Origin of the sequence: Streptococcus sp. FSL K6-1323 (assembly GCF_038630745.1) — a bacterium.
Taxonomy (GTDB): Bacteria; Bacillota; Bacilli; order Lactobacillales; family Streptococcaceae; genus Streptococcus; species Streptococcus salivarius_D.
Map to the genome: position 1 here is coordinate 531,371 of NZ_CP152039.1, position 230,686 is coordinate 762,056.

122 protein-coding genes, 2 tRNA genes and 4 pseudogenes (2 of these 128 cut by a window edge) are annotated in these 230,686 nt (G+C 40.4%); 104 read left to right on the forward strand and 24 right to left on the reverse strand.

The genetic code is table 11. The annotated features are described in order from the left end of the window. The 7 genes in view from NST80_RS02735 to radC are tightly spaced (at most 45 nt apart) and all read left to right on the forward strand, a layout consistent with a single transcriptional unit that may run on beyond the window. On the forward strand, positions 1 to 637 hold the 3' portion of the coding sequence (locus NST80_RS02735; RefSeq protein WP_061652275.1) for an ABC transporter ATP-binding protein. Its footprint begins 569 nt before the window's first position; 637 of the gene's 1,206 nt are visible here — the last part of the coding sequence; the start codon falls outside the window, past its left edge; it ends in the stop codon at positions 635 to 637. A 20-nt stretch (positions 638 to 657) separates the two neighbouring features. Then, on the forward strand, positions 658 to 1,692 hold the full coding sequence (locus NST80_RS02740; protein WP_045768505.1) for a glycosyltransferase: 1,035 nt from the start codon (positions 658 to 660) through the stop codon (positions 1,690 to 1,692). Continuing rightward, positions 1,689 to 3,470, forward strand: coding sequence for a rhamnan synthesis F family protein (locus tag NST80_RS02745; protein ID WP_183138122.1), 1,782 nt, complete (start codon positions 1,689 to 1,691; stop codon positions 3,468 to 3,470). The genes NST80_RS02740 and NST80_RS02745 overlap by 4 nt, the downstream gene beginning before the upstream one ends. Next, entirely contained in the window at positions 3,467 to 4,393 is a 927-nt protein-coding gene (locus NST80_RS02750; protein ID WP_045768507.1) for a glycosyltransferase, read from the forward strand. The genes NST80_RS02745 and NST80_RS02750 overlap by 4 nt, the downstream gene beginning before the upstream one ends. 10 nt (positions 4,394 to 4,403) lie before the next feature. After that, positions 4,404 to 5,831, forward strand: coding sequence for a DUF2142 domain-containing protein (locus NST80_RS02755; RefSeq protein WP_235289454.1), 1,428 nt, complete (start codon positions 4,404 to 4,406; stop codon positions 5,829 to 5,831). 17 nt (positions 5,832 to 5,848) lie between these two features. Next, positions 5,849 to 7,843, forward strand: coding sequence for a hypothetical protein (locus tag NST80_RS02760; protein WP_235289457.1), 1,995 nt, complete (start codon positions 5,849 to 5,851; stop codon positions 7,841 to 7,843). Positions 7,844 to 7,888: 45 nt separating this feature from the next. Beyond that, the gene (gene radC / locus NST80_RS02765; protein WP_045768510.1) at positions 7,889 to 8,575 is read left to right on the forward strand and encodes a DNA repair protein RadC; all 687 of its coding nucleotides are present in this window, start codon (positions 7,889 to 7,891) and stop codon (positions 8,573 to 8,575) included. A gap of 57 nt (positions 8,576 to 8,632) precedes the next feature. Here radC and NST80_RS02770 read toward each other — a convergent pair whose 3' ends face one another. The 6 genes from NST80_RS02770 to NST80_RS02795 form a co-directional block, all read right to left on the reverse strand. Beyond that, positions 8,633 to 9,328, reverse strand: coding sequence for a gamma-glutamyl-gamma-aminobutyrate hydrolase family protein (locus NST80_RS02770; RefSeq protein WP_070849842.1), 696 nt, complete (start codon positions 9,326 to 9,328; stop codon positions 8,633 to 8,635). Further along, positions 9,321 to 9,980, reverse strand: coding sequence for a redox-sensing transcriptional repressor Rex (locus NST80_RS02775; protein WP_045768511.1), 660 nt, complete (start codon positions 9,978 to 9,980; stop codon positions 9,321 to 9,323). Before NST80_RS02775 ends, NST80_RS02770 begins: the two co-directional genes overlap by 8 nt. Positions 9,981 to 10,122: 142 nt before the next feature. Further along, positions 10,123 to 10,470 (reverse strand): DUF1831 domain-containing protein, encoded by a 348-nt coding sequence (locus NST80_RS02780; RefSeq protein WP_045768512.1) that lies wholly within the window; start codon positions 10,468 to 10,470, stop codon positions 10,123 to 10,125. Next, positions 10,460 to 11,584 carry a cysteine desulfurase family protein gene (locus NST80_RS02785; RefSeq protein WP_183138124.1) on the reverse strand — a complete coding sequence of 375 codons (1,125 nt, stop codon included), beginning with the start codon at positions 11,582 to 11,584 and terminating at the stop codon, positions 10,460 to 10,462. The genes NST80_RS02780 and NST80_RS02785 overlap by 11 nt, the downstream gene beginning before the upstream one ends. Before the next feature lie 3 nt (positions 11,585 to 11,587). Beyond that, the gene (locus NST80_RS02790) at positions 11,588 to 12,559 is read right to left on the reverse strand and encodes a ribose-phosphate diphosphokinase (protein WP_013990217.1); all 972 of its coding nucleotides are present in this window, start codon (positions 12,557 to 12,559) and stop codon (positions 11,588 to 11,590) included. 273 nt (positions 12,560 to 12,832) lie between these two features. After that, positions 12,833 to 13,408, reverse strand: coding sequence for a CYTH domain-containing protein (locus tag NST80_RS02795; protein WP_045768514.1), 576 nt, complete (start codon positions 13,406 to 13,408; stop codon positions 12,833 to 12,835). A 95-nt stretch (positions 13,409 to 13,503) separates the two neighbouring features. Between NST80_RS02795 and NST80_RS02800 the strand changes: the two genes are divergently transcribed. From NST80_RS02800 to NST80_RS02845, 10 genes are all read left to right on the forward strand, one after another. Beyond that, positions 13,504 to 14,178 carry a GTP pyrophosphokinase family protein gene (locus tag NST80_RS02800; protein WP_045768515.1) on the forward strand — a complete coding sequence of 225 codons (675 nt, stop codon included), beginning with the start codon at positions 13,504 to 13,506 and terminating at the stop codon, positions 14,176 to 14,178. Further along, positions 14,150 to 14,986, forward strand: a complete 837-nt coding sequence (locus tag NST80_RS02805) for an NAD kinase (RefSeq protein WP_002884507.1) — start codon at positions 14,150 to 14,152, stop codon at positions 14,984 to 14,986. Before NST80_RS02800 ends, NST80_RS02805 begins: the two co-directional genes overlap by 29 nt. Continuing rightward, positions 14,983 to 15,879 (forward strand): RluA family pseudouridine synthase, encoded by an 897-nt coding sequence (locus tag NST80_RS02810; protein WP_002884380.1) that lies wholly within the window; start codon positions 14,983 to 14,985, stop codon positions 15,877 to 15,879. The genes NST80_RS02805 and NST80_RS02810 overlap by 4 nt, the downstream gene beginning before the upstream one ends. A gap of 13 nt (positions 15,880 to 15,892) precedes the next feature. After that, the gene (gene pta, locus NST80_RS02815) at positions 15,893 to 16,876 is read left to right on the forward strand and encodes a phosphate acetyltransferase (protein ID WP_183138125.1); all 984 of its coding nucleotides are present in this window, start codon (positions 15,893 to 15,895) and stop codon (positions 16,874 to 16,876) included. A gap of 236 nt (positions 16,877 to 17,112) precedes the next feature. Next, positions 17,113 to 19,083, forward strand: coding sequence for a peptide ABC transporter substrate-binding protein (locus NST80_RS02820; protein WP_149561436.1), 1,971 nt, complete (start codon positions 17,113 to 17,115; stop codon positions 19,081 to 19,083). A gap of 181 nt (positions 19,084 to 19,264) precedes the next feature. Beyond that, the gene (locus NST80_RS02825) at positions 19,265 to 21,235 is read left to right on the forward strand and encodes a peptide ABC transporter substrate-binding protein (RefSeq protein ID WP_183138126.1); all 1,971 of its coding nucleotides are present in this window, start codon (positions 19,265 to 19,267) and stop codon (positions 21,233 to 21,235) included. A gap of 60 nt (positions 21,236 to 21,295) precedes the next feature. Continuing rightward, a complete protein-coding gene (locus tag NST80_RS02830) occupies positions 21,296 to 22,789 on the forward strand; it encodes an ABC transporter permease (protein WP_014632819.1) in 1,494 nt (497 codons plus the stop codon). Next, the gene (gene oppC / locus NST80_RS02835; RefSeq protein WP_002886846.1) at positions 22,789 to 23,715 is read left to right on the forward strand and encodes an oligopeptide ABC transporter permease OppC; all 927 of its coding nucleotides are present in this window, start codon (positions 22,789 to 22,791) and stop codon (positions 23,713 to 23,715) included. Before NST80_RS02830 ends, oppC begins: the two co-directional genes overlap by 1 nt. Before the next feature lie 9 nt (positions 23,716 to 23,724). After that, a complete protein-coding gene (locus NST80_RS02840; RefSeq protein ID WP_013990226.1) occupies positions 23,725 to 24,810 on the forward strand; it encodes an ABC transporter ATP-binding protein in 1,086 nt (361 codons plus the stop codon). After that, complete coding sequence (locus NST80_RS02845) at positions 24,803 to 25,732, forward strand: ATP-binding cassette domain-containing protein (protein ID WP_014634820.1); 930 nt, start codon at positions 24,803 to 24,805, stop codon at positions 25,730 to 25,732. Before NST80_RS02840 ends, NST80_RS02845 begins: the two co-directional genes overlap by 8 nt. A 49-nt stretch (positions 25,733 to 25,781) precedes the next feature. Here the strand turns inward: NST80_RS02845 and NST80_RS02850 are convergent, their stop codons facing one another. Genes NST80_RS02850 through NST80_RS02860 form a run of 3 tightly spaced genes read right to left on the reverse strand, consistent with a single transcriptional unit; the run spans position 25,782 to position 27,659 of the window. After that, positions 25,782 to 26,567, reverse strand: a complete 786-nt coding sequence (locus NST80_RS02850) for an ABC transporter permease (RefSeq protein ID WP_183138127.1) — start codon at positions 26,565 to 26,567, stop codon at positions 25,782 to 25,784. 11 nt (positions 26,568 to 26,578) lie between these two features. Next, a complete protein-coding gene (locus NST80_RS02855) occupies positions 26,579 to 27,277 on the reverse strand; it encodes an ABC transporter ATP-binding protein (protein WP_002884466.1) in 699 nt (232 codons plus the stop codon). Between the two features lie 4 nt (positions 27,278 to 27,281). Continuing rightward, positions 27,282 to 27,659: a GntR family transcriptional regulator gene (locus NST80_RS02860; RefSeq protein ID WP_002884206.1), complete on the reverse strand. Its 378-nt coding sequence runs from the start codon at positions 27,657 to 27,659 to the stop codon at positions 27,282 to 27,284. A gap of 181 nt (positions 27,660 to 27,840) precedes the next feature. On the opposite strand from NST80_RS02860, the gene NST80_RS02865 reads away from it, so the two are divergent. The 29 genes from NST80_RS02865 to NST80_RS03005 all read left to right on the forward strand — a co-directional run bounded on the left by NST80_RS02865 (position 27,841) and on the right by NST80_RS03005 (position 62,414). Then, the gene (locus tag NST80_RS02865; RefSeq protein ID WP_013990229.1) at positions 27,841 to 28,635 is read left to right on the forward strand and encodes an HAD family hydrolase; all 795 of its coding nucleotides are present in this window, start codon (positions 27,841 to 27,843) and stop codon (positions 28,633 to 28,635) included. Further along, complete coding sequence (locus NST80_RS02870) at positions 28,628 to 29,446, forward strand: Cof-type HAD-IIB family hydrolase (protein ID WP_183138128.1); 819 nt, start codon at positions 28,628 to 28,630, stop codon at positions 29,444 to 29,446. Before NST80_RS02865 ends, NST80_RS02870 begins: the two co-directional genes overlap by 8 nt. 10 nt (positions 29,447 to 29,456) lie before the next feature. Beyond that, positions 29,457 to 30,854, forward strand: coding sequence for a signal recognition particle-docking protein FtsY (gene ftsY, locus NST80_RS02875; RefSeq protein WP_183138129.1), 1,398 nt, complete (start codon positions 29,457 to 29,459; stop codon positions 30,852 to 30,854). A gap of 233 nt (positions 30,855 to 31,087) precedes the next feature. Beyond that, the gene (gene gmk / locus NST80_RS02880; protein ID WP_002884259.1) at positions 31,088 to 31,717 is read left to right on the forward strand and encodes a guanylate kinase; all 630 of its coding nucleotides are present in this window, start codon (positions 31,088 to 31,090) and stop codon (positions 31,715 to 31,717) included. A gap of 20 nt (positions 31,718 to 31,737) precedes the next feature. Continuing rightward, positions 31,738 to 32,052, forward strand: coding sequence for a DNA-directed RNA polymerase subunit omega (rpoZ, locus tag NST80_RS02885; RefSeq protein ID WP_013990232.1), 315 nt, complete (start codon positions 31,738 to 31,740; stop codon positions 32,050 to 32,052). A gap of 143 nt (positions 32,053 to 32,195) precedes the next feature. Then, on the forward strand, positions 32,196 to 34,592 hold the full coding sequence (locus NST80_RS02890; protein WP_045772232.1) for a primosomal protein N': 2,397 nt from the start codon (positions 32,196 to 32,198) through the stop codon (positions 34,590 to 34,592). A gap of 17 nt (positions 34,593 to 34,609) precedes the next feature. Next, on the forward strand, positions 34,610 to 35,545 hold the full coding sequence (gene fmt / locus NST80_RS02895; protein WP_045772233.1) for a methionyl-tRNA formyltransferase: 936 nt from the start codon (positions 34,610 to 34,612) through the stop codon (positions 35,543 to 35,545). Further along, positions 35,535 to 36,857 (forward strand): 16S rRNA (cytosine(967)-C(5))-methyltransferase RsmB, encoded by a 1,323-nt coding sequence (gene rsmB / locus NST80_RS02900; RefSeq protein ID WP_002886858.1) that lies wholly within the window; start codon positions 35,535 to 35,537, stop codon positions 36,855 to 36,857. The genes fmt and rsmB overlap by 11 nt, the downstream gene beginning before the upstream one ends. A gap of 43 nt (positions 36,858 to 36,900) precedes the next feature. Further along, the gene (locus NST80_RS02905; protein ID WP_002886859.1) at positions 36,901 to 37,638 is read left to right on the forward strand and encodes a Stp1/IreP family PP2C-type Ser/Thr phosphatase; all 738 of its coding nucleotides are present in this window, start codon (positions 36,901 to 36,903) and stop codon (positions 37,636 to 37,638) included. Further along, entirely contained in the window at positions 37,638 to 39,518 is a 1,881-nt protein-coding gene (gene pknB / locus NST80_RS02910; protein WP_002886860.1) for a Stk1 family PASTA domain-containing Ser/Thr kinase, read from the forward strand. Before NST80_RS02905 ends, pknB begins: the two co-directional genes overlap by 1 nt. A gap of 145 nt (positions 39,519 to 39,663) precedes the next feature. Next, positions 39,664 to 40,422, forward strand: coding sequence for a potassium channel family protein (locus tag NST80_RS02915; protein ID WP_002886861.1), 759 nt, complete (start codon positions 39,664 to 39,666; stop codon positions 40,420 to 40,422). Positions 40,423 to 40,585: 163 nt separating this feature from the next. Beyond that, positions 40,586 to 41,284, forward strand: a complete 699-nt coding sequence (gene liaF, locus NST80_RS02920) for a cell wall-active antibiotics response protein LiaF (protein WP_002886862.1) — start codon at positions 40,586 to 40,588, stop codon at positions 41,282 to 41,284. Then, positions 41,281 to 42,291, forward strand: a complete 1,011-nt coding sequence (locus NST80_RS02925; RefSeq protein WP_013990239.1) for a sensor histidine kinase — start codon at positions 41,281 to 41,283, stop codon at positions 42,289 to 42,291. The genes liaF and NST80_RS02925 overlap by 4 nt, the downstream gene beginning before the upstream one ends. Then, the gene (locus tag NST80_RS02930; protein ID WP_002884791.1) at positions 42,281 to 42,925 is read left to right on the forward strand and encodes a response regulator transcription factor; all 645 of its coding nucleotides are present in this window, start codon (positions 42,281 to 42,283) and stop codon (positions 42,923 to 42,925) included. The genes NST80_RS02925 and NST80_RS02930 overlap by 11 nt, the downstream gene beginning before the upstream one ends. A gap of 301 nt (positions 42,926 to 43,226) precedes the next feature. Further along, positions 43,227 to 43,298 (forward strand) — tRNA-Gln (locus tag NST80_RS02935). Positions 43,299 to 43,327: 29 nt separating this feature from the next. Continuing rightward, positions 43,328 to 43,399: transfer RNA gene (locus NST80_RS02940), tRNA-Glu, on the forward strand. A gap of 220 nt (positions 43,400 to 43,619) precedes the next feature. Next, the gene (gene rimM, locus NST80_RS02945) at positions 43,620 to 44,138 is read left to right on the forward strand and encodes a ribosome maturation factor RimM (RefSeq protein WP_002884411.1); all 519 of its coding nucleotides are present in this window, start codon (positions 43,620 to 43,622) and stop codon (positions 44,136 to 44,138) included. Further along, positions 44,128 to 44,847, forward strand: a complete 720-nt coding sequence (gene trmD / locus NST80_RS02950) for a tRNA (guanosine(37)-N1)-methyltransferase TrmD (RefSeq protein ID WP_002886864.1) — start codon at positions 44,128 to 44,130, stop codon at positions 44,845 to 44,847. Before rimM ends, trmD begins: the two co-directional genes overlap by 11 nt. Position 44,848: 1 nt before the next feature. Beyond that, positions 44,849 to 45,847 (forward strand): NAD(P)/FAD-dependent oxidoreductase, encoded by a 999-nt coding sequence (locus NST80_RS02955; protein ID WP_002886866.1) that lies wholly within the window; start codon positions 44,849 to 44,851, stop codon positions 45,845 to 45,847. A gap of 82 nt (positions 45,848 to 45,929) precedes the next feature. Further along, on the forward strand, positions 45,930 to 48,344 hold the full coding sequence (locus tag NST80_RS02960) for a DNA translocase FtsK (protein ID WP_014632834.1): 2,415 nt from the start codon (positions 45,930 to 45,932) through the stop codon (positions 48,342 to 48,344). Between the two features lie 214 nt (positions 48,345 to 48,558). Beyond that, the gene (gene pulA / locus NST80_RS02965) at positions 48,559 to 50,754 is read left to right on the forward strand and encodes a type I pullulanase (protein WP_002886868.1); all 2,196 of its coding nucleotides are present in this window, start codon (positions 48,559 to 48,561) and stop codon (positions 50,752 to 50,754) included. A gap of 169 nt (positions 50,755 to 50,923) precedes the next feature. Then, positions 50,924 to 52,804 carry a 1,4-alpha-glucan branching protein GlgB gene (gene glgB, locus NST80_RS02970; RefSeq protein WP_118172123.1) on the forward strand — a complete coding sequence of 627 codons (1,881 nt, stop codon included), beginning with the start codon at positions 50,924 to 50,926 and terminating at the stop codon, positions 52,802 to 52,804. A gap of 190 nt (positions 52,805 to 52,994) precedes the next feature. Continuing rightward, positions 52,995 to 54,137 carry a glucose-1-phosphate adenylyltransferase gene (locus NST80_RS02975; RefSeq protein WP_002886870.1) on the forward strand — a complete coding sequence of 381 codons (1,143 nt, stop codon included), beginning with the start codon at positions 52,995 to 52,997 and terminating at the stop codon, positions 54,135 to 54,137. Next, the gene (gene glgD / locus NST80_RS02980; RefSeq protein WP_002886871.1) at positions 54,127 to 55,263 is read left to right on the forward strand and encodes a glucose-1-phosphate adenylyltransferase subunit GlgD; all 1,137 of its coding nucleotides are present in this window, start codon (positions 54,127 to 54,129) and stop codon (positions 55,261 to 55,263) included. The genes NST80_RS02975 and glgD overlap by 11 nt, the downstream gene beginning before the upstream one ends. Then, positions 55,260 to 56,690, forward strand: a complete 1,431-nt coding sequence (gene glgA, locus NST80_RS02985; RefSeq protein ID WP_002886872.1) for a glycogen synthase GlgA — start codon at positions 55,260 to 55,262, stop codon at positions 56,688 to 56,690. The genes glgD and glgA overlap by 4 nt, the downstream gene beginning before the upstream one ends. A gap of 325 nt (positions 56,691 to 57,015) precedes the next feature. After that, complete coding sequence (locus tag NST80_RS02990; RefSeq protein WP_002886873.1) at positions 57,016 to 59,421, forward strand: glycogen/starch/alpha-glucan phosphorylase; 2,406 nt, start codon at positions 57,016 to 57,018, stop codon at positions 59,419 to 59,421. 220 nt (positions 59,422 to 59,641) lie between these two features. Further along, complete coding sequence (locus NST80_RS02995) at positions 59,642 to 60,202, forward strand: GNAT family N-acetyltransferase (RefSeq protein ID WP_013990248.1); 561 nt, start codon at positions 59,642 to 59,644, stop codon at positions 60,200 to 60,202. Between the two features lie 105 nt (positions 60,203 to 60,307). Continuing rightward, positions 60,308 to 61,837, forward strand: a complete 1,530-nt coding sequence (locus NST80_RS03000) for a DUF1310 family protein (protein ID WP_045772235.1) — start codon at positions 60,308 to 60,310, stop codon at positions 61,835 to 61,837. After that, on the forward strand, positions 61,818 to 62,414 hold the full coding sequence (locus NST80_RS03005; RefSeq protein WP_045772236.1) for a hypothetical protein: 597 nt from the start codon (positions 61,818 to 61,820) through the stop codon (positions 62,412 to 62,414). Before NST80_RS03000 ends, NST80_RS03005 begins: the two co-directional genes overlap by 20 nt. 60 nt (positions 62,415 to 62,474) lie before the next feature. On the opposite strand, the gene gshAB is transcribed toward NST80_RS03005, so the two are convergent. After that, a complete protein-coding gene (gene gshAB, locus NST80_RS03010) occupies positions 62,475 to 64,739 on the reverse strand; it encodes a bifunctional glutamate--cysteine ligase GshA/glutathione synthetase GshB (RefSeq protein WP_045772237.1) in 2,265 nt (754 codons plus the stop codon). Between the two features lie 638 nt (positions 64,740 to 65,377). Between gshAB and NST80_RS03015 the strand changes: the two genes are divergently transcribed. Both NST80_RS03015 and NST80_RS03020 read left to right on the forward strand, forming a co-directional pair. After that, positions 65,378 to 67,123 (forward strand): ABC transporter ATP-binding protein, encoded by a 1,746-nt coding sequence (locus NST80_RS03015; protein WP_002886878.1) that lies wholly within the window; start codon positions 65,378 to 65,380, stop codon positions 67,121 to 67,123. After that, complete coding sequence (locus tag NST80_RS03020) at positions 67,113 to 68,981, forward strand: ABC transporter ATP-binding protein (protein WP_183138130.1); 1,869 nt, start codon at positions 67,113 to 67,115, stop codon at positions 68,979 to 68,981. Before NST80_RS03015 ends, NST80_RS03020 begins: the two co-directional genes overlap by 11 nt. Positions 68,982 to 69,075: 94 nt before the next feature. Here the strand turns inward: NST80_RS03020 and NST80_RS03025 are convergent, their stop codons facing one another. Next, on the reverse strand, positions 69,076 to 70,599 hold the full coding sequence (locus NST80_RS03025) for an ATP-binding cassette domain-containing protein (RefSeq protein ID WP_084871201.1): 1,524 nt from the start codon (positions 70,597 to 70,599) through the stop codon (positions 69,076 to 69,078). A gap of 1,186 nt (positions 70,600 to 71,785) precedes the next feature. Between NST80_RS03025 and NST80_RS03030 the strand changes: the two genes are divergently transcribed. The 29 genes and pseudogenes from NST80_RS03030 to NST80_RS03170 all read left to right on the forward strand — a co-directional run. Beyond that, on the forward strand, positions 71,786 to 82,090 hold the full coding sequence (locus tag NST80_RS03030) for an FctA domain-containing protein (protein WP_342504630.1): 10,305 nt from the start codon (positions 71,786 to 71,788) through the stop codon (positions 82,088 to 82,090). 1,615 nt (positions 82,091 to 83,705) lie between these two features. Then, the gene (locus NST80_RS03035; RefSeq protein ID WP_342504631.1) at positions 83,706 to 96,992 is read left to right on the forward strand and encodes an FctA domain-containing protein; all 13,287 of its coding nucleotides are present in this window, start codon (positions 83,706 to 83,708) and stop codon (positions 96,990 to 96,992) included. Positions 96,993 to 97,460: 468 nt separating this feature from the next. Then, complete coding sequence (locus NST80_RS03040) at positions 97,461 to 103,403, forward strand: ZmpA/ZmpB/ZmpC family metallo-endopeptidase (protein WP_183138131.1); 5,943 nt, start codon at positions 97,461 to 97,463, stop codon at positions 103,401 to 103,403. Positions 103,404 to 103,859: 456 nt separating this feature from the next. Further along, positions 103,860 to 107,042, forward strand: coding sequence for a YSIRK-type signal peptide-containing protein (locus NST80_RS03045; protein ID WP_183138132.1), 3,183 nt, complete (start codon positions 103,860 to 103,862; stop codon positions 107,040 to 107,042). Between the two features lie 187 nt (positions 107,043 to 107,229). After that, a complete protein-coding gene (locus tag NST80_RS03050) occupies positions 107,230 to 108,438 on the forward strand; it encodes an exonuclease SbcCD subunit D (RefSeq protein ID WP_265107560.1) in 1,209 nt (402 codons plus the stop codon). Next, the gene (locus NST80_RS03055) at positions 108,435 to 111,614 is read left to right on the forward strand and encodes an SMC family ATPase (protein WP_183138133.1); all 3,180 of its coding nucleotides are present in this window, start codon (positions 108,435 to 108,437) and stop codon (positions 111,612 to 111,614) included. The genes NST80_RS03050 and NST80_RS03055 overlap by 4 nt, the downstream gene beginning before the upstream one ends. A gap of 347 nt (positions 111,615 to 111,961) precedes the next feature. Continuing rightward, the gene (locus NST80_RS03060) at positions 111,962 to 112,198 is read left to right on the forward strand and encodes an FAD-binding protein (protein WP_175060530.1); all 237 of its coding nucleotides are present in this window, start codon (positions 111,962 to 111,964) and stop codon (positions 112,196 to 112,198) included. Positions 112,199 to 112,607: 409 nt separating this feature from the next. After that, the gene (locus NST80_RS03065; RefSeq protein ID WP_013990263.1) at positions 112,608 to 113,477 is read left to right on the forward strand and encodes a CatB-related O-acetyltransferase; all 870 of its coding nucleotides are present in this window, start codon (positions 112,608 to 112,610) and stop codon (positions 113,475 to 113,477) included. 124 nt (positions 113,478 to 113,601) lie between these two features. After that, entirely contained in the window at positions 113,602 to 115,695 is a 2,094-nt protein-coding gene (locus NST80_RS03070; protein WP_061652295.1) for a glycosyltransferase, read from the forward strand. Between the two features lies 1 nt (position 115,696). Continuing rightward, the gene (locus tag NST80_RS03075) at positions 115,697 to 116,572 is read left to right on the forward strand and encodes an acyltransferase (RefSeq protein WP_013990266.1); all 876 of its coding nucleotides are present in this window, start codon (positions 115,697 to 115,699) and stop codon (positions 116,570 to 116,572) included. A gap of 139 nt (positions 116,573 to 116,711) precedes the next feature. Beyond that, positions 116,712 to 117,920 carry a glycosyltransferase family 8 protein gene (locus NST80_RS03080; RefSeq protein WP_013990267.1) on the forward strand — a complete coding sequence of 403 codons (1,209 nt, stop codon included), beginning with the start codon at positions 116,712 to 116,714 and terminating at the stop codon, positions 117,918 to 117,920. Between the two features lie 60 nt (positions 117,921 to 117,980). Next, complete coding sequence (locus NST80_RS03085; protein WP_183138134.1) at positions 117,981 to 119,483, forward strand: glycosyltransferase; 1,503 nt, start codon at positions 117,981 to 117,983, stop codon at positions 119,481 to 119,483. Then, entirely contained in the window at positions 119,464 to 120,687 is a 1,224-nt protein-coding gene (locus NST80_RS03090; protein ID WP_013990269.1) for a hypothetical protein, read from the forward strand. The genes NST80_RS03085 and NST80_RS03090 overlap by 20 nt, the downstream gene beginning before the upstream one ends. Positions 120,688 to 120,699: 12 nt before the next feature. Then, entirely contained in the window at positions 120,700 to 121,710 is a 1,011-nt protein-coding gene (locus tag NST80_RS03095; RefSeq protein ID WP_049553830.1) for a sugar transferase, read from the forward strand. Positions 121,711 to 121,745: 35 nt separating this feature from the next. Beyond that, positions 121,746 to 122,954, forward strand: coding sequence for a glycosyltransferase (locus NST80_RS03100; RefSeq protein ID WP_013990271.1), 1,209 nt, complete (start codon positions 121,746 to 121,748; stop codon positions 122,952 to 122,954). 38 nt (positions 122,955 to 122,992) lie between these two features. Beyond that, positions 122,993 to 123,877 carry a glycosyltransferase family 2 protein gene (locus NST80_RS03105; RefSeq protein WP_183138135.1) on the forward strand — a complete coding sequence of 295 codons (885 nt, stop codon included), beginning with the start codon at positions 122,993 to 122,995 and terminating at the stop codon, positions 123,875 to 123,877. Beyond that, positions 123,870 to 126,329, forward strand: a complete 2,460-nt coding sequence (locus tag NST80_RS03110) for an SP_1767 family glycosyltransferase (RefSeq protein WP_049553828.1) — start codon at positions 123,870 to 123,872, stop codon at positions 126,327 to 126,329. Before NST80_RS03105 ends, NST80_RS03110 begins: the two co-directional genes overlap by 8 nt. A 9-nt stretch (positions 126,330 to 126,338) precedes the next feature. After that, on the forward strand, positions 126,339 to 127,580 hold the full coding sequence (locus tag NST80_RS03115) for a glycosyltransferase family 8 protein (protein WP_045772252.1): 1,242 nt from the start codon (positions 126,339 to 126,341) through the stop codon (positions 127,578 to 127,580). Beyond that, complete coding sequence (gene secY2 / locus NST80_RS03120; protein WP_013990275.1) at positions 127,580 to 128,800, forward strand: accessory Sec system protein translocase subunit SecY2; 1,221 nt, start codon at positions 127,580 to 127,582, stop codon at positions 128,798 to 128,800. The genes NST80_RS03115 and secY2 overlap by 1 nt, the downstream gene beginning before the upstream one ends. 138 nt (positions 128,801 to 128,938) lie before the next feature. Further along, positions 128,939 to 130,504 carry an accessory Sec system protein Asp1 gene (gene asp1 / locus NST80_RS03125; protein ID WP_049553826.1) on the forward strand — a complete coding sequence of 522 codons (1,566 nt, stop codon included), beginning with the start codon at positions 128,939 to 128,941 and terminating at the stop codon, positions 130,502 to 130,504. Next, positions 130,497 to 132,059 (forward strand): accessory Sec system protein Asp2, encoded by a 1,563-nt coding sequence (asp2, locus tag NST80_RS03130; protein ID WP_342504632.1) that lies wholly within the window; start codon positions 130,497 to 130,499, stop codon positions 132,057 to 132,059. The genes asp1 and asp2 overlap by 8 nt, the downstream gene beginning before the upstream one ends. A gap of 40 nt (positions 132,060 to 132,099) precedes the next feature. Beyond that, a complete protein-coding gene (locus NST80_RS03135; protein WP_171021848.1) occupies positions 132,100 to 133,119 on the forward strand; it encodes an IS30-like element IS1139 family transposase in 1,020 nt (339 codons plus the stop codon). Positions 133,120 to 133,203: 84 nt separating this feature from the next. Continuing rightward, positions 133,204 to 133,650 carry an accessory Sec system protein Asp3 gene (asp3, locus tag NST80_RS03140; protein WP_013990277.1) on the forward strand — a complete coding sequence of 149 codons (447 nt, stop codon included), beginning with the start codon at positions 133,204 to 133,206 and terminating at the stop codon, positions 133,648 to 133,650. Further along, the gene (gene secA2 / locus NST80_RS03145; RefSeq protein WP_049553825.1) at positions 133,643 to 136,018 is read left to right on the forward strand and encodes an accessory Sec system translocase SecA2; all 2,376 of its coding nucleotides are present in this window, start codon (positions 133,643 to 133,645) and stop codon (positions 136,016 to 136,018) included. The genes asp3 and secA2 overlap by 8 nt, the downstream gene beginning before the upstream one ends. A gap of 13 nt (positions 136,019 to 136,031) precedes the next feature. Beyond that, the gene (gene asp4 / locus NST80_RS03150; protein ID WP_004182209.1) at positions 136,032 to 136,211 is read left to right on the forward strand and encodes an accessory secretory system protein Asp4; all 180 of its coding nucleotides are present in this window, start codon (positions 136,032 to 136,034) and stop codon (positions 136,209 to 136,211) included. A gap of 3 nt (positions 136,212 to 136,214) precedes the next feature. Continuing rightward, positions 136,215 to 136,439: a hypothetical protein gene (locus NST80_RS03155; protein WP_041817196.1), complete on the forward strand. Its 225-nt coding sequence runs from the start codon at positions 136,215 to 136,217 to the stop codon at positions 136,437 to 136,439. Between the two features lie 450 nt (positions 136,440 to 136,889). After that, entirely contained in the window at positions 136,890 to 137,876 is a 987-nt protein-coding gene (locus NST80_RS03160; protein WP_013990693.1) for an IS30 family transposase, read from the forward strand. 7 nt (positions 137,877 to 137,883) lie between these two features. Continuing rightward, positions 137,884 to 143,895: pseudogene (locus NST80_RS03165) on the forward strand (accessory Sec-dependent serine-rich glycoprotein adhesin); the annotation flags it as partial. Positions 143,896 to 144,296: 401 nt separating this feature from the next. Then, positions 144,297 to 146,753: pseudogene (locus tag NST80_RS03170) on the forward strand (accessory Sec-dependent serine-rich glycoprotein adhesin); the annotation flags it as partial. A 638-nt stretch (positions 146,754 to 147,391) separates the two neighbouring features. Here the strand turns inward: NST80_RS03170 and NST80_RS03175 are convergent. After that, positions 147,392 to 147,577, reverse strand: a complete 186-nt coding sequence (locus tag NST80_RS03175) for a hypothetical protein (RefSeq protein ID WP_041817198.1) — start codon at positions 147,575 to 147,577, stop codon at positions 147,392 to 147,394. 1,213 nt (positions 147,578 to 148,790) lie between these two features. On the opposite strand from NST80_RS03175, the gene NST80_RS03180 reads away from it, so the two are divergent. Both NST80_RS03180 and NST80_RS03185 read left to right on the forward strand, forming a co-directional pair. After that, the gene (locus NST80_RS03180; protein ID WP_342504655.1) at positions 148,791 to 155,639 is read left to right on the forward strand and encodes an accessory Sec-dependent LPXTG-anchored adhesin; all 6,849 of its coding nucleotides are present in this window, start codon (positions 148,791 to 148,793) and stop codon (positions 155,637 to 155,639) included. Between the two features lie 400 nt (positions 155,640 to 156,039). Continuing rightward, positions 156,040 to 160,500: an accessory Sec-dependent serine-rich glycoprotein adhesin gene (locus NST80_RS03185; RefSeq protein ID WP_342504634.1), complete on the forward strand. Its 4,461-nt coding sequence runs from the start codon at positions 156,040 to 156,042 to the stop codon at positions 160,498 to 160,500. A 263-nt stretch (positions 160,501 to 160,763) separates the two neighbouring features. On the opposite strand, the gene NST80_RS03190 is transcribed toward NST80_RS03185, so the two are convergent. Continuing rightward, positions 160,764 to 161,384: a MurR/RpiR family transcriptional regulator gene (locus NST80_RS03190; RefSeq protein WP_002886916.1), complete on the reverse strand. Its 621-nt coding sequence runs from the start codon at positions 161,382 to 161,384 to the stop codon at positions 160,764 to 160,766. Positions 161,385 to 161,824: 440 nt separating this feature from the next. Here NST80_RS03190 and NST80_RS03195 point away from each other — a divergent pair, with 440 nt between their 5' ends. The 7 genes from NST80_RS03195 to NST80_RS03225 all read left to right on the forward strand — a co-directional run bounded on the left by NST80_RS03195 (position 161,825) and on the right by NST80_RS03225 (position 175,713). Further along, positions 161,825 to 166,174, forward strand: coding sequence for a glycoside hydrolase family 70 protein (locus tag NST80_RS03195; RefSeq protein ID WP_183138145.1), 4,350 nt, complete (start codon positions 161,825 to 161,827; stop codon positions 166,172 to 166,174). 781 nt (positions 166,175 to 166,955) lie between these two features. Next, on the forward strand, positions 166,956 to 170,939 hold the full coding sequence (locus tag NST80_RS03200) for a hypothetical protein (RefSeq protein ID WP_183138146.1): 3,984 nt from the start codon (positions 166,956 to 166,958) through the stop codon (positions 170,937 to 170,939). 146 nt (positions 170,940 to 171,085) lie between these two features. Then, positions 171,086 to 171,649 (forward strand): sugar O-acetyltransferase, encoded by a 564-nt coding sequence (locus tag NST80_RS03205; RefSeq protein ID WP_164373249.1) that lies wholly within the window; start codon positions 171,086 to 171,088, stop codon positions 171,647 to 171,649. Positions 171,650 to 171,771: 122 nt separating this feature from the next. After that, positions 171,772 to 172,182 (forward strand): MarR family winged helix-turn-helix transcriptional regulator, encoded by a 411-nt coding sequence (locus NST80_RS03210; protein ID WP_183138147.1) that lies wholly within the window; start codon positions 171,772 to 171,774, stop codon positions 172,180 to 172,182. A 25-nt stretch (positions 172,183 to 172,207) separates the two neighbouring features. Beyond that, entirely contained in the window at positions 172,208 to 173,593 is a 1,386-nt protein-coding gene (locus NST80_RS03215; protein ID WP_164373251.1) for an MFS transporter, read from the forward strand. Between the two features lie 166 nt (positions 173,594 to 173,759). Further along, positions 173,760 to 174,518, forward strand: coding sequence for a CPBP family intramembrane glutamic endopeptidase (locus NST80_RS03220; RefSeq protein WP_183138148.1), 759 nt, complete (start codon positions 173,760 to 173,762; stop codon positions 174,516 to 174,518). Between the two features lie 181 nt (positions 174,519 to 174,699). Next, complete coding sequence (locus tag NST80_RS03225; protein ID WP_073688665.1) at positions 174,700 to 175,713, forward strand: hypothetical protein; 1,014 nt, start codon at positions 174,700 to 174,702, stop codon at positions 175,711 to 175,713. 109 nt (positions 175,714 to 175,822) lie between these two features. Here the strand turns inward: NST80_RS03225 and NST80_RS03230 are convergent, their stop codons facing one another. The 4 genes from NST80_RS03230 to NST80_RS03245 form a co-directional block, all read right to left on the reverse strand. After that, positions 175,823 to 178,702: a glucosyl transferase gene (locus tag NST80_RS03230; protein ID WP_070579141.1), complete on the reverse strand. Its 2,880-nt coding sequence runs from the start codon at positions 178,700 to 178,702 to the stop codon at positions 175,823 to 175,825. A gap of 263 nt (positions 178,703 to 178,965) precedes the next feature. After that, positions 178,966 to 181,206 carry a glucosyl transferase gene (locus NST80_RS03235; protein ID WP_164373255.1) on the reverse strand — a complete coding sequence of 747 codons (2,241 nt, stop codon included), beginning with the start codon at positions 181,204 to 181,206 and terminating at the stop codon, positions 178,966 to 178,968. Between the two features lie 283 nt (positions 181,207 to 181,489). Then, on the reverse strand, positions 181,490 to 183,448 hold the full coding sequence (locus NST80_RS03240; protein ID WP_265107436.1) for a KxYKxGKxW signal peptide domain-containing protein: 1,959 nt from the start codon (positions 183,446 to 183,448) through the stop codon (positions 181,490 to 181,492). Between the two features lie 314 nt (positions 183,449 to 183,762). After that, a complete protein-coding gene (locus NST80_RS03245) occupies positions 183,763 to 187,032 on the reverse strand; it encodes a KxYKxGKxW signal peptide domain-containing protein (RefSeq protein WP_183138150.1) in 3,270 nt (1,089 codons plus the stop codon). A gap of 330 nt (positions 187,033 to 187,362) precedes the next feature. Here NST80_RS03245 and pdxS point away from each other — a divergent pair, with 330 nt between their 5' ends. Together pdxS and pdxT are read left to right on the forward strand one after the other, a co-directional pair. Further along, positions 187,363 to 188,235, forward strand: coding sequence for a pyridoxal 5'-phosphate synthase lyase subunit PdxS (pdxS, locus tag NST80_RS03250; protein WP_002883851.1), 873 nt, complete (start codon positions 187,363 to 187,365; stop codon positions 188,233 to 188,235). Next, positions 188,236 to 188,829: a pyridoxal 5'-phosphate synthase glutaminase subunit PdxT gene (gene pdxT / locus NST80_RS03255; protein WP_183138151.1), complete on the forward strand. Its 594-nt coding sequence runs from the start codon at positions 188,236 to 188,238 to the stop codon at positions 188,827 to 188,829. It abuts the gene before it with no gap. A 258-nt stretch (positions 188,830 to 189,087) separates the two neighbouring features. Here the strand turns inward: pdxT and NST80_RS03260 are convergent, their stop codons facing one another. From NST80_RS03260 to NST80_RS03285, 6 genes are all read right to left on the reverse strand, one after another. Beyond that, positions 189,088 to 191,517, reverse strand: a complete 2,430-nt coding sequence (locus tag NST80_RS03260; protein WP_004182218.1) for a glucosyl transferase — start codon at positions 191,515 to 191,517, stop codon at positions 189,088 to 189,090. Positions 191,518 to 191,601: 84 nt separating this feature from the next. Then, positions 191,602 to 193,125, reverse strand: a complete 1,524-nt coding sequence (locus NST80_RS03265; RefSeq protein ID WP_045772265.1) for a glucosyl transferase — start codon at positions 193,123 to 193,125, stop codon at positions 191,602 to 191,604. 731 nt (positions 193,126 to 193,856) lie between these two features. Continuing rightward, complete coding sequence (locus NST80_RS03270; protein WP_004182220.1) at positions 193,857 to 197,552, reverse strand: KxYKxGKxW signal peptide domain-containing protein; 3,696 nt, start codon at positions 197,550 to 197,552, stop codon at positions 193,857 to 193,859. A gap of 54 nt (positions 197,553 to 197,606) precedes the next feature. Next, a complete protein-coding gene (locus NST80_RS03275; RefSeq protein ID WP_183138152.1) occupies positions 197,607 to 201,170 on the reverse strand; it encodes a KxYKxGKxW signal peptide domain-containing protein in 3,564 nt (1,187 codons plus the stop codon). A 58-nt stretch (positions 201,171 to 201,228) separates the two neighbouring features. Next, the gene (locus NST80_RS03280) at positions 201,229 to 203,700 is read right to left on the reverse strand and encodes a KxYKxGKxW signal peptide domain-containing protein (protein WP_183138153.1); all 2,472 of its coding nucleotides are present in this window, start codon (positions 203,698 to 203,700) and stop codon (positions 201,229 to 201,231) included. A 57-nt stretch (positions 203,701 to 203,757) separates the two neighbouring features. Continuing rightward, positions 203,758 to 206,607 (reverse strand): KxYKxGKxW signal peptide domain-containing protein, encoded by a 2,850-nt coding sequence (locus tag NST80_RS03285; protein WP_138261633.1) that lies wholly within the window; start codon positions 206,605 to 206,607, stop codon positions 203,758 to 203,760. A gap of 1,012 nt (positions 206,608 to 207,619) precedes the next feature. Here NST80_RS03285 and NST80_RS03290 point away from each other — a divergent pair. From NST80_RS03290 to NST80_RS03365, 16 genes and pseudogenes are all read left to right on the forward strand, one after another. Continuing rightward, positions 207,620 to 212,317 (forward strand): glycoside hydrolase family 70 protein, encoded by a 4,698-nt coding sequence (locus NST80_RS03290; RefSeq protein WP_183138154.1) that lies wholly within the window; start codon positions 207,620 to 207,622, stop codon positions 212,315 to 212,317. Positions 212,318 to 212,797: 480 nt separating this feature from the next. After that, positions 212,798 to 214,783 carry a KxYKxGKxW signal peptide domain-containing protein gene (locus NST80_RS03295; RefSeq protein ID WP_342504635.1) on the forward strand — a complete coding sequence of 662 codons (1,986 nt, stop codon included), beginning with the start codon at positions 212,798 to 212,800 and terminating at the stop codon, positions 214,781 to 214,783. Positions 214,784 to 215,431: 648 nt separating this feature from the next. Further along, entirely contained in the window at positions 215,432 to 216,292 is an 861-nt protein-coding gene (locus tag NST80_RS03300) for an Rgg/GadR/MutR family transcriptional regulator (RefSeq protein WP_096833008.1), read from the forward strand. 82 nt (positions 216,293 to 216,374) lie between these two features. Then, positions 216,375 to 216,467: a KxxxW-cyclized peptide pheromone gene (locus NST80_RS03305; protein WP_084871236.1), complete on the forward strand. Its 93-nt coding sequence runs from the start codon at positions 216,375 to 216,377 to the stop codon at positions 216,465 to 216,467. Between the two features lie 69 nt (positions 216,468 to 216,536). Then, positions 216,537 to 217,856: a KxxxW cyclic peptide radical SAM maturase gene (gene kwcM / locus NST80_RS03310; RefSeq protein ID WP_096833009.1), complete on the forward strand. Its 1,320-nt coding sequence runs from the start codon at positions 216,537 to 216,539 to the stop codon at positions 217,854 to 217,856. After that, on the forward strand, positions 217,853 to 218,944 hold the full coding sequence (locus NST80_RS03315; RefSeq protein ID WP_011681382.1) for an MFS transporter: 1,092 nt from the start codon (positions 217,853 to 217,855) through the stop codon (positions 218,942 to 218,944). Before kwcM ends, NST80_RS03315 begins: the two co-directional genes overlap by 4 nt. Positions 218,945 to 219,019: 75 nt before the next feature. Further along, positions 219,020 to 219,640: pseudogene (locus NST80_RS03320) on the forward strand (SPASM domain-containing protein); the annotation flags it as partial. Beyond that, complete coding sequence (locus tag NST80_RS03325) at positions 219,637 to 219,960, forward strand: PqqD family peptide modification chaperone (RefSeq protein ID WP_096833010.1); 324 nt, start codon at positions 219,637 to 219,639, stop codon at positions 219,958 to 219,960. The pseudogene NST80_RS03320 and the gene NST80_RS03325, both read left to right, overlap by 4 nt. Continuing rightward, positions 219,957 to 221,219: an MATE family efflux transporter gene (locus NST80_RS03330; protein ID WP_342504637.1), complete on the forward strand. Its 1,263-nt coding sequence runs from the start codon at positions 219,957 to 219,959 to the stop codon at positions 221,217 to 221,219. The genes NST80_RS03325 and NST80_RS03330 overlap by 4 nt, the downstream gene beginning before the upstream one ends. 14 nt (positions 221,220 to 221,233) lie before the next feature. Beyond that, positions 221,234 to 221,371, forward strand: a pseudogene (locus tag NST80_RS03335) (DUF6572 domain-containing protein); the annotation flags it as partial. A gap of 241 nt (positions 221,372 to 221,612) precedes the next feature. Next, positions 221,613 to 222,101 carry a hypothetical protein gene (locus tag NST80_RS03340; protein WP_229056973.1) on the forward strand — a complete coding sequence of 163 codons (489 nt, stop codon included), beginning with the start codon at positions 221,613 to 221,615 and terminating at the stop codon, positions 222,099 to 222,101. An 83-nt stretch (positions 222,102 to 222,184) separates the two neighbouring features. Further along, a complete protein-coding gene (locus NST80_RS03345) occupies positions 222,185 to 222,625 on the forward strand; it encodes an ASCH domain-containing protein (protein ID WP_096833012.1) in 441 nt (146 codons plus the stop codon). A 465-nt stretch (positions 222,626 to 223,090) separates the two neighbouring features. Further along, positions 223,091 to 227,842 (forward strand): glycoside hydrolase family 70 protein, encoded by a 4,752-nt coding sequence (locus NST80_RS03350; protein ID WP_183138156.1) that lies wholly within the window; start codon positions 223,091 to 223,093, stop codon positions 227,840 to 227,842. A gap of 248 nt (positions 227,843 to 228,090) precedes the next feature. Next, positions 228,091 to 228,810: a YhfC family glutamic-type intramembrane protease gene (locus NST80_RS03355; protein ID WP_229056974.1), complete on the forward strand. Its 720-nt coding sequence runs from the start codon at positions 228,091 to 228,093 to the stop codon at positions 228,808 to 228,810. Further along, the gene (locus tag NST80_RS03360; RefSeq protein ID WP_002891308.1) at positions 228,797 to 229,072 is read left to right on the forward strand and encodes an autorepressor SdpR family transcription factor; all 276 of its coding nucleotides are present in this window, start codon (positions 228,797 to 228,799) and stop codon (positions 229,070 to 229,072) included. The genes NST80_RS03355 and NST80_RS03360 overlap by 14 nt, the downstream gene beginning before the upstream one ends. Beyond that, positions 229,062 to 229,649: a DUF1648 domain-containing protein gene (locus NST80_RS03365; RefSeq protein ID WP_073688031.1), complete on the forward strand. Its 588-nt coding sequence runs from the start codon at positions 229,062 to 229,064 to the stop codon at positions 229,647 to 229,649. The genes NST80_RS03360 and NST80_RS03365 overlap by 11 nt, the downstream gene beginning before the upstream one ends. A 53-nt stretch (positions 229,650 to 229,702) precedes the next feature. On the opposite strand, the gene NST80_RS03370 is transcribed toward NST80_RS03365, so the two are convergent. Next, a protein-coding gene (locus tag NST80_RS03370; RefSeq protein WP_183138158.1) for a S66 peptidase family protein crosses the window boundary here: on the reverse strand, positions 229,703 to 230,686 show its 3' portion. Its footprint extends 48 nt past the window's final position; 984 of the gene's 1,032 nt are visible here — the last part of the coding sequence; the start codon falls outside the window, past its right edge; its stop codon occupies positions 229,703 to 229,705.

The following is a 230,686-nucleotide window of genomic DNA, read 5'->3' on the forward strand; positions in this document are numbered from 1 at the left end:
TAATGACTACTTTATGGAACGTAAGAAATCAGGGAAAACAACAATTCTTGTAACCCATGATATGGGGGCTGTTAAGAAGTACTGTAACAAGGCTATTTTGATTGAGGACGGGTACATTAAAGCCAAAGGCGAACCTAGAGACGTTGCCAATCAATATAGTTTTGACAATACAGAACAAGTGATCACTTCAGAACAATCTGGAATTGAAAGAAGTGGTTCGCTTGTGGAAAATCTGAAGTTATCACTATTGTCTTCTAAGAGAGCGACACCAAATGAACCAATTTCATTTGATTTGACGTATACTCTGCTAGAAGATGTGCCTACTTATATTGCTATCTCATTTACAGATATTGATCGTAATATTTGGATTTATAATGATAATACGATGGACAATTTAACAAGTGGCAAGGGTGATTTTAAAGTAAACTATCAGTGTTCACTAGCAGGGCTAAACGATATTAAGTTAAAACTCGAAATTACTGTAAGGGATGCGAATAACCAAGTTCTAGCCTTTCTTCCGGCTGATGAGATTCCAGTTATTGTTCTAAATAGGGATGATATTGATGATGATGATGAGTCAGCTAAAGATTCTGCAACTGGTATTATTCAAAGAAATGGGAAGTGGAGTTTTTCTTAAGAGAAAAAAGGGAAGTTTGAATGAAAGTATCGATTATTTGTACCAATTATAATAAGGGGGATTGGGTACGAGAAGCTATGGATAGCTTTCTCAATCAGAAAACAAATTTTGATTTCGAGATTATTATCATTGATGATGCTTCAACAGATCATTCGTATGAGATTATTCAAGAGTATCAAAATAAGTTTCCTGAAAAAGTTAGAACTTTTCGTAATGAAGTGAATCTTGGCATTGCTAGAACTTGGAAAAAAGTTTGCCAAGAAGCTAAGGGCCAATACATCGCGAGATGTGATAGTGATGATTTTTGGACGGACCCATTAAAACTTCAAAAGCAGGTTGATTTGCTAGATGCTTCAACAGATTCACTATGGTCAAATACCGAATTTGACATGGTAGATCTAGACGGAAATATTTTCCAAAAAGATGCCTTTGCTAATAAGGCACTTCCTTTGATTGATTCTTACGAAGAGATGCTTGTCATGAAAGGAATGACAATGGCTTCAACCTGGTTGGTTGATACCGCTCTTATGCAAGATGTATCTGCTCAAATTAGTGATACTGCCACAGATGATACATTTGAGTTACAACTTGAATTATTCAAACGCACTAAAATTTCTTTTTTGAGTGATTCCACTACTGTATATCGTATGAATTTAGGATCTGATTCAAAACCTATGACATTGGAGACTGCTGAAAGGCGGTTCACAGGTATCTTAGATTCTCAAATTAAATATCTCAACAAGTATCCAGATCAGGATATTCAAAGAATTTCACACTTGGCTCTTGTTAAGGATCGTGATTTGGATATCTTAGTTTTTAAAAAAGACCGTCAGATAGAAGATTTAGATTTAAGACTGAATCAGGTGTCACGAATTTCTCATGACCAAAATGAGTATATTGAAGTCTTGAAGAAAGAAAATCAAGATTTTCAAAGTGAGTTGAATCGTATACAGAGTTTATATGATGACTTACAAATCCAATATAACAGTGTTGTTACTTCGAGAAGATGGACAATACCAACTAAAATTATTAATTTCTTTAGGAGAAGTAAATGAAACGTCTATTGCTTTATGTTCATTTCAATAAGTATGATCATATTAGTCGACATGTATTTTATCAACTTGAACATATGAGACCCTTGTTTGATAAATTGGTTTTTATTTCAAATAGTCGTCTTAGTGAAAGTGAAGTACAAAAGCTTCGTGATAAACACTTGATTGATGATTTTATCCAACGTGAGAATAAAGGTTACGATTTTGCTGCTTGGCATGATGGTATGGAATTTGTTGGATTTGACAACTTGAAACAGTATGATTCTGTCACTGTTATGAATGATACCTGTTTTGGTCCTCTATGGGATATGGCACCAATCTATGATAAATATGAATCAAACCCAAATGTAGATTTTTGGGGTATGACTAATCATCAAGGAATCAAGGCTGGTGATATTTATATTCATGAACATTTGCAATCCTACTTTATTTCATTTAAAAAACGTTTAGTTGAATCTAGTGTTTTTCAAAAGTTCTGGAAATCAGTTGAGAGTTTCGAAGATGTTCAAAAGGTAATCGATAATTATGAAACTCTTTATACCAAGAAGTTTATGGATGCTGGATTTAAGTATGAATCGATTCTTAATACGATTCCACTAAATGATAAGTTTTTCCATAGTAATTTTACAATTCATTATCCTCATGTTTTGCTTGATGCAGGGGTTCCGTTCATTAAGGTTAAGACATTTGATTTAACCCAGCACCTCGCCCCTTATTTGCTTAAGGAAATCGAGAATAGAACAGACTATCCGGTAGAATTCATTTTGTCTCACATGTCAGATATGAGTTTACCGACTCCACCCTACTTGCTTGACCGTAAGGTTATTAAGGAAAGCTCAAAGCCATATTCAGACAATAAAAAGATTGCTGTACATCTTCATACCTACTATGTCGATTTACTAGAAGACTTTTTGAAGCAATTTGAGAATTTTCACTTTACTTATGATCTCTTCTTAACAACGGATTCAGAAGAGAAGAAGGAAGAGATTCTGTCTATCCTTGATAAGAATGGAAAAGTAGCTCGAATCTTTATTACTGGGAATCGTGGACGTGATGTTATACCAATGCTTAAGTTGAAAGATGAACTTTCTGCTTATGATTATATTGGACATTTCCATACGAAAAAATCACCAGAATACCCTTATTGGGTTGGAGATTCATGGCGAAATGAACTTTTCTCAATGTTAATTCAACCTGCTGATAATATTATTGCAAATCTAGAACGTGATAATAGGTTAGGGCTTGTAATTGCTGATATTCCAACTTTCTTCCGTTATACTAAAATTGTGGATCCTTGGAATGAGAATCGTTTTGCCGAAGGAATGAATAATTTATGGGAGCGTATGAATCTTGGTCGAGAAATTGACTTTGATAAGATGAATACTTTTATCATGAGTTATGGAACATTCATTTGGTTCAAGTACGATGCTTTGAAACCATTGTTTGACCTTGACTTACAAGATGAAGAGATTCCAGAAGAACCAATTCCTCAACATACCATTTTGCATTCAATTGAGCGTATTCTAGTCTACCTTGCTTGGGCAAGACGTTATGATTATGCCATTGCAAAAAACGATATCTATATTACGCCTTTTGTAGATAATGTTGTGTTAAATATCCGACCTGATACTTTACCAAATACCTATATTAATTTTGATAATATCGGTGGTATAAAAGGTGCTCTCAAATATATTATTGTGGGTCCAGGAACCGCTGTGAAGTATATTTTGAGAAGAATAAAGAGAAAATTTAAATCTAACAATATGAAGGAGAAATTATGACAGAAAAAATTGCGGTGCTTTTACCAGCTTATAATGAAGAAGTGACTATCCAAAAGGTTATTGCTGATTTTCAGAAAGCACTTCCAAATGCGGATATTTATGTTTATGATAATAACTCTAAAGATAAAACTAATGAATTAGCAAGAGAAGCCGGTGCTATTGTGCGTTTTGAGCCTAGACAGGGTAAGGGAAATGTAGTTCGATCTATGTTCCGTGAAATTGATGCTGATTACTATATTATGGTTGATGCTGATGATACTTATCCTGCAGATGAGGTAGAAAAACTTTTAGAGCCGTTACGTTCAGGAATGGCTGATATGACCATTGGTGATAGGTTGTCAAATGGTACTTATGCTGAAGAGAATAAACGAGGTTTTCATGGTTTCGGTAATAATTTAGTCAGACTTCTAGTGAATAAATTATATAAGGGTAATTATCAAGATATTATGACTGGTTACCGTGGCTTTAATCGACTTTTTGTTAAGACCTTTCCAGTTCTTTCACCTGGATTTGAAATTGAGACAGAGCTTTCTATTCACTCATTAGATAAACGTTTTAAATTGGTCGAGGTTCCGATTACCTATCAAGATAGACCAGAAGGTAGTGAATCTAAGTTGAATACTTTTTCAGATGGTTTTAAAGTTTTGAAAATGATTTTTAACCTTTTTAAAGATTATAAACCTCTATTGTTCTTTAGCTTAGTTAGTCTTGTATTATTCATTTTAGGTCTATGTGTAGGGATTCCTGTAGTAACTGAATTTGCTAAAACAGGATTAATTGATAAGATGCCATCAGCTATTTTAGCAACGGGGTTGATGATTCTTGCCGCTTTATCTTTTATTGCTGGTTTTATTCTAGATACACTAGTAAGACAAAATAGAATGCAGTATGAGTTGAAAATCTATGACTTTTATAAGGACTGATAAATCTATTATGGAAACAATAAAAGATAATTTTTTGAGTAGAAAAGGTTATAGTAATGTTGTGCTCACAATCATTCTGATGGTTACTCTACTTACGGGATTAGTGTCGATTACTTTGAGAAGCCCTATGGTGGGATTAGATGAAATGGGGCATTACGCAAGGAGTGTTGAACTTTCAAATGGTAATTTACTTAGTTTACAGGATGGAAATCCTGCACTTGCTGGAGGAAAAATTTCAAATACACAATATGAATTTATAGAAAAAGCTAAGCAAGTTCAATCGGGTAATTCTACTAAGTATAAAGCGACGGATAAAGATTGGTATCATAAATTTTCTTCACTTCCTTATACTAATCAGAAAAGGTTTTATGTGAATACAAATACTGTTCCCTATACACCTTTTTCTTACTTACCATATGTTTTTACAGCTTATTTGTCAAAAATTATTGGAATAAAGCCTGTTACAGAATATTTGTTAATGAGACTTATTGGTTTCTTAACCTATTTTCTTTTGTTTATATTAGCTATTAAAATTACACCAGTTGGGAAGTTTACTTTAGCATTTATTTCTACTATTCCGACTGTAATAGTTAGTTGGACGAATATTTCTGCCGATGGTTATATGGTTGCAATCTCAGCTTTATTCTTTGCTGTAATATTGAGAGTGGTTTATTCTTTAAAGCAAGGAAAAAACATTACTTTGAATGATGTACTAGCTGTCTCAATTGTAACGGTATTATTATCAATGGGGAAAATTCCAATATTCCTATATTTATTTTTGCTATTACCGCTTGCATTTTTACTGAGAAAAAGATCAAATTTTGAACATAAGGCATATTTTTATTTATTATTTCTTTTTGGTCTTAGTTTTTTGGTAACTGTATGGTGGGTATTGATTGTTAAGAACATTAATACAGGTGCCTATTTTGGTAGAAATGTAGATACGTTCAAGCAGTTGAGTTTTATCTTATCAGATATCCCAAGTTTTTTAACCTTACTTGCTCGTACATTATTGGGCTATAATTTTTTTGTATATACCATTGGGTATACGAATGATTTAGCTGTTTATGCAATTCCAAAGTTGTTTACATACTTAAGTGCTACAGCACTGGTGTTATCAGTATTTGCTAAATACAATAGTCAAAACTATCTGAAAGCACCAAGAAATATTTATTTTAAGTTGTTTGAGATTTCAAAATATTTAATTTCTTTTGCTTTTATTGTTTCGGTATTTATCATACTTTACTTACAGTTCTCAGAAATTGGTAGTCATACCATTGATGGAGTTCAAGAACGATATTTTATCCCAATTTACTTCATTTTATTAAGCATAATTCCTAAACGAAAAATATCATCTGGATTATATCTGACTATAATTTCGTTATTGGCAATTTTACCAGCGATTTCTTACTGGTTAATTCTTTTTAATCAACTCTAGAAATGGAAAATAATTTTATGAAAAAAGTTCGTAGTTTGGGGATATCTTTTATCAAGTGGCGTTACGTAATCGCTCTATTTGCTTTTTTTTGTTCAGTAAGTCTGAATCTTAATGGTAGTTCAATTGCTAATTGGAATAACTTTGGTGTTAGAGAAACCGTGTCAGGTGTTCAGTCTGAAACAAAGACAGTTGACGATTATCAAGGCTTTCAAAAATTAAAGTTATGGGTTCCATCACTGTATCGTACGGATGATACTATCATAGGTAGTCCTAGACCAATCAGATCTGATGAATGGTTAGTTCAAACACCTTTTTACTTATCTCAGGTAAAAACAGGAAATCATTTTACAAATAAATCCTATCAAGTTTCAGGTCAGAATATGATGCTTGCTTATAACGTTTCATCCTGGCATATTTCAACGATAGGGAAACCATTTAACTGGGGATTTCTTTTCTTAGGAGCTTCTAGAGGGTTATCTTGGTATTGGAGTTTTAAAATTATAGCAATGCTACTATTAGCTTATGAATTTGCTATGATTTTAACCTCTAAGCGTAAGCTATTATCAGCTGTATCAAGTTTTTGGATAACTTTCACACCAACAGTACAATGGTGGTTTATGCAACATCTTGGCGATGTGGTATTCTTTTCATTATTGATAATGGTGTCTATATATCATTATTTTAACTCTGAAAAGAAAGTGTTCAAAATATTAATGGCAATAAATTTGATAGTTGCTCTTATTGGGTTCCCGTTAATTATATATCCAGCATTCCAAGTCCCCTTTGCTTATATTATTCTATTATTTACAGTAATACAGTTTTTCAAGGCATTAAGAAATAAAAAAGTTAAACTATTTGACGTGATTGTTATTGCATTAACTTTATTTGTTTCACTTATGATAGATGCATTAACCATTTATCAAAGTTGGGATGCAATATCAGCAACTCTTCATACAGTATACCCAGGAAAAAGAATTTCCGTTGGTGGGGAATATACTTGGAAAAATTTAAGTGATTTCTTATATAATATTGTTCTGCCATTTAAGGCACCTCAAGTGAGTAACCAAGTTGAACTATCAAGTTCATTTAATTTCTTGCTTTATATACTTCTGATCTTGCCTTTTGTTATTAAGAGGAAAGATATAAATAAAAATATCTTTGGGATTGTCTTAGTAGTTTATTCACTAATGCTGATGCTTTATAGTATAGTTGGTATCCCAACGGTACTATCTAAATTGACATTGTTTAGCTATGTACCATTTTCGAGGTCGTGGCAATCGATGTCAGTAATTGCAGTTTTTGCTTCGATATGGTTTATATCCTTTATATGGGATAAATTAGAGAGAGTAAATTTAACTAAAATTTTACCATCTTTATTCACTGTCACGATACTCTACTTATACAGAGGACTAACAGATGATATCTATAAGAATTATTTAGGAAGGTTTACATCCGTTATTTTAATTGTGATTATGTTAATTGCTTTTATTTGTATTCTTTATAGAAAAAAACGAGTATTCTATCCTATTATGTTAGCCATTATAATTGTGGGTGGATTGACTATTAATCCGGTTACACATGGCATAGGTGCTATTGAAAATAAATTACTATCTCATGAAGTTGAAAGCATTGTAGGAAAAAATCCTAATGCGATTTGGATGTCTGATTCTACAAATCTCTATCACTTTGTTCAAATGTTTGGTGCTAAAAGTATAGATGGTGTTAGATTTTATCCCGATAGACAACTTATGACTAAAATTGATAAGCAAAATCAATATGAAGATGTATGGAATAGATATGCACACTTAAAATATTCATTAACGAACGAGAACACATCTATGACTACACCAGTTCCCGATAATGTAAATATTAACTTAAATATAAATGAGTTAAAAGACTTAAATGTAAAATATATTTTGACAACTAGAGACTTAAATAAAGAATTTGGTTCGTCATTTACAGAGATTTATCAGGATAATGATAATAATAGAATCTTTGAATATTTGAATTAACTTCCCCCTCCCACTTACGAATAGGTAAGTAGGAGGTTTTTTCTTATGTATAGTATTGTATCTGAGGAGGCGGGGCTTTTGCCTCGTGAGCGACTCTTACAGAAGGGAGCAGAGGTTTTATCGGATCAGGAGTTGTTGGCGATAGTACTACGAACAGGGACCAAATCTGAGTCGGTCTTATCTATGGCTAATCGTATTTTGAAAGGGATGACGAGTTTGGCGGATTTGTCTCGTTTGTCTTTGAATGAGCTTCAGAAGATTCCTGGTATTGGGCGTGTGAAGTCTATTGAGCTGAAGGCTATGGTGGAGTTGGCTAAGCGGATTGAGAAGGCCGAGTTGGCTCGTTCCGAGCAGATTATGTCCAGTCAGCAAGTAGCCCGTCGTATGATGTTGGATATTGGGGACAAGCCTCAGGAGCATCTGGTGGCTATCTACTTGGATACGCAGAATCGTGTTATTCAGCAGAAGACGGTCTTTATTGGTGGTGTTCGTCGTTCGATTGCTGAGCCACGTGAGATTTTGCATTATGCTTGTCATCTGATGGCAACGTCCCTGATTGTGGTTCACAATCATCCATCGGGTGAGGCCTATCCGAGTCGAAATGATATTGATTTTACACAAAAGATTAAGCGGTCTTGTGATGATTTAGGGATTTGTCTGCTTGATCATCTGATTGTTGGCAAATCGACCTATTATTCTTTTCGTGAGGAGAGGGAGGATTTTGAGCTTTAGATTGAGCTTATGTGATAAAGACAAGAGAAAAGCAACTGAGTGCAGTCTCAGTTGCTTTTAAAGTTCGTTAACGACGTATTCAAAGAGTTTGAGGTCTTCTTCACGTTTATCTAGCAGAAGCTCTGGGTGCCACTGTACACCAAGGAAGCGAAGGTCTGGTGTATTTGACTCAACGGCTTCGACAGTGTTGTCCTCAGGATCACGCGCAATGACACGGAGGTCAGAGGCCAAGTGTTTAATACTTTGATGGTGGAAGGAGTTGATAGAGGTTTCACGTCCGTAAATTTCTGCCAACTTACTGTCCTCTTCAACAATCATCTCATGGTAGAGGTAATCAGAAGGCTTGTCCTGCCAGTGATTCTCGATGTCTTGGTGGAGACTACCACCTAGTGCGACGTTCATGAGTTGAGTTCCACGACAGATTGAAAAAATGGGTTTCTTTTGCTTAGTGGCTTCTTCGATAAGTGCCATTTCAAAGATATCACGTTCGAGGAAGAAGTCATCTTCACTGGCATGGTTCTTTTCGTTGTAGAATTTAGGGTCAACGTTTTGCCCACCGATAAGGATGAGCTTGTCAATCATGGAGATATAGGTCTTGGCTTCCGATGGATCGGATACGGGTAGTAGGATTGCTAGGCCACCGGCTCTTTGAACTCCTTCTACAAAGCCAGATGGGGCATAGGACCAGTTGATGTCTTCATGGGCTGGATTAGGCCTTACATTGGCTGTGATTCCGATAATTGGTTTAGTCATTGTTCCTCCTTGATTTTTCTTCTTCTTTCATGAAATAGAGTAGGGTTTGTAATTCGCTAGTCAGGTCTACGTATTGGACCACCACGTGGCGTGGAAGATTGAGGTTGACTGGAGAGAAGCAGAGGATGCCTTTAATTCCAGCATCAACCAAAAGATCAGCCACCTCCTGAGCCTTAACTGATGGCACTGTCAGGATGGCTGTTTTGATATCTTCTTGAGCAATCTTGTCCTTAATTTGGGAAATCCCATAGATAGGAATATTGTCCTCAGTTTGAGTTCCAACCAGTTCGTTATCGTCTGTATCAAAAGCCATGACCAGCTGCATGCGATTACGTTCTTGAAAACGGTAGTGGAGAAGGGCACGTCCGACATTCCCCACACCTACGAGAAGTACCTTGGTAGTCGCATTGTCATTAAGGAGTTCAGCGAAAAATGTCATTAGTTTGTTCACGTCATAACCAAAGCCACGACGACCTAGCTCACCAAAGTAGGAGAAGTCTCGACGAACAGTGGCAGGGTCAATCCCAATCGCTTCAGCAATTTGTTTAGAGCTTGCTTTCTCGATATTTTCACGATGGAATCGCTTGAAAATACGATAGTAGAGAGAGAGACGTTTGGCAGTGGCGTTTGGGATGTTTTTCTCAAATGTCATTGATCGCTTTCCTTTCTTCAATTAGTATGATTCTCTTATATTTTAAGAAAAGTTTGTGAAGATTGCAACAAAATAGTGTAGAAGAGGCGATATAAAAAACCTATCACAAGGATAGGCTATTTCTATGTAGTAAGAAAGAAGTTTAGACTTCTTCTTGTTCGAAAACGTTACGGTCAACCAAACTCTGCATCAAGAAATAGAATTTCTCTTGCAAGATGTGATGATTTTCATTTTTAAAGATATTAACGTTACGAAGGCCAGATTTGTCTGTAATTGACAATTTGAAACCAGTCAAGTCTTTGTTAATAGTGATTTTAAGTGGGAAACCTTCACCTGAGTTAGGCACTTTTTCGAGAAGGCGGTGCAACTCGTAGTTTCCGATTTTATTTTGCACAAAAGTCGTATCACGTAGGGTGAATTTTTTGACATTAGGACTGATGGTGTAACGGTATTTACAGTCAGTCAAATGAATGCTTTTTTCAAATGCCATGTTGGTCTCCTATGATTTGATTAAGTTTTTCTGCTAGGGCTTGGAGTTCTTCAGCAGTATTTTCCTCTGATAAACTAATGCGGATAGCTGTTTTTAGTTTGTCAGAATCCTTGCCATAGAGGGCCTGGATGACGTGGCTAGGGTCAACAGTTCCAGCAGTACAAGCAGAACCCGTTGAGACGGCAAAGCCAGCTAGGTCTAACAAGGTTAAGAGAGGGCCATTTTCCTTACCAGGAAAACTGATGTTGATGACGTGAGGTAGACTAGATCCTCCACCATTAATTTCATAAGGAACGGTAAGGGTATCTAGAAAGGCCTGACGAATCTTTTCAACATGCTGGTAATTGGCTTGGTAATTCTCGCTAGCATTCTTATAAGCAGCGGTCATACCTGCAATACCGACCAGATTTTCAGTACTGGCACGACGTTTTTCCTCTTGCTCTCCACCATGGAGTAGGTTGTCAAAATGCAAATCGTTATGATAGAGCAAGCCGACACCTTTAGGTCCGTGGAATTTATGGGCACTAATAGAGAGAAAATCAGCTCCAAGTTGCTCTGGGTGAATAGGAAGTTTTCCTGCTACCTGCACGGCATCAACGTGGAAGGCAGCTTGGTGATTGGCAAGCAAGTCACCAAGTTCCTTGATAGGAAGCAATTGGCCGGTCTCATTATTGGCATACATAACAGAAACTAGAATAGTATCGTCACGTAAGGCATCAGCGATTTGTTGGGCAGTAATGACTTGATTTTCTGGTTGAATATAGGTTACTTCAAAACCAAAACGCTCTTCCAAGTAGGCCATGGTGTGAAGGACAGAGTGGTGTTCAATAGCAGTTGTAATCAGGTGTTTGCCTTTAGCTTGATTGGCTAGGGCATAACCTTTGATAGCTGTATTGTTTCCTTCAGTCCCACCAGAAGTGAAAATGAGCTTACGAGCAGGGACTTTAAATTGTTTGGCCATTTCTTCACGGGCTTCACGAAGTTCCTTGGAAGCTTGACGACCATAAGCATGGAGGCTGGATGGATTTCCAAAGGTTTCAGTCATAACATGTGTCATAGCTGAAATAGCAGCAGTATTTAAAGGAGTTGTTGCTGCATTGTCCAAATAAACCATAGCTTAGTCCTCGTGTGCTGTATATGCAAAGAGTGGACTAAGTGGTTGACGTTCGAAGATACGAGTAGTAGCGTTAGCGATTAGCTCACTTGCTGAAATGTATTTAACGTTTGTAGGCACTTTTTCTTTAGTCGCAACTGAATCTGTTACCAAGATTTCTTTGATTGGAGCAGCGTTGAGGACTTCGGCAGCACCTCCTGCAAAAAGCCCGTGACTAGCAACTGCATAGATGTCTTTAACGCCACCACGTTCAAGGATTTTAGCTGCTTCAGCAAATGTTTTACCAGTATTAAGGATATCATCAACCAAAATTGCTGTTTTTCCTTCAACCTCACCGATGATGTAGCCTTCTTCGCGTTCTGAATCATCTTGAGCGTAGTCAATGATAGCGATTGGTGCATCAAGGTATTCCGCCAAGCTACGAGCACGTTTAACACCTGAGTTTTTAGGGCTAACAACGACAACATCACTTCCTGTGAATCCTTTTTCGTTGTAGTATTCAGCAAACAATGGCATTGTGAAGAGGTTATCTACTGGGATATCGAAGAAACCTTGAACTTGGACAGCGTGAAGGTCAAGTGTCAAGACACGATTGACACCAGCTTTAACCAGCATATTGGCAATCAATTTAGCAGTGATTGGTTCACGTGACGCAGCGATACGGTCTTGACGTGCATAACCAAAGTAAGGCATAACCACGTTGACAGAGTTAGCACTGGCACGTTTGCAGGCATCAATCATGATGAGCAATTCCCAAAGGTGGTCGTTAACAGGGTTGCTTGTAGATTGGATGATATAAATATCGTCCCCACGAACAGACTCTTCAATGTTGATCATGATTTCACCGTCAGAAAATTGACGTGAAGATACTTTACCAAGTGGCAATCCAGTAGCCTCAGCAATTTTTTCAGCAATTTCTGGGTTTGAGCTGAGCGAGAACAATTTCAATTGTGGGTTTGCTTTTTGATGTACCATGACGATGGTGACTCCTTTAAAAAAATAAGATGCTAAGCCCAGTTAGGGCTATTGTAATAAAACTACAGATAGTTCTATTTTAGCAAAAAGAAGCAGAAATTTCAGCCATCAAAGTATGATATTGGTGAAAAATACCGAACCTTTGCTAGATAAAATTCCTTTGTATGCGTTTTTAGACCTCTGGAGGTCATTTATGAGATAAAATGCTTGTAGTATTTAACGCTGCATGTGTTTAAACATAAAAAGACAAGGAGCTAACTCCTTGTCTAACTTTTAGTCTTTGTCTCGTTTGAGGGTAGCTACAAAGCGTGCGACCTTACTCTTGGCATACTTAAAGTCAATATTATTTTCTTTAAGGAAAGCATCAAAGTCGTCTTTACCTTTTTCAGCATCTGAAACTTCTAGCTCAAGCTCGTAATCTTTCTTATCAGCATAGACATTGACATCGAGGGCCATGAGGCCGATATTGGTCTGGTACTCGCGACGGGTAGTGGTCAAATGTCCGAGGATGGTTAGGTCCTCGAGCTTAACCCCACGTTCTAGAAGAATGGATTTGATTTGACAATCAGGAAAGTCCAGCGACTTAGTCAAAGCCTTAGCATCCGAACAATCCATGGTAACGTTGTACTCCATGTTCCCGACTTTTTCAGGGATCTTCAAGGTCAGCTCACCATGAGTGGGAAGCGTCCTGATACGCAAGGAGAGTTTTTTACTTCTCATGTCACTCTGAGGAGTGTCGATGTAGTAGTTGGTTTGCGTAACAGGTGTCACATGGGAGAAAAGCATCGCTAAACGATTGTACTCGTCTTTGGTGAGTAGAGTCTTGAACTCTATCTCTAAATGGTTCATGTGTGTCCTCCCTTGTGCTTTCAAATGTGGTATAATATAACAGATTGTATTTATTTTATAAAAAACTAAAGCTTTTGACAAGGAGGAGTCCTATCTTGACCATGGATTGGGAACAATTTTTAGACCCCTATATTCAGGCCGTAGGTGAGCTCAAAATCAAGCTCCGAGGCATTCGTAAACAATTTCGTAAGCAAAATCGTCACTCGCCTATTGAATTTGTGACGGGACGTGTGAAGTCAGTGGCTTCCATTGAGGAGAAAATCGCCCTTCGTGGCCTTTCGGTTGAAAATTTGGCTCAAGATATGCAGGATATAGCTGGTCTCCGAGTCATGGTCCAATTTGTCGATGATGTGGATGAGGTTTTAGCTTTGCTGCGTCATCGTAGTGATATGACCATTGTTTCAGAGCGTGACTACATCAGAAACCGTAAACATTCGGGTTATCGCTCTTATCATGTTATTATCTCTTATCCCGTTGATACCATTGATGGTCGTAAGGAGATTCTTGCAGAGATTCAGATTAGGACTTTGGCCATGAACTTTTGGGCCACCATTGAACATTCCCTTAATTACAAGTATCAGGGGAACTTTCCAGAGGAAATTAAGCTTCGCTTGGAAAATACGGCCCGCATGGCCTATGAACTTGATGAAGAAATGCGTAAGATACGTGATGATATTAGAGATGCCCAGTTGCTCTTTGATCCAATTAACAGAACTTTGAAGGATAGTGTAGGAAATAGTGATGACACAGATGAAGACCTCTTCGGATGAGATGAAGGTAGCTATTATTGCCAATGGCAAACCCCAAAGTAGGCGTGTGGCCTCAAAACTTTTTAATGCCTTTCGAGATGATCCAGATTTTTATTTGACCAAGAAAAATCCAGATGTGGTCATCTCAATTGGTGGTGATGGCATGTTGCTATCGGCTTTTCATATGTATGAAAAAGAGCTTGCTCGTGTGCGTTTTGTAGGGATTCACACGGGTCACTTAGGTTTTTATACGGATTATTTGGACAGTGAAGTAGATCAATTAATCGAGACGCTGCGAAAAGACAGTGGTGCTAAGATTTCTTACCCTCTTTTGAATGTCAAATTGACCCTGGCTGATGGGCGTTCTTTTACGTCGATTGCCCTCAATGAAGCAGCCATCAAGCGTAATGAGAAAACCATGGCAGCAGATGTTTGCCTTAATGATGTCTTGTTTGAGAGTTTTCGTGGTGATGGGTTGTCGGTGTCAACGCCCACAGGATCAACGGCCTACAATAAATCTCTTGGTGGTGCGGTCCTTCATCCTACCATTGAAGCCTTGCAACTGACTGAGATTGCCAGTCTTAATAATCGTGTGTATCGTACCTTAGGTAGTCCTCTTATTGTGCCAAAGCATGAGAAGATTACGGTTTATCCTACCCGAATGGGAAGCTACACTCTATCTGTTGATAATAAAACCTATACCAACCGTAATGTGAAAAAGGTAGAATTCTCAATTGACCAACGTAAGATTTCCTTTGTGGCTAGTGCCAGTCATACCAGTTTCTGGGAACGGGTACGTGATTCCTTTATCGGAGACATGGAAGAATGAGATATGAGTTTACAGTAGGGCGTTCTTGTCGGGTCAAGACCTTTTTGAAGGAACATGATATTTCTAAAGGGCTACTGGCCAAGATTAAGTTTGAGGGCGGTCATATTTGGGTCAATGGTGAGGAACAGTTTGCGACTTATCCTGTCCATGAAGGAGACGTGGTTGCCATTGAAATCCCTGATGAGGCACCGCACGAGACCTTGAAACCTATTCCTTTTGACTTGGATATTGTCTATGAGGATGACAACTTCTTGGTGATTAATAAACCTTATGGCTATGCCAGTATTCCAAGTGTTAACCATGACAATACTATGGCTAATTTCGTCAAACATCACTTCGTTAGCAACAATTATCCCAATCAGCGTGTACATATCGTGACACGTCTGGATAAGGACACGTCTGGTCTTATGCTGTTTGCTAAGCATGGTTATGCCCACGCGCGAATGGATAAACAGTTGCAACAGAAGTCTATTAAGAAACATTACTATGCCTTGGTTGAAGGTGATACAAAACTTGAGGAGCAGGGTGAAATCATTGCACCGATTGCGCGTGATGTGGATTCTATTATTACACGTCGGGTTCATAAATCAGGGAAATATGCCCATACGAGCTATCGCTTGGTAGCTGATTATGGTCGAGTGAAGTTGGTTGATATCAATCTTCATACTGGACGTACGCATCAGATTCGTGTGCACTTTGCCCACTTAGGTTTGCCTCTTTTGGGAGACGACCTTTATGGCGGTTCCCTAGATTATGGTATTAAGCGCCAGGCCTTGCATTGTCATCGTCTTGCCTTTATCGATCCTTTCACCAAAAAAGAGATGGTCCATGCATCTTCCTTGACAGATGATTTTGAAACCGTTATCATGAACTTACAAACTAAAAAAGATTGATTGAGGATTTTTTATGCGTAGTCTATTTGGTGAACTTCGTGAACGTATTGCGGGGAAAGGTGTTAAGATTGTTTTTCCTGAGGGTAACGACGACCGTGTGGTTCGTGCTGCTGCCCGTTTGAAATTTGAAGGATTGGTGGATCCTATTATTTTGGGAGACCCAGCTGAGGTTCACAAAATCTTGAGCGATTTTGGCTTTGCAGACTTTAACTATACGATTATTGATCCTGAAGCCTATGAAGGTTTTGAGGAAATGAAGGAAAAATTTCTTGAAATCCGTAAAGGAAAAGCAACAGTCGAAGATGCAGAGAAATTGCTTCGTGATGTGAACTATTTCGGTGTTATGCTAGTTAAACTCGGTCTTGCTGATGGAATGGTTTCAGGTGCCATTCACTCAACAGCGGATACGGTACGTCCTGCCCTTCAAATTATCAAAACAAAACCAGGCATTTCACGTACATCAGGTGTTTTCCTTATGAACCGTGAAAATACCGATCATCGTTTGGTGTTTGCTGATTGTGCCATCAACATTGAACCAAATGCTCAAGAATTGGCAGAAATTGCAATTAATACTGCTGAAACAGCTAAAGTTTTTGGTATTGATCCTAAAGTGGCCATGCTTAGCTTCTCAACAAAAGGTTCTGCTAAATCGCCAAAAGTTGAAAGGGTAGTAGAGGCAACAAATATTGCTAAAGAAATGCGTCCTGACTTAGCTATTGATGGTGAGTTGCAGTTTGATGCAGCCTTTGTTCCAGCAACAGCTGCTATTAAGGCTCCAGATAGTAACGTAGCAGGACATGCTAATGTCTTTGTCTTCCCAGGTTTGCAAGCAGGTAACATTGGATATAAGATTGCCCAACGTTTGGGAATGTTCGAAGCCATCGGACCAATCTTGCAAGGTCTTAATAAACCTGTTAACGACCTTTCACGTGGGGCTAGTGCTGAAGATATTTACAATTTGGCGATTATCACAGCTGCTCAAGCTCTTAATGGCTAATTTTTACTTAAAAACAGAGGTCTGACCAAGGTGTTAGACCTTTTTGTTTTATGCATGACGAGTGATTAAAAATAAATTGAATGAAGTGGCTAGAAATCTAGGAAATACAAGGGGTTATTGAGTTTATCGTGTTTTATTATGTAAAATGCTTGTGCAAAATTGTCTGACAACGACTTTTTTTCTTGATTATTTATGCTATAATGAAAAGGTAAAATTTTATTTTTTGGAGAAATCTTATGAAAAAAAGCAAATGGTTAGCCCTTGCGGGTGTGGCACTCCTCAGTGTAGGTGCCTTAGCGGCTTGTTCTTCTAAGTCAAGTACTAGTGGAACGACTTATGGTTATATTTATAACTCAGATCCTGAAACTTTAGACTATATCACGTCAAATACTGGACCTACTAAGACTGCTGTAACTAACGGTGTAGATGGTCTTATGGAAGCAGATAAATATGGAAATCTTGTTCCTTCAGTAGCTGAAGATTGGTCTGTCTCTCAAGATGGTCTTACTTATACCTATAAAATCCGTAAGGGTGTTAAATGGTATACTTCTGATGGTGAAGAATATGCTGATGTGACTGCTAAGGACTTTGTGACTGGTCTTAAGCATGCGGCTGATGGCAAAGCTGGAGCTCTTTACTTGGTGCAAGATTCTATTGCTGGCTTGTCTGACTACCTCTCTGGTGCCAATAAAGATTTCTCAAATGTAGGCGTCAAAGCAATCGACGATTATACATTGCAATACACCCTTAAAAAACCAGAACCATACTGGAACTCTAAAACAACTTATGGCTTGCTCTTCCCAGTTAACGAAGACTTCCTTAAGAACAAAGGAAAAGATTTTGGTAAGTCAACAGACCCAACATCTATCCTCTATAATGGTCCTTTCCTTCTCAAATCTTTGACAGCTAAATCATCTATTGAGTTAACTAAGAATGAGAATTATTGGGATAAGAAAAATGTGCATTTCGACGCTATCAAATTGTCATATTATGACGGATCTGACCAGGAATCACAAGAACGTAGTTTCTCTGATGGCGGTCTCAGCATTGCACGTGTCTTCCCTATGAGCTCTAACTATGCGTCAGTAGAAAAGAAATATAAAGATAATATTTATTACACAGCGCCAGGTGCGTCTACAGCAGCTATTGGTGTGAATATTGACCGTCAAAACTATAAATTCTCAGCTAAGAAGACAGATGCTGAAAAGACATCAACTAAGAAGGCTCTTCTAAACAAAGACTTCCGTCAATCAATCAACTTCGCTATTGACCGTACAGCCTATCAATCACAAGTAAACGGTAAAGATGGGGCTGCTCTTGCTATACGTAACCTCTTTGTTCCTTCTGATTTTGTCAGTGCAGGTGATAAGACCTTTGGTGACCTTGTGACGGACAAGATGAGCACTTACGGTGATGAATGGTCTGGTGTCAATTTTGCGGATGGTCAAGATGGTCTCTACAATGCGGAAAAAGCTAAGACTGAGTTTGCCAAAGCCAAAGAAGCTCTTCAAGGTGAAGGTGTTCAATTCCCAATTCACTTGGACCTTCCAGTTGATCAAAGTTCTAAACTTAATGTTGCTCAAGCTCAATCATTGAAACAAACGATTGAAAAATCATTGGGTAGTGAAAATGTCGTTATCGATATCAACCAGTTGTCATCTGATGATATGCAAAATGCAACCCTTAATGCGGCTAATGCGGCAGCAGAAGACTGGGATATTTCAAACGGTGTGGTTTGGGGTCCAGACTATCAAGATCCATCAACTTACCTTGATATCTTTAAGACAACTTCAAGCGAAAATACCAAGACTTTCATGGGTTATGATGATCCAAACAATGCGGCCGCAGCTCAAGTAGGTCTTAAAGATTATGATGCCTTGCTTGATTCAGCAGCTTCAGAAACAACAGACCTCAACGCTCGTTACGACCGCTATGCCCAAGCTCAAGCATGGTTGGAAGATAGCTCGCTTGTCATTCCATTGACTGTTGGTAACGGTGCAGCACCAGTTATCTCACGCTTGACACCATTTACGGGTGCTAGCATGCAAGTGGGTGATAAGAACTCATCAGACTACTTCAAATACGTGAAACCACAAGAAAAAGTAGTTACTAAGAAAGAATATGAACAAAGTCGTGAAAAATGGCTTAAAGAAAAGAAAGCATCTAACGAAAAAGCTCAAAAAGATCTTGAGAAACACGTTAAATAATATTCTTGAGAAAAAGGCAGTAAGCCTTTTTCTTTTGTCCAAAAAGGGCTAATCCATAGTGCTCGTAAGGGGTATAATTGTGAGAAAGTCAGTATAAGACAAAATATTCTGAAAATTGTACTCATCTTATTTTTTATGGTATAATATAGGCATATAAAAAAAGATTTTTTGGAGAATGCTTATGAAAAAAAGTAAATGGTTGGCCCTTGCGGGTGTTTCCCTCCTAAGTGTTGGGGTTTTAGTGGCTTGTTCATCAAAATCAAACACTTCAAGCAATACATACAACTATATTTATACTGCTGACCCTGAGACATTGGATTACCTTATTTCCAATAAAGGTTCAACAACTGATGCTGTGACAAATGGTGTCGATGGCCTTTTGGAAAATGATAAATATGGTAACTTGGTGCCTGCTATTGCCAAGGATTGGACTGTTTCAGCTGATGGTTTGACTTATACTTACAAACTTCGTAAGGGAGTTAAATGGTATACTTCAGATGGTGAAGAGTATGCGGAAGTAACAGCTAAAGACTTCGTAACAGGTCTTAAGCATGCTGCTGACAAGAAGACAGAGTCAATTTATTTGGCAAAAGATTCTGTAGTAGGTCTTGCTGATTATTTCAACGGTACTGATAAAGACTTCTCTAAAGTTGGTGTTAAAGCACTTGATGACTACACTCTTCAGTACACTCTTAAACAACCAGAACCATACTGGAATTCTAAGATGACTTATTCTCTCTTCTGGCCTGTTAACGAAGAGTTCCTTAAGTCAAAAGGGGATAGCTTTGGTAAATCAACAGATCCATCATCTATCCTTTATAATGGTCCGTACATCCTTAAGTCATTGACAGCTAAATCATCTATTGAGTTGACTAAAAATGAAAACTATTGGGATAAGAAAAATGTTCACTTTGATGGCATCAAACTTTCTTTCTACGATGCATCTGACCAAGAATCGCTTGTTCGTAATTTCACTGATGGCGCTTATAGCCAAGCACGTCTATATCCAACAAGCTCAAACTTTAATTCTGTAGAAAAACAATATAAAGATAATATCTTCTATACACAACCATCTGCAGATATTGGTGGGGTTGGTGTTAATATTGACCGTCAGTCTTACAACCATACATCTAAGAAGACTGATGCTGAGAAAGATTCAACTAAGAAAGCTCTTCTTAACAAGGACTTCCGTCAATCAGTTAACTTTGCTATTGACCGTACAGCTTATTCAGCACAACTTAATGGTGAAAAAGGTGCAGCACTTGCTGTTCGTAACCTTCTTGTTAAACCTGATTTTGTTTATGCTGGTGACAAGTCATTCGGTGATTTGGTAACTGAAAAGATGCCTTCATATGGTGACGAGTGGTCAGGTGTTAACCTTAAAGACAGTCAAGATGGTCTCTTCAATGCTGATAAGGCTAAGACTGAATTTAATAAAGCTAAGGAAGCTCTCCAAGCACAAGGTGTTCAATTCCCAATTCACTTGGACCTTCCAGTTGACCAAGCTGCAAAACCAACTGTAGCACGTGCACAATCTTTGAAACAATCTGTTGAAAAGACACTCGGTAAAGAAAATGTGGTTGTAGACGTTCATCAAATGTCTCAAGATGATCTTCTTAACAGTACTTTGTATGCAGCTAATGCAGCAGCAGAAGACTGGGATATCAATATTTCAGTTGCTTGGGCACCTGACTACGAAGACCCATCAACATTCCTTGATATCTTCAAGACAACAGCTAGTGAGAACACAAAAACTTACATGGGATTCGACGATCCTAACAATGCAGCAGCAGCTCAAGTAGGTCTTAAAGACTTTGATGCTTTGGTTGATAATGCAGCTAAAGAAACAAGCGACCTCAACGTACGTTATGAACGTTATGCAGAGGCACAAGCTTGGTTGGAAGATAGCTCACTCTTCATGCCACTTATGGTTAACAAGGGTGCTGCTCCAATGGTAGCTCGTTTGACACCATTCTCAGGTGCTTACTCTCAAGTAGGACCTAAGGGTTCTGATAGATACTTCAAGTACCTTGAACCTCAAAAAGATGTTGTCACTAAGAAAAACTATGATAAAGCCCGTGAAAGCTGGCTTAAAGAAAAGTCTAAGTCCAACGAAAAAGCTCAAAAAGACCTTGAGAAACACGTTAAATAAAAGGACGATGGAACTTTCTCATTAGATTGGGAAAGTTCTTTTGGAATTAAAGGAAGAGACATGAAAAAATACATTTTATTGAGAACCCTCCGTTCTCTATTGTCAATATTTGTCGTGACGGCCTTGACCTACACGATTATCTATACCATGGTGCCGAGGCGTCTGATTTTCAGACAGGACCCTAACTACAACAAGATTGCTAAGACAGCCGATTCTAAGGCTAACTATGAAAATACAATCTATGAACGTATGGGTTACATTGATTACTATGACACCAAGGAGTTGCAGGAGAAAGCTAGCTCCCTTGATAAGTCAGTAACCACTAAGCCAACAAAAGAAAATAAAGCTATTTACCAAAAATATGTGGATAGTTTAGGACATGGCTGGCGTTTGCATCAATTCAAGGAAAGTAAGCAATTCTATGCGACACGTGATGTGCCTGTACTTGAACGTGTGTTTGGCTTCTATAAGCACCTCTTTGAATTTGACAATACGGGATGGGTGAAAGATAAAACAAATCCAAACTTGAAACGATACATTCGAATTGAAAATGATCCAGCTATTGGTTGGTCAGTGGTTGGTTCAGGGACTAAGCATAAATATCTGCTTTACTTTAACGGTCAGTTCCCATTTGTTCACCAAAACTTCGTGAAGATGAACCTTGGTACATCTTACCCAACTTATGCTGAGCAAGGTGTTCTTGATGTTATTACGCAAGGTCAAGGGCAAACACAAAGCTCTGAGGTCAACTTCCCTACTGGTAAGAAGATATCTTCAGTAGATATCTACTCTCGTACTTATAAATCACCAAGTCAGGCTGATGCGAGAGATCGTTCTTACTATGGAAATGACCCATACACAGCTACCAAGAGTCGCTACCAATACCCATCAATGGTGACAAGTTCTGCCATTGCAGGTTTGATTGGTTTGGTCTTGTCTTATGCTTTGGCAATTCCATTGGGATCATACATGGCACGCTTTAAAAACACGCTCTTTGATAGTGTATCAACAGGTGTCTTGACTTTCTTGCTTTCACTACCAACCATCGCCTTGGTTTATATCATTCGTTTGATTGGTTCTGAGATTGGTCTTCCAGATTCCTTCCCTATCTTGGGTGCAGGTGACTGGCGTTCATACGTCTTGCCATCTGTTATTCTCGGTCTCTTGTCAACACCAGGTCTTGCGATTTGGATTCGTCGTTACATGATTGACTTGCAATCACAAGACTTCGTTCGTTTTGCACGTGCCAAAGGGTTGTCAGAACAAGAAATTTCGAATAAACACATTTTCAAAAATGCTATGGTTTCCTTGGTTTCAGGAATCCCAGCATCTATCGTTAGTGTTATTACAGGGGCAACTTTGACAGAAACAATCTTCGCCTTCCCTGGTATGGGTAAAATGTTGATCGACTCTGTTCGTGCTTCAAATAACGCTATGGTTGTGGGTCTTGTATTTATTTTCACAGCTCTCACCATCTTCTCATTGCTTGTGGGTGATATCCTTATGACTATAATTGACCCACGTATCAAATTGACATCTAAAGGAGGTAAATAATGGCTTCAATTGATAAAAGTAAGTTCCAATTTGTAAAGCGCGATGATTTTGCCTCTGAAACAATTGATGCACCAGCTTATTCTTACTGGAAATCAGTGATGCGTCAATTCTTTAAAAAGAAATCAACAGTAGTAATGTTGGGGATCTTGATTGCCATCGTTTTGATGAGTTTCATCTATCCAATGTTCTCTAAATTTGACTTCAATGATGTCTCAAAAGTAAATGATTTCAGTTTGCGTTATGTACATCCAAATGCTCAATACTGGTTCGGTACTGACAGTAATGGTAAGTCCCTCTTTGATAGTGTTTGGTTTGGAGCTCGTAATTCTATCCTTATTGCTGTTATCGCTACCTTCCTTAACGTTGTTATTGGTTTGCTTGTAGGTGCTGTTTGGGGGATTTCTAAGACCTTCGATATGATTATGATGGAAATCTACAACATCATCTCAAATATTCCTGCCCTCCTTGTAGTTATCGTCTTGACTTACTCATTGGGTGCTGGTTTTTGGAATATGATCTTTGCCATGACTGTCACAGGTTGGATTGGTATTGCCTATACTATCCGTATTCAAATCATGCGTTACCGTGATTTGGAGTACAACTTGGCTTCTCGTACACTGGGAACGCCAACTGCTAAGATTGTGGTTAAAAACATCATGCCACAACTTGTGTCAGTTATCGTAACTATGGCTAGTCAACTCTTGCCAGGATTTATCTCTTACGAAGCCTTTCTTTCATACTTTGGTTTGGGGCTTCCAGTTACGACGCCTAGTCTTGGTCGTTTGATTTCAGACTATGCACAGAACGTTACAGTCAATGCTTATCTCTTCTGGATTCCATTGACTACCTTGATTCTCGTTTCCCTTGCTCTCTTTATTGTCGGTCAAAACTTGGCGGATGCCAGCGACCCACGTACGCATAGATAGGAGTCCAATATGACAGAAAATAAAAATGTAATATTATCGGCTCGCGATATCGTCGTGGAATTTGACGTTCGTGACCGTGTTTTGACAGCCATTCGAGGAGTTTCCCTTGATTTAGTTGAAGGTGAAGTTTTAGCCTTGGTTGGTGAGTCTGGTTCAGGTAAATCAGTTTTGACTAAGACTTTCACAGGGATGCTTGAAGAAAATGGTCGTGTAGCTAGCGGTTCTATTGATTATCGTGGCCAAGATTTGACCAAGCTTAAGAGTCACCAAGATTGGGCGCCTATTCGTGGAGCTAAGATTGCGACTATCTTCCAAGATCCTATGACCAGTCTTGACCCAATTAAGACTATCGGTAGCCAAATTGTTGAAGTCATTGTCAAGCACCAAGGAAAATCAGCTAAAGAAGCTAAAAAAATGGCCATTGATTACATGGACAAGGTTGGTATTCCTGATGCTGAAAAACGTTTCAACGAATATCCTTTCCAATACTCTGGTGGGATGCGTCAACGTATCGTCATTGCCATTGCCTTGGCTTGTCGTCCTGATGTCCTTATCTGTGACGAGCCAACAACTGCCCTTGATGTGACCATTCAAGCTCAAATCATTGACCTTTTGAAATCACTCAAAGAGGAGTATGGTTTCTCAGTGATTTTCATTACCCATGACCTTGGTGTGGTAGCAAGTATCGCTGACAAGGTTGCTGTTATGTATGCTGGTGAAATCATCGAGTACGCAACGGTTGAGGAAATTTTCTATGAGCCTTGTCACCCATACACTTGGAGCTTGCTTTCAAGCTTGCCACAGTTGGCTGACGATAAGGGTGAGCTTTTCTCTATTCCAGGGACACCACCATCACTTTATACACCAGTTGTTGGAGATGCCTTTGCCTTGCGTTCAGACTATGCCATGCAAATTGACTTCGAGGAAAAAGCACCACAATTCCAAGTTTCAGATACTCACTGGGCTAAGACCTGGCTCTTACATGAGGATGCACCAAAAGTTGAAAAACCTGAGGTTATCCAAAATCTACATGAAAAAATCCGTACTAATATGGGATTTGCACATTTAGGAGATGAGGAGGAAGGCAATGCCTGAGAAGTTAGTTGAAGTAAAAGATGTGGAGATTTCCTTCGGTGAAGGAAGCAAGAAATTCGTTGCTGTCCACAATGCTAATTTTTTCATCAACAAGGGTGAAACCTTTTCCCTCGTTGGTGAGTCTGGTAGTGGTAAAACTACTATCGGTCGTGCCATTATTGGTCTGAATGATACAAGTAATGGTGAGATTATTTTTGACGGTAAGAAAATCAATGGGCACTTATCTCACTCTGAGAAAAACGACCTTATCCGTCGTATTCAGATGATTTTCCAAGACCCTGCGGCTAGTTTGAATGAACGTGCAACAGTTGATTATATCTTGTCTGAGGGCTTGCATAACTTCCATCTCTATAAGGATGAGGAAGATCGTAAAGCTAAAATCAAGGAAATCATCAAAGAAGTGGGACTTCTTGAGGAGCACTTGACACGTTACCCTCACGAATTTTCTGGGGGACAACGTCAACGTATCGGTATTGCGCGTTCCTTGGTTATGCAACCTGACTTGGTCATCGCTGACGAACCAATCTCAGCCCTTGACGTGTCAGTTCGTGCCCAAATTTTGAACCTGCTTAAGAAATTCCAAAAAGAGTTGGGATTGACCTACCTCTTTATCGCTCACGACTTGTCAGTGGTCCGTTTCATTTCTGACCGTATCGCTGTTATCTACAAGGGGACAATCGTGGAAGTTGCTGAGACAGAAGAACTCTACAACAATCCTATCCACCCTTACACCAAGTCACTCTTGTCTGCTGTTCCTATTCCAGATCCGATCTTGGAACGTAAGAAAGTCTTGAAGGTTTATGATCCAAACCAACACGACTATTCTGTTGATAAACCAGAAATGGTTGAAGTACGTCCAGGACACTTCGTTTGGGGTAACAAAGCCGAAATTGAGACTTATCGTAAAGAACAAAGTAAATAAGTCTTTTAAATGCAAAAAAATCGTGTTCCAAAAGGAACACGGTTTTTCTTTAGTCCAGATTTAAGCGTTTGGTCATGATATAGTAGGTACCAAAGTAACTTGCTGCGATGAGAATGAGAGACTGAACTAGACTAATGATATATGACGAGTTATTAATTGCAGTATATGTTGCATCTCCAGTCAAGGCTGCACCGAGTCCAAAGAAGAAACCAATAAAGAATAGGATAGCCTGAATGGCGAAAAAGGCGACAAACCCCATAAGAACTTTGTTAGTATTGAAGAGGTTTCCGATACTAATACAGAGGTAATAGAAAAGGATACCAGCAATCATTGACAAGATTGTAGAAGGGATGAAGAGGTAGAAAGCGCCTATCTCTTTTAGGATCTGGCCAAAGTAGCTGGTAGCTAGGAGGATATCTTTCATATCAAGGCAGAAAGTAGCTATAATTCCAATCGAAAGGAGTATAACGAGTGATGAAATGATATCTAAAATAAAGGCTACCAAGAGTTTCGACAAGATTAATTGGTGAGCAGAAACTGGGAGTGTATTGGTTAGATAGCCTTCTCTCCCAAAGACAGTTTTTGCAAAGCGTCTGACAATGAGGACTATTGTTGCTATGTAAATGGCTCCCCATACAATAATGGTAGCAAAAACCATCAGTGTGAAGAAAGCAAAAAAGAGTAGACTAGGTTCTTGGTGGCTCTGTTCAGTTACAAAAATAAATTTTTGAAGCATTAAACCCAAGGGGATTGAGAGTAGGATGGCAATACCATAGATGCCGAGATACCATTTACGGATCGATTGTAATTCATACTTAACTAATTTCCAAAACATGCTCATACCTCCTAGTTGTGGAACATCTCTCTAAAGAGTTTGTCGATAGATTTGCCATGGGCTTGACGGATATTATCAGCATCACCCTGAAGTTCAATCTGACCGTATTTTAGGAAGACAACTTCATCTAGAACGGATTCAATGTCTGCAATCAAATGGGTTGAAATGATAACAGAAGCATCTTCAGAGTATTGGTTGATGATGGTTTTAAGGATGTAGTCACGTGACGCGGGATCGACCCCACCGATAGGTTCATCGAGGAGATAGAGTTTAGCTTCACGACTCATAACCAAAATCAACTGAACTTTTTCTTTGTTACCTTTTGAAAGGTCTTTAAGGCGCAAATCAGGCTGGAGCTTTAAATCTTGCAAGAGTTGTAAGGCAAGAGGATAGCGGAAGTCAGCATAGAAATCTTGGAAGAAGTCCAAGTAGTATTGGATAGTCTTACTTTCATCTAAATAAGTTGTGTCAGGCAAATAAGCCACTTGAGCTTTGGTGATAGGTGATGGCTGAAATCCATTAATAGTTACTAAACCAGAAGTTGGTTGAAGGAGGCCATTCAAAATCTTGATGAGAGTTGTTTTACCACTACCGTTTGGTCCTAAGAGACCAATGATTTTACCAGACGGGATGGACATGGTTACATCTCTAAGGGCTGGAATACCATTATAGGTCTTGGTGAGATTTGTTAGAGTTACAATATCAGTCATCGGTCTATAAGTCCTTTCCTGTTTGTTCGATGTAGTCAGTAATGATGGCTTTGATTTCAGGTGAGCTAAAACCAATGGCTGCCATCTCAGTGACAAAGTTTTTCATGAGACTTTGGGCAATCTCATGTCGTTTTTGATCAATAAGTTTTTCATCTTCAGTAACAAAGCGACCAGAGGTACGGGCAGAATAGACCAGCCCCTCTTTTTCAAGTTCTTGGAAGGCTCTTTGTACGGTGTTGGGATTAACCCCGGCTTCCTGAGCAAATTCCCTTACAGGTAGGAGTTGTTGTCCCATACTCAATTCCTTGGAAGCTATCTTCAGTTTGACGCGATAGGCGATTTGGAGATAGATTGGCGATTTTTCATCAAATGTCCAAGCCATAAGAGACTCCTTTCTAAAAGTATAATAGTATTATTTTTGTACTATCGTAATGATACAACTGAAATGATGAATTTGCAAGTGAAATGCCATATTTTCTCTAATTTCTTTGGCTTTTCCCAAACTTATATTTCTATTTTTGGTACAATAGGGGCAAGTATATTCGACCTGAAGGGAGATTATTTTGAAAATTTTAGCAACAGATATGGATGGTACCTTTCTAGACCATCTTGGTGCCTATGACAAAGCACGTTTGGATAACCTTTTGGATGCTTGTGAAGCTAAAGATTACGTTTTTACCGTAGCTTCTGGCCGAGCCCTCTTGGCTTTGGAAGAGCTTTTTGATGGGTTTGTGGACCGCATTGCGATTATTGCGGAAAATGGGGCCTTGGTTCAGTACAAGGGTGAAGTCTTGTTTGAGTCCAAGCTAGACCCTAAGGATTATTTGGAAATTGCAGATACAACCCTAGCTTTGCCAACTTGTGAGGGGATTCTCTTGTCAGGCCGTCGAGGTGCCTATGCACCAAACGATGCAGATCCAGCCTATCTTAAGGCCATGGAACGTTACTATGAAAATGTTATGGCAACGGACCTTGAAGCGGTGACAGATGATATTTTCAAGGTAACTGCTAAGTTCCAAGGAGATACCATCATGGAACGTGGTGACTACCTCAACACGATTTTTGAGGATATGACAGCTGTGACAACTGGCTTTGATTCTATGGATATCATCCTAAAAGGTGTGGACAAGGGCTTTGGTCTCTACCATCTTTGCCAAGAGTTGGGGCGCCAGGCTTCAGATGTTGTAGCCTTTGGTGATAATCTCAATGATATGGAGATGTTGACCTTCGCGGGGCGTGCGGTTGCTACGGAAAATGCGCGTGATGAGATAAAGGCAGTGGCAGATGAGGTGATTGGTCACCATAAAGACGGTGCAGTCTTTGACTACATGGAAGGATTGGTGGGCTCAGATGTCTGAGATTAAATTACTAGCCTTGGACCTAGATGGAACTCTCTTTACTAAGGATAAGCAAGTAACAGCTGAAAATAGAGCTGCTCTGAAGGCGGCAGAAGCTAAGGGAGTTCATGTGGTCATTACGACTGGTCGTCCTCTGCCAGCTATTACTCATATCTTGGAAGATTTGGGCTTGTTGGATGATAAGCACTATAGTGTGACCTTCAATGGTGGCTTGGTTCAGCGTAATAATGGGGATATCCTCATAAAGAAAGAGATGAGTCGAGAAGATTTAAAGCAGATTTATGCTGTCTTTGAACCTCTAGGGCTTCCTATGGATGTTATCAGTGATGGCATTGTCTATGGTGTGCCAAGTAAAGGCAATCATTCTCTCTATCGTCAGGCTAATCCTACCTTGACCTTCATTGATGTGGAGAGTATTGATGACATTCCTGAAAATATCGTCTATAATAAGGTAGTTACGGTCTGTGAGGAAGCATTTTTGGATGCCCAAATTCAAAAACTACCTAAACAGCTATACCAAGATTTTGAGGTTTTTAAGTCCCGTGAGATTATCCTTGAGGTCATGCCTAAGGGTGTTCATAAAGCTGTAGGTTTGAGACTCTTGACTGATTATCTTGCTCTTGATAGAAGTCAGGTCATGGCTATGGGAGACGAGGAAAATGACTTGACCATGTTGGAGTGGGCTGGTCTAGGTGTAGCTATGGCAAATGCTGTTCCTAAGGTTAAGGCTGTTGCCAAGGCGGTAACGACAAAAACTAATGAGGAATCTGGAGTGGCTGAGGCCATCCACAAGTATATTCTAGAGAAATAAGGAGAACCAAATGGGTCTATTTGATCGATTATTTGGACAAGAGGAAAACCAGTCACAGGAGACTGTAGCAAATCAGGAAATTTCAGAAACTGAGGCCCTTGATAATCAAGACTTGTCAACAAGTGAAGGGATAAGCGAAAGTCAAGCAGAACAGCTCAGTGAGTCAGAGACTCAAGTAGAAGAGTTTTCGTCTACAGAATCTGTTGAAGAAAGCGAATCTACAGTGACAGAAGAAAGTGAAGCAGGGTCTGATGAAGACCTTTCTGTTGATGATCAGGCGTCAAGCGAAGCAGAGGGCGTATCAGAGTCAGAAGAAAGCCAAGTCGCTGTGGATAACCACTTTGCGGATGTCATGGCTGATTACTATGCTAAAAAGGCTCAGGTAGCTGCTGCTGCAGAAAAAGGTGAAACGGTTACTTTTGAGGCTGTTCAAACCCGTAAAGTTGAGGAAAAACCTGAAGAAGTTCAGGCTTCAAAAACTGAAACAGAACAAGAAAAATATAATCGTACTCTTAAGAAGACGCGTACAGGTTTTGCTGCTCGCTTGAATGAATTCTTTGCGAATTTCCGTCGAGTTGATGAGGAGTTCTTCGAAGAATTGGAAGAAATGCTGATTCTTTCCGATGTTGGGGTTAATGTCGCAACGCAATTAACGGAAGACTTGCGCTACGAAGCTCGTCTTGAAAATGTCAAAAAAACAGAGGATTTGCAACGCTTGATTATCGAAAAACTTGTGGACATCTACGAGAAGGATGATGTCTACAAGGAGCAGATTAATTTCCAAGATGGTTTGACAGTCATGCTTTTCGTTGGTGTCAACGGGGTTGGTAAGACAACGTCTATCGGTAAGTTGGCGCATAAATACAAACAAGAAGGCAAAAAAGTCATGCTGGTAGCTGCCGATACTTTCCGTGCAGGAGCGGTTGCTCAGTTGGTTGAGTGGGGACGTCGTGTTGATGTGCCAGTAGTGACTGGTGCTGAGAAGGCTGACCCAGCTTCCGTGGTTTATGATGGTATGGAAAAGGCCCTTGCTGAGGGAGTTGACGTCCTTATGATTGATACGGCGGGTCGTCTGCAAAATAAAGACAATCTTATGGCAGAGCTTGAAAAGATTGGTCGTATTATCAAGCGTGTGGTTCCAGAAGCACCTCATGAAACCCTCTTGGCCTTGGATGCCTCAACTGGTCAAAATGCGCTTAGCCAGGCCAAGGAATTTTCAAAAATCACACCTCTTACAGGTCTTGTCTTGACTAAGTTGGATGGTAGTGCCAAGGGTGGTGTGGTTCTGGCCATTCGTCAAGAGTTGGATATTCCAGTTAAATTAATTGGTTTTGGTGAGAAAATTGATGATATTGGTGAGTTCCATTCAGAAGAATTCATGCAAGGTCTCCTGACTGGTTTGGTTTAAAAGAGTATTTAAAAAGAGTGAGTACTGGGAAAAGGAATTCACTCTTTTTAATGGTGTCCTCACCTTGAAAAAAGTCACTTTTATTGGTAAAATAGTAAGGAAAAACGCATGCTCTGAAAAGTGAGCTGTAACTTAATCACTGAACAACCCCTAAGCCGTAAAAAGAGATGATTGCTTTCTCTTTTTTAAGGTGAGTCATAAGAAGATTTTTAATCTTAGTTTAAGGAGAAGACATGTCTGAACGTGGACTTTTGATTGTTTTTTCAGGGCCTTCTGGTGTCGGAAAAGGAACTGTTCGTCAGGAGATTTTTTCAACACCTGACCACAAATTTGAATACTCAGTATCAATGACCACGCGTGCTCAACGTCCTGGTGAAGTTGATGGGAAGGATTATTTCTTCCGTTCGCGTGAGGAATTTGAAGAGCTTATTCGTAATGGTCAAATGTTGGAATATGCTGAATATGTGGGTAACTACTACGGAACACCTTTGACTTATGTTAATGAAACCTTGGATAAAGGTATTGATGTATTCCTTGAAATCGAGGTTCAAGGGGCCCTTCAGGTTAAGAAAAAGGTCCCAGATGCTGTCTTCATCTTTTTGACACCACCAGACTTAAACGAGCTTCAAGAGCGTTTGGTTGGTCGTGGGACAGATTCTGAGGAAGTTATTGCTCAACGAATCGAGCGTGCGCGTGAAGAAATTGCTCTCATGAGCGAATACGATTATGCCATTGTTAATGACGAAGTGCCTTTGGCTGCTGAACGTGTCAAACGTGTTATTGAAGCAGAACACTTCCGTGTTGACCGTGTGATTGGCCGCTATCGTAATATGATTTCAGAAAAGAAATTATCAGATAAATAAATTAGAAATAGGTATAGATTATGATGTTGAAACCCTCTATTGACAAACTTTTGGATAAAGTGCCTTCAAAATATTCATTGGTTATTTTGCAAGCAAAACGTGCCCATGAATTGGCTGCTGGTGCTGAACCAACTCAAGAGTTTACGTCAGTAAAACCAACCCTTCAAGCCCTTGAAGAAATTGAAACTGGTAATGTGACTATTCACCCAGATCCAGAATCTAAACGTGAATTGGCACGTTTGAAAGTTATCCAAGCACGTCTTGCTGCTGAGGAAGAAGAACGTAAAATCAAAGAACAAATCGCTAAAGAAAAAGAAGAAGGCGATAAAATCTAAAATCAAAGTCATGCTTTGGTTTATGAGGAGAGGGGGAGCTGAGGCATAGTGTCTCAGCTTCCTTCTTTATGATGATAATCAAGAGCTCAGCTTTTCTTGAGCTTGAAAGATACTGGTCTTAAGGAAGTGACAGGAGGAAATTTATGGTTTTAGTAGCACAAATTATTGTAGACGTTCCTCTGATGCAGACGGACAGACCTTATAGTTACCTTATCCCTGAAGCTATGCAAGGTCAAATTGCCATTGGTATGCGAGTGCATGTACCTTTCGGTAAAGGAAATCGTCTATTGCAAGGCTTTGTTATTGGTTTAGAAGAGCAGGAGAACTTGAGAGACTTTCCTGAATTAAAACCTATCGCTGAGCTTTTAGATTATGAGCCAGTCCTTAATCAGGATCAACTGGATTTGGCTGATCAGATGCGACATACGGTCTTTTCCTATAAGATTTCCATCTTGAAGTCAATGCTACCTGGTCTCCTTAATTCCCAGTACGATAAGGTTATCATGGCGACTGATAAACTGGATGAAGAGGATAAACAGACTTTTCTTCAGGGGCAGGATCATGTTCTTTTCTCGCAGTTGTCAGAGGAGCAGCGTCAAGCCATTCCTCGTCTGGTCCAGTCTGGGCGTGTAACGGTTGATTACCTTGCTAAGGATAAGCAGAACATTAAGACTGAGAAGCACTATAGTGTTCAAAAGGGCATTCTTGAGACTTTGGCTATTTCGCAACGGGCTAAGAGGCGTTTGGAGATGCAAGACTTCTTGCTCGAGAAGAGCGAGCCAGGGAAGGTGGCAGACCTCCACAAGCTTTTTTCACGAGATGTGGTTAAGTTTTTCATTGAAGCTGGTGCCTTGGTCATCACTGAAGTTGAGGTCAATCGTGCCGACAGCTACTTTGAAAAGGTAGAAAAGACGGATTTTCTTGAGCTTAATGCTCAACAGGCACATGCTGTTGAAGAAATGACGTGCCAAATCGGACAAGGTGGCAAACCTTTCTTATTGGAAGGGGTAACGGGATCAGGTAAGACAGAGGTCTATCTGCATCTTATCGAGAGGACCTTGGCTATGGGGAAAACGGCTATTGTCTTGGTACCAGAGATTTCCCTGACGCCCCAAATGACCAATCGTTTCATTTCACGGTTTGGTGACTTGGTGGCCATCATGCATTCAGGCTTGTCAGACGGTGAGAAATTTGACGAGTGGCGTAAGGTTAGATCTGGCCAGGCCAAGGTTGTGGTAGGAGCACGTTCGGCGATCTTCGCTCCCTTGGACAATATCGGAGCTATCATTATCGATGAGGAACATGAGGCTACTTATAAACAAGAATCCAATCCTCGCTACCATGCTAGAGATGTGGCCTTGCTTAGGGCTAAGAGTCATGGAGCCGTGCTTGTTCTTGGTTCAGCAACACCTTCTATTGAGACTCGGGCGAGAGCTCAGAAAGGGGTTTACCATTTTCTTGAGTTGACTCAGAGGGCTAATCCTAATGCCAAAATTCCTCAGGTGGAAGTGGTGGACTTTAAGGATTTTGTGGGCCGTCAAGAGGCTAGTGATTTTACGCCACCTCTCTTAGAGAAAATCCGAGAACGCTTGGCACGTAAGGAACAAGTCGTGCTAATGTTGAACCGTCGTGGCTATTCCTCTTTTGTCATGTGTCGTGACTGTGGCTATGTGGATGATTGTCCCAACTGTGATATTTCATTGACCTTGCACATGGATACTAAGACCATGAATTGCCACTATTGTGATTTTCAAAAAGCAATACCACATGTCTGTCCTAACTGTCAGAGCCGTCAGATTCGCTATTATGGGACTGGGACACAGAAGGCTTATGACCAATTGACGGAACTTTTGCCAGAAGCCAAAGTGATTCGTATGGATGTTGATACGACACGTAAGAAAGGGGCTCACGAGAAACTCTTGGAGGCCTTTGGAAGTGGTAAGGCCGACATTTTGCTCGGAACCCAGATGATTGCCAAGGGCTTGGATTTTCCAAATGTTACCTTGGTAGGGGTCTTGAATGCAGATACGTCGCTAAATTTACCAGATTTTCGTTCAGCTGAACGTACCTTCCAACTGTTGACTCAGGTGGCTGGTCGTGCTGGTCGTGCTGACAAGGAAGGGGAAGTTATTATTCAAACCTATAATCCTAGTCATTATGCCATTCGATTTGCGCAGCAACAGGATTATGAAGGTTTCTATGCCTATGAGATGGGGATTCGCCGTCAGTTGGCCTATCCGCCCTATTTCTATACGGTAGGAATTACGCTTTCTCACAAGGATGAAGAGTTTGTGGTTCGCAAGAGCTATGAGGTTATGGCTTATTTAAGAGAGCACCTGTCAGACAAGGTGACCTTCCTAGGGCCTACGCCTAAGCCGATTGCCCGAACACATAACCTTTATCATTATCAGATTATTATCAAATACCGTTTTGAGGATAACTTGGAAGAAACGCTTAATAGGGTCCTTGACATGACTCAGGAACCTGAAAACAAGGACCTGCGTTTGATTATTGATCACGAACCTCAGAATTTTACCTAATCTAGAAAAGGAAGAATATGACAAAATTAGTATTTATGGGAACGCCTGCCTTTTCAGCGACAGTGCTGGAAGGACTTTTGACCGATGAGCGTTATGATATTGTCGCTGTGGTGACGCAACCAGACCGTGCTGTCGGCCGTAAAAAAGAAATCCGCATGACACCGGTCAAGGAAGTAGCCTTGGCGCATGACTTGCCAATTTATCAACCTGAAAAATTGTCAGGTTCTGAAGAAATGGCGCAACTTATGTCACTTGGTGCTGATGGTATTGTTACTGCGGCTTATGGACAATTCTTGCCAAGTAAGTTGCTTGATAGCATGGATTTTGCAGTGAATGTCCACGCTTCACTCCTGCCCAAATACCGTGGTGGAGCACCTATTCATTATGCCATTATCAATGGTGATGCAGAAGCAGGTGTGACCATTATGGAAATGGTCAAGGAAATGGATGCTGGTGACATGGTTAGCCAAAAGGCCTTGCCAATTCTTGACGAGGATAATGTTGGTACTATGTTTGAAAAATTGGCAGTCTTGGGTCGTGACCTCTTGCTTGAAACCTTGCCTGCCTATATCGCTGGAAAAATCAAACCTGTTCCTCAAGATGCCAGTCAAGTAACGTTTTCGCCAAATATTAGCCCAGAAGAGGAGCGTCTTGATTGGAATAAGCCGGCTCGTGACATCTTCAATCAAATCCGTGGTATGTACCCATGGCCTGTGGCCCATACCTTGCTTGATGGCAAACGTTTCAAAATTTATGAGGCGGACTTGGCAGAAGGTCAAGGACAGGCTGGTCATATTATTGAAAAAACCAAGAAGAGTTTGGTAGTTGCGACTGGTCAAGGAGCCATTTCGCTTAAGACAGTTCAACCTGCAGGAAAACCTCGTATGGCTATTGCTGATTTCCTTAATGGGGTCGGACGCAATCTTGAAGTAGGTGATGCATTTGGCCAATGATTGGAAAAAAACAGCTCGTGGACAGGCACTTGAAGTCTTAGAAGAAGTCTTTCAGGAAGGGGCTTACTCAAATATTGCTCTCAATGCACATCTGAGCAAGTCACAGCTGACAGATAAGGACAAGGCCTTGGTGACGGAAATTGTCTATGGGACCGTGGCTCGTAAGATTACTTTGGAGTGGATTCTAGCCCATGTTATTGAGGACCGTGATAAGCTTGAACCTTGGGTTTATGACTTATTACTTTTGAGCCTTTATCAGTTGGTCTATTTAGATAAGATTCCAGCCCATGCGGTAGTTAATGATGCCGTTTCTATTGCTAAAAATCGTGGCAATAAAAAGGGTGCTGAGAAGCTGGTAAATGCGGTTCTTCGTAAACTATCTAGCCACCCTTTGCCAGATCCAAGCCAGATTAAACGTGTCAATAAACGCTATTCTGTTCAGTATTCTCTACCTGTATGGTTGGTTAAAAAACTTATCGACCAGTACGGGGAAGACCGTGCCCTTGCTATTTTCCAAAGCCTCTTTGTGAGAAACAAGGCTAGTGTGCGTGTAACGGATGCGTCACGTTTGAAAGAGATAGAGGAGGCTACTGGGGCTGAGCGTTCAGTCCTATCACCAGTCGGGCTTGTTAAGTCTTCAGGTTACTTTGCTGGGACAGATTATTTTAAAGAGGGATTATTGACCATTCAGGATGAGACCAGTCAACTGGTTGCACCAACTTTAGGGATTCTAGGTGAGGAAGAAATCCTGGATGCCTGTGCGGCACCTGGTGGTAAGACGGTACATATGGCCTCTTATTTGACGAGTGGACATGTGACGGCGCTTGACCTCTATGATCATAAGCTTGCCCTTATCGAAGAAAATGCCCAACGTCTTGGCCTAGCTGATAAGGTTAAGACACAGAAACTGGATGCTAGTCAGGTACATCAAGTCTTTCCGGCTGATAGTTTTGACAAGATTTTAGTGGATGCTCCTTGTTCAGGGATTGGACTCATTCGTCGGAAACCCGACATCAAATATAACAAGGACCTCCAAGACTTTGAGTCCCTTAAGGCTGTGCAGTTGGATATCCTATCCAGCGTTTGTCAAACCCTACGAAAAGGTGGTATAATAACATATAGTACTTGCACCATCATAGCAGAAGAAAATCAAGAGGTGATTCAAGCCTTTCTTGAGAGCCATCCTGATTTTGAGCAAGTTGCCTTAGACCATCCATGTAAAGACATCGTGGTCAATGGCTGTTTGGCAATTACCCCCGAACAGTATCTAACTGATGGTTTTTTCATCGCACAGTTGCGTAAAAAAGCTTAGGGTTACAGAGGAGGAAATGCTGACGCAAGTCAGAAAGAAAACTATGGAAATATCATTATTAACGGACATTGGCCAAAAACGGTCAAACAACCAAGATTTTGTTAATAAATTTGTCAACCAAGCTGGTGTTACCCTTGTCGTTGTTGCAGATGGAATGGGTGGACACCGTGCTGGAAATATTGCCAGTGAGATGTCAGTGACTGACCTTGGTCGTGACTGGATTAACACTGATTTTCGTGAGTTGAGTCAAATTCGTGATTGGATGATTGCTGCCATTGATGCAGAAAATCGTAAAATCTATGAACTTGGCCAAAACGAAGAATATAAGGGAATGGGAACAACTATTGAGGTTCTTGCCTTTGTTGATAACGCTGTGATTTTTGCTCATGTTGGGGATTCACGTATTGCCCTTATCCGTAATGGTGAGTATAAGCAATTGACGAATGACCACTCTTTGGTCAATGCTCTGATTAAGGCTGGTCAATTGACAAAAGAGGAAGCAGCTGTTCATCCACAACGTAATATTATTACACAATCTGTAGGGCAGGCCGCTCCAATTGAAGCTGATCTTGGTGTCCAACAATTGGAACCAGGAGACTATATTCTGGCTAATTCAGACGGCCTAACTAACATGATTTCAACCGAACAGATTGTTCATATTGTTAACAGTCCTGGTTTCCTTGAAGAAAAAACCAGTCGTCTAGTAGCCGCTGCTAATGAGGCAGGTGGTCTTGACAATATTACCGTTGCCCTCGTTAAAGTAGAAAGTGAGGAAGGATAATGATCCAAGTTGGCAAATTGTTTGCTGGACGTTATCGAATCCTTAAAGCTATCGGACGTGGTGGTATGGCGGATGTTTATCTGGCTAATGACCTGATCTTGGATAATGAGAAAGTGGCCATTAAGGTGCTTCGTACTAATTATCAAACCGATCAGGTAGCTGTGGCACGTTTCCAGCGTGAAGCACGTGCCATGGCAGAACTCAGTCATCCCAATATCGTTGCAATCCGAGACATTGGCGAAGAAGACGGCCAGCAGTTCTTGGTGATGGAGTACGTGGATGGTTCGGACTTGAAGAAATATATTCAAGACCATGCACCACTTTCTAACCAAGATGTTGTGCGTATTATGGGAGAGATTCTTTCTGCCATGACTCTTGCCCATCAAAAGGGTATTATCCACCGTGACCTTAAGCCACAAAACGTTCTTTTAACTAAGGACGGTAGGGCCAAAGTTACAGACTTCGGGATTGCGGTTGCCTTTGCAGAGACTAGTTTGACTCAAACCAATTCTATGTTGGGTTCTGTCCACTACCTCTCACCAGAGCAGGCGCGTGGATCTAAAGCAACTATCCAAAGTGATATCTATGCTATGGGTATCATGCTCTTTGAAATGTTGACAGGGCGTATTCCATATGATGGTGATAGTGCAGTTACCATCGCTCTTCAGCATTTCCAAAAACCATTACCATCAATCTTGGCTGAGAATCATAATGTTCCTCAGGCATTGGAAAATGTGGTTATTCGAGCGACAGCTAAAAAGCTTGAAAATCGTTATAACAGTACTTTGGAAATGAGCCGAGATTTAGTAACTAGCTTATATCCTAGCCATAGCCGTGATGCGAAGGTAGTCTTTGATGACATGACGGATACTAAGACTTTGCCTAAGGTTACTCCAGTTCCGTCAGTAAGCTCTGAGAAAAAGGCAACTGCCAAGTCATCAGAGTCAAAACAAGCTGTAAGTAAGCAACCAAGGAAAAATTCAACACTAGCTAAGAATAAAAAGAAGAAAAAAAAGAAAAGCTTTTTCTCGACATCACTCAAGGTATTCCTGGGGTTGGTCTTTATCGGGATTATCATTTTTGCCTATTTGGTATTTACCAACCCTGATAGTACTCAGGTGCCTAACGTGGTCGGTCAAGAGTTGTCCACAGCTCAGACTAAAATTGAGGGTGCTGGATTTAAGGTAGGTGAAGTTAAGGAAGTGGAAGATGACTCTGTCGATACAGGCAAGGTCGTAAAGACTGATCCTACAGCTGGAACCACACGAAAAGAAGGATCAAGCATTGATATCTATGTTTCTTCTGGTAGTAAAGGTTTCGCTTTGAAAGACTACAAAGGTAAAAATTATAAGGATGCCATTGAGGATTTAACTTCGAATTATGGCGTTTCTGAGGACCAAATTGATATTCAGCATGTCGAAGACGACAGTGCTGAAGAGGGAGAAATCCTATCTCAAAGTCCAGGTAAAAACAAGTCTTTCAATCCTAAGGATAGTAAGGCCAAGATTAAGTTCCGTGTGGCAACTCCTAAGACAGTTACCATGCCTGATGTGACTGGTTTGACGGTTTCAACAGCGGTTCAAACCTTGAATCGTAAGAGTATCTCAAGTAGTAGCATCGAGTATCATGACTATAATACTGGTGCTAAGTTAGACAAGGATAAGGTTCCTAGCAGTACAGAGGTCCTTTATCAAGATCCACAAGCTGGTACAAGTGTTGATGGTACAGTGATTCTCTATGTTTCGGTTGCAACAGCAAGTTCAAGCCTACAGTCAAGCTCAAGCAGTACGACACATTCGTCATCGACGAGCTCAAGTACTGAAAGCACAAGCTCTAGTACTGAAACACCGACAGAGGCTACTCACACAGACCAACAATAGTTTTTAATAATTGAGACATAATAAAGAGAGGTTCTTCAATCTCTCTTTTTTCTTATCTAGAGTTCTTGTCAATAGCTTAAAAGGCCTGCTTGCCAGGGGTCAGAGATTCTTTTATAATGAAGACATCACATATAGGAGAGACGCTATGAGAAACCGTAGAAAACTGAGAAGGTATATCATTACCTACGATATCGTCATGACGGTCCTGGCCCTGATTTCCATAGGTTTGGTTATCTTTGATTTAGTTGGCTTAATTTCAATTGGAAGGCGACCTTTCAGAGTGATAGATCAGTCTATAACGCTCATCTTTGCCATTGATTATGCGATTCGTTTCTCCCTGGCACCTCGTAAGCGAATTTTTGTTAAAACGCATGTATTAGACTTGTTGGCTATTATTCCCTACAATGAAGTCTTTACTTTCCTCCGTTTTTCAAGGGTGGGACGCTTTGCCAGATTGGCCAAACTCTCACGCTTAATTGGTTTGAGTAGCAAGCTCAAGCACATTTCCAATCGCATTAATCGCAGAAATGGCTTTTATTTTCTACTTTCGGTTAATAGTATTATCATCCTTATCAGTAGTGCCGTTATTGCCCGAGTAGAGCACCATAATTTTATTGATGCTATTTGGTGGTCTGTAGCAACGGTTACTACGGTAGGTTATGGCGATATCGTTCCTCGAACATTGGTAGGTAAGGCCGTTGCGGTCGTCCTTATGTTTAGTGGGATTGCCACTCTGGGGTTGTTAACAAGCTCTCTCAATAATATTTTTGTGCGGTCAGGTCGTCAGACTGAAAGAAAATTGGCTGAGATTGAGAAGGAGTTGGCAGAGCAGCGTGTCATACTGGAGGAAATCAGAAGTACGGTGCAACTCATAAATAGCAAAATGGACGAAACTGACGATTAAGATTTTTGAATGAAAGACGGTGTTTCCTTTAATGGAGGCACTTTTTTTGCTTTCTGCGGCTCCTTTTCTATCTTGCTTAGTCGGTGCTCAAACTGGGTCCTTTTGTCAATTGCCTTAAAATTTGATAGAATGAAGCCTGTATACTTTTATTTGAGAGGTCCTTATGACCAAATTTAATTTTTTCTTAGTGGTGGAAGCCCTGCTTTTGACTCTGGGTCTGATCACCATCTTTAATAATGATATTACCAGTTTTATTTTCATTCTGGTCTTGACCTTGTTGGCCGTTCGCTTTTTTAACAAGGAGTCCAAGAGTGACTTTGTCTTGACCATCAGTTTGATCTCACTTTTTCTGGTTTCCATGTGGAATATCTATGTGGTACTTGCTATCCTAGTGGGTGTGGCCTATGTCATGATAAACCATTTCTCACAGGTTAAGAAAAAGAATCGCTATGCCCTCATTCAATTCAAAGAAGATAATTTGAATCCTCGGGCTGTCCGAAATCAGTGGATTGGGACTCGTATGGAACCTGTCAGTGATCGTTATGACTTTGATGATATCAATATCATCCGTTTCTTTGGGACAGATGTGATTGATTTGACTCAGGTTATTGTTTCGGGGCGAGATAATGTCGTGATTTTGCAGAAACTGTATGGACCGACGACTATCTTGGTACCAATTGATGTTTCCGTTAAACTCAACATATCGGCAATCTATAGCTCTGTCACCTTCTTTAATGAAGATGAATACGACCTCCGTTATGAAAGCTTGACCTTGCAGGGGGCGGAGTATGAGCATGCTCATCGGACGGTTAAATTGATTCTCAATGTGGGAGCTGGACCAGTGGAGGTACGTCGCAAATGAAGAAACAGTACCTATTTTTAATCCTGATTTACTCGGTTGTTGTTTTGGTTGGAGTTACTCTTGTAGTGATGGATAGCTTTAACCTCAACTTTTCACTGGTTTTCGGCAATCTGTCTCAGGCCTTCCACTTCCTTTTTAACATGGTTTTTGTGGTTCTGAGTTTGCTCATTTTGCTTTATATTCTTTGGGCCATTGCCAATGATAACAGTATGCGTTCAGTCAATCAGGATTTGCGCCGCATTATCAATAATCAACCAGTCAAACGTCAGGGAGATATTGAGTTAGACAAGAATATGATGCGCTTGTCTCATAAGATGCGTAAATTGACTAAGGATTTGCAGAAAACTGAGAATGCCCAAGCTCTACAAAGTCGTGATATTATCAAGAAGGAGAGAGGTCGTATTGCTCGGGACCTTCACGATACCGTTAGTCAGGAACTTTTTGCGGCTAGTATGATCTTATCTGGTGTATCTCAGATGGCGGATCAGCTAAGTAAGGAAGATTTGCATAATCAAATCCAGGCGGTTGAGGCTATGCTGACGGACGCTCAAAATGATATGCGTGTCTTGCTTTTGCATCTTCGCCCGACAGAGCTTGAGAACAAGACCTTGCAAGAAGGCTTGCAGATGATCCTTAAGGAATTAACCGATAAATCCAATATCCATGTCGTCTACAAGGATATGGTTAAGAAAGTGCCCAAGCGTATTGAAAATAATCTCTTTAGGATTGCCCAAGAGTTTATCTCTAATACCCTTAAACACGCCAAGGCTAGCCAGATAGAGGTTTATCTCTATCAAAATAGTCAGGAAATTCAATTGAAAATGTTGGATAATGGTGTTGGTTATGATTTAAATGCGTCGACTGACGAGATGAGTTATGGCCTGAAAAATATCCAAGAGCGAGTCGATGAAATGGCAGGAACTGTGCAGTTCCTATCTGCTAAAGGTAAGGGGACGTCTATTGATGTCCGTGTGCCGATATTAAGAGGAGAAGACAATGTCGAATAAGATTAATGTGATTTTGGTCGATGACCATGAGATGGTCCGTTTGGGCCTTAAGAGTTTCTTGAATCTCCAAGGAGATGTAGAAGTAGTTGGGGAGGCAGGGAATGGTCGAGAGGGTGTCGATCTTGCCTTGGAACTGCGTCCGGATGTCGTCGTTATGGACCTTGTTATGCCTGAATTGGATGGTGTTCAAGCGACTTTGGAATTGCTCAAAGAATGGCCTGAAGCCAAGATTTTGGTTTTGACTAGCTATTTGGACAATGAAAAAATTTATCCAGTCATTGAAGCTGGTGCTAAAGGCTATATGCTTAAAACCAGCAGTGCGGCAGAGATTCTTAATAGTATCCGTAAGGTTTACCGTGGTGAAGAAGCTATCGAAACTGAGGTGGACAATAAGATTAAATACCATGATAGCCATCCGGACCTACACGATGACTTGACGGCACGTGAACGTGATATCTTGGCCCTTTTGGCTAAGGGGTATGACAATCAAACTATTGCTAATGAGCTATTTATTTCATTGAAAACCGTTAAAACTCACGTGTCTAATATCCTTGGAAAACTCAATGTTGATGACCGTACTCAGGCAGTCGTTTATGCCTTTAGACATCATTTGGTTTCGCAGGATGATGAATAAAGCTATCAACTAAGCTTGTTATCTAGGGGCTAGAGAGGGTTCTCATAACTCTTAACCTTAACTCGGATTTTGCGAGTCAAATTCTTTGACTTTATTTCTAGCAAAACATATAATTAAACCATCCTAAAACTTTTCTTTTTTCATATGAGGTTGAAGCGACCTCATATCATCTATCTAAGTTCGCTTAGATGATGAAATCTCCTAACTCCTAGCAATCGGTATTTCCGGTTGCTTTTTTTGAAAAAAGTTTAAAAAAGTGTTGACAGCCTACTAGTTTTTCTGTAGAATAATAAGAGTCTTTTGGGGTATAGCCAAGCGGTAAGGCAAGGGACTTTGACTCCCTCATGCGTTGGTTCGAATCCAGCTACCCCAGTTCTACCTGAGGGTAGAGACACAGATTATGGTCCGTTGGTCAAGGGGTTAAGACACCGCCTTTTCACGGCGGTAACACGGGTTCGAATCCCGTACGGACTATAAGTACCAGCTAGAGAAAGCTGGTTTTTTTGTGTCCTTTTTGATAAAATAGAGGGGTTGACTGGCCTAGGTCAGACATTTTATACCACTTTAAAATCATAAATAACGAGACCACGACCCGAAGAAAAACCTTTGTTTTGTGATGGTTATCAGATGATGATAAGCCCTTGGTCGAGTCGTGGTTTTATTTGAATAAGAAAACAGATAATAAGGAAATGCAATGACATACTATAACGTTGGAAAGATTGTAAATACACAGGGCTTGCAGGGCGAACTTCGTGTTTTGTCTGTAACAGATTTTGCGGATGAACGTTTTAAGAAGAAGAGTGTCCTAGCCCTTTTTGATGACAAAGATAATTACATCATGGATGTCGAGATTGCGAGTCACCGTAAGCATAAGAACTTTGATATCGTTAAGTTTAAAGGGCTTTACCATATCAATGATGTAGAGAAGTATAAAGGCTGCAGTCTTAAGATTGCTGAGGAAAATCTAACAGACCTTGATGACGGGGAATTTTACTATCATGAGATCATTGGCCTTGATGTTTATGAAGGTGATACTTTGATTGGTCAGGTCAAAGAGATTCTCCAACCGGGTGCTAATGATGTTTGGGTAGTAAAACGTAAAGGCAAGAAAGATTTGCTCTTGCCATATATCCCACCTGTAGTTCTTGATGTTGATGTTGCGGCTGGTCGTATTGAGGTTGAGCTCATGGAAGGATTAGACGATGAAGATTGATATCTTGACCCTATTTCCAGATATGTTTGCTCCCTTAGAGCATTCCATTGTTGGTAAGGCAAAGGATAAGGGGCTTCTAGAAATCAACTATCACAATTTTCGTGAAAATGCGGAAAAGGCTCGTCATGTAGATGACGAACCATACGGTGGCGGACAAGGCATGTTGCTTCGTGCCCAGCCAATTTTTGATACCTTTGACAAGCTAAACGTCACTAAGCCTCGTGTTATTCTCTTAGATCCTGCGGGGCGTACCTTTGATCAGGCCTATGCAGAAGAATTGGCGCAAGAAGAGGAACTGGTCTTTATCTGTGGCCATTATGAGGGCTATGATGAGCGCATCAAAACTTTGGTGACAGACGAGATTTCCTTGGGAGACTTTGTCCTGACTGGGGGAGAGCTGGCTGCTATGACTATTGTAGATGCCACTGTCCGTTTGATTCCTGAGGTTTTAGGTAAGGAAGCTAGTCATAAGGATGATAGTTTCTCATCAGGGCTTTTGGAATTTCCACAGTACACTCGCCCAGCTGAGTTTCGTGGCATGAAGGTGCCAGATGTGCTCTTGTCAGGTCACCATGTCAATATTCGACGTTGGCGTATGGAACAGAGTTTGCGTAAGACCTGGGAGCGTCGACCAGATCTTTTGGAAAACTATGATTTTACGGATGAAGAACGTCAGATTTTAGAAGAGATAAAAGCAGAAGGAAAATAAAATGTCAGAAGAAAAGATTTATGATATTACCATTATTGGTGGTGGACCAGTAGGACTTTGGGCTGCCTTTTATGCCGGTCTACGTGGCATGACTGTTAATATTATTGAGAGTCTGTCAGAACTTGGTGGACAGCCTGCCATTCTCTACCCTGAGAAGAAAATCTACGATATCCCAGCCTTTCCTCAAACAACAGGTGCGGAATTGACAGAAAACCTCTTGACTCAGCTTAAGCGTTTTGAAGATCGTGTCAGCATTCATTTGAAAGAGGAAGTTCAAACCTTTGAAAAGACCGATGGCATCTTCACAATTACTACTAGCAAGGGTCAACACTTGTCTAAGGCTATCGTCATTGCCTGTGGAAATGGTGCCTTCGCCCCACGTCCTTTAGGTGTGGACAATGAAGAAGATTATGCGGATAATAACTTGTTCTATAATGTGCATAGCCTGGACCAATTTGCTGGCAAGAAGGTTGTGATTGCTGGTGGTGGCGATTCAGCTGTTGACTGGGCCAATCACTTGGATGGTATTGCTGAGAGCGTGACCTTGATTCACCGCCGTGATGCCTTTCGTGCCCATGAGCATAGTGTAGAGCTTCTTCATCAATCATCAGTTAATGTGATGACGCCTTATGTACCCCTTGAAATCAAGGGTGAAAATGGTCTTGCCCAAAGTTTGACCGTTCAAAAAGTGAAGTCAGACGAGGTTGTGGAATTGCCACTTGATGCCCTTATTGTTAGCTTTGGCTTCTCAACCAACAATAAAAACCTTCGTAACTGGAATGTTGACTTCAAACGCTCTAGCGTTACGGTCAATGCTCAGTTTGAAACTTCACAAGAGGGTGTTTATGCTATTGGTGATGCAGCAGAATATGAAGGTAAGATTGACTTGATTGCTGTGGGAATGGGTGAAGCCCCTATCGCTATCAACCAAGCCATCCAATATATTGATCCAGACGGTAAGAATCGTCCGGTTCACTCAACATCATTAATTGAAGAATAATGTCAAAAGAAGACTTTGTCTTCAAACTAAGGAGAGACTTGTCTCTCTTTTTTCATGTCTAAAAACGTGGTATAATACACCTATGGCTACAACGAAAAAAACGAAAAAAGGGGCGGCTTCTAAGAATGGTAAGAAGCGTCTTACAAAAGCAGAATTAGACAGACAGAAGGCGATTAAGCGAATGCTATGGACCTTCTTTTTTGCCTTTGTCTTAATTTTCCCAGTCTTTCGATTGGGGTTCTTTGGGGTTACCCTCTATAATATCTTTCGAGTATTTGTGGGGAGTATGGCTTACCCTTTAATTTTTGCTATCTATGTTTATCTCTTTGGCTTTAAATGGTTACGTAAACACAGTAACTATGTCACAGGATTTTGGATGGTCTTTGCGGGGCTCTTGTTGGAGTTTCACGCCTATCTCTTTAGTCTAGATCGTATGAGCGGTCTGGATATTTTCCCTGGTACCAAGGACTTGCTTTTTGGGGAACTTGTGAGTGTGCAAGTCGCTCGTTTTGCGGGTGGTGGTATGTTGGGGGCTCTTCTGTACCAACCGATTTCCTTCCTCTTTTCAAATATCGGTAGCTTCATGATTGGGGTATTGATTATTCTCTTGGGTGCTTTCATTCTTAGCCCTTGGGATGTCTTGGATATCATGGAGTATGCTAAGGAAGCTTGGCAGAAAGGGGCTGAGAAGCGTTTGGAACGGACGGCTCAACGTCAGGAGAAGAAGGCAGAACGTCAGGCTCAGAAAGAACGTGAAGCAGAAGAACGTGCCGAGGCCGAGCGTCTGGCTGATTTAACTGTCGACGAGGAGACGGGAGAAATCTTAGATGATGCCGCAGAGGCCTTGCCACAAGAAGCTGAGATTTTTGCATCTGAACCTGAAATCAGTGATTATGCCTCTGAGGATTACTATGATAATCTGCCTCCAGAGGATTATGAGGATTTCCAAGAAGATTATGCACCTTATCCAGAGGATGTGCCAACCGAGGAGTTTCCGCCATCTATGGTGGTTGAGGGAGATGATGCTCCTGTCGAGGTTGATTTCACGCCTAAGGAACTCCTGCAGTATAAATTACCTCATATAGATCTCTTTGCACCTGATAAGCCTAAGAGTCAATCTAAAGAGAAGAACATCGTTCGTAAGAATATTCGAATCTTAGAAGATACCTTCAAGAGTTTCAATATTGATGTCAAGGTTGAGCGGGCTGAAATTGGACCGTCAGTGACCAAGTATGAGGTCAAGCCTGCTGTTGGGGTTCGTGTTAACCGCATTTCAAATCTAGCGGATGACTTGGCTCTAGCTCTAGCTGCGAAAGATGTCCGTATCGAGGCACCTATTCCTGGAAAATCTTTGGTTGGTATCGAAGTGCCTAACTCAGAGATTGCGACGGTTTCTTTCCGAGAACTTTGGGAACAGTCCAAGACGGACCCTAATAAGCTCTTGGAAGTTCCTCTCGGTAAGGCAGTTGACGGTTCGGCTCGTAGCTTTGATTTGGGTCGGATGCCTCACTTACTAGTCGCTGGATCTACGGGTTCTGGTAAATCGGTTGCGGTTAACGGTATTATCTCTAGTATTCTTATGAAGGCTCGTCCTGATCAGGTGAAGTTCCTCATGGTAGATCCTAAGATGGTTGAACTTTCGGTTTACAATGATATTCCTCATCTCCTTATCCCTGTGGTGACTAACCCACGTAAGGCCGCTAAGGCTCTTCAAAAAGTGGTAGATGAGATGGAAAATCGTTACGAACTCTTTAGTAAGTTTGGTGTGCGTAACATTGCTGGCTACAATGCCAAGGTGGAAGACTGGAACGCTCAGTCGCAAGAAAAACAGATTCCCTTGCCATTAATTGTGGTTATTGTTGATGAGTTGGCTGACTTGATGATGGTAGCCAGTAAGGAAGTGGAAGATGCCATCATTCGTTTGGGACAAAAAGCGCGTGCTGCGGGAATTCACATGATTCTCGCCACTCAACGTCCGTCGGTTGATGTTATCTCCGGTTTGATTAAGGCCAATGTGCCATCTCGTGTGGCCTTTGCGGTGTCTTCGGGAACAGATAGTCGTACCATTTTAGATGAAAATGGGGCAGAAAAGCTACTCGGACGTGGGGATATGCTTTTCAAACCGATTGATGAAAACCACCCTGTTCGTCTACAAGGTTCCTTCATCTCTGATGATGACGTGGAACGTATTGTGACCTTTATCAAGGATCAGGCTTCAGCTGACTATGATGAGAGCTTTGATCCTGGTGAAGTTTCTGAAAATGATTTTGGTGGAGCTTCCTCTGCCAATGGTGGTAGCTCAGAAGGTGACCCACTCTTTGAAGAGGCCAAGGCTTTGGTCCTTGAAACACAAAAAGCAAGTGCTTCCATGATTCAACGTCGTCTGTCGGTTGGTTTCAACCGTGCTACTCGTTTGATGGAAGAGTTGGAAGAAGCAGGTGTTATCGGACCAGCTGAAGGTACCAAACCACGTAAGGTTTTGATGACTCAAGAATAATAATCTGGAAAGAGTCTTAAGCCTGGTTTTTAAAGGAATTAAAATAGACAAAAGAAATGAGAAAAATGAGTGTTTTGCCATTTATTTTCTCATTCTTTTTTTATGTTCAAAATAGACCAAAAAACTGCAAAATATTCCATAAGAACGCTTACAAAACGAACGTTTTTTGCTATAATAAGAGAAAAAGTGAGTAATAAAAACTAAGGAGTAAAAAATGGACAATTTATTAACCGTTCATTTTCATAGTATGCATGGCGACTATTCCAGATACAGTATGTGGAAGTGGCTAGATGGTTATTGGGGCGAAGAAGCCCATTTTTCACGTGAAGATGATTTTGGTCTTGTTGGTCAGGTTACTTCTCCCTCCAATCGTTTTATTGAATCTGTCAATCTTTTGGTAAAAACGGAAGACTGGTCGAGGCAAACACATGATTATCGCGTTCGACGTTTCCTAGGGGATGCTCCAAATGCTATTTGGATAGTTGAAGGTGATCCAACGGTTTATTATTCTAAACAGGCAGCCTTGACTAGCCATAGTTTTGAAGGTCGCGACCAGCATGCCTTTGATGTGGCTCTTCGTAGACAGGAATTTGATCAGAAGTGGGGCTTTCAAGGTTGGTTAGGTCATAAGTATGAAAAAGGGGCTACAGAGTTTCGCCTTTGGTCACCTCTAGCTCGTCGTGTACAGCTCTTACTTTTTAAAAAGGGCAGTAAAAAACCTAAGATCATTAAGATGAGCCGAGGAACCAGTGTCAATAAGGACCGTCATGAGATGAATACTCACGGTGTTTGGAGTACCACTGTCAAAAAGGATTTGGATGGGGTAGCCTACCAGTTTCGTGTGTATCATGAGGAAAGCTTCTATCAGGATACGAGAGATCCTTATAGTATCGCCCTTAGCTTAGATAATAAAAAAAGTTTGGTGGTCAATCCACAGCGACTTGTCCCAAGAGGGTATGAAAAGGTTACCAAGCAAAAAGCGAGCTGGCGTAAGGCAAATGCTTGCTCATCCGTTATCTGTGAAATGCACCTACGTGACTTCTCGATTTTAGAGACGTCTGGGGTTAAGAAGTCCTATAGAGGAACCTATCTAGGTGCCTGTCAGAAAGGAACTAAAAATGCCCATGGAGATGTGACTGGTTTTGATTACCTCAAACGTATGGGTTACAACTATGTCCAACTGCAACCAGTCTTTGATCACCATAAAACCTATGATAAAGATGGTAAGCTTCTCTACAACTGGGGCTATGATCCTGAGAATTACAATGTTCCGGACCGTCAGTTTGCTGCTGATCAGAAGAATCCTGTGGCACCGATTTTAGAGCTTAAGAGAATGATTCAGGCCTACCATGAGGCAGGAATTGGGGTCATCATGGATGTGGTATATAACCATACTTACTCTTCTTATAGCTCTCCGTTCCAACTATCTGTGCCGGCTTATTACTACCGTATGCATGACAATGGGTCTTTCCAAGATGGATCAGGCTGTGGAAATGAAACAGCCAGTGAAAAGGAAATGTACCGTAAGTATATGATTGATTCTTTGACCTATTGGGCAGAAGAATTTGGAGTGGATGGTTTCCGCTTTGACCTCATGGGCTTACATGATGTCGAAACGATGAAAGCCGTTCGTTCGGCTATGGATGATATTGATCCTAGGATTCTTCTTTATGGTGAAGGATGGGATATGGGAATTGGACTTCCTGTAGACCAAAAGGCCAAGAAGGATAATGCAGCCTTGATGCCTAGAATCGGATTTTTCAATGACAATGCGCGTGATGCGGTCAAGGGAGCAGAGGTCTATGGGCACATCAGTAATGGCTATGTGTCTGGAGCTCCATTGGAAGATCAGATTGCCAAGAGTCTGCTTGGTAGCCGTGGTTTTGTAAACTACCTCATGCCTGGTCAGGTCCTCAACTATATCGAAGCGCATGACAACTACAATTTGAATGATTTGATGCACCATTTGCATCCACATGATTCGCCAGAGGATATTGAAAAACGTATCTACTTGGCTAATGCCCTCAATCTGACTATGCAGGGGATGTGTTTCATGCAATTGGGACAAGAATTCCAGCGTAGTAAGATGGTTGCAACAGGTGAAGATGGAAATTACACGGAAGCGGATGTTAAGCGTGCCATGAATAGCTACAATGCCCCTGATGCTGTTAATCAGGTGGATTGGAATCAAGTGACTCTTAAGAAAGACTTGGTTGCTAAAGTTGCCAAATTAATTGAGCGTAAGCAAACCGTACAAGAATTTTCATATCGTTCATATGCAGATATTTACGATAATCTCTATGTCGCAAAAGCTGAGTATGATTCAGGTATTGTTGAATTACATATTTCTGGAAAATTACGTAAGACTTTTGTGTTCGATAATATGAAAAAAGATTTGGAGATTTACTGACAAGAATGTCAAAAAATGTTATAATACAGTAAACGCTTACATAAGTGGTTTTGTTTACTTGTAAGCCCTATCGGTCTGAAGGGTTTTCTAGTGTATTTACATATATTTCAATGTTTTAATTTCTTGATAGTTAGAACTATCAAGGCTAGTTTAAGAAAGGAGTGATGGTATGAATCTCGATGAAGCCATGTACACATTTGGAACAGGTGAGAACTTCCACCTTCAGAATTATTTGGGTGTGCATGAATTAGAGGGAGAAGAAGGTTTTATCTTCCGTGTGTGGGCCCCTCATGCTGAGCAGATTCAGGTAATTGGAGATTTCACAGGTTGGTTTGATGAACCTCTGGATATGACCAAAAACCATATCGGTGTTTGGGAGGCAACTTCAGCTCTCCCAGAGGAAGGACAACTCTATAAGTTCTTGGTGAAACGTAAGGGAGGTCAAGTCGTCGAAAAGATGGATCCTTTTGCGACTTACTTAGAGCCTCGTCCTGGAACAGGAGCTGTGATTCGTAAGAAGAAAACTAAGAAGTGGAAGGATGGCCTTTGGATGGGTCGTCGTAAACGCTTTGGTTTCCAAAAACGTCCGGTTAATATCTATGAAGCTCATGCATCATCTTGGAAACTAAAAGAGGATGGTCAACCTTATACTTTCAAAGAATTGAAAGAAGAGTTGATTCCATATTTGGTTGAGATGAACTATACCCACGTGGAATTCATGCCACTCATGGCTCATCCTCTTGGGATGAGTTGGGGTTACCAGCTTATGGGTTACTTTGCTTTTGAGCATACCTATGGCACACCAGAAGAATTTCAAGATTTCGTAGAAGCATGTCACCAGAATAATATCGGTGTCTTGGTAGACTGGGTCCCAGGTCACTATACACAGAATGACGATGCTTTGGCCTACTTCGATGGTACACCAACTTTCGAATATCAGGATCATGATCGAGCTCATAACTATCGTTGGGGCGCACTTAACTTTGACTTAGGAAAAAATCAAGTTCAGTCTTTCCTTATTTCAAGTGCTCTTTACTGGATTGAAAATTATCATATCGATGGTATCCGAGTGGATGCAGTATCTAACATGCTCTATTTGGACTATGATGAAGGTCCATGGATGCCTAACAAGGACGGTGGAAATCGTAACTTGGAAGGCTACGGCTTCCTTCAAAAACTCAATCGTGAAATTAAAAAACGCTATCCAGATGTTATGATGGTTGCGGAAGAATCAACTGCAGCAACGCCAATCACCCAACCGATTGAAGAAGGTGGTCTAGGTTTCGACTTCAAATGGAATATGGGTTGGATGAACGATATCCTCAAATTCTACGCAGAAGATCCAGTTTACCGTCAGTATGACTTCAATCTGATGACCTTCAGTTTCATGTATTGCTTCAATGAAAACTATGTTCTACCTTTCTCACATGATGAAGTGGTTCATGGTAAGAAGAGCATGATGCATAAGATGTGGGGTGACCGCTATAATCAATTTGCTGGTCTTCGTAACCTCTATGCTTACCAACTCTGTCACCCAGGTAAGAAATTGCTCTTTATGGGTTCTGAGTTTGGTCAATTCTTGGAGTGGAAGTTTGATTATCAACTCGAATGGGGTAATCTTGAAGATGAGATGAACCAGAAGATGCAGGCCTTTACTAGCCATATGAATGTTTTCTACAAGGACCATAAATCTCTCTGGCAGATTGATGATTCTTACGATGGTATTGAGATTATCGATGCGGATAACCGTGCTGAAAGTGTTCTTTCCTTCATTCGTAAAGATGATAAAGGCGATAAGGGTGACTTCCTCGTCTGTGTCTTCAACCTAGCTCCAGTGGAACGTCAAAACTTCACTATTGGATTGCCAGTAGCTGGTATCTACCAAGAAGTGCTTAACACTGAGATGGAAGAATTCGGTGGCGTTTGGAAAGAAGGAAATCCTGAAACCCGTACCCAAAAAGCGAAGTGGAAGGACTATGAAAATACCCTTAGCTTCACCCTACCTGCTCTAGGAGCAAGTATCTGGCGTGTAAAACGTCGTTTGAAATAAAGGGTAGACTTAAACGTGTACACGATTTGTTTTTCGGGGTGATAGATAGAAAATCACAATTCTAAGATGCTTTTGATTTTCGAACTGTTACTATTAGTGAAAAACTTACTTTAATTGTCATAATCAGTTTCGACTGATTATCTCGTCATCCTTTTTGGGATGAAACTAAAAATCATGAGGGGGACTATTCATGAAAAATGAAATGTTGGCTTTGATCCTTGCTGGTGGGCAAGGAACTCGTCTTGGAAAATTGACCCAAAGTATTGCCAAACCAGCTGTTCAGTTTGGTGGACGCTACCGTATCATTGACTTTGGTTTGTCAAACTGTGCCAATTCAGGGATTAACAATGTTGGTGTCATTACACAGTATCAACCACTTGCTTTGAACAACCATATCGGAAATGGTTCAAGTTGGGGCTTGGATGGTGTTAACTCTGGTGTATCAATTCTTCAACCTTACTCAGCTAGTGAAGGTAATCGTTGGTTTGAAGGTACCAGCCACGCTATTTACCAAAACATTGACTATATCGACAGCATCAATCCTGAATACGTTTTAATCTTGTCTGGTGACCATATTTACAAGATGGACTATGATGATATGCTCCAAGCACACAAAGACAACAACGCGAGTCTTACTGTAGCAGTTCTTGATGTACCACTTAAGGAAGCTAGCCGTTTCGGTATCATGAACACTGACGCTAATAACCGTATCGTCGAATTTGAAGAAAAACCTGAAAATCCTAAATCAACTAAGGCATCAATGGGTATTTACATCTTTGACTGGAAACGTCTTCGCAACATGTTGGTTTCAGCTGAAAAGAGTGCCGTTGATATGTCAGACTTTGGTAAGAACGTTATCCCAGCTTATCTTGAAACAGGTGAAAGCGTCTTTGCTTATGAATTTGAAGGCTATTGGAAAGACGTAGGTACCATCGAATCCCTTTGGGAAGCAAACATGGAGTACATTTCTCCTGAAAATGCCTTGGATAGTCGTAACCGTCAATGGAAAATTTACTCACGTAACGTGATTGCTCCACCAAACTTCTTTGGTGAACATGCCCATGTTGAGGATTCCCTTGTAGTCGACGGTTCAATAGTTGATGGAACTGTTAAACATTCTGTGCTTTCAACAAGTGCGCAAATCCGTGAAGGAGCAGTTGTTGAGGATTCAGTAATCATGAGTGGTGCAGTCATTGGTAAAGGTGCAAAAATTAAACGTGCTATTATCGGTGAAGGTGCACACATTTCTGAGGGTGTGGAAATTGACGGTACAGAAGAAGTGCAAGTCGTAGGATACAATGAAGTAGTGGGGGTACCAAAAGATGAAGATTGATAAATATTCTGCAATTCTAGGAAATACCGTAGGATTCCATGACATGGATGGTTTGACTGAGCACCGTCCTATTGCCACCCTACCATTTGGTGGAAAATATCGCCTCATCGACTTCCCATTGTCTAACTTGGCTAACGCTGGTATCCGTAGCGTCTTTGGTATCTTCCAAAACGAAAACATCAGTTCTGTTTTCGACCACATTCGTTCAGGTCGTGAGTGGGGCTTGTCAACACTCCTCAGCCACTACTACCTTGGTATTTATAACACTCCAGTTGAAAGTTCAACTGTTGATGAAGAATACTATCGTCAAATTTTGACTTACCTTAAACGTTCAGGTTCAGACCAAACGGTAGCGCTTAACAGTGATGTTTTGGTCAACATTGATCTTAACCAAGTTTTCCACCTCCACAATACAACAGAACAAAAAGTTACTGTGGTCTACAAAAAACTTCCTAAAGAACTCATTTCAGATGTAAACAGCATTTTGGAAATTGATGAATCTGACAAAGTGCTTAGCCATGAGCTCTTCCAGGGTGGAGATAAAGAAGCTTACAATATGTCTACAGACATCTTTGTTGTGGATACACCATTCTTGATTGCAAAATTGGAAGAAGAAGCAGCTAAAGAAGAACCACGTAAGCTTCGTTATGTACTTCGTGATTTGGCAGTTGCTGAAAATGCTTTTGCTTACGAGTACACTGGTTACCTTTCAAATATCCACTCAGTGAAAGCATACTTTGATGCTAACTTGGATATGTTGGAATCACACAAATTCTATAAACTTTTTGCACCAAACCAAAAAGTTTATACAAAAGTTAAAAATGAAGAGCCAACATACTATTCAGACTCTTCAGAAGTTAAGCTTTCACAATTTGCATCTGGTTCGATTGTACGAGGAAAAGTTGAGAACTCAGTGATTTCACGTAATGTTGATTTGTCTGAAGGTTCTAGTGTGAGCCATTCAATTCTCTTCCCACGTGTTAAAGTTGCCAAGGGCGCGACAGTTGAATACGCTATTGTGGATAAAGGTGTTGAAATTGCTGAAGGTGTTACGATTCGAGGTACAGAAAACAACCCAGTTGTCATCAAAAAAGGTAGCGTTGTAACAGAGGATATTGTACGATGAAAATTTTATTTGTAGCAGCAGAGGGTGCTCCTTTCGCTAAAACTGGCGGTTTGGGTGACGTTATCGGTGCTCTTCCTAAATCTCTAGTCAAAAATGGTCACGAAGTTGCCGTAATTCTCCCATATTATGATGTGGTTTCGGCTAAATTTGGCGATCAGGTTGAAGACCTTGGCTTCTTCTATACAAATGTTGGTTGGCGTCGTCAATATGTCGGCATCAAGAAAATCGTTCGCGATGGTGTGACTTTCTACTTCATTGATAATGAGCAGTATTTCAACCGTGGTACGGTATACGGTGAGTGGGACGATGGTGAGCGTTTCGGCTTCTTCCAAATGGCTGCCCTTGAGTTGATGGAAAAAGTGGACTTTATTCCAGATATTCTCCATGCTCATGACTACCACACAGGCATGATTCCATTCCTTCTTAAGGAAAAATACCATTGGATTCAAGCTTACCAAGGTATTAAGACAGTCTTCACTATCCACAATATTGAGTTCCAAGGTCAATTTGACAGTGGTATGCTTTGGGAAATCTTTGGTGTTGGTTACGAGCGTTATGCTGATGGTACCCTCCGTTGGAATGATTGCCTCAACTGGATGAAAGCAGCTGTTCTTTACGCAGACCGTGTCACAACAGTTTCACCATCATATGCTGGTGAAATCCAAACACCTGAATTTGGTAAAGGCCTTGATCAAATCATGCGCATGGAATCTGGTAAGTTATCTGGTATTGTTAATGGTATCGATACGGACCTCCTTGATCCAGAAACAGATACTCACATTCCTTATCATTTCTCAGTGGATGATTTGTCAGGTAAAGCCAAAGACAAGGCAGCTCTTCAAGATCGTGTTGGACTTCCAGTTCGTGAAGACGTTCCATTGATTGGTATTGTCTCTCGTTTGACTGACCAAAAAGGTTTCGATTTGGTGGTAAATGAACTTCACAACATCTTGCAACATGATGTTCAGATTGTTCTTTTGGGTACTGGTTATAGCGACTATGAGAATTCTTTCTCTTGGTTCGCTCATGCTTACCCAGAAAAAATGTCTGCCAACATTACTTTCAACTTAGAGTTGGCTCAACAAATTTATGCTGGTTGTGACATTTTCCTTATGCCTTCAGCCTTTGAACCATGTGGCCTCTCTCAAATGATGTCTATGCGCTATGGTACCTTGCCAGTGGTTAGTGAGGTTGGTGGTCTTCGTGACACCGTTGAACCTTACAACCCTGTGACAGGCTCAGGTACAGGCTTCTCATTTGGTAACTTCTCAGGTTACTGGATGGTTCAAACCCTTGAAAAAGCTCTCGATGTTTACGAAAACAACGCTGATGCTTGGAAACAACTCCAGCACAATGCGATGACACGTGACTTCTCATGGGATACAGCAAGTTTGGCATATGTTGATTTGTACAAACAATTAGTATAATTCCAAAGATAACTTTTCTCGCAAGGGAAAAGTTATCTTCGTGTAAAGCGTTTGAAAACGCTTCTAAAATTATTTAGCCCCTAAGTTTTGCTTGGCAGAGATTATAGAGAAAGCGTCTAAAAGTCTGAATAGAAGAATAACTCTAATCGTGTTATAATATAATTGACTGTTTTGACAGTTTTGTAAATAAAGATTTTGAAATGTCTGTTTCGAATCTTGTCTGGCAAGGTTTGGAAGTTTGAGTAAAATTTCCAATTCCCTCTTATCTGAATAGATACCTGTAAGAAGTGTATTGAAGATAAGGAAGTAGTAAGAAAGGATTTCTATGCAACTCGAAAATTTAACAAAAGAACAATTCATCCGTGACTTTAAGGATACTCTCCATCAAGAGCAGTTGATTAAAGTTGCTAAGGCCACACCAACGGAGATTTTTACTGCCTTGGCTGGTTTGATCCGTAAATATTACACAAATACATGGATTGAACGTAACCATGCACTTTCAGACAATCAAGAAAAAATTGCTTACTACTTCTCGATTGAATTTCTTCCAGGTCGTATGTTGGAAACTAACCTTCTCAACCTTGGTATTCTTGACCTTGTTAAAGAGGGATTCGCAGAACTTGATATTGACTTCCGTGAAGTTGTAGAAGCTGAGCATGACATGGCACTTGGTAATGGTGGTCTTGGTCGTTTGGCTGCTGCCTTCATGGATTCACTTGCGACTACTGGTTATCCTGGTTTTGGTAACGGTCTTCGTTACCGCTATGGACTATTTAAACAACGTATTGTTGATGGTTACCAGGTGGAATTACCAGATGGTTGGTTTGGTTCTACAGGTAATGTTTGGGAAACACGTAAAGACCACGATATTGTCTATGTGAAACTCTTTGGTGATGTAGTTCTTGAAAGCAATGAAGATGGTCGCTTTGTCCCAACTTATAAGAATGCTCAAGTCCTTCGTGCCGTACCTTATGATGTGCCGCAAATTGGTTATAAAAATGGTGTGATTAACAATCTTCGCCTTTGGGATGTTGAAATTCCTGAAGAATATGAGTTGGATTACCCAACATTGGAAGCACGCCGTCGTGTGAAAGATATTACTGCCATTCTTTATCCAGATGATTCAACAATTGAAGGTAAAAAATTGCGTTTGGTTCAAGAGTACTTTATGACAAGTGCCGGTCTCCAAACAATCATCAAATCTTACCTCAAGATGGGCTTGCCATTGAAAGATATCCACGAAAAAGTATCTGTTCACATCAATGATACCCACCCTGCGGTTGCACCAGCTGAATTCATGCGTCTTCTCCTTGATGAATATGGTCTTTCATGGGAAGATGCTTGGAATGCGACTGTTAAGACTATGAGCTACACTAACCACACTATTCTTCAAGAAGCCCTTGAAAAATGGGATCAACAGCTCTTCAAACGTGTCCTTCCACGTGTTTACCAAATCATCTTGGAAATCGACAACCGTTACATTGCTGAAATGGCTGGACGTGGTATTGCTGCGGATGTTATCGAACGTACTCGTATCGTTAAGGATGGTCAAGTTCATATGGCTAACTTGGCTATCATCGGTGGTCACTCAGTTAACGGGGTTGCCAAACTTCATACCGAACTTCTTAAAGAAGATACACTTCACGATTTCTATACTATTTATCCTGAAAAATTCAATAACAAGACAAATGGTATCGTTCAACGTCGTTGGACACAAATTGCAGCTCCTGAACTTTCAGCAGCCATTGATGACGTGATTGGTGATGGTTGGCGTAACGACATCCATGAGCTTGAAAATCTTACAACTTACTTGGATGACAAGGAAGTCTTGAACCAGTTCTATCAAGTTAAGAAGACTGCTAAACAACGTTTGGCAGACTACATCAAAGAAACAACAGGCGTAGAAGTGTCTACAGATGCTATCTTTGATGTTCAAGTGAAACGTCTTCACGCTTACAAACGTCAATTGCTTAACCTTCTCCACATCATCAAACTTTATTGGGATCTGAAAGATAATCCAGATAAAGACATGGTACCTCGTGTATTCATCTTTGGTGCCAAAGCTGCCCCTGGTTATCACTTCGCTAAATCTGTTATCAAACTTATCAACGAAGTTGCCAATCTTGTTAACAATGATGAAAGCCTCCAAGGAAAACTTAAAGTGGTCTTCCTTGAAAACTACCGTGTCAGCCTTGCGGAACTTATCATTCCAGCAGCAGATGTCTCTGAACAAATCTCATTGGCTTCTAAAGAAGCATCTGGTACCTCAAACATGAAATTCATGATGACTGGTGCTATTACCTTGGCAACACTTGACGGTGCCAACATTGAAATCAAGGACGAAGTAAGCGATGAGAATGTTGTTATCTTCGGTATGGACAAGGACGAAGTTTATGAACACTATGCACGTCACGATTACTACTCTCGTGCAGTTTATGAAAATAACACAGTCATTCGTCGTGTCGTCGATACTTTTGTTAACGGTACGATTCCAAATGCTCAAGCTGAAGGTACTGAAATTTACGAAGCCCTCATCACCCACAACGATGAGTACTTCCTCTTGGAAGACTTCGCTGCTTATGTAGAAGCTCAAGAGAAAATCGATGCACTTTATCGTGATCATGACAAGTGGGCACGTATGAGCTTGGCTAATATTGCTAAATCTCATAAATTCACTTCGGATGATACGATTACAGAGTATGCTAAAGAAATTTGGGAATTGAAAAAATAGGCGATAGCTTATGAATCACAAAAAAGATAGCGACTAGAAATGGTCGTTGTCTTTTATTTTTTTAAGAAGAGAGATGACTGAGACAGATAAGCAGCATTTAGAGTGTCTGTTACAGTAGGAGTTTGTCCCTAGCTTAATCCAAGCCCTTAAAACTTGCACTTACTTATCAAGATGTTATAATGACCTATAGGTATAAGCATCAGAAAAAGGGGGAAAATTTATGGCTTTACGCAGCCAATTAATTACCAAAGAGTTTCCAGAATTAGATAGGGTAGAGCGCTTAAATAACGAGGCCTTTCCAGAAGAAGAACGTATTCCATTAAGTGAGTTTTTACAATTGGATGGTCATGATGATTATCATTTCTTTGCCTTTTATGACGAGGATGATTTTGTTGGATTTGCCTCAGTTCTCTACAATGCCAAAGTTTTTTATGTGAGCTTCTTCGCCATCGTACCTCAAATGAGGAGTCATGGCTACGGAAGTGAGATTATTGATAAACTGGTGGACTTTTATGGACCATCACGTTCTATGGTCTTGGAAGTAGAGCGCTTGGATGAACCTAATGACAATCCTGAGCAACGTGCGGCGCGTTGGGATTTCTATAAGCGTAATGGTTTTAAGACTTCCAATGCCTTCTTGGAATATGAGGGCTTGAGTTTTGAAATTCTCTATCGCGGCGATCACTTTGACGAAAAAGCCTACAGAGACATATTCCACAAACTTCAGGAAAATGCTTATTTTGATTTTAGTATTAAACATCGTCGCTTGAGCGATTTATAAACTATCCATTCAAACAGGTCTTAGTCGGCCTGTTTTTCATTTGTTTTTAACGTTTGCCAATCGTTTTCAGAATATTTTGCCCTCCTATGCTATAATGGAAGTACTATGAAGAAAGTAATTTTACAGTATCTGGCAAGTGCCCTGGCTGTAATCCTCATACTTGGTCTTGTGGTTTTCAATCGACAGCGAAATGACTCTTTGGTAAAGAAGGTCAAAGACCCTGAGATTTCCTATATCTATCAAGATTCTTTGGAAAATATAGATAGACTGGCACTTAGTCAGGCTGGGGTTATCCAATCCTATCAACTCGATGCTTTGTCTGTTAGGAAGGAAGATGGGAAGATTCACCTCGTTCTCCATATCAATCATTCCTATGATATGCAGGTAAATCTTGTCCTAAAGGCAGATATCTACGGTGATTTATCTGTGGTTGAAGCGACGCCATCGAAGGCTTTAAAGCTGGCCTTGGAGGACGCGTCTTATCAAAAACGATTGACCTTGATTTCACAAAAAGCAGACGCGATTATGACTCGTGACCACTGGGATCAGGGCATTAAGCCGGCCTATGTGGCTCAGGTCAGAAGTAAGATGAAAAAGACTTCCTTGACCCAGTTAGATAAGGTTTTACAGGACATTGACCAAGAAAGTAAGGAAGTGGGCTCAGATACCTATACGTCCTTTTTCCAAGCTTCTCAACTCCCTAATCATGACAAGCTCAATTTGGTTATGGAGCACATGCAGGTTTATGTGGACAAGTACCAGTTCCTCCAGTTAGGGAAGTCAGGTTATAAATTTTCTAAGAAGCTAGAGCCAACCAGTCCTTTTTATAGTTACTTCCGTGAGGCTATTATGGAGACCTATCAGACGGATCTAGGCCTAGGTGTGGATGACTTAGGTATCAAGCTCCACCTTTTTAGGTCATGGATTGATAAGCAGTCCATGGACTATATTAGGACCAACTACAAGGGCAAGACGGATTTAGATAAGCTTCTGGCCTACAGCAAGGACAAGAAGATTCATCTGGATTACACAACAGGTGCTTCCTATCATAATCGAAGCTTGGGAGACTTTACCTATCCGCAGAACATGAAAATTCAGCTACCTCAGACCAGTGTCATTGGCCCTTATGGAGTTAGCAATTCCCGTTTTATTGAGTTTATTGTCAATATGGATACGGGGAGATTTGTTTCTGAGTGGAATGTCTACAAGAAAAGGAAAGACGGTAGCATCGACTCTAATCCTAAGCATTATAAGATTGAAGCTGGCGCTGACATTGCCGATACGGATTCTGCTAACTATGGGCTGTCTAAGGGCTTGAATGCTGACCTACCAGCCTATCTCAATAATAGCCATACCTATCTCGACGTTCGTCATCCTGCTGACAATGCGATTAGACGCAAGATGGTTAGGAAGTGGAAAAATCCCAAGAATGTCTTAAATGGTGGGCGCTATGCTGATATTGTTAAAAAAGGAGGCTTGAAAGACCTTGAAACATGGAGACAAGTTAAAGCTGAAGACCGGCTCCAGGTCTACAATGCTTACCTTGATTATATTCGCTCTCATCTTGTGCTTAATGGGTTTGACAGCTTTTACCAAGAAACCTACAAGCCCCAAGGTGGAGACAAAAAAGACTGAAACCCTTGATAGTGTTCTTGTCGCTAAAAATTTCTATCGTGTAAGGGATGCCTATGCCATCAAGCTCTACGGGCAGGATGAGGGGATGTCCTTTGATGTGTCTGGCCAAAGACTTTTTGGATCAAACATTGCTATTAAGGATGGCCTATTATTTGGCTCAAGTCTTGGAGATTTGACCATTGAGGCTTATTTTCAAGGAGAGGTGTCCTACCTTTTAGAGGCGACCCAGAAGCTCCCAGTGGACAAAAATCGCATAAAAGCTAATCACTATAGTCAGGACATTGTTCTGAATAAGGTTTGGACTAGTTTGGAAGGCCAAGAAACCTCCAACAGTATCATAACTCAGTTTCAGGATAAGACCCTACTCAAGTTGCGGATTAGCTACAACAAAGAGTTTCTTCCCACAAAGATTCAAGGTTTCTACAATAGTCAAAACTTGAATGGCTGGCGGGACCTCTTTTACATAGATTATCCTTACAGTAATCAGGAAGCCTTCAATCAGGCTCAAGATGCCTATATACAACATATCCAGTACATGGAAACGCATCCTGAGGAAGAAGCAGGAGAGTTTGGTTAATAAAACAAATCACCTTTATCTCGAGATAAAGGTGATTTGTTTGCTCCTAAGATTTAAGTTTTAGTTTTGATTTGTGGCAACTTCTGGAAAAAGCTTGTCTAAGATTTTAGGAGTGATAGCTTGTCCAGGTCCTTCAGCACAGTAGGTGTGCATATACATAGAAGGGTTAAAGTTGAGCTCGATGCAGGTACAATGAGGGTTTTCTTTGCTAGCAGGTTGGGTTTTATCTGGAATAATGAGGTCAACCCCACAAGCCCAGGCTCCCATACTAGTTGCCATAGCTGCAGCTAGTTCTTGGTAAGAGGAATCCATGGTCTCAGTGACATCAATAGAGTCACCACCCGTAGAAATGTTTGAGTTACGACGTAGATTGACCTTTTTCCCTTCTGGGAGAATATCATCAGGGGTATAACCCTGTTGCGTTAACATCAGTTGTTCAATGTCTCCTAGCGCAATGATTTCAAGTGGTGAGCGGTGATCACGTCCTCGCAATGGATTGGCATTTTTCTGAGCGACCAATTCACGAATGGTGTGTTTGCCATCACCAACAACATTGGCAGCAACGCGAAGGAGGACAGCCTCACAACGCCCATCCAGAATGAAGAAACGGTATTCGGTTCCTGGGATAAATTCTTCAACAAGAACAGCTGTATCTTCTGCAAAGGCAATCTCGAGGGCTTTCTTATAGTTATCAAGGCTGGCAGGCTCTTGGAAAATGGAAATGCCCAGACCAAAGTTGGTTGATTTTGGTTTAACCACAATTTGCTTGTCCTTGATAAGAGGATAATAGGCTAGACCTTGTTCCAGACTGGTAAATTCGTCACCAGCAGGAACAGGGAAGCCGGCATTAGCCAGAATTTTTTTGGTCACGGTTTTATTAGCCATGGCAAGAGGTACTACATAGTTGTCTTTTGAGGTCATGTTACCATTTTTGACGTACTCAACATGATCTTTATGCCAGAGTTTAAGGAATTGATCCTGCTCATCTAGGATTTCAAAATGGATACCTTTTTGAATGGCATCAAAGAGTAGCATCTGAGTAGAAAGTTCCATCTCCTCATAACCCTTAAGAGCATAGTGGGCAGTCCAGTCGTAATCATGATAGGCAAGAGCCTTGTCAAGGGCAAAGTCAGCAAGGGACTTGTCTTTGATATGAGGTAAGAGTTGGGCTGCTAGTGTCTGACTAGGATCTGCAAAGGCATCTTTAACTTGTTTGACCAAACCTTGATGATAGTCACCTAGTCCAAAATGTTGCACCAGTTGGTCCAGAGCTGTCGTAATGTTCTGAGTTTCAGCTTCAGAAGGTAGAGGTTCTAAAGGATGAGAGAGGGCGATTTTTTCATTTAGCGCGTGACCTTGGGCCAGAGCCTGATCGACATTTTCAGGGGCATCCATCCAGAGGAAGGCCAGAAGGAGTAGGTGTACGGTATCCATGGTAGTTTGGCTAATACCGATACGCTCAAAGGGGTTGAGGTCGAAGTTACGGAATTCCAGATAGGTGATTCCCTTGTCAAGGAAGGAGCGATTAACTTTTTGTCCACGGAAACGAACAGCTGAGTAAAATTCTTTCTCCGCAATCAAATCTCCTTGTTCGATATAGCGTTCGATGGCAGAGACATAATCTTCTAGGCTTGCAAAGGATACTTGGATTTCTTCCTTATTGACATAACCATGGTCACTGTTACGGAAGGAACGAACGGGTTCTGGCACTTCTTGGTCGAAGAAACCTTGCTCAGCAACAGGTGCAGCACCAAAGAGATAGGTAATCCCCCAACGGTAGCGCAAATAGTTCTGAGCCAGCTTAAGATAGAGGGCGTTCTTGAAAGCAATCATATCAGTCTGGTCGCTTTCTTTGAATAGGGCCTCAACCAAATCTTTTCCTAGTTCCATATTATAGTGGATACCTGAGATAGCTTGTAGTTTAGTTCCGTATTTTTCGGCCAAGTAGTTGCGATAATGGCGTTCGAATTCATTTTCCAGTTGGGCAACTTGGATTTCTTGGGCCTTGATACGAGGTGGCATGGACAAGGGCCAGAGAAGTTCATCTTTACTGATGGAACGTCCAGCTACATCGGTAATGGCTCCAAGAAAACGACGAGCCTCAGTGGTAGATTTAGCAACTGGTGTGATGAGCTCCATTTGCAACTCACAAAAATCTGTTTGAATATAAGGGTGGAAACTTCGAGCTCCTAGGCAAGAAGGGTGAGGCGTATGTGCTAATTTTCCCTGTCTATCGACACGAAGACTTTCGCGTTCAATTCCAAAGTTAGCTTGAAGAATAGGGCTAGTAGGCTCTAGCTTTTGAAGCAGTTGGTTTATAGTCATAGAGTCACCTTTTCATCTAATGTTAGTGTTAGTCTATTATAAATAGGAACAGAAAACAAATTTCTGCTACGTTTGGCTTTAATTTACGAACATTTATGATAAGTTTGTGAAAAATAAGCAGGTTTTAGAGCGATATTTTTATCAAACATCATAAAATGCTTACAAATGTTAGTGAAATGACATTGTACTTGCAATTTTACTCAATTTAACCTATACTAATGACATATATATGAGAACGAAAAAATCCCTAGGGTCTGCCCTCAGGGGCTTTTGTATGCTCTCAAAAGGGTATGACCGTTCTTTTATAGATAAATGATAAGCATAAGACTCTTAGTTTTATGCTTTGCTCTGCCTAGAGTAGACGATATTTTTCGCCGTGGTCGAGACCATTCTGAACCTATTTGCACTTGTTCGAAGTTGCTCACAATTCGACGGTTCGCTCTGCTCAGGAACGATGCTTTCACCGTGATGATATTTCTATAACTGCAAAAGCAGTTATAGAAAGCGGAGTTATCGAGACTTTGGCTCGATAACTAGTCATGGAACGACTGAGTCGGTCGCTGACGTCCGCCATCACTTAAGAAAGCATCAAAAAAGAAAAATATCAAAAGAAAAAAGAATAAAAAACGGAGGTAATTATGTTTCAAACCCTGATCGCCCAGATAAAGGAATACAAGAAACCCTCAATCCTAGCGTCCCTCTTTATGACGCTAGAAGTCATGTTTGAGATTTCCATTCCCTTTGTCATGGCCAATCTTTTGGACAAAGGTGTCCAGCAATCTAACATGTCTAACATTTGGCTCTATGGTGGTCTCATGTTGGTCTGTGCCTTTCTGTCGCTTTTCTGTGGGATGCAGTCGGCACGCTATGCGGCCTTTGCCTCTGCTGGATTTGCCAAGAATCTACGTCAAGCCATTTTCAAAAAGGTTCAAACCTTCTCTTTTGAAAATATCGATAAGTTCTCAGCTGGTGGTTTGGTAACACGTATGATGACTGATGTTACCAACGTACAGAACTCTTACCAGATGATTATCCGCATCTGTGTACGTGCACCACTTAATCTGATCTTTGCCATTGCAGCAAGTTTCCTGATTAATGGCGAAATGGCTTGGATTTTCGTTGGTGTGACACTCTTCCTTGGTCTGGTTTTGGCTATTATTACCAAAATCGTATACCCTCTTTTTACTCAAGTGTTTGAGGCTTATGACAACCTCAATAACAGTATCAAGGAAAATATCACTAACATGCGTGTGGTGAAATCCTACGTTAAAGAGCAGGAAGAGACAGATAAGTTCAAGAAAGCTTCACGCCGCATTTACAAGATGTTCATGCGTGCTATTCGTGTGGTTATCATGTCTAACCCAGCCATGATGTTGTCTATGTATGCGTCCTTTCTCATGATTTCCTGGTTTGGTGCTCATCTTATCGTTATCGGCAAGCTATCTACAGGTGAATTGACTTCCATGTTCAGTTACACCATGACTATCCTAATCTCACTTATGATGTTCATGATGATCTTTGTCATGTTGTCTATCTCTATGGCTTCTGTAGAGCGTATCAATGAAGTGCTTAATACTGAATCAACCATTGTTTCACCTGAAAATGGCTTGACTGAAGTCACAGATGGTTCTATCAGCTTTGATCATGTAGATTTCTCATATACTGATGAAAATGGTGACAAGACCCATGTTCTCAAAGATATTTCGCTTGATATTAAGTCTGGTGAGGTTATCGGTATCCTTGGTGGAACAGGTTCTGGGAAATCAAGTTTGGTTCAGCTCATTCCTCGTCTTTATGATGTGGAGGCAGGTCAAGTTAAGGTTGCTGGCCACGATGTTAAGGATTATGATTTGGATAGCTTGCGTAAGCAAGTTGCCATGGTGCTTCAAACCAACGTCCTTTTCTCAGGAACCATTAAGGAAAATATGCGTTGGGGAAATAAACAGGCAACAGATGAGGAAATCATTGAAGCTTGTAAGATTGCCCAAGCTGATGAATTTATCCAAGAGTTTAAGGATGGCTATGACACCAAGATTGAACGTGGTGGTGCCAATGTCTCAGGGGGACAACGTCAACGTCTTTGTATCGCACGTGCCCTCCTCATGAATCCAAAAATCTTGATTCTGGATGATTCAACATCAGCGGTTGATACCAAGACAGATAGTTTGATTCGTCAAGGTTTGGCATCAAGTCTTAAGGATACAACCAAGATTATCATCGGTCAACGTATTTCATCCATCCAAGATGCAGACCGTATCGTTGTTATGGATGATGGCCGTATCGATGCTATTGGTACCCACGATGAATTGGTGGCTAACAATGCCATTTATCGTGACGTCTACAAGATGCAAACACAAGGGAAAGGAGTAGCAGATGCAGAATAAGAAAAAAGCTAATTGGGGCTCTCTAGCACGTCTTCTACGCTTTTTGTGGCAAGACTACAAACTTTCACTTTCTATCGCCTTTGTCCTTATTGTGGTTGCTTCCTTGGCAACGGTCAATTTGACGGCTTCTATTCAGTCCTTGGTTGACGTTTATGTTCAACCCATGCTCAAATCTGGTAGCCATGACTTTGGTCCGCTTTTACATTTCTTGACTTCAGTGGCTGTCTTCTGTCTTATCGGTGTGATTGCCAACTATGTGTCATCACTCCTCATGGCGACGATTTCGCAAGATTCTCTGCGTTCCCTTCGTAATCAGCTCTTTGCTCGCATGCAAAAGCTCCCTGTTCGCTACTTTGACACTCACCAACACGGTGACATCATGTCTATCTACACCAACGACATCGATGCCCTCCGTCAGGCTGTTGAGCAATCCATTCCACAGTTGCTACAAACGGCCATTACCTTGATTGGGGTGACTGTGACCATGCTTACGGTTAGTCCTCTTCTCTTTATCGTGGTCCTAGTCATGGTAGGCATCATGTTTATGGTCATCAAGAATGTATCAGCCAAATCAGGGCGTTACTTTGGTGAACAACAAAAGAATCTTGGGATTGAAAATGGCTTCATTGAAGAAATGATGTCAGGTCAAAAAGTGGTCAAGGCCTTTGTTCACGAAGAAGAAAGCATGGCTGATTTTGACAAGATTAACGAGCAACTCTTTGAATCTTCTTACTTGGCCAACCGCTATGCCAATGTTCTCATGCCAATTCTTGGGAACTTAGGAAATGTTTCCTTTGTTTTGACCGCCTTGGTTGGTGGACTCTTTGCCCTTAATGGTGTTGGTGGTTTGACTATCGGTGGTCTCATGGCCTTCCTACAATTGAACCGTTCCTTCAACGGTCCTATTACTCAGGTCTCTCAACAACTGAACTTTGTTCTTATGGCACTTGCAGGTGCTGACCGTATCTTTGACCTCTTGGATGAGCCAGAAGAAGTTGACCAAGGTAAGGTCACTTTGGTCAACTACGAATTGGTAGATGGTCAAATGGTTGTGACAGACAAGAAAACCAATCTCTGGGCTTGGAAACACCCACGTCCAAATGGCGACTACGAATTGGTCGAGTTGGTCGGAAATGTGGTCTTCCAAGACGTTGATTTCTCTTACGATGGTAAGAAACAAATCCTTCATGACGTTAATCTCTATGCAGACAAGGGGCAAAAGGTTGCCTTTGTCGGTGCGACAGGTGCTGGTAAGACGACGATTACCAACTTGATTAACCGTTTCTACGATATCCAATCTGGTGTGATTACTTATGATGGTATTGATGTCAAGCTGATTGAGAAAGATTCTCTTCGTCGCTCGCTTGGTATCGTGCTTCAAGATACCCATCTCTTCACAGGGACTATCGCTGAAAATATTGCCTATGGCCGTTCCGATGCGACACGCGAGGAAATTCTTGAAGCTGCCCGTATTGCTAACGTGGATTCCTTTGTGCAACACCTGGATAATGGGTATGACACTGTTCTGACAGATGACGGTGCAGGCTTGTCTAACGGGCAACGTCAGCTTATCGCCATTGCGCGTGCTGCCCTTGCCAATGCACCGGTTCTTATCCTTGACGAGGCGACATCCTCTATTGACTCTCGTACCGAAAAAATGGTGCAAGAGGGGATGGACCGTCTTATGGAAGGACGTACGGTTTTCGTTATTGCCCACCGTCTTTCAACCATCGTCAACTCTGACGTTATCATGGTTATGGACCACGGACGAATCATTGAACGTGGTGACCACGACAGCCTTATGGAACAAGGTGGTACCTACTACCGACTCTATACTGGTGGTCTTGAAATTGATTAACATTAAAAGAACTCAGGTTTTGCCTGAGTTTTTTTGCATATGAAGAAAATGATTCTTTTGAGACTTTTCTTGTTAAAACGATAGATTCGATATCTTAAATCTCAACTTCTTCTAAACCATGTGCGTCTAGTCGGTAGATCTTTTGGCAGACTTGTCTGAGGTAGTTGACATCATGTGATACTGTCAGAATTGCCCCTGGATAGTTCTCGAAGAGCTGTCGAACTTGGGGTTGTGAGGTGGGTGAAAAATTTCTGGTTGGTTCATCTAAGATAAGGAGCTGAGGGCTTTCTAAGACCAGGTGCAGTAGGAGAAGTTTTCCTTTCTGTCCTCCAGATAAATCAGAGATTGCATGGTTCATTTCATCATGACTAAAGTTGAGGTAAGCGAGATGGGAGCTTATAACTTCTCGTTCAGACTTGTCGCCAGTCTTACTCAAAAACGCTATTGGAGACAAATCCAGTGGCAAGATAGTGTCATAACGTTGAGGCATGTAGCCAATAGTCAGGTCTGTCTTCTGACTAAGTTTTTGGTAGAGATAGTGTAAGAGAGTGGATTTACCGCAGCCGTTATCACCAACAATACCAATTTTTTCCTGGCCTTTCAAAGAAAGTTTGAGATGGTCAATGGTTAGGTGGGGAGCTATGTTTATCTGCTTTTCATCCAGATTTAAGAGATATTTCCCCTGAGGTAGAGGGTCAATATGAGAAAAGAAAAGTTCAATACTGTCTTCTTTATCAGGCATCTGTGTCATGTCTTGGGCAAGGCGGTCGTAGCGTTTTTCTTGTGAGAGGACTGCTTTCATCTTTTTAGCAAGCAATCGTCCTTGCGTGCTGTCATGTGTATTGCGTAGGGTGGTTTGGACATTTTGTTTGATACGACGATGCTTGGCCATGGCTTTGTCATAGGCTTTTTTCTCGGTTTTGGCTTGCTGCATCTGTTGTTGATAGGAATCAGTGCGATGTTGGCTATAGTTATCATAATCGAGGTGCTCCACACTGGTCCTTGCCTGTCGACGACGTTTAAGGAGTTCCAGATGGATAATGGTATCTGCTGTCTGGCTTAGTAGGTCCTCGTCATGTGAGATGTAGACAATCGTTTTATCAGAGTGCTTGATAAAGTTTTTTAACCAAGTTATAGTAGTCAAGTCCATATCGTTTGAGGGCTCATCAAGAAAAATGATGTCGTGGGGACGAGCTAATTCTCGGATGAGTTGAATTTTGAGTTTCTCACCACCTGACAGAGAGGAGATAAGCTGACTGCTAGCAAAACGATCACTATCAAAATGAAGTTCATCAGCCAGACGATAGAGGGTAGCATAGTCTAGGTCATAAGTGTCCTCAAAGAAGTAGTCGTTAAGGGTTAGAGATTGCAAGCTATCCGAAATCTGTTGGGGAATATAGACCTGTGGGCTATCTGTTTTGTTAATAGTTCCCTCGTAAGATAGATGGTCAAAATGTGCTTTTGGATTGACCAGAAGGACAAGGAGACTAGATTTTCCATTGCCTTCCTCCCCAATGATGGCGACTTTTTCGCCTAGAGCTATCGTTAGATTTAGATCATGAACGAGTTCACGCAAATCCTTGGTATGTGTTATGGTTAGGTGTTGAATCTGTATCATAGGACCTCCTAGGTCAGAGTGTTTGTGGATATTGTTTCATGGGAAGTAGGCTTTTACTTCAAACAATATCAAAGGTCAAAAAACAGTCCTACCTTATAAGATAGAACTGTCTTGAATCTAGCTAAAAAGCTCTCTAGGAGATAGTGATGGTGTGGACGCAAAAAAGCGCAGATACCACCAATAAATTTTCTACAGAAAAAGAGCGCAAAAAAAGACATGAAAACAATCTATCAAATAAAGCAGGTTTATTGTGAATAGACTTAGTTGTTCATGTCTCCATTTACCTCCGAATGTTACTTGCCTTGATTGTACGCTGTCTAACGGATTTTGTCAAATGAAAATCTAGTCCTCTTAGACCGCTGATGTACCTTATCAACAGTCTCCACCTATGCTATGAGAGAAATAGGACAGTTCTACCTTATTATAGAAAATAAGTTTATATAAAGTTATAAAGAAGCTGAAGTCAATTTTACTCTTGAAATTAGCTGAAAAAGCAGATATTGAAGATTATTCAAACCAGTAAGGTCTAAGTCTTTCTATACTTAATGATTAAGGCTACTTACAAACGTTATTTGCTACAAATAAAAATATCTCAGTTTTAAAATCCAAACATTGAATAAATGAACATTCTAGCTGACTCGAACAATTTGGAACATGGCCAATCTTTTGAGTGTCTAATATTTGTGATGTACTTTTGGCTGTCTGATAGACTTCTTGGACTTCAATTAGCAAATGCGTCAAGATATGATTGTAGTGTTTGAAAAACAAAAAAATAAATTTACTTACTTTTTAACATGCGGATATAATAGGCTAATTTTTTTGCTTCAACGAGAAGAAATATTAAAGCGTAAATGAGAATATCAGCCATTTAAACTAGTTTTATTTTCTCATGAGTTTAGAATGATAACATGTTCAAGTCGATTAGGTTAAAAATGAAAGTGAATTTTATATTTTCATAGAAACTGGGAAATACGCCATAATAAAGAGTTTTGACATATTTTAGATAGAATTCAGGAAGTAAAAACAATAAAATTGTCAGACAACTAATATTTTTTTAAAAAAGTGAGATTAAAACCTTGACTGTAAATTGTCAGAATGTTAGAATATGGAGTGAATCATGACTATGAGAAAACTGACTTATAATCATGTGACCTATAACTAACTATCTTTTAGAGGGAGATTTTTAATGAAAGACTTTTTTAATAGACGCCAACGCTTTTCATTGCGTAAATATTCGTTTGGTGTCGCTTCAGTCTTGCTAGGAACAGCACTTTTTGCTGCTCATAGTGTACAGGCAGATGAAGTAGCGACTCCAACTGTATCGGCGGGTAATCCGGGCACATCCGTAGCAGGAGAAAGTTCAAGTAGTTTAGTCAATACTACGACAACAGCACCCCAATCAAATCCAGCAGCTAGCGTGACTTCCCCATCCGCTTCTGCAACATCTACGTCAACAGTTGCTTTGGTATCACCAGCTTCTGAAGTAGCAAGTGCTTCAACAACAGAAACAACGTCTACAGCTGCAGCACCAGCGACAACAGCAACGGCTGCAGCTACTGCTAGCTCAACTCCAACAGCTGCGGGTACTACATCTGTAGGTTCAGCACCTTCTTCTTCAACAGGTACAACTAGCACATCAGCTGTAACTCCAACAGCGGTACAACCTACAGTGGAACAGCCAGTCGCTTCAACAACACAACCGACGGCTACAACACAACCTGTATCAACGCCTACAGCTACTCAGCCAGTTGCTTCAACACAGCCTACATCGGCTTCAGTGGCACAACCTGCAACGACAACTTTGACAACGTCAACACCAAGTCCAACGTCCGTAGCGAATACAGCAGCTTTGACAACAATGTTGACGGCGAACCCAATGTCCGCTGCAGGAACTGCACCAGAAGTACGTAGTCGTAGCAGTCGTAGACGTCGTGATGCGGCAAATCCGGTAACAACTAACTATACAACCGGTCCAGCTACGGCAACTCCAGCTATGAGTGATCCTAACGGGGCAACAATTTCAAGCCGTCCCTTAGTTGTTCCAACACCTAAGGATTCTGGTCAACATGTAACTACAGGAATTGACTTTCAGTTAAATCCCAATCCGTCACAATACACCTTTGCTGTAACTGATCTAAATAGTTTTAATGCAACATACAATAAAAAATACTATTATCGTCTGTCTAAACCATACAATGCTTCAAATGATATTACAATTGAGTTAGTTGATGGTCAGAATAATAATGTGGTTGAAACTAAGTCAATTAATGGTTCCGGTACTGTAAGTTTGGGTCAATCAATCTTAGCTCCTCTGACTGGTAGTTCTCAGGCCTATATTGAATTCCGTTTTGAGAATATTCAGGATGCGGATAAATCAAGTCGACCAGCTCTACGTGCGACATGGAAAGTATCGGGACTAGTTCAGAACTTTGCAGGTCAACGTTCTGGTATTCAAATCTACGATGTTGCGAATAAAGCAAACGAAGGTACATCAATCACAGACCCACAGTACTATATTCCTCGCTTAACAGATAAAACAACTTATTATAAAGCTGTTGATAGAGGGACTAGGCAAGATGTCTCTAGAACCGAGGGTATTGCTACTATCACGACTGCTAAACGTTCGAATGACGTGAAGAATTCTGATATTGTTGCAAGATATGCAGACGGGACTGTAGATGTTAGAAACGAAAATGGTCAAATTGTTAACAAAACAACCTATGTTAATGTGGACCGTAATAATATCAATCCTCAGGAATATAAGGAAGACGGCGCTGAGATCAACCTTGGTACTTACACATCAACAGGTATGGAGGGGCAAAATCTTACTGCTTCAGGTCTTCGTGCATTTGAAGGCTATAAATTGTATCAGACAGCTGATTCAAGATCTCTTATTGATGTTTTGAAACAACCTTTCCATGTTGGGCAACGTTGGTTTGATGTGGCAAATGCTCAGGGGGTAGTTAAGCGTATCAAAGAGGTTGTCAGTGAAGATGGGACTGTACGCATTGAAATGTGGGCCATCAAGTCTGACAGTCTGAATAAAATCTCTAGTGACCTGAATACAGATGGTTACTTTAAAGTTTACGAAACTGTTATTCCACCAGGAAAAAACAACTACGATGTCCGTCCTCAAGATGCAGGTAAGGATATTGATGTTTCTGACCCAGGTTGGAATCAAGATAATAACACTCCACAAATTCCTAAACCAGGTTTTGAGTACATTGACTCACTTAAGAGTAAGCTGGTACAAGGTAAACCATTTACTATTTTTAGTGATAAACAAGTCACAAACTATAAGGGCGATCTTCAGTTCGAAAAGACAGAAAATAATGTGACAACTCTTCTTTTCAAGAGACCAAATGGAACGTTCTATAAGATGGATAAGGAGTACTTACAAGATGCATCAGGTAATCCAACTGGAAAAGTTAATATGAAGGAGACTGATGTCTCAGCAACTGATGCAAATGGGTATAAACCTACCTATGTTTCAAAAGGTGAGTTCTACGTAAACCGAGGTGATAAGGATAATGCGTATTCTATTAATGGCACACCTGTATCTTCTGGGAACGTCTTCCGTTTACAAAATGATTTGAACCCAGTTTATCGTACGGTTTATTACTATGCTAAGCCTGAGCCAGTAAAAGTTAAACTTCAGTTTACAAAAGCACTTGCAGGTCGTACCTTGCAAGATGGTGAGTTCGACTTTAAGATTCAAGATACAGCAAGTGGTTACAATGAAACAGTATCTAACCAAAATGGTAAGGTTACTTTTAGTGAGCTTACTTTCACAAAACCAGGAGTGTATACCTACAAAGTGAACGAAGTTCCAGGGACAGATACAGATGTAGACTATGATGGTATGGAATCAACTGTTACTATTACCGTAACAGAGAAAAATGCTATTGGTGATTTGGATGCAAAAGTCACTTACACCTCAATCAATGGTCAAGATGACTCTGGAAACACAACTGACACTAATGTTTCAGCAACAAATCCGACGGTTAGAACCGGTACTGATACAGAATTCAACAACTTTGTCGTAGCTCCAGTAAACGTTGAATTTGACTTTACGAAGAAATTATCTGGTCGTAATCTAAAAGCAAATGAGTTTACTTTTAATCTTTTGAATGAAGCAGGTGCAGTGGTTGGCACTGCAAAAAATGATTTGAACGGCAATATTAAATTCACGGGCATTAAATACAAAGTTAGTGATCTTGGAACAAATTCTGCAGGAAAGCGAAATGACAGCAAGACCTTTAACTACACTGTAAAAGAGGTTGTGCCAACGACAGCCGAAGCTGGTATGTCTTATGACCAAATGGAAGCGAAAGTAGCTGTTACTGTTACTAAGACAGGTCATACTTTGACAACTGCTACAACTTACTCATCAGTTAATGGTATTGATGCTAATGGTAACCCAACGACGGGTGTAGATAAAGAATTTAACAATACCTTCACACCGAATCCAGTAAAAGTAAACCTTGAGTTCGATAAGTCTCTTTCAAATGGTACGCTTAATGCTGGTGATTTCAGCTTTAAATTGACTGGTGACGGTAATGTTAATGAAACGGTAACAAATAAAGCTAATGGTAAGATTAACTTTAGTACGTTGTCATTCGATAAAGCTGGTGTCTATAACTACACTGTAAAAGAAGTAGCTGGAACAAACACAGATGTTGATTATGATGCGATGACAATCAACGTGAAGGTTACCGTAACAAAAGATGCCAATACGGGTCTATTGTCAGCAAGCACGGTGATGACTTCATCAGGTGGTGAAGCAACAGATGCCAATGACAGAGTCTTCAACAACTTTGTCGTTCCTCCAGTACCGGTAAATGTTAATTTCACAAAAGCTTTAGCAGGTCGTACACTTGTAGCAGGTGAATTTACATTTGAAATGAAGGATGAAAACGGAGTTGTTGTTGCTACTGGAACCAATGATGAACATGGTGTTGTTACCTTTAATCAACTCCCAGAAGTGAAAAATGCTCAAGTTGGTAAAGTCATCAAGTACAAGGTGACTGAGAAAGTTCCAGCTAACAAAGAATTCGGTGTCACTTACGATAACATGGTTGCTGAGGTTTCTGTGACTGTTTCTAAGAATGCAGACCACACTTTGAAAGCAACGGTAACTTATCCAGGAGGAGACACAGAGTTCAACAACGTTGTAACCCCACCAACAGAGCCTAAGTTCCAACCAGAGAAATTCATCGTTAACAAAAAGAAATTTGACATCACTGGTAACAAGTTGATGGATGACGACAATGAGTTGACAAATGAATACACTGAAACAAATGCGGATCCATACGTAGACAAGACAAACAACAATGAGCCTGAAAACTTGAATACCAAGACAGTTAAGAAGGGCGATGAGATTGTTTACCAAGTATGGTTGGATACAACAAACTTGAAAGCAAGTGACAATATTCAAGCTGTTGGTATTACAGATAAATATGAAGCTGACAAACTAAAGATTAATGTTGCAGATATCAAAGCTTACGATTCAGTAACGGGTGCAGATGTAACCTCTAAGTTTGTCATCACAGTAAACAACGGAGAAATCACTGCAACTTCTAAAAACGAATTTATCAAAGATAAAGTTATCGACACAACTAAGTTCGAGTTTGGCCGTTACTACAAATTTGATATTCCTGCTACAGTCAAGATGACGACTCCAAATGGTGTTGATATCGAAAATACGGCAAATCAAATTGTTCACCAGTACGATCCGACAAAAAGAGATATCACTAAGCCAGAAAAACCAACACAAAAACGTGTCGTAAATCTTCCAGTTCCACTCGAATTTGATTTTACGAAGAAATTAGATGGTCGAAATCTTGTGGAAAACGAATTTACATTCGTATTGAAAAAAGATGGCGTCGCAATTCAAACTGTGAAGAACAGTGCGCCAGACGCAACAACTGGAATCGCGAAGATTGCCTTCAAGCCACTTGAATTTACAAAAGCGGACGCTGGTAATACCTTCACTTACACTGTGGAAGAAGTTGCTGGAACGGATGCTACTGTGTCTTATGACAACATGGTTGCAACAATTAAAGTAGAAGTCAAACATGACGGAACGACTAAGACAACTGTTGTGAACATGCTTCAAGACGCACCGGACAAAGAGTTTAACAATACGGTGAAACCACCTGAAGAACCTAAGTTCAACCCAGAAAAATACGTTGTTTCTAAAGAAAAATTCGATATCACAGGCGACAAATTGCTTGATGATGATTCTGAATTGGCAGACAAGTATGGTGATACAAAAGTCAACCCATATGCGGATGGTACAGCTAACAATGAACCAGAAAACTTGAATACGAAGACAGTGAAACCAGGCTCTAAATTGGTTTACCAAGTATGGTTGGATACAACACAATTTAGCGCAACGAACACTGAGAATATTCAAACAGTCGGCATCACAGATAACTATGATGAAGATAAATTGGATGTGAACTCAATCAAGGTTTACGATAGCGTAACTGGTGCAGACGTTACTTCTAAGTTTGATATCGCAAACACTGGTGGCGTGATCACAGCGACCCTTAAAGCTGGCTTCACGAAATCACTAGGAGATGCCAACAACACTCAAATCATTGATACAACTAAGTTTGAGTTTGGCCGTTACTATAAAGTTGATATCGTAACAACTGTGAAAACAACTGTTGAGCCAGGTAAGGATATCGAAAATACAGCTGGTCAAATCGTACACTACTACAACCCAAGAACAAACAAGGTTGAGAAACCAGAAAAACCAACTCAAAAACGTGTAAACAGCGTTCCAGTTCCACTTGAGTTGAAATTCACGAAAGCTCTTGCTGGTCGTCAACTCAAAGCTAACGAATTTGAATTTGTTCTTGAAAAAGACGGCGTTGAAGTCGAACGTGTGAAGAACGACGCAGCTGGTAAAATCAACTTCAAGAAACTTGAGTTTGGTAACGATGATCTAGGTAAGACTTACAACTACACTGTACACGAAGTTACAGGTTCAGACGCAACGGTGACATACGATACCATGGTTGCGACTGTAAGGGTTTCAATCTCTCATGATGGTACAGCGAAAGCAATCGTGAAGAATGTTGTAGACGCACCAGATAAAGAGTTTAACAATAAGGTGAAACCACCTGAAGAACCTAAGTTCAATCCAGAAAAATACGTTGTTTCTACAGAAAAATTCGATATCACAGGCGACAAGTTGCTTGACGATGATTCTGAATTGACAGACAAGTATGGTGATACAAACGCCAACCCATATGTGGATGGTACAGCTAACAATGAACCAGAAAACTTGAATACGAAGACAGTGAAACCAGGCTCTAAATTGGTTTACCAAGTATGGTTGGATACAAAACAATTTAGCGCAACCAACACTGAAAATATTCAAACAGTCGGCATCACAGATAACTATGATGAAGCCAAGTTGGATGTGAACTCAATCAAGGTTTACGATAGTGTGACAGGTTCAGACGTTACTTCTAAGTTTGATATCGCAAACACTGGTGGCGTGATTACAGCGACCCTTAAAGCTGGCTTCACGAAATCACTTGGCGATGCCAACAACACTCAAATCATTGATACAACTAAGTTTGCATTTGGTCGTTACTATAAATTTGATATTGTGACAACCGTGAAAACGGATGCCCCAGCAGGAAAAGATATCGAAAATACAGCTGGTCAAATTGTTCACTACTACAACCCAAGAACCAACACAGTTGAAAAACCAGAAAAACCAACTGAAAAACGTGTAAATAGCGTTCCAGTTCCACTTGAGTTGAATTTCACTAAGAAACTTGATGGTCGTCAACTTAAAGCTAACGAATTTACATTTGTTCTTAAGAAAGATGGCGTTGAAGTAGAACGTGCGAAAAATGGTGCTCCTGATGCAACTACTGGTATCGCTAAGATTAACTTCACGAAACTTGAATTTGGTAAGGATGATATTGGCAAAACTTACAATTATACAGTGGAAGAAGTTAAAGGAACAGATTCAACAGTGTCTTACGATGGCATGGTTGCAACAGTAAGGGTTTCAATTTCTCATGATGGTACGGCAAAAGCAATCGTGAAGAATGTTGTAGACGCACCAGACAAAGAGTTCGATAACCGTGTGACACCACCAGAAGAACCTAAGTTTAACCCAGAGAAATATGTTGTTAGAGATGAAGACTTTGATTTAACTGGTAAGAAACTTTTGGATGATGATTCTGAGTTAGCTGATAAATACGGCGATACTAAGATTAATCCTTACGCAGATAAATCTAATAATAATGAAAAAGTTACTGTCCGTAATGATAAGGGCGAGTTGGAAGAAGTCTTTGAGAACCTCAATACTCAGCCTGTTAAACGTGGTCAGAAATTCTACTATCAAGTATGGCTTGATACAACTCAATTTAGTGCTAACAATAAGGAAAATATCCAAACTGTTGGTATCACAGACAATTATGATGAATCAAAATTGATTGTGACTAAAAACACTATTAAGGTTTATGATGGTGAGACTGGTGCAGATGTGACATCTAAGTTTGACGTTGCTGTTACTAACGGTATTATCACTGCAAACTTGAAATCAGGCTTTACGAAGTCACTAGGTGATGCAAATAATACTCAAGTTATTGATACAACTAAGTTTGAATTTGGTCGTTACTACAAAGTAGTTATACCTGCTACAGTTAGTCAAGATGCTTACGATGGTTCTGAAATCGAAAATACTGCGACACAAACGGTTCATTATTATAACCCAAGAACGCATAAAGTTGAGACTCCAGATAAGCCAACACAAAAACGTGTTAATAACATTCCAACAGCTATTCAGCTAATCTTTGGTAAGACACTCAATGGTCGCAAATTGCAAGCAGACGAATTTAGCTTTGTCTTGAAAGATAAAGAAACTAATAAGATTCTTGAGAAGGCTAAGAATGATGCAGATGGTAAAGTTACCTTCAAGACAATCAACTATTCAAAAGCTGATATTGGTCATACATTTAACTATATTGTTGAAGAAGAGAAAGGTGACAAACCAGGTATTACTTATGATGATATGAAGGTTAACGTGACTGTTCAAGTTATTCAGCCTTCTTCTGGTGATCAGTTGTCAACAGTTATCTCTTATGCTACTGAAGGTGGAGATGCCTTTACTGCGGATGATACAGTATTTGACAATAACGTAACACCAAACTTCAAACCAGAGAAGTATGTTGTTTCTAAAGAAAAATTTGATCTTAAGGGCACAAAACTTCTCGATGATGATGCGCCTAACGGTAAGGTTGAAGCTGAAAACTTGAATCACCATACACTTACTCGTGGTCAGAAATTCTACTACCAAGTATGGCTTGATACTCGTGAATTTACAGCTGAAAGCAATATCCAATCAGTAGGAATCACAGATGACTATGATGAAGCTAAACTTGATATTGATGAGTCAGCAATCAAGGTTTACGATGGTGAAACAGATGTTACTGATAAATTTGATATTTCAATCAAAAACGGTGTCATCTACGCAACTTCTAAACCAAGTTTGACTAAACCTATTAGTGCAACTGATGCGACTCCAGTTATTGATACGACTAAGTTTGCCTTTGGACGTTACTATAAATTTGATATCCCAGCAACTGTTAAAAATATTAAAGACAATGACGGTGTTGAGTTTAGTAATACGGCCAATGAAATTGTTCATCAATACAACCCTTACAATAAGCAAGTTACAACTCCTAAAAAACCAACTCAAACACGTGAAAATAACGTTCCAGTTCCACTTGAGTTTAACTATACTAAGAAACTTGAAGGACGTGAGTTGACTGCAGGTGAGTTCAGCTTCTTATTGAAAGACCAAGATGGAAAAGTCCTTCAAACTGTATCAAATGATAAAGACGGACATATCAAGTTTGAACAACTCTTGTTCAGCAAGGCTGATCTTGGTAAGACATTTACTTATACTGTAGAAGAAGTCAATGACAATAAACCTGGTATTTCTTACGATGCTATGAAAGCAACGGTGACAGTACAAGTAACTAAGGATGGTAAAATTCTTAAGACTGTCGTTAATCATGCTTCAGCAGGTGGAAATGCTACAGATGCTAACGACAAAGAGTTCAACAACAAGGTGGTTCCACCAGAAAAACCTAAGTTCCAACCAGAGAAATATGTTGTAAACCAAGAGAAATTTGACATTACTGGTGATAAACTCGTTGATGATGATAAAGAGTTGGCAGACAAGTATGCGGATACTAATGCGAACCCATACGTAGACAAGACAGACAACAACGAGAAAGAAAACTTGAATACTAAGACTGTGAAACGTGGCGATAAATTGGTTTACCAAGTATGGCTTGATACAACTAAATTTGACGCAAACAACAAGGATTATATTCAAACCGTTGGTATCACTGATAACTACGATGAGAAGAAACTTAATGTTAAGCAATCAGATATCAAAGCATACGATGGTAAAACTGGTAAAGATGTTACAGCAATGTTCGATATCAAGGTTGAAAACGGTGTGATTACAGCCAACCTTAAAGATGGCTTCACTAAGTCACTTGGTGATAAAGATAATACCCAAATTATCGATACAACTAAGTTTGCCTTTGGTCGTTACTATAAGTTTGACATTCCGGCAATTGTTAAAGACAGTAAGAATGAAAAAGGTGAGTTTGACGTACCTTCTGGTTCAGATATTGAAAACACAGCGGGACAAACAGTTCACTACTACGACCCAACAGTTAAGAAGGTCGTGAAAACACCTGAAAAACCAACTGAAAAACGTGTTGTTAACATTTCAGCTAGTGTTACGTTTGAATTCACTAAAAAACTAGAAGGTCGTGACCTTAAGGCTGGTGAGTTTAGCTTTGTACTTAAGGATAGAAAAGGTAAAGTGATTGAAACTGTAAGCAATGATGCTGACGGTAAGATTAAGTTCTCAGCACTTGAGTACAAACATGGTGAAGAAGGTATCCACTTCTACACGGTTGAAGAAGTGAAAGGTAATGATACTACAGTAACTTACGATAAGATGGTAGCTAAAGTTACTGTTTTGGTAGCTAAGGGTGGTAACGTTATGACAGTAACTTCTAAATTGCCAGAAGATACTGAGTTCAACAACATTGTAACGCCACCGACACCACCAACTCCAGTGGTGCCACCAGTTACACCACCGACACCACCAACTCCAGTGGTGCCACCAGTTACACCACCAACACCACCAACTCCAGTGGTGCCACCAGTTACACCGCCAACACCACCAACTCCAGTGGTACCACCGGTTACACCGCCAACACCACCAACTCCAGTGGTGCCACCGGTTACACCACCGACACCACCAACTCCAGTAGTACCACCAGTTACACCACCGACATCTCCAGAAGTATCTAGAGAACAGGGTCTTCCTAAGACTGGTGAGAACAAGTCTGTAGTAGCAATGGCATTCGGAGGACTCCTTGCGGCAGCTGGACTTGGTTTGGCAGGAAAACGAAAAAAAGAAGACTAAGATAATAATAGGCGTAAAAATAAGATAGTTAGTAAGATTATTTCAGTTTTCAAAAAGAGAGGCTTGACCGAATAAGGTCAGGCTTCTTTTTGTTCGGCACTTAAAAATATCGTAAGTGACCAATAATGAAGTCAATTAAGAAGTTCCAAAGTCTTTATGGGCTGTGGAACTTTTTTTATAATTAGCTAACTTATTACATGGACATGTGTGAGGAGGGTGATCTGATTGTTTCTCTCACAAGAGATGAGCAGATTCAAATTGATATTAACTTCTTCATGACAGTAGATTAGTACTTTCAAATAAAATATATTATGAATGATGTGGGTAATGGTAGAAGCTGATAAAAGACTTTGAGCTATTGTCTATTTAGTTATGGTGAATTTGATAATCTTGCAGTCACAATAGAAGCATCTTATCTAGGGGCTACACCATCATTTTTTGATTGAGAAATCAGAAAAAATCAAAGTTTAAGTTCTCTTATGAACTTTCAATAGACTATCATTACTCATTTTATGATTAAGATGATGGGAGGTAGAAGTTTCATAGAAGCAATAGGGAGCGACATTAAAGATAACATCTAGTAGTCCGATTAGTTAACAGTATTGGAAAGGGAGGAGACTTTCTGATAGTTGTTTTGTAATTGGGTACTCAAAGATCTCTTATAAGATAGAAATGTATTACTTGTACTATTTGAGTATTGAAATTATTTCGTAATATCGTTGGTTATTCTTTCATTTGTATTTGAATAAGATACTAGTAGGCATAATTTTTCTCACAGGTTTTGTTATCTTTTGATTTTTTGAAGTTAGAAAATACTAGGACTCACTCTCTATTAATCCTAACTTATGAGACTCTTTTTTAAGTTGAATATTAGTATGCTAAACAGGTGAGAGCAATTATGGATGTTGGATTGTTGCAAACTTTCTTTAAGATTTTACTAGTGTTAATGAAGAAATACTGTTAAACGAAGAAGATGTTAGTATTATTTTAGACGGATAAAGTTATTCTAAGGTTAGGACTAGATGTATATGCCATTTTCATTAAAGATAAAAATATCTATATGAGTGTAAAAGGGAAAGAAATGAGAGGTTGTGTGCGTATATTGCCATTATTATGGATCAAAGTGAGAATAATATAGTGTATATTATAAGATGTTAATTTATTTTTATAATATTATTTCTTTCGGATTATAGGTTTAAATTACTATTTTTAGAACTTACTTCTGTTTATATATGGTGATTCAAGTATTTATGGAACATGAGATGGGTTTGGAATCTTTGACGCTTTTATTAGAAAATAACAAATGTAATCCGAGTTAATTTATTTTAGAAAAGCGTAATTTATATAATGAAATATTAGAAAATAGTAGTTGTCGTCTTATTTTAGAAAACGCTTAACATATTATAAATAAAAGGTTTCTAACGTTTTTATGTTTTTTTGTAAATAACGTTACTCTTACAATTGTCAGACAACTAACTTTTTTTAAAAAACATTGTTTAATCACTTGACTCTAAATTGTCAGAATGTTAGAATGAAAAAGAATCATGGATATGAGGGGAATTAACTTATAATCATGTATCTATAACTAACTATTTTTTTAGAGGGAGACTTAAACATGAAAGACATTTTCAACAGGCGCCAGCGCTTTTCATTGCGTAAATATTCATTTGGTGTCGCTTCAGTCTTGTTGGGAACGGCACTCTTTGCTGCTCACACTGCACAGGCTGATGAAGTCGTAGCATCTGATGCTTCTTCATCAAACCCTGGTTCATCAGTTGAGGGCGAAAGTTCTTCAGAACTGGTTGAGACGAATACAGCATCAACAGCTCAAGCAGATCCTACTGCAGCTGTATCTTCAACTGAGGCAACTGCGTCAACATTTAACTTGACGCCAGAAGCTTCAACAACAGATAAGGTTGCCGCAGAGACAACTGACAAACAAGCTACAGAAACTGCGAAACCAGAAGCTTCTAAACCAGCTTCAGAGGCTGCAAAGCCAACAGAAAAAGCTACTTCAGAAGCAGCTAAGCCAGCTACAGTAGCATCAACAGCTACGGCCAGCAACAATGTTGAAACACCAGCTTCAACAAGAACAGCTTCAAACACTTCAGCTACAGCATCAACAACTGCTCCAGCAACTGAAAATACTGAATCAGCTGAAACCGCAGCAGAAGCTACAAGTGTTAGCCCACGTGTTACAGCAAATACTTACTCTGTAAGATCTGCTGCAGACCGTAGTGCAACACTTGACCGTGCTGCTAGTGATATCACAAATGCTGGTGCTTTGGCAACAGGTCGTAGCCGTCGTCGTAATACACGTGCTTTGACAGATCACAACTATGAGGCGGTCTCTGTAGAAACTCACCTTAAAGATGGTGAAAAAGCTACTCCAGACATGACGGATCCTAATGGTGCAACTGTTCGTTCTCAAACAGTGCCATCGGGCTACCAAGCTAAAGAAGGTGACTACTATACTTATAGTATCGTAGATCTTACTAATTTCAACAAACGTTACCATACAAATTACTATACACGTGCTTACAAGAGATTTGATGCTTCAACAGATACTACTGTTGAATTGGTTGACAAGAACACTGGTAATGTATTAGAAACAAGAACCGTATCAGCTTCTAGTGGTATTCAAAAATTTACGACTACAAAAGCAGCCTCTAATGGGGAGTTAACTTGGCAAGTAGATTACGATAAAGGTTTAGGTGCTGGACCAGGGAAGACAGATTCACCGTTTATCCAACTTGGATATGAAGTTGGTGCAAGTATCAAGGCTTTAGTTGCTCCAGGACACAATCTAACTCCTACAGAACAAGCTTTATATGATGCAGTTTATGCTGCGCGTAATTCAACGGATATCATCAACGTTGTAGAACCAGCATATAATGGTCGTACTATTACAGATACGAATGCTAAAATTCCATTATTTGTTCAAAAATCAACTTACTATAGAGTAGTCGATAGAAATAATGCTTCATTTAATGCGAATAAAACAGATAAAACTGTTCAAGATTATGTACCAAATGGTAATGAAGTAACATTAGCCAACTACACGCTGAAAGCGATGGAAGGACAACACTTTACAGCATCTGGTGAACGTCAATTTGATGGTTACAAACTTTATCAAACAGCTACTCCAGATTCAACAACTGGTTATGTTAGCCGTCCTTATACAGTTGGTACCAAGTTTATGGATGCTGATCGTGCTGGAATAAAACGTATCAAAGAAATTGTTGGAGAAGATGGATCTGTTGTCATTCGTGTTTACTTATTAGATCCAAGACAACAAAACAAACGTTCTGATGGTACATTGAACACTGATGGCTATATGTTGCTAGCAGAAACCAAGCCTATTAAACCAGGTGATTATAACAAAGAAGAGTTGGTTGTTAAGAAAACACCACTTAAAACGATTGCACACACTGTAACTGATCCAAGAACAGGGGCAAAAACGAACTATCCAAATGGTAAGGATGTTCCATTTGATTTCCAAAGAGATGCTTCTTACACTCCGTATAAGACAGTATTTGTACCATTCTTGGGAGATAATATCGGTCACCTTTCTCCAAACGCACAATTAGAGCGTGGAGTAGGAGGTATTGGTACTAACGTTGACTTGCTCAACTCTTTGACGCCATACAAGCCAACAGTCTACTACTATGTGAAGTCAGAACCTGTAACAGTGACTCCAGAAGTTGAAAAACAACTTGAAGGACGCACACTTGTTAATGGTGAATTTAGCTTTAAGATTAAAGAAGAGCAAGCTAACAAATCAGTTCCTTCATATGAAGAAACAGTAACTAACCAAAATGGTAAAGCTACATTTAGTAAATTAACATTTAACAAAGCTGGAGTATACACTTACACAATTACTGAGGTTAAAGGCTCAGATACAAACGTCGATTATGATGCAATGACTGTTACAATGACAGTTACTGTAACTGAGAAAAATGCTGCTGGTGATTTGCAAGCTTCAGTTAAATACAGTGCTGAAGGTGGATTCAAATCAAGTGCAGATGATAAAATTTTCAATAACTACGTTGTAGCTCCAGTTAAGACTAAGTTCGACTTTAGTAAGGCTCTTGCAGGTCGTACTCTTAAAGAAGGCGAATTTACATTTGCTCTTAAAGATTCAACTGGTAATGTTCTTCAGACCAAGAAAAACAGCGCTAATGGTGTTATTGCCTTTGATGACTTGACATTTGATAATACTCAAGTTGGTACTCACAAGTATACTGTAGAAGAAGTTATCCCAGATAATAAAGAAGCTGGTATGACTTACGATACAATGAAAGCTGAAGTAACAATCACTGTTACTAAGGAAGGCCACGTTCTTAAAGCAACTAACATTCTTCCAGCAGATACAGAATTCAATAACACATTCACACCAGGTGCGGTTAAAGTTAACCTTGACTTTGATAAATCACTTTCAAATGGTACTTTGAACGCAGGTGACTTTAGCTTCACGTTGACTGGTGATAACAATGTTAATGAAACTGTAACCAACAAAGCTAACGGTAAGATTAACTTTAGCGAATTGTCATTTGACCATGAAGGTGTCTACAACTACACTGTTAAAGAAGTGAAAGGCAACAATGCCGATGTAGACTACGATGAAATGACTATCGCAGTTAAAGTAACGGTTACTAAAGATGCTACTACAGGTCTTTTGGCTACTAAGACTGAAATGACTTCAACAGGTGGTGAAGCAACTGGTACTGATGACAAGATCTTCAACAACCACGTTGTAGCTCCTGTAACTGCTCAATTTGACTTCAGCAAAGCTCTTGCAGGTCGTAACTTGAAAGCTGGCGAATTTAGCTTCGTATTGAAAGACAAAGATGGTAAAGTCCTTCAAACAAAACAAAATGATGCCAACGGTAAAGTTAAATTTGATGCCTTGACATTTACAAATGCTCAAGTTGGTAACCATAAGTACACTGTAGAAGAAGTTCGAGGAACTGAAGCAGGTATGACTTATGACCCAATGAAAGCTAACGTAACAGTTACGGTTACTAAGTCAGGTCATGCGCTTACTGCTGTTGCAACTCTTCCAACTGATACAGAATTCAACAATACCTTCACATCAGCTCCTACTCAAGCTCAATTCAAGTTCACTAAACGTCTTGAAGGTAAAGCGCTTACAGCAGGTGCCTTCGAGTTTGAATTGCTTGAAAACGGCAACGTTATTCAAACTAAGAAAAATGCAGCAGATGGTTCAATCACATTTGATGCTATTGAATACAGTGCTGAAGGTGAACACACTTACACTGTGCGTGAAAAAGCTGGTAACGATACAAACATCGATTACGATACTATGAACGCAGAAGTGAAAGTTAAAGTTACTAAAGATGCTGCTACAGGTCTCTTGAGTACTGCTGTTACAATGCCTGAAGACACAGAGTTCAACAACTATGTAGTTTCTCCAGTTGTAACTAAGTTTGACTTCACTAAGAAATTGGCTGGTCGTGAACTTAAAGCTGGTGAATTTAGCTTCGTATTGAAAGATGCTGCTGGTAATGTCGTTGAAACAGTTAAAAATGATGCTGCTGGTAACGTAACCTTCTCAGAATTGTCATTCGACAATACTAAAGTTGGTACACACACTTACACTGTAGAAGAAGTGATTCCTGAAAACAAAGAATTCGGAATGACTTACGATAAGATGAAAGCTACAGTGACAGTTGAAGTTGCTAAGAACGGTCACACATTGACTACTGTTACAAACGTTACATCAACTGGTGGTGTAGACGCTAATGGTAACGCTACTGACGGTACTGCAGATAAAGAATTCAACAACAAAGTCACTCCTCCAGAAACTCCTGAATTCCAACCAGAAAAATTTGTCGTTTCTAAAGAGAAATTCGACATCACTGGTAACAAGTTGATGGATGACGACGATGATGTACCTGGTAACGAGTACACAGCAACAAATGCGAATCCATATGTTGATGGTGTTGCAAACAACGAACCAGAAAACTTGAATACTAAGACTGTTAAACGCGGTTCTAAATTGGTATACCAAGTATGGCTTGATACTACTAAATTCACAGAAGCTAACAACATCCAATACGTTGGTGTATCTGATACATACGACGCAGATAAATTGAACGTTAACGCATCTGATATCAAAGCCTACGATTCAGTAACTGGTGCAGATGTGACTGCTAAATTCGACATCAAAGTTGAAAACGGCACAATCACTGCAACTTCTAAAGAAGCATTTATCAAAGATAAAGTAAACAACCCTGTTATCGATACTACTAAGTTCGCTTTTGGACGTTATTATAAATTTGATATTCCAGCAACTGTTAAAGAATCTGTTAAAGCTGGTGCTGATATTGAAAATACAGCCAACCAAACAGTTCACGTTTACAACCCAGTGAGCAAGACAGTTGAAAAACCTGAAAAACCAACACAAAAACGTGTTAACAGCGTTCCAGTTCCAGTTGAAATGAACTTCACTAAACGTTTGGAAGGTCGTGAACTTCAAGCTAACGAATTCGAATTCGTATTGAAGAAAGACGGCGTTGAAGTTGAACGCGTGAAGAATGATGCTGCTGGTAAGATTGTCTTCAAGACTCTCGGGTTCGGTCGCGATGATCTTGGTAAGACTTACAACTACACAGTAGAAGAAACTCCTGGTACAGATGCAACTGTCAAATACGACACAATGGTTGCTACTGTTAAAGTTGTGGTTTCACATGACGGTACAGCTAAAGCAATCGTTGCCAACGTAACAGACGCTGCGGATAAAGAATTTAACAACCGTGTAACACCTCCTGAAGAACCTAAGTTCCAACCAGAGAAATACGTTGTTTCTAAAGCGAAATTCGATATCACTGGTACTAAGCTCGTTGATGATGATTCTGAATTGACAGATAAATATGGTGAAACAAATACAAACCCATATGTCGATAATACAAACAACAACGAAGAAGAAAACTTAAATACTAAATCAGTTGAACGTGGATCTAAACTTTACTACCAAGTTTGGTTGGATACAACTAAATTTGATGCAGCTAACAAAGACAATATCCAAACAGTAGGAATCACAGATAACTACGATAAGGATAAATTGATTGTTAATGCTTCAGAAATCAAGGTTTATGATTCAGTAACTGGTGCAGATGTTACTAACAAGTTCGAAATCACTGATAACAACGGTGTTCTTACAGCTAACCTTAAAGCTGGCTTCACTAAGTCACTTGGCGACGCTGAAAATACTCAAATCATTGATACAACTAAGTTCGAATTTGGACGCTACTATAAATTTGATATTCCAGCAACAGTGAAAGACGATGTCGTAGCTGGTGCAGATATCGAAAACAAAGCAGCTCAAGTTGTTAACTACTACAACCCAACAACTAAGAAAGTTGAAAAACCAGAAAAACCAACTGAAAAACGTGTTAACAGTGTTCCAATCTCAGTAGAATTTAACTTCACTAAGAAATTGGAAGGTCGTGACCTTAAAGCTGGCGAATTCACATTCGAGTTGAAAGATAGCGACAATGTTGTGATTGCAACTGCAACCAACGATGCAGCTGGTAAGATTAAATTCTCTCCAGTAGAGTACACAAATAAAGCTGGTGAAAAAGTTACAGCCCTTAAATACAAGAAGGGTCAAGAAGGTACTTACAAGTACACTGTAACAGAGGTTAAGGGTACAGACGCGACTGTCACTTACGATGAAATGGCTGCTGTTGTAACCGTTACTGTTTCTCATGATGGTACAGCTAAAGCATTGATCACAAACGTGACAGAACCTGCGGATAAAGAATTTAACAACCGTGTAACACCACCAGAAGAACCTAAGTTCCAACCAGAGAAATACGTTGTTTCTGAAGAGAAATACGATATCACAGGTGACAAGCTCGTTGATGATGATAAAGAGTTGGCAGACAAGTACGCAGATACCAATGCGAACCCATATGCGGACGATGCCTCAAACAACGAAGCAGAAAACTTGAATACTAAGACTGTTAAACGTGGTCAAAAATTGGTTTACCAAGTATGGTTGGATACAACTAAATTCGATGCAGCTAACAAGGACAACATCCAATCAGTAGGAATCTCAGATGACTACGATGAAACTAAATTGAATCTTGATGCTACTAAGATCAAAGCCTACGATTCAGTAACAGGTGCAGAAGTCACAGACAAATTTGATATCACAGTTAACAACGGTGTGATCACTGCAACCCTTAAAGCTGGCTTCACTAAGTCACTTGGCGACGCAGAAAACACTCAAGTTATCGATACAACTAAATTCGCCTTTGGACGTTACTACAAGTTCGACATCCCAACAACAGTGAAAGCTGATGTTGCAGGTGGTGTAGACATCGAAAACACTGCGGCTCAAGTAGTAAACTACTACAACCCAACTACTAAGAAAGTTGAAAAACCATCTAAACCAACTGAAAAACGTGTAAACAACGTTCCAGTTGAAGTGGAATTCAACTTCACTAAACGTTTGGAAGGTCGTGAGCTTAAAGCTAACGAATTCAGCTTCGTCCTTAAAGATTCAGAAGGTAAAACTCTTGAAACTGTGAAGAACGATGCTTCTGGTAACGTTAAGTTCAAAGCTCTTGAATTCAAGAAAGGCCAAGAAGGCGTTCATAACTACACAGTAGAAGAAGTTAAAGGAAGCGACGCAACCGTTACATACGACACAATGAAAGCGAATGTAACAGTCACAGTGAAACACGATGGTACAGCTAAAGTACTTATCGCGACTGTAGGCGACATTGCGGATAAAGAATTTAACAACCGTGTGACTCCTCCAGAAGAGCCTAAGTTCCAACCAGAGAAATACGTTGTTTCTGAAGAGAAATACGATATCACAGGTGACAAGCTCGTTGATGATGATAAAGAGTTGGCAGACAAGTACGCAGATACCAATGCGAACCCATATGCGGACGATGCCTCAAACAACGAAGCAGAAAACTTGAATACTAAGACTGTTAAACGTGGTCAAAAATTGGTTTACCAAGTATGGTTGGATACAACTAAATTCGATGCAGCTAACAAGGACAACATCCAATCAGTAGGAATCTCAGATGACTACGATGAAACTAACTTGAATCTTGATGCTACTAAGATCAAAGCCTACGATTCAGTAACAGGCGCAGAAGTCACAGATAAATTCAATATCACAGTTAACAACGGTGTGATCACTGCAACCCTTAAAGCTGGCTTCACTAAGTCACTTGGCGATGCAGAAAACACACAAGTTATCGACACAACTAAATTCGCCTTTGGACGTTACTACAAGTTCGACATCCCAACAACAGTGAAAGCTGATGTACCTGGTGGTGTAGACATCGAAAACACTGCGGCTCAAGTAGTAAACTACTACAACCCAACAACTAAGAAAGTTGAAAAACCAACTAAACCAACTGAAAAACGTGTAAACAACGTTCCAGTTGAAGTGGAATTCAACTTCACTAAACGTTTGGAAGGTCGTGAGCTTAAAGCTAACGAATTCAGCTTCGTCCTTAAAGATTCAGAAGGTAAAACTCTTGAAACTGTGAAGAACGATGCTTCTGGTAACGTTAAGTTCAAAGCTCTTGAATTCAAGAAAGGCCAAGAAGGCGTTCATAACTACACAGTAGAAGAAGTTAAAGGCACAGACGCAACCGTTACATACGACACAATGAAAGCGAATGTAACAGTTACAGTTAAACACGATGGAACAGCTAAAGTTCTTATCGCGACTGTAGGTGCAATTGCGGACAAAGAATTTAACAACCGTGTGACTCCTCCAGAAGAACCTAAGTTCCAACCAGAGAAATATGTTCTTAGCGATGGTAACGGTAAGTTTGATATCACTGGTACTAAGCTTCTTGATGATGATGCAGAGTTGACAGATAAGTACGCAGACACAAATGCGAACCCATACGCTGATAAAGCTGATAACAACGAAGCAGAAAACATCAATACGAAAGCCGTGAAACGTGGCGAAACTATTAACTACCAAGTATGGCTTGATACAACTAAATTTGATGCAAACAATAAGGATAACATCCAAACTGTTGGTATTACTGACAACTATGATGAAGCTAAATTGGATGTTAAGGTATCTGATATCAAGGCTTACGATGGTAAGACTGGTAAAGATGTTACTGATAAATTCAACATCTCAATTGCTAATGGTGTAATCACAGCTAACCTTAAAGATGGCTTCACTAAGTCACTTGGCGATGCAGAAAACACTCAAATCATCGATACTACTAAGTTCGAATTTGGACGTTACTACAAGTTTGTCATCCCAGCTAAAGTTTCTGACGGTGCTTACGATGGTGCTGAAATTGAAAATACAGCAGCTCAAGTAGTTAACTACTACAACCCAACTACTAAGAAGACCGAAAAACCAGAGAAACCAACTGAAAAGCGTGTCAACAATGTTCCAATGGCTATTCAGTTAATCTTCGGTAAGACACTTAATGGTCGTCAATTGAAAGATAAGGAATTTAACTTTGTCTTGAAAGACGAAGCAGGAAAAGTTCTTGAAACTGTTCAGAATGATGCTAAAGGCAAAGTAACTTTCTCTACTATTAATTATGGAAGAGACGATCTTGGTAAGACCTTTAACTACACTGTAGAAGAAGTTAAAGGAACTGATACAACAGTTACTTATGACAATATGAAAGTCAACGTTACTGTTAAAGTTATTCAACCTTCAGCAGGTAATCAATTATCAACAGTTATCTCTTATGCTACAGTTGGTGGAAATTCTTATGAATCAGACGACAGAATTTTCGATAACAACGTAACTCCTAACTTCAAACCAGAGAAATACGTTGTTTCAGAACCAAGCTTCGACATCATTGGCAACAAACTTGCTGATGACGACGATTCAGCTGATAAAGTTGAAATCCAAAACTTGAATGGTAAGACCCTCAAACGTGGTCAAAAGATCTACTATCAAGTATGGCTTGATACTCGTGACTTCACAGCAGAAAGCAATCTTCAAACAGTTGGTATCACAGATAACTACGAAGAAGATAAGCTTGACATCAACGCTGCTGATATCAAGGTTTACGATGGTATCACTGGTGCTGATGTTACTGATAAGTTCGACATCAAGGTTGAAAATGGTGTTCTCTACGGTACATCTAAAGCAAGCTTGACTAAAGCTATTAGTGCAACAGATGCTACTCCAGTCATCGATACAACTAAATTTGAGTTTGGTCGTTACTATAAATTTGATATCCCAGCTGTTGTTAAAGACATTGATGCTAACGACGGTGTAGATATTGAAAATACAGCCAACCAAACAATTCACCAATACAACCCATTCAATAAGAAAGTTACAACTCCTGAAAAGCCAACTCAAACACGTGAAAACAACGTTCCAGTTCCACTCGAGTTCAACTATACTAAACGACTTGAAGGACGTGAGTTGACTGCAGGTGAGTTCAGCTTCGTATTGAAAGACAAAGACAACAAAGTTCTTCAAACAGTAACCAACGATAAAGATGGTCACATCAAGTTTGAAAAACTCTTGTTCAATAAAGATGATCTTGGTAAGACATTCACTTACACAGTTGAAGAAGTAGCTGGTAAAGACGCTTCAATCACTTACGATGCTATGAAAGCGACTGTAACAGTGAAAGTTACTAAGGAAGGCAAAGTTCTTACAACTGTCGTTAACCACGCTTCAACAGGCGGATTTGCTTCAAGCGCTAACGATAAAGAGTTCAACAACAAAGTTCGTCCACCAGAAACACCAGAATTCAATCCAGAGAAATACATTCTTAATGAAACTAAGTTCGATTTGAAGGGAGTATCTCTTCTTGATGATGACAAAGAGTTGAAAGATAAGGTTGCAGAAACTAATGCAAATCCTTATGTTGATGATGCTTCTAATAATGAAAAAGCTAACATCAATACTAAGACCGTATATCCTGGACAAAAAGTTGTTTACCAAGTATGGTTGGATACTACTAAATTCACTGAAAAGAATAATATCCAAACTGTTGGTGTATCAGATGACTATGAAGAAGATAAAGTTGATATCAATGTAGCTGATATTAAAGCATATGATGGCATCACAGGTGATGATGTAACAGCTAAGTTCGATATCAAGGTTGAAAATGGTGTGATTACAGCCAACCTCAAAGATGGCTTCACTAAGTCACTTGGCGATGCAGAAAACACTCAAGTTATCGACACAACTAAATTTGCCTTTGGACGTTACTACAAGTTTGATATTGTTGGTAAAGTCAAAGACGACGTTAAGGGTGGTGTAGACATTGAAAACACAGCTTCTCAAATCGTTCATTACTACAACCCAACAACTAAGTCTGTTGAAAAACCAAATAAACCAACAGAAAAACGTGTTGTTAACGTTCCAGTTAAAGTAGAATTCAACTTCACTAAACGTTTGGAAGGTCGTGAGCTTAAAGCTAACGAATTCAGCTTCCAATTGAAGGATGAAGCAGGAAATGTCATCGAAACTGTTAAGAACGATGCCAAAGGTAACGTTAAGTTCAAAGCTATTGAGTACAAGAAAGGCCAAGAAGGCGTTCACAAGTTTACAGTAGAAGAAGTTAAAGGAACAGACGCAACTGTTACATACGATACAATGAAAGCGAATGTAACAATCACTGTTTCTCATGATGGTACTGCTAAAGCTCTTGTAGCAACTGTCGGTCAAATTGCGGATAAAGAATTCAACAATGCGGTTCGTCCACCAGAAAAACCTAAGTTCCAACCAGAAAAATATGTTGTTTCTGAAGCGAAATTCGATGTAACAGGTACTAAACTCGTTGATGATGATAAAGAATTGGCTAACAAGGTTTCAGACACCAATGCAAACCCTTATGCTGATGACGCATCAAACAACGAATTGGAAAACTTGAATACGAAGTCAGTTAAACCTGGTCAAACACTTTACTACCAAGTATGGCTTGATACAACTCAATTTGACGCTAACAACAAGGATCATATCCAAACTGTTGGTATCACAGATGACTTTGATGAAACTAAGTTGGATGTAGATGCATCAGCAATCAAGGTTTACGATTCAGTAACTGGTAAAGATGTTACAGATAAATTCGACATCTCACTTGCTAACGGTGTGATTACAGCTAACCTTAAAGATGGATTCACTAAGTCACTTGGCGATGCAGAAAACACTCAAGTCATTGACACTACTAAGTTCGAGTTTGGTCGTTACTATAAATTTGATATTCCTGCAACAGTTAAGAAGGATATTAAAGCTGGTGTAGATATCGAAAATACAGCTACTCAAGTTGTTAACTACTACAACCCAACAACTAAGAAAGTTGAAAAACCAAACGTACCAACTGAAAAACGTGTTAACAGTGTTCCAGTTTCAGTAGAGTTTAACTTCACTAAGCGTTTGGAAGGCCGTGAACTTAAAGCGAACGAATTCACATTCGTACTTAAGGATTCTACAGGGAAAGAAATCGAAACTGTTAAGAACGATGCCAAAGGTAACGTTAAGTTCAAAGCTATTGAGTACAAGAAAGGCCAAGAAGGTACTTACAAGTACACAGTAGAAGAAGTTAAAGGTACTGACAGCACAGTTCAATACGACGGTATGAAAGCTCTTGTCACTGTTGAAGTATCACACGATGGTAAAGCGAAAGCTCTTATCACTAAGGTTACTGACCCAGCTGATAAAGAATTCAACAATACTGTTCGTCCACCAGAAAAACCTAAGTTCCAACCAGAGAAATACGTTGTTTCTAAAGAGAAATTCGATATCACTGGTATGAAACTTGTTGACGATGATGCTGAGTTGAAAGATAAAGTAGGCGATACTAACAAGGATCCTTACGCTGACAGCACAGCTAACAACGAAGCTGAAAATATCAATACTAAGACACTCAAGAAAGGTGATAAGTTTGTCTACCAAGTATGGCTTGACACAAACAACTTCACTGACGCTCACAATATCCAATCTGTTGGTGTTACAGATAAATATGACAGCGAAAACTTGAACATCAATGTTGCAGATATTAAAGCATACGACTCTGTAACAGGGGAAGATGTGACAGCTAAGTTTGATATCAAGGTTGAAAACGGTGTAATCACTGCAACGTCTAAGTCTGACCTTACTAAGTCACTTGGTGATGCAGAAAATACACAAGTGATTGATACTGCCAAATTGGCATTCGGACGCTACTACAAGTTCGATATTCCTGCAACTATCAAAGGCACTGCCAAAGATGGTGTAGATATCGAAAATACTGCGTCACAAATCGTTCACCAATACGACCCAACTAAGAAATCTGTTGAAAAACCAGAAAAACCAACAGAAAAACGTGTAGTCAATATCCCAACTAAGGTTGAGTTTGAATTCACTAAGAAACTTGAAGGTCGTCAACTTAAAGCTGGTGAGTTTAGCTTTGTACTTAAGGATAGCAAGGGTAATGTTATCGAAACTGTAAGCAACGATGCTAACGGTAAGATCAAGTTCTCTGCCCTTGAGTACAAACGTGGTGAAGAAGGTAATCACGTCTATACAGTAGAAGAAGTAAAAGGTAACGATGCAACTGTTACTTATGATAAGATGGTAGCCACAGTTGTTGTTTCTGTAACTAAAGATGGTAAAGTCTTGACAGCGATTTCTCAATTGCCAGAAGATACTGAGTTCAACAACACTGTTATCCCACCATATACACCACCAACAACTCCACCAAACACACCTCCTACTACACCACCAACTACGCCTCCAACACCACCGACTCCTCCAACTCCAGTGGTTCCACCAGTGACACCACCAACTACACCAGAAGCTCCTAAAGGACCAGCACTTCCTGAAACAGGTGATGATGCGTCTATGGCAGCTATGGCTCTTGGAGGAATCCTTGCGGCAGCTGGACTAGGTTTGGCAGGAAAACGCAAAAAAGAAGACTAAGATAGTTCATAGGTTAAATCCCTCAATATAGTTAGTTAGACTATTTCAGTTTTCGAAAAAGAGACTCATCCCGATAGGGGTGGGTCTCTTTTGTATCTATCTTAAAGATGATTTGGTGTTTTATTAAAATATTAGATATAAGGTTAAGTAATAGAGATTTTAGGATTTATTTTATGCAAAACAGATCAGTGGTTTAAATTTCAGGAAAAGATTATTATAAATATTGATATGTACTAAAATACTTATGTGAAAAGGTTTATTGGTTGTCATGAAGTCCTAGCTGCAAATCACAACTCGTTTTTTATATTGATTAAAAATTAGAGAAAATACTTGCTTAATGATTAAAAAAAAGATACGATAGACTTTGGAAGAAGGTTAATAAATGTATAGAGTGCGTATTTTTTCAATAATGTCTTTGTTTTTGACGCCCATTTGGGGTACAAGGATTAACTTATAGGAAGATTTTGAATGAAACAAGCAAATCATGTTTTTGAAAAAGTGACAAAATACGGCATTCGTAAGTTGTCGGTAGGTGTAGGACCAGTTGCTATCGGGACATTCTTGTTAGCAGGTGGTTTTTTCGTGTCTAAACCAGTCTCTGCAGATCAGGTTACTAAGGATGCAACGGTACACATGGCCTATGTCGCTGAAAATGAATTAACAGCTGAAGAGCAACAGCAAGTGGTCCATGCTATTCCTGAGGACTACCAGAATGAAGATACTTTTTATTTGGTCTACAAACGTAAGGGTGCTACGCAAACTAGTCTTCCTCAGACAGGAAGTTCTGACTGGGTAGCGTCAGGTTTAGGACTAGCAACGGCGACCATGGCTGTGTTGCTGTTTTCAAAAAAACATCGTAAAAAAATTATTGGTTTGGTCTTGATTGGGGCCGCAGGGCAAAGTCTCCTTGTGCCAATAGAGGTTCTTGCCTTGCAAAACAAGGAGTTGCAGGCCTATAATCAGACCCTTGCTGTTGTAGACGAGGCGGACCTAGCTAAAGGTGTTATTGCAATTGATGGTTATGAGTATGTTGGTTATCTGCGTTACTCAGCTAAGCCAGAGCTTGAACAACCTTTGGAGAATACTTTGCAGGGGCTTGAGTCTTCAATAAAAGAAGAGACTACAGTAAATCAGGGTACAGCTGATAAGGATAGTGAGGGAATCAGTTGGAAAAAGGGAACTCAGGAGTCAGGTCATGAGGGCGAAGCTCTAGTTCAACCTGCTAATCCAGAGTATACCGAACCAATTAGTGCTAAAGGCACACAAGAAGTTGGTCACGAAGGCGAAGCCCTTGTTCAACCAGTGGCTCCAGAATATACCGGCCCAATCAGTGCTAACGGCACACAAGAAGTTGGCAATGAAGGAGAGGCTGTGGTTCAACCAGCCAATCCAGCATATACTGGTTCAATCAGTAGCGATACTACAAGTGCCAATGGTACGCAAGAAGTTGGTCACGAAGGTGAAGCTGTGGTTCAGCCTGTCAATCCAGCGTACACTGGTTCAATCAATAGCGACACTACCAGTGCCAAAGGCACACAAGAATCAGGCCACGAAGGTGAGGCCCTTGTTCAACCTGTCGCCCCAGAATATACCGGCCCAATCAGTGCCAATGGTACGCAAGAATCAGGTCACGAAGGTGAAGCTCTTGTTCAACCCGTAGCCCCAGAGTATACAGGTCCAATCAGTGCCAATGGCACCCAGGAAGCTGGTCACGAGGGTGAAGCTGTAGTTCAGCCTGTCAATCCAGCGTACACTGGTTCAATCAATAGCGACACTACCAGTGCCAAAGGCACACAAGAATCAGGCCACGAAGGTGAGGCCCTTGTTCAACCTGAGAATCCTGTTCATACCCCAGTTGTCGGTAGTATCACAGAGACTGAAACACAAGCCATCGATTATCCTATTGAAGTGATTACGGATGATAACAAATATGTGGATGAAGAAGTTGTCGAACAAGAGGGTAAAAAAGGTAGCCAAGAAATCCAGAAAATTTACCAAACCATTGATGGTGTCAAGGTTGGTGAGCCGACTATTGTGTCAGGTAAGGTTATTGAGGTGCCACAACCTAGAAAAATCCGTCGTGGAAGCAAGCCTCTAGATGGCACAACGACCGAAGAATCTATTGTAGAGCTTCCATTTAAAGAAATTGTCCAAGAAGATGACACACTTGAGAAAGGCACTTTACAGGTTGTCCAAGAAGGTCAAAAAGGCCAAAATAAAATCACCAAGGTTTATAAGACCTATAAGGGAAACAAGACTGCTGAAGAACCAACTGTTACTGAAACAGTGCTAGTGCCTGTCCAAGATCGTATCGTTCGCAAAGGAACTAAGGTATCTGAAAAACCAGTGCTTACGCTGACACAGATTGACAAGGATGACTTGGGTCGAAGTGCTAAACTTAGCTACAACTTGACTAATCCAGGTTCAGCAACTATCACGACTATTAAAGCGGTCCTTAAGCAAGATGGACAGGTTGTTCAAACGCTTGATATTCCTAGCACGACCTTGACTGCTGACCTAACCAACTTAGACTATTACAAGCCTTATACTCTTACAACAACCATGACCTTTGATCGTGGCAATGGTGAGGAGAGTCAGGTTTTGGCAGACCAAACTCTCCAACTGGATCTCAAGAAGGTTGAGCTTAAAGATTTTGCACGTACAGATTTGATCAAGTATGACAATCAAACAGAAGTGGATGAGACTCGTCTGACAGCTGTGCCTCAAGATCTCACGAATTACTACTTGAAACTGACTTCTGCGGATCAAAAGACGACTTACTTGGCAGTGAAAGCCATCGAAGAAACAACAGTTGATGGCAAGGCGGTTTATAAGGTAACTGCAGAAGCGGACAATTTGGTACAACGTGATGCCCAAAACCATTTTGCACAAACCTATAGCTATTACATTGAGAAACCTAAGGCTAGCCAAGCCAATGTCTACTATGATTTTGCTGACTTGGTCAATGCCATTCAAGCAAATCCATCTGGTGAATTTAGACTGGGCCAAAGCATGAGTGCTCGTCACGTCATTCCAAACGGCAAGTCATACATTACTTCAGAATTTACTGGTAAGTTGCTAAGTGATGGTGACAAACGCTATGCCATCTATGATTTAGAGCATCCATTGTTTAATGTTATCAATGGCGGAACTATCAAAAACATCAACTTTGAAAATGTAGATATCAATCGCCCTGGCCAAAATCAAATCGCGACGGTTGGATTTAACCTTAAAAATAAAGGTCTGATTGAAGATGTTAAGGTGACTGGTTCAGTTACTGGTAACAATGACGTGGCTGGTATCGTCAATAAGATTGATGAAGATGGCAAGATTGAGAATGTCGCCTTTGTCGGTAAGATTGACTCTGTCGGTAATAACTCGACAGTTGGTGGAATTGCTGGTTCAAACTACATGGGATTCGTTAACAGAGCCTATGTCGATGCGACTATTACAGCTCAAAATGCCAATGCAAGTATGTTAGTGCCATTTGTTACTTACATGCTTAACAGTTGGAAGTCAGGAACTAAGGCCAAGGTGACCAATTCAGTAGCCAAGGGTGTTCTTGATGTCAAAAACACACGAAATGTCGGTGGGATTGTTGCTAAGACATGGCCATACGGTGCTGTTCAAGACAACGTGACCTATGCCAAGGTTATTAAAGGTCAAGAAATCTTTGCTTCGAATGATGTCAATGATGAAGATGGTGGTCCTCATATCAAAGACCTCTTTGGTGTTGTTGGTTATAGCTCGGCCGAAGATGGCACGGGTAAAGATACCAAGAGTCCTAAAAAACTCAAACATTTGACTAAGGAAGAAGCCGACAAGCGTGTTGAAGGTTACAAGATCACAGCTGATACATTTGTCAGCGAGCCTTACGCGTTGAACACCCTTAACAACGTTTCTAGTCAAGCAGATTTTGCCAATATTCAAGACTATAATCCAGAATACAAACAGGCTTACAAGAATATTGAGAAATTCCAGCCATTCTATAACAAGGATTATATTGTCAACCAAGCCAACAAACTGGCTAAAGACCATAACTTGAATACCAAAGAGGTGCTCTCAGTGACACCAATGAAAGACAGTAATTTTGTTACTGACCTAAGCGCTGCTAACAAGATTATTGTTCACTACGCTGATGGTACCAAAGACTACTTCAAGCTTTCAGAGAGTTCAGAAGGGTTGAGCAATGTTAAGGAATATACTGTCACTGATTTGGGTATCAAGTATACTCCGAACATCGTTCAAAAAGACCATTCAAGCCTTATCAATGGAATCGTTGATATCTTGAAACCGATTGAGTTGCAGTCTGACCCAATTTACCAAAAACTTGGTCGTACAGGTCCAAATAAGGTCAATGCTATCAAGAACCTTTTCTTGGAAGAGAGCTTTGAGGCTGTTAAAACTAATTTGATCAACCTTGTGACTAAGCTGGTTCAAAATGAAGACCACCAGCTTAACCAATCACCAGCTGCTCAACAAATGATTCTTGACAAGGTTGAGAAGAATAAAGCAGCCCTCTTGCTAGGCTTGACCTACTTGAATCGTTATTACGGTGTGAAGTTTGATGATCTTAACATCAAAGAAATCATGCTCTTCAAACCAGATTTCTATGGTAAAAATGTGGATGTCCTTGACCGTTTGATTGAGATTGGCTCTAAGGAAAATAATATCAGTGGTTCAAGAACCTACGATGCTTTCGGTGAAGTTCTCGCTAAGAGTACCCTTTCTAGTGATCTTACCGACTTCCTCAACTACAACCGAAAACTCTTTACCACTATCGACAATATGAATGATTGGTTCATTGATGCCGCTAAGGATAAGGTCTACGTTGTAGAGAAAGCGTCTCAAAATGAAGGTGTTGGTGAGCACAAGTACCGTGTTTATGACAACCTCAGTCGTGGTCTCCACCGCAAGATGATTTTGCCATTGTTGAACCTTGATAAGACAGAAATGTTCCTGATTTCTACTTATGACACCATGTCTTATGGTACAGCTAACAAGTACAACACAACCCTAGAAAAGTTGAAACCTGAGATTGATCTAGCGGCTCAACGTCAAATCAACTACCTTGATTTCTGGCAAAGATTGGCCGCAGATAATGTCAAAAACAAATTGTTCAAAGACATTGTCAATCCAATCTGGGAAGGTTTCTATGTCTGGGGTCATGGTTGGCCAGGTTGGCCAGAGCGCTACGGCCAATTTAAGAACAGTACGGAAGTCTATGCGCCAATCCGTGAAATCTATGGACCAGTCGGTGAGTACTACGGTGATAACGGAGCTATGGCTGGTGCCTATGCTGCCATCTACGACAATCCATATGATAATCGTGCCAAGGTTACCTTCGTCATGTCTAACATGATTAGTGAGTACGGTGCATCAGCCTTCACTCATGAAACAACCCATATCAATGACCGTATTGCCTACTTTGGAGGTTTTGGTCGTCGTGAAGGAACAAATGTTGAAGCCTATGCCCAAGGAATGTTGCAATCACCAGCTACTCAAGGTCACCAAGGTGAATACGGTGCCTTAGGCCTTAACATGACCTTTGAAAGAGCCAACGATGGTAACCAGTGGTACAACACCGATCCAAACAAGTTGAACTCTCGTGAGGCCATCGACCGTTACATGAAGGGCTACAACGATACCCTTATGCTTCTAGATTCACTTGAAGGAGAAGCAGTCCTCAGTCAAGGCAAGCAAGAGCTCAATAACGCATGGTTCAAGAAGGTAGATAAACAGCTACGAGGCAATAGTAAAAACCAATACGACAAGGTGCGTGCTCTAAGTGATAGCGAAAAGGCTATTAGTTTGACCACTATTGATGACCTTGTGGATAATAACCTCATGACCAATCGTGGACCTGGAAATGGTGTTTATAAACCGGAGGACTTTTCTTCTGCCTATGTCAATGTGCCTATGATGTCTGCTATTTATGGTGGTAATACCAGTGAGGGCTCTCCAGGTGCTATGTCCTTCAAGCACAATACCTTCAGACTCTGGGGATACTACGGCTATGAAAAAGGTTTCCTAGGTTATGCGACCAACAAGTATAAACAAGAAGCAAAAGCGGCTGGTAAGGATACCCTTGGAGACGACTTTATCATTAGCAAGATTTCTGATGGTCAGTTCAACTCCCTAGAAGACTTCAAGAAAGCTTACTTCAAAGAAGTCAAAGAAAAAGCGTCACATGGTTTGACGACCGTTACGATTGATGGCGCATCAGTAAGCTCTTACGATGATTTGTTAGCCTTGTTTAAAGCGGCAGTCGCCAAAGACGCTGCAAGTCTTAAAACAGATAATAATGGCAATAAATCTGTGTCAACAAGCCATACGACAAAACTCAAAGAAGCTGTCTATAAGAAACTCCTACAAGAGACAGATAGTTTCACAAGTTCTATTTTCAAATAATAGATGAAAGAAACCCTTTTGGTAAATGCCAAAGGGGTTTTTGATACTGTCGAAAATGCGGGTGGTAGGAGCCTTTAGGTCAGTGTTGGCAAGGGATTGAGAAAGATGTGAGTTAAGTCATTAAAAAAATTCCTTTTGAAGGGAGAGAATTTTGAATTTTAATAAATATCACTATAACTAAAAAATAAGGTTAGAGTGACGAATGTTTTTAATAAAAGATGGTCTGATATAAAAGTATTTTGAAAATTATAGAACTGACAAAATAGGGGATTGTGCTAAACAAAAGTACGAACGATTTGATGTTTCAAAGGACTTAGATAAAAGTTTTAAATTAATATTTTTTAATAAAAGTTAAACTTTTACACGATTATTAGTATATATTTGACAATTTAATAATTATAGTATAAAATAGAAATCGTATATAAAGTAATTTGGATATTGAGGAAATTTATTATTATGAGAGATATGTTTAATAAACGCCAACGTTTTTCATTAAGAAAATATAGCTTTGGTGTGGCCTCTGTCCTTTTGGGAGTTTCAATCTTCTCAAATGCACAGGGTGCCCAAGCTGACGAAACGGTAGCACCAACTACCGCAGGTATGGAAACAACTGCTGAGCCAGATGTCGTCGTGGAGCAATCAACACCAACAACAGCATCAGTAGCGCCAGCAACAACAGAAAACACACCAAGTTCAGTCTCTACTGTGGCCTTGGCTAGTGAACAACCCCAATCAGTAGCTCAAAACAGCCAAGCAACTTCAACAACTAGTCAAACAGTAGCTAGTTCAGAAGTAGCTTCTCAGGCTGCATCGCAAGCGAGCTCTGAATCTGCAGCAGCGGCTGCTTCATCTGTAGTTACTAGTGCACAAGCTCTTAGCTCAGCAGCTGTAGCAGAAACTCCAGCTGCTGGTCAAGTATCAGCACAAACAAGTGCGGCTACTTCAGTTGCGACTGTAGCAGAAACTGCTAGTGCAGAGTCTACAACTAACGCTGTAAATAGCGTCCTTAAAGTAGCGACTAGCGAGTTGGCTGTGACAAGCAGTGAATTGAATGCTGCTGAAGCAAGCCTTAACTCTGAAAATCTCATCAACGCTATGGGTCTTGCAGTATCAAACCGTAGCCTTCGAACAGCTGATGCGGTCGCTGTTTTGACAAATGCTGGAGCAGGCTCAACAAACCCTGACTTGACAAACCTCGGCTACAAACTTGCCTATTTGCCAGAACGTCAACAATACTTTGTTAACATTGATTACATCAACCACCTCAAAGTCGGTCGTGATAACCGTGGGGGGGTGAGACCTTATGACTTTATTGAAAACGGTAATTTCTTTGTTAAAGTCAACTATGCTAACCTTGGTATTATTGACTATGTTGATGAAGCAGGAAACAAGATCCCTGGATCTTCAACCTACCGTATCAACAACTCAACTGAAACAATCACAGCAAACGGTAAGACATACAATAAAATCTACGATGCTGGTGTAACAGAACTTCCACCAGTACCAGCAGGATACCGCATCAAGTATGCCTCTGCTGACAAATCTAAAGCTAATGCTTATGTAGATGTTTTGAAGTCAGAACGTCAATACGACTATAACAACGGTATTGCAACGATCCGTTCAGAACGTGCTTGGGACCGTAACCAAAGCCGTGTGGTTGACCTTGTTCAATTTGCTAACGGTTCACAAGGTTTGGATGCTTCAATTGATGCCAATGGTGGTGGTCAATACCTAGCTCCAGGTTACCATTACCACATTATCGTTGAAAAAGACACTAGAGATGTCACTAAAGCCACTAGTCAAACAGTGACTTACAATGGTGCTGATACGAAGACACCAGCTGCCAACACTCAAAATGACTTTAGCTTCAACGGTAAAGAAGACCCTACAACTAACACAACAACTTGGACAGAAACTAGCCACACTTATGGAACAGTTAAGACTCCAGTTGTTACTGGTTACTATGCCGATAAAGCTGTAGCAGGTGGTAAGACAGTTACTCCAGATGCACCAAATGCAACAGACACAGTGACATACAAAGCCTTTGGTAAATTTATCGCTGTGGATGAAAATGGAAATCCAATTCCAGGTGTATCAACAACTGCCTACACAAACGATCCTAATGATGCGACTAAGATGATTGCCGTCGACAAGACGCTTCCAAGCATTCCTGGCTACACTGTTAAGGTTGTACCTGCCACACCAGGTGACTTGTCTAGCGATACTAAGGTTGTTTACGTTAAGAACGATCAAAAAGCAAGTGTTACTTACCGTGATGAAACAAGTGGTTCAATCCTTGAAACAGTTGCTTTGGCTGGTAAGTCTGGCGAAGCGATTAACTACTCAACAGCTGAACGTATCAAACACTATCAAGACCTTGGCTATGCCCTTGTGACAGATGGTTACCCAGCTGGTGCAACCTTTGACTTGGATAGCACAGTTGACCAAGCTTGGACAGTAAGCTTCAAACGTGTAGCACTTGACTTTAATCCAGACAATGCACACGAACCAGGAACTCCAATCTATCCTAACCAACCAAACGGTCCAAAATGGCCAGCTAAGGATGCTTACCTTAAAGATGTTACTTACACTGTTCACTATGCAAGCAAGAACAGCAATGCTAAATTGCCAGCAGACAGTGTTCAAAAGGCACAATGGAAACGTTCATTGACCCTTGATTCTGTAACAGGTGACATTCTTACTGCAGGTGAATGGAAGGCTGATAAGACTAAGTTCGACCTCGTCATCACACCATTGGTTAACGGTTATTTCGCCGATAAAGGCCGTGTGGCTTCTCAAGATGTCACTATGGACAACAGGGTTGAAACTGTTACTTACACTAAATTTGGTAAGATTATTGCCGTTGACGAAAAAGGTAATCCAATCCCAGGTGTTGAAGCAGTTACTTACACAAATGACCCTAACGATCCAACTAAGGCTACCATGACACTTGTTCCTGAAGTGAAAGGTTACAAGGCCGAGAAGACTGCTGTGACACCAAGCAACCCTGGTGATGATACAAAGGTTGTTTATAAGTTAACTAACGCAGAACCCGCTAAACCAACAACTAACAAAGACCTTGGTACTATCGTTGTCATCTACCGTGATGAATATGGCAACCAAATCAAGATGCCACTCGTTATCACTAACTCTGTTGGTTCTGAAGTTAACGTTCACGGTGACCGTTATATCTACCGTAATGGTGTGAAATACGAATTGATTCGTCAAGAAGGTAAATCTACAGACAAGATGACAAAAGGTCAAACAGTCGTGACCTATATCTATCGTAAGGTCGAAGATGGCTCAACACCTTCAAATGGTAATAATGGTCAATCTGGAAATGGTGGAAATTCAACTTCTAAAGCTGTAAAAGCGGCCTCAAACGGATCTAAAGGTTCTAAAGGATCTAAAGGTTCTGGATCAGCAGCCGATGGCGCTTCAGATGGTAAAGGTTCAGATAAGAAGAAATCTGGAAACAAAGATGGTAAGAAGGCAGATGGTTCTGATAAAGCTAAAGAAGGCGACGAACAATTGCCAGTAACAGGTGAGTCAGATAACAACCTCGCAGCAATGGGTCTTGTTGTTATGGGACTTATGTCAGGACTTGCGACTATGAATCGTCGTAAAAACCAAGACTAAGATTTCCACACCTTATCTCTCATAAATTCCAAAAATAAAATCTCTCTCGAGTGTTATTACTTGGGAGAGATTTTTTTGATCTTTGCAGATAAAACTCAGGAAAGCTCCGAAGGTTCGTGAATCTTTTAAGCAGTATTTAGCGTGATAAGGTACAATAGAGTAAGACAAAACGAATGAGGAGATTGTCATGAAGTTTTTACATACGTCAGATTGGCATGTGGGGCGAACCCTCAATGGCTGGTCTTTGCTGGAGGAGCAGGAGTGGGCCTTCCAACAGATAGTGGATTTGGCAATTCACGAACAGGTGGATGGGGTCATCATTGCTGGAGATCTCTATGACCGTGCGGTGCCGCCTGTGGATGCCATCAAGCTTTTTAATAAGACCTTGGCACGTTTGGTCTTGGAGGAGCAGATTCCTGTCTATGCTATCAGTGGTAATCACGATGGGGCTGAACGCTTGCATTTTGGCCGAGACTTTTTTCAACCTCAGGGGCTTCATTTAAGCACACGTTTGGAGGAGGCTTTTGAGCCTATTGAGTTGGAGGGTTGCCAGATTTTTCTTCTTCCCTTTATCGATCCTATTGATGCTAGGATTTATTATAAGGATGATGAGGATAAGGAAATTCAGGGGATTGGTGATGCTTTATCCTACATTCTTGAGGATATGGAGAAAGCTTTTGATCCCGACAAATCACATATTTTGGTGACGCATTTTGCGGTTTCTAAGAAAGATGACCAAGATGGTCAAAGTCTTCGGGAACTGATGCTGTCTGAAACCAGCAATACGGTAGGTGGCCTTACCAATGTGACCAGTGACCTTTTCAAGGTCTTTGATTATGTGGCCTTGGGGCATATCCATACGCGCTTTGCCAGTCCGACCCAGCGCGTGCAATATTCGGGCAGTCCGGTCGCCTTTAATGTCAAAGAAGCCAAACGTAAGGAAGAGAAGGGTGTCTATATTCTTGAATTGGATGCGACTGGTAACTTGTCTCAGACCTTCCATCCTCTAGAGGTCAGACGGCCAATCGTGACCCTTCAGGAACCTTTTGAAACCTTGGTATCACCTGAATTTTATAAGGAACAGCCTTGTCAAAAGGCTTGGTTTGCCTTTGATATTCAACTGTCCAGCCGTAAGGAATTAGAGGGTATCAATGTGCGTGCCCGTCTGGAAGAAATTTATGGGACAGATATTGTAGAAATCACCTTCAGTCGTCTGGGTGATGTTAGGGAAGAAAACGTGACTGTTGATCAGCACTTAAAAGAGTTGGAAATGCAGTCGCCGCAGGAAATTGTCTCTGATTTTTACCAGACAGTGACTGGGGGCGATGTCTTGTCAGAAAGACAGACTGCCCTTGTGGAAAGTATTTTTGAGGAGATTGGAAGGAGCCGACAATGAGACCAGTTCAGTTAGAATTGACCAATTTTGGACCTTATCGTAAGGAAGTCATCAATTTCACCCAGTTTGACCATGCTCCCCTCTTTTTGATTGGTGGTGACACAGGGGCTGGTAAGAGTACTCTCTTTGACGCTATGACAGTGGCTTTATTTGCGACGACCAGTGGTGATCGTAATGTTGAGGAGATGCGGTCGACCTTTGCTGGTCCAGAGGATGATTTGACCAAGGTGACTTTTTACTTCCAACAAGGCAACCACCTTTACCGCATTGAGCGAATTCTCCAGCAGGAAAGGGCCAAGCGAGGTGGTGGTACGACCATGCAAAAAGCAACGGCTTCTCTAGTCATTGTGGATAAGATTGGTGGTCAGGAAATTGAAAAGCTTGGGGATAAAATCAAGGAAGTGAGTGACCAGATTGAGCAGATTTTGGGTCTCAATGCCGAGCAGTTCAAACAGATTATCCTCCTTCCGCAAAATGATTTCAGTCGTTTCTTGAAAGAAGATTCCAAGACCAAGACTCAAATTTTGAAGAAAATCTTTGGAACAGGTATTTTTGACCGTTTTCAAAAGAGTTTGGAAGAGCGTCTTCGTCAGAGCAACAAGGATATGGAAAAGCGCCAGGCTCAGCTAGATGGCCATTTTACCAGTCAGGTTTGGTCTGAGGAGGAAATAGCTGTCTTAGCCCAAACACCAGCCTCTGAAAAATTGGCACGTCTTGAAGAGCTTTTGGCGCAACGTCAAGAAAATCTTGAAGAGCAAAAAAGCATCTTGAAGGATGCCCATGAGGATTTGGCAAGACTGCAGAAGAGTTTGCAAAGTGCTCAAGATTTGGCAAATATTTTTCAAGAATTGGAGCAAGCCAAGGAGCGTTACCGTCTGGAAATTGAGGAGGGTGCTCAGGAACAGGCAGAGGCTAAAGCGCATCTGGAGGAATTGCAGTTTGCCCAAGGTTTGCAGGAAACTATTAGCAGCTTGAAGCAGTATCAGAAGCAACTGTTACAAGTAGAACAGGACCTTGGGATTGCTCAGGAAGCACTAAGTGCTAAGGAGCAGGCTTTTGAGAAAGTCAAGGCTCAAAAAGAGGCACTTGCAGCCCAATCTGAGGATTTTCTTCAAAAAGAAGAGGGACTGGGAGCGTGGAAAGAGGCTATTATCTATGCCCAGAGTCTTGCCCAAGAGCAGGAAAAAATCAAACGGTCGAGTGGAAACTACAAGCAGTTGGAAGAAACTTATCAACAGGCTTCGAAAGAGATTGAGACTCTTAACAAGTCCTTGTCAGATTTGGAGGCCAATCGTCTTGGTTTAGAGAGTTTGCTTGAGGCTGAAAAACTCCTCCAGTCTGTGGGCTACAGTGTGGATAAGCAACTGGCTCAGGATCTTAAAGAAATAGAGGGCTTGAATCAGGAGTTGGCAAAGACCGAAAAGCGTCATCAAACCTTATCTTTAGATATTGACCAAGCTCAAGAAATTGTCAAAGAATTGGAAGAGAAGTTAAGTAGGACTCTAGCCTCACGACGTCAGCTCATGATTGCCCAGTTACAGGCAGAATTAGAGGATGGACAGCCCTGTATGGTCTGTGGTTCCTTGGATCATCCTAAGGTCGATGGGACACAGGCTGATGAAGTGGCCTTGAAGGATCTCATGGACCAGGTGGAGGAACTTCAAGCTCAAAAAGAAAAGCAAGTCGCTGCCTTGTCAAACCGTCAGGCTAGATTGAGTGAAGTTGAGTCTAAACGTCAGGATTTGCTTGACCAAGTGGCTAAAGTTAAGTTATCTCTTCAAAAACACTATCAAGAACTCGAAGAGCAAGTTAAGGGACAGTTTGATTTTGATTTTTCAGAAGACTATGAAGCTGTCCGTGGGCAAGCCTTGTTGAGTGCTGTTGAGAAGCATTATCAAGAACTCCAAAAACGCTATGATAAGGAAGAGGCAGACCGTGTCCATTATCAAGAGGAGTTAGCTAAGGCTCGAGAAAAAACGATAGATTTGGCTAAGGACTATCAAGAGGCCAAGGCAACTCTCTATCAAGCTAAGGAGCGCCTAAAAGACTTGAAGGAAGCTCATCCAGAACTGGAGTCTGTAGAGGTCTATCAAGAACGAATTTCCCTTGCGAAGCAGGAGTTGGACCTCTACAATAGGCAAGTCAAGGAAAATGGTGAAGCCTACAACCAACTTCATGCCGACATTCAAGGCATCAAGGGGCAGCTTGAGAGCTTGACCAAGTCTAAAGAAAAGACCAGCCAAGAAATGAAACGTTTATCAGCTGAGTTGGACCAAAGTCTTAAGGTCGAAGGTGCCCTCACCAATGACCTAGAGCAAATCCAGCTTTGGCTGCTTGAGGTGAACAAGCAAGCTATTCCTAAGCTTCAGGCCCAATTGACAAGTTACCAAACCCTTAAACAAGAATTGCAGACCCAGATTAGTAAGAGCCAAGAGCTTCTCCAAAATCAAGAAAAACCAGATTTGGTCGCTTTAACACAAGAGGTCCAAACCGGTCAGGAAAGTTACGATACGCAATTGGCTCAGGTCTCTGTCATGGAGAAGGGGCTTAAGGATGCGAATGCTACCTACCAGGCAGCCAAAACCCTTCAAGACAGCAATCAAGAGGCCTTTAAGGCCCACCAAGAACTCAGTGATTTGGTGAAGGTGGTTAAGGGAGAAAATACTGCTCTGACTGGTCGTCTCAATCTTGAGGTCTACGTTATCCGTCAGTATTTCCAACAAATCTTGGACTATGCCAATGCCAACTACATCGGTCTCTTAACGGATAATCGCTATTCCTTTGTCTTGAGCGAGGAAGGACGCAGGGCGCGTGATCACTTTGGTTTGGATATTAACGTCTATGACCAGTTGACAGGTAGTGAACGCTCCGTTAAATCCTTGTCTGGTGGTGAAACCTTTATCGCCGCGCTGGCCATTGCCCTATCCCTCTCAGAAGTTGTGCAAAATACCAGCAAGGGTGCCGTCGTTGAAGCCCTCTTCATTGACGAAGGTTTCGGTTCACTAGATAAAGAGGCTCTCACCAAGGCTATCGCGGTCCTAGAACAAATTGGCGAAAACCGTATGGTCGGTGTCATCAGTCACGTGGACGACATGAAAGAAGGCATCGCCCAGCAACTAGCCATCATCAAGTCACATGATGGTAGTAGCCGCATTAAAATTGTGGATAAGGGGTAAAATATAAAAACTATATTGCTGTCAATTAACGAGAACCAAAAGATATATCCTATAACAGGAGTCCATTTGAATTACTAACATTCATCCAATTTTACTATTAGGGTGAGGATAAGATGATAGTTAATAACCCTATTAGATTGTACTTGGATGTAGGTTTTATGTGATATTGTGTTAAGCTTATCAATATAAAATCAGAAAGATTAATCGTAGGTAACGAAAGTCAATAGCTAAAGACCGCTTTCACTGGGAGTTATGGCTGAACTTGAAATGTGATAATATTATAGAAAAGTACTGAGATGTTAAGAATTGTACTGACCCCAAAAGTTAGACAGAAAAAACCTAACTCTTTGGGTGTAGTTCAAATTGAAGTAGCAACATTTTATGTGACTCTTCGTAAACCAGCAGTCCATCACACTATGGGAAGTCTTAAGATTGATACTCAAACACATGTTATTAATGAAGATGGGGATATTATAAAGGGATTTTATGCAGCAGGAGAAGTAGCTGGAGGTCTTCACGCTGGGAATCGCCTTGGTGGAAATTCCTTGACGGATATCTTTACTTTTGGACGTATCGCTGGGTAAACATCTATAAACGAGAATTGTTAGTACAATAGGTATGTCGTAAGTAGAAAGAAGAATTTTACAGTTTTATAGCCAATAAATATTTTTAGACTGGAGATAATTTGTTCCAGTCTTTTTATTTTCTCAAAAAGATGAAATAAAAGGTTTTAAAAATTAAAATGAGATAATGGCTCTTTGACTAAAAATAAGTTATAATTAAAATAAGTGTAATATGTAATTTTTATGGTATTTTTTCTAAAAAGAGATAGCGTCTTTACAAGGTTTTTTTAATAAAGAAAGTAAGACTAGGGATAATTTTTGGAAAAAGACAAAAATATCATAATAATATCCGATAATGAATTGTGTTGACTAGTGAATGGTTGGGTGTACTTAGGTTATCATCACCTAGGTCATGGAGGAGAAGATAGAAGTGATGAATGTTTCAGGCCGATTTTGTGTTTTTTCGCATAAGGATAGACAGCATCAACGTTTTTTTCAATTATTACCTGATGGTAGCATTAGAGATATTGACAGTCCTGGTCATGATAATGAACGCTTTTGGGATTTTCAAAATAATCAGATCTGCTTATATTCTAATCAAAGGCAGTTAACTGCTACTTTTGATTGTTGCTATGAGGAAGAGGGACATTCATACTGGGAAGGTTGGCATCAACACTCTATTCCTTTGGAACTTCGTCTCTATGATATGAAATCTGATCTTTTTGATTTTAAGACGAAGTTTACCAGTAGGTTTTTGATTGATTATGGAGCATTGTCAGTTGGTCCACATACCTATGGTATCCCCTTTTTAGTTGACTATGATCATGGTGGAAAGGTAATTATAGGGGATTACTGTTCTATTGGTCAGAATGTTTATTTTGTGACGGCAAATCACAATTTGGAATTGGTGACTACCTATCCATTTAAAAGTTTAGAGCGATTTTATTCAGATAAGACCTTAGATATAGAAGATGATCACACCCTTCAATCTCCTACTAGGGTTGGTAATGATGTCTGGATTGGGAATAATGTCCAGATTATGGCTGGTGTAACTATAGGTGACGGTGCGGTTATAGCTGCAGGATCTGTGGTTACTAAGGATGTATCCCCCTATGCTATTGTTGGAGGGAACCCAGCCAAGTTGATTCGCTACCGTATTGCAGATGCTAATGACCGATTCAACATGCAAAAGATTTCTTGGTGGGATTGGCCAGAGCATGTAATTTCAGAACGGCTTGATAAAATTATGAGTAAGGATATTTCTGCCTTTATTGCAGAATATTTACCCGAAGATGACTAGGCTCAATATTGTATCCATTTATTTGGTTGCTGATTCACTCATAGAAGTTCTTGTTAGAGTTCTTCGTATGTGTAAAAGCTTGGACAACTATAATGTGCTATAAATAATAAAAGAAGAAATAAATATGACAGAAAAAGTTAGTGTAATTGTACCCGTATTTAATGTTGAAAAATACCTTAGACAGTGTCTAGATAGTATCCTTCAACAAACCTATCAGAATCTCGAAATTATTATTATAAATGATGGCTCAACAGATGGAAGTGACGCCATATGCCGTGAGTATGCTGGTAAGGATTCACGAATATCTTACTTTGCAAAAGAAAATACTGGGATTTCTGATACAAGAAATGTCGGTATTCGTCAAGCAACGGGTGAGTATGTGACCTTTGTAGATTCGGATGATTGGGTAGAACATACTTATGTTGAAGAGCTTCATGATAAGCTTAAGGCTTATGATGCTGACATTGCTATTACCAATTATTATCTCTTTAATGAGGCCGATAGTCTTTTTTATTTTTATATTACTGATGAGGATTATTATGAACAAGTGTATTCTCCTGCTCAGTTGATTGAGGGTCTATATGAAACCAAGTTCAATAAAAGCTTTGCTCTGATTTCAGCTTGGGGGAAACTTTATAAACGCACTCTTTTTGAAGATCTACTTTTTCCAAAAGGACAGATTGGAGAGGATGGCTTTTTTAATCTTAAGGCCTATTTAATGAGCGAGCGCGTAATCTACCTCAACAAGGGGTTGTATGCTTACCGAGAAAGACCAGGAAGTTTATCTAGAACTTGGACTGAAGATTGGATGTCAGCATTGGTATATGCTATGGAAGAGCGTCTTGCCTTGTTAGCTAGCAGGGGTTATCCACTTGAGAAGCATATGACTGTTTATCGTATGATGTTAGAGTCTTGCTTGACAAATGGAGCATCTCAGGGCTTAGAAGGAACAGAAGCTTATCGTCGAATCAAGGAAAAATATCAGGTATTAAGTTTAGCACCACAGCACTATAATGAGAAAAAACGATCAATTGTACTTGCTGCAAACTATCCTTATGTTGAGCAGGTGGTAACTACAATCAAATCTATTCTCTATCACCATCGCAATATTCGTTTTTATATAATTAACAGTGATTTTCCACAAGAATGGTTTAAGGGACTAAACCGTCACCTTGCACGATTTGGTAGTGAGATTGTTAATTGTCGAGTAAGTAGTGCACAGATTTCCCAATATCGCACGGATATTTCCTACACTGTTTTTTTACGCTATTTTATTTCTGATTTTGTCAAAGAGGACCGTGTAATTTATATGGATTGTGATATGGTAGTGACGGGGTCACTTGATGATCTATTTACAATGGATCTAAAGGGATATCCTGTTGCAGCAGTCCGAGATTATGGGGGACGTGTCTTTTACCACCGAGAAATCTTCAATGCAGGCTTTTTAGTTATTGATAATGCATACTGGAGACAGGAACAGATGAGTAGGCACCTTATCGAAATGACTAATGAGTGGCATGATAAGGTTGATCAAGCCGATCAGTCTATCTTGAATATGGTCTTTGAAAATAATTGGTATGAACTTCCATTTGACTTTAACCATGTTGTTTTGCATAGTCATTTTACAGATTATCAATTACCAGAAGGACAAGAATATCCCAAAGTTATTCATTATCTGTCCCATAGAAAACCATGGTTTCCTCTGGCAGCGCAAACTTATCGCGATGTGTGGTGGTTCTATGCACAGTTGGATTGGTCTGATGTAGCTGAGAATGTTAGCTTGGCTCCATTGCAGAGTAGGGCGCTTTATCCTAAAGGTAGACCATTTACCTGTCTAGTTTATACTAGCATTGCTGAGATTCCTCACTTGGAGGATTTGATTCAAGCTCTTCCTCAAGTTCACTTTAATATTGCTGCCCGTGTCATTGTATCAGATAGCTTAGCGAGATTGATTACTTATCCTAATGTAACAGTCTATTCTGGTATTAATAATATGCGTAGCCTAGATTTGGAATTGGTATCAACAAGTGATTTGTTACTTGATATCAATCCAGGAGAGAAGACTTTAGAAATACTTGATGGTTTCAGATTTGAGGATAAACCTATTTTTGCTTTTGATGATTTAAAATCTCGGAAACACCACCAACGTACATTTCCAAGAGAGCATTGGCAAGAAATGGCGGAAGCAATCAGGAAAATGAGAAAGGCGCAAGATTAAGATGGCAGACTTTCATTTGAACGGTAATTTTCAACAGATTACCATTGACCCTACGGCTCACGTTGAATTGGGGCAGGATATCACCTTGCGTTCCTTTGTTTGTCTAGAGGTGGGAAATGGTGCAACCCTAAAGCTCGGGAATCGTGTTTTCTTCAATAATCACTGTTCTATTCGTTGTGAACATCATATTGAAATTGGTAAGGATACCATGTTCGGAGATGGGGTTCGTATTTTTGATCATAATCATCAATATTCTAACTATCACGTAGAAAAAATCGCCTTTAATTATGGAAAGATATCGATCGGAAAAAATTGTTGGATTGGTGCCAATGTTGTGATTCTTAAGGGAGTCACGATCGGTGACAACGTCATTATTGGTGCAGGAGCAGTCATTCATAAGGATATTCCAAGTAACTCCATTGTTGTAAGTAAAGAGGAACTCATCATAAAAGAGCGGCCACAATTACAGCACCATGTGTTTACACTGACAGCCTCGGACACTCTGGAAAACCTCACTTATTTGGTAGAAAATCTTCCAGAAGTTTCGTTTCATATTGCAGCCAAGACCAATGTTTCAGATCGCTTAGAAGCCTTTAAAAAGTATGACAATGTAACGTTATACACAAACGTCCATCATGACGATATTATAGAGGATTTATTGGATCAATCAGAAATCTATCTGGATATTAATCATTGGGATCAGGTGGATTCTATTGTCGACCGGGCAGTTGAAAAGGGAAAACCGGTCTTCGCTTTTGATAATGTCGTTCACAGAGCAGAGTTGGGTGCTAGTGTATTTTCTCATCAGGACCCTGAAATGATGGTGAAAGAAATTCAGAGACAATTATTTGGAATTGCTGTGGATACAGTAAACTGAAAAAGAAAATCTGGTTTATGTTTTTGATATTACAAATCATGATAATTGTGGACGAAGTAGGGGGGGTTCCACGTTTGAGGCAGATTTGAAGATAAATGAGATTAAGTTGGAGTTAGATTGAAAAAGAAAGGTAAGCTAGATGAATAAAGTTATAGCGTTAGGTGCCGACAATGGCTACATGGACAAGGTAGAAACAACGATTAAGTCAGTTTGTGTGCATAATGATAACATTAAATTTTACGTTTTTAATGATGACCTTCCTTCGGAATGGTTTCGTGTGATGAACAAACGTTTGGAGAAAATCAACTCACAAATTGTCAATGCGAAGATTTCAGATAACCACTTACGAAAGTATCATCTTCCAAGGCCTCATTTATCTTATGCAGCTTATTTCCGTTTTTTTATTCCTGAGGTAGTAGAGGAGGAAAGGGTTTTATACCTTGATTCAGATATTGTTGTAGATGGAAACTTGACGGATTTGTTTGAGACGGACCTTGGAGATTGTCCTTTAGCTGCTGTTCGAGACGATTTACAACAGACAAATTTTAATTCAGGAGTCATGTTGATTAATAATAAGTATTGGAGAGAACATGACATTTCCACTCAACTGTTTGAAGTAGCAGATCAATACCATGAATATGAATATGGTGATCAAGGTCTTTTAAACCGTTATTTTATTGGCCAGTGGAAAGAATTAGATATGAACTATAATTTCATGGTTGGTATGGATAGTGTGGCTACTTCTTCTCCTCAAAGTGATGAATGGTATATCAAAGCAAAACAGCATAAAAAGGTTTCTATTATCCATTATACGGCTGGTAAGCCCTGGCAGGCGGTGTTTAATAACCGTTTAGGTGATCGTTGGTGGTTCTATTATGCTCTGGATTGGTCAGATGTATTATTGCGTACAGAAATCATAAATCGTGATTTAGGAGCTTTAACCGTACAGGAACCCTACCATACAGCTATTTTCACAAATGCGTGTGAAATGGAACATTTGGAATACCTGATTCAAGCCCTGCCCAATGTGCATTTCCATATTCTAGCTCATACGGTCTTTGCGTCACAGGTGGTTGATTTGCAACGTTATCTAAATGTGACAATCTATCCTTGTTTTAATCAGTATAATTTTGAAACCGTTTTGGAGAAAATAGATTTTTATCTTGATATCAATCATTTTAATGAAATTATGTCGATTACACAGGAAGTTCATAAACTTGGAAAACCAATCTACGCCTTTGACAATACCAGCAAGCACCAGTCTGGAGAAAGTCATGTTTATCCGGTTCAGAACCCTGAAATGATGGTGGAAGAAATTAAATCTTATCTGGCCACATTGGCTGATTAGACTTGTGGAGAGAGACAAAAATCGTTATCAGAGTACAACTGGAACTTGCTTGGAGGAGAGATGATTTACACTTTTAATCTGATGGTGGAATTAGAGCCTAACGGTGTCGATGTTGCCCAGGCTTACCGGGGACAAATCTTTAGGAAACTGGGGTGCCCAGCACGCTTTGTCTTTACGCAAGTTCCTCCTAGATATAAATGGGATTACTATTTGTCTTTGGGATATGCTGAAGATGAAATCATTTTAGCACATATGATACTAACAGATCAGCGTGATATGACCTTGACAATGAGTGTGGAGAAAATGAAGCAATGTTTGAATCTCCATTCCACTCCAATTGAACGAGATCAAGAGTTAATATTTCCGGAAGAGAATGGGATTTCTCTTGTCTTTCATCGAAATACTCTTAAGTTAAATTATGTTGATTATGTCGATTATTATGTAGCTGGTCATCTTCTTCGTAGGGAACATTACGGGAGTGTAAAGCTTTATACAGAATATTTTACAGCTGTTCCCACTGATGCGGGCTTAGAAGCAAGAGTCTTTCAGCGTCTTTTTTATAATTTAGATGGTTCCGTAGCTTTGGAGGAAATCAAAAAGACACCAGGTGATTTGACGAAATCGGTCTATCGGCAGGGGACTCATTGGTTTTACAGTGAGTCGGAGCTTTTGAGCCAAGCGATCGGCACTTTACAATTTTCTGCAAAAGACCATATCATTGTTGATCGTTTAGAGCGTCTTACCTTTACGCAGACTCTTTTAAAAATGAAGGGTGAAGCAACCTTATCGTGTGTCCTTCATTCGATACACCATTGGGGCGACTGTATCAATTCAGAATATTTCCTTCTTTTTCAGTATGCTAACTATTTCGACCATATCATTGTATCTACAGAAGCGCAAAAGAAAGAATTAGAACGCGATCTGTCGACTGTTAAGCCTATATCGGTCTTGCCAGTCGGAGGGCTTGAAAGGTTGCAATATTCTGATAATCGCAAGCCCTATAGCCTGATGATTGCAGCAAGGTTTGAAAGGAGAAAGAGATTAGACCTAGCAATTGATGCTGTAGTGGCCTTGCATGAAAAAATCCCAGAGGTTACATTGGACATTTATGGTCAAGGTATGCTTTGGCAAGAAATAGAAGAAAAAATTAAGCAGTTAAATGCTCAAAGTTATATTCATCTCAAGGGGCACCAAGACCTTCAAACTCGTTTTAAGGCATATGAACTTTATTTGGCTACTTCCGAGTGGGAAACGTTTGGGTTAACTTTACTAGAGGCGATAGGGTCTGGCCTTGTTATGGTGGGAACAGACGTTCCCTATGGGAATCCCACTTTTATTAAAAATGATCGAAATGGTTTTCTCGTTCCCTTTGTAAATCAATCACATGAAGAAGTGGTTGCTGACTTGAAGAGAAGTATGCAGAAGGCTTTTGGAAACTTAAATTTTCTACGAGAAGGTTCTTATAAATTGGCTGAACGATATATGACAGATCAAATTATTGGACAATGGAGAGAGTTTTTGACGAATAGGGGAAAAAATAACGATGTATTATCTGGTAAATGAATGGACTTCAGATGATGAGAGGTTGAGAGATGACCTAGAACAAATTGGAATACCCATCCAGCCTCTACAGATAGAAAATATTCTGGATTTTATTTTTTCTAATCAAAAAGTAAATTCACCTCTGCATATGACTGGTCTTTCGTTACCCCCGTTTTGGGAAGTGTATGCGAATGGGGATATTGTTTCTGATGGAGTGAGGAGGGGGAGAATAGACTGTTATCAGGATTACCCTCAAAGGGTCAAAAAAGTAGAGTGGTATAATCCAGATGACAATTGTTCTACTTGTGATTACTATGATCTTTCTGGAAGACTTTTTCTGGAAGAAGTTTGGAGTGCAAATGAATGTCATCTATCTGTTTATATGAATGATAAAATGGGAAAACTACATTTATTCCATCAGCATGATCGTGCGCTCTATCAAACGACCGATGGTTTAGAACAGGGATTTTCCTCGATAGAAGAAGCGAAAAAAGCCCTTCTTCAAGAAGTTCTTTTGCAGGTTGAAACAGTATTTTTGTCTGATCCAGAATTGTTGAAGGCTTTACCCAAACTTGCGAAGGAGCAGATTATCTTCTATGATCGGTCAACTCTTCCTGAAGCAGAACTTGCTCCTCTATTGGACGAGGGTGTAAAAGTGTTAGTTCGTGATGCTAACGACAGAGCATCGCATGATCGTCTATTATTTTTCCCTACCTATTTGGGAGATTTGAGGGAATTTCAGCCACAGGTTCTCATTTTGACAAACACTCAAGAAATCGAACAGATTGAAGTTCTTGTGACTGCTCTTCCTCATTTTCAGTTTCATATTGCAGCCTTGACAGAGATGGGGGAACGATTAGTACGTCTCAATGATTATCCGAATGTTCACCTTTATCCAGGAATTTCAGGTGAGAATTATGAGCGGTTATTAAATAAATGCCGTATTTACCTAGATATCGCATATGCGGATGAAATTTTAGACGGAAATCGAATGGCTCTTGAAAGAGGAATGATTTTATATGCTTTTGAGGAAACCTGTCACCGACCAGACCTCTATATAAAAGATCACCTGTTTCAAAAAGATGCAATTACAGACTTGCTCGATGAACTATCTCAGCTGGAAGATCCTAAAAGATATCAATCAGTCTATGATAAGCAAAAGATGCATCCAATGCTAGCAACAAAAGAAGAGTTGAAGATGATTTTTCGAATGTCAGAAAAATAAAGAAGGGAAACCATGACTAAAGTACATATTACAAATCTATATGGTATGGCAGGGGATAGCACTGTCATCTTAGCTCAGAATGCTGTGACGGATATTGCGCGTGCTTTGGGGTATCGAGAGATTGGAATCTATTTTTATAATATCTCTACAGATAGTCCGAGCGAGAGAAGCAAGCGTCTAGATGGGATCATGGCAAGTATCTCATTTGGTGATATTGTGATTTTTCAATCGCCAACTTGGAATGGTTGGGAGTTTGACGCGGAATTTGTAGCGAAGCTGAAAGATTTGAGAGTCAAACTAGTGATTTTTATCCATGACGTTATTCCACTAATGTTCCGTGATAATGCCTACCTAATGCCGACTTATATGGAGATGTTCAATCAAGCAGATGTCATTATTGCGCCTTCACAACAAATGGTTAACCGTCTGTGTGAAGCAGGTCTGACTGTGGAAAAAATCTTGATTCAAGAATTTTGGGATCATCCTCATAACCTCAGTTTGAACCAACCAGTATTTAAAAAAGAGATTTTCTTTGCAGGATCTTTGACACGCTTTCCAGAGTTGCAAAATTGGGTTTATGAAACCCCTTTGCGAGTTTTTACGAATGAGCCAAAGAGCAATCCAGAAGCCAATTTGGTGATTGAAGGATGGAAGCGCAATGAAGAACTCTTGATGGAACTCTCAAAGGGAGGCTTTGGTCTTGTCTGGAATACCCAGTATAACGATGGGGAGAATGTTGATTACTACGAAATGAATATTTCACATAAGCTCAGCACCTATCTTGCGGCAGGAATTCCTGTGATTGTGCCCAACACCTTATCAAATAGTCATCTGATTGAAGAGCGTGGTTTAGGATTTGCTGTGAACAGTTTGGAAGAAGCCAATCAATTGGTTCAAAATATGGCTCCAGAATCCTATCAAGAAATTAGTAGTAGGGCTCAAGGGTTTGCTTTCCTCCTAAAAGAGGGGTATATCACTAAGAAGCTTTTAATAGATGCTATTAATTTCTTATTTACTTTATAAAAGGATAATTGAGAAAAAAGAGGGGGAAAATTTCAGTGAAAAGGGCAATCGTTCTTGCTGGTGATAATGGTTACATGGAAAAGCTAGAGGTAACTATAAAATCTATTGTTGCGACAAACAGTCAAATTATTTTTTATGTGATCAATGACAATCTCCCTCAGGAGTGGTTCTGGTTGATGGGGAGAAGATTAGAGTCTGTTCAATCACAAATTCGGAATATTAAGATTTCTTCTGATCAGATAAAAGGGTATTCGCTACCCATGGATCATTTAAGTTATGCTACCTTTTATCGTTATTTTATTGCAGATGTTGTTACAGAAGACCGAGCACTTTATCTAGATTCTGATATTGTTGTCACTGGAGATTTGACACCTCTCTTCGAAGAAGATATAGAAAATCATGCTTTGGCCGCAGTTACGGATGGCATAGATGCTTCTAAGTTTAATGCAGGTGTGCTCCTTGTGAACACTGTGCTTTGGAGAGAAGAAAAAGCTAGCCACCAGTTGCTGGAATTGACGAATCGCTATCATCAAGAGGAGTTTGGAGATCAAGGAATCCTTAATCGTCATTTTAAAGGACGTTGGAAAAAACTACCAGAAGTCTACAATGTGATGGTTGGTATGGATACGTTTGCTCACACCTTTAACGTCCCTGAATGGTATGATAAGGCAGACCAGCTGGAGAAGGACGCAGTAATCATTCACTATGCGGGAGAGAAGCCTTGGTATCAGTGGAATTTGAATCGTTGTCGGGATATCTGGTGGTTTTATTATGGTCTGGAATGGTCTGAAATCTTGTTACGAAAGGATATTACCAAACGTCATTTCAAGGATTTGGTAGGAAGGCCCAAATTCCAAACAGCAGTATTTACGAATTCGGCAGCTATGGAACATATTGAAACATTGGTGGAAGCATTTCCAAATGTTCAATTTAATATCCTTGCACACACAAATTTTGCTCCTAGTGTAATTGCTTTAGAAGCCTACTCCAATGTTTCGCTTTATCCTCGTTTTACACGGTACAATGCTCAAGCTGTGTTGGATAAATTGGATTTTTATTTGGATATCAATTATCATGAAGAGATTTATGATATTATTCAAAAGGTTACTGTGTTGAAAAAACCTATCTTTTCTTTTGATGTTACCAATCATTGTGAGATTGAAGGGGATAGTTACTGTTTTCATGTAGAGGATATTGATGATATGATTGCTGTTATTCAAGAATATTTAGCTCAATTGAGTTAAATCAGGTATGAATTAGGTTGAAATAGGTGAAGGAAAAAATGGAAAAAATTAGTGTCATCGTCCCTGTATATAATTCAGAGGCCTATCTTGAAAATTGCTTAAATAGTATCATCCAACAGACCTATCAAAATTTAGAAATTATCTTAGTCAACGATGGTTCAACGGATGGTTCTGCCGCTATTTGCCAACGCTACAAGATTCAGGACCCTCGAGTGAAGGTTTATCATAAGCCTAATGGGGGAGTTGGATCTAGTCGGAATCGTGCTTTAGAAGCGGTGACGGGAGACTACATTCTCTTTGTGGATAATGATGATTGGTTGGAACTGGATCATATCGAGAGTTTATATCATTTGCTGAAAAAAGCAGATGCAGATATTGCAATTGGAAATTTCACTCAATTTATGGAAGAAGAGGGGAACTTTTTAATCCATGTTGGGGGAAATGATTATTTTGAGCGTGTCTATTCTCCTTTTGAGTGGTTCCAACATCAATATGATGGGCAGTATAATCTGAGCCAATGTTTCACGGTCCCTTGGGCAAAGCTTTATAAGGCGGAATTGTTTAAAGAGATTGTTTATCCAACAGATAAAACGGTAGAGGATGATTATACGACCTACAAGGTCTATCTACAAGCTGATAAAATTGTCTATATGAACCGGGCCATCTATCTGCATCGTAAACGTGAGACAAGTGTGACCAAAACGGTCAATCTTGCAGATGTTTATCCGTTACAAAGTATCGAAGAACGCATGATGATTCTTCAATTGATCGGAGCTCCAATGGGCTTAATAGATGCAGAAATTGCTGCTTACAAGTGGCGATTGGCCATTCATGAAGAAGAGACCTTAAAACATGGAGACATGGAAGCTTATCAGCAAGTACTGGTAAAAAAACGGATCAAGGAGAAGAGTTTTCATGCATGATACAAAAAGTCGGGCGATTGTTCTAGCAGGAAATCAGAACTTTACCGCTCAGTTATCGACGACCATAAAATCTATCTTTTACCACAATAAAGATGTGAAAATTTATGTTTTGAATCGAGACATCCTTCCAGACTGGTTTCGAAAACCACGGAGGATGGCTCAGCTCTTAGGGGGCGAGCTCATTGATGTCAAATTGAATCCGGATGATGTGAGGGATACCTGGTGGACTCAGGAACATATTAGTCTGGATGCTTATTCTCGCTACTTTATTCCGAAGTATATCTCAGAGGAAAAGGTGCTGTATCTCGATGCGGATTTGCTGGTTCTAAAGAACTTAGAGGATATCTTTGAAATAGATATGAAGGGTCACCCGATTGCAGCCGTGATGGACACAGATAACCAGAGTTTTAATTCCGGTGTCTTATTAATTGACAATGGTTTGTGGAAACGAGAAAATATGACAGAGCAGTTGGTGAATGAGACGAATGGCTCACTCCAGCAAGCTTTAGAAGGAAATATTCCTAAATTTAATGGGGACCAGACAATCTTTAATAAGGTCTTTCGTGATAGATGGTTAGCCTTGGATAAAAGGATGAACCTCCAAGTTGGTCATGACGTGACTGCTTTTATGAGTCATTGGCCAAATCACTTTAAAGATAGTGAAGATCCCTATGTTGTGCATTTTGTCTCACACCGAAAACCATGGGCGACACTAAGTGCCAATCGTTTCCGCCAATTATGGTGGGCTTTCCACGACATGGATTACAGTCAGGTCTTGTCTCACCATATGGGGGACTTCCAGATAGAGATGGATCCAGATTATGAGCTCCATCTGTTCAATTTGACCAATTCTCAATCCTTCAAAAACCTTGAGGAATTGATTCAGGGACATCCGAAGGCCTTGTTCCATATTGCTGCCTATACGGAAATGGGAGAGGAATTGATGCGTCTTGCAAAATATGAAAATGTGAGATTGTATCCAGAAGTCGTCCCTCCAGTATTGGAAGAACTTATCAATCGTTCTGCTGCCTATTTAGATATTAACTATGGTACTGCTGATCAAGCAACCTTGGCGGCTTATGCGAAAACAGGGAAACCGATCTTGTCCTTCCCAGAAACCAGACATAGTGAGCAAGCGCAGTTAGAGGTCAACACGATTGAACAAATGCATTCACTCATTAAAGAGCGTATAAAGACAGGTGAATGGGGAGAAGTTCACGAGCTTCCACGATTGCACTCCTTAACCATGACCCAAACGCAAGATCTCGAGTCGATCGAAGAACTGGTCTGTGCTCTTCCATTTGTGCAGTTTCATATCGGTGCTTGGACAGCTATGGGACCTAAGTTAGTCGAATTAAAGCAACATCCCAATGTTAGTTTGTATCCTGCGATCAATCAGGAGCAGTTGACCCAGTTGATCCATAGTGCAGATCTTTATTTGGATATTAATCGTGGCGATGAAGCTGGTGATATTCTATCACAGGTAGAATTGGCGGGGATTCCTAGTTTTGGTTTTTATAAAACCCAACACGGGAACCATAGGCAGTTTCTTTTTTCAAGTGAGCGACCACAGGAGCTGATCACTGCTATTGAACAGTTTGATAGTGAAGGAAGTTTGCCTCAAATTCTCCCTCTACCAACGGTTAAGTCCATTGATGAGAGTCTGGACTTCATTAGGGAAAATCATTCATCTGTCATTCGTTTTGGAGATGGTGAAATCAATCTAATAGCTGGCCATTCTATCGCCTACCAAGATTATCATCCTGAACTGGCACGAACTCTACGTGAGTTGGTTGGAATGAACAGTTCAGAAAAACTCTTAGTCTGTTTGCCAGATGCTTTCGAAGATCGCTTCAAATTTACGTGGTGGGCAGAAGATTTTTGGAAAAAGCATTTGGATCATTATGATGATTTTTATCGTCAAATTGCACCGGCACCATGGTATGGTTCAACCTTTATCTCACGTCCTTATATTGATTTTTTAGATAAAACAAACGCCGAGTCACAGTTTGAAAAGCTAAAAAGGTTATGGGAAAACAAAAATCTCTTAATAGTAGAAGGAGCTACATCTCGTTCTGGGGTTGGTAATGATTTATTCGATCAGGCCTTATCTATCAAACGTATTGTCTGCTCTTCTCATTGTGCTTATAAGGATGTGGATGCTATTGAGTCAACAATTCGTAAGTATGCGGATAATCATCTTATACTCATCATGTTGGGCCCAACGGCTAAAGTATTAGTTGCAAATCTAGCTAAAGATGGTTATCAAGCCTTGGATATTGGACATATTGACTCTGAATATGAATGGCTAAAAATGGGTGCGACAACAAAAGTTAAACTCAAACACAAACACACGGCGGAGTATAACTTTGACCAAGATATTGAATTCATCGAAGATGAAACCTACACCAAACAAATCGTGGCAGACTTATCTCGTTTGCCGGTAGAATAAGAAAGATATATGAATAATAAAAATACAGTAGTATTGGCAGGAGATTATGCTTATATTCGTCAAATAGAGACCGCTTTAAAATCTCTTTGTTATCACAATCGTCAGCTTAAAATATACCTTTTTAATCAAGATATTCCAGTCGAGTGGTTCCGTGCCACGAGAGAGCATGTGGAGAGACTCGGAGGAGAGCTTCTTGATATTAAGTTAATTGGTCCTCAATTTCAGATGAATTGGACTAATAGGTTGGGACATATCAACCATATGACCTTTGCGCGTTATTTTATACCTGATTTCGTACATGAAGATAAGGTACTTTATCTTGATAGTGATTTGATAGTCACAGGTAATCTAGATAGTCTTTTTGAACAGGAATTGGGAGACAATTATGTCGGAGCTGTTCGTTCATGTTTTGGTGCCGGTGTTGGTTTTAATGCAGGTGTATTGCTAATTAACAATCGTTTATGGAAAGAGGAACATATCCGTCAAAAACTAGTGGATATAACTGAACGGGAGCACGCAAATGTAGGAGAGGGTGATCAATCAATACTCAATATGGTATTTGAAGACCGCTACCTGAATTTACCTGATACTTATAATTTTCAAATTGGTTTTGATGCTGGTGCAGCCGAGGGAGGTCATCGTTTTGTTTTTGAAATTCCTCTTGAACCACTACCTTTGATTTTACATTATATTTCTCCGGATAAACCGTGGAATCAGTTTTCAGTAGTACGACTGCGTGAGGTTTGGTGGCGGTACTGTCTCATGGAATGGTCTCAAATTTTGAAAACATGGACAAATCGGGGCTTTGAGTTAGAATCTAACCGTGAATCTACCGTGTTGACGTGTTATACTTTGACGAACTCCTACTTATTGGAACAGATTGAATACTTAGTTCAGCATCTCCCTCAAGTTCATTTTATCATCGCTGCCTATACCTATATGGCTACAGAACTTTTAGTGCTATCTCGCCATCCAAATGTAACCCTTTATCAAAATACCTATCCTTTGCTTGTTGAATATGAGCTATCTAAAGTTGATTTCTATCTGGATATTAATCATTATGATAAATTACCAGAAATCTATGAGTACGTAACTCAAAATCAGCTTCCTTTACTAACTTTTGAGAATACACAAGCTCCAAATCAATCTTATCAAGCTATTTGTTCACATGAAAATCCTGAATTGATGGTGAATGCTATTAATCAATTGGTTGCTAAGCGTATTAGTGAGAAGGAGGAGAGTGGCTGCTAATGAAAAAAATATTACAATCTATTGTTTTTAAACGTTTATCTTGGACAGTTCTTTTCCTCTTTATTTATGTTTTGGGAAGCCATTTAGTCTTACCATTTATAGATTTGAAACACCCAAAACTCTTAGGAGGGTTATCCAATTCGATAGCCTTCACAAGTGCTATGATGGGTGGTAATTTAAGTTCATTTTCACTTTTTTCTGTGGGCTTGTCCCCTTGGATGTCAGCCATGATTCTTTGGCAGATGTTTTCGTTTTCAAAAAAGTCTGGTTTAAGTAAGCTACCAATAGAAATACAGGATCGACGCAAAATGTATTTGACCTTTGCCATCGCTCTCATCCAGTCTTTAGCGGTGTCTCTAAGCCTTCCGATTGAAGTAGGAATTCCTAAAGGATTGGCTATCCTAACGAACACTATCCTTCTAATTGCGGGAACCTTCTTTTTAGTCTGGCTATCGGATTTGAATTCTTTCTTTGGTATAGGAGGTTCTATTGTCATTTTGATGGCCAGTATGGTTGCTAATCTACCTAGGCAAATTGGAGAGAGTATTACACGACTACATATAGGATTACCGATTATTCTCTCTCTGATTATCATGGGTTTGCTCTTCTTATATATTGCAGTTATTGTCCAAAGAGCACGGTATCGCATTCCCATCAATAAGGTTAATATTCATAATCGTTTTAGCCAGTATTCCTATCTTGATGTTATGCTTACCCCAGCAGGTGGGATGCCCTTCATGTACGCAATTTCTCTAGTCTCTATTCCTCAATATCTTCTTATCTTGATTCAGATTTTATTTCCTAAAAACAGTTGGACAAATACTTGGATTGAAGCTCTGACAGTGGGACATCCGATTTGGCTTGTTCTCTATCAAGTGGTCTTATTTGTTTTGGGGATTGCTTTTGCTTTCGTAAACGTTAGTGGTGAACAAATTGCAGAACGCATGCGAAAATCAGGAGAGTACATTTACAATGTTTATCCTGGCCCTGATACAAGCCGTTATATCAATAAAGTTGTCATGAAATTTGCTGTTATTGGGGCAATTTATACAGTTATCATGGCAGGTGGCCCTATGATGATTGTGCTTATTAATCCGCAGTACTTACAACTCAGTATGATTCCTGGAATGTTTTTGATTTACAGTGGAATGGTATACAATGTACGCGAAGAAATTGCAGCTATGACCCTAAATGAATCCTATAAAGGTTTGTTTGACTAGATTAAAAGTTAAAATTATTTTATCACCTCAATTATTCATTTGAGAGTGATAGGTAGTCTGGTGATCTTTTTGACCTGCCTACCTATCATCCTTAATATATCGTTAATTATTTTGAATTCATAAAAAATGGGAGAACATATGTATTATTTAATTCCGGCTTGGTACGGTCAAGGGGCAGAGTTTTGGCAACCTGACTTAACACCGTGGTATTTTAGAACCTCGAAAATAGAATTTGATGATACTTTACACCAAGCACGTATTTTTCAAGGCCAAGCTATGTCGCCTAGATTATTACTTTTAGCTTATCAACCACATCTACGTTATTTTCTGCACCGCTTTGATCTCTTAGAAGTGTCGCATTTTTCAGTGTTTGATGCTATTCAAGGAATCAAAGAGCAGCCCATGCGTTGCCTACAAGTATCTGACTTGGATTGGGATGATGATTGTGACTTTATTTTTACCCCTTTCGTTATTGTTGTTGAGAAACATCATCAGCGTTTTGCCGAAATAGAGTTGGGACCAGAAGGATATTTGAGTCTTATTCGATATTATCAGGATGGCCTGATTTTAAGAGAAGAAATTTATGATGACAGAGGATTTGTTTCTAGTATCCTTCATTTTGAAAATGGTCAGGCGACACACCGAGATTATTTGAATGAAGATGGCATTTGGCAACTTTGTCATTTCTTTGATGGACGAGGGATTGTAAGTAATCCAAGAACAGATCATCGTTTTAAGAAAAATTATTATATCAGTATGGAAGAAGTCATTTGGGAGTTTTTTGATGCTTATATTGCTCAAGAATTGACGCCTTCGGATTGTTTTGTCGTTGCGTCGAAAAGTAATCTGAATCAAACTCTTTATAGTCATCTACCAGAGGCTAATCAGAAAATTTTGACTTACTTCAAAGAACGCAATCAAAATGATCCCTTAGAGGATTATGCTTCTTATTTGCAACTTGTTGATCTGATTATTAGTGATTCTCAGGACTTTTCTACAGAATTAAGAAAACTATTTCCAGAGCAAGCTGAGAAGATTCAGCATATGGCATCTTATGATACCCGTCTAGCACTTGGAAAGAGCCAACGTCTTAAGTCATCTAAACTCTATTATCAGGTAAATTTAGATGATATCAGTTGGGAAGCTATCTATCAGGTTTTAGATTTTGTAGCAAATCACCAGAATACTTATATTGTATTTGGAACTTTCAATGCGAATCCGCATGATTTTGATACATTTAAGGAAGACGTAGAGCACCTTATCTCTGAAAAACTGAATAAGAAAAAATTCAAACACATAAAAGATAATCAAAGTGCAGAAAACTACCTCGCTGAAAATGAGGAAGTTGAGTATCGTTATGATTTTGTTAATTTGATTGATGAGACAGCCTTGATTAAAGAATTTGAGTATACCCGTCTTATTGTTGATCTCAGCTTGGAACCACATCGTTATACTCAAATTGCAGGCATTAGTGCTGGGATTCCACAGATAAATAGGGTCACTTCGGACTATGTAACACATTTGAAAAATGGTTATATCCTAGAAGAAGTAACACAATTTGAGGAGGCGGCATCTTATTATCTTGATCAGTTAAAGTACTGGAATCAAGCTTTAATTGAAGCAATTGAGAAAATCAGAGAAAATACAGGAGAGCGTTTTATTGAAAAATGGGAGCACTATTTGAAGGAGGATAAGTATGTCTAAAATTAGCATTTTGCAGGTTGGACGAGATAATTGGTCAAATACTTATGAGCTCCCCGATAATGTTCGTTTTTTCTACCTTCGTGCAGGGCTTTCTAGTGATATTCTCCAATGTTTGAAACAAGCTAAACTAAGAAATTTTAATGCGGTCCTTGTTGATAGTCAGGAATCCTTACTCATGCTGATGGACTTGCGTAAGAGCTTAGTTCCTTATACCATCTTCTATGATGCTGACCTTTTGATAGAGGACCATCGAGTAGGCCGCTTTCTGAAAGAGATTTGTGCTATACCAGCAGATTTTTCAGATAAGCAAGATCTGCTAGATACCCTGTCTAAGGCACTTTTCGCTGGACAATATGGTGATAAATTGTTCCCTTATCAGATCCAGGTTCATCCTCGATTCAAAGGGAAAGTTATTTATAATGGTTTTGAAAGTATCTCTTTAGATGGGAATTACGGCGATTCCTTTAAGCCTATTCTTAACTGGAGTTTTAATATTCGAGTAGCTGAGGATTTCCCTGTTGAACTTTGGTTAGAATTTGAGAAGGCTCAGACCTGTCAATGCCAATTAGTGCTGCGCATTATTCCTGAAGGTTCAGTTTCAGAAATCGTGAGAACAATTGTAGTTAGCGAGGAAGAAATGCGTAAAGGTGCCATTGTTTTAGATCAGGGGAGAACTTATATTTTATCAGCAACTTTAGAAGCTAAAGGAAATGGTGCTCTAAGAGTTGGGAATTTCCATCAACGATGGACACGTTTTCAATTTGGAAAGTTTGTATTGGGTGGGGGGATTCTCCATGATAGTAAACGTCAGGAAATCAATTATTTCTTTTATCCTGGGGATTTCAAGCCACCGCTGTCCGTCTACTTTTCAGGTTTTCGTCCTGCCGAAGGTTTTGAAGGATTTGGTATGATGAGGGCTATGGAGACACCTTTCCTGCTATTTTCTGATCCTCGCCTAGAGGGGGGAGCTTTCTACATGGGAACTGAAGAGCTTGAAAATAGTATCAAGGATACTATCCAACATTATTTGGATTACCTAGGCTTTGACAGTGATCAACTTATTCTCTCTGGGATGTCCATGGGAACTTTCCCATCTATGTACTATGGCGCGGACTTTGAACCTCATGCCATTATCATGTCTAAACCTCTAGCCAATGTTGGTACCATCGGTAATCGTGCCAGACTTTTGGCACCAGAGGTTTTCCCGACAGGAATTGATGTCTTGCATTTGCAGACGGGACGTTTGGACAATGAAGGCGTCGAGGCCCTTAATCAGAAGTTCTGGGATAAGTTTGAAAAAGCAGACTTCTCAAACACGACCTTTGGGGTTTCTTACATGAAAGATGAGGATATGGACCCAACAGCCTTCGAGGATATTACTAAAGTCCTATATTCTTCGGGAGCACGAATTCTTAGCAAGGGAACTTCTGGACGACATAATGATGACCATTCAACTGCGACTGCTTGGTTTCTCAATTTTTATCGTATGATTTTAGAAAATGATTTTGGGCCCTATTGTAAAATGAAGTGCAACACAAAAGACATGTTCATCTGATATACTAGAGTTGCGAAAAACAGTATAAAGGAAGATGAACATGTCCACTAATTATTCTACCACAAATCAATCATACAAGCACTTATCTGAAGCTGAGCGAGGGGAAATTGAAGCTTATTTAAGCGTAGGACTCAAACCTGCTGAGATTGCTCGTAGACTAGGGAGAAATCGCTCTACTATTACTCGTGAAATTAATCGTGGTTCCATAACACAAGTGAAAAAAGTAAATGGGCAAAAGGTCTATTACCAACACTATTATGCAGATGCTGCTCATAACCGTTATCGTCATGCTAGAGAAGCCAGCTATTATTTGAAACTGGATTCCGTATCGGATGACTTTCTGAGAGCATTTACAGAAGCAATGAGAGAGAAACCAAGGGTGCATAGCGTGGATACCTTTGTTCATACCTATAGACTCCAACATGTAGATGCAGTTGTTCCTTCAACCAAGACGCTCTATAACTATATCCATCAAGGATTGTTAGAGATTAAGGTCATTGATTTGCCAAGAGCAGTGCGGATCCGTAAGAAATTTACCAAGCGCCCCTCTACCAAGAAACATCTAGGAAAGTCAATTGAAGAAAGGCCAGAAGAAATCAATAATCGTTCCCGTTTTGGAGATTGGGAAATCGATTCTGTTCTGGGTGGAAAGACAATAGGAGAACCTTCTATTCTAACCTTGGTAGAACGACAAACACGCTATGCTGTCACAAAGAAACTCGTGGAAAAGAAAGCAGAGTATGTCAATCAAGCAGTCTTAGAGTGTATGAAACTTTATCCCATTAAGTCCATAACTGCAGATAATGGAAACGAATTTTCATCATTGAGTAAGATAGAGGGATTAGATGTTTATTTTGCACATGCCTATTCATCTTATGAACGAGGTACAAATGAGAATTTCAATGGACTACTAAGAGAGTTCATTCCGAAGGGGTGTTCGTTAAAAGAACTAAATCAGAATCTTTTAGAGGACTATACAAAGGCTATCAATGAAAGACCTAGACGAATTCATGGCTATCAGTCCGCAAAAAAGCTGTTTGAGCTAACTCAAACAGCTTGAAAGATACTCACTTAATCAGAGGAACATCTTTGTTGCACTTGACTTGACAATTAGGGAAAATGATTTTGGAAGAAAGGGATGAACATGATTCATAAGAATAACTCTCAGATTCAATGGGGAACGAATGTGAGATCCTATATGTTTGGTTCCCAAATTGAACATCATCCAGATGGCTCAGTCAATTTCAGTAACCCCTTGATAGCATCAGGAACTGAGATTCATTCCTGGCTAGCTATTCAAAATTATCAGGCGAGTCGAAAGCAACCTAGCTTACCTTTGTTAAAAAAGGGATATATTTATCGTCTCGAATCACAATTTACAACAGTTCCTGAAGGTACGGTTTATCTTAAATTAAGCTTCTTAAATCGTTATGGTGAGGAAGTTAAGCAGATGATTGAAAAAAAACAATCTTTCACTTTCGTCTATCCTCATGAAGCCTACAATTATTCCATCTCCCTCTTGAGTGCTGGAATGGTAGAATTGGATTTTAAGGGAATGACAATCACTGAAGTAGGAGAAGAAAATGTTTAATTCTTTAAATCCTTTAAAACCAGTAAAAAGTGTACTCAAGCAAGTTAATGGTTGGGCTGAGCAGATGGCACAACTGGATGACCAGTCATTAAAAGATAAAACTACTGAATTTAGAGAACGGCTAGACAAAGGCGAAAGTTTAGATGATTTATTACCAGAGGCTTACGCAGTAGTACGTGAAGCAGCTAAGCGTGTATTAGGTATGTTTCCCTATGATGTTCAGGTTATGGGAGCAATCGTTATGCATCAGGGAAATATTGCTGAGATGAGTACAGGAGAAGGTAAGACCTTAACAGCAACCATGCCAGTTTACTTAAATGCACTGACAGGACAAGGAGCAATACTTGTAACGACAAACGAATACTTAGCAAAACGTGATGCTGAAGAAATGGGACAGGTTTACGAGTTTCTAGGTCTAACCATTGGCGTTCCTTTTGCAGAGGATGGTGAAGAACTTGATACCTTTGAAAAAAGGGAGATTTACGCTTCTGATATTATCTATACGACAAATAGTGGTTTGGGCTTTGACTATCTTATTGACAATCTAGCTTCGAATAAAGACGGTAAATACATGCGTCCTTTTAACTTTGCTATTATTGATGAGGTTGATTCCGTCTTACTGGATAGTGCGCAAACTCCCTTGGTTATTTCAGGTTCTCCTCGTGTTCAATCCAACTATTATGCTATGATTAATACACTCATGACGACATTGGTTGAGGATCAGGACTATATTTTCAAGGAAGAAAAGGGTGAAGTTTGGCTGACAACTAAAGGTGCAAAGTTAGCTGAAAATTATCTAGGAATTAGTAATCTCTATGCCAAAGAGAATGCTACATTTGCGCGTCACCTTATTTATGCTCTCCGAGCTCATACCCTATTCAAAAAGGATAAAGATTATATTGTTCGTCAAGGAAAAGATGGACCAGAAGTTGTTCTTTTAGATAAAGCGACTGGACGCTTGATGGAATTGACCAAACTCCAAGGAGGCATGCATCAGGCAATTGAAGCCAAGGAGCTTGTAAAGTTATCTCCCGAAACACGTGCCATGGCTTCTGTCACCTATCAAAGCCTTTTTCGTAAGTTCAAAAAGATTTCAGGTATGACTGGGACTGGTAAGACGGCAGAAAAAGAATTTTTGGATACTTACGGAATGCAAGTTGTTCAAATTCCGACCAATCGTCCGAAACAAAGGATAGATTATCCAGACAATCTTTATGTAACTTTACCAGAAAAAATCTATGCTTCTCTAGAGTATGTTAAGCATTATCATCGAAAAGGGAATCCTCTCCTAATATTCGTTGGTTCGGTTGAAATGTCTGAATTATATTCTAACCTTCTCCTAAGGGAAGGAATTGCCCACAATCTTTTAAATGCTAATAATGCTCCTAGAGAAGCTGAGATGATAGCTGAATCAGGTCAGATGGGTGCTGTCACGGTAGCTACTTCTATGGCGGGACGAGGGACCGATATTAAGTTGGGACCTGGAGTCGCCGAATTAGGTGGTCTTGTTGTCATTGGGACTGAACGTATGGAAAGTCAGCGTATTGATTTACAAATCAGAGGACGTTCAGGACGTCAGGGAGATCCTGGAATGTCTAAATTTTTTGTTTCACTTGAAGATGATGTTATCAAAAAGTATGGCCCTAACTGGGTACATAAATATTATAAAGACTACACTATTGATGAGAAAACTGAGAGTATAGAATTAGTAGGGCGACGCTACAGACGTTTGGTTGAGAAGGCGCAAAGAGCTAGTGACAGTGCGGCACGTTTTTCACGTAAGCAAACACTAGAATATGCTGAGAGTATGAACATTCAACGGGAACTCATTTATGCCCAACGAAATCACCTTATTAATCAAGATCAGGATTTAACAGATACCATTGAGCAGGTTCTTGATGACTATATTGATATTGCTCTGGTTGAAGAAGATCTTAGCGAGAAGGAGAAGTTGTATCACTTTATTCTCAAAAACATTAGTTTTCATATTGAGAAAATTCCAGATGATCTGGATATTGATGATGTCGAAGCTGTGGCTGAACTTATCTATCAGTTTGCTTATAAGGAAATAGATGATAAAAAGAAACAATTAGACACCATTGATCTTTTTGGATATTTCCAATGTCTATCACTTCTTAAGGCTATTGATGATAATTGGATTGAACAGGTTGACTATTTACAACAACTCCAACAAGCTATTGGGAGTCAAACGGCTAGTCAGAAGAATCCAATTGTTGAATATTATCAGGAAGCATTTGCAGGTTTTGAAACCATGAAGAAGCAGATCAAAAAAGACATGGTTCGCAATCTTTTACTCAGTCAAGTGCTTGTTAGTGAGGATGGTAATATCGTGACCTACTTCCCATAGGAAAGAGAGAAATATGACAAATAAAGACTTATTTCATAATGCGGTTGAAGGCCGTATGGAGGAGCTAAAACAAAAGCCCATAGTGGAGGAAAAAGAAACTAGGGGCGAGAAAATAAATAAGATTTTCTTTTTTATGTTAGGCTTTGTTATTATAATTAGTTTAATTTTTACTTTAATAGGTATGTTGAGGTAGTCTATGCAAATATTCTTTATGATTTTACTCATCATTTTAAGTGTGTCACTTATTATTACTGTAACACTGCAGCCTAGGCAAATTCAGATTTTTTCGAGTGATGCCACGAGTAATATTGGTAGGACCAGTTACTGGGCAAGCCAAACTCTTCTAAAGGGCCTGACCCTAGGTCTTAGTTCTGCATTATTTGTTGTTCTATTGGTCATGATGGTTATCTCTTATCATTAGTTATAGTTGATTATCATAGATTAATGGGGTTAAACTGACTATTTTTATAAAGTAATCTTCCCTCAAACATTAAGTTTCTGAGGGATTTTTTATGTTTCTTTGATTTACAAAAAAAGTTGAAAATAATAAAGTTTGAAAAATAAGTTATAGTACTAATTTTTTGACTATTTTTATGATAAAATGGGATAATATGCTTATGAAAAAGATATAGAAATAAAAAATAAATGAAAAGGTTTATATATGTTTTTTAGAAGAAATGAGGGTCAGTACCGAGAAACTGATCGTGTGACACGTTTTAAATTGGTAAAGTCAGGGAAACATTGGTTACGTGCCGCAACTTCTCACTTTGGGCTTTTTAAGACTTGAATATACAATATAAGTGCACAATAAAAACTCATAAGATTTTCTAGTAAAATAGAATTGAACGAACTAGTTACGAAAGGAAATCTTATGAGCTACCATCATTTTACCATAGACGAGCGTGAAAGTATTCTCATTTACCGTACGCAAGGCCTAAATTTTTCTCAAATTGCTAAGTTACTTCATCGTCATCCATCTAGTATTAGTCGTGAGTGGAAGCGCCATACAAAATCAGGAGCTTATTCTCCAAATCATGCACAGGAATCGTACCATAATGCCAAATCACACTGTGGGCGGAAACGGATGCTTGAAATAGATCACAATTTAAGCAATACCATCAAACATCTATTTCTCGATTACCAATGGTCTCCTGAAGAAATAGAAGGTCGGTTGCGCTTAGAGTATGGGAAAACTGTTGTTAGTTATCAAACAATCTATAGAGCCATTTATCGAGGACATTTTGAGGATAACTCATTATCTCATGGTGCTCGTGGTGTCATTCGTAAACTTCGTCATCGTGGGAAAACACGTCATACAAAAGGTCATGTTGAAAATAGAGGGAAAATATCCATTTCTCATACAATTCACGAAAGACCAGAAGAGGCTAATAATCGAACTAGAATAGGAGATTGGGAAGCCGATACTGTTGCAGGTAAAACTGGAAAAGCTTGTTTAGTGACTCTAACAGACCGTTATTCTCGTTTTCTAAAAATCAAAAAGGTAGCTGTTAAGAAAAGCAAGTTGGTAATAGAAGCTATGGTAAAACTGTTAGAACCCTTGACGAAGTATACAGTAACTCCTGATAGAGGGAAAGAATTCACGTATCATCAGAAATTGAGTGATCAATTGAACATTGAAGTCTATTTTCCTGACCCTCATGCTCCATGGCAACGAGGAACCAATGAGAACACGAATGGATTACTTAGAGAATATTTTCCAAAGGGTAGTGATCTAACATTGGTTGATGATCAGACTATTCAGCTATGGGAGAACAAACTTAATAATAGGCCACGAAAATGTCTTAACTGGAAAACACCTTATGAAGTATTCTATGGGGAAAGTATGCACTTAATTTGACAATTCAAGGATAATAAGTGGTCGAGTGGATGCGTCATCTGTATCAGTTCATCAAGTTGAGGAAGAAGTACCTTTAGTCACAAGTGACAGACTTTTAAAGGGAGTAGCCGCGACTGGAGCTCTACTAGGTGGAGGAGTAGCGACTTATGTGGTTCAAGCTGATGAAGTAACAAGTCCATCAGCGGTAGAGCATACGGTTAGTCCGACGACAGATGTTTTGGCAGCTTCTGATTCAGCGGTTTTGGGTCATTCTGGAGCTATTACAGAATCTGCAGTCAGAGGAGATGTAGTTAGTCAGTCAGCCTCAGCCACAGATTCAGTATCAAACTCAGTAGATTCAGTCTCACTATCGCTATCAGCAAGTCATCAGGCTTCTGCGTCAGTATCAGCGAGCCTTTCGACCTCAGTCTCAACCTCTGCTAGTACGTCAGCTTCGACAAGTGCGAGTGAGTCAGCCAGCACCAGTGCTTCGGCTTCACAGAAAGCTTCGGAGTCTACTTCAGTTTCAATGAGTAGTTCAAAGGCGACAGGGCATGCCAGTGAGACATCAAGTAGTCAAGTTACTGCTACGAGCCAGACGGGGTCTGAGAGTGGTGCAGTCTCAATGCGTTCAGAAGGCTTAGACACTAATGAGACATCACGTTTATCAGATTTAACAACAAGAGCGTCAGTACCGACAGTCTCAGCACAAGCAGCAGAAGTGGCCTCAGAAGCTACAGCAGTAGCTAATACTGCTGTGGTAGCGAGTATTGAGGCGGATAAGAAGCGTCAAGAGCAAGAAGCCAAGCTTACCTCACTGTCTACTGAAATTGGAACCTATCTTGGTCGATTAGCTCAGTTAGGTGATACGGAAAGTTATATTCTTTCGGTTAAGCCAAGTCTAGAAACTATGGAGTCTGCCTTATCTGCTTCAACATCAGATTTGACCAGTCTTGTTAGCCAAGCAAGTATTGTAAAAGATACCTTGTCTAATTTTGAATCTCAAGCGATTGGAAGTGCTTCGGAGTCTTTGAGTTTACATACATCAGAGATACTATCGCTTGCTTACAGTGAATCTACTAGTCTGTCTCTTGAAGACTTAGGATCAACTGAAGTAGCAAATAGGCTTTCAATGAGTAAGACTACTCTGGAACAAAATGCATCTGAAGCACAATTACTTGTCAGTTTGGCAGACCGTTATTTAAATAGTGTGACGGATGCCCAAGCTCGCGCAGATCTTAGTGAAGCCATCCAAACTGTTCGCACTGAGTTGACAAAAGCTAACACTTTGCTTTCTCAAAATGAGGGAGATTTTGAAGGGCAACGCAGTCGTTTAGGCTTGGCTGTTGAGCAAATGATGAGCACCATGCAACAGACTGGTTTCACAGGAAATGTGGTCAATTCAAATGGTTCTCAAAGCATCGCCATCAATTTAGCAGCAACAGCTAATGCTGTTCAAACTTATCTTGATTCAAATGGTCGTAGACAGTATATTTATTCAGGTACTTTGACAGGATCAGATGTTTCTGAGGGTGGGAAAAATACGATTATCCAATCGATGACCTATTCTTATGATACTGGAACCAACAAGACTACTTGGGTAGTAACGGTTAAGCCGTCCTTTAATACGAATAATGAATTTGGTATTTTAGTAACATCAGATGATACCATTAATTCTGTAACCATGACTTACCATGATAATGGGAATTTGATTACAACAGAAGATTGGACTTCAAAATTGACTAAAGCAAGTTCAATGCCCTATTCAAATTTGAAGGCAGTTCGTCAGCAGTGGAGAACCATTGGTGGTGGTGTTGCGGATAATATGAAATGGACAATTGTTACCGAAGGGTCAAATCGAAACCTTTATGTTCGAACTGCAACAGCAATCGTTGAATCAACACTGAGTGGAATTCTGACATCGGATGGGAATACGGCTTATCAACAACGTTATGATGAGTCGCCTCTAGCCGGTTTGGATATTGATGATAAAAATGATGCTATTCTGTCAGATTCCGCTAGCCAGTCTGCTTCGACAAGTGCGAGTATGTCAGCCAGTACGTCGGCCTTACAAAGTGCTTCAACAAGTGCTAGCGCATCAGCACGGACGTCTGCTTCGATGAGTGCCTCAATCAGTGCCTCACAAAGTGCTTTAACGAGTGCGAGTGAGTCGGCAAGTACGTCCGCGTCACAGAGTGCCTTAACTAGTGCCTCAGAATCAGCTAGCACCTCAGCGTCACAGAGTGCGTCAACCAGCGCAAGTGAATCTGCAAGTACGTCTGCATCCATGAGTGCATCGACAAGTGCATCAGAGTCTGCAAGTACGTCAGCTTCGATGAGTGCCTCAACAAGTGCTAGCGAGTCCGCCAGCACATCCGCATCGCAAAGTGCTTCAACCAGCGCCAGCGAATCAGCAAGTACGTCCGCGTCACAGAGCGCCTCAACAAGTGCATCTGAATCAGCAAGTACGTCCGCGTCAATGAGTGCTTCAACTAGCGCCAGTGAATCTGCAAGCACCAGTGCGTCGATGAGTGCCTCAACGAGTGCGTCTGAATCAGCAAGTACGTCCGCGTCAATGAGTGCCTCAACGAGTGCTTCAGAATCAGCAAGTACGTCGGCATCCATGAGTGCGTCAACCAGTGCCAGTGAGTCCGCAAGTACATCAGCGTCGCAAAGTGCGTCAACCAGCGCAAGTGAATCCGCAAGTACCAGTGCCTCACAGAGCGCTTCAACGAGTGCATCAGAGTCAGCAAGTACGTCAGCATCGATGAGTGCCTCAACCAGTGCTAGCGAATCTGCAAGTACATCTGCGTCAATGAGCGCCTCAACCAGTGCATCAGAATCAGCAAGTACGAGTGCCTCAATGAGTGCCTCAACCAGCGCCAGCGAGTCAGCAAGTACGTCGGCTTCCATGAGCGCCTCAACAAGTGCCAGCGAATCCGCAAGTACAAGTGCTTCCATGAGTGCCTCAACCAGTGCGAGTGAGTCCGCAAGTACGTCAGCGTCACAGAGCGCTTCAACAAGTGCGAGCGAGTCAGCAAGTACGTCAGCATCCATGAGCGCCTCAACCAGTGCTAGCGAATCTGCAAGTACATCTGCGTCAATGAGCGCCTCAACCAGTGCATCAGAATCAGCAAGTACGAGTGCCTCAATGAGTGCATCAACCAGCGCCAGCGAGTCAGCAAGTACGTCGGCTTCCATGAGCGCTTCAACAAGTGCGAGCGAATCCGCAAGCACGTCCGCTTCAATGAGTGCATCAACGAGTGCGTCTGAATCAGCAAGTACGTCAGCATCCATGAGCGCCTCAACAAGTGCCAGCGAATCAGCAAGTACATCTGCCTCACAGAGTGCATCAACGAGTGCGTCTGAATCAGCAAGTACGTCAGCATCCATGAGTGCCTCAACAAGTGCATCTGAATCAGCCAGCACTTCAGCATCGCAAAGTGCATCAACGAGCGCATCAGAGTCAGCAAGTACATCAGCATCGATGAGCGCTTCAACAAGTGCTTCAGAGTCCGCAAGTACCAGTGCGTCGATGAGCGCCTCAACGAGTGCAAGTGAGTCCGCAAGTACGTCGGCTTCCATGAGCGCTTCAACGAGTGCTTCAGAGTCTGCAAGTACTTCAGCGTCACAGAGTGCCTCAACAAGTGCATCTGAATCAGCCAGCACTTCAGCATCGCAAAGTGCTTCAACAAGTGCTTCAGAGTCCGCAAGTACGTCGGCTTCCATGAGCGCCTCAACCAGTGCATCAGAATCAGCCAGCACTTCAGCATCGCAAAGTGCCTCAACGAGCGCATCAGAATCCGCAAGCACGTCCGCTTCAATGAGTGCATCAACGAGTGCGTCTGAATCTGCAAGTACGTCCGCGTCAATGAGTGCCTCAACGAGTGCTTCAGAATCAGCAAGTACGTCGGCATCCATGAGTGCGTCAACCAGTGCCAGTGAGTCCGCAAGTACATCAGCGTCGCAAAGTGCGTCAACCAGCGCAAGTGAATCCGCAAGTACCAGTGCCTCACAGAGCGCTTCAACGAGTGCATCAGAGTCAGCAAGTACGTCAGCATCCATGAGCGCCTCAACAAGTGCCAGCGAATCAGCAAGTACATCTGCCTCAATGAGTGCCTCAACCAGTGCGAGTGAGTCAGCAAGTACGTCAGCGTCACAGAGCGCTTCAACAAGTGCATCAGAATCAGCCAGCACTTCAGCATCGCAAAGTGCCTCAACGAGCGCATCAGAGTCAGCAAGTACATCAGCATCGATGAGCGCTTCAACAAGTGCTTCAGAGTCCGCAAGTACCAGTGCGTCGATGAGCGCATCAACGAGTGCAAGTGAGTCAGCAAGTACGTCGGCTTCCATGAGCGCTTTAACGAGTGCTTCAGAGTCTGCAAGTACTTCAGCGTCACAGAGTGCCTCAACAAGTGCGAGCGAATCCGCAAGTACATCTGCGTCCATGAGTGCCTCAACAAGTGCTAGTGAGTCAGCAAGTACGTCAGCGTCCATGAGCGCCTCAACAAGTGCGAGTGAATCTGCAAGTACTTCAGCGTCCATGAGTGCGTCAACTAGCGCATCAGAATCGGCAAGTACGTCGGCTTCCATGAGTGCCTCAACAAGTGCGAGCGAATCCGCAAGTACATCGGCCTCAATGAGCGCCTCAACAAGTGCATCAGAGTCCGCAAGTACTTCAGCATCCATGAGTGCATCGACCAGTGCGAGCGAGTCAGCAAGTACGTCAGCGTCGATGAGCGCTTCAACAAGTGCGAGTGAATCAGCAAGTACGTCAGCATCCATGAGTGCTTCAACAAGTGCGAGCGAATCAGCAAGTACGTCAGCATCGATGAGTGCTTCAACGAGTGCGTCTGAATCGGCAAGTACGTCAGCGTCACAGAGTGCATCAACAAGTGCGAGCGAATCCGCAAGTACTTCAGCATCACAAAGTGCATCAACAAGTGCGAGCGAATCCGCAAGTACATCAGCGTCCATGAGTGCATCAACAAGTGCGAGCGAATCCGCAAGTACAAGCGCCTCACAGAGTGCATCAACAAGTGCATCTGAATCAGCCAGCACTTCAGCATCACAAAGTGCATCGATGAGCACCTCAACCAGTGCCAGTGAGTCCGCAAGTACGTCAGCATCGATGAGTGCGTCAACAAGTGCTAGCGAGTCCGCAAGTACCTCAGCGTCGATGAGTGCATCAACCAGCGCCAGTGAGTCAGCAAGCACAAGTGCATCGATGAGCACCTCAACCAGTGCCAGTGAGTCCGCAAGTACCTCAGCTTCAATGAGTGCGTCAACAAGTGCTAGCGAGTCCGCAAGTACCTCAGCGTCGATGAGTGCATCAACCAGCGCCAGTGAGTCAGCAAGCACAAGTGCATCGATGAGCACCTCAACCAGTGCCAGTGAGTCCGCAAGTACCTCAGCTTCAATGAGTGCGTCAACAAGTGCTAGCGAGTCCGCAAGTACCTCAGCGTCGATGAGCGCTTCAACAAGTGCTAGCGAATCCGCAAGTACCAGTGCTTCAATGAGTGCCTCAACCAGTGCGAGCGAATCGGCAAGTACTTCAGCGTCCATGAGTGCATCAACGAGTGTGTCAGAATCAGCAAGTACTTCAGCGTCAAGCTCAGTTATCACAAGCATGGGAGAACCTGCGATTCACTCCCTTGACAGTGTTGATATTAATAGTGTTATTGTTTCTGATTCGATTAGTATGTCAGTATCGGCCTCGATTTCTCTATCAGTAAGTGCTTCAACTTCAGCAAGTATCAGTGCGTCACAGAGTGCCTCATCCAGCGCTAGTGAATCCGCAAGTACGTCAGCGTCCATGAGCGCCTCAACCAGTGCTAGTGACTCATCACCTACGTCTGTAGCTAGTGCTTCAAGCTCTGAAAGTATGTCTCCTAAGGATCATACTGAAGCCAAACAACTTCCGAAGACTGGAGAAACTGAATCGTCGTTAGCTACACTCTTCGGTGCCTTAGCGACGGCAACTGGTCTCGCCTTTCTTGCCAAACGCAAGAAGGACGACCCAGAAGATGACAGTTTATAATTTTAGTGTTAGGTAGTCATTGTCAATTTTTTAATAAAATACCACTCTTATTAGTACATTGTTAAATAAGAGTGGTGTTTTTTGCTGTCTAGTGATATTAAGATGAAAACTTTAGAAAGAGGTACTCATCAGATATAATTAGAAAATTCGGAATTCTGATTAATCTTACTAAGAGGAATTTTCCTTAATCATTTTTTTCGAGAGATGTCATATTCTATTTCTACCTTTTCATTGTTATCATCCTGGGGAAATCACCCTTTTTTAGACTTGTAAAAGCAATGTAGGAAAGGGCGATAAAAAAATTCAAAAAATAAGATACTATATTAGATTTTTGGGTTAAGGATATGATAAAATAAATAGTAATATACTAATAAACTAGCTAAAAATGAAAAGGTGTATATATGTTTTTTAGAAGAAATGAGGGTCAGTACCGAGAAACTGATCGTGTGACACGTTTTAAATTGGTAAAGTCAGGGAAACACTGGTTACGTGCCGCAACTTCTCACTTCGGACTTTTTAAGATAATAAGTGGTCGAGTGGATGCGTCATCTGTATCAGTTCATCAAGTTGAGGAAGAAGTACCTTTAATCACAAGTGACAGACTTTTAAAGGGAGTAGCCGCGACTGGAGCTCTACTAGGTGGAGGAGTAGCGACTTATGTAGTTCAAGCTGATGAAGTAACAAGTCCATCAGCGGTAGAGCATACGGTTAGTCCGACGACAGATGTTTTGGCAGCTTCTGATTCAGCGGTTTTGGGTCATTCGGGAGCTATTACAGAATCTGTAGTCAGAGGGGATGTTGTTAGCCAGTCAGCCTCAGCCACAGATTCAGTATCAAACTCAGTAGACTCAGTCTCACTATCGCTATCGGCAAGTCATCAGGCTTCTGCGTCAGTATCAGCGAGCCTTTCGACCTCAGTCTCAACCTCTGCTAGTACGTCAGCTTCAACAAGTGCTTCGGCTTCGCAGAAAGCTTCGGAATCTACTTCAGTTTCAATGAGTAGTTCAAAGGCGACAGGGCATGCCAGTGAGACATCAAGTAGTCAAGTTACTGCTACGAGTCAGACGGGGCCTGAAAGTGGTACAGGCTCAATGCGTTCAGAAGGTTTAGACACCAATGAGACATCACATTCATCAGATTTAACAACAAGAGCGTCAGTACCGACAGTCTCAGCACAAGCAGCAGAGGTTACCTCAGAAGTTACAGCAGTAGCTAATACTGCTGTGGCGGTGAGTATTGAGGCGGATAAGAAGCGTCAAGAGCAGGAAGCCAAGCTTAACTCACTGTCTACTGAAATTGGAACTTATCTAGGAAGACTAGGCAATCGTGAAGGAGCGGAAAGTGCCCTTCTAAAAGGAAATGCTACGATTGAAGCGATTCAAAATGCTTTGAGAGATCCGAATGCTGACCTCAACGCCCTTATCTCTGAAGCTACTAGAACCCGTAATACTGTGGTCAATACGGTGTTACGTGCAAATTCTGGACTTCGAGACAGCCGTAATGGGAGAGCACTTCCGACAGGAACAGGTTTCAGAGCAGCAACAAATATTGGGAATGCTACTTACACGCCAAAAGCAGCACTTCATGTTACGCCGGAAGATCAAATGGATTACTTCCAGACTAACGGTTCGGCAACCTTTAATAATGGCACTGTGACCTTAACCACTGCGAGTGGTGGCCAAGCAGGTTCATATACATTAAAGAATAAGATTGATATGACCGAGAGTTTTGTGCTCAAAGGAAAAATCAATCTAGGTGATGCTTATGAAAGGTTTAGAAATAATGGTCATGACGGTGGTGACGGTGTTGCAGCTATTTTCTCTACGGGTAACGTTGGTGAAATAGGAAATGCTAATGGTAATGGATCAGGCGCCAGTCTTGGGATGGGGGGGACCAACCTTAAAGGATCCTTTGGTTTTAAACTTGATACATGGCATAATACGAGTGCTCCACTTCCCCAAAATATGGCTTCAGCAGATCCCTCACGTGTTGGTGGTGGCGGAGCATTCGGAGGATTTATTTATAGTTATAATGGGACGAAATATATTAATGCACAAGGACGAGTTTATCCTGTTATTTCGACTTTTTCTAAACTTCAAACGAATCCAACAAATAATTCTTTCCAAAATTACACTGTAAATTATGATGGTAAGACTAAAGTTATGACCGTAAATTATGCTGGACAGACTTGGTCTTATAATTTAGCAAATCAGAAAATTGGTCAACAAAGTGATTATCTGGTTGATGATAAAGTTAGAAATACAAATGTTCTTTGGAACGATACAAAGAATATGACACTGTTGTCAAATGCAGGAAATCCTAGTGAATTAGCTTTTGCATTATTTGCTTCAACTGGTTCAGGTGTTAACTTACAACAATTTCGACTTGAATCCTTCGATTACACCACAGGTGGATCTTACATTACGATCAAGTATGTAGATGATATTACAGGAGTGGAGCTCAAACCATCTAAAACCATTTCTGGTCTAGGAGGAAATATCCAAGATTTAACAAGTTACCTGGATATTCCTGGTTACAAAGTTCAACGAAATAATGCCAACACATATAATCTCTATAGAGGCGGAAACAAGATTGAATTTAAGAAAGGAAAGGTAACAGTTACCTATACCTACTCTCCTACAGTAGAGAAAAAGGTGGATCGTATCTATACCTATGTTGGTGAAAATGCTTCTGATTTAACTGTCGCTCAAAATTTTGTAAAGACTCAAACAGGTGTGACCCTAGCAAGTGATACCAAGTACGAATTTGCAACACCTTTTGATACGTCTGATCAAGGTGATAAACAGGCTACTGTAAAAGTCACCATGCCGAATGGCTATGTTCAAACAGTTGATATCCCCTACACTGTTTATCCATCTCTTAGCGCCAAAAGTCCAATCTACGACTTTAAAGGACAATCACTGACAAATGGTTCAGCTTCAGGTGGTGGTTATTACAGTTACCTTACGAAATTAGGTACGGGTGCTTGGTATCCTTCAGGAATGTCTTGGGGACTTTATGATGGAACCACGAAGATTGATGATATCAATACCGATACGGTAGGTTATAAAGACTATACGTTAAAAGCAGTTTTTCCAAAGGGTCGGTATGGTGAAACGGAATCTAGCAAGTTACTGACGGTTTCATCTACTTTCCGACACATTGTTTATGATCTTGTTGCCAACCCGACACCAAACCCTACGAGATCTTGGGTCTTTACTCAAGGTGACAATGTTACAATTAATGCAATCAGCGCAGTGCAGTATGCATCTGGTTCGAATGCAATCACTCCTGTGGCCAATGATACCTTCACCTGGAAAAACAATGATGCTCCGAGCATGGATCAAATCGGAAAATTCACGAAAACAGTTATTGTAAAAACTGGTGAGGATGGAGCAGGACATAGAGCCACTAAAGAGATTGATGTTGTCGTAACGGTCAATCCAAAAGTAGCAACGATTACGACTGATTTGACCGGTAAAGCTGGTATGAAGAATCAGCAGATTGCAGTAACAGCTTCACCAGGTGCAACCGTTACGTTGAGCAATTCAGCAGGGAGGGCTATTGGAACTGCAGTAGCTGATGCATCTGGGAATGCAACTGTCACAGTCACAACAGCTTTGCCATATGGAAATATCCAAGCAAGTACATCTAAGACAGGGCCGACAGAAACAGGTGGCACAGCGACTTACACAGCTTCTGGAAATTCAAAATTAGCGACTTATGCTGCACCTAAAGCGAAGGCGGATAGGCTCTATGCCCTTCATCATGAAGGTTCTCCAGAATTAAGTATTCCAAGTAATTTTGTAAAATTAGCCAATGATTTAGCTTTGCCTTCAGGAAGTTCAGTACGTTGGAAGACATCAAAAGATCTAATCAATACCAATACGGTAGGGGATCGAGTTGCGGAGGTTACTGTTCAACTTCCAGGGGATTCTCAAACTTACACGGTTTCAGTTCCTTACACCATTTTACCGACGATTGAAGCTAAGAGTCCTATTTATGATCTTAAAGGCCAAGGTCTTCATAATGGAAAAGATGAGAGTAATTATATTAAATCAGACACTACAGATGTTTCTTATACAACACAATGGACAGATGCGTCTGGAGTCAGCTTTACCACTATCCCATTAACAGTTGATAACACAGGAACATTTACCTATGCCATTAAGCGGATTTATGATGTGGGGCGTTATGGAGCAACGACAGATACTTCTAAATTGCTTACGACTTCAACGACACTCGAACACCGTGTTATTGAACTCACAACCAAACACAAAGTTTTCCATCAAAATGTAGAAGATGAAAATTATAGAACTAGTAAAGATCCGGCTAGTTGGGTGACTATTACGGGAAATCCTAATTTTATAGGGGAATTCAGAGATGGCTTAGGACCAGACATTACAACTGCTGGGAAAGCTACATTAGACATTGCTTATACGATCACAGATGATAAGTCAGATATCCCTCTGACGATTCCAATAACTGCCGAATATACGGTTATCCCTACTCCAGTGATCTCTGAGGACTCAGTGACAGAGACAGGTGGCTTACCAGGTAAATCTATTCAAGTCACGAACGTTCTACCTAGTTCCACGGTCACTTTGACTTTGAATGGGCATCAGTTTACCAAGGAGGCAGGAGCTAGTGATGAAAGTGTTACTTTTACGGCACAGGATCTGAAGCAAGCCTATGATGATAACAATGGCTTATTGCCTGTAGGTACTGTTACGGCTACAAGCACATTTGAAGGGGAAACTTCAGAAAAGGCTACAGCGACGATTACGGCAGAAACAGTGAAACCAACTGTTGAGTATAAGGTTAAGGTAAACGGCAAAGATCCTCAGATAGGAATAAATGGTGACTATGTTTTCTATGCTGGAGATGTCATCCAAGTGACCGTTACTGGTAAAGACAATAGCGGTAAGCTTGCTACCTTACGAGTAACTGGGAATGCGACTGTCCTTTCAGATTTCTTCCAGGGAAATACAAACTGGGGAACGGGTGCTATTCCAAATATTATCAATACCGTTATGAGCGATGACCAGACAACCTTTACCTTTACCGTTGTTCCAAAGAGTGACTTGATTTGGGGAGCAGGTAACCGTTGGGGACGTCGTGTAGAAGCAGTCGACCTAAGTGGAAATAAGACTTTATCTGATGAATTTGGTGTTAGACAAGGTCAATTAAAAGATCTATTTAACAAGCCTTCGATAACTGTTACACAAGTAAAGGATATCGGTCACTTAACAGAGACAGATAAAGCTAAAGTTCGTGAAGAAATCATGAAGGCGCATGATAGAGTGATTGCTAATGGCCGAGATCGTATTGCAAGTATTGAAATCAGTAACGATGGTGTTGCAACAGTCTATTACAAAGATTTCGATAAGAATCAAACAAATCAATCTCAATACCCACTAACAACATATACACAAAGTGAAACGGTATCAGATACTGTGTACAAGTCAGAATCAACAAGTACAAGTACATCTGCCAGTGAATCAGCAAGTACGTCCGCAAGAGAAAGCGAATCTGTAAGTACAAGCGCAAGTGAATCAGCAAGTACGTCCGCATCGCAAAGTGCTTTTACGAGTGCGAGTGAGTCGGCAAGTACATCGGCATCAATGAGTGCCTTAACTAGTGCATCAGAATCCGCAAGTACATCCGCGTCACAGAGTGCATCGACAAGTGCATCAGAGTCAGCAAGTACCTCGGCCTCAATGAGCGCCTCAACGAGTGCATCAGAATCGGCAAGTACGTCAGCCTCAATGAGTGCTTCAACGAGTGCGTCTGAATCCGCAAGTACAAGCGCATCGCAAAGTGCATCGACAAGTGCATCAGAGTCAGCAAGTACCTCGGCCTCCATGAGCGCCTCAACGAGTGCTTCAGAATCGGCAAGTACGTCAGCGTCCATGAGCGCTTCAACAAGTGCGAGCGAGTCAGCCAGTACTTCAGCATCGATGAGCGCCTCAACGAGTGCTTCAGAATCGGCAAGTACGTCAGCCTCAATGAGTGCTTCAACAAGTGCGAGCGAGTCAGCCAGTACTTCAGCGTCCATGAGCGCTTCAACGAGTGCCAGTGAGTCAGCCAGTACGTCAGCATCCATGAGCGCTTCAACGAGTGCCAGTGAATCAGCCAGTACGTCAGCATCCATGAGTGCCTCAACGAGTGCTTCAGAATCGGCAAGTACGTCGGCCTCAATGAGTGCTTCAACGAGTGCATCTGAATCAGCCAGCACTTCAGCATCGCAAAGTGCTTCAACCAGTGCGAGCGAGTCAGCAAGTACAAGTGCCTCACAGAGTGCTTCGACAAGTGTTTCAGAATCCGCAAGTACGTCGGCCTCAATGAGTGCTTCAACCAGCGCCAGTGAGTCCGCAAGTACCAGTGCATCGATGAGCGCTTCAACAAGTGCTTCAGAATCAGCCAGTACGTCTGCCTCAATGAGTGCCTCAACGAGTGCGTCAGAATCAGCCAGCACGTCCGCGTCAATGAGTGCCTCAACCAGCGCTAGCGAATCGGCAAGTACGTCCGCATCCATGAGCGCTTCAACGAGTGCCAGTGAATCAGCCAGTACGTCAGCATCAATGAGCGCTTCAACAAGTGCTTCAGAATCCGCAAGTACATCTGCCTCAATGAGTGCCTCAACAAGTGCATCTGAATCAGCCAGCACTTCAGCATCGATGAGTGCGTCAACGAGCGCATCAGAGTCAGCAAGTACCTCGGCATCAATGAGTGCATCAACAAGTGCATCAGAGTCCGCAAGTACCAGTGCCTCACAGAGTGCCTCAACAAGTGCAAGCGAATCCGCAAGTACAAGCGCTTCACAAAGTGCCTCAACCAGCGCCAGTGAGTCAGCAAGTACAAGTGCATCGATGAGTGCATCAACAAGTGCGAGCGAGTCAGCAAGCACAAGTGCTTCACAAAGCGCATCAACGAGCGCATCAGAGTCAGCAAGTACGTCAGCATCGATGAGTGCCTCAACAAGTGCCAGTGAGTCCGCAAGTACAAGTGCTTCCATGAGCGCTTCAACGAGTGCCAGTGAGTCAGCAAGTACAAGTGCTTCCATGAGCGCTTCAACAAGTGCGAGTGAATCCGCAAGTACAAGTGCATCGATGAGTGCATCAACAAGTGCGAGCGAGTCAGCAAGCACAAGTGCTTCACAAAGCGCATCAACGAGCGCATCAGAGTCAGCAAGTACCTCGGCATCAATGAGTGCATCGACAAGTGCGAGCGAGTCCGCAAGTACGTCAGCGTCGATGAGTGCCTCAACGAGCGCCAGTGAGTCAGCAAGTACAAGTGCATCCATGAGTGCATCGACAAGTGCGAGTGAATCGGCAAGTACGTCAGCATCGCAAAGTGCTTCAACAAGTGCTTCAGAATCTGCAAGTACGTCAGCGTCACAAAGTGCCTCAACAAGTGCGAGTGAATCCGCAAGTACTTCAGCATCGCAAAGTGCTTCAACCAGTGCATCAGAGTCAGCAAGTACCTCGGCATCAATGAGTGCCTCAACAAGTGCATCAGAGTCCGCAAGTACCAGTGCCTCACAGAGTGCCTCAACAAGTGCAAGCGAATCCGCAAGTACAAGCGCTTCACAAAGTGCCTCAACCAGCGCCAGTGAGTCAGCAAGTACAAGTGCATCGATGAGTGCATCAACAAGTGCGAGCGAGTCAGCAAGCACAAGTGCTTCACAAAGCGCATCAACGAGTGCCAGTGAGTCAGCCAGTACGTCAGCATCCATGAGCGCTTCAACGAGTGCCAGTGAATCAGCCAGTACGTCAGCATCCATGAGTGCCTCAACGAGTGCTTCAGAATCGGCAAGTACGTCGGCCTCAATGAGTGCTTCAACGAGTGCATCTGAATCAGCCAGCACTTCAGCATCGCAAAGTGCTTCAACCAGTGCGAGCGAGTCAGCAAGTACGTCGGCTTCCATGAGTGCCTCAACAAGTGCATCTGAATCAGCAAGTACGTCCGCGTCGATGAGTGCGTCAACTAGCGCCAGTGAGTCAGCAAGTACAAGTGCATCGATGAGCGCCTCAACGAGTGCGAGCGAGTCAGCAAGTACAAGTGCTTCCATGAGCGCTTCAACGAGTGCCAGTGAGTCAGCAAGTACAAGTGCTTCCATGAGCGCTTCAACAAGTGCGAGTGAATCCGCAAGTACAAGTGCATCGCAAAGTGCCTCAACAAGCGCTAGCGAATCCGCAAGTACGTCTGCATCAATGAGTGCGTCAACAAGTGCTAGCGAGTCAGCAAGTACTTCAGCGTCCATGAGCGCTTCAACCAGTGCGAGCGAGTCAGCAAGTACCTCAGCGTCACAGAGCGCTTCAACAAGTGCAAGTGAGTCAGCAAGTACGTCCGCGTCCATGAGTGCCTCAACAAGTGCGAGCGAGTCAGCAAGCACAAGTGCTTCACAAAGCGCATCAACGAGCGCATCAGAGTCAGCAAGTACGTCGGCGTCGATGAGCGCTTCAACAAGTGCTTCAGAATCGGCAAGTACTTCAGCGTCGATGAGTGCGTCAACAAGCGCTAGCGAATCAGCAAGTACGTCTGCCTCAATGAGTGCGTCAACTAGCGCCAGTGAATCAGCAAGTACGTCTGCATCGATGAGCGCTTCAACCAGTGCATCAGAATCGGCAAGTACTTCAGCGTCAATGAGTGCCTCAACAAGTGCGAGCGAGTCAGCAAGTACTTCAGCGTCACAGAGCGCTTCAACGAGTGCCAGCGAGTCAGCAAGTACGTCCGCATCGATGAGCGCTTCAACAAGTGCCAGTGAATCGGCAAGTACGTCCGCGTCCATGAGTGCCTCAACAAGTGCGAGCGAATCAGCAAGTACGTCAGCATCGATGAGCGCTTCAACAAGTGCTTCAGAATCCGCAAGTACATCTGCCTCAATGAGTGCCTCAACAAGTGCATCTGAATCAGCCAGCACTTCAGCATCGATGAGCGCTTCAACAAGTGCTAGCGAATCCGCAAGTACGTCGGCTTCCATGAGCGCTTCAACAAGTGCGAGTGAATCCGCAAGTACAAGTGCGAGTGAGTCAGCAAGTACGTCCGCGTCACAGAGCGCCTCAACCAGTGCATCAGAATCGGCAAGTACGTCGGCTTCCATGAGTGCATCAACCAGCGCCTCAGAATCGGCAAGTACGTCCGCGTCCATGAGCGCTTCAACAAGTGCGAGCGAATCAGCAAGTACGTCAGCATCAATGAGCGCTTCAACAAGTGCTTCAGAATCCGCAAGTACATCTGCCTCAATGAGTGCCTCAACAAGTGCATCTGAATCAGCCAGCACTTCAGCATCGATGAGTGCGTCAACGAGCGCATCAGAGTCAGCAAGTACCTCGGCATCAATGAGTGCATCAACAAGTGCATCAGAGTCCGCAAGTACCAGTGCCTCACAGAGTGCCTCAACAAGTGCAAGCGAATCCGCAAGTACAAGCGCTTCACAAAGTGCCTCAACCAGCGCCAGTGAGTCAGCAAGTACAAGTGCATCGATGAGTGCATCAACAAGTGCGAGCGAGTCAGCAAGCACAAGTGCTTCACAAAGCGCATCAACGAGCGCATCAGAGTCAGCAAGTACGTCAGCATCGATGAGTGCCTCAACAAGTGCCAGTGAGTCCGCAAGTACAAGTGCTTCCATGAGCGCTTCAACGAGTGCCAGTGAGTCAGCAAGTACAAGTGCTTCCATGAGCGCTTCAACAAGTGCGAGTGAATCCGCAAGTACAAGTGCATCGATGAGTGCATCAACAAGTGCGAGCGAGTCAGCAAGCACAAGTGCTTCACAAAGCGCATCAACGAGCGCATCAGAGTCAGCAAGTACGTCAGCATCGATGAGTGCCTCAACAAGTGCGAGCGAGTCAGCAAGCACAAGTGCTTCACAAAGCGCATCAACGAGCGCATCAGAGTCAGCAAGTACCTCGGCATCAATGAGTGCATCGACAAGTGCGAGCGAGTCCGCAAGTACGTCAGCGTCGATGAGTGCCTCAACGAGCGCCAGTGAGTCAGCAAGTACAAGTGCATCCATGAGTGCATCGACAAGTGCGAGTGAATCGGCAAGTACGTCAGCATCGCAAAGTGCTTCAACAAGTGCTTCAGAATCTGCAAGTACGTCAGCGTCACAAAGTGCCTCAACAAGTGCGAGTGAATCCGCAAGTACTTCAGCATCGCAAAGTGCTTCAACCAGTGCATCAGAGTCAGCAAGTACGTCAGCATCGATGAGTGCCTCAACGAGTGCGTCTGAATCTGCAAGTACAAGTGCTTCCATGAGTGCTTCAACTAGCGCATCAGAATCCGCAAGTACGTCAGCCTCAATGAGTGCGTCAACCAGCGCATCAGAATCGGCAAGTACTAGCGCATCAATGAGCGCCTCAACAAGTGCATCTGAATCAGCCAGCACCTCAGCGTCGATGAGCGCTTCAACCAGTGCGTCTGAATCTGCAAGTACGTCAGCATCCATGAGTGCCTCAACGAGCGCCAGCGAGTCAGCAAGTACAAGCGCCTCACAAAGTGCTTCAACCAGCGCAAGTGAATCCGCAAGTACGTCCGCGTCCATGAGTGCATCAACCAGCGCTAGCGAATCGGCAAGTACTTCAGCGTCACAGAGCGCTTCAACGAGTGCCAGTGAGTCAGCAAGTACGTCCGCGTCACAGAGTGCCTCAACGAGCGCCTCAGAGTCAGCAAGCACGAGTGCTTCCATGAGTGCATCAACAAGTGCGAGTGAATCCGCAAGTACCAGTGCATCGATGAGTGCCTCAACCAGTGCCAGTGAGTCCGCAAGTACCAGTGCATCCATGAGCGCCTCAACAAGTGCGAGTGAATCCGCAAGTACGTCAGCATCCATGAGTGCGTCAACTAGCGCATCACAAAGTGCATCAACCAGCGCATCAGAATCAGCAAGTACGTCCGCGTCCATGAGCGCTTCAACGAGTGCTAGTGAGTCAGCAAGTACGTCAGCGTCGATGAGTGCGTCAACCAGCGCTAGCGAATCAGCAAGTACGTCAGCGTCGATGAGCGCATCGACAAGTGCTTCAGAGTCAGCAAGTACGTCAGCGTCGATGAGCGCTTCAACGAGTGCTAGTGAGTCAGCAAGTACTAGCGCATCGCAAAGTGCTTCAACCAGCGCTAGCGAATCAGCAAGTACATCTGCCTCAATGAGCGCCTCTACAAGTGCTTCAGAGTCCGCAAGCACTTCAGCATCGCAAAGTGCTTCAACAAGTGCGTCTGAATCAGCAAGTACAAGTGCATCGCAAAGTGCGTCAACAAGCGCTAGCGAATCCGCAAGTACGTCTGCATCAATGAGCGCTTCAACAAGTGCTTCAGAATCAGCAAGTACTTCAGCGTCACAGAGTGCATCAACAAGCGCTAGCGAATCCGCAAGTACGTCTGCATCAATGAGCGCTTCAACGAGTGCGAGCGAGTCAGCAAGTACGTCTGCATCAATGAGCGCTTCAACAAGTGCTTCATCAAACTCACAGATATCTTCAATGAGTTCAGAGCAATTGACAAACACTTCACTGATAATTAACACATCAGAAAGAACTAGTCTTTCTGTTAATGATCGCAATTCTGACAGTTTCATTCTTAAGGCTAAGGCTGATAGACTTTTGGTACAACCAGAATCTAGGATGCTTCCTAAGTTTATTGAGAGAAGTAATCCACTTGCAGCGGTGTTAGGAGTTCTATCTACTGCAACTGGTCTTGCCTTTCTTGCTAAACGCAAGAAGGATGACCCAGAAGATGACAGTTTATAATTTTAGTGTTAGGTAGTCATCGTCAATTTTTTAATAAAACACCACCCTTATTAGTACATTGTTAAATAAGGGCGGTGTTTTTTGCTGTCTAGTGATATTAAGATGAAAACTTTAGAAAGAAGTATTTATCAGATATGATTGGAAAAATCAGAATTTTTATTAATCTTACCAAGAGGAATTTTCCTTAATCATTTTTTTCGAGAGATATCATATTCTATCGAAAACTTTTCATTGTTATCATTCTGGGAGATCGCCCTTTCTTAGGCTTGTAAAAGCAATGTAGGAAAGGGCGATAAAAAATTCAAAAAAATAAGATACTATATTAGATTTTTTGGTTAGGGATATGATAAAATAGACAGTAATGTGCTAATAAACTAGCTAAAAATGAAAAGGTGTATATATGTTTTTTAGAAGAAATGAGGGTCAGTACCGAGAAACTGATCGTGTGACACGTTTTAAATTGGTAAAGTCAGGGAAACATTGGTTACGTGCCGCAACCTCTCACTTTGGGCTTTTTAAGATAATAAGTGGTCGTGTGGATGCGTCATCTGTATCAGTTCATCAAGTTGAGGAAGAAGTACCTTTAGTCACAAGTGACAGACTTTTAAAGGGAGTAGCCGCAACAGGAGCTCTACTAGGTGGAGGAGTAGCGACTTATGTGGTTCAAGCTGATGAAGCAACAAGTCCATCAGCGGTAGAGCATACGGTTAGTCCTACGACAGATGTTTTGGCAGCTTCTGATTCAGCGGTTTTGGGTCATTCTGGAGCTATTACAGAATCTGCAGTCAGAGGAGATGTTGTTAGCCAGTCAGCCTCAGCCACAGATTCAGTATCAAACTCAGTAGACTCAGTCTCACTATCGCTATCGGCAAGTCATCAGGCTTCTGCGTCAGTATCAACAAGCCTTTCGACCTCAGTCTCAACCTCTGCTAGTACGTCAGCTTCGACAAGTGCGAGTGAGTCAGCCAGCACCAGTGCTTCGGCTTCACAGAAAGCTTCGGAATCTACTTCAGTTTCAATGAGTGGCTCAAAGGCGACAGGGCGAGCCAGTGAGACATCAAGTAGTCATGTTACTGCTACGAGCCAGACGGGGTCTGAGAGTGGTGCAGGCTCAATGCGTTCAGAAGGCTTAGATACCAATGAGGCATCACGTTTATCAGATTTAACACCAAGAGCGTCAGTACCGACAGTCTCAGCACAAGCAGCAGAAGTAGCTTCAGAAGCTACAGCAGTAGCTAATACTGCTGTGGCGGTGAGTATTGAGGCGGATAAGAAGCGTCAAGAGCAAGAGGCAAAGCTTACCTCACTGTCTACTGAAATTGGAACCTATCTAGGGAAACTAGGCAATCGTGAAGGAGCGGAAAGTGCCCTTCTAAAAGGAAATGCTACGATTGAAGCGATTCAAAATGCTTTGACAGATCCAAACGCTGACCTCAACGCCCTTATCTCTGAAGCTACTAGAACACGTAATACTGTGGTCAATACAGTGTTACGCGCAAGTTCTGGTGCTCGTGATTACCGGAATGGAGCACGGATTACTGCTGCCAATACCTTACGTGCATCCTACGATACAAACGCTTCACTGGGAAATGCAACCTATGATCCTAAGGCGCATTTGATTGTAACCAATAAGAATCAATCCACCTACTTTAAAACAACTGGAGATGCCTCTTTAAGTAATGGGATTTTGACCTTGACGCCTAGTGCGCCAAGTCAGGCAGGTGCCTATACCCTAAACACGAAGATTGATATGAACGAAAGTTTCACTCTCACAGGGAAAATTAACCTCGGAGAGGCTTACGAAGGTCGTAATAACAATGGTCATGCGGGTGGTGATGGAATTGCTGCGGTATTCTCAACAGGTGCTATCGGAGAAATTGGAAATGCCAACGGTAATGGATCAGGTGCCAGTCTTGGGATGGGAGGAGATAACCTCAAAGGTTCTTTCGGTTTCAAACTAGATACTTGGCACAATACTGGTGCGCCTAAACCTGAAAATAAGGCCTCTGCTGATCCTAAGTATTCGGGTTATCTAAAAGGAGCTTTTGGAGGCTTTACTTATAACTATAATGGATCAAATAGTACGGCACGTGGAAGTGTTTACCCTGTTATCCGCACCATTACGAAGTTAAATGGGGAAGGTCCTACAGATAATTCATTGAAGGACTATAAGGTTGTCTATGATGGGGATACCAAGGTGATGACAGTCACCTATAATGGACAAACCTGGTCTATGAATCTAAACAATGATCCCATAGCTGTTAATAGTGATATGCCTGTTGATGGTCATCCAAATGCAAGTGCCCTAAAATATGAGAATAAGAGCAGAAGCCTCTTGCAAAATGCGGGTTATCCTGATGAAATGGCCTTTGCCCTCTTTGGGTCGACGGGTTCCGGTTATAATTTACAGCAATTCCAGTTGGAGAAGTTTGATTATTCAGCTCAGGGTGCCTACATTACAGTGAAATTCATCGATGCAGACACTGGGGAAGAGATTCCTGGAAAAGATGAAGTGTTGATTCAGAAAACTCCTGGAACAAATGTAGATTTGGGAGAATACCTTGCTATTAGTGGTTATACTCTAAAAGCGACAAACGTTTCTACGGCTAAGGGCTATCTTTTTGGTAACACTGTGAAAGTTGTTACGGGTAACCAAGGAATTACCTATGCTTTCCATAAAATCAGACAAAACGAAATTTACACAGCCTCTGCCAAAGCAACAACTGTGTACACGTTGCAGGGTGAAACAGCTTCGGATCTTTCTGATGTAAGTAAATTTGTGACGGTTGCTTCAAATGAAAGTACAACACCTGCTGCCTCTGGTTATAGTCTGGTTTGGTCAACACCGATTTCAACGACTACTTCGGGGAATCAAACAGCTGTTGCAAAAGTAACCTATTCAGACGGTTCTGTGCAAACCGTTAATGTGAATTATAAGGTTTTACCTAAGATTGAGGCTAAAACACCTATTTATGATTTTAAAGGTCAAAATCTTCACAATGGTTCAAATGCAGATGCGTATCTCACATCTGATGTGACAGACCAATCTTACACAACCAAATGGACCAATAACTCTACATCTTCAACAACGACAACTCTGCCATTGTCAACGGCAACGGCAGGTGAATTTAACTATACGATTACCCGAACCTATGATGTTGGTCGTTATGGGACAACTTCAAATAGTTCAGAGTTGTTGGTGAGTACAACTACTCTTAAACATAAAGTTATTGAGGTGAAGGGTGTTTCTCATACATTTGAACAAGATGTTGATGATGAGGATTATTATAATAGCTATACGCCAAGTGAATGGTATAGTACAGATTCGGTTTCACAATCAGCCATCTTATCTGCAAATTTTGTCAGCTCAGACTTACCAGATATTAGTACTCCTGGACAACACTATTATTCTGTTAGATTTACAACCTTACCTGACGGGACAGGCCTAAGTAGCACTTATGAATTGGAGGTACCCTATACAGTTACCCCTAATAGGGATAGTATGTCAGCCTCAACCAGCGCCAGTGAATCCGCAAAAACATCAGCATCAATGAGTGCCTTAGCGAGTGCCTCGGAATCAGCAAGTACCAGTGCTTCGGAAAGTGTGTCCACAAGTGAATCGGAAAAAACCTCTGAAAGTGTTTCAGCTTCACACAGCGCATTAACGAGTGCAAGTGAGTCCGCCAGCACGTCGGCGTCACAAAGTGCCTCAACCAGCGCCAGCGAATCTGCAAGTACAAGTGCTTCCATGAGCGCTTCAACCAGTGCATCAGAATCAGCCAGCACTTCAGCATCGCAAAGTGCTTCAACGAGTGCCAGTGAATCCGCAAGTACTAGCGCCTCACAAAGTGCCTCAACAAGTGCGAGCGAATCCGCAAGTACATCGGCCTCAATGAGCGCATCGACAAGTGCCTCGATGAGTGCCTCAACGAGTGCGAGCGAATCCGCAAGTACCAGTGCCTCGATGAGTGCCTCAACAAGTGCAAGTGAGTTAGCAAGTACGTCAGCATCGATGAGTGCCTCAACCAGCGGCAGTGAGTCAGCAAGTACCGGTGCCTCAATGAGTGCTTCAACGAGCGCATCAGAGTCCGCAAGTACGTCGGCATCCATGAGCGCTTCAACAAGTGCGAGCGAATCCGCAAGTACGTCAGCATCCATGAGTGCCTCAACAAGTGCGAGTGAATCCGCAAGTACCAGTGCTTCCATGAGTGCATCAACAAGTGCGAGCGAGTCAGCAAGTACGTCAGCGTCCATGAGTGCGTCAACCAGCGCCAGTGAGTCAGCCAGCACGTCCGCATCGCAAAGCGCCTCAACCAGCGCCTCAGAGTCCGCAAGTACGTCTGCCTCCATGAGTGCGTCAACCAGCGCCAGCGAGTCAGCAAGTACGTCGGCATCAAGCTCAGTTATCACAAGTATGGGAGAACCTGCGATTCACTCCCTTGACAGTGTTGATATTAATAGTGTTATTGTTTCTGATTCGATTAGTGTGTCAGTATCGGCCTCGATTTCTCTATCAGTAAGTGCTTCAACTTCAGCAAGTACCAGTGCTTCCATGAGTGCATCAACCAGCGCCAGTGAGTCCGCAAGTACTTCAGCGTCACAGAGTGCCTCAACGAGTGCAAGTATCTCTGCATCTCAAAGTGTGTCAATCAGTGCTAGTGATTCATCACCTACGTCTGTAGCTAGTGCTTCAAGCTCTGAAAGTATGTCTCCTAAGGATCATACTGAAGCCAAACAACTTCCGAAGACTGGAGAAACTGAATCGTCGTTAGCTACACTCTTCAGTGCCTTAGCGACGGCAACTGGTCTTGTCTTTCTTGCCAAACGGAAGAAAGATGAAGAAGAGGACGAAGATTATTAGTATTTTAGGATTGTAATAGTCTTTACAATGCTCAGATAAGCACAGTAAAAAACACCTTCATGTTAGATATGCAGTCTAGCTAGGAGGTGTTTTTTGATTTGGAGATGTTGTGAAAGTTTCAAAAACAAACAGCAACAATAAAATAGAAAAAGGAGGTCAGCTTTAACTGACCTCCTAATTTAGTATTACATTTTACCTGGATGAGCGACGTTGTTGCTCTGTTAGAATGACTTCAAATAACAAGTTTCCAACCAAATTGAACATCAAATGCGAACGCAGATTTTCACGTTTTTTGGGGCATCATAGACAAAAATCATGTGATCACTGATTTTAGAAAGTAGGTGATTGCCTAAAGTAGTAATAGTTAAGACAGTTGCCCCATGTCTTTTGGCTTGTAAGATACTGTTATTGACATCCTTGCTTTTTCCACCGAGTGAGAAGACGATAATGACGTCCTGAGGTGTCACAATAACTTTAATACGTTCAATACTGAATTGTTCAAAATAATCGTTGGTCCAAATGTTGATCAGTTTCAATTTGCGGTTGAAGTCGGTCATAGGCATGTAACTAGATCCCACGCCGATACAGAAAATACGTCTAGCCTCAAGAATCTTATCTGCAAAGCTTTGGAAATCTTGCTCTGAGAGGATGGATAAGGTATGTTCGAACTCGACGTGGAGTTGTTCTTTGAGTTGTTCAAAGGAGTTATGTTCTAATTTGGCTTGATTCTTCTTAAGTTCTTTTGATAAACGCAGGTCATACCGTAGTTCATTATAGGTCTGGTAACCTAGTTTCTTGCAAGCACGGATAACAGTAGAAGAAGAAATAAAGAGTTCATTGGCAATAGCCTTGAGGGTAATATTTTCAACCTCTTCCTGACGCATGAGATAATCTATAACTTCCTCTTACAGCTCAGTAAGTAGTGAATGGCTTAGATAGTTAGAATTTATTTTCAGTATGAGAAATTATCCTAAAAAAGACATCATCTCTACAGCCTGATATATTGCTTAAGTTAGTGTTTTTAAGTGTTTCAAGAGGAGAAGTCTTAAGAATCTGGTCTTTTTCCATTAGATTCTCTTGGATTAAGGTTAAAAGCAAAAAAGCTTATCAAGAATAATTCTAAATAGCTATAGTTTCCCAATTCTCTTTCCCTCAACGATAAAAAATGAATATTTTATATTTCTAAATACTCATCAAAAACTAATATTATTAAAACAACAAAAGGACTTTTCTAAAAAATATGAAAATTTATCGAATCTTATTGAAAAAAAGCTTTCAATGATTTAGAATGAAGCTATAAATGGGAAAAAGGAGTCTTTTTATTATGGACAAAAAAGTACATTATAAAATGCACAAAGTTAAGAAACAATGGGTAACCATCGCAGTGACAGGTTTGTCTCTCGGTGCAGTCTCAGCGGTTTCTTTAGGAACTAACGACGGTGTCGTTCAGGCAGACGAACATACGGATGCTACTGTAGCCATCCCCGATATTACTGTTGATACGGGTACTGTATCTAACGATACAACGGCTGCTCAGGATCCAACTACAGCAGTTGCAGCGACAAACGATGTCGCAACTGACCAAGCAACTCCAACAGCAACTTTCGATTTGACAACTGATACAACAAATACAGTTGCAGCGAATGCTGTTGATACGGTAGCGACTGTCGGTACTGATCGTGCGGCAACTACAAACGATACAACAGCAACCAATGATACAGCTGTTGATACAACAAATAACAATACTACAACTGACACAACAACAGTTACTGATCGCGCAGCGACAACTGAACGTCGTGCGACTGGTGCTCGCCGTGGTCCTACAGGAGGCCGTCGTGCTACCCCAGTTAACGGCAATACAAATAATGCCAACAATACTGTCACAGTAGTAAATAACGACCTTCCAGCAACTAATAATGTCGTAACTGATGGTCCAAGCCACATCAAAACTATTAATGGAAAACAATACTACGTTGAAGATGATGGCACTATTCGTAAGAACTATGTTCTTGAACGTATCGGTGGAAGCCAATACTTTAACGCTGAAACTGGTGAATTGTCTAACCAAAAAGAATACCGTTTCGATAAGAACGGTGGAACAGGTTCATCAGCTGACAGCACAAACACAAACGTTACTGTAAATGGTGATAAAAATGCCTTTTACGGTACAACTGATAAAGATATCGAACTTGTTGATGGTTACTTCACTGCCAACACATGGTACCGTCCAAAAGAAATCTTGAAAGATGGTAAAGAGTGGACTGCCTCAACTGAAAATGACAAACGTCCATTGCTTACAGTTTGGTGGCCAAGCAAGGCTATCCAAGCGAGCTACCTCAACTACATGAAGGAGCAAGGTCTCGGTACCAATCAGACCTATACGTCATTCAGCTCACAAACCCAAATGGACCAAGCAGCACTTGAAGTTCAAAAGCGTATTGAAGAACGTATTGCGCGTGAAGGTAACACTGACTGGTTGCGTACAACTATCAAAAATTTCGTGAAGACCCAACCAGGTTGGAATTCAACTTCTGAAAACCTTGATAATAATGACCACTTGCAAGGTGGTGCCCTTCTCTATAACAACGATAGTCGTACAAGCCATGCTAACTCAGATTATCGTCTTTTGAACCGCACACCAACTAGTCAAACAGGTAAACACAATCCTAAGTATACTAAGGATACAAGTAACGGTGGTTTCGAGTTCTTGTTGGCAAATGATATTGACAACTCAAATCCAGCGGTTCAGGCTGAGCAGTTGAACTGGCTCCACTACATCATGAACATCGGTACTATTACTGGTGGTTCTGAAGATGAAAACTTCGATGGTGTTCGTGTCGATGCCGTGGATAATGTCAATGCTGACCTTCTCCAAATTGCTTCAGATTATTTCAAAGCTAAATATGGTGCTGATCAAAGTCAAGATCAAGCCATTAAACACTTGTCTATCTTGGAAGCATGGTCTCACAACGATGCCTATTACAATGAAGACACTAAAGGTGCCCAATTGCCAATGGATGACCCTATGCACTTAGCATTGGTATATTCACTCTTGCGTCCAATTGGTAACCGCTCAGGGGTTGAACCACTCATTTCAAATAGTTTGAATGACCGTTCTGAAAGTGGTAAAAACTCTAAACGCATGGCTAACTACGCCTTTGTTCGTGCTCACGATTCAGAGGTACAATCAATCATTGGTCAAATCATCAAAAATGAAATCAACCCTCAATCAACAGGGAATACCTTCACGCTTGATGAAATGAAGAAAGCCTTTGAAATCTACAACAAAGACATGCGTAGTGCTAACAAGCAATACACACAATATAACATCCCATCAGCATATGCCTTGATGCTTACGCATAAGGACACTGTGCCACGTGTTTACTATGGAGACATGTACACAGATGATGGTCAATATATGGCTCAAAAATCACCATATTATGATGCTATCGAAACCCTCTTGAAAGGCCGTATCCGCTATGCAGCCGGTGGTCAAGATATGAAGGTTAACTACATCGGTTATGGTAATACTAATGGTTGGGATGCTGCAGGTGTCTTGACATCTGTACGTTATGGTACAGGGGCTAACAGTGCTTCTGATACTGGTACGGCAGAGACACGTAACCAAGGTATGGCAGTTATCGTTTCAAACCAACCTGCCCTTCGTTTGACAAGCAACTTGACAATTAACATGGGTGCGGCTCACCGTAACCAAGCTTATCGTCCATTGCTTTTGACAACAAACGATGGTGTGGCTACTTACTTGAATGACAGCGATGCTAACGGTATTGTTAAATACACTGATGGCAACGGTAATTTGACATTTAGTGCAAATGAAATTCGTGGTATCCGTAACCCTCAAGTTGATGGTTACCTTGCCGTTTGGGTACCAGTAGGTGCTTCTGAAAATCAAGACGTGCGTGTAGCACCAAGTAAAGAAAAGAACAGCAGTGGTTTGGTTTACGAATCAAATGCTGCCCTTGATTCACAAGTTATCTACGAAGGTTTCTCTAACTTCCAAGACTTCGTTCAAAATCCATCACAATACACTAATAAGAAGATTGCTGAAAATGCAAACCTCTTCAAATCATGGGGTATCACATCATTCGAATTTGCACCACAGTACGTTTCAAGTGATGACGGTAGCTTCCTTGACTCAGTAATCCAAAATGGTTATGCCTTTACAGACCGTTATGATATTGGTATGAGTAAGGACAATAAGTACGGTTCATTGGCTGACTTGAAAGCAGCTCTTAAATCACTCCACGCTGTAGGTATCTCAGCGATTGCTGACTGGGTTCCAGACCAAATCTACAACCTTCCAGGTGATGAAGTGGTTACTGCAACTCGTGTTAATAACTATGGTGAAACTAAAGATGGTGCAATCATCGATCATAGCCTCTACGCTGCTAAAACACGTACCTTTGGTAATGACTACCAAGGTAAATATGGTGGTGCCTTCCTTGATGAATTGAAACGTCTCTACCCACAAATTTTTGACCGCGTTCAAATCTCTACTGGTAAACGCATGACAACTGATGAGAAGATTACAAAGTGGTCTGCTAAATACATGAATGGTACTAACATTCTTGACCGTGGCTCAGAGTACGTACTTAAGAATGGCCTCAACGGTTACTACGGTACAAATGGCGGTAAGGTTAGCCTTCCAAAAGTAGTAGGAAGCAACCAATCAACAAATGGAGATAATCAAAATGGTGACGGCAGTGGTAAGTTTGAAAAACGTCTCTTCTCTGTAAGATACCGTTATAACAATGGCCAATATGCTAAGAATGCCTTCATCAAAGATAACGACGGAAATGTTTACTACTTTGATAACTCAGGTCGTATGGCAGTCGGAGAAAAGACTATCGATGGTAAACAATATTTCTTCCTCGCTAATGGTGTGCAATTGCGTGATGGTTATCGTCAAAACCGTAGAGGTCAAGTATTCTACTACGACCAAAACGGTGTCTTGAGTGCAAATGGTAAACAAGATCCAAAACCAGATAACAATAACAATACATCAGGCCGTAACCAATTCGTACAAATTGGTAATAACGTTTGGGCATACTATGATGGTAATGGTAAACGTGTGACAGGTCACCAAAACATCAATGGTCAAGAACTCTTCTTCGACAACAATGGTGTCCAAGTTAAAGGGCGTACTGTTAACGAGAATGGTGCTATCCGTTACTATGATGCTAACTCAGGTGAGATGGCTCGTAACCGATTCGCAGAAATCGAACCAGGTGTTTGGGCTTACTTCAATAATGATGGTACGGCTGTAAAAGGTTCACAAAACATCAATGGTCAAGACCTCTACTTTGATCAAAATGGCCGTCAGGTCAAAGGTGCTTTGGCAAACGTAGATGGCAACCTTCGTTACTATGATGTAAACTCAGGTGAGCTTTACCGTAATCGATTCCACGAAATTGATGGTAGCTGGTATTACTTCGATGGTAATGGTAATGCTGTCAAAGGCATGGTTAATATCAATGGTCAAAACCTCCTCTTTGATAACAATGGTAAACAAATCAAAGGTCATTTGGTTCGCGTGAACGGTGTTGTTCGTTACTTTGATCCAAATTCAGGTGAAATGGCTGTCAACCGTTGGGTTGAAGTGAGTCCAGGATGGTGGGTTTACTTTGACGGTGAAGGCCGAGGTCAAATTTAATCGTTTCTAAACTGTATGAACCGAGACAGTAGTCTCGGTTTTTATGGCATGTTTGGATTTCGTTAAGGATTTGGTGATGACTGAAACTAGTGATTTTAAAACTATTTTGAGTTAGTCATAATAGTCTGACAGTGGTCGTTACATCTGCAATCCCTTGAATAAGTCATCATGCAAAAAAAGTTATTAATTATTTACAACTTAATACGTGAAAGTTGAGAAACTAGGGAGTCTCATTAAATGGTTCCAATCTATTGATGAAGCATCAAAGTCATTCTATACTAAAAGCAATACTAGTTAACTCTTAGCATTTCATAGTTGAGGGCCAGGTACAGACTTTTTCTGTGCCATTCTCTTAGGTTCTTTCCTTATAAACTAAGGTAAGGTTCTAGCCTTTCAAAGATGAGAAGTAGTTGTGATAGTTTATAGTGTATTTCTTAAGAGAGTGTCTTTAGGGAGAAAAAACTCCATTAAAGACTCGTCATTTATCATATCGGTGTAGTCTCATTTTGATGCCACTTTCGTAAATTATTTGATAGATATTACACATTAAAACGCTATTTTTTCACTTAGGGGTTAAAATGATTAAAGTTCTTACACCTTACTTGTAAAAATTCGATTCTCGTATTATAGTATATATAAGAGATATCAAAAAATTTAATTTTTTGATAAAAGCTTGTTAGCTTCTCTGAGGGAAAATGGAATCTTAATAGAAAAGATTTCCATGAGAACTTGGCAAGTATAGGATTTTATTTCTCATAAAAAGAAGAAAGGGGGAGTATTTTTGAGAGCCTATAGGGAAGATGCGACTGAAGCAGCAGCAAGAACTGCCGAAGAGCATGTCGCACACGGATCAGGGAACACTGATTTAGTTGATACTATAGATCTTTCTAAATTATTGACTAGCCCAAAACGTCACTCTGACCACCGTGCCCCCTCTCCATTAGATTTTGCTAGAGCTGACGAAGCTCTCTTTGATAGTCATGCCCAATCGGAAACCGTGAGGATTCCATCTAAGCAAGAGATTATTTTTCAAGGAGCGGATTCGCAAACTCCAGATTCTGAAGTCATGGAAAACCATGTCTTTACGGGAACTAGAGATAGGAAGACTGGTTTAATCGAATGGGACAAGGACAGTTATACCTATCCTAAGATACCGGTACCAGTTGTCCAGGGCTATTTCGCTGACCAAAAGGAAGCGGGTTTTAACGTTGTCACACCCTATGTGCCAACGGTAACGGAACATGTGACCTATAGGAAATTGGGACGCATTATCCCTGTGACAGAAGATGGGGAATATATTCCAGGTGCTTTGACTAAGCAGTATAACAATAACAAAAAAGATCCACGAAAGGCGGGTGAGACAGCAACACCAGCTGTTCAAGATTATATGACAGATATTAAAAGTGTAGTACCGAACAAACCAGGAGGGGATACTCCGGTTGTGTATCGTAAAATTTTCAAGAAAGCCAGCATCACTTATATTGATGAAACTACCGGAGCTTACTTGGTTAGTGACCAGTTGACCGGTGAATTGGGTGAAGCGATTGAATACGGAACAGCAACACGTATCAAGACTTTCAAGGACATGGGATATGACTTGATTCAGGACGAATTCCCTAAAGATGCCATTTTTGATGACAAGGATATTGATGATCAAGAGTGGTTTGTCTTCTTGCAACACGATGATGCCAAGATAGGGCCTGACCATGAACAAGTCCCAGATACTCCAATCAATCCTAATAATCCAGATGGACCAAAGTGGCCATCTAAGTATGCTTACGAGAAAGAAGTAAGCTTCACAGTCTTTTACAAGAGTACCGATGGCAATGCGGATTTGCCGGATGCCGATGTGCAAAAGGCTTATTGGGTCCGTACCCTTACCTTTGACAAGGTTACAGGTGAGCTTGTTGATGAGACAGAATGGTCACCAAACAAGACCAAGTATTATGACATCTATGCACCAGTTGTTTTAGGCTATTTTGCAGATAGAGTAGAAGTTAAAGGTAGAGAGGTTACTGAAGATAACATCGAAGAAACCATTACCTACGTTCCACTTGGTAAGATTATTCCTATTGATGCGAATGGACGCCTGATTCCAAACGTTCCAACGCCAACCTTCAACAACGATGCCAATAACCCAACTAAGGTTAGTGAGACACTTGTTCCTCACATTCCGGGTTACCGTCCAATGCAACAAAGTGTCATGCCTGAGAGCTTGACAGACGATATTCTTGTTGAGTACGCTCCAATCCTTGAAGATGTAACGCAACCAACCTTGCAAACTGTCTTCTTCAAAGGTGCTGGAGAAGCAACACCGTCTGTTAATATTCAGTCTGACTTTACCTTCACTGGTAAATACAACCAAGCAGAAGACACTTACACTTGGGATCAAGACAGCCATACCTATGCTAAGGTTAATGTCCCAGTTATCGAAGGTTACTATGCGGACAAGGCTGTGGCTGGTATGCAGGTTGTTACACCTGATAAACCAGAAGCCACAGACAGTGTTGTCTATAAAGAACTCGGTAAGATTATCCATGTTGATACCTTTGGTAATCCAATAGCGGATGCAGAGCCAGTTCATTATGCTAATGATCCTCAAGATGCTACGCAAGTTATTGAAACACCAGCACCACAAGTTGCTGGCTACCAAGCTGAAAGTGAATTGGTATTGCCAATTGACCTCAGCATGGACCAAACCTTGGTTTACGAACCAATCTTGGATGATATCACGCAAGATACGAAACAAACGGTTACCTTCCAAGGTGCAGGCTACAAAGATCCAGTTATCAACATTCAAGATAGCTTCAGCTTCCACGGTAAGTTTAACCAAGTGGAACAAACAAGCACTTGGGATCAAGACAGCTTCACTTATGATGTTGTAGAAGTTCCAGTAGTTGAAGGCTTCTATGCAGATAAACGTCAAGCTGGTGGACTTGAAGTTCGACCAGACCTTCCAGAAGTGGAAGATACAGTTACTTACACAGAACTTGGTAAGATTATTCCAGTAGATGAGTATGGTACACCAATCGAAAATGCACCTACTCCAAGCTACAACAACGATCCTGAAGATCCAACCATGGCTATGGAAACAGTCGTTCCAGATGTTCTTGGTTACATTTCTGAAAAGGCCTTTATTACTCCAGAACACCCAGGTCAAGATACCAATGTGGTTTATGCTAAGGATGAGCAAAAAGCTATTATCCTTTACATGAATGAGCTTGATAAGTCAGAATTGACTCGTGATGTTGTTGTCGGAAGCTCAGGTGAGAAGATTGACTACTCTACTGATGAACAAATCGCAAACTTGCTCAAACAAGGTTATGAACTTGTCAACGATGGTTATGCAGAAGCCTTTGACCACACTTACAACGGTGATTCTGACTTTGATCAAGTCTTCGAAGTGGTTCTTCGTGAACGTTTGGTTCTCATCGACCCAGATATGCCAGCACCAGTTGCAGGTGAAGTCGTAGATCCAAACGATGTGAATAGCCCAGTTTGGCCAAATAGCGTAGAGATGCTTGAAAACCGTGCCGATGTGACACGTACCATCCAGTATGTCTTCGAAGAAGGTGGTTTGGCTAGCGACGACTACGTTGAAGTTCTTGATTTCAAACGTTTGGCTAACGTTAACCTTGTGACAGGTGCTATCAATTATGAAGCATGGTCAAGTACTCAAGCTGGCTTCTCAGCTGTTCCTTCACCAGAGGTTGTCGGATTTACACCAGACCGTATGGAAGTCGCTGAAATGACAGATGTTTCTGTGGAAACACCTGAAATCATGGAAGTGGTTACTTACCTCAAGGATGCTCAGAAAGCTACAGTCACTTATGTTGACGGTACAACTCGTAAGAAACTTGAAGTGGTCGACTTGCTTGGTAAATCAGGTGAAGTGATTGACTACTCAACAATCGAACGTATCAAGTACTATAGCGACCGTGGTTATACCCTTCTTGCTGATGGCTTCACAAACGGTGTGATCTTTGATGGCGATTCACATGTTGACCAAAACTTCATGGTTACCCTTCGTCATGGTACCGTTCAAGTAGGTCCAGATAACATCCAAGAAGCTGGTACACCAATCAACCCAGCAAATCCTGATGGTGCCAAATGGCCAGAACGCGAAAGCTACATCAAAGATGTAACCTTCACAGTTCTTTACACATCTAGCGATGGACAAGCAGAACTTCCTGCCAATAACATCCAAACTGCTCAATGGACACGTAGCTTGACTATTGATAAGGTTACAGGTGAAGAGCTTGGCTCAAGCTACTGGACTTCAAATAAAGGTCAGTTTGAAACAGTCATCACTCCGGAAGTAGAAGGCTACAGTGCTGATAAGGATAAGGTTGAAGGTAAGACAGTAGGTCAACGTAACCTTGAGGAAACCGTTGTTTATATCCCATTAACAGGCGATATTAACGGTAAACCTAAGGAAGACAAGGCAGACGATATCGTTGTTGAAGAAATCCAAGACCTAGAAGTTCTCGACCAAGTCGAAGAGCAAGTCGAAGCTCATGATGGACCAGTCACTTATGGACCAGGCGATGACTTTGAAGCACCTGTTTCAAGTCAAGCTGAGGGTAAAGGCTCTAAACACAAGATGCCAATTAATCTCTCAAATGAGGAAGAAGCAAGCAAAGGTAAGATTGAAGAAACCATCAATATCGCAGGCTTCACCGTATCGGTAACAGGTCTAGGACTTGGCCGCAACGGACGTAAAAAGAAAAATAAAAAAGATCACAAAGATCAAAAGGACAAATAATATAAAGTCCTGAATGACTCAGGCATGCCCAGACAGAAAGAAAATCTCAAGTTGCTTAGTGCACTTGGGATTTTTTTGTGGTCTCACTTGTGGTAACATCACTTCTATACTACAATATAGGAAAACAATCATAAAAGGAGTATGCCATGCCAACTGAATATGAAAAGATGATTGCAGGTGACTTTTATAAACCTAGCGATCCTGAGTTACGTGCCCTAGCAGCCAGCTCAAGAGAAAAACAATGGGCCTTCAATGCTGAGCCTGACCGTCTCAAGAGGGCAGAGATTGTCAAATCTTGGTTTGGTTCGACTGGTGAAAATGTTGCCATGAATCCTCAGTTCGTTACGGATTACGGTGTTAATATCCATATCGGTGAAAATTTTTACTCTAACTGGAATTTGACCATGCTGGATATCTGTCCTATCACGATTGGTGACAATGCCATGATTGGCCCTAATTGTCAGTTTTTGACGCCCTTGCATCCGCTTGATCCAATCGAGCGTAATTCAGGCATTGAATATGGTGCTCCAATTACGATCGGTGATAATTTCTGGGCCGGTGGAGGCGTGACCATCCTTCCAGGAGTGACCTTAGGGGATAATGTAGTTGCTGGAGCAGGAGCCGTTGTGACTAAGTCCTTCGGTGACAATGTTGTTCTAGGTGGAAATCCGGCGCGTGTGATTAAGGAAATTCCTGTAAAGAAAGACTAAATATAGCAACTCAAGGATTCTAGGTCCTTGAGTTTTCTATTTTTTGAAAGAATCTATTGACTTGAGCTAATAATTCTTCTATACTGCTAGTTAGCTAACAATATAGTTAAGGAGTCATTTTTTTGGACCATTTTGGACGCTTGTTAAAACAAGCCAATAACAGTATGATGCGTCATTTTGACCAGTTTGCTAGGCAATATGATTTGACTGGAAATCAGATGGCTGTCATTGATTTTATAACCAATCATGCGGATCAAGAAGTCTTTCAACGGGACATTGAGCACGAATTTGAGATTCAGCGTTCGACAACGACAGTGCTCTTACAGCGAATGGAGAAGAAAGGCTTAATTGAACGCCACACATCTTCAAAAGATGCTAGGCAAAAGGCGGTCGTTTTAACGGATAAAGCCCTCAGTATCGCTTCTGCCTGTCAATCTTATCTTCGAAAAGAGGAAGAAGAGTTTGCCCAGCAATTTTCAGCTAAAGAGAGAGAAGTCTTTCTCAAGATTTTACAACACTACCGTAATATTTAAGTTTATTTAGGAGGAACAAATACTTATGTCAGACGAAAAAATCTCCACCAAGGTCCTGTGTGCCATCTTTGCGACAGGAATCCTTTCATTTTGTGGAGTAGCTGGTGAAACAGCTATGAACATCACCTTTCCTGTATTGATGAAGGCATTCTCAGTCAATACGTCAACCGTACAGTGGGTTACAACCATTTATCTCCTAGTGGTCGCTTGTGTGGTTCCCTTATCTGCCTATCTCAAGCGCTCGTTTAAGATGAAAACCATCTTTCTGGTCGCAAACCTTTTGTCTATTTTAGGTGTCCTCATCGACTTTATAGCGCCTAGTTTCGGCTTTGTTGTTTTGGGACGATTGGTTCAAGGGATGGGTGTTGGTTTTGCCCTACCTCTCATGTTTAACATCATTTTGGAGCAGGTACCAAGTCGTAAGATTGGTTTCATGATGGGAGTTGGGACACTGATTACAGCCGTTGCTCCAGCCATTGGACCGACTGTTGGTGGTCTCTTGACAGCGCACTTTGGTTGGCGTTCTATCTTCCTCGTCCAGTTTCCTATTCTCTTGGCTTCACTGATTGCAGGGATTCGCTCAATTGAGCAAAAGAGTGAGGTGCAACGTGAATCTTTAGATTTCCTCAGTCTACTAGCTACTATCTTTCTTTTCTTGGGTTTGATTTTAGGTCTTCATGGGGTTGCTGACCATGCTTTCGTTAGTTTCTCAGTTCTTGGTTGGCTTTTGATTGGTATCTTAGGTCTTGTCGTTTTGATTTGGCGTTCAACAACATTGGACAAGCCTATTATCAATCTCTCCATTTTGAAAAATCGTAAACTGACAGGTCATATCATCGCTTTCTTCTCTTTCCAATTGGGATCCCTTGCGATGAGTTTTCTCTTGCCAAACTATGTGCAATTGGTTAACCACTCGAATACAACTTCTGCAGCTTTAATGTTGCTTCCAGGTGCTATTATCGGTGCAGGATTCGCTCCATTCTCAGGTATCATTTTAGATAAGATGGGAGCACGTAAACCGATTCTTATTGGGGCTACCCTTATCGTACTCGCTCAGTTGTTATTTAGCTTGTTTGGTCTCTCTCTTTCCAATACGTTGATCCTCGTCTTTTACATGATTTTTATGACGGGGCTTGGCGTTTCCTTTGGTAATGTCATGACCAATGGACAGAAACAACTGTCGCTAGATCAACGTGCTGATGCCAATGCCATCTTTAACACGCTCCAACAATTTGCAGGAGCAGTGGGAACAACGTTAGCATCTCTAATTGTTGCCATGAGTCAAGCTAATCACAAGATTGGCTTTGCGCAAGCAACAGCTCAAGGTAGTCGAAATGGCTTTATGGTCTTATTTGCTTTAGCCATTTTCCAACTCCTTGTCTTAGTTAGCGTTGTCAAAAAGAATGATTAATAAGGTGTTTGAAGCAAAGGAAACATGCTTTCCCTTGCTTTTTCTTTCCTTAAATGAAATACTAATCTTACTGCAAATTTTAGTGTTACTTTAAGGTTTATGACTTATAATAACCTTAAAAAATAAACCAGTCTTCGATGAAGATACTAGAAAGAAGGGAAGGACCATGTCTTTACTTAAGAAAATTTATCCTGAGCAGCCGCTCAAGGAACTGAGATGGTTTGATATCGGTATTGTTACGCTGATTATGTTTGGTCAGTTTATTGTCCGTTCGACACAGATGTATTTGGCGAGTTTGTCTCCAAACCTTTCCACGGCAGTCAGTGAGACATCAACAAATACAGCCAGTGAAGGAGCAGCTTACTCTAGCAATTTCACCTTGCAGATTATCCTCCTAGCCTTAGCGATTATTTATCTCTGGATACGCCATTTTGACTTTAAACAACTGCCAATCCGTCTAAAGTGGTCTGTTCTCTTTTGGGTACCCTTTATTTTCGCTATCATGGGCTTATTTGCTGATATGGTAAGTACTTTATCAGGACAATATAATTATTTTAGTCCTCAAGTTCTAGCATTTATTAGCCCTATGGCTGTGATTGATAAGTTTATGGCTTTGTCACCTATGGCGATTGCTTATGGGTTGCTCAACGGTTTCTACGAGGAATTTTTCTTCCTAGGACTCTTGACCTCGGTTAAGGACAAGTATAAGTGGTTGGTCTTACTCTTTTCAACCATTGTTCGTGTGTCCTTCCATACCTATCAGGGCATGCTATGGGCTCTGGTTATCGGTGTGGCCTTTGGTCTCCTCTATTATTTCCTTTATAAATACAAGGTTAAAAACTTGCTTCCATTTTTCCTCGTTCATGCCTTAGCAGATATGTTTGGCTCGAGCTTAATTTATCTCTTGGTAAACTGGAATTATTAGTCAAACAACTCCCTTCGTTTAAGTACGAGGGGAATTTTTGTGCTCAATTAACCCAAGAAAAACTCTAAACGAATAGCTGATTGTAATGATTGTTGATTAGGAAATGATTTGATTTTTATTAAAAATATGAGATAATAGATTTGGACTAATTTTTAAACAGCAATTTTAGAGGGAGACAATGATGTCAAAACGACTATTTTCGGATGAGCCGAATGCCCCCAAACCCCTTAAGGAGCTTTTCTGGGAAAATGCAGAAAAAGCTCGTATGGGGGAATTTTGGAAAGATAAAAAGAGTTACAGAGAGCTCTCAGAAGCCACGGGGATTCCGTCAGGAAGCCTTCGGATGCTCTTTATGAACAAGCCTAAGGGAAATATCCCAAAGATTGTAACTATTACTAATGGTCTGGCCAAGGTGACTGGGAAAAACATTACACTTGGAAAGCTCTTAGCTCGAGACAATCAGTATGAAGTTTTTGAGTTTCCAAGAGATCCTGATCAAGTCACCCAAAACTTGTGGCACAATATTCGCAAGAAGCTGGAAATCACGGAAGATATGGATGAGGGAGAAGTCAGAGAACGTATGACAGCATTTGTAGTCTCATCTGGTATGGCTCAAACCAACTATAACCTAATCAATCAAAAAGGAACGGTTTCGCTTGATACTTTGGAAAAATTTTCAAAAAGACTTAGAGTTGAGCCTTATGAATTGTTGGCTACCATCAGACGAAGGGAGATTATTGATAGGGATGACTTCCCTATTCCTAAGGAAAATGTTAGCGACTACCACATCGATATTGGTAAGCTCAATACTTTCATTAAGCTCCAACCCTACTCGCCCAACGGTCAAGAGGTAGCCTCTGCAGACTTAAGCCCACAGAATCTTTATCATTATTATTCAAAGGGAACTATCGGAGATATGCCCATAAAAACGGCCTATAAGTTTAAAAGACTTGTGGATATCTATGAAGCAGAATATGGTCCCCTTGAACCTTCAAGTCGAGTTTTAGATGTCAAGGAACTAGAAAGATTCCTTTATAGTGGTATGATTACTGGTTATGCCATTGCTAAGACAGGGTTGATGAATGCGACCAATGGAAATCTCTATATCAAGGGCAAACGTCCTATCGAATCCATGCAACTGGATCGTGCCTTCGGTCTCTATAAACACCTAAAAAGACTGAAAAAGGACCAATAAATTCTTTACCTAACAAAAAGCCAAAATCAGAATGCTGATTTTGGCTTTTTGTTTGTTTTTTTATCTGTAAGACTAGTAAGAATAATTTTAGTCAATTTTCGGACTTATTTTACAATTGTTTCGCACGTCCATTTTCATCAAAGTGATAAGTCACACCATTGATGGTACGTGTTTGGTTGGTTACGAGCTCACCAGAGTTTTCATCGTAATAACGAGTACCCTTGTAGTCTGTAACGAAATTGCCTTTAATTTGCTTACCTTGATAATCAAAGTAGAGGTGTTGACCATTGATGACTTGGTCAAAGATAAGAGCCTTTCCATCGTTACCGAAGTAGTACCAATTGCCCTTCCAATTGAAGAATTGATTGGTTACAGCAGCCCCAGTCTCAGCGTCGAAGTAGTAGACAGGATTGTCATAGGGTGAACGGTTATAGTTGAAGAAACTATAAGGTTTCACCAGCTCTCCTTTAACTTGTTCGCCCATTCGGTATTTTGTTGCGACGGGATTACTGAAATAGTAGAGATTACCATCTATTTTGGCAAGTCCTAATACTTTATTTCCTTCATCATCTAGGTAGTACCAGTTACGTCCAGATTTAACAAAACCTCTTTGTCGTACAGCAGCCCCAGTCTCACTATCATAGTATGGTTCGTAACCGTAAGGTCCGAATTCTCCTCTTAAAACTTCCCCATATCCTGTAATAAAATAATCCTTACCGTCAATTTTTTTATAACCAGAACTTATCTTATTATCATCGTCAAGATAGTATAATTTACCACCAGCCTTTATAAATTGCTTACGAGGGGCTTCGTGACGAGCACCAGAGTCTTTATCGTAGTAGTAGCCTTCTGCGATTGCGTCTTTAGCTTGTACTCCATAAGAGTCAAAGTAAACGTGCACCCCATCAATGGTTTGTTCACCTTTAAGGATATTCCCCTCCGCATTAGCGTAGTACCAGTTTCCATTGTGGTTAAAGTATTGACCTTTTACAAGAGCTCCAGAATTTTTATCATAGTACTTAACTGGGCTAGTATAGGAGTTTGCTTTAACCGCATGCCCATTACTATCGGTAAATTCTCCTTTAATTTGATTGCCATAATATGGATCAAAGTGAACCTGTACCCCGTCGATGGTTTGATCGCCTTTAAGGATTTTTCCTTCTCCATTAAGATAGTACCAGTTATCGTTGATGTAAACGTAGCGATTGGTACCAAGGTCTATTTTAGCACCAGAATCTTTGTCGTAGAAGTAGCCGTCATTACCAAAGACACCTTTGGCTTGTTTACCATCATAAGGGTCAAAGTATACAGGAACATTGTTAATGGTTTGAGAACCTTTAAGCCGTTTACCGTCATTGCCTACGTAGTACCAGTCTTTGTCGACTTGGACATAACTATTGATTACGAGAGCACCAGTAGTACTGTTATAATATTTTTTGTTACTTGCGAAATTTCCCTTAACCTGAGCGCCAGTTTTTTCGTCAAAGAAGTATTCAATGTTGTCGATGACGGTCGCTCCTTTAATAGCCTTACTATCTGCTCCAATGAAGTAGGTCTTGTCATTAACGGTAACGAAACGATTAGTAACTAGATTTCCAGAGTCTTTATCGTGAAATTGATTTTTATAGTCAAAATCTCCTTTAACTTGTTTACCTCCATATTCAAAATAAACGTGAGCTCCATCAATAATGTGTTCACCGGTTAAAATTTTTCCATCGTTACCGACATAGTACCAATTGTCTCTGATTTGCACATAACGATTGGCACCAAGATCAACACGATTACCGTCCTGATCGTAAAAGTAACCATCATCGCCAAAATTGTCGAAAACTTGGCATCCCTCGTATTTATCAAAGTAGACTTGTTTACCATCAATTGTTTGAGGACCAGTTAACCGAACTCCTTGGTCGTTAACATAATAACGTTCATTTCTATGTCTGTAGGGGTTGTAGGCGATGATATATTGGTTAGTAGCTAGAGCACCAGTATCTTTATCATAATAGCGTTCATTATTGTCAGTACTATCTTTAACAAAATAGCCCTTAACTTGAACACCTCCTTGGTCGAAGTAAACCTTAACGCCATCGATGGTTTGTGGTCCCTTTAAAATAGCACCATCATTTCCAGCATAGTACCATTCCCCGTTTAATTCGAAATAGCAATTTGTTCCGAAATCCACTTGTTTTCCGTTTTCGTCGTAATAACGGTTATCAGAAGCAAATCTACCCTTAACTTGTTCACCATACTGATCAAAATAATACCACGCTCCATTAATTTCCTTGGGTCCGATTACTTTATTGCCATTTTCATCTAGGTAATAGGTGCTACTGTAACTATCAACGAATTTATTAGTAACAAGAGCACCAGAATCTTTGTCATAATAGTGACCGTCCCAGGTAAATTCCCCTTTAACCTGAACACCACCTTGATCGAAGTAAACCTTAACGCCATCAACAGTTTGTGGTCCAGTCAGGTCTTTACCGCTAGCATCCTTATAATGCCAGTATCCATACTTATCGCTGTAGTAATAACCACCAGTGACGTTTGTTTCCTTGTTCGAAGTTTCGTTAACTGAAGCTGTCTCACTGGCAGCTCGGTCTGTAGATACAGCTTCGCGTGTTTGGCCAGAGGCTGATTCTGAAGGAGCTTGGCTTTCACTTACAGTTGTTGAAGCTGTTTCACTGGTAGTTTCAGAGCTTGCAACAGAAGTTGTGGCTTGTTCTGAGTCATTTGTAGTGCTTTCAGTGCTAGCAACTTTTTCAGTAGTAGCAGGAGCTTCAACAACCTTAGTTTCTACGAGGTCTGCTGTGGTTTCTACATTGGCAGTGGTAGCAGCAGTCACATCAAGGTTTGATGCGTTGTCAGCTTTAGCTTCTTCAGCGAAGGCAGGCTTTGCGATGAAGGCAAAACCTGCAAGAGCAGTTGCACATGAGAATGCAATCAGACGTTTTTTGGACCTAGGTCCAGTAAAATTAGAATGTACTTTCATACTTTTTCCTCCTTTTTCCTAAGTCTTATTATAGCGCTATTTTAGAGACTTTCAAGGAAATATAAGAAATTTAGACAAAAATAAGAAAACGATTACATTATAAAGTGACTAACAAGGTAAATGTCACAATTTTAGTAGTCATAAGAGTTTAAAAAAATCCAGGACTTGAGTCCTGAATTTTAGGAGATTATGAAAAAGAAAAGTTTTAGAATGATTATAGTATATAGAGGAGATCCTAAAGTTTTCTTAAAGTAAGGGATACCTTAAACTTTAGTCGCATTACCATTTTCATCAAAATGATAAGTTACACCTTTGATAGTACGTGTTTGGTTGGTGACTAGTTCACCAGAGTTTTCATCGTAGTAGTGACCATCTGGTGCAAAAGCGCCTTTAACTTGTCTACCATGATTTGTATCGAAGTAAAGTTTTTGCCCATTAATTTGAACGGCACCGGTAGCTGCTGTACCATCACCGTAGAAATAGTGCCAAGCTCCTTCCGTAAAGACAAAGCGATTTTTGGCAGCCTTACCAAATTGATCGAAGTAGTAGATTTTACCATTGATGTAATTAATACTATCCTGCCACATGTCACCTAGTTGGGTGTATTTATAGGCACCTCCTTGACGGAAGTAATATAAATCACCATTGATTTCATGAAGTCCAAGGACTTTTTCACCTTTCTCGTCAAGATAGTAAGTTAAGCCTCTGTTATCTTTAACAAACCCAGCTTTGGTTACTTTGCGACCATTATCTTTATCGTAGTAGTACTCAGGCATATATACGCCATCTCGACCAAAATCACCTTTGGCTTGTACCCCTCGATAGTTGAAGAAGACATCTTGTCCATCGATATTTCGAGGTCCCTTGACTGGTTTACCATCTTTACCTACATAAAACCAATTACCCATGTATTCAACATAACGATTGGTTACAAGGTTTCCTGAATTAACATCGTAGAATGCGTATAAATCACCGTAAGAATTACCATAAGCCCCTTTGACCTGTTGACCGTTGTCACGGAAGAACACTTTTTGTCCATTGATAATTTGAGCTCCAGTAAGGTTGTCTCCATTTGCGTTTTTATAATACCAGTTTCCGTTATCATCACTATAATAACCATTTGGGTTAGGAGCATCCGTACCGACACCATTTTCATCAAATCGATAGGTCATACCATTAATTGTTAGAGTGGTGTTAGTGACGCGTGCTCCAGAATTAGGATCATAGTAGCGAAGAATACCATTGTCGAGAACAAGCTCTCCTTTAGCCTGACGACCATTGGCATAGAGGTAAACGATTTGACCATCTATATTGGCTTCACCATTCTGAGGACGAATAGCATTTCCATCTTCACCATAGTAGTACCAGCCATCATTTTCTTGGACATAGCGGTTTTTAACGGCTTGACCAGTAACTGAGTCAAAATAATAGCGACGTGTAATATTAATAGGAGTACCATAACCGTAAGAACGTGGTGAATTTTGACCTTCTTCTAGTAAAATACTGATTCCCTTTTGTAGGACGCCGGTATCAACAGGAGAGGCAGCTTCACGTGCTTTGAAATAGTAGATGTTACCATCAATTTCACGTATTCCTGTAAATTTAGAACCATCGTTCTTGATGTAGAAAGTTTGGCCTTTTTTATTCTGAACTAGACCTTCTTTTCGGACCCTTGCACCAGAGTTAGGGTCGTAATAGAAGGTTTGATCTGGATAACTATAAGATTCTCCACTAAAGTCACCTTTGATTTGAATACCATCATTATTAAAATAAACTTCTTGACCATTGATAGTTTGTTCGCCTGTTAGTGGTCGTCCAGTAGCATCTAAATAATACCAATTGCCCTTGTATTCTAGGTAACGATTGGTTTGAAGTTGACCAGAATTATCATCGAAATAACGACGTAGATCACCAGACCAATAGAAATCTGGCCCTTTAATTTGTTTACCATCTTCGCGGAAAGAGACACGTACACCATCAATGGTTTGGTCTCCAGTAAGGTTTTTACCGCTGGCATCTTTATAGTACCAGTTGCCTTGGTCATCACTATAGTACTGACCACCAGTGACGTTTGTTTCATTAGGTACTGAAGCAGTTTCACTGGCAGCTCGGTCTGTAGTTACAGCTTCTCGTGTTTGGCCTGTGGCCGATTTTGCAGGTGCTTGGCTTTCGCTTGCAGTTGTTAAAGCCATTTCACTTGCAGTTTCAGAGCTTGTAGCAGAAGTTGTAGCTTGTTCTGAAACATTTGTGGTACTTTCAGTGCTAGCTACATTTTCAGTAGTAGGAGGAGCTTCAACAACCTTTGTTTCTACGAGGTCTGCTGTAGTTTCCACATTGGCAGTGGTAGCAGCAGTCACATCAAGGTTTGATGAGTTTTCAGCTTTAGCTTCCTCAGCGAAGGCAGGTCTTGCTATGAGGGCAAAACCTGCAAGGGCAGTTGCACATGAGAATGCGATCAGACGTTTTTTGGACTTTTGTCCAGTAAAATTAGAATGTACTTTCATACTTTTTCCTCCATTTCCTAAGTTCTATTATAGCGCTATTTTAGAGAGTTTCAAGAAAAAATAAGAAATTTAGATAAAAATAAGAAAACGATTGCATAAAAAAGAGAGTGAATGGCAAATGTCACAATTTTAGCAGTCACAAGAGTTTAAAAAAACAAAAAAATCCAGAACCTATGCCCTGGATTTAGGAGATTATGAAAAAGAAAAGTTTTAGGATGGTTATAGTATATAAATTAAATCCTAAAGTTTTCTTAAAGTGGTAGAAATATTTTGTCTTTCCTTTTTAATTCACTTTCTCAGTAGCCACACCATTTTCATCGATGATATAAGTTTTGCCGTCTTTTTCGAGAGTGGTATTCGTCCACATAGCCCCACTGTCTTTGTCAAAGTAGTAAGTTTTACCATCAATCTCTACTAGGCTACCTTTGACTTGCTTACCATTTTTATCAAAGTAGAGTTGAACACCATCAATGGTTTGACGGCCTGTTAGGAGTTTGCCCTCTTTGTCGTAGTAGTACCAGTTCCAGAAATCATCGCGAACAAATTGGTTTTTAGCCGTAAATTCAGTCACTACTCCTTCATTATCAATTGTGTAGGTCTTATCATCGACTTTCAAAGTGTCGTTAGTAATGATAATAGTGGTGTACATACCAGCATATCTTTCTGTTCGATATGATTTTGTTAGACGATAGCGCTTGCCATCGATTTCTTTCCATGTAGGCTTATCAACACTTTTTACCTCAGGTTGGAAGTAGTGAAGGTGACCATCAGAGCCTCGTTGGATGCCCTCGAGGAGGACACCGTTTTTATCAGTTCCATAGATTCCAGAGAAACTAGGCCCGCCCCAAAATGTTTTTTTTGAAAAAAGGGCTCCAAAATAGTTTTTTTCTATTTTACTATCTGTGACTAGATAAAGTTTGCTGTCATAACCTATGATACCATCAACAACTTGACCCTTTGAAGCAAAGATATATTCTTTTCCATCGATAATTTGTTTACCAGTTAAGACTTCGCCGTTAGCATTGGTACGGTAGGTAGAAGTGTTTGCATGGAACATTGAAGGAGTTTCAACAATGCCATATTTGTTCTTGACCAATTGTCCTTGGTAATCAAAAAGATAAATCTTCCCATCAATTGTGACAGTATCATTTTTAGCCAAAAGTCCATCAGGTTTGAAATAATAACGTTTACTGTCAATGGTATGCCATCCAATAAATGCAGCACCATCTTCGCCTAAGTAATTAGTATAAGTTGTATATTGAGGTTCTGTCCTATAGCCATTGAAAATTGAAGTGTGATGCCACTGATTCGTTAATAGAGAACCATCATTTTCATCGAATCGATAGTATTTTCCACCAATCTCTCGTTCTTGTCCTTTGACTTGTTTGCCATCTTTATCAAAATAAAGGATGACACCATCAACATTTTGCCAACCAGTCAATTTTTCACCGTTGGCAGTGTAGTAATACCAATCTTTTTGGTTGTCAGATTGGAAATGACCACCCGTCACGACCTGAGTAGGTAGTTGTGTTTTTTCGGTAAGGATACCATCGGCATCTGCTAAATAGGTTTTACCGTCTACTTCAATACTTGTATCAGTTACTTTACGTCCATTATCTTTATCGTAGTAGTAATCCTTGCCATCAATGGTTACCTTTTCACCCTTTGCTTGGATGCCATTGTTATGGAAGTAGAGGTTAAAGCTATCGATGGTTTGTGGGCCAGTTAGTTTGTGGCCCTCGCTGTCTAGGTAATACCAGTTACCTTGCTCATCAGAAGTGAATCTGCCACCTTGTGAAGGTGTTTCCTGTGAAGTAGTTACGTTATCGCTTGTTTCAGATGAGGTTTCAACACTTCTATCGGTTGTAGCTGTCTCACCAGATTGAGCGGCTTCAACCTTTTTATCAGTCTCGTTAGCAGGCTGTGTAGTAGTCGTTTCTGTAGGCTGACTAGTCGCATTAGTATATGCAGTGTCAGAAGATACTGCTTCACTAGAAGCTTTCTCAACAGTAGTGCTTGCTGGAGCTACTTCGGTTCTTGTAATGAGGCTAGCACTTGTCTCAAGATTGCTGTCAGAGACGACATTTTCAGGACTGGTAACGGCAGTCGTTTCAGGCTTGACTTCATCAGCTCCGACCTGTCCTAGTCCAATTAGTGAAGCCCCGATAGCCAAACTTGAGGCAGCGATTGTGATCCAATGTTTCTTAACTTTATGAAGTTTGAAACGAACTTTGTTTTCCATAATTTTCCCCCTTGTATGGTGACTTGGTAAATTCATGCTGTGACATTTAAAACAACATGAACACCAAAAATTAATTTACGATTATATTTTAATCCTATTTTCTAATAACTTCAATAGAAAACTCATACATACTCATAGTTTAAATTAATAGTGCAATAGAGACGTTTGAGAGAAGTAGATGTTTGCACAAAAAAATCCAGGACCTGAGCCCTGGATTTAGGAGATTATGAAAAAGAAAAGTTTTAGGATGGTTGTAGTATACAAAGCGATTCCTAAAGTTTTCTTAAAGTGGAAGAAATTTTTTTCTTTCCCCATTAATTCACTTTCTCAGTTGCCACACCATTTTCATCAATGACATAGGTTTTGCCATCTTTTTCAAGGGTTGCATTGGTTGTGATTGGAGAACCGTAAAGATGTTTCCCTAATGAAGTTGATTTTTCGAAGTGATAGAGCTTACCGTCAATTTCCTTCCAAGTTGGTTGGTAGTCAGAAATTACTCTTGGCTCAAGATAGCATAGGTAGCCTTTATCAGTGCGGTAGAATCCTGTTCGAACGATTCCATTTTCGTCTGAAGCATATGCGTAATTAGTGTCATTACGCAATAATTCCGCGTAAGAACCGAAAAGATAGGTCTTACCGTCTATAGATGCTGTTCTATTATAGTAGTAGTGCTTTTCGCTTGGATCTAGGTAATAGGTCTTACCGTCAATTTCTCTCCACCCGGATAATAATTTTCCTTCTGAATCTGCAAGATATAAACTATTATATGATTTAGCGGAACCATTAACAAGAAGTTGGCCATCTTGATTGAAATAATAATAATTTCCGTCAATTAAAAGGACATTATCTTTAGCTTGTAGACCGTCTTCTTTAAAGTAAACACGGTGACCGTTTATTGTGTACCAGCCGAAAACTTGTGCTCCATCATTGCCAAAGTAGTGAATATATGAACTAAAGGAATGGAATGCATTACGAAGGAGTTCGCCACTGTTCTTATCGAAATAGTAGTATTTTCCATCTATAAGGATACGCTCACCTTTGATTTGTTTCCCAGTGCCATCAAAGTAGAGTTGAATACCATCAATAGTCTGCCATCCGGTAGCTACTTGTCCTTTATCTTTGAGGTAGGTCCAGTCACCATCTTTATCTTGAACAAAGGTATTTCGAAGTGACGATGTCACACGTCCTTGGTCATCAATTTCGTAGGTCATTCCATTGAGAGTTAGACTACTATTGGTCCACATAACCCCACTATCCTTGTCAAAGTAGTAAGTATCACCATCAATGTCTACTAGGCTACCTTTGACTTGCTTACCATTTTTATCAAAGTAGAGTTGAACACCATCAATGGTTTGACGACCAGTTAGGAGCTTGCCATCAGTATCGTAGTAGTACCAGTTCCAATTGTCATCACGAACAAATTGGTTTTTGGCCGTAAACTCAGTTGCAACTCCCTCATTATCAATCGTATAGGTCTTGTCATCGACTTTCAAAGTATCGTTAGTGAGGATAATAGTGGTGTACATACCAGCGTGGTGTTCAGGAAGATACCATTTTGTTAGACGATAGCGCTTGCCATCGATTTCTTTCCATGTAGGTTTATCAACACTTTTTACCTCAGGTTGGAAGTAGTGCAGTTGACCATCTAAGCTTCGTTGGACACCCTCTAGGAGGACACCGTTTTCATCAGTTCCATAGATTCCAGTGAAATTAATTCCACCCAAAATTTCGTTTTTAGAAAAGAAGGCTCCAAAATAGTTTTTTTCTATTTTACTATCTTTGACTAGATAAAGTTTCCCGTCATAACGTACAACACCATCGACGACTTGACCATCTGAAGCAAAGATATATTCTGTTCCATCGATAATTTGTTTACCAGTTAGGACTTCTCCATCTGCATTAGTTCGATAGGTATATTTTAATCTCACTTTAGCCCCTGGCTTATCAACAACGCCATAAGCATCTTTGACTAATTGTCCTTTTTCAAATAGATAGTTTTTACCATTGATTGAATAGATGCCATTAGAAGCATAGATACCGGTATCGGTGAAGTACAAGTGTTTTCCATCAATATCTTGCCAACCAGTCACAGCAGCGCCATCATTTCCGAGATAGTATGAACGGTAGTCCTTTGATGCAGGACTAATTCCACCAACATTGACTGAGGCCCATTGATTTTTAACCATACGTCCATTGTTTTTATCAAAGTAATAGGTTTTACCATCAATCTGAACAATTTTATCTTTTGCTTGACGACCGTCTTTATCGAAGTAAAGTTGGTAACCATCAATGGTTTGAAGTCCTTTAACAGCGTGGCCCTTTTCATCACCATAATAAAAATTAACATTTTCAGGGAAGGTGAAATCTACCTTATCCCAAATAAAGGAGTTTCGAGCTAGCCGTCCTCTCTCACCAAAGACATAGGTTGTGTCTCCTACATTAACCGCTACATTCTTAAGCAATTCACCATTTTCATCAAAATCGTGAATGAAACCAGATGCTGTTTTAACGAGACCTGTGGCACGTATGCCATCTCGGTTGAAGTAACTAGTATGGTAAATGTAGTTTGTTTTATACCGTGAGATAATCTGTTTTTCAGACCAATTACGGTAAGAATTTTTGAGAAGGGCACCGGTGTTTTGATCTAAGTAATATGTTTTACCATCAACTGTGATTTCTTGACCTTTGAGTTGTTTCCCATCTTTGTCAAAATAGAGTTCAACACCGTCCACATATTGGAAACCAGTCAATTTTTCACCTTGTTCAGTGATATAAGACCATTCCCCCTTATCATTGGCTTCAAAATGTCCACCAGTAATGTTTGTAGGCAGTTTAGTTCTCTCTGTCACAACCCCATTCTCATCTATTTGATAATGTTTTCCATCTTTATCGAGGTAGCAATTGACTAGGAGCATACCAGTATGGTCATCTAAATAATAGTTCTTTCCATTTACCTCAACAAATTGGCCTTTGACCTGTTTTCCATCTTCTTGGAAATAGTATTCGCGATCTTCTACATTATTCCATCCAGTGAGATTTTTTCCGTCCTTGGTATAGTACCAATTGCCTTGATCGTCGGATGTGAATTTACCTCGAGTGATAGAGATTTCTTGTCCTGATAATGGATGCTCACTGACCTCAGTAATCTCTGACTTATTTTCATTTGTATTTTGTTTGTCGGTGGCAGGTTCAGCACCCCTATCGGTTGTAGCTGTCTCACTAGATTGAGCGGTTTCAACCTTTTTATCGGCCTCGTTACTAGGCTGTGTAGCAGTTGTTTCTGTTGGCTGAGTAGCGACATTAGTAGGTGTAGTGTCAGTAGATACTGCTGCACTAGAAGTATTCTCGACAACTGTACTCGTTGGAGCTACTTCGGTTCTTGTAATGAGGCTAGCACTTGTCTCAAGATTGCTGTCAGAGACGACATTTTCAGGACTGATAACAGCAGTCGTTTCTGGTTTAACTTCATCGGCTCCGACTTGCCCTAGGCCAATCAGTGAAGCCCCGATAGCCAAACTTGAAGCAGCGATTGTAATCCAATGTTTCTTAACTTTATGAAGTTTGAAACGAACTTTGTTTTCCATAATCTTCCCCCTTGTATGGTGGCTTGGTAAATTCATGCTGTGACATTAAAAACATCATGAATACCAAAAATTAATTTACGATTATATTTTAATTCTATTTTCTAATAATTTCAATAGAAAACGGATACAAAAATGCCATGATTTTATAAAAAGATTCTTATATTCGTGATAGTTATAGCCTATAAAAGGGTTTTCCTAATTTATTTATTTTTTCGTCTATAGATATCATTGAAAGATATATTGTCCCCATACAGTTTGAGAAAAAGACTCTTTTTTTCAAAAATCATCCTGTGTAAAATAGAGGGCATAAAAACATGAGAGGTGATTGCAATGACAAATCGTTACGACTTAAATAAAAATTTGGCACAGATGCTTAAGGGGGGCGTCATCATGGACGTTCAAAATCCTGAGCAGGCACGTATCGCTGAGGCGGCAGGAGCGGCTGCAGTCATGGCCTTGGAACGCATTCCGGCCGATATCCGTGCAGTGGGTGGTGTGTCACGTATGAGTGATCCTAAGATGATTAAGGAAATTCAGGACGCTGTTAGTATTCCAGTGATGGCTAAGGTGCGTATTGGTCATTTCGTGGAAGCACAGATTTTGCAGGCGATTGAGATTGATTATATCGACGAGAGTGAGGTTTTGACACCGGCCGATGACCTTATTCATGTGGACAAAACCAAATTTGATGTGCCTTTCGTCTGTGGAGCCAAGGACCTTGGTGAGGCTCTTCGCCGTATCTCTGAAGGGGCATCAATGATTCGTACCAAGGGTGAACCTGGTACTGGTGATATTGTTCAGGCTGTTCACCACTTGCGACTCATGAATCAAGAGATTCGCCGTATTCAAAATCTTAGAGAAGATGAACTATATATTACTGCTAAAGATTTGCAGGTGCCAATTGATTTGGTCCGTTATGTCCACGAACATGGCAAGTTGCCGGTTGTCAATTTTGCGGCAGGTGGTGTAGCGACGCCAGCGGATGCGGCGCTTATGATGCAGTTGGGTGCTGAAGGTGTCTTTGTTGGTTCAGGTATTTTCAAATCAGGAGATCCGAAAAAACGTGCGGAAGCCATTGTCAAAGCAGTGACTAACTATAATCGTCCGGACATTTTGGCGCAAGTGTCAGAAGATTTGGGGGAAGCCATGGTTGGTATCAACAAGGATGAAATTGACATCTTAATGGCAGAGCGAGGAAAATAGATGACAAAAATTGGAATACTGGCTTTGCAAGGTGCTTTTGCAGAACATGAGCAGGTCTTGAACGGACTTGGAGTTGAAACAGTTCAAATCAGAAATCAACAGGATTGGGAAGCGCACGCTGATTTAGATGGGCTCATTCTACCAGGGGGAGAGTCGACAGTCATGGGAAAACTCTTGCATGATTTAGACTTGTTTGAGCCGATAAAGGCGAAAATTGATTCGGGCTTACCTGTATTTGGAACCTGTGCAGGTCTGATTTTGTTAGCCAAAACCATAGTAGGGGACCAAACAAAACATTTGGCAAGTATGGATATCAATGTAGCCAGAAATGCCTATGGTCGCCAATTGGGCAGTTTTGTCACAGATGCTGAATTTAAAGGAAAAGGGGAAATCCCAATGGTCTTTATTCGTGGGCCAATTATTGAAGCTGTTGGAGCAGAAGTGGAGATTTTAGCTCAAGTCAATGGGGCAATTGTGGCAGCTAGAGAAAAGCAGATGTTAGTGACCTCTTTTCATCCAGAATTAACGGGTGACGAAAGGGTACATGCTTATTTCCTAGATATGATTAATCCGGCAAAAGAAGAAAAGCTTTGATTCAAATTTCATAAATTCATTTACTTCTCCTTCACGCAAAAAAATCCAGAACCTAGGCCCTGGATTTAGGAGATTATGAAAAAGAAAAGTTTTAGGATGGTTATAGTATATAAAGCAAAGCCTAAAGTTTTCTTAAAGTGGAAAAAAAGTTTACTTGTGATATGAAAAAGGAAGTTGACAGTTGGTCGACTTCCTTTTTAGCGATTCCTAAATCAAAGTAATTATGTGATATCAATAGTTGTTATTTGAATTATTTTCTTATACTTCATCAGGTCCCATCAAATGTCCATTACCGTCAGCATCGAATTTGAAGGCACCAGTGTTTGTTCTAACAATGGTATTTTCAGCGCGTGCCCCATTCTTAGCATCGTAATAGTGGACAGTTCCGTCATCGTCAAATTTGAATTCACCTCTAAGTTGTTTACCGTTTTGGTCGAAGTAAACATGGATGCCGTTTAAGGTTTGAGGTCCTGTCAGTTTATCCCCTTTAGCATCAACATAGTAGTAGAAATCTTCACGATCTAAATCTTTGCTTTCTCTTGGGTACTGTCCATCCTGATCTACGAGATCATTTCCAGGAATGGTAATAGTGAAGTGGAAGATGCGATCACCATCGAGATTTCGGTAATTCCAGTTGTAGACATGAACAAAGCTATCAGTGACGAGAGCACCAGAGTCTTTATCATAATAGTGTCCATCAGGGGCGAAGCGTCCCTTGACTTGTGCGCCATTAGGAAGGAAGTAAAAGCGACTATTTCCAAAGGTTTGAGGTCCTGTTAATGGCTTACCATCAGCATCGAGATAGTACCAGGCAGTAGTATAGACATTTTGATTGTTGATGTCATCACGACCAATATAAGTTAAGATTTCTTTAAAAGCATTGGTTACGAGAGCACCAGAATCTTTATCATAGTATTTACCATTTGGTGCAAAATGTCCCTTGACTTGTATACCAGTGAAATCGTCAAAGTAGACTTTAACACCATTGATAGTTTGTTCTCCCTTGAGTTTATCACCTTTATCATTGACGTAAACCCAGTTGCCATCTTCAGTTTCAAGATAGCGTTTTGTTACAAGTGCACCAGAGTCTTTATCAAAATAGCGACCATCCTCTGCAAAACGTCCTTTGACTTGTTTGCCATCCTTGTCAAAGTAGACTGGAATGTTGTCAACGAAGTTGAGACCGATGAGGTTTTTACCGTTTGCATCCTTGTAGTACCAGTTGCCCTCGTTATCACTATAATAGTGACCACCAAAAACTCGTGGTGCCTTGTCTAGGGAGATTGTAGGAATGACGGGAGTGTCTGTTTCTTCACCAGGTCCCATCAAATGTCCATTACCATTTGCATCGAATTTGAAGGCACCAGTGTTGGTTCTGACAATGGTATTTTCAGCGCGTGCACCGTTTTTTGCATCGTAATAATGAACGGTACCATCTTCGTCAAATTTGAACTCACTTCTAAGTTGTCTACCATTTTGGTCGAAGTAGACATGGATGCCGTTTAGGGTTTGAGGTCCTGTCAGTTTGTTACCCTTAGCATCAACGTAGTAGTAATAGTCCTCACGATCCAAGTCATTGCTGGAAAGTGGATAGTGGCTCATATCAATAAAGTGTGATTTACCGTCAGATCCTATAGCAGAGTCGTTCGGAATAGTAAGCATAAATTTAAGAACACGATTTCCGTCTTGATTTTGGAAATTCCAGTTATAAATATGAACAAATCTATTAGTTACAAGCGCACCAGAATCTTTGTCATAGTAATGTCCATCAGGAGCAAAACGTCCCTTAACTTGTGCCCCATTAGGGAAGAAGTACATGTTTGTACCACCAAGATTTTGAGGACCTTTAAGTGGCCGTCCGTCGGCATCAAGGTAGTACCAATCAGTAGTATAAATGTTTTGACCGTTGATATCATCACGACCAATATAAGTTAAGAGTTCTTTAAAGGTCTTGGTTACAAGAGCACCAGAATCTTTGTCATAGTATCGGCCATCCTCTGCAAAACCACCTTTGATTTGAATACCGTCTTGGCTAAAGTAAACAGGAACATTATCCACATAGTTCAGACCGACAAGATTTTTGCCGTTTGCATCCTTGTAATACCAGTTACCATTATCATCACTATAATAATGTCCACCAGAAATATGAGGTGCATTTTCAAGTGTTACAGAAGGTGTGACTGGCTTTTCATTTTCATCGATTGGGGCAGGTTGTTCACTGTTTTTTGTAGGTGTTTTTGTTTCTTCGACAGGAATAGGTTCATTGACTTTTTCTACCGAAGTTTTTGTAGTAGATGCTTCTGAAGTTGCCGTTTTGATAGGTGTAGCTTTATTTACCTGATTATCTTGATTGCTAATTTCTTGCTCAGAAGTGATTTCTACTGGTGATTCGCTTGCTAATTCAGATGATGCGACTTCACTGCTAGGAGCTTCACTAAGAACTGTACTTGTACTAGTAGGTAGCTCAGTATTAGTTGAGATAGGATTTGTAGTAGTTGCTTTGACCTCAACATTAGTTACTGCAGTTTCTTGTGCAGGTGCAAGAATCTCAGTTGGTTGACTAGAAGTTTCAGGTGTTTTCGCTTCATCCGCAAATGCAGGTCGTGCGACTAAAGTAAAAGTAGCTAGAGCGGTTGCGCAAGAAAGTGCCACAAGGTGTTTCTTTGGGTTAGTCCTTTTCGTAATCATGATAAATTCCCCTTCATATTAAAATCTTTTCAGTTTAAAAACTGAAATAATGCAAAAATAACTTAATTACAATTGATTGATGACTTAAATCTCTGTAAGGTAGCCGTTTTCATCAATATGATAATTTTTTCCATCAATATTGGCATTACGATTACGCCACATTTGACCATTGTTTGGATCGAAGTAAAGCTTATGTCCCTTGTAGTCTACAATTTCTCCCTGAACTCTTATTGGGAGACCAGCTGCATCACGGAAGTAGTAGTATTCACCCCAAACTTGTTGAAGTCCAGTTACTGCAATACCGTCTTTATCGAAATAGAGCCATCCAGGAATATAACCATGTGAATATTCAAAAAGCATATTCTTGTCGTTATAAATCATACGATTTTTGACAAGTTCACCAGTATAAGGTTCAAAGTAACGGATACCTTCTGGGAACCTAATAAATTGCCCCATAACATTGGTTTGGCTGTCATTGTTGTTGAATCCGATTCCTCGAGCTTGCCGTCCGTATTCAAAATAATAATATTCTTTTTCGCCTTTCTTTTGCCAGCCTGTAACGTATTGTCCGTCATCGCCGAGGTAAAATGTTCCGAAATCCATGCTCTTATAGCCACCAGGAATTCCCCCTAGAGATCTGACATAGCGGTTTCGCCAAAGTTCACCATCATGTCCAAAGTAGTATGGCTTGCTATCAATGTAAACTTTATGGAAGTCATCCCAATCTCCTTGGTACCAAGGAATGGAGACTCTATACGCAGTGTCAGGATAGAAATAGTAACGGTTTCCATTAATATCTTGCCAGCCTGTTACAGCTACACCATATTTACCAAAGTAACGGTATTCATCGTGAGGAAAATCAGCTACCTTGACAAACTGTTCAGTTATCCTATGCCCTAGATTCTGGTCGTAGAAATAATAATGGTTATTACGTTGGACAGACTCACCTTTGGCTTGTTTACCATCTTCATGGAAATACACGTGCTGATTGTCAACAACGTGTGCACCTATAAGGTCTTTACCGTCTTTTTTGTAGTGCCAACTACCTTGTACGTCACTATACCATTGACCACCTGTAATATTTTCTTCAGGATCTTCGTCTTGAATTTCTGTGTTTTCATCGTTATTGAAGGAAGAAACATCAGTCTTAAGTCGATTTTCTGAGATGTCCTCATATCTAGCGTTTTCCATACTGGCAGTTTCACTTACTGTAGCTCCTGTTTTAGAAGTAGGTATTTCTGATCTTGTTGAATTTGTTTCAGAGATAACTGTACTTGAAGCGTCTGAAGCGGGTTTAGGTGTTTCAGGAATAGCTGTAGTATCAGTGGTAACACTTGTAGCTTCGCTGGTGATAATGCTTGTGCCTGTTGGTGCATCTGTTGTAGTTGCTGTTGGATTTTCATCAAGTGTCTTAGTCTCAACAGTAGCCACTACATTTTCTATAGCAGGTGCGACAACTTCGGTCTTAGCATTCGTATCAGATGCTTTTACTTCTTCCGCAAATGCAGGGCGAGCAACTAGGGAAAAAGCAGCTAGTGCGGTTACACAAGAAAGTGCCACAAGGTGCTTCTTGTACACGTGCCATGGATAATTCATTTCAGTATTCATGATAGACTCCTTTCATAAAATGAACACCGATGTTTGGGTGGTTATAAAGGAGCTCGCCGTTAAAATAGTGTTAAAAGTAGGCAAATCTGTTAAAACGACTGAGTCCCATATCTAAATCTCTCATGTCATGACCATAAGAAGATTTTATAGGGGAGCACGTCAAACGTGTGGCAAGGAGAATATGCTTATGCTGTGTAATTCATATCTAGAAACAAGTGTCTTCACTTATTTATCCTAATACTTTTATTTCTCTCCTTTCGTTTTATTATTGAATCCAGCCTATGGCATATGTCTTTAAATACAAAAAACTAGAACTTTTAGTTTGAAACATTCTCTCTAAAGCTCTAGTTTTGTATTATAGACAGATGTGTGTATGAAAAGAGCCTTAGATTATCATGCCAAAGTGCCTAAGGACCAGTTTTCATGCATAAAAAATTATTTTGACGTTAGAATTCTAAAGCCAAGTTCCTAATCCTAATCCCTCTGTAGTACACTTTCAACGTTTTGGTAAAACGCTTACATGCTCACCTATCTTTATTATAATACTTTTTTAATTACAAACAAGTTTTTTTACAAGATAATCGTAAATGTTAAAAAAATGTCATAATTGGGTTCTGTTTGAATGACAGTGATTGATTATATGAAAAAGGAAGTTGACCAACTGTCGACTTCCTTTTGTGTTTTTTTTAAAGAACATTTAGACAAACATACTTACTATAATAAGATAAATCTCACAATTGAGTAGGACGTCCGTTTTCATCAAAGAGATAGGTTACTCCGTTAATGGTACGTGTCTGATTAGTAACAAGTTCGCCAGAATTTTCATCATAATAGCGAGTTCCTTTATAATCTGAGATAAATTGTCCTTTGACTTGTTTACCATTATTTCTGAAGTAGAGATGTTGTCCGTTTATAACTTGATCGAAAATAAGCGCTTTTCCGTCAGGACCAAAGTAGTACCAATCTCCCTCCCAGTTAAAGAATTGGTTAGTTAAAGCAGCACCTGTCTCAGCATCAAAGAAGTATGTAGGTGCAGCTTTTGAAGTGCTATTATAGTAATTTTCATTATAAGGGTTAACTAATAAGCCACGGACCTGATCATAATAATGCCCATATCTTGATTCTGGTCCATCAGAGAAATAATAGATTTTACCATTAATCTCTCGTAGCCCTTTGACTTTTCGACCGTTTTCATCAAGGTAAAACCAATTATTGCCTGATTTTATGAGACCGGTTTTGTGGATAGCAGCACCTGTTTCTTCATCATAATATGGAAGAGTGTTGTAGGGTCCTAATCCACCTCGAATAACTTCACCCCAAGAATAAACACAATAGTCTTTTCCATCTATTGTCATTCTACCGAAATCCCCATTACTATCAAAGTAGTATAATTTGTTTCCGGCCTTGAAAAATGTATTTTTAGGGATTTCTTGCCGAGCACCAGTGTCTTTATCATAGTAATAGCCGTCCAAAACAAGGTCCTTAGCTTGACCACCGAAGTAGTAAGGGTGGAAGTAGACATTTACACCGTCGATGGTCTGAGACCCTTTTAGTAAGATTCCCTGATCATTAGCATAATACCACTTGCCTTTATGGGTAAAGTAACGACCTTTGACTAGGGCGCCAGAATCTTTATCGAAGAATTTTTCAGCCGGAGTATAGCTAGCATGATCCTTTTCAGTAATTAATCGTCCATCTTTAGTAATGAAGTTACCCTTAACTTGAACACCAGTAATAGTGTCGAAATGGACTTGTACACCATCAATAGTTTGCTCTCCTTTTAGGATTTTACCTTCAGAACCAATATAATACCAAGCATCGTTGATTTGCACATAGTGATTCTTTCCTAAATCAGTCTTGGCACCGGAGTCTTTGTCGTAGAAGTAACCGTCTTCGTCAAATCCACCTTTAAGTTGTTTACCATTTTGAGGGTTGAAGTAAACGGCTACATTATTAATGATTTGAGCTCCTTTGAGGCGTTTACCTTTACTATTTACATAGTACCAATCTGATCCGACTCGTACATAGCTATTGGTTACAAGAGCTCCAGTGATACCATCATAGTATTTGCCATTCACAGCGAAGTCACCTTTTATCTGAGCTCCCTTTTGTTTGTCAAAGAAGTACTCGGTATTTTTGATAACAGCTAACCCTTCAACGGGCCTACCCTCATCGTCGATATAGTACGTTTTATCTTTGACTGTAATGAATTGATTATAAATTAATCCTCCAGTATCTTTATCGTGGAACCTGCCATTAGAGTCAAATGTTCCTTTTGCTTGTACACCATTGTTATCAAAATAGACATCAACACCATCAATTGTATGGTATCCTGTTAAGATTTTTCCGTCATTACCAACATAGTACCAATTTTCTTTGATTTGGACGTAACGGTTTTTACCAAGGTCAACGAGATTACCATCTTGATCATAGTACCGTCCTTCAGCAAAATTATCGAATATTTGCCAACCACCGTAATTGTTAGAGTAATTTCCTAATTCGTGGAAGTACACTTGCTTTCCATCAATGGTTTGAGGTCCGGTTAATGGTTGTCCTTGATTATCCAGATAATATCTCTCGTTTTGACCAGTAGTACCATTATAGGCAATAACGTATTGATTTTTGACTAAGGCACCGGAATCCTTATCATAATAGCGGAAATTCTTACCTGAATAATCAGATATGAATCTGCCTTTGACTTGGACACCAGTGTTCTCGAAGTAAACATCCATACCATTAATCGTTTGTCTGCCTGTTAAAATTGTGCCGTCATCTCCAGCATAGTAACAATATCCATTTAAGTGGAAGAAGCGGTTTGTTCCGAAATCAACTTGTTTACCTTTATCATCATAATAACGACCATTTTCGGCAAATTTATTAAAAACTTGTTCAGGTTCAAAATAATACAATGCCCCATTGATTTCTTTGACACCAGTATACTTATAGCCGTTTTCATCAATGTAATAGGTTTTATCACCATACATATTCACAATACGATTGGTGACGAGCCAACCATTATTTTTGTCGTAAAAACGGTTATCAGCTGCAAAGTGCCCTTTAACTTGTTTGCCATCAGTGTCAAAATATACATTCACGCCATCAATGGTTTGAGGTCCTTTTAAAATCTTGCCATCTTTACCAATATAATACCAGTGTGTGTGAAGTTGGTAATAGCGATTGATACCTAAATCAGTTCGTTTACCTTCTTTATCATAATAATAGCCATCAGGACCAAATTCGTCTTTGATTTGTGCAGGTGCAAAGTAGTACCAAGTACCTCCAATGTTTTTTTGACCTGTAACTCTATTACCATTTTCATCTACATAGAAGTCGTATATTGAATGAACAAAGCGATTAGTCACCAAGGCACCAGAATCCTTGTCATAATAATGCTCATCACTAGCAAAGTCACCCTTTACTTGGATACCATCATAATTACCAAAATAGACTTTAACACCGTCGATAGTTTGAGGTCCTTTTAAAATCTTGCCATCATTTCCGATGTAGTACCACTTATTATGTAATTGAAAATAGTGATTAGTACCGAGGTCAGTCCGTCGACCATTTTCGTCATAATAACGACCTTCAGGGTCGAATGACTCTTTTAACTGGGCGCCAGAATCGTTAAAGTAAGTCCACTCTCCATTAATTTTTTGATGACCGATAAGCCTATACCCTTCTTTGTTTACATAGTAGGTGTTATAGCCATCATTGACATAACTGGACGTAACTAGAGCACCAGAATCTTTATCGTAAAAGTGTTGATCTAAGCCAAATCTTCCTTTTACTTGTCTACCTTTATAGTCAAAATAAACCTTAACACCATCGATAGTATGACCATCAATGTAGTCATCGCCATTTTCATTTCTATAATGCCAAAAACCATCATCGTCAGTGTAATACTCACCACCTGTAACATTTTCCACTCGAGAAGACCATGGTGGAGGTGGGTAAATACCTCTGTCGGTAACATCTATAGTACGGTCTTCATGGGATGCAGTTTCTTCCGCAGTTTTTTCTGTCACACTTGTTGCGACAGATGATTTAGATTCTGAATTTTGTGTTTCAGAGGCTGAAACAAATGTGCTTGAGACTTCAGAGCTTGTTTTTTCAGAAATAGTTTCTGTTGAAGTAACTTCAGAGGTGACTACTGGTGTTTCTGATACTGTGGCGGCTTCGCTCGAAGCGGTAGCAACTGTGTTTTCTGCAGGTTTAGCTGTGGCTTCATTACTTGCTGGAGCATCGACGTCAATAGCGCCTTCTTTGATGATGGCTTCAACAGTTGCTTCATTAACAGGGGTAGGTTGTTCTTCAGCTGAAGCATAGTTAAGGCCAGCAAAACTCAATCCCAAAGCAAGTCCTGTCACTGCAATAGTTACCCAATGTTTTTTAACTTTGTGAAGTTTAAAATGTACTTTCTTTTCCATGATAATTCTCCTTTCATTGAAAGATAAATTGGAATTATATGTGTGAAATAAATATTATTCGTAAATATATTTAATAACTCTTCCATCACCGTTTTCATCGAAATGAACAACCTCAGCTTTCACCTTGTAACGAATTGAGTGATTAAAAGTAATGTCAACATTTTTAGCACGTTTTCCAGTTTTTGGGTAATAATAATGGTAGAAGTAGTCATTTCCCGCCCAAATTGTTCGCAATTCATCGTAGCCTAGTCTACCATCATCGTGAAAATAGTAGTAATCATCTCCAATCTTTTGTTCACCCTTATAACATTTACCATCACTACCAACATAGTAACGATAACCGTCAATGTCAACGAATTTGTCACGTCCTAAGTCAACAAGTTCACCAGTATTCTTGTCATAGTAATAACCATCATCAGCAACAATACCTTTAGCTTGTTTACCATCTTTATCAAAGTAAACCTTCACATTATCGATAGTTTTGTGTCCAGTTACCTTTTGACTATTTTCATCGACGTAGTACCAACTATTAGAATATTTTTTACCAAAATATCTAGTAATTGCACCAGTTGAGGTGTCTGCTAGACTAGGGTATCTATCGAATTGAAATACTTGAACATAATTATGGTCGATAGGCTCATTACCTAGGTCGGTGATAAAATGCCAAGGTTTTATTTGAACATAACGTTTTGTGACTAAAGCTCCGGTGTCTTTATCGTGATATCTACCATCTGGTGCGAAATCCCCTTTTAATTGTGGTCCATCAGGGTAGAAGTAGTAGTCCTCACCGTTAATAGTCTGATAACCTGACACCTTGTAGCCACTATTATCTAGGTAGTAGCGGAATGTAGTTGAGATACCATTAGCACGCCATTCACGAGCGATTCTTACAGTACGCTCTCTGAAAGTATTTCTTGCTAAGTTACCTGTATGTTTATCGTAATATTTACCGTTTTTTGCGAAACCTCCTTTTACTTGCTCTCCATTTTCATCGAAGAATACTGTTTCACCATTAATAGTATGCTCCTCTTTTAAAGCGATTCCTTCGGAACCAAAATAGTAAAATGGTTTTGTATCATCGCTAAATCCATTGTGGTTAGAAGGAACGTATAAGTTCCTAGCTAGATGACCATTATCATTCATATAATGGATATTGTGGTAGTCATCATAGAACAGTCCATTTTTTTTGATATCATCTTTCTTTTCAGTAATGACACCTTCTTGATCTGAAATATAAAGTTTATCGTTCACTTCAAAAAGTGTTCCAATGACACGCTCACCATTAATTTTATCGTAGTAGTATTTGTTTCCTCCTTGTTTAATAAACTCTCCTTTAGATTGCTTTCCGTTTTGGTCAAGATAATACCATTTACCATTTATCATAACTGATCGGTTGACACCTAAATTAACACGAGCACCGGTATCTTTATCATAATAGTAACCATCGTCTGCGAACTGGTCTTTGATTTGTTCACCATAGGCATTAAAATAAACAGCAACACCATTTATTGTTTGGGGACCGTGAAGGAATTTTCCGTCATATCCTGCATAATAGGTGACTTTTCTAATTTTAGGGTTAAGATAGTCATTCTCTAGGTGATAGATAGTAACGTATTGATTTTTAACCATCATTCCTTGGTAGTCATAATAATAGCTGTTTTCAAATTCGTCGGTAACAATTTGGTTGCGATAGTTTAAAGCATATGGTACCTCAGAGAGTTTACCTTCATTATCAGCTTTATAGGTCTTTCCATCGATTTGAATAAGAGAGTTGATAACCATTTGTCCATTATGCAAATCATAGTAATGTTTTGGTAGACCTGAATTTGAGTAGCTAGCTTCACCTTTTAGTTGACGACCATTACCGTCAAAACAAACATGATAACTATCAACAATTTGGTTTCCAATGAGTTTTTGACCATTTTCATCGACATAGTACCAGTTTCCATTGTCTTCTACATAAGCATTAGTAACAAGTTCACCACTATCCTTGTCATAAAAGTGTCCATTCGGAGCGAAGTGTCCTTTAACTTGGACTCCACTGTCCTTAAAGTAAACTTTGACGTTATCAATGGTTTGTTCGCCAATGAGTTTATTGCCATTGGAGTTGTAGTAATACCAATTTCCTTTATCATCGCTGACATATTGGTTATGGAATCTAGAGTCACCTTGGATAGTTATGTTTCCTTCTTTATCTGCGATATAATGGGTACCGTTTAACTCAAAGGAAGTGTCCTTGACTTTACGACCATTGTCTTTGTCAAAGTAGTAGATTTTATTATCAATATTAATAAATTCACCTTTAGCTTGATGTCCTTCTGGACGAGATGATTCATGGAAGTAGAGTTCAAAGCCATCAATAGTTTTAGGTCCAGTGACAGGAAATCCGTCTTTGTTGAAGTAATACCAACGACCTTCGTAGTCCATCATAAATTGATTTTTTGGATATTCTCTATTATTTTCTGAAGGAAGAGTATAGTAAATTGGGAACGGATAAGTTACAATGTTTAGTTTTTTATTGAGATAATCTGCCACCCCATCGTGGTCTGAATAAAATACATATGGCATAGACTTCCATAGACCCTTTTCGATGATAGGAAATTGTTTATTTTTGACTAAGGCCCCTTTGTCGTCAAAGTAGTAGCGTTTGTGATCTAACTCCATTAGTCTATGAACAGCAACTTGGCCATCGTCATAGATGTAATAGTCGTCACCTAAAATTGTCTGACGACCTTTCTTAAGTGTGTTACCATTTTTATCGAAATAGTAACGTTCTAATCCAGGCATTACATAATAGTTTGGTTCGATATAAGCTGGTTCATTGAAGTATACAACTTTACTATAGTTTTCTTCTGGAATATAGTGGTTGTCTTTGAATGTAATAAAACGTTCTGTTACTAGCTTGCCATCGTTTTCATCGTAAAAGTGAAGTTTGTCGTCAACTTTCCTAAGCTGACCTTTTACCATAGTGCCGTCATCGTTAAAGTAATATTGGAAACCGTTGATTTCTTTTGGTCCAGTAACCAGTTGCCCTTTTGCATCTACATAATAGGTAACACCATTTGCATCTGAAACGAAACTCTCTCTTTTATCTGTCTTTTTTGTGATACCTTCCGCTTCAACAGTGATGGTGAAATCACCATCTTTTTGTGAGGTATCTAAAGTTGTTTTATCAGGAGAAGTGCTTATGATGAGGTTTTCGTTGTTTGTAGGTGTATTTGTTGCACTTACCTCAGAATGTATAATTTCAGAATTAGCTGCTTCCGAACTAGCTGTGCTTGTCACTTCAGAGCTTGGTTTTTCAGAAACGGTTTCTGTTGAAGCCACTTCAGAGCTAGCTACTGGTGCTTCTGATACTGTGGCAGCCTCGCTCGAAGCGGTAGTAGCTGTGTTTTCTGCAGGTTTAGCTGTGGCTTCATTACTTGCTGGAGCCTCAACGTCAATAGCGCCTTCTTTGATAATGGCTTCAACAGTTGCTTCATTAACAGGGGTAGGTTGTTCTTCAGCTGAAGCGTGGTTGAGGCCTGCAAAACTCAATCCCAAAGCCAGTCCTGTCACTGCAATAGTTACCCAATGTTTTTTAACTTTGTGAAGTTTAAAATGTACTTTCTTTTCCATGATAATTCTCCTTTCATTTTAAATCTGTCATTTTTAAGAAGGAGTATTTATAACTTCATTAACTAATTGGTGTTCCGTTTCCATCCGCATCAAAATGATAGGTTTGCCCTTTGATAGTAATGTCAATATTTGACAAACGGGCACCTGAGTTAGCATCGTAGTAGTGGATTTTACCATCGACGGTGACTAGTTCACCTTTGGCTTGTTTACCGTTACTGTGGAAGTAGACTGGAACATTGTCAATGGTTTGTTCACCGGTCAAGGCGTACCAGTTTGGACCAAAGTAATACCAACTACCTTCCCATTCATGGTATTGATTTTTAAGAGCAGCGCCTGTTGCTTCATCCAGATAGTAGATGTGGCTACTGTTAGGGATAGTATCACTGTAATACGCATAGATGAGCTCACCTCTACTTTGCATTCCGTAGTAGTATTTACGAGTAGGAAGTCCAAAGTAGTAGAGTTCGCCATCGATAACTTGAACGGAGACTAATTTGTTTCCCTTACCGTCTAAATAATACCAGTGATTATCTTTGGTTTTAACGAAACCAGCTTTTGTGACCTTTTTACCATCAAATCCGATATAGTCTCCACTATCTGCGTAGTATGTGAATTCTCCGAAGCCTTGATGACCATCTCCAACGATAAGATTCACTTCTTCACCATGAACAATATGTGTTCCTGAGTAAACTTTTCTACCATCTTGACCAACATAATAGCGTTTGCCATCGACTTCGACGATTTGGTCTTGGACAGCAGCACCTGTGTCTTTGTCATAAAAATGATCAGCATTGGCAAAAATACCTTTGGCTTGGACACCGTCTTTATCAAAATAGACTTCTACACCACCTATAGTTTGAGCACCAATTAATTTATCGCCCTTATCATTGACATAGTACCGTTTGCCATCTTTTTCGACATAACGGTTGGTAACGAGGGCTCCACTATCTTTATCATAATAATGGCCGTTTGGCGCAAAGTCACCTTTAACTTGAGAATAGTCATCACGGAAGTAGACATTGACATAATCTATCACTTGTTCGCCCTTTAAAGGATAACTAGATTTATCAACATAGTACCATTTACCTCCAGCAGTAACATAACTATTTTTGGCTGTAACTGGAGTCAATTTACCATTTTCATCTGCAATTGATGTTGGGTATCTATCATCTACAGCAATAAAAGTGAAAGCATTGGTGAGGATAGCACCTCTTACGCCGTTAATGTATTTAGAAAACTGAGCATAGTACCAGTTTCCATCAACTTGGAACAGTGGGTTTGGGCTGCCAGGGACATCATCTCTTAGTGAACCAGATTCATCAAAATAGTAGAGTTGTCCATTAATTCGCTTGAATCCATGAACAACATGTCCATTTTCATCAGCATAAACGGAAGGTGTCCAGAGGTATCCTCTCAGGTACATGTATCTGATTTTACCCCAGCCATTATAGACTTTTTGTCCCTGTTCATTGTAATAACTTTCAGTACCATCAGGATTCTTGAATTTAGAATAATAGACCATGTCTGGTTGGAAGTAGTACTCTTTACCGTCGATGGTTTTAGGGCCAGTGTAAATATTACCGTCATTGTCATAGTAGTAATAAATGTCGTCGCTGGTTCCGTTAATGTAGCGAGTACTATGATAGAGGGCAATCTTATTATTCCAAAGTTCGCCATTTTCAGGATGGAAATAATATCCTTTACCCTCAATAACTACTCTTTGTCCTTTTGTTTGAAGCCCCTTGTCATTAAAGTGGTAAGTTTTGTCTCCAATTTCTTGAAGGCCAGTCACTTTTTCACCTGTCTTATCTACATAATACCAGTGGTTATCGCCAGTAGTAACAAAAGATTCAGTTGTTAGATGTCCAAGTTCACCATCATAATAATGTCCATCTTGGGCAAAGTTTCCTTTGACTTGTTTACCATCCTTGTCAAAATAGACATGCTGTCCATCAATTAGGTTTGGACCTGTCAGATCCTTGCCATCTTTTTTGTAATGCCAATTGCCTTGTTCATCACTATACCATTGACCACCCGTGATATTCTTTTCAGCAGAGGGAACTTGAGAATTAGGGGTATCAGTATCACTAGTTGTTGGTGACGAATTCTCAGTTGTAACACTCTCACTAGTCGTTGCACTTACCTCAGAATGTGTAGTTTCAGAATTAGCTACTTCCGAACTAGCTGTACTTGTGACTTCAGAGCTTGGTTTTTCAGAAACTGTTTCTGTTGAGGCTACTTCAGAGCTGGCCACTGGTGTTTCTGACACTGTGGCAGCCTCGCTTGAAGCGGTAGCAGCTGTGTTTTCTGCAGGTTTAGCTGTGGCTTCATTACTTGCTGGCGCATCGACGTCAATAGCGCCTTCTTTGATGATGGCTTCAACAGTTGCTTCATTAACAGGGGTAGGTTGTTCTTCAGCTGAAGCGTAGCTGAGGCCTGTAAAGCTCAATCCCAAAGCTAGTCCTGTCACTGCAATAGTTATCCAATGTTTTTTAACTTTGTGAAGTTTAAAATGTACTTTCTTTTCCATGATAATTCTCCTTTCATTTTAAACTGTCGTTATTGAGAAGGAGTCTCTATAACTTCATTAACTAATGAGTGTTCCGTTTCCGTCCGCATCAAAATGATAGGTTTCCCCTTTAATAGTAATGTCAATATTTGACAAACGGGCACCTGAGTTGGCATCGTAGTAGTGGATTTTACCATCGACAGTGATTAGTTCCCCTTTAGCTTGTTTACCATTACTGTGGAAGTAGACAGGAACATTGTCAATGGTTTGCTCACCGGTAACTTTATCACCATTGACATCAACGTAGTAGAAATAGTCCTCACAATCGAAGTCTTTGCTTGAAAGTGGGTAGTGACTAATGTCTACTGGTATTTTTTTATCATTGGGATCAAGAATAAAATTATGTGGGTACTGGATAAAAAAGTTATCGACAGGATTACCGTATTTATCTTGAAATTTCCAGTTATAGATATGGACGTAACGGTTTGTTACAAGTGCACCAGTATCCTTATCATAGTAGTGTCCATCAGGAGCAAAACGTCCCTTAACCTGTGCTCCATTAGGGAAGAAGTACATTTTGACATAATCAAGTGTTTGAGGTCCTTTTAGTGGTCGGCCTTCCCTATCAAGGTAATACCAGTCCTTTGCATATATAGTTTCGCCATATATGGTACTACCAACGGAAGTCAATCCTTCTCTAAAAGTATTGGTCACTAGTTCACCAGAATCTTTGTCATAGAATTTACCGTTTTCAGCAACCCTTCCTTTGGTCTGAAAACCCCAAGGATTATCAAAGTATAGTTTTTGACCATTAATTTCAACTTCTCCTGTTGCAGCTGTACCATCTTTTGTAAAATAATACCATCTTCCATTACATTCGAAAAAGCGATTTTTCAAGACTTTACCACTATGATCAACATAATAGACCTTATTATTTTCATAGATAAAACGATCTCGTAACATTTCTCCAATGTCATATTGTTTATACGTATTTTCTGGACGGAAGTAATAGAAATCGCCATTAATTTCCTGAAGTCCAAGAACTATTTGTCCTTTATCATCAAGGTAGTAGGTTGAATCATTTTCATTAACAAAGCCTGCATGGGTTACTTTGCAACCATTGTCTTTATCATAGTAGTACTTAGGCATGTAATAATATTTGGAGATAAACTTCGGATCTCTTACAAATCCTCCTTTAATCTGTTTACCATCATGGGGATCGAACATAACATCTTGTCCATCAATAATGTAGGCCCCTTTTAGTGGGCTACCGTATTTATTAACATAGTACCAATTACCATTAACTTCAACGTAACGATTGGTTACGAGATTTCCTGTATTGATATCGTAGTAACCTTTAAGGTCATTATATATATCTAAATAGGCCCCTTTGACTTGTTGTCCATTATCCCGGAAGAATACTCTTTGTCCCTTAATGATTTGGGAACCGATAAGGTTTTCTCCGCTTGCATTCTTATAATACCAGTTACCCTGTTCATCGCTATAGTAGCCGTTAGGGTTTGGAGCATCTTTACCAATTCCATTTTCATCAAAGTTATAAGTCATCCCATTGATCGTTAGGCTTGTATTTACAACACGAGCTCCAGAATCAGGATCATAGTAACGGAGGACCCCATTATCAAGAACAAGTTCTCCTTTAGCTTGACGGCCGTTTGAGTAGAGATAGACGATTTGTCCATTAATAAGGGTTTCCCCATCTTTAGGACGAATAGCATTTCCATCATCACCGTAGTAGTACCATTTATCATGTTCTTTAATTGTTTGTTTTTTGACTAACTGACCGGTTTCTGAGTCAAAATAGTAACGACGGGTAATGTTTGTGGGCGTTCCATATTTATTAGAAGTTGGAAGAGTCTTTCCATCTTCTAGCTCTATGCTGATTCCTTTTTGCATGACACCAGAGTTGATTTCGAAATAATAAAGATTACCATCAATCATACGAGTTCCTGTATATTTAGAACCGTCATTATTGATAAAAAAGGTTCTTCCTTCTTTATCTTGAACGAGACCTTCTTTTCTAACTCTAGCTCCGGTGTTAGGGTCATAATAGTGCATCTTATCAAGATTACCAGAATACTTTTCACTAAAGTCTCCTTTGACTTGAGTTCCGTCATAATCAAAATAAACTTCTTGCCTATCAATGGTTTGTTCCCCCTTGAGAGGAATACCATCCTTGTCAACATAGTACCAGTTTCCCTTATATTCTAGATACCGTTTGGTTTGTAGTTGACCAGTATTATCATCAAAATAACGGTATAGTTTGTAATTTACGATTTGTGGTCCTTTAATTTGTTTTCCGTCCTCCCAGAAGGAGACTCTTACGTTATCAATCGTTTGATCTCCAGTAAGTTTTTTCCCATTAGCATCTTCATAGTACCAATTCCCCTGTTTATCACTGTAGTAGTGACCGCCAGTGATATTATTTTCAGCAGAGGGAACTTGAGAATTAGGGGTATCAGTATCACTAGTTGTTGGTGACACATTCTCAGCTGTAACACTCTCGCTAGTCGTTGCACCTACCTCAGAATGTGTAGTTTCCGGACTAGCTACTTCTGAACTAGCTGTGCTTGAGACTTCAGAGCTTGGTTTTTCAGAAACAATTTCTGTTGAAGCCACTTCAGAGGTGACTACAGGTGTTTCTGACACAGTTGCAACCTCGCTCGAAGCGGTAGCAGCTGTGTTTTCTACAGGTTTAGTTGTGGCTTCATTACTTGCTGGAGCCTCAACGTCAATAGCGTCTTCTTTGATGATGGCTTCAACAGTTGCTTCATTAACAGGTGTAGGTTGTTCTTCAGCCAAAGCGTAGCTGAATCCTGCAAAACTCAATCCCAAAGCAAGTCCTGTCACTGCAATAGTTACCCAATGTTTTTTAACTTTGTGAAGTTTAAAATGTACTTTCTTTTCCATGGTAATTCTCCTTTCATTTTAAACTTTTTACATACTGCAAAATAAGGGCTGTCATGAGAGTTTATGAAAAGTGAGCATTGGGTAGAGTCCCTAACGATGTAAGTTAATCTTTTTATGACAATCCTTATTTCTCCAAGTCTCCTCAATTTCGGTATTACGAGACTGTTCAAGGCAAACATGAGTTCTGACGAAATGATTCTAGAAAAACGAGAGCCGTTCGGAATTTTCCTCCTTTCTAAGCATGGAAGATCTCGTTTATTTTGGGCTTCTAAGACACAAAAAACTAGAGCTTACTAGTATGAGGCGTCCCCTCTAGAGCTCTAGTTTGAAATGATGCTGTATTCTTTTTATGAGCCCTAGTTTGATGGTTCAAAGTGACTCAGGAATGGTTATCCTACTATAATCCTTAGTTAGGCATTAGGTAACTAATGTCAATCTTTTAGATAATCCCCCAAGTGTCCTTTAAAGCAAAATTAAAACGCTTACATATTCACCTAGCTTCATTATAATCCTTTTTTAAGAATAAACAACAGAAACTAACGGAATTATCAAAAATGTTAAAGAACTGACATAAAAGATTCTATATTTAGTTTCGTTAGTCAAATAAGAATTCACCTGTGTAAATCATTTATATTTTTAATTTTTGTTCCTCATAGACAGGACCTGGTCTTAGCCAGATGAAAAACTAGAGTCTTTCTATCTAAAATTTTCTTTTCAGAATTGTCTTTTTTAGGGCTGCTTCTCTCATAGTTTTGCTATCTCTTAAGCTTAATTGAAGCTTGCTTTAATGTTGAAAAGCCTTTAAGGATAAGCTTTTGAAGGTATTTGAGAATCAGATACTCTCTATTTAAGACCTTACATATGGTGTAAGGTCTCATTTTTGCTAATCAAAGTTAATATAACTAAGCTTGTGGCAGAGATTTATGAAAAGAAGATGACTTTTTCCTATTTGTAATTTGTCTGAATATATCATAGAGTAAAGATAACAACAGAAAAAGGATGATTGCTATAGATGGAAAATAAGGTACGTTTTAAACTACATAAGGTTAAGAAAAACTGGGTAACTATCGGTGTGACCACCCTCTCAATGGTTGCCTTGGCAGGTGGAAGCCTCCTAGCTCAAGGAAAAGTAGAGGCCGATGAGACGAGCGCACCTAACGGTGACGGCTTGCAGCAACTGAGTGAGGATGGGACTGCCAGTCTAGTGATGACAACAACTGTTACTGAGCAAGCTAGTGCGCAAGCAAGTGTGTCAGCAATAGAAACAGTTGGAACAAACTCACAGGTGGTGACAAGTGTGGTCAGCCGAGAGACAACTGCTCAAGTACAAACTAGTCCAGTTGCCAGTCGGGAAGTGGCAGTTTCTTCGCAAACTCAAGCTAGTGCCCAAGAGACACAGACTACGGAACAGGCCTCACAAGGTCAGACATCAACTCAAGTAGCTGGGCAAACAAGTACTCAGTCCACTCCTAGAGTCTTGACCAATGCTGCACCAGCAATCGCCACACGCGCTGCTGACAGCACTATTCGTATCAATGCCAACCGCAACACTAACATCACGATTACGGCCAGCGGTACGACACCAAATGTAACCATTATCACAGGGCCAAACACTCCTAAGCCAAACGTGACGGTGACAAGTCCAAATGGCACAAGACCAAATGTGACCATTGTAACGCAGCCAAATCAACCAAACAAACCTGTTCAACCGAGTCAACCGTCTCAACCTAATAAGCCAGTCCAACCAAGTCAGCCAAGTCTTGACTATAAACCAGTAGCTTCCAACTTGAAGACTATTGATGGCAAGCAGTATTATGTTGAAAATGGCGTTGTGAAAAAGAACACAGCGATTGAACTTGATGGTCGTCTTTATTATTTCGATGAGACTGGGGCTATGGTGGATCAAAGTAAACCTTTGTATCGTGCCGATGCCATTCCAAATAACTCTATCTATGCGGTTTATAACCAGGCCTACGACACGTCAAGCAAGAGTTTTGAACACTTGGACAATTTCTTGACGGCTGATAGCTGGTATCGTCCAAAACAGATCTTGAAGGACGGGAAAAATTGGACAGCTTCAACTGAGAAAGATTATCGTCCCCTTTTGATGACTTGGTGGCCAGACAAGGTGACACAAGTCAACTACCTCAACTATATGAGTCAACAAGGCTTTAGTGATAAGACCTATACGACCGACATGATGAGCTATGACTTGGCAGCTGCTGCCGAAACGGTTCAACGAGGAATCGAGGAACGTATTGGTCGCGAGGGCAATACCACTTGGCTTCGCCAGTTGATGTCAGATTTCATCAAAACACAGCCTGGCTGGAACTCTGAGAGTGAGGACAATCTCTTAGTTGGTAAAGATCACTTGCAAGGAGGAGCACTGACTTTCCTCAATAATAGTACGACAAGTCATGCCAATTCAGACTTCCGCCTCATGAACCGCACACCGACTAACCAAACGGGGACACGCAAATATCATATTGACCGTTCAAATGGTGGTTACGAGTTGCTCTTGGCAAACGATATCGACAACTCTAACCCAGCTGTTCAGGCTGAACAACTAAACTGGCTCCACTACATCATGAACATTGGGTCTATCCTTGGCAATGATCCAAGTGCCAACTTTGACGGTGTTCGTATCGATGCGGTGGACAATGTGGATGCGGACCTCTTGCAGATTGCTTCTGATTACTTCAAGGAAAAATACCGTGTCGCAGATAATGAAGCAAATGCCATTGCTCATTTGTCAATCCTTGAAGCTTGGTCATACAACGACCACCAATACAACAAGGATACCAAGGGTGCTCAGTTGTCCATTGACAATCCCCTACGTGAAATGCTTTTGACAACTTTCTTGCGTAAGAGCAATTACCGTGGTAGCTTGGAGCGCGTGATTACTAACTCTCTTAACAACCGTTCAAGTGAGCAGAAACACACGCCACGTGATGCCAATTATATTTTCGTGCGTGCCCATGATAGTGAAGTGCAAGCTGTTTTGGCTAATATCATCAGCAAGCAGATTAATCCAAAAACAGATGGTTTCACCTTCACTATGGATGAGCTCAAACAGGCCTTCGAAATCTACAATGTGGACATGCGCAAGGCTGATAAAAAGTACACCCAGTACAATATTCCAGCTGCCTATGCCACAATGTTGACCAACAAGGACAGTATCACTCGTGTTTACTACGGTGACCTCTTTACCGATGATGGCCAATACATGGCTGAAAAATCACCGTACTATAATGCCATCGATGCCCTGCTCCGTGCTCGCATCAAATATGTAGCAGGTGGTCAAGACATGAAGGTCACTAAGCTTAATGGCTATGAAATCATGTCATCTGTGCGTTATGGTAAGGGGGCAGAAGAAGCTAACCAGCTTGGTACTGCTGAAACACGTAACCAAGGAATGCTCGTCCTTACAGCCAACCGTCCAGATATGAAGTTGGGAACAAATGACCGTTTGGTAGTCAATATGGGAGCTGCCCACAAAAATCAGGCTTACCGTCCATTGCTTCTCAGCAAATCTACAGGACTTGCGACCTACCTCAAGGATTCTGATGTGCCAGCTGGATTGGTTCGCTATACGGATAATCAAGGGAACTTGACCTTCACGGCAGACGATATTACTGGTCATTCAACCGTTGAAGTTTCGGGTTATTTGGCAGTTTGGGTGCCAGTGGGTGCTTCTGAAAACCAAGATGCTCGCACCAAGGCTTCGACAACCAAGAAGGGTGAGCAGGTCTTTGAATCATCAGCAGCTCTTGACTCACAAGTCATTTACGAAGGTTTCTCAAACTTCCAAGATTTTGTTAAGACACCAAGTCAGTACACCAACCGTGTCATTGCTCAAAATGCCAAACGCTTCAAAGAGTGGGGAATCACTTCCTTTGAATTTGCGCCACAATACGTGTCTAGCCAAGACGGCACTTTCTTGGATTCTATCATTGAAAATGGTTACGCCTTTGAGGACCGTTACGATATTGCCATGAGTAAGAACAACAAATACGGTTCACTCAAAGACCTCATGGATGCTCTTCGTGCCCTTCACGCTGAAGGTATCTCAGCCATTGCTGACTGGGTTCCAGATCAAATTTACAATCTCCCTGGAAAAGAAGTGGTAACAGCTTCACGTACCAACAGCTACGGCACACCACGTCCAAATGCTGAAATCTACAATAGTCTCTATGCAGCTAAAACACGTACCTTTGGAAATGACTTCCAAGGCAAGTACGGAGGTGCCTTCCTTGATGAATTGAAGGCAAAATACCCAGCTATCTTTGAGCGCGTGCAGATTTCAAACGGCCGTAAATTGACTACAAATGAGAAAATCACACAATGGTCAGCCAAGTATTTCAATGGAAGCAATATCCAAGGTACAGGGGCTCGCTATGTCTTGCAAGATAACGCAACAAACCAATACTTCAACCTGAAAGCAGGTCAAACCTTCCTTCCTAAACAAATGACAGAAATCACAGCAACTGGTTTCCGTAGGGTGGGAGATAAGGTCCAATACCTCTCAACGAGTGGCTACCTTGCCAAGAATACCTTCATTCAAATCGGTGCCAACCAGTGGTATTACTTTGATAAGAACGGTAACATGGTCACAGGTGAACAGGTCATTGATGGCAAGAAATACTTCTTCCTAGACAATGGGCTTCAGCTACGTCATGTTCTTCGCCAAGGCAGTGATGGTCACGTCTATTACTACGATCCTAAAGGGGTTCAGGCCTTTAACGGATTCTACGACTTTGCAGGTCCTCGCCAAGATGTTCGCTATTTTGATGGTAACGGTCAAATGTATCGTGGTCTCCACGACATGTATGGCACAACCTTCTATTTCGATGAAAAGACTGGTATTCAAGCTAAAGACAAGTTCATCCGCTTTGCGGACGGTCGCACACGTTACTTCATTCCAGATACAGGAAATCTCGCAGTTAACCGTTTTGCGCAAAATCCTGAGAACAAGGCTTGGTATTACCTCGATAGCAACGGTTATGCCGTGACAGGCCTTCAAACTATTAACGGTAAGCAATATTACTTTGACAATGAAGGCCGTCAGGTTAAAGGACACTTTGTCACTATCAATAACCAACGTTACTTCCTTGATGGCGATAGCGGTGAAATTGCCCGTTCACGCTTTGTGACAGAAAACAACAAGTGGTACTATGTCGATGGCAATGGTAAGTTGGTTAAAGGTGCTCAAGTCATCAATGGTAATCACTATTATTTCAACAATGATTATAGCCAAGTCAAGGGTGCCTGGGCCAACGGCCGTTACTATGATGGTGACTCAGGTCAGGCCGTAACCAACCGCTTTGTCCAAGTTGGTGCCAACCAATGGGCTTACCTCAACCAAAATGGTCAAAAGGTAGTTGGTCTCCAGCATATCAATGGTAAACTTTACTACTTTGAAGGCAATGGTGTCCAAGCCAAGGGTAAACTCCTTACCTATAAAGGCAAGAAATACTACTTTGATGCCAATAGTGGTGAAGCCGTAACCAATCGCTTTATCCAAATTTCTCGTGGTGTTTGGTATTACTTTAACGCCTCAGGCCAAGCCGTAACTGGTGAACAAGTCATCAATGGGCAACACCTCTACTTCGACGCTTCTGGCCGTCAAGTCAAAGGCCGTTACGTCTGGATTAAAGGCCAACGCCGTTACTATGATGCCAATACTGGAGCTTGGGTCAGAAATCGATAAGGGGCAGAAGAAAATGTGATTTTGGGACTATCCTAGATGCTTATAGATTGAAAATCAGTAGCTTTCCACATAATTTCAAAACTTTTAAGTACTTGAAGTATTTTCCTTCAAGTACTTTTCTTTTATCATTTTCCCTCGAAATGTCTAGTGGATTGTAAGTAAACAATGAGTTTGATTAATAGAATCGTCAATAAACTACTTACTTTCGTTTTAAACTATACTCAGTCTTTAATGAGGGAGGCGTTAAAATTGCTAAAAGTTGCGATTTCTGTGTGAATTTAAGAAAATCCGAACGTTCTTTTGGTAACGTTTTCTAACTTATAAAGGCTATAGGTATATATCTTAGACTTGTTTCTTCAAATGGATTATGGGCAGAAGGTTAGTCTTATGAGACTAGGGTTATGTATCTGTAATTGTATTCGTTTCCAAAATCCCTTAACATAGTATAGAGAAATAAAGTTATATTGAAAGGTGTATGTTATGGAAAAGAAAGTTGGATTTAAGTTGCACAAGGTCAAGAAAAACTGGGTGACTATTGGAGTTAGTACGCTGTCGATGGTTGCACTTGCGGGTGGAGCCCTTTTAGCGGACCAATCGGCACAAGCAGATGAAGTGTCACTTCCTAATGGTGACGGTTTTGAACAAACAGATGCAGGCATTGAGTCAAGTGCTTCATTGATTAATGAAAGCTATTCGCCAACCTTGACGGAAGATGCTGGCCATTTGTCAGCGGTGTCATCTAACTATGGCAGTCAAACAAGCTCAGGCTACGAGTCTTCATCATCTGTCTCAACAGGAGGCTCATCACAGACTGTGGTAGGTGGTGGATCTGGTCAAGTCAGCTCGTCACAATCTTCTCAAGTAGTAGGAACACAAACCTCTAATTCATCACAAACGGGTTCTGCTTACCAATCAAGTAGCAGTTCGGCATCAGTAAGTGCTAGTGCGTCAAGTTCTTCAAGCTCATCAAGTTCAGCTTGGTATTCTTACTCGTCTTCATCATCATGGTCATCATCATCGTCAGCTAGCGGTTTTGCGACAATTACGACAAGTTCGTCTGACTCAAACGGTATTCATTGGAATGGTGGTCGAAACACGACAATCACCATCACGGCTTCAGGAACAACGCCGAATGTGACTATCGTTTCGAACTCTAATAAACTGTTTCCAAATGTGACAGTAGGTCAATCAAGCGGTTCAAATGCTAATGTCACTATCATTTCACAAGGAAATCAACAAAATAACTCAGGTTACCAAATCATCACAGGCGAGACCAAGCTAAGTGTTGATTCAAACAATGCCAAGTCTTCATTTGTCCGTGTAGGCGAAAATCAATGGTATTATTACGACCAATATGGCCAAAAGGTCAAAGGTGAAAAGGTTATCGATGGTAAGGCTTATTACTTCCTTGAAAATGGTCTTCAAGCTCGTGACTCACTTGTTAAAGGTAGCGATGGCTACACTTATTATTACGATAAAAATGGTGTGAAAGCTATCAACGGTTTCTACGATTTTGCAGGTTATCGTAAGGATGTCCGCTATTTCGACTGTTATGGTCACATGGCTACTGGTCTCATTGAAATGGGTGGCACAACCTTCTACTTTGATACACAAACAGGTATCCAAGCTAAAGACAAGTTTATTCGCTTCTCAGATGGCCGTATCCGTTACTTCATCCCTGATACTGGTAACATGGCTGTAAATACTTTTGTTCAAAATAAAGAAAACCAAGCTTGGTACTACCTAGATGAACATGGTTACGCTGTGACAGGAAAACGTATCATCAATGGTAAAGAATACTGCTTTGACTCAGAAGGCCGTCAAATCAAAGGTCAGATGATGCAACAAGGCAACAAGCAATACTACATTTCAGCTCAAACAGGTGAAATGGCTGTTTCACGCTTTATCTTTGAAAACAACAACTGGTATTATGCGGATGCTTTTGGTTGCCTCGTTCAAGGTGCAAAAGTGATTGATGGTAAACTCTATTACTTCAATAAAGATCACAGCCAACTAAAAGGTGGCTGGGCTGAAGGACGCTATTATGATACCGTTACTGGCCAAGCAGTCATCAACCAATTCATTCAAATCGCGGCTAACCAATGGGCTTACCTTAACCAAGATGGTCACAAAGTAACAGGTCTTCAAAACATTAACAATAAAGTTTACTACTTTGGTAGCAACGGTGCTCAAGTCAAAGGTAAATTGCTCACTGTCCAAGGTAAGAAATGCTACTTTGATGCCCACACTGGCGAGCAAGTGGTGAACCGCTTTGTCGAAGCTGGCCGTGGTTGCTGGTATTACTTTAACGCAGCAGGTCAAGCAGTGACTGGAAAACAGGTCATCAATGGCAAACAACTTTACTTCGACGGTTCAGGTCGTCAAGTGAAAGGACGTTATGTCTATGTTGGTGGTAAACGCCTTTTCTGCGATGCCAAAACTGGTGAATTGCGACGTGGTCGTTAATATTAATATGATTTAAGAATCTAGAGAACTTTTTTCCCTTTCCAATTTCAATTATTAATTTTTCCTATTAAATCTCCAGGTTATTAAATCATTCAAGAGTCTGAGACAAAAAGTTCTCAGTCACAAAAAAGCTAGAGATTTCCAATTGTGGAACTCTAGCTTTTTAATTTTGAGTTGTTCTCTTATTGTATTTTAGGAGGTTATTGGCCATGAGAACCAATCCCATGTCAATTTTAACCTGCCGCTTGCCTCTTAGATTACACCGACAACCTTTTCGATGGTGAAAACGATGTGGTCTTGAGGTAAGACGCAAGCAAGTTCTAGTGGTAAAGTTGTTTGATTTGTGTTATAGCGAATGTGCATGGGATGGCCTTTCTAAATGGTTTTTTGGCCAATTCTATTTCACCAAGTCTATCACAATCATGCAAAAAGCATCGGCATAAAACCGTTGCTTTTTGGAGCTAAAGGACTTTTGTCCCAGACTCTTTATCCCACGACGATAACGATAATGCCTTCAAATACGACAAGAAGAAGTGTTAGTAAATTTTGTTTTTTCATGTGATAATCCTCACTTTTGTTTTTCTTTATTGTATGATATGATGCAAGTAAATGAAAAATATTCCCATATATGCGTGATGGAGGTGTAGTATGAAAAAATTTGGAGAAATTTTTAAAAAGTTTCGAGAATCGAGAGGATTACGATTAAAAGACGTCGCAAAGGCTGGTATATCAACGTCTCAGCTCTCTCGATTTGAGAAAGGAGAAACAGATTTAACGATTTCAAAGTTCATGTTTATTTTAGATGAAATCAATATGCCAATAGATGAATTTATGTATGCGGTCCATGATTTTCATAGAGATGAGTTAAACGAACTGTTATCGAAAGTACGTCATTTTGTGTCAACACGTGACGTAGAAGGTATGAAAAAATTACTTTATTCTCAGATGGAACTGGAAGATAGGCGAGAAAAATTTCATCAAATCAATATTATTTTATTGAAAATTCGTCTACAGGGTTTATCAGGAGAAACTTACTATACAAAGGATGATTTGACATATTTAACAGATTATCTCTTTAGTGTAGAATACTGGGGGTACTATGAGTTATTGATTTTCTCGAATACTTTAGATGTATTAAATCATGATGTTTTCATGGTCTTAGCAAGAGAAATGTATAGGCGTTCTGATTTTTACAAAGAAATTCCAAACAACAGACGATTAATTTCAACGATGCTTTTAAATGGATATATTACATGTGTTGAAAGAGAAAAATTTATGGATGCTTTATATTTTGAAAAGCAGCTAAATCAATGCTTTTTTATTGAGACAGAAGTATATGAACGTTTAGTCTTTAAGTATGCACAAAATCTTTATCAATATAAAGAGGATGGAAATGTGAAAGCAATTATTGAAATGAAGAAGTGTGTTGGAGCGATGAAATTAGCAGGAAGTCATCACTTAGCAAAGACTTATGAAGGACATTTAGAAAAAATTTTAGCTAGTAGTTAGAAAATGCAAATATGGGAATATTTTATTGTAAGTGTTGAAAAGGAATATAATCACAGTATCATATTCGAAAGGAGTACCAAATATGTCTAAAGAGCTTGAAAAAGTCCTTGAGTCTAGTTCAATGGCAAAAGGTGACGGCTGGAAGGTGATGGCAAAAGGTGACGGCTGGAAGTGATAAAGTAATTTATCCCATAAGTTAAGCAGAGGCTATATTTTCCTCTGCTTTTTTAGAAAGGTATTCAATATGATGACAATTTCAGAAGATTTTTTATTTAGACTAGAAAAGTTTGGTGGAATTTTGATAAATAAAGTAACTTTTGACCGAATTGAGTTAGATGAGAGTGAAGCTTATTTTCTTTATTTGGTTCAAAATCATGGTTTTGAAATTGCTACGTCCTTTTTTAAGAAAGAAATAAAAGCAGGGAAACTAGAGCGAGTACTCTTATTAAATATCTATTCTGATAATAATATTGAGGGATCATCGAAAAATCCTGACGAGACTCTTCAAAATGCGAGAAAGCATGTAGCAAAATTAAAAAAACATAACATATTGAGTTTTCCGCTTGAACTAGTAATATACCCCAGTATGTACTGTGATTTAAAATGTGGTTTTTGTTTTTTAGCAAATCGTGAAGATAGAAATGCCAAACCTGCTAAAGATTGGGAAAGAATTTTGCGCCAAGCAAAAGATAATGGAGTGTTAAGTGTTTCAATTTTAGGAGGGGAACCGACTAGATATTTTGATATTGATAATTTGTTGATAGCTTGTGAAGAACTGAAGATAAAGACTACTATAACAACTAATGCCCAATTAATAAAGAAAAGTACAGTGGAAATTCTAGCTAAATCTAAATATATTACACCGGTTTTATCTTTGCAGACTTTAGATCCTAAATTAAATTTTGAATTAATGGGGGTGAGACCTGATAGACAAATTAAATTAGCGAAGTACTTTAAAGAGGTTGGAAAAAAATGTAGAATTAATGCAGTGTATACAAAGCAAAGCTATGAGCAGATTATAGAATTGGTTGATTTTTGTATAGAGAATAAAATAGATAGATTTTCAGTAGCTAATTATTCTGAGGTAACAGGATATACGAAAATAAAGAAAAAATACGATTTATCTGATTTGAGAAGGTTGAATGAGTATGTTACAGATTATATAACTCAACGGGAAGCTAATTTAAATTTTGCTACTGAGGGATGTCATCTTTTCACCGCTTATCCGGAGTTGATAAATAATTCAATTGAATTTTCAGAGTTTGACGAAATGTATTATGGATGTCGTGCAAAATATACTAAGATGGAAATAATGTCTAATGGGGATATCTTGCCTTGCATTGCTTTTTTAGGAGTTAATCAAACTAAGCAGAATGCCTTTGAAAAAGATTTGTTAGATGTTTGGTATGATGATCCGTTGTATGGAGGGATTCGTTCTTTTAGAACGAAGAATTCTAGGTGTTTATCTTGTGGATTGTTAAAAATTTGCGAGGGTGGCTGCTATGTTAACTTGATTAAGGAGAAGAGTCCAAAATATTTTAGAGACCCAGTTTGTAACTTATGAGTAAGAAGATTTTTAATTTATACGGAATGAATATGTTTCTATCTGGATTACCGTACTACTTTGTAGGAATTTTACTATTAAAGCACTTAGGTTTTTCGTTCACAGAAATAGCTACTTTATCAGTTATTACTGAGCTATGTGGTTCAGTTTTTGATATTCCTTTAAGTTATATTTCAAGTAAGATTGGTTACAAGAAAATTTTGGCTATTTCAAATTTATTATTAATTTTAGCATTATGGGGCCTATTGTTTGGAAAATCAAATATAATATATATTTCAGCGATATTTTTTGGATTGTCAGAATCATTATCTTCAGGAGTTCTTATTTCTTATAATTTTGAAATAATTGATGACGAAGTTGTATATAAATCATTTTTGAAAAATCTCAACACATTAAAATATATTTTTATTGCTATTATTACGATTATATCTCCACCTTTATTGCATAGGAATTATATTTATCCTATTATTATATCCATTGTATTTGTAATTTTCAGTCTATTATATTTAATAGGATTACCCGAGATTAAAAAGGAACAAAATAATAAACAAAAATTTTTTAGCCTCGATAATATTCAAAATATTCCATGGTTATTAATAATATTAGGAGTAGCATTCTCAACTCTAATTATGATTAGCAATTCTTATGCAGGGATATTCTTAAATGAACAGGGACTTTCACTAGATATGCTGGGAATTATACTATTTATGTTTAATATATCTATGGCTTTGGGGAGTTATCTAAAAATTAAGTTTGAAGTAAGCTTGATGTTACCAGTATTAGCTATACTCATGTTTTTTCAAACTAATCTAATCATCCAAATTATAATCCTTTTATTAATGCGTGTTCTTAATTCCAACTACAATAATCATTTTTATTATAAATTTAATATGTCAATAGAAAAAAATAGAGCAGTATCATGGTCAGTATATAATTTGTTTATTTCGATTAGTTTTATGTTAGCTGATTTCCTAGCTGGTATTTTTGCTGATAACTTTAGTATTAGGAGCAATTATTTAATATTTGGTATAGTAGCTCTTTGTTGCTTAGTATCTTATTCATTTTCTAACAGAGAGAAAAGAACTTAAAAGTTATATTTCTAATTCATTTGCCAAATTATTGATAGCACAATTGTTTGCAAATTTAGCAGATATTTTCTTTAGAGTATAAGATTGAATGATATGCTTAGTATTGAGTATATGTCAGTTATGGTTATTTGTCCTACTGGTAGGGCTAATGACGGTAGTATTTTAGCAGATAAAAAACAATGGTATCCTGTTTTTCTTGACTTAACAGAGCGGATTTCTAAAGGAGAATTCAAAGTTAAATTTAAAATTGTTCCTCCTAATGAAAGTGATGTTTTTTGGGCACATTATTTTCCGCTTGCATTTTATAATAGATTAGATTTATTAGAAAGTGTTTGGCATCAAAAAGTAGATATAAATTTTGATAAGCCAAGGGAGATATCTTGTCAAGCTGGAGTTAGAGCATGTTCAATTAATCATAAAGGAGATGTATACGGGTGTGACTTGATGAATGGTATAGATGAATTAGTTGCTGGAAATGTTAAAGAACAAAAGTTTAGCGAAATTTGGCACCATTCTGCTGTATTTAATAAACTAAGATCAATTACATTTGATGATATTTCTGGGAAATGTTCAGAATGTCCCCTACCATGGTGTGGTGGGGGATGTCGATGCAGTGCCTTGGAATTAGATGGAACGTTACTGGGCTCTGATTTAGCCTGCTTTTATGAACAAAAAGGAGGTGGAGTAGTCGTATGAAAGAACATTTTGTGATAAGAGGCAAGAGAGATTTCATTGTAAATAAAGTAGCAGATGAATATATAGGATACGATCGACTTGATTTAGAGTACTATTCATTTGATGAAATAGGAGCAGAAATACTTTATTGCATTTCTAAAAATTTTTCTTTAGACAAGATTGTAGAACTATTACAGCAAGATTATGAGGTATCTGCTAATGATTGTAAGCAGGCAATTATTTCATTTTTAGAAGAAACTCCTATTTTGCATATTATTTATGCAAATTTAGTTAAATCTGATCTTTACTTACATTTGAAGCCTTTTAGAGAGGAAAAATGATAGATTCAAAAGAAATTAACAAATTTGCCTTTCCCTTAGTTTTAACAAATATTGGTCAAGTAATTATTGGGCAGATAGCATTGCATTTTGCTGTGAACAATTCCTCAATTGCTCTGTCAGGAATTTCCGTTATTCAGAATCTCTTATTTGCTTTTGGTGGACTTTTAGGAGCATTCAGTTTGTCATTTAATATTAAAAGCTCTAAGGCGTACTCTAATCGGCAAACTAACAGGTTTGATGATTTATTGAAATCAAATCTAACCTTAGATTTAATTATCGGAGTTGCCTTTGCGGTTTTTGTCATTATTTTTGGAAATGTAATCTTGAGGCAGCTCTATGGTTTTAAAGGGCATCTATTGTCCTTATCCACCATTTATTTAGTCTTCATGTCTCCATATATCGGATTGACATTATTAAACTTTTCGCTGACAAATTTATTAAGAGTTCAAAAGAAAACAAAACCAATTATGTGGGTTGGACTTATCAGTTCATTAATAGATGTTGTGTTAAATTATGTACTGGTACCACAAATCGGAATTAAGGGAGCAGCCATATCAACGATTGTATCCTTAGCTTTCATATCGCTTAGTTACTTGTTTATGGTTTATCCAATGATTTTGAAGGCTTTATCCATTACATCTACAACTAAATTTGAATTAATAACATTTGGTATTCCTTTGGTTGGTCAAGAAATTCTGGAGAGTGTTTTGTTTATTATGGTGTTTGATGCCTTGATGTCGAGATTAGGAGTAGAATTGTTGGCTATTTATGCGGTTATTAGTCAATTGCTTTCAATTGTGAGTGTACCTTCTTTTGTTTATTCGACAACCGTTTCTATCTATTTACCTGAAGCAGAGAAAATAGGAGAGGTTAACGTATTTTTAAAAAACATATTTAAAAATTCATATGGTGTTAGTCTGTTATTAGCTTGTCCTATTGTTTTATCATCAAATGTCTTAGCTCATTTTCTTTCAGATGAAATAACCTCAAATATTATTCCTTTAACTTTGTACACATTTATTATTATGGGAATATCTCCAATTTATGAAAGTTCTAAAATGTTATTACAAGTCACAGAAAATGAGAAATTTGTTTTGCAGGTATCGATTTGGATAAATCTTATTTGTGTTGCAATAATGATTTTATTTCAATTTTTAAGAGTACAGACATATTTTTCATTGTACTTTATCTATGGTTTAAGTCTGACCGTTTTATCTATAATATTTTTACAACATGCTTCTTCAGAAAAAATTATATAAATGATAATATAATAAGATTTAGTCTTGATAAAAAAGTCATTCATATCACATTCCAGTATTCCCCATCTGACAACAGTCTAGCCTTTCTCGCTACGGTTCAGAAGACATTACAGAATACAGATATGAGCCTGAAGGTAGAATTGCCGGAGTGATAAAGAGAGCGAAAGACGCTTTCTTTTTTTGTGGTATAATGGGACTAGATTATCAAAGCGTTTGTTAAACGGGTAAAAATAGGAGATGGTTAGGAATTCTAATGATAATAAATAATACAGTTATTAACAAACACTTAACAAAAGCACGATTTTATAAAAACTTTAATGGTTATCTTCAACAAGATGAAAGTTCCAATTTATTTATGTTAAAATCTCCCATCATGATTGAAGGATTAGAACTTTGTATCAAGAATTAAGTAATAAATTTCAAATACCTACTAGAAATAATCATTTGATAGAAGAGATTGAAGGACGAAAGATTCGACTTGCGGCCGACATTATTTGTGGTAGAAAGCAAACTACCGATTTTCATAACAATGATTATGAAAAGTGGAGAAAAGATTATGAGCTTGTTCGTTCTAATTTAAACCTTCATTTTTTGTGGCCTAAACACAAGGCGCCAACGATTAATACTTATCGCTACACTAAATATTTAGATAGGATTGATTATCTACTTTTTGACTTAAAATGTTATTTTAGAGGACAAGAGACCCCGATGATAGCTGCCTATCAAGGTGAAGAGACAGCGGTTTGGTTAAGGCAGTTTAATAGAGATTTCAATTACTTTATTGATAAGATGAAGTTACAAGCTTTTGTTAATGACAACTATGATGTTTTAGATATCAGTACAGGTCAAACTGAAATTATACAGGATTTCATTTCTAGATAAGAGATTTCAGAGACACTAAATTATTACATGGAAAATATGTTAAAGTTAAATTGTAAAGGCAAATTTAGCTGAAAGGAGCACTCATGACACCTCAAGAAATGTGGAATGCCTACAAGAAAATTAACCCCTCTATCGGAGATGAGATAGATGCCTGGGCTTTTGGAGTGGAAGCTGATCTCCTGGCAGACTTGGTTTTAAAAGGTGAAAAGACGGCAACTGCTTCAGCTTACGATCTTTACGCTCTAGCGGATGAAGCCCTGCCACAGGAAGGAATCTTTGATATCATTTTAGATAGCCAAGATCAGGCTGTCTGCATTGTCGAAATAACAAAGGTTTCTGTTCAGCCTTTTCATCAAGTGTCAGCTGACCATGCCTTCAAGGAAGGGGAAGGTGACAAATCCCTAGCCTATTGGCGTCAGGTTCATGAGGACTGTTTCGCTGAGTGGCTGAGAGAGGCAGGAATGACTTTTACACCTAACAGCAAGGTTGTTTTAGAAGAATTTCGCAAGGTTTATCCATTATAGAACATGAGAGTGGGACAGTTGAATAGGGCTGTAAAAGCTGATGAAATCAGCGTAGTAGAGCCCACTCAACCACTGCGTCTTGCTCGACAATCCAAAGACAATTGAGAGGCTAGGACTTTTGTCCCAGCCTCTTTGATTTTAGAGGAAGATTTGCCTTGGCTTATGAAATGATAGCAGTAACTCCTTATAGCGGTGTAACAGTTTTTAGCACTTGGACCAGTCGTTCAGGTGCTTTTTTTATTTAAATTTACATTAATTTTGTAGGCTTGGGAGGAGTTATTGAAAAGTCCCTAGCCTAATGATTATCGTTAGTTATGCCATCTCTAGTTTAGGAGCAACCTCATTTAGACCAACTTTCTGATAAAAGAAAGGCGTCTACATTAAGCTGATATTGCAGTTTTGTAATTGTATTCCCTTGTCAAATAGCTTATGATAGAAATAATATAAGGGAAAAAGGTATATAATATGGAACAAAAAGTACGCTTTAAAATGCATAAAGTGAAGAAGAATTGGGTGACAATTGGGGTAACAGCACTCTCAATGGTTACTGTTGCTGGTGGAACCTTGTTGGCGGATCAACAGGTTCAGGCCGATGAGCAAAATCCTGCGAATCAGTCGGGTGATAGCAGTCAGGATTTGCTTCAAGAAACACCTGCCACAACTAATGATGCAGCAACTACGGTAGCACCAACTATCGCGACAGATGCCAATACTGCTAGTGTCAACATACCTGTCGCAGACGCCACTAGCACGACAACAGCTGTCACAGATAGAGCAGCAGCACCTACCACAAACGCAGCAACAGTTGACACCAACTCAGGTCAAGCAGCACCAAGCACAAATGTGCAACCAGCTTCAGCTGATACGAGTGCTACAACTACAGATACAACTACAGATACAACTAACAATACTACAACAGCCACTACAGACCGTGCGGCAACAACTGATACGGCAAGTACAGAAGCTCGTACACGTAGTCGCCGTGACTTGGCAGAAACTCGAGAAGCTAACACCAACACAGCGACTGGTATCCAATGGATCAACGGCAAACAATACTATGTCAATAGTGACGGTAGTGTGCGTAAGAACTTCGTCTTTGAGCAAGACGGCAAGTCTTATTACTTTGATGCTGAAACTGGGGCTCTTGCGACCAAGTCACAGGATGAATTTTCAACAGAACCTATCAAGGCGACTGTGGATTTTTCATCTGGAAACCAGCTCTACAAAAACGATAACAAATCTTTGGACCAACTGGACACCTTCATCACAGCGGATGCTTGGTACCGTCCAAAGAGTATTCTCAAGGATGGTAAGACTTGGACGGCTTCAACTGAGGCTGACAAACGTCCACTCTTGATGGTTTGGTGGCCTGACAAATCGACTCAGGTTAACTACCTTAACTACATGCAAAATCAAGGTCTTGGTGCAGGATCATTTTCAACTAACTCTAGTCAGGAAAGTCTAGATCAAGCTGCCAAGATGGTTCAGACTAAGATTGAAGAACGTATCGCGCGTGAAGGCAATACCAACTGGTTGCGTACAAGTATCGACCAGTTCATCAAGACTCAACCAGGTTGGAATAGCAGTACTGAAAATAGTTCATATGACCACTTGCAACGTGGACAGTTGCTCTTTAACAACAGTAAGGGTGATACTGGCAACCGTACTAGCCACGCCAACTCTGATTATCGTTTGCTTAACCGCACACCTACAAACCAGACCGGTACACGTAAGTATTTCAAGGACAATTCTATCGGTGGTCTTGAGTTCTTGCTTGCCAACGATATTGACAACTCAAACCCAGCTGTTCAAGCGGAGCAACTTAACTGGCTCCACTTTATGATGAATATCGGAAGTATCATGGCCAATGACCCAACAGCCAACTTTGACGGTTTGCGTGTCGATGCCGTGGACGATGTGGATGCTGACCTTCTCCAGATCGCTTCAGATTACTTCAAAGCAGCCTATGGTGTTGACAAGTCTGAAGCCAATGCGATCAAACACTTGTCATACTTGGAAGCGTGGTCTTACAACGACCCATATTACAACAAGGACACTAAGGGGGCACAACTACCGATTGATAATGCCCTTCGTAATGCTCTTACCAACCTTTTGATGCGTGATAAAAATACACGTATGCAGCTTGGGGACATGACTGCTTTTATGAATAGTAGTTTGAATCCACGAGGTGCTAACGATAAGAACGGTGAACGTATGGCCAACTATATTTTCACCCGTGCCCACGATACTGAAGCGCAAACCATTATTCAACGTATCATTCACGCTCGTATCAATCCAAATGTGTTTGGCTACAATTTCACCCGTGATGAAATCAAGAAAGCCTTCGAGATTTACAATGAGGATATTGATAAGGCTCACAAGACTTATGCGTCATACAACTTGCCATCTGTCTATGCTCTCATGTTGACCAACAAGGACTCTGTAACACGTGTTTATTACGGAGACCTCTACCGTGAAAATGGTCACTACATGGCTAAGAAGACACCGTACTTTGATGCTATCGACACCCTCTTGCGTGCTCGTATCAAGTATGTAGCTGGTGGTCAAGACATGGAAGTGAAGAAAGTCGGAAATGACGGACTCTTGACATCTGTTCGTTATGGTAAAGGTGCCAATAACAGAACAGATTTGGGAACTTCAGAAACTCGTACGCAAGGTATGGGTGTCATCATGACCAACAACTATGATTTCCGATTAGGTAGCAATGAAACCGTAACGATGAACATGGGTAGAGCTCACCGTAATCAGCTTTATCGCCCATTGCTTTTGACAACAAAAGATGGTATAGCAACCTACCTCAACGATTCTGATGTGCCTAAAAACCTTCTGAAACGTACTGACTGGAATGGGAACTTGACCTTCAATGCCAACGATGTTTTCGGTGTAGAAAATGTCCAAGTCTCAGGTTACCTCGGTGTCTGGGTACCATACGGAGCTAAGGCTAATCAAGATGCACGTACACAGCCAAGTAATCGTGCCAATAGCGACGGTCAAGTTTACAAGTCTTCAGCAGCCCTTGATTCGCAAGTCATGTATGAAGCCTTCTCAAACTTCCAAGCCTTTGCGGACGATCAGCCAGAACTCTACATGAACCGTGTCTTGGCTAAGAACACTGACTTGCTCAAAGCTTGGGGGATCACGTCAGTCGGACTTCCACCACAGTACGTTTCAAGTAAGGATGGTACCTTCCTTGATTCAACGATTGATAATGGTTATGCCTTTGATGACCGTTATGATATGGCCTTGAGTCAAAATAACAAGTACGGATCACTTGAGGATCTCCTTAACGTCCTTCGAGCTCTTCACAAAGACGGTATTCAAGCCATTGCTGACTGGGTGCCAGACCAAATCTATAACCTTCCTGGTAAAGAAGTAGTTAACGCTACACGTGTAAATGGTTACGGTTATCATCAGGCGGGCTACCAAATTGTTGACCAAGCCTATGTGGCCAATACCCGCACAGATGGTACAGACTATCAAGGCAAGTACGGAGGTGCCTTCCTTGATGAGTTAAAAGCTAAGTACCCATCTATTTTCAATCGTGTACAAATCTCAAATGGTAAGCAGTTACCTACGAATGAAAAGATTACTAAATGGTCTGCTAAGTACTTCAACGGAACCAACATTCTTGGACGAGGCATCAACTTTGTCCTTCGTGATGATAAGACCAACCAGTACTTCAATACTTCAGCCAACAGCCAACTCTTGCCAACACCACTTCGTGACACAGGTGCCATCACAAGCACTCAAGTCTTCCAACGTCGTGGACAAGATGTTTACTTCCTTCGTGATAACCAAGCCGTTAAGAATGAATTTGTTCAAGACGGTAACGGCAACTGGTATTACTTCGGTGCTGACGGTAAGATGACCAAGGGTGCCCAAAACATCAATAACAAGGATTACTATTTCTTTGACAATGGTATCCAATTGCGTAATGCCCTTCGTCGTGCTAACAACGGTTATACTTACTACTACGGTTTAGACGGTGCTATGGTTAAGAATGCCTTTGTTGATTTTGACGACAAGCGTAAGCAGGTGCGTGCCTTTACGACTCAAGGAACCATGGTAGTGGGTAACCTTCATTGGAGTGGCCACCATTTCTACTTTGACCGTGAAACTGGCATTCAGGCCAAGGGTCGTATTGTCCGTACAGATGATGGCAAATTGCATTACTATGTTGCAGAAACTGGTGACATGGGACGCAATGTCTTTGCGACTGATAGCAGCACAGGTAAACGTTATTACTTTGACGCTGATGGTAACACTGTGACTGGTTCACGTGTCATTGATGGTAAGACTTATTACTTTAACCAAGATGGTAGCGTCGGTACGGCCTACAGCAATCGTGCAGATTCTATTATCTTTGAAAATGGTAAGGCTCGCTACATTACACCAGCAGGCGAAATCGGACGCAGCATCTTTGTCTATAATCCAGCAACTAAGGCATGGAACTACTTTGATAAAGAAGGTAACCGTGTCACAGGACGTCAATACATTGATGGTCACCTCTATTACTTCAAGGAAGATGGTAGCCAAGCTAAGGGTGAAATTATCGAGGAAAACGGCATTAAGTATTACTATGAGCCAGAATCAGGTATTCTTGCTAGCGGACGCTACCTCCAAGTTGGTGATGACCAGTGGATGTACTTCAAACAAGACGGTTCACTGGCTATCGGCCAAGTTCGTGCTGATCATGGATACCTTAAGTACTTTGATAAAAATGGTATCCAAGTTAAGGGGAAAACTGTTGTCGAAGATGGTAAGACTTATTACTATGATGCCAATAGTGGGGCTCTTGTCACAAGCAGCTTTGCTGAGATTGCACCAAATCAATGGGCTTACTTCAACACTGAAGGCCAAGCCCTTAAAGGCAAGTGGACTATCAATGGCAAGGAATACTACTTTGACGAAAATGGTATCCAATACAAAGGCAAGGCCATTAAGGTCGGCAGTCGTTACAAGTACTATGACGAAAACGACGGTCAACCTGTAACCAACCGCTTTGCTCAAATCGAGCCTAACGTCTGGGCTTACTTCGGAGCAGATGGTTATGCCGTAACAGGCGAACAAGTCATCAATGGCCAACACCTTTACTTTGACCAATCAGGTCGCCAAGTTAAGGGTGCCTACGTCACAGTTAACGGCCAACGCCGTTACTACGATGCCAACACTGGCGAATATGTCCCAGGAAGATAAGCAGTAGTAGCTCATGTGACTGACCAGAGAACACACAGCCGAGAATGAGGGAAAATTCTCAAGAAGAAAGATCGTGAAAACGGTCTTTTTTTGTATCCCTATTTCGATTTTTTCCGAAATAGCCTTGACAGTGCTTTCAGAAAAGCGTAGAATCTATTTCGAAAAGTATAGAAATAGGTATTCTGACCTAAGTCGTATTGATGCTCCGTTTCAATGAAAGGATAAATCAAATGGAAACATTCCTTTTTATGGCAATTCTTACCATGTTGGTTATCGCCATCATTAGTTTTATCGTTCTGAAGAAAAGATGGCAATTTTCAATCAAGCTATTTTTAGTCGGTCTGATTGGTTTTGTCTTACCTGTCATGATGATTGAAGGACCTATCAATGCCCTAGTTCTTTCAAGCTTTGGTCACTCTTCTAAGTGGTTTACCATTGTTTACGGAGGACTTATGGCTGGCATTGTCGAAGAAACAACACGCTATGTGGTTTTTAAGGTCCTTGCAAAGAAAAGAAGTTTGATGACGTCTGATATTGTAGCCTACGGTTTTGGACATGGTCTTAGTGAATTTATCTTACTTGGGGTGATGGGCTTACTCACTAACATCATTGTTTTACAGGCCATCCATTCAGGACAAGCCAGTGAGTTACCTTCACTTCTTGTGAGTCAGGTTAACCAATTAACGGGCTTTGCTGTAGTTATGTCTCTCTTTGAAAGACTAGTTGCCTTGGTGTTACAAGTCTTGCTTACAGCTTGGGATTTTCTAGCAGTCACTAAGCATAAGCTTTCATTCTATTTCTGGGCGATTATACTCCATGCTGCCATTGATTTTTTGGCAGGTGCTTATCAGCTAGGGATAGTCAGCAATCTCTTGCTAATCGAACTTATTTTAGCTATTTATGTGTTAGGTATTGGACTTCTGACACGTCGGATTTGGAGAAAGGAGGAAACTCATGGGCTTATCTGAAACCTTAAAAGCCATCTCTGCCCCTGTGAGGAGAGAAATTTTAGACTATCTAAAGTCTGGACCCAAGTCCGCTGGTGAAATCAGCCAGCAGTTTGACTTGGCTCCCGCAACAGTTTCCCATCATTTGTCTACCTTGAGAAAAGCGGGACTTATTGAAGAAGAAAAGCAGAAGAATTTTATCTACTATAGTTTGAACTTGACCGTTTTTGAAGAAATTTTAACTTGGATTCAATCACTTGGAGGAAAAGAAGATGAAAAATAATATGCAAAGAGTCATTGGTAATATAGTGATACTTACATCGGTTATTGTCGGACTAGTCTTTTACAAACAACTACCAAATCAGATTGCAATCCACTTTAATGTGGAAGAACAAGCCAATGGCTTTATGAACCGCAATCTAGCAATTGTTGCCCTACCTTTTCTTGCGTTAATCATATATAATCTCTGTTTTTCGTTCTTTAAACAAATAACGATTCCATTCTTAAAAGAGTTTATGCTATGGTTGGTCCCAATTTCTGCTGTGCTTATCCAAGGTCTTATATTGACTGTTGCCTTAGGAGGCCATGTTCAAGTTCGCTTGACTGTGATTTGGTTATTGGCACTCATTTTTCTAGTGATTGGAAATTATCTTCCTAAAAGTATTGGACTAGCTACAAAAAATCATAGTGAGAGCAGTAAGTCAGTAGTGAGAAAGTTGGGATACCTAATGATTGTAATAAGTCTTGCCTTGCTAATAAGTCTCTGCTTTAATCCCTATACTACAATTATGGTTTTGGGCATTTTTATAGTTCTTATTTTGAGTATCTTGTTACCCAATTTTCGCTGTTTAAGAAAATAAAAAGAAGTAATCGTCTGATTACTTCAATCTGAGCTGAGAAATTCTTCCCAGCTTTATTTGTGATTATCAAAGCGAATGACTTGCTCTGTTGCATCTACATACGCGTGGACTCCAAAGGGAACAATCGCTCTTGGTGTGGCATGGCCGACATTCAGATTATAGACAATCGGGATACTGCTATCAATGATGTCCATTAAAGTCTCCTTATAGTCGTCATAGAAGGTTTCATCCATAGGTTTCCCGACCAAGAGTCCACTGATGACCTCAAATATCCTAGTTTCTTTTATAGTTTGCAACATTTCTTTGAAATCATCAGGTTCAGGCTTTTCTTCACTTGTTTCTAGCAATAGAATCTTTCCTTCCCAGTCGGATAAGTCAGGGAAAAGTTTGTATTTTTGGCAGAGGTCTGTGCTATCTGCGTGTAGAGAGTTGTCAAAAATATCATAGAGAGACTCAAGACAACCACCGAGGATTTCTCCCTCAAACTGAGCATTGCCTTGTAACAAGTCAAAACCTGTATTTGCATGGCTGACACGAGGTGTTCCCAGAGCTTTGGGACTAAAATCAGTCCGTTCCTCGTACCAAACGTTACTAGGTCGAATTTCTGAGATTTTTCCAGTCTCAATCAATTCTTTAAAGTAGTGGCGGCTATATGGCAACATTTCTTTGTCTAACTCACAAATGTCTGCTAAAAAGGATTGCCCATAAAAAGTCTTGATTCCTAGTTTATGCAACATGAGATGGTTCATGGTCGTATCCGAGAAGCCAAGAAAAATCTTTTGTTTGATAACCTTTTGTAGTTGGTCATTTTCAAAAAGATAAGGTAGCAAGCGATAGGTATCGTCTCCACCGATGGCGCATAGGATCATGTCGATACTATCATCAGAAAAGGCCTGAATCAAATCCTCTGCACGAGCTTCAGGATGTTCTTTGATAAAGTCTAAGCCTTTTAGAGAATGAGGTAAAAAGATAGGATTGAGTCCGAGCTCCTTGAGTCGTTGGACCCCCAAGTCCACTTCGTGCTTGACAAAGTCTTC

What these genes read in the sequence shown, in the direction of transcription:
- NST80_RS02740 (WP_045768505.1), top strand. Translation starts at nt 658, where the DNA reads ATGAAAGTATCGATTATTTGTACCAATTATAATAAGGGGGATTGGGTA.
- NST80_RS02745 (WP_183138122.1), top strand. Translation starts at nt 1,689, where the DNA reads ATGAAACGTCTATTGCTTTATGTTCATTTCAATAAGTATGATCATATT.
- NST80_RS02750 (WP_045768507.1), top strand. Translation starts at nt 3,467, where the DNA reads ATGACAGAAAAAATTGCGGTGCTTTTACCAGCTTATAATGAAGAAGTG.
- NST80_RS02755 (WP_235289454.1), top strand. Translation starts at nt 4,404, where the DNA reads ATGGAAACAATAAAAGATAATTTTTTGAGTAGAAAAGGTTATAGTAAT.
- NST80_RS02760 (WP_235289457.1), top strand. Translation starts at nt 5,849, where the DNA reads ATGAAAAAAGTTCGTAGTTTGGGGATATCTTTTATCAAGTGGCGTTAC.
- radC (WP_045768510.1), top strand. Translation starts at nt 7,889, where the DNA reads ATGTATAGTATTGTATCTGAGGAGGCGGGGCTTTTGCCTCGTGAGCGA.
- NST80_RS02770 (WP_070849842.1), bottom strand. Translation starts at nt 9,328, where the DNA reads ATGACTAAACCAATTATCGGAATCACAGCCAATGTAAGGCCTAATCCA.
- NST80_RS02775 (WP_045768511.1), bottom strand. Translation starts at nt 9,980, where the DNA reads ATGACATTTGAGAAAAACATCCCAAACGCCACTGCCAAACGTCTCTCT.
- NST80_RS02780 (WP_045768512.1), bottom strand. Translation starts at nt 10,470, where the DNA reads ATGGCATTTGAAAAAAGCATTCATTTGACTGACTGTAAATACCGTTAC.
- NST80_RS02785 (WP_183138124.1), bottom strand. Translation starts at nt 11,584, where the DNA reads ATGGTTTATTTGGACAATGCAGCAACAACTCCTTTAAATACTGCTGCT.
- NST80_RS02790 (WP_013990217.1), bottom strand. Translation starts at nt 12,559, where the DNA reads ATGGTACATCAAAAAGCAAACCCACAATTGAAATTGTTCTCGCTCAGC.
- NST80_RS02795 (WP_045768514.1), bottom strand. Translation starts at nt 13,408, where the DNA reads ATGAACCATTTAGAGATAGAGTTCAAGACTCTACTCACCAAAGACGAG.
- NST80_RS02805 (WP_002884507.1), top strand. Translation starts at nt 14,150, where the DNA reads ATGACACAGATGAAGACCTCTTCGGATGAGATGAAGGTAGCTATTATT.
- NST80_RS02810 (WP_002884380.1), top strand. Translation starts at nt 14,983, where the DNA reads ATGAGATATGAGTTTACAGTAGGGCGTTCTTGTCGGGTCAAGACCTTT.
- pta (WP_183138125.1), top strand. Translation starts at nt 15,893, where the DNA reads ATGCGTAGTCTATTTGGTGAACTTCGTGAACGTATTGCGGGGAAAGGT.
- NST80_RS02820 (WP_149561436.1), top strand. Translation starts at nt 17,113, where the DNA reads ATGAAAAAAAGCAAATGGTTAGCCCTTGCGGGTGTGGCACTCCTCAGT.
- NST80_RS02825 (WP_183138126.1), top strand. Translation starts at nt 19,265, where the DNA reads ATGAAAAAAAGTAAATGGTTGGCCCTTGCGGGTGTTTCCCTCCTAAGT.
- NST80_RS02830 (WP_014632819.1), top strand. Translation starts at nt 21,296, where the DNA reads ATGAAAAAATACATTTTATTGAGAACCCTCCGTTCTCTATTGTCAATA.
- oppC (WP_002886846.1), top strand. Translation starts at nt 22,789, where the DNA reads ATGGCTTCAATTGATAAAAGTAAGTTCCAATTTGTAAAGCGCGATGAT.
- NST80_RS02840 (WP_013990226.1), top strand. Translation starts at nt 23,725, where the DNA reads ATGACAGAAAATAAAAATGTAATATTATCGGCTCGCGATATCGTCGTG.
- NST80_RS02845 (WP_014634820.1), top strand. Translation starts at nt 24,803, where the DNA reads ATGCCTGAGAAGTTAGTTGAAGTAAAAGATGTGGAGATTTCCTTCGGT.
- NST80_RS02850 (WP_183138127.1), bottom strand. Translation starts at nt 26,567, where the DNA reads ATGTTTTGGAAATTAGTTAAGTATGAATTACAATCGATCCGTAAATGG.
- NST80_RS02855 (WP_002884466.1), bottom strand. Translation starts at nt 27,277, where the DNA reads ATGACTGATATTGTAACTCTAACAAATCTCACCAAGACCTATAATGGT.
- NST80_RS02860 (WP_002884206.1), bottom strand. Translation starts at nt 27,659, where the DNA reads ATGGCTTGGACATTTGATGAAAAATCGCCAATCTATCTCCAAATCGCC.
- NST80_RS02870 (WP_183138128.1), top strand. Translation starts at nt 28,628, where the DNA reads ATGTCTGAGATTAAATTACTAGCCTTGGACCTAGATGGAACTCTCTTT.
- ftsY (WP_183138129.1), top strand. Translation starts at nt 29,457, where the DNA reads ATGGGTCTATTTGATCGATTATTTGGACAAGAGGAAAACCAGTCACAG.
- gmk (WP_002884259.1), top strand. Translation starts at nt 31,088, where the DNA reads ATGTCTGAACGTGGACTTTTGATTGTTTTTTCAGGGCCTTCTGGTGTC.
- rpoZ (WP_013990232.1), top strand. Translation starts at nt 31,738, where the DNA reads ATGATGTTGAAACCCTCTATTGACAAACTTTTGGATAAAGTGCCTTCA.
- NST80_RS02890 (WP_045772232.1), top strand. Translation starts at nt 32,196, where the DNA reads ATGGTTTTAGTAGCACAAATTATTGTAGACGTTCCTCTGATGCAGACG.
- fmt (WP_045772233.1), top strand. Translation starts at nt 34,610, where the DNA reads ATGACAAAATTAGTATTTATGGGAACGCCTGCCTTTTCAGCGACAGTG.
- NST80_RS02905 (WP_002886859.1), top strand. Translation starts at nt 36,901, where the DNA reads ATGGAAATATCATTATTAACGGACATTGGCCAAAAACGGTCAAACAAC.
- pknB (WP_002886860.1), top strand. Translation starts at nt 37,638, where the DNA reads ATGATCCAAGTTGGCAAATTGTTTGCTGGACGTTATCGAATCCTTAAA.
- NST80_RS02915 (WP_002886861.1), top strand. Translation starts at nt 39,664, where the DNA reads ATGAGAAACCGTAGAAAACTGAGAAGGTATATCATTACCTACGATATC.
- liaF (WP_002886862.1), top strand. Translation starts at nt 40,586, where the DNA reads ATGACCAAATTTAATTTTTTCTTAGTGGTGGAAGCCCTGCTTTTGACT.
- NST80_RS02925 (WP_013990239.1), top strand. Translation starts at nt 41,281, where the DNA reads ATGAAGAAACAGTACCTATTTTTAATCCTGATTTACTCGGTTGTTGTT.
- NST80_RS02930 (WP_002884791.1), top strand. Translation starts at nt 42,281, where the DNA reads ATGTCGAATAAGATTAATGTGATTTTGGTCGATGACCATGAGATGGTC.
- rimM (WP_002884411.1), top strand. Translation starts at nt 43,620, where the DNA reads ATGACATACTATAACGTTGGAAAGATTGTAAATACACAGGGCTTGCAG.
- trmD (WP_002886864.1), top strand. Translation starts at nt 44,128, where the DNA reads ATGAAGATTGATATCTTGACCCTATTTCCAGATATGTTTGCTCCCTTA.
- NST80_RS02955 (WP_002886866.1), top strand. Translation starts at nt 44,849, where the DNA reads ATGTCAGAAGAAAAGATTTATGATATTACCATTATTGGTGGTGGACCA.
- NST80_RS02960 (WP_014632834.1), top strand. Translation starts at nt 45,930, where the DNA reads ATGGCTACAACGAAAAAAACGAAAAAAGGGGCGGCTTCTAAGAATGGT.
- pulA (WP_002886868.1), top strand. Translation starts at nt 48,559, where the DNA reads ATGGACAATTTATTAACCGTTCATTTTCATAGTATGCATGGCGACTAT.
- glgB (WP_118172123.1), top strand. Translation starts at nt 50,924, where the DNA reads ATGAATCTCGATGAAGCCATGTACACATTTGGAACAGGTGAGAACTTC.
- NST80_RS02975 (WP_002886870.1), top strand. Translation starts at nt 52,995, where the DNA reads ATGAAAAATGAAATGTTGGCTTTGATCCTTGCTGGTGGGCAAGGAACT.
- glgD (WP_002886871.1), top strand. Translation starts at nt 54,127, where the DNA reads ATGAAGATTGATAAATATTCTGCAATTCTAGGAAATACCGTAGGATTC.
- glgA (WP_002886872.1), top strand. Translation starts at nt 55,260, where the DNA reads ATGAAAATTTTATTTGTAGCAGCAGAGGGTGCTCCTTTCGCTAAAACT.
- NST80_RS02990 (WP_002886873.1), top strand. Translation starts at nt 57,016, where the DNA reads ATGCAACTCGAAAATTTAACAAAAGAACAATTCATCCGTGACTTTAAG.
- NST80_RS02995 (WP_013990248.1), top strand. Translation starts at nt 59,642, where the DNA reads ATGGCTTTACGCAGCCAATTAATTACCAAAGAGTTTCCAGAATTAGAT.
- NST80_RS03000 (WP_045772235.1), top strand. Translation starts at nt 60,308, where the DNA reads ATGAAGAAAGTAATTTTACAGTATCTGGCAAGTGCCCTGGCTGTAATC.
- gshAB (WP_045772237.1), bottom strand. Translation starts at nt 64,739, where the DNA reads ATGACTATAAACCAACTGCTTCAAAAGCTAGAGCCTACTAGCCCTATT.
- NST80_RS03015 (WP_002886878.1), top strand. Translation starts at nt 65,378, where the DNA reads ATGTTTCAAACCCTGATCGCCCAGATAAAGGAATACAAGAAACCCTCA.
- NST80_RS03020 (WP_183138130.1), top strand. Translation starts at nt 67,113, where the DNA reads ATGCAGAATAAGAAAAAAGCTAATTGGGGCTCTCTAGCACGTCTTCTA.
- NST80_RS03025 (WP_084871201.1), bottom strand. Translation starts at nt 70,599, where the DNA reads ATGATACAGATTCAACACCTAACCATAACACATACCAAGGATTTGCGT.
- NST80_RS03030 (WP_342504630.1), top strand. Translation starts at nt 71,786, where the DNA reads ATGAAAGACTTTTTTAATAGACGCCAACGCTTTTCATTGCGTAAATAT.
- NST80_RS03035 (WP_342504631.1), top strand. Translation starts at nt 83,706, where the DNA reads ATGAAAGACATTTTCAACAGGCGCCAGCGCTTTTCATTGCGTAAATAT.
- NST80_RS03040 (WP_183138131.1), top strand. Translation starts at nt 97,461, where the DNA reads ATGAAACAAGCAAATCATGTTTTTGAAAAAGTGACAAAATACGGCATT.
- NST80_RS03045 (WP_183138132.1), top strand. Translation starts at nt 103,860, where the DNA reads ATGAGAGATATGTTTAATAAACGCCAACGTTTTTCATTAAGAAAATAT.
- NST80_RS03050 (WP_265107560.1), top strand. Translation starts at nt 107,230, where the DNA reads ATGAAGTTTTTACATACGTCAGATTGGCATGTGGGGCGAACCCTCAAT.
- NST80_RS03055 (WP_183138133.1), top strand. Translation starts at nt 108,435, where the DNA reads ATGAGACCAGTTCAGTTAGAATTGACCAATTTTGGACCTTATCGTAAG.
- NST80_RS03070 (WP_061652295.1), top strand. Translation starts at nt 113,602, where the DNA reads ATGACAGAAAAAGTTAGTGTAATTGTACCCGTATTTAATGTTGAAAAA.
- NST80_RS03075 (WP_013990266.1), top strand. Translation starts at nt 115,697, where the DNA reads ATGGCAGACTTTCATTTGAACGGTAATTTTCAACAGATTACCATTGAC.
- NST80_RS03080 (WP_013990267.1), top strand. Translation starts at nt 116,712, where the DNA reads ATGAATAAAGTTATAGCGTTAGGTGCCGACAATGGCTACATGGACAAG.
- NST80_RS03085 (WP_183138134.1), top strand. Translation starts at nt 117,981, where the DNA reads ATGATTTACACTTTTAATCTGATGGTGGAATTAGAGCCTAACGGTGTC.
- NST80_RS03090 (WP_013990269.1), top strand. Translation starts at nt 119,464, where the DNA reads ATGTATTATCTGGTAAATGAATGGACTTCAGATGATGAGAGGTTGAGA.
- NST80_RS03095 (WP_049553830.1), top strand. Translation starts at nt 120,700, where the DNA reads ATGACTAAAGTACATATTACAAATCTATATGGTATGGCAGGGGATAGC.
- NST80_RS03105 (WP_183138135.1), top strand. Translation starts at nt 122,993, where the DNA reads ATGGAAAAAATTAGTGTCATCGTCCCTGTATATAATTCAGAGGCCTAT.
- NST80_RS03110 (WP_049553828.1), top strand. Translation starts at nt 123,870, where the DNA reads ATGCATGATACAAAAAGTCGGGCGATTGTTCTAGCAGGAAATCAGAAC.
- NST80_RS03115 (WP_045772252.1), top strand. Translation starts at nt 126,339, where the DNA reads ATGAATAATAAAAATACAGTAGTATTGGCAGGAGATTATGCTTATATT.
- secY2 (WP_013990275.1), top strand. Translation starts at nt 127,580, where the DNA reads ATGAAAAAAATATTACAATCTATTGTTTTTAAACGTTTATCTTGGACA.
- asp1 (WP_049553826.1), top strand. Translation starts at nt 128,939, where the DNA reads ATGTATTATTTAATTCCGGCTTGGTACGGTCAAGGGGCAGAGTTTTGG.
- asp2 (WP_342504632.1), top strand. Translation starts at nt 130,497, where the DNA reads ATGTCTAAAATTAGCATTTTGCAGGTTGGACGAGATAATTGGTCAAAT.
- NST80_RS03135 (WP_171021848.1), top strand. Translation starts at nt 132,100, where the DNA reads ATGTCCACTAATTATTCTACCACAAATCAATCATACAAGCACTTATCT.
- asp3 (WP_013990277.1), top strand. Translation starts at nt 133,204, where the DNA reads ATGATTCATAAGAATAACTCTCAGATTCAATGGGGAACGAATGTGAGA.
- secA2 (WP_049553825.1), top strand. Translation starts at nt 133,643, where the DNA reads ATGTTTAATTCTTTAAATCCTTTAAAACCAGTAAAAAGTGTACTCAAG.
- asp4 (WP_004182209.1), top strand. Translation starts at nt 136,032, where the DNA reads ATGACAAATAAAGACTTATTTCATAATGCGGTTGAAGGCCGTATGGAG.
- NST80_RS03155 (WP_041817196.1), top strand. Translation starts at nt 136,215, where the DNA reads ATGCAAATATTCTTTATGATTTTACTCATCATTTTAAGTGTGTCACTT.
- NST80_RS03160 (WP_013990693.1), top strand. Translation starts at nt 136,890, where the DNA reads ATGAGCTACCATCATTTTACCATAGACGAGCGTGAAAGTATTCTCATT.
- NST80_RS03185 (WP_342504634.1), top strand. Translation starts at nt 156,040, where the DNA reads ATGTTTTTTAGAAGAAATGAGGGTCAGTACCGAGAAACTGATCGTGTG.
- NST80_RS03190 (WP_002886916.1), bottom strand. Translation starts at nt 161,384, where the DNA reads ATGCGTCAGGAAGAGGTTGAAAATATTACCCTCAAGGCTATTGCCAAT.
- NST80_RS03195 (WP_183138145.1), top strand. Translation starts at nt 161,825, where the DNA reads ATGGACAAAAAAGTACATTATAAAATGCACAAAGTTAAGAAACAATGG.
- NST80_RS03205 (WP_164373249.1), top strand. Translation starts at nt 171,086, where the DNA reads ATGCCAACTGAATATGAAAAGATGATTGCAGGTGACTTTTATAAACCT.
- NST80_RS03215 (WP_164373251.1), top strand. Translation starts at nt 172,208, where the DNA reads ATGTCAGACGAAAAAATCTCCACCAAGGTCCTGTGTGCCATCTTTGCG.
- NST80_RS03220 (WP_183138148.1), top strand. Translation starts at nt 173,760, where the DNA reads ATGTCTTTACTTAAGAAAATTTATCCTGAGCAGCCGCTCAAGGAACTG.
- NST80_RS03225 (WP_073688665.1), top strand. Translation starts at nt 174,700, where the DNA reads ATGTCAAAACGACTATTTTCGGATGAGCCGAATGCCCCCAAACCCCTT.
- NST80_RS03230 (WP_070579141.1), bottom strand. Translation starts at nt 178,702, where the DNA reads ATGAAAGTACATTCTAATTTTACTGGACCTAGGTCCAAAAAACGTCTG.
- NST80_RS03235 (WP_164373255.1), bottom strand. Translation starts at nt 181,206, where the DNA reads ATGAAAGTACATTCTAATTTTACTGGACAAAAGTCCAAAAAACGTCTG.
- NST80_RS03240 (WP_265107436.1), bottom strand. Translation starts at nt 183,448, where the DNA reads ATGGAAAACAAAGTTCGTTTCAAACTTCATAAAGTTAAGAAACATTGG.
- NST80_RS03245 (WP_183138150.1), bottom strand. Translation starts at nt 187,032, where the DNA reads ATGGAAAACAAAGTTCGTTTCAAACTTCATAAAGTTAAGAAACATTGG.
- pdxS (WP_002883851.1), top strand. Translation starts at nt 187,363, where the DNA reads ATGACAAATCGTTACGACTTAAATAAAAATTTGGCACAGATGCTTAAG.
- pdxT (WP_183138151.1), top strand. Translation starts at nt 188,236, where the DNA reads ATGACAAAAATTGGAATACTGGCTTTGCAAGGTGCTTTTGCAGAACAT.
- NST80_RS03260 (WP_004182218.1), bottom strand. Translation starts at nt 191,517, where the DNA reads ATGATTACGAAAAGGACTAACCCAAAGAAACACCTTGTGGCACTTTCT.
- NST80_RS03265 (WP_045772265.1), bottom strand. Translation starts at nt 193,125, where the DNA reads ATGAATACTGAAATGAATTATCCATGGCACGTGTACAAGAAGCACCTT.
- NST80_RS03270 (WP_004182220.1), bottom strand. Translation starts at nt 197,552, where the DNA reads ATGGAAAAGAAAGTACATTTTAAACTTCACAAAGTTAAAAAACATTGG.
- NST80_RS03275 (WP_183138152.1), bottom strand. Translation starts at nt 201,170, where the DNA reads ATGGAAAAGAAAGTACATTTTAAACTTCACAAAGTTAAAAAACATTGG.
- NST80_RS03280 (WP_183138153.1), bottom strand. Translation starts at nt 203,700, where the DNA reads ATGGAAAAGAAAGTACATTTTAAACTTCACAAAGTTAAAAAACATTGG.
- NST80_RS03285 (WP_138261633.1), bottom strand. Translation starts at nt 206,607, where the DNA reads ATGGAAAAGAAAGTACATTTTAAACTTCACAAAGTTAAAAAACATTGG.
- NST80_RS03290 (WP_183138154.1), top strand. Translation starts at nt 207,620, where the DNA reads ATGGAAAATAAGGTACGTTTTAAACTACATAAGGTTAAGAAAAACTGG.
- NST80_RS03295 (WP_342504635.1), top strand. Translation starts at nt 212,798, where the DNA reads ATGGAAAAGAAAGTTGGATTTAAGTTGCACAAGGTCAAGAAAAACTGG.
- NST80_RS03300 (WP_096833008.1), top strand. Translation starts at nt 215,432, where the DNA reads ATGAAAAAATTTGGAGAAATTTTTAAAAAGTTTCGAGAATCGAGAGGA.
- NST80_RS03305 (WP_084871236.1), top strand. Translation starts at nt 216,375, where the DNA reads ATGTCTAAAGAGCTTGAAAAAGTCCTTGAGTCTAGTTCAATGGCAAAA.
- kwcM (WP_096833009.1), top strand. Translation starts at nt 216,537, where the DNA reads ATGATGACAATTTCAGAAGATTTTTTATTTAGACTAGAAAAGTTTGGT.
- NST80_RS03315 (WP_011681382.1), top strand. Translation starts at nt 217,853, where the DNA reads ATGAGTAAGAAGATTTTTAATTTATACGGAATGAATATGTTTCTATCT.
- NST80_RS03325 (WP_096833010.1), top strand. Translation starts at nt 219,637, where the DNA reads ATGAAAGAACATTTTGTGATAAGAGGCAAGAGAGATTTCATTGTAAAT.
- NST80_RS03330 (WP_342504637.1), top strand. Translation starts at nt 219,957, where the DNA reads ATGATAGATTCAAAAGAAATTAACAAATTTGCCTTTCCCTTAGTTTTA.
- NST80_RS03345 (WP_096833012.1), top strand. Translation starts at nt 222,185, where the DNA reads ATGACACCTCAAGAAATGTGGAATGCCTACAAGAAAATTAACCCCTCT.
- NST80_RS03350 (WP_183138156.1), top strand. Translation starts at nt 223,091, where the DNA reads ATGGAACAAAAAGTACGCTTTAAAATGCATAAAGTGAAGAAGAATTGG.
- NST80_RS03355 (WP_229056974.1), top strand. Translation starts at nt 228,091, where the DNA reads ATGGCAATTCTTACCATGTTGGTTATCGCCATCATTAGTTTTATCGTT.
- NST80_RS03360 (WP_002891308.1), top strand. Translation starts at nt 228,797, where the DNA reads ATGGGCTTATCTGAAACCTTAAAAGCCATCTCTGCCCCTGTGAGGAGA.
- NST80_RS03365 (WP_073688031.1), top strand. Translation starts at nt 229,062, where the DNA reads ATGAAAAATAATATGCAAAGAGTCATTGGTAATATAGTGATACTTACA.